We start from the raw sequence: 230,686 nt of genomic DNA, 5'->3' as shown, positions 1-230,686 counted from the left end.
GCTGCTTGCCCTTGGACCACAGGGTCTGACGGAGCTTCTTCTCCGGCAGCGGGCCGAGGTCGCGCAACAGCATCACGCCGGAGAGCGGCACCAGGGCCAGCGCACCGAACAGGGTGTTGCGGATCAGCTTGCGCCGGCCGAACGCGGACTCCTCGGCACCGGCCGCGAAGTCGGCGAGAACCTTCGCCTTGACCTCGGGCTCCGCCTCGATGGCGTGCCGGTCATCGGCGATCTCTTCGTCGGACATCAAGGTGCGCGCCCAGTGGACCGCGCCCGCGCCGATGGTGAAGAGGGCCACGCCGAGGGTCAGCCCGAGGGAGAAGTTGAGCGCGCTCACATGGCCGAACGGCCAGATGAACACGATCTTGTCCACCGGGAAGATGACGTACGAGGCGATGAAGCCGATGGTCGCCAGCATGGACAGCACGAACAGGAACGCGACCGTGCGCTCGGAGCGCTTCGCGGCCCGTTCGTCGATGTCCTGGATGCGCGGCCGGTGGGCCGGCAGCCCCGGGTCGGCGAACGGGTCGTCCGCGCCCTCTACCGCGCCGTGCGCGGCTTCCTGCTCAGCGGGCAGGTTCTCTTCTGGAATCTTCTCTTGGCTACTCATGACTTCTTGGCCTTAGCGGTGTGGGCCGCGACCCAAACGGCAACTGCGACGAGTGCGCCCAGACCGAAGATCCAGGCGAACAGACCCTCGCTGACCGGACCGAGCCCGCCCAGCTTGAGGCCACCAGGGGTCTCGGACTCGGCGCTGTTCACGGTCTTGACGTACGCGATGATGTCCCGCTTCTGCTGCTCGGGCATCGTCGAGTCGGGGAAGGACGGCATGCTCTGCGGGCCGGTCTGCATGGCCTCGTAGATGTGCTTCGGGTCCACGCCCTCAAGGCTGGGCGCGTACTTGCCCTTCGTCAGGGCACCGCCCTCGCCGGTGAAGTTGTGGCACTGCGCGCAGTTGGTACGGAACAGGTCGCCACCCTTGGCGATGTCCGCACCGTCAGGGCTGACCTGGTCCTCGGTCGGCACGATCGGGCCGGCGCCGAGCGACGCGACATAGGCCGCGAGCTGGTCGATCTCGGCCTGGCTGTAGATGACCTTCTTCTTCGGTACCTGGGCACCCGGCTGCTGGGCCGGCATACGGCCCGTGCCGACCTGGAAGTCGACGGCGGCGGAGCCCACGCCGACCAGGCTCGGCCCGTCGGACGAGCCCTGACCGCCGGCTCCGTGGCAGCTGGCGCAACCGACGGAGTACAGCTTCTTGCCCTCATCGATGGCGAGGGACTGGGCGGTGTCGTCGGCCTGCGCCTTGCTCGCGGGCGCAAACGCGGCGTACAGCCCCCCGGTAGCCGCCAGCGCGAGGAGTAGTACGACGACCGCCGCCAACGGATGGCGTCGTCGTGCGGAGAGCTTTTTCACGGATTACCCCGGTGTCAGGATCTTCTGCGTCGATGCTGGATGTGGTTCGGGTTCGAGCCCGGTTACTTGATCATGTAGATCGTGGCGAAGAGGCCGATCCACACGACATCGACGAAGTGCCAGTAATAGGACACGACGATGGCAGCGGTCGCCTGTTCATGGGTGAACCTCTTGGCCGCGTATGTCCTGCCCAGTACGAGCAGGAAGGCGATGAGACCGCCTGTCACATGCAGACCGTGGAAGCCGGTGGTCAGGTAGAACACCGAGCCGTACGGGTCGGAGGACAGCGAGAGGCCGTCCTTCTTCACCAGCTCGGTGTACTCGAAGACCTGGCCTCCGATGAAGATCGCACCCATCACGAACGTGATCACGAACCAGGCACGGAGCTTCTTCACATCGCCCCGCTCCGCGGCGAAGACGCCGAGCTGGCAGGTGAGGGAGGAGAGCACCAGGATCGTGGTGTTCGTCGCCGAGAACGGGAAGTTCAGGGCGGAAGCCATTTCCTTCCAGTGGTCGGGTCCCATCACCGATCGGAGGGTGAAGTACATCGCGAAGAGGGCCGCGAAGAACATCAGCTCGGAACTCAACCAGATGATGGTTCCGACGCTGGTGAGGTTCGGTCGATTGACCGACGGGTGCGCGTGCCCGGTTTCTACTGTCGTTGCTGTCGCCACGACCGACATTATGTCGGTCGCTTATCCCGCCCTCACTCCGGGGGGTGCCGTTCGGTGTGTCAGCAGGGTGTGTCCTGCCCGAACGGCCCATCGAATCGGTGTCATTACCGGTGCTGACAGGCTGTCGGTCGGAGTACGATCCGCGCATCGGTTCATGCCCCGAGAGCCCCGAAGACACAGATGTCACGGAGGAACAATGCAGCCGACCGCCACGGTCCTGGTCTACAGCGACGATGCCAACACCCGTGAGCAGGTGAGGTTGGCCGCCGGTCGCAGGCCTGCGGCGGACGTGCCACCGGTGGAGTTCGTGGAGTGCGCCACTCTGCCCGCCGTCCTGACCGCGCTCGACAACGGCGGCATCGACGTGTGCGTGCTGGACGGCGAGACGGCCCCGGCGGGCGGCATGGGCGTCTGCCGGCAGATCAAGGACGAGATCTTCCACTGCCCGCCGGTGCTGCTGCTGATCGGGCGTCCGCAGGACGCCTGGCTGGCCACGTGGAGCCGCGCGGACGCCGCGGTGACCCTTCCGGTCGAGCCGGTCGAGTTCGCGGACGCACTGGCCGCCCTGCTGCGCAGCAGGCTCTGCGTACAGTCCTGAGTCGTGCTGCGGCCCGGCCCGCGGTTCCACCGCGGGCCGGGCCGCAGCACGTCCCTTCGAGGGGCCACGCACTCCCTGGGCGGTCAGACCTCGGGGCGCAGGCGCGCCGCCTCCACCGTCGACCCGTCCGGGGTGGCGTTGTTCTGCAGGGCGCTGCCCTGCTGCCATTTGGCCCAGGACAGGTTCCAGTCGCCGTAGCCGTTGTCGAACGGCGTCATCGTGGCGCCCTGGCTGCCGACGACCGAGACGAGGTCGCCCTCGCGCACGGTGTTGAAGAACCACTGGGCCTGCGCGTTGCTCATGCCCGTACAGCCGTGGCTGACGTTCGCGTACCCCTGTGAACCGGTGGACCAGGGGGCGGCGTGCACGTACTCACCGCTCCAGGTGACGCGGGTCGCGTAGTAGACCATCAAGTCGTACCCGTCGCTGGAATTCTCCGAGATGCCGATGGTCTCCCCGCGCATGCGTACGGAGTACTCCTTGCTCAGCACGACCTTGACGCCGTTGCGGGTGTCGAAGCCGGGCCTTCCGGTGGTCACCGGAATGGTGTTGATCACTTGCCCGTTCCGCTTGACCGTCATGGAGTGCGCGGCGGCGTCGGTGATGGCCTCGATACGGTCGCCGGTGGTGATCTTCAAGGGCTTCGCCGGGGCTCCGTACAGCCCCTTGGTGACCCTGATGCCGGCCATGTTGCTGCTGACCTCGATCGTGGCCCGGGCCGGCCAGTACTCCTTCGGGCGGTAATGCAGGATCTTGTCGTCGACCCAGTACCAGGAGCCCGTCACGGCGGGTGTGGAACGGACCTTCAGCGCCCGCTCCACGGCGGCCCGGGAGGCCTTGTCCTTGACCGGAGCGCTGAGTTCCGCCGTAATGGGCTGTCCGACGCCGTAGGTGCCCGCGTGCGGGCCGAAGGTGACATTCAGGAGCTTCTTCGCCGGGGCCGTCTCGAAGGAGAGCGTACGACTGCCCGGAGCGCCGTCGTCGTCCTCGACACTGACCTTGACGGTGTAGCGGGTGCCGGCCGCGAGCGGGACGGTGGAGTGCCAGCGCAGCCCGTCGGCCGAGAGTTCGCCCGCGAGATGGCGCCCGGCGGTGTCCACCGCGTCCACGTCCGTGATCCGGCCGTCGTCACCGCTGGCGGTGACTTCGAGCGGCTTGTCGGGATCGGCCTTCTTGTCGCCCTCGGGGGCGTTGGAGGTGATCTCGTCCGCCGCGTCGTACGGCTGTTCGGCGAGTGGATGACCATGTGGCCCGCCACAGGCGGTCGCCCCTGCAACCAGGGTCATGACCAGCAGCGTGCAGCTCACTACGGGACGAATTCGCGGCGTGTTCATGGTCACCACGCTAAGAAGATTCATCAGTTTCAGCGCGTCGGGTGACTGCAAACGGGGGACCCTCACCTCTCACATGAGAAGTGCGGGCCCCCCGTCAGGTGGAGCGGTGTCACTGGGTGCGGTTCTCACCGCGGTAGTACTCGAAGACCCAGCCGAACAGGCCGATCATGATGACCGGGGCCGAGAAGTAGAGCAGCCACCATCCGAAGATGATCCCCATGAAGGCGAGGGCTCCGCCGATGGCCAACGAGAGCGGCTGCCAGCTGTGCGGGGAGAAGAACCCCACCTCGCCGGCCTCGTCCGCGACATCGGCTTCCTTGTTGTCCTGAGCCATGGCGTCGACCCGCTGCGCCGTGAAGGCCAGGTAGAAGCCGATCATGACGCTCAGGCCGAAGGCCAGGACGAGCGCGGTGGTACCGGCCGGCTCCTTCGACCACACGCCGTAGGTCACTGCCATGGCGAGGATGAAGACGCTCAGCCAGAGGAACATCTTGCCCTGGATCTTCACTTGCCGGCCTCCTTGCCACCTGCGAGGGCCTTGTCAGCCTCGGAGTGATGCTCCAGCTGCTCGAGCGCCGAGATCTCCGGATGGTGCAGGTCGAACGCCGGGGATTCGGAACGGATCCGCGGCAGGGTGAGGAAGTTGTGCCGCGGCGGCGGGCAGGAGGTCGCCCACTCCAGCGAACGGCCGTACCCCCACGGGTCGTCGACCTCGACCTTCTTGCCGTACTTGGCGGTCTTCCACACGTTGTAGAAGAACGGCAGCATCGACAGGCCGAGCAGGAACGAGGAGATCGTCGAGATCGTGTTCAGCGCGGTGAAGCCGTCGGCGGCGAGATAGTCCGCGTAACGACGCGGCATGCCCTCGGCACCGAGCCAGTGCTGCACCAGGAACGTGCCGTGGAAGCCCACGAACAGCGTCCAGAACGTCATCTTGCCGAGCCGCTCGTCCAGCATCTTGCCGGTGAACTTCGGCCACCAGAAGTGGAATCCGGAGAACATCGCGAAGACCACGGTGCCGAAGATGACGTAGTGGAAGTGCGCGACGACGAAGTACGAGTCCGAGACGTGGAAGTCCATCGGGGGCGAAGCCAGGATGACGCCGGTCAGACCACCGAAGGTGAAGGTGATCAGGAAGCCGACGGCCCACAGCATCGGTGTCTCGAAGGACAACGATCCCTTCCACATCGTGCCGATCCAGTTGAAGAACTTCACACCGGTCGGTACCGCGATGAGGAACGTCATGAACGAGAAGAACGGCAACAGCACACCGCCGGTGACGTACATGTGGTGCGCCCACACGGTCACGGACAGGCCCGCGATGGCGATCGTCGCGCTGATCAGGCCGATGTAGCCGAACATCGGCTTCCGGCTGAACACCGGAATCACTTCGGAAATGATTCCGAAGAATGGCAACGCGATGATGTACACCTCTGGATGGCCGAAGAACCAGAAGAGGTGTTGCCATAGCAGTGCGCCGCCGTTGGCCGCGTCGAATACATGCGCCCCGAACTTGCGGTCCGCCTCCAGCGCGAAGAGCGCGGCGGCGAGCACCGGGAAGGCCAGCAGGACCAGCACACCGGTCAGCAGGACGTTCCACACGAAGATCGGCATGCGGAACATCGTCATACCAGGTGCACGCATGCAGATGATCGTGGTGATGAAGTTGACCGAACCGAGGATCGTGCCGAAGCCGGAGAAGGCCAGACCCATGATCCACATGTCGGCGCCGACACCCGGCGAACGGACCGCGTCCGAGAGCGGGGAGTAGGCGAACCAGCCGAAGTCGGCCGCACCCTGCGGGGTGAGGAAGCCGGCCACCGCGATGATCGAGCCGAAGAGGTACAGCCAGTACGCGAACATGTTCAGCCGCGGGAACGCCACGTCGGGCGCGCCGATCTGCAGCGGCATGATCCAGTTCGCGAACCCGGCGAACAGCGGCGTCGCGAACATCAGCAGCATGATCGTGCCGTGCATCGTGAACGCTTGGTTGAACTGCTCGTTCGACATGATCTGCGTGCCGGGACGGGCCAGCTCGGCGCGCATGAAGAGCGCCAGCAGACCGCCGATGCAGAAGAACGCGAACGACGTGACCAGGTACATCGTGCCGATCGTCTTGTGGTCAGTGGTGGTCATCCACTTGACGACGACATTTCCCGGCTGCTTGCGCCGGACCGGCAGCTCGTCCTCGTACGAGTCGTCTGCTGCCGCGGCACCCTGAGATTCGTTGAGAATGCTCACAGTTTGTTCGTCTCCGCATTCCTGGCCGGGTTCGTCTGCTCGATACCGGCCGGCACGTAGCCCGTCTGGCCCTTCTTGGCCAGCTCCTTGAGGTGCGCCTGGTAGCGCTCCGGGGAGACGACCTTGACGTTGAAGAGCATCCGGGAGTGGTCGACGCCGCAGAGCTCGGCGCACTTGCCCATGAAGGTGCCCTCCTGGTTGGGAGTCACCTCGAAGGAGTTGGTGTGGCCCGGAATGACGTCCTGCTTCATGAGGAACGGCACCACCCAGAAGGAGTGGATGACGTCACGCGAAGTCAGGATGAAGCGGACCTTCTCGCCCTTCGGCAGCCACAGGGTCGGGCCCGGGTTGCCGTTCTGCGGGTTCCGGGTGCCCGGGACGCCGACGTCGTAGACGCCGTCCGCACCCGGGGGGAACTGCTTACGGAACCGGTCGGGGATGGCGTCGAGCTCCTTGGGGACCTCGTTGCCCGTGGCGGTCGAGCCGTCCACGTTCTCGATGTAGTTGAAGCCCCAGCTCCACTGGTAGCCGACCACGTTGATGGTGTGGGCGGGCTTCGCCGAGAGCGAGAGGAGCTTCGATTCATCGCGCGCGGTGAAGTAGAACAGCACCGAGACGATGATGAGAGGGACCACGGTGTACAGCGCCTCGATGGGCATGTTGTACCGGGTCTGCGGAGGAACCTCCACCTTGGTGCGGCTGCGCCGGTGGAAGATGACGCTCCACAGGATCAGGCCCCAGACCAGCACGCCCGTGGCGAGCGCTGCCGCCCACGAGCCCTGCCAGAGGGAAAGGATCCGTGGTGCCTCTTCCGTTACCGGCGTGGGCATACCAAGGCGGGGAAAGTCCTTGTATGTGCAACCGGTGGCGGTCGCCAGGATCAGGCCCGCAGTCAGCACCTGCGGCAGCTTCCGCCGCATCGGGCGCCGCGACGAGCGGTCGGAGCCGTTGGGACTCACGTAGCGCCTTCCCGAGAGTCTCGCCCGCGCGTTCGGCGCGGCCGTCTCGCTGGTCGGTCGCCGCCCTGACGCGGGCAGGGGTTTGGATGTTTATGCGGACCAAACCCTACTGGACGCTATTTGGGGTCGCGCGGGGAGGGTGCCCAACGCGCCGCCCGACTCCCCGAAGGGGTGGAATCCGGGCCTCCGGCCGCCATCTGACGGGCCCTCTCCTGGCTGCGCGACCGGCCCGTCCCGACATGGTGGCGCGCGCGGGCTAGCGTGGACATGTGCCCTACTTCGACGCCGCTTCCTCCGCCCCCCTGCACCCGGTCGCCCGGCAGGCGCTGCTTGCCGCCCTGGACGAGGGCTGGGCCGACCCTGCCCGGCTGTACCGGGAGGGGCGGCGGGCGCGACTGTTGCTGGACGCGGCCAGGGAGGCCGCCGCGGAGGCCGTGGGGTGCCGCCCCGACGAGCTCACCTTCACCTCTTCGGGGACCCGTGCGGTGCACTCCGGGATTTCCGGAGCGCTCGCCGGGCGTCGGCGTGTCGGCCGCCACCTGGTGGTCTCGGCGGTCGAGCACTCGTCGGTGCTCCATGCGGCGGCCACCCACGAGGCCCAGGGCGGGACGTTCGCCGAGGTGCCGGTGGACCGGGCGGGGGCGGTGAGTGCGGCGGTGTACGGGGAGGCCCTGCGCGAGGACACCGCACTGGCCTGCCTGCAGTCCGCCAACCACGAGGTCGGTACGGAGCAGCCGGTGGCCGAGGTCGCGGAGCTCTGCCGGGCGTCGGGCGTACCCCTGCTGGTGGACGCCGCACAGTCGCTGGGCTGGGGTCCGGTGCCGACGGGCTGGTCGCTGCTGGCGGCGAGTGCCCACAAGTGGGGCGGGCCCTCGGGGGTGGGGCTGCTCGCCGTGCGCAAGGGGGTCCGGTTCGCCACTCAAGGCCCGGCGGACGAGCGGGAGTCGGGGCGGGCCGCCGGGTTCGAGAACATCCCCGCGGTCGTGGCGGCGGCGGCGTCGCTGCGCGCGGTCCGTGCGGAGGCGGCGGCGGAGTCCGTCCGGCTGCGGGCACTGGTGGACCTGATCCGGGCGCGGGTGCCGGAGCTGGTGCCCGACGTGGAGGTGGTCGGTGATCCGGTGCGGCGGCTGCCGCATCTGGTGACCTTCTCCTGCCTCTATGTCGACGGGGAGACCCTGCTCCATGAACTGGACCGGGCGGAGTTCTCCGTGTCGTCCGGTTCGTCCTGCACCAGCAGCACGCTGACGCCGAGCCATGTGCTGCGGGCGATGGGGGTGCTGTCGGAGGGAAACGTCCGGGTGTCCCTGCCGGCCGGCACCACGACGGAGGACGTCGACCGCTTCCTCAGGGTGCTGCCGGGGGTGGTGTCGGAGGTACGGGAGAAGCTGGGCGCGCCCGTTTCGGTGGCCCCCTCCCCCGCCGCCGCCACGTCCCTGGTCGTCGACTCCCTGGGCAAGAGGTGCCCGATCCCGGTGATCGAACTCGCAAAGGTGATCGGAGAGGTACCGGTGGGCGGGACGGTGACCGTGCTCTCCGACGACGAGGCCGCGCGGCTCGACATCCCGGCGTGGTGCGTGATGCGTGAGCAGGAGTACGTGGGTGAGGAGCCGGCGGACCGCGGCTCGGCCTATGTGGTCCGCCGGCTGTCCTGACTACGCGAGGTGGGCGCGGACCTCGGCGGCGGCGTCGTGGCCGTACGCCTTGGTGAAGCGGTCCATGAAGTGGGTGCGGCGCAGGGTGTACTCCTGCGTGCCGACCGTCTCGATGACCAGTGTGGCGAGCATGCAGCCGACCTGGGCGGCCCGCTCCAGACCGACGCCCCAGGCAAGGCCGGAGAGGAATCCGGCACGGAACGCGTCGCCGACGCCGGTCGGGTCGGCCTTCGTCTCCTCCTCGGGGCAACCGACCTCGATGGTCTCCTGGCCGGCCCGCTCGATGCGGACACCGCGGGCGCCGAGCGTGGTGACGCGGTGGCCGACCTTGGCGAGGATCTCCTCGTCCGTCCAGCCGGTCTTGGACTCGATGAGCCCCTTCTCGTACTCGTTGGAGAAGAGGTAGGTGGCGCCGTCGAGGAGGATCCGGATCTCTTCGCCGTCCATCCGGGCGATCTGCTGCGAGAAGTCGGCGGCGAACGCGATGCCACGCGAGCGGCACTCCTCGGTGTGGCGGAGCATCGCCTCGGGGTCGTCGGCACCGATCGAGACGAGGTCGAGCCCGCCCACCCGGTCGGCGACGGCCTTCAGCTCGATCAGCCGGGCCTCGCTCATCGCGCCCGTGTAGAAGGAGCCGATCTGGTTGTGGTCGGCGTCCGTCGTGCAGACGAAACGGGCAGTGTGCAGGACTTCGGAGATCCGGACCGATCCGGTGTCCACACCGTGCCGGTCGAGCCAGGCGCGGTACTCGTCGAAGTCGGAGCCCGCGGCGCCGACCAGGATCGGGCCGGTGCCGAGGAGGCCCATGCCGAAGCAGATGTTGGCAGCCACACCGCCCCGGCGTACATCGAGGTTGTCGACCAGGAAGGAGAGCGAGACCGTGTGCAGCTGGTCGGCGACCAGCTGGTCGGCGAAACGGCCCGGGAAGGTCATGAGGTGATCGGTGGCGATGGAGCCGGTGACTGCGATGCGCACGGGGAGACTGCTCCTGCGGAGGTCGAGGGGAACGGGTGACTGCGCTCCCGGGACGGCGTGACAGTCCACGCTACCCGTTCGCCGCACTCGCCTTGAAGGGGGAAAAACTACCCGATAGTAGGGCTTTTATCCTGAGGCTCGCGGTGCCTACCGTGCGGACATGTCGAAGAACATCGCCCCCCGCGAGTCCGAGATCAGCCTGGCCGAGCTGCGCGGTGACTGCGCACGGATGGCTCCGCACTGGGTGGTACCCGCCACGGTCACTCCCACCCCTGTGACGCCCGCCCTCATTCACGGCGTGACCGTGCCGGCCGCGTCCGCACGGATGATCGATTCGATGGCCGTGTACGGCGACTGAGAGCGGCGGCCGCTCGCGCCGGACATTCCCCCGTATGCCCCACGGGGGAACCGAGTGCTCCTGCACTCCGTCCCACCGTTGTCCCCGACTCGCGGGACAGGCGATGACCGTACGACGGTCACGGTGACGGCAACGCAGTCGAAGGAGCGATCCGGTGAGCACCGAGCGACCCGACAACGACGTGATCCGCCCCCGGCGGCGGTACCGGCCGGCCGTCGCCTCGGTGGTGGCAGCGGTCCTGCTGGCCGGGGGCGGCGGCGCGTACTGGGCCGCCACCGCTGCGGACGACGGGGGCGGCCGGTCGGGCGGCAGTGACGACGCGGCCCCCCTGCTCGCGCTCGACGAGGCGCCGGGCGGCCCGGACAGCCCGACGGCGCCCCCCGCGGGCATCGCTGTCGGCGAGCCCGATCCGAGTGGCGGCGGTGTGGTCTACCGCGCGGCCGGCGAGTTGCCCGACGGGCCGGACACGGCCGCTGTCCACCGCGCGAAGGGCACGGTATCGGCGGCGGAGGTGGCGCGGCTGGCGAAGGCGCTGGGCGTGGCGGGTACACCGCAGGCCGAGGGCACGGCCTGGAAGGTGGGTTCCGACGGGGACGGCTCGGGTCCGCTGCTGCGGGTGAACAAGCAGGCGCCGGGCACCTGGACGTTCGCCAGGTACGGATCCGGCGGGACGGACAACTGCCAGAGCACCACGGTGTGTTCGAGCAAGGACATGGCGCCGGGCGGCACCGGGTCGCCGGTGAGCGAGAAGGCGGCCAAGGCCGCCGCGGCGCCCGTGCTGAAGGCGGTCGGTCAGGACGACGCGGCTCTCGACGCCCGCCAACTGATGGGCGCGGTACGGGTGGTGAACGCGAACCCGGTGGTCGACGGGCTGCCCACCTACGGCTGGACGACCGGGATCCAGGTGGGTCCCGACGGTGAAGTGACCGGTGGCAGCGGGCAGTTGAAGGGCCTGGAGAAGGGCACCGAGTATCCGGTGATCAGCGCGGGCGACGCGTTGAACCAGTTGAACCGGGCGGGCCGGGCGAACGCTTCGCGCAGCGGCATCGGAGGGTGCGCCACCCCCGCACCACTGGAGGACGGCACCCCGAAGTCGCCGGGGAACAGTTGCGGGACGCGGACCGGCGCGGAGCGCGGTACGACGACCGTGACGGTCGACAAGGCGGTGTTCGGCCTCGGGATGCGGTACGTGGAGGGCGAGCAGACGCTCGTACCGTCATGGCTCTTCTCGGTGCACCCGGCCGCGGGCGGAACGGGCAACACGGTCGCGCAGGTCGCGGTGGACCCGGACTCGCTGGCGAAGCCCTCGCAGACCCCGACGCCCCGGAGGACTCCGGACCCCGGCCCCGGGGACGACGCGCGGTCCCAGCGGCCGCTCATCTCGTACAGCGCCGACGGGCGGACGCTCGAGGTGACGTTCTGGGGCGGGGTGTGCAGCAAGTACGCGGCGAGCGCGACCGAGAGCGCGGACGCGGTACGGGTGACGATCACCGAGTCGAACCCCGACCCGAAGAAGGTCTGCATCATGATCGCCAAGAAGCTGACGCGAACGGTGACGCTGGACACGCCGCTGGGTGACCGGAAGGTGCTCGACACGACGGGCGGCGTGGTGCCGCGCGGCTAGACGTGGCAGTTACGGCAGAAGGCGATGGCCCCCGGAATTCCGGGGGCCATCGCCTTCTGCGGGTACCGCTGCCCGCTGTCGCCTTCGAGACTCAGCTGAAGGAGTCGCCGCAGGCGCAGGAGCCTGTGGCGTTCGGGTTGTCGATCGTGAAGCCCTGCTTCTCGATGGTGTCGACGAAGTCGATGGAAGCGCCGCCCAGGTACGGAGCGCTCATCCGGTCGGTGACGACCTTGACGCCGTCGAAGTCCTTCACGACATCGCCGTCGAGCGAACGCTCGTCGAAGAAGAGCTGGTAGCGCAGGCCCGAGCAACCGCCGGGCTGGACGGCGACGCGCAGCGCCAGGTCGTCGCGGCCTTCCTGCTCCAGCAGGCCCTTGACCTTGGCTGCGGCGGCGTCGGACAGGAGGATGCCGTCGCTCACGGTGGTGGTCTCGTCCGATACGGACATCTGCTTCTCTCCCGGGTTGTACGGACTGCTTGCCGACGTTGCAACCGTCGGGACCGCGGATTCATTCCGGGCCGAGCGCTTGCCTGTTCCTTTCATGCTCGCACACCGGTCCGGGAAGAGTCTGCGAGCGGGGCATCGCGGACCCGGGACGGGATGCGTCACATCGACGCGATCGGTGTCGTCAAAGTGACATGAAGCAGATATGATAGATAGCGTCAAATAGACGAAAAGACGTCCCGGTGCAAGCCCCGGCTCCACTGGAGCGGCCTGCCCCGCACTGACCGCAGAACAGAAAGGGTGCGTGACGTGACCACCGCCCAACCACTGGACGTCCAGCCGACGCCCCTCGCCCTGCTGCTCCTCGGCCGCGATGCCGACCCGAGGAGCGAGCGCGGCGTCGAGTGTCCTGGCGATCTGCCCTCCCCGTCCGACCCGGACCTGGTGGAGCGCGCCCGCGCGGCCAAGGAGAAGCTCGGGGACAAGGTCTTCGTCCTCGGCCACCACTACCAGCGCGACGAGGTCATCCAGTTCGCGGACGTCACCGGCGACTCGTTCAAGCTCGCCCGCGACGCGGCCGCCCGGCCCGAGGCCGAGTACATCGTCTTCTGCGGCGTGCACTTCATGGCCGAGTCCGCGGACATCCTGACCACCGACGACCAGAAGGTCGTGCTGCCGGACCTGGCCGCGGGCTGCTCGATGGCCGACATGGCCACTGCCGAGCAGGTCGCCGAGTGCTGGGACGTTCTGACCGAGGCCGGGGTCGCCGAGCAGGTCGTCCCCGTCTCCTACATGAACTCCTCCGCCGACATCAAGGCCTTCACCGGCCGGCACGGCGGCACGATCTGCACCTCGTCCAATGCGAAGCGGGCTCTGGAGTGGGCCTTCGAGCAGGGCGAGAAGGTGCTCTTCCTGCCCGACCAGCACCTGGGCCGGAACACCGCGGTCCGGGACATGGGGATGACCCTGGAGGACTGCGTCCTCTACAACCCGCACAAGCCGAACGGCGGCCTCACCGCCGATGAGCTGCGGAACGCGAAGATGATCCTGTGGCGCGGGCACTGCTCGGTACACGGGCGCTTCTCGGTGGAGTCCGTCAACGATGTGCGCGAGCGCATCCCGGGCGTCAACGTGCTGGTGCACCCCGAGTGCAAGCACGAGGTCGTGGCGGCGGCGGACTACGTCGGCTCGACGGAGTACATCATCAAGGCCCTGGAGGCGGCGCCGTCCGGCTCCAAGTGGGCGATCGGCACCGAGCTGAACCTGGTGCGGCGCCTGGCCAACCGGTTCGCGGCGGAGGACAAGGAGATCGTCTTCCTCGACAAGACGGTCTGCTTCTGCTCGACGATGAACCGGATCGATCTGCCGCACCTGGTGTGGACGCTGGAGTCGCTGGCCGAGGGCAACCTGGTCAACCGGATCGAGGTCGACCCGGAGACGGAGAAGTACGCGAAGCTGGCGCTGGAGCGGATGCTGGCGCTGCCGTAGGCGTCACGCCTGTGGGCGGGTGTTGTCCCCGCCCCTCCCTTTCCCGCCGTACCCGATGTGCCCCGGCCCCCGGCCCTCGAACGCCGGACGGGCCAGGACTGCCGGATCGGCCGGAGACACGCGGAAGGCCCCGGCACCGTTTCGACGGTGCCGGGGCCTTCCGCGTGCCCTGCGTCACGCCTTCGCGGGCTCCGGTTCCTCGGAGGTGGTCTCCTCCGGCTGGGCCGGGGCGGACAGGCCCGCCTTCTTCGCGCGCCTGATCGCCTTCTTCTTCGCGCGGCGCTCCTTGCGGAGCTCCACCATCGCGTACAGCGTCGGCACCAGAAGCAGCGTCAGCAGCGTCGACGTGACCAGACCGCCGATCACCACGACCGCGAGGGGCTGCGAGATGAAGCCGCCCTCGCCGGTGACGCCGAGCGCCATCGGGAGCAGGGCGAAGATCGTCGCGAGCGCGGTCATGAGGATCGGGCGCAGACGGTGGCGGCCGCCCTCGATGACCGCTTCGACGATGCCCATACCCTGCGACCGGTACTGGTTGATCAGGTCGATCAGCACGATCGCGTTGGTCACCACGATGCCGATCAGCATCAGCATGCCGATCATTGCCGGGACGCCCATCGGAGTGCCGGTGACGACCAGGAGGCCGATGGCGCCGGTCGCCGCGAAGGGGATGGAGACCAGCAGGATCAGCGGCTGGACGAGCGAGCGGAACGTCGCGACGAGCAGCATGAAGACGATCGCGATCGCGGCCAGCATGGCCAGACCGAGCTTCATGAAGGCGTCGTTCTGGTCCTCGGAGACACCGCCGATGGTGGCGGTGGCGCCGTCCGGCAGGTCCAGGGCGTCGATCTTCGACTGCAGCGAGGTGCTCACCGCGCCGGTGTTGTCACCGGTGGGGCGGGCCGTGATCGTGGCGGCGCGCTGGCCGTCGATCCTCGTCATCGAGACCGGGCCGGGGACCAGCTTCACCTCGGCGATCTGACCGAGCTTGACCCGGCCGAGCGAGAGGTTCTTCAGCTCGTCCATCGTGGTGGCCGGATGGGCGGACTTGATGACGACGTCGCGCTCCGTGTCGTCCATGATCGCCTTGCCGGACGGGGTGCCGCGCACCGCTCCGGCGACGGCCGCACCGAGCGTGGTCTGGTTGAAGCCGGCGGCCGCGGCCTTGTCGTTCGCCTTGACCGAGATGCGCGGGACGGACTGCGCCAGGTCGCTCTGGACGTCGGTGACGTCCTTGAGCTCGGCCACCTGCGTCCGCACCTCTTCGGAGGCCTTCTTCAGGGTGTCCGCGTCGGCGGACTTCACCACGACGCTCAGGTCCTGGCTGCCGAAGCCGTCGCCCGCGGCGATGGTGGTGTCACCGATGCCGTCGAGCTTGCCGAGGCCCTCGTCGATGCGCTTCTGGGTGGCGTCGAAGTCGGCCGAGTCCTTCAGAGTGACCTGGTACGAGGCCTGGTTGGATCCCGTACCGCCGCCGAAGGCCGCCATGAAGCCGGAGGAGCCGACGGTGACCTGGTAGTCCTTGACGCCCTTGTCGCCGTCGAGGAGCTTCTCGACCTTCTTGGCCGCCTCGTCGGCGGCCGTCAGGCTGGTGCCGGGGGCCAGCTCCTGCTTGATGGAGAGGACTTCCTGCTCGCCCTGGTCGAAGAAGTTGGTCTTCAGCAGCGGGGCCATGCCGAAGGTGCCGAAGAGCACGGCGACGGCGATCACGATGCTGGTGATACGGCGCCGGGTCGCGAAGCGCAGCACGGGGACGTACAGCCGCTGGAGCCGGCTGCGGGCCTCCTTCTCCTCTGCCTTGCGACGGGCCTCGTCCGGGTTCTCCGTGCTGCCCTTGGGAGCGCGCAGGAACCAGAACGACAGGACGGGGACCACGGTCAGCGAGACCAGCAGGGAGGCCAGCAGGGCCGCGGTGACGGTCAGGGAGAACGACCCGAACAGCTCGCCGACCATGCCGCCGACCAGACCGATCGGCAAGAAGACGGCGACCGTGGTGAGGGTCGAGGAGGTGACCGCGCCGGCCACTTCCTTCACCGCGGTGATGATCGCGGACTGACGCTCCTCGCCGTAGCCGAGGTGGCGCTTGATGTTCTCCAGGACGACGATCGAGTCGTCGACGACGCGGCCGATCGCGATGGTCAGCGCGCCGAGCGTGAGCATGTTGAGCGACAGGTCGCGGGTCCAGAGCACGATCAGGGCGAGGACCACGGAGAGCGGGATGGAGACCGCGGTGACCAGCGTCGAGCGGAGCGACGCGAGGAAGACCAGGATCACGATGACCGCGAAGAGCAGACCGAGCGCGCCCTCGGTGGTCAGACCGGAGATCGCCTTGGAGACGGCGGGGCCCTGGTCGGAGACGACGGTGAGTTCGGCGCCTGCGCCGAGGTCCTTGCGGAGGTCCGGGAGCTTGTCCTTGACCGCGTCCGAGATGGCGACGGCGCTGCCGTCCTTGTCCATCGTCGCCATCACGGCGAGGCTCGGCTTGCCGTTCGTCCGGGTGATGGAGACCGCGGTGGCCGGCTCCTGCTTCACCGTGGCGATGTCACCGACACGGACCGGCTTGCCGGGCTTGCCGGCGGCCGGGGTCTGACCGGCGACCCGCAGGTCCTCGATCTGCTTCAGCGAGGTGAAGGCTCCGCCGACCTGGACGGTGCGGCTCTTGCCCTGCTCGGAGAAGGAACCGGCCGGGACCGTGGCGCCGGCCGCCTGCAGGGCCTGGGCGAGGGAGCCGGCGTTCAGTCCGGCGGCCGCGAGCTTCTTGTCGTCGGGGGTGACGGAGACCTGGAGATCCTGGACACCGTTGACGGTGACCTGGCCGACGCCGTCGATGTCCTCCAGGGCAGGGACGACGGTGCGGTCCAGCTGGTCGGCGAGCGCCTGCTGGTCCTTGTCGGACGTGACGGCGAGGACGACGGTCGGGATGTCGTCCGTCGAACCGGCGATGACCTGCGGGTCGACATCGTCGGGCAGCTGGACGCGGGCGCGGTTGACCGCCTGCTGGATGTCGGCGACCAGCTGCTTCGTGCCCTCGTCGCCGAAGTCGAAGGACGCCATGATGACGGCGTTGCCCTCGCTGGCGGTCGAGGTGACGCCCGTGACTCCGTCGACGGACTTGATGGTGTTCTCGAGCGGTTCGACGACCTGCTTCTCGACCACATCGGGAGACGCACCCTGGTAAGGGGCGAGCACCGACACCATCGGGAGCTCGATGGTGGGCAGCAACTGCTGCTTGAGCTGCGGGATCGCGATCGCTCCGAAGACGAGCGCGACGATCGAGATCAGCCCGATCAGGGCCCTTTGCGCGAGGCTGAATCTGGACAGCCAGGACATGGGTGGGTCTCTCTTCTGTGGCTTACGCGGCAGGTGGGCGGGTGACTCGGGGACAGACCCGGCCCAGCTATACGATCGCTCATCCCCCGGGGCGAAAGCGTCGGTCCCAGGGTCGCATTCTTATGCGGCGCGTACCGCAGGTGGAGTACGCCACGGCTCCACCTGCTACTCCACCCGAGGGCGCACCAGGCCCGATTCGTAGGCAATTACCACCAATTGAGCCCGGTCGCGGGCGCCCAGTTTCGCCATCGCGCGGTTCACATGGGTCTTGACGGTGAGCGGGCTCACCACCAGGCGTTCGGCGATCTCGTCGTTGGAGAGCCCGCCCGCGACGAGGACCAGCACCTCACGTTCGCGACCGGTGAGCGCGCCGAGCCGCTCCGAGTACTCCGCGGCGCTCGGTCCCGAGCCGTCCGAACTGCCGCCCTGCGCAAGGAAGGTGGCGATCAGTCCTTTGGTCGCGGCCGGGGAGAGCAGTGCCTCGCCGCCCGCGGCGATACGGATGGCATTGAGCAGTTCAACGGGTTCCGCCCCCTTGCCGAGGAAGCCGGATGCGCCGGCCCGCAGCGACTGCACCACGTACTCGTCGACCTCGAAGGTGGTGAGCATGACGATCCGCACGCCCGCCAGCTCCGGGTCGGCGCTGATCATCCGGGTCGCGGCGAGCCCGTCCGTACCGGGCATCCGGATGTCCATCAGCACCACGTCGGCGCGCGTCGAGCGGGCCAGCGCCACGGCTTCGGCGCCGTCCGCCGCCTCGCCGACCACCTGCATGTCGGGCTCGGAGTCGACCAGCACCCGGAAAGCGCTGCGCAGCAGCGCCTGGTCGTCGGCGAGCAGGACCCTGATGGGCGGTGTCATGCGCGTTCCCCCGTCCGGCCCGCCGCGCCCGGCGACTCCGGCTCTCCCGTGCGGGCCTTGACCGGCAGGATCGCATGAACCCTGAATCCGCCGCCGTATCGGGGCCCGGCGGTGAGGGTGCCGCCGAGGGCGGTGACGCGTTCGCGCATGCCGAGCAGTCCGTGGCCGCCGCCGGCGGAGGTTCCCGTGCCTTCGGTCCGGCCGGTGCCGTTGTCGAGGACCGTCACCTCGGCCGTCTCCCCGACCCGTATGACACTCACCTCGGCCTTCGCCCCGGGGCCCGCGTGCTTCTGCACGTTGGTCAGCGCCTCCTGGATCACCCGGTACGCGGCGAGATCGACGGCTGCGGGCAGCGGGGCCAGACGGTCGGCGCACGCCACCTCGACCGGGAGTCCGGCTCGCCGGACCTTGTCCACCAGTTCGCCGAGGACGGCGAGGCCGGGGGCCGGCTCGGTCGGCGCCTCCGGGTCGCCGGACTGGCGCAGCAGCCCGACGGTGGCGCGGAGTTCGCCCAGTGCGGAGCGGCTGGCCTCCCGGACGTGGGCGAGCGCCTCCTTGGCCTGGTCGGGGCGCTTGTCCATGACGTGGGCGGCGACCCCGGCCTGCACATTGACCAGAGCGATGTGGTGGGCGACGACGTCGTGGAGATCGCGGGCGATGCGCAGCCGTTCCTCGGCGACCCGGCGGCGGGCCTCCTCCTCGCGGGTGCGCTCGGCCCGTTCGGCCCGTTCCCTGATCGCGTCGACGAACGCCCGCCGTGAGCGGACGGCGTCCCCGGCCGCACCGGCCATGCCGGTCCAGGCGAAGACCCCGAGGTTCTCCTGGCTGTACCAGGGGGAAGCCCCGAAGAGCATCGCGCACGCCGCCAGAACGCTCATGGTCAGCAGGCCGACCCGCCAGGTGGTGGGCCGGTCGGTGGCCGCGGCGACCGTGTACAGCGCGATGACCGCGCTCATCACCACCGGGGCGGGCGGGTCCACCACTACGAACTCGACGATCGTCAGCGCACCGGTGGCGGCGAGCACCGCCATGGGGTTGCGCCGCCGCAGGACGAGCACGGCAGCGCCAAGCACCATCAGGACCACGCTGGCCGGCTCGGGCGTGCGGGTGCCGAAGCTGGGCCCGTTCGGCGCGTTCGGGTCGGTGAACGACCCGACGATCATCGCGGCGAGCACGGCCACGGCAAGCGCGCCGTCGAAGGCGAGGGGATGGTCGCGCAGCCAGCGCCGCACGCGCGCGAACCCGGTTCCGAGGGTGGTCACGTCAAGCAACGGTACGGCGTGTCGCGCACGGATCCGGCCCATCCGCCTCCGGACCCGGACGCAGAACGCACCGATCCGGACGAACCGGCCCGGCAGCACGACGTACCGGTCCGAAAAGCGCTCCGCCCCGCGGCCGGCGGACCGGACACGGGGCGGAGCGCTTGCGTGCGGATGCTGGAGCGGCTGACGTCAGCCTGGGATCAGGCCGTCGTCGCTGAGCATGTCGCGTACCTCTTCGAGGGTGGCGTCGGGCGACGGCAGGATCAGTTCGGACGGCTCCAGGGAGTCGTCCGGCAAGGACGTGCCGAGCTCGCGCACCCTGGCGAGGAGCGCGTGGAGAGTGGTGCGGAAGCCTGGGCCGTCGCCGCTCTCCACCTCGGCGAGCAGTTCGTCGTCGAGCTTGTTCAGCTCGGCGAGATGACTGTCGGCCAGCGTCAGCTGGCCCTCCCCCATGATCCGAACGATCATGACGTCTGCCTCACTGCTTGTCGAACTTGTGCGGGGACTGCGACGACTGCTGCTGGGCGGCGTCCTGCGAGCCGCCCTCGATCGCCTGCTGCGGAGCGGAGCCGCCGGCCAGTTCGGCCTTCATGCGCTGCAGCTCCAGCTCCACATCCGTACCACCGGAGATCCGGTCGAGCTCGGCGGCGATGTCGTCCTTCGCCGTCCCGGTCGGGTCGTCGAGCGCACCGGAGGCGAGCAGCTCGTCGATCGCACCGGCACGCGCCTGCAGCTGCTGGGTCTTGTCCTCGGCCCGCTGGATCGCCAGGCCGACGTCGCCCATCTCCTCGGAGATCCCGGAGAACGCCTCGCCGATCCTGGTCTGCGCCTGGGCGGCCGTGTAGGTGGCCTTGATGGTCTCCTTCTTGGTGCGGAAGGCGTCGACCTTGGCCTGCAACCGCTGGGCCGCGAGAGTGAGCTTCTCCTCCTCGCCCTGCAGCGTCGAGTGCTGCGTCTCCAGGTCGGTGACCTGCTGCTGGAGGGCCGCCCGCCGCGACAGCGCCTCGCGGGCCAGGTCCTCACGACCGAGCGCGAGCGCCTTGCGGCCCTGGTCCTCCAGCTTGGACGTCTGGCCCTGCAGCTGGTTCAGCTGCAGCTCCAGGCGCTTGCGCGAGGTCGCCACATCGGCGACACCGCGGCGCACCTTCTGAAGCAGCTCCAGCTGCTTCTGGTACGAGTAATCGAGGGTCTCGCGCGGATCCTCGGCCCGGTCAAGGGCCTTGTTTGCCTTCGCGCGGAAGATCATCCCCATACGCTTCATGACACCGCTCATGGGCTTCGCGCGCCCCCTTCTGACGGACTGGGCTCCAGCACTCCAACAGAACCCACAGTACGGGCCCTGTCTCTATTACCGCACTGTTCGAGCAATGATGTGGTCCTCCCCAAGGACGACTGCTCCCGGTCACAGCTCCGGCCCAGGGAGTAGGTGGCCGTCAGGGAAACCGGCGGCAACGTCCGTTCTGCCCCTCTCAGGACACATGTGAGGACGCAGGCCGTTGCCGGATCGTTCCCGACCGGGCTGGGGTCGCCGCCGCCGACCCCGTACCCTTGGGTTTTGTGTTCCGTAGCCGTTCGAAGGAAGAGAAGGCGCCCACCTCCAAGGTGACGGCGGACCTCTCCACGCAGCCCCGCGACCCGCAGGCACCCAAGGGTCGCCCCACCCCCAAGCGCAGCGATGCCCAGTCGCAGCGCCGTCGTGCCTCCAGTGGTGCGCCGCTCGACCGCAAGGAGGCCATGAAGCGCCAGCGCGAAGCGCGCCGCGTGGACATGGCCAAGCAGCGGGAGGCGCTCGCGAGTGGCGACGAGCGCTACCTGCCGGCCCGTGACAAGGGTCCGGTGCGACGCTTCGTCCGCGACTTCGTGGACTCGCGCTTCTGCATCGCGGAGTTCTTCCTGCCGCTCGCAGTGATCATTCTGATTCTCAGCGTGATCCAGGTGCAGAACATCCAGAACATCTCGCTGCTGCTCTGGCTCGGCGTGATCGTGCTGATCGTCATCGACTCGATCGGTCTCGCGTTCCGGCTGAAGAAGCAGCTGAACGCGCGCTTCCCCGATACGCCGAAGCGCGGCGCGGTCGCCTACGGACTGATGCGTACGCTTCAGATGCGCCGGCTCCGTCTGCCGAAGCCGCAGGTCAAGCGCGGAGAGCGGCCCTGAGCACGGAGGTCTCCGGCTCAGTCGCCGGTCCATCCGTCGGCCCGCCTCGCCGCGGTACGTCCCCGTTCTCCGGGGCCTCTTCCACCTGGCTCAAAGGGCTCGGTGGGCTGCGCAACACCGTCCGCCAGGAACTGGTCGCCCGGCAGGTCGACGAGCAGATCGCCGCACGCTTCCCGGTCGGGCAGCGGCTGCGGGTCCTCGATGTGGGCATGGGACAGGGCACCCAGGCACTGCGGCTGGCGCGGGCCGGTCACACGGTGACCGGCCTGGAGTCCGAGCCGGAGATGCTGCGGGTGGCCCGTGAGGCACTCGCAGACGAGCCCGCGGGTATCCGGGAGCGGGTCCGGCTGATCGAGGGCGACGGCCTGGAGACCGGGGTACATTTCCTGCCGGGCAGCTTCGATGTGGTGCTCTGCCACGGCGTGCTGATGTACGTCCAGGAGCCGGACGCGATGCTGGCGGGCCTGGCCCGGATGCTGGCGCCCGGCGGACTGCTGTCCCTGCTCGTACGGAACGGGGACGCGCTGGCGATGCGGCCCGGCACCGCCGGGGACTGGGACGCCACGCTGACCGCGTTCGACACGGACGTGTACACCAATCGGCTGGGACTGACGGTCCGGGCCGACCGGCTGGACGACCTCACCGCCACACTCGCCGGGATCGCGGCGCCGCTGCATGCCTGGTACGGGGTGCGGATCTTCACGGACCACATGAGCAATGAGGTGGAACTGCCGGCCGCGGCGGAACTGGACCGGGTGCTGGCCGCGGAGGACCGGGCCGGGCGGACGGACCCGTACCGCAGGGTGGCGGCACTGCTCCATCTGTGCGGCGTGCGGGGCTGAGCGTCGCCCCGTAATTCCGGGCGCCCCACTCGATCGGCCGCGCGCAAAAGGCCGCCAATGGGGTTAAAAGCAATGATTCGGACATGGATGCTTCCCACTCACGTACCCGTGCCCGCCGGTTGCTGCTGCCGCTGACGGCAGGCCTCTGCGCCATCGCCCTGGTGAGCGGCTGCACCGGATCGATATCGAACGCGTCGCAGGCGGATCCCACGCCGTCGGGCGCGAAGCAGGCTTCGACGACCCCGTCCGCCGACGAGCTGCAGACCGATTTCCAGACCGTCATCAAGAACGTCCTGCCGTCGGTCGTGCAGATCGACGCCTCCAACAGTCTTGGCTCAGGCATCGTCTACGACGACAACGGCCATATCGTCACCAATGCCCACGTGGTGGGCGATGAGAAGACCTTCAAGGTCACCGTCGCCACCGGCGAGAAGGTGCTGAGCGCCTCGCTGGTCGCCGCGTATCCGGAACAGGACCTGGCCGTCATCAAGCTCGACGACGTGCCGAGCGGGCTGCAGCCGGCGGCGTTCGGTGACTCGGAGAAGGTCGAGGTCGGTCAGATCGTGCTGGCGATGGGCTCCCCGCTCGGGCTGTCCAGCAGCGTCACCCAGGGCATCGTGTCGGCGGTCGGCCGGACCGTGACCGAGAGCCGCGCGGGCGGGGGCACCGGGGCGACCATCGCGAACATGGTGCAGACCTCGGCGGCGATCAACCCGGGAAACAGCGGCGGCGCACTGGTCAATCTGGACAGTGAGGTGATCGGCATCCCGACCCTCGGAGCGGTGGACCCGGCGATGGGTGACAGCGCCGCGCCGGGCATCGGGTTCGCGATCCCCGCCTCGATGGTCAAAACGGTGGCCGACCAGATCATCAAGAACGGCAAGGTCACCGACTCGGGCCGGGCGGCACTGAACATCACCGGCCGCACGGTCGTCGACGACAACTACCAGCCGGCCGGGGTGGCGCTGGTCAGCGTCACCAAGGGTGGCGCCGCCGACAAGGCGGGGCTGCAGGTCGGCGACATCATCACGAAGATCGGCGACGTGCCGGTCACGACGATCACCTCGCTGTCGGAGGCACTGGCCGTCGACAGGCCGGGTCAGAAGGTCACGGTGACGTACATGCGCGACACCGCGCAGAGGACCGCGGACGTCACGCTGGGCGAGATCTGACCGCCTCGCAACCGCACTCGCGCATGCCCCGGGTACCGAGGAACGGCACCCGGGGCATGCCGGTGGAACGGGTCAGCCCTGGTCGGCCTGGAGACTCATGGGGCCGTAGATCTTCGTCGCGTCCTCGAACAGCGTCACCTGGTCCGCGCCGCCGTCGAGGAGTTCCTTCCAGAACTCGCCGATCCAGGACTCCGCGTCGCCCTGAGTCGTGAATTCCTCCGGCTGCAGGGCCGGCTCCGTCTCCGTACCGTCGGACTTCTCGAACCGCCACGTCCACGCCATGTCCGCCTCCTGGGTCACGTTGCTGCCCGCAGCCTAGTGGCTGGACGCGCGGGGTTGGTCGCGCAGTCGGTGCGGGGACGCGGGAGGATCAGGAGCGTGGAACTGACTCTGCTCGGCACCGGAGCCCCCGACGGGCTGCCTCGCCCCGAATGTCCGTGCGCCGCCTGCGCCACCGCCCGCGGGCCGCGGGCGCGGGCCGCGACCGCGTTGCTGGTCGACGATGCGCTGCTGCTCGATCTCACTCCGGGGGCCGTGTTCGCGGCCGCCCGTGCGGGGCATTCGCTGACCGGCGTTCGGCAGGTCCTGCTCACCCATCCGCACGACGGGCCCGCCATGGAGCTGCCCGCCGGGCTGCCCCCGGCCGCCCGGGTGCCGGACGGGCAGGAGCTGACACTGATCAGCGGGCACCGGATCCGGGCGGTGCCGATGGACGCGCCGGGGACCGGATACGAGGTGACGGCCCCGGAGGGCGAGCGGCTGCTGTACATGCCCCCGGGGGCCGCCCCCGCCGGTCTCGCCGACCGGGTGGGGCAGCCTTACGAGATGGTCGTCGGCGATGTGACCGGGCGGCCGGACGCGGTGGCCCGGCTACGCGCCGTCGAGGCGATCGGGCCGGCCACCGAGGTCATCGCCGTCCACATCGACCACGACGCACCGCCGGGCCCCGAACTGGACCGGCGTCTCGCGGCGTCCGGAGCGCGGACCGTGCCGGACGGGACGACCCTGGTGGTCGGCGACTACCGATCCGTACCGGACGTCCCGCGACGCACACTGGTGACAGGTGGTGCGCGGTCCGGGAAGTCGGTGGAGGCCGAGCGGCGTCTGGAGACGTTCCCCGAGGTGGTCTATGTGGCGACCGGCGGGGGCCGGGACGGCGACGCGGAGTGGGCTGCGCGCATCGGTCTGCACCGGGAGCGCAGGCCGGCCGCCTGGCGCACCGAGGAGACCTGTGAACTGGCGCAGCTGCTGGAGTCGGACGGGCCGCCGCTGCTGATCGACTGCCTGTCGCTGTGGCTGACGGACGCGATGGACCGGGTGGACGCCTGGTCCGACGCGGCGTGGGCGAACGGCGGCGAGAACGCGTTGCGGGAGCGGATCGCCGAACTGGTCGGTGCGGTGCGCGGGACGCGGCGTACCGTCGTCGCCGTGACCAATGAGGTCGGCTCCGGTGTGGTGCCCGCGACGGCCTCCGGGCGGCGGTTCCGGGACGAGTTGGGCCGGCTGAACGCGGCGTTCGCCGACGAGTGCGAGCACGTACTGCTGGTGGTGGCCGGGCAGGCAGTGACACTGCGCGGCTGAGCGGACGGGACGGCGGAGCGGGAAGGGAGCGGACATGGCACGTGTACGGCCGATGCTGAACGGAGTGCCGGAGACCCTGTTGTGGACGCTCTACAACCGGGCGTACGAGGCGGGGCAGCCCTATCCCGTCATCGACGATCCGATGGCGCTGCAGCTGGTGGCGGACCTCGACTACCCCTTCGAGGAGCGGTTCGGGCGGCCGAACGCATTCCACTCGCAGGCGCAGGCGCTGCGTTCGCGCTGCTTCGACCTGGCGGTGGAGGGCTATCTGCGCGCCCATCCGCAGGCCACCGTGGTCGGGCTCGGCGACGGTCTGGAGACCGGATTCTGGCGGGTCGACAACGGCCGGCTCAACTGGCTGAGCGTGGAGCTGCCCGAGGTCGCCGCGCTGCGCCGTACGCTGCTGCCCTCGTCGGACCGGTTGCGGACGCTGTCCCGTTCGGCGACCGACCTCTCCTGGCTGGACGAGATCGAGGACCCGGTCGGCCGGGGTGTGGCCGTCACGACGCAGGGGCTGCTGATGTATCTGGAACCTGCCGAGGTACGGAAGATCCTGGCGGGCTGCGCCGAACGGCTGCCGGGCGGCGTACTCGTCCTGGACTCGATGGCGCGCTGGCTGGCGCGAGGGACGGTGACCGGTACGTCGAAGGTCGGCTCCATGACCGTCCCGCCGATGCGCTGGGCCATGAACCCTCACGAGCGGAAGAAGCTGCTCAGCGCGCATCCGAACATCACCGAGGTGCACGCCCTGGGGCTGCCGCGCGGCCGGGGTGCGATGGGCGAGCTGATCCGGCTCCAGCACCTGACCCCGGGTCTGCGGACGCTGACCCCCGCGATGACGCTGCTGCGGTTCGGGGCCTGACCCACCACCCGCCGCACTGACGGGGCCTCAGAAATGTGGCAGGTACTGTTCCGCAGTGAGCCCGGCGGCGGGCTCACCGGCCCACACCACGTAACGACCCGCGAGGCAGACCCCCGTGAATCTGGACGACTTCTCCGACCTGATCGAACGCCCCGACGGCGGCGTACGGCGTGACGCCGAGGAACGCCGGGAGCGGCTGATCGTGCCCCCGGGCGCCCTCGGTCGCCTCGACGAGCTGGGCGAATGGCTCTCGGCGGCGCAGCAGGCCGTACCGGTCAAGCCGATCGAGCAACCGCGCGTGGTGCTCTTCGCCGGGGATCACGGGGTGGCCGAGCTGGGTGTCTCGGGCCGCGCGGCCGGGACCGCGCACGAGCTGGTGCGGGCCACCCTGGACGGTGCGACGCCGCTCGCCGTGCTGGCCCGCCGCTTCTCCGTACCGGTGCGGATCGTCGACGCCGGTCTGGACTGCGATCCGGAACTGCTGCCCGAGTCGGTCGTCCGTCACCGGGTGCGGCGCGGCAGCGGCCGGATCGACATCGAGGACGCGATGACGGCCGAAGAGGCCGAGCAGGCGGTACGACTCGGGATCGCGATCGCCGACGAGGAGGCCGACTCGGGCACCGATCTGGTGGTGCTCGGCGATCTGAGCGTCGGCGGCACCACTGCGGCGTCCACGTTGATCGCGGCGCTGTGCGGCACGGACGCCTCGGTGGTCACCGGGCGCGGCGGTGCGGGCATCGACGATCTCGCCTGGATGCGCAAGTGCGCGGCGATCCGGGACGCGTTGCGACGGGCCCGGCCGGTCCTCGGTGACCAGCTGGAGCTGCTGGCCACGGTCGGCGGCGCCGACCTGGCGGCGATGACCGGATTCCTGCTGCAGTGCGCCGTGCGCAGACTGCCGGTGATCCTGGACGGCGTGGTCTCCTCGGCGTGTGCGCTGGTCGCCCAGCGGGCCGCTTTCCGGGCGCCGGACTGGTGGCTGGCGGGCCAGGTGAGCGGTGAGCCGGCACAGACGAAGGCGCTGGACCGGATGGCGCTCAACCCGCTGCTCGACCAGGGCGTCGTCGTGGGCGAGGGGAGCGGAGCCGTGCTGGCGCTTCCCCTCGTGCAGGCCGCGGCCGCGCTGGCGGCGGAACTGCCGGAGCGCGCACCGTCGGACACCGGCGAGGACGTCGAGAAGGACGGCGACGAGGCCGGGACGACCGGCGCGAACGGCGACTCGGCCGACGACTGACAGACCCTGTCGAGCTGCGGCCGCCGGCCACGGACACCGGCCGCAGCGCAGCCCCTCGTGAAGCGTGATGCCCCATATGATCGCTTTTCATGGGAGAGGTCCGATTGGCCGGCGGGGGTGCCCGGCGGAGCACCGTCCGCTCACGGCGCAGCGCGGCATTCGCCATCTGGTACCTGCGCGCCGTGTCGTTCATCAATTTCCTGAGCGCTGTCTGGGTCACGCTCGGCCAGGACCTCCGCCGGCACAACACCGAGAACTACTTCACGCCCTATCTGCTCACCGCGGGCTTCTCCTCCGGGGTGGTGGCACTCTTCCTGGCGGTCACCATGCGCCGCCGCAAGCGGGCCGCGTGGATCCTCAACATGGTGCTGAGCGGTCTGCTGCTCCTGCTCTTCGCCTTTGTGATCTCGTTCCCGGAGATCCGGCAGTACCCGCAGAACTGGATCTCCCTGGCACTGACCGCGGCGTTCGTCCTGGCACTCCTCCTGGGCCGGCGCGAGTTCTACGCCAAGGGCGACAGATCCAACCCGCGGCTGGCGGCCGTCGTCGCCGTCGGCGGCCTGCTGATCACCTCGCTGATCGCGACGCTGCTCGTCACCGTCACCAACACGGCGCACGACGAGTACCGCTCGACGTTCCTCGACCGCTGGCGCTACGGCGCGCTGCGGCTGGTCTCGGTCGCCTCCGACAACTCCCGCTTCCCCGGCATCACCGTGCCCGGCTGGGTCGATGTCGTCATCAACATCCTGTCCACCCTGCTGCTGATCGCCGTCGTGTACGCGGCCTTCCGCTCCCGCCGGGCCGTCGACCCGATCACCCCGCAGGACGAGGACCGGCTCCGCGTCCTGCTGGACAGGAACGGCGACCGCGACTCGCTCGGATACTTCGCGCTGCGCCGGGAGAAGAGCGTCGTCTGGTCGCCGACCGGGAAGGCCGCCGTCGCCTACCGGGTGGTCGGCGGGGTCTCGCTCGCCTCCGGTGATCCGATCGGCGACCCGGAGGCCTGGCCCGGCGCGATCGAGCCGTGGCTCGCCGAGGCCCGCGAGCACGGCTGGATCCCCGCGGTGATGGGGGTGAGCGAGGAGGGCGGCACGGTCTACGCCCGGCACGGCCTGGACGCGCTGGAACTCGGCGACGAAGCGATCGTGGAGACGGCCGAGTTCACCCTCGAAGGGCGGGCGATGCGGACCGTCCGCCAGGCGTACAACCGGGTCAAGCGCGCCGGGTACGAGGTGACCGTCCGCCGCCACGCGGACATCCCCGACGACGAGATGGCCGAACTGCTGCGCCGCGCCGACGACTGGCGCGACGGGGAGACCGAGCGCGGCTTCTCGATGGCGCTCGGACGGCTCGGCGATCCGGCGGACGGACAGTGCGTGATGCTGGTGTGCCGGGACAGCGGTGACGCCCCGGGGCAGGGCGAGTTGCGTGCCGTACTGAGCTTCGTCCCCTGGGGTCCGAACGGTCTCTCGCTGGACCTGATGCGCCGTGACCGGAACTCCGAGAACGGCCTGATGGAGTTCATGGTCATCGAACTCCTGCAGCGTGCACCGAAGATCGGGATCACCCAGGTGTCGCTCAACTTCGCGATGTTCCGGTCCGTCTTCGAAAGGGGATCACGGCTCGGCGCCGGACCGGTGCTGAGGCTGTGGCGCTCGCTGCTCAGCTTCTTCTCACGCTGGTGGCAGATCGAGTCGCTCTACCGCGCCAACGCCAAGTACCGACCGATCTGGGAGCCGCGCTTCATGCTCTTCGAGAAGAGCTCCGACCTGCTGCGCATCGGTATCGCCGCAGCCCGCGCCGAGGGGTTTCTGGAGGCTCCCGGCCTGCCCAAGTGGATGCACCGCTCGCATCTGGGGACCCGTAGATGAGACCGGTGACCGCGCTGCGCGCGGCCGCCCGCCGCGAGTGGGGGCCGCTGGTGTCGACCGTGCGCGGCGCGCTCACCGACTCCCGGCTGCGGGCCGTGCCGATGACGCTGGGGGCGGTCTGCCTGACGGCCCTGCTCCAGGTGGTGCAGAACCAGTCCTGGGGCCGGCGGCCGGTGCACGTCCTCGGTTCGGTCCGGGCCGAGGACCCGCTGTGGATCGCCCTGCTGCGTACCCCGCTGTCGCTGTTCGTACCCGCACCGGATCTGCCGGTGTGGGGTGCGCTGGCGCAGGTCCTGGTGGTGTTCGGGATCGCCGAGATCCGTCCGGGCCGGAGGCGCACCCTGCTGATCGCGTACGTCGCGACGCTGGCCGGTACGCTGTACGCACGGGTGGGCGTCGCGGTCGGCCCCGACGGGCTGTTCGGACTGCCCGCGTCGGACGCGAAGGTCGTCGACACCGGCCCGTCGGCGGCGGTGGTCGGGATCGCGGTGTATCTGTGCCACGTCTACCGAGCCTGGTTCACCGGGGCGGTGGTGATCGCCGCGATGGTCGTCGAGGTGGCCCTCAAGAACAACCTGGCGGGCAAGGAGCATCTCGCGGCGATCGTCGCGGTGCTGATCCTGTGCGGCTTCACGGTCCGGCACGACCGGCGCCGCCATCTGCGCGCCCGCCGTGGTCAGGACTTGCGCACCGGGGCCGGGATCCGGTCGGGTGCGCCGCCGATCAGATCCTCGAATCTGCGGCGCGGGCCGACCCAGCGCCGGTCGTGGTGGTACGCCCGCAGCACCGCCCTGGAGCGGGCGCGGTGCCGGTTGCGGTAGAAGCGCTTCGCCCACTTCGACGTCGGCCTGGCCAGCCGGATCGCGCCGAAGAGAGCGACGAACGGCACCAGGGCGCCGATCACCGCCATCCGGGCCTTGCCCTTGAAGAGCGCGATCAGCACGAAACAGAAGTTCACCAACAGGGTCAGTACGATGCCGAGCCGCCCCTGCTCCTGATCGCTGGTCAGTTCGTTCACCCCGAGCGGCGAGAAGCCGCCGAGGAGGAGCAGGACGAGCGCCGCGGTGAGGACGACTACCTCCACGCTCTGCCGACCCTCCTCGGTCCAGTACACATCGTCGAGATGGAGGATCAGCGCGAACTCGTCCAGCACCAGCCCCGCACCCATCCCGAAGATCACCGCGCAGACGCCCGCCGTGACACCGTGCCGCCCGCTGGAGACCGCACCGAAGCCGCCGATCACCGTCAGCACCACACCGGGCACCACGTGATGGACGTGCAGGCCACCGGGTGTGATGTTGCGGAACGGTCCCTTCCCGGCCCTGATCAGCCGGGTGATGAGACGGGTGACGGCGAAGGTCAGCACGAAGGCGGCCAGCGCGAGGAGCAGGGGCAGCTTCCCCGGCTCGACGAAGTTCTGATCGAACCAGTGACCCATGCCACCCTCTCCCGATGATCCATTTTGTGGCGGTCTGCAGCGTTTCGGCCAATCTATCGACCCGGAGGAGCGATTAGCCTGCGCGCCGTGACCTCCCCGAACAGCCACGGCATACGTTTCGCCTTCGGCACCCTGACCGTCCTCCCCGTCCGCGTCACCCGGTGGGACCGTGAAGCGGCCCGCGCCGGGATGCTGTGCGCCCCGCTCGCCGGTCTGGTGGTGGGGCTGTCGGCGGCGGTGCCCGGTGCACTGTTGCTGCTGTTCGGCTCGGGGCCACTGCTCGCCGCGGTCGCCTCGGCCGCGGTGCCCGCGGTCCTCACGAGGGGACTGCATCTCGACGGCCTCGCGGACACGGCGGACGGGCTCGGCAGCGGCAAGCCCGCCCAGGACGCGCTGCGCATCATGAAGCAGTCCGACATTGGGCCATTCGGTGTGATCACCCTGCTGTTCGTTCTGCTGGCCCAGGTCGCCGTCCTCCACCAGCTGTACGGGCGGGGCTGGGCGTACGGCGCGATGGCGGCGGTCGTCGCCGGGGTCACCGCCCGGCTCGCGCTCACGCTGGCATCCCGTCAGGGCGTACCGCCGGCCCGACCGGATGGGCTGGGGGCGGCTGTGGCGGGCACGGTTCCGCTGCGGGCGGCGGCAGGCGCGGCCGCGGTGGTGGTGGCCGCGTGCGCGGGGGCGGGGGCGGTGTTCGGCGGGTACGCGCCGTTGCACCAGGGGCTTGCCGTGCTGGGCGGTCTGGCTCTTGCCCAGGTGTTGCTGCGGCACTGCGTACGGAGGTTCGGCGGGGTCACGGGGGATGTGTTCGGGGCGGTCGCGGAGGTGGCGGCGACGGGGGTGCTGGTGGGACTGGCGCTGGGCTGAGAGAGTGCGGGGCGGCCAGACAACCGATATGGCGTCAATTGCCGGAGGGGCTCGACGTACAGCTGCGGCGCCAGACTCCGAGGTCGTACTTCTTGCGCAGTGAGCTCAGGCGCAGCTTCTTCGACTGCGGGCAGAACCGTGCCACCGGCACCTCGTACTCCGCGTGGAACACCGCCTTGTCCGCCTCGATGAACGGTGTGAGGGCGGCACACTCGTCGTACTGCGCGCACTGCTCGTTGACCGCGAAGTCGAAGTCCGGCTCCAGCTGCGGGATCTGGTCCAAGTCGTTCTTCAGGCCGACGGCCAGTCCGTGGCGGTGGGCGATGCGGGCGACGAGCCGGTTGTAGCGCAGCTGGTCGGAGGCGGTCAGCGCGAACCCCGTCCGGTTGCGGTAGCCGTCCATGTTGTCGGGTTCCACCGCGTCGAAGCCCTTCCTCGCGCACATCTCGATCCGAGCCTCCATCAGCGGTTCCAGCACGTCCGTGCGGCGGATGTCGAGCCAGCGCTCCCCCGGCCAGCCGTTGCCCCGTCCCCGTAGCGAGGCGGGAAACCTCGCGGCGTCCGGGCGGAAGTCCTCCCAGGCACCCGTGGAGACGTAGCAGATGACCTTGCGGCCCCGGCGGTGCAGATCGGCGACCGCCGACGCGTCGCGCTCGAAGCCGTCGATGTCGTACACCGGGGCGTCCACGGTGGGATCGAGGGCGCCGGAGAGCTGCCACTGCCAGTCGGCACCGGGCCTCGGCCGCCAGCGCTCCGCGGGGGCGGATTCCGGCGTCGAGGCGCAGCCGGCCAGGACCGCCGACAGAATCAGTACGGCTGTCAGCGCCGGTCCCGGTCCCGACCTGTGTGCAGCCCGCTGGGCGCGCATCCCTCTCCCCCGTTCGCTCCGGCACTGCCAAACGACCCTACTGGCAAGGGCGTTCGCGGCTCGGGGACCCCGGCCCGGGCCGGCCGGCGCCGGGGCCGTACCGCCGGAACGGGTCGCAGACGGCCCGCCGACGTGATCCGGCAGCAAAGGCGCGCGTAGGCTCATTACCGGCACATTGCGGCGGCGTCTACGATGCGCCGGGCACGGTCGGCCCACCCCTCGACCGACAAATGAACTCAACGGAAGCGAGATTTCACCACCGTGACTGCTCTCACTCTCAGCACTGCCGGTGCGGCGACGCTGCGCGCCGACGCACTCGTCGTCGGCGTCGCCAAGGGCGCCAAGGGTCCGGTCGTCGCACCGGGCGCCGAGGCCGTGGACAAGGCGTTCGACGGAAAGCTCGCCACCGTCCTGGAAACCCTCGGCGCCTCCGGTGCCGAGGGCGAAGTCACCAAGCTCCCCGCGCCGGCCGGCCTCAAGGTCCCCGTCGTCATCGCGGTCGGGCTCGGTTCGGTCCCGGAGAAGGACGCGGCATTCGACGCGGAGGCCCTGCGGCGCGCCGCGGGCTCCGCCGCGCGTGCCCTGGTCGGTTCGAAGAAGGCCGGCTTCGCACTGCCGGTCGCATCGGTCGAGGACGCCGAGGCCGTCGCCGAGGGCGCGCTCCTCGGTGCGTACGCCTTCACCGCGTACCAGGGCGGCGAGAACAAGCTCGCCGCGAAGGACAAGAAGAACGGCAACGGCCCGAAGTCGCCGCTCGCCGAGGTCGCCCTGCTCGGCGCCAAGCCGCGCGACAAGGCCTTCAAGGCGGCCGCCGAGCGTGCCGTCGCGGTCGTCGAGGAGATCAACCGCGCCCGCGACCTGATCAACACCCCGCCGAACGACCTGTACCCCGAGTCCTTCGCCGCCGTGGCCACGGCCGCCGGCAAGGAGCACGGCATCAAGGTGCAGGTCCTCGACGAGAAGGCGCTCGTCAAGGGCGGCTTCGGTGGCCTGCTGGGCGTCGGCCAGGGCTCGACCCACGGCCCCCGCCTGGTCAAGCTCGCCTACACGCACCCGAAGGCGGAGAAGACCCTGGCCCTGGTCGGCAAGGGCATCACCTACGACTCGGGCGGCATCTCGCTGAAGCCGGCCGGTCACAACGAGACGATGAAGTGCGACATGAGCGGCGCCGCCGCCGTGTTCGCGACCGTCGTCGCGGCAGCCCGTCTGGGACTCCAGGTCAACGTCACCGGCTGGCTGGCGCTCGCCGAGAACATGCCGTCCGGCAACGCGACCCGCCCGGGTGACGTGCTGCGCATGTACAGCGGCAAGACCGTCGAGGTCCTCAACACGGACGCCGAGGGCCGGCTCGTCCTCGCCGACGCGCTGACCCGTGCCTGCGAGGAGAAGCCGGACGCGATCGTCGACGTGGCGACCCTGACCGGCGCGATGGTGCTGGCGCTGGGCCACCGCACCTTCGGCATCATGGCGAACGACGACGCCTTCCGTACCTCCATCCACGAGATCGCCGAGGAGGTCGGCGAGGCCTCCTGGCCGATGCCGCTCCCCGCCGACCTGCGCAAGGGCATGGACTCCCCGACCGCCGACATCGCCAACATGGGCGAGCGGATGGGCGGTGGCCTGGTGGCCGGCCTGTTCCTGCAGGAGTTCGTGGGCGAGGGCATCGCCTGGGCGCACCTGGACATCGCGGGCCCGGCCTTCCACGAGGGCGCGCCGTACGGTTACACGCCGAAGGGCGGCACCGGTTCCGCGGTCCGCACGCTGGTGAAGCTGGCGGAGCGCACCGCCGCCGGCGACCTCGGCTGAGGCAGCTGTGCACGTACGGCCCCGGGCATACGTCCGGGGCCGTACGTGTTCCCCCCTTGACGCCGCTGCACTGCGTCACGCGGGTTTCGCTCTCGACGAAATCCGTATGTCTCTACGCAGCGGTAACCCTCTGGAACGGACCATCAGCCGTCCCAGACCAGGGCCCCGCGTCCCGCCCACCGTCAACAAGTGCGAAGATGGGTTCTCGGCAGGACAGGGCCCCCACCACAGGGCCGAAAGACAAAAGCGGCCGAACACCAGCCGACCGGCCGGTCACACCCCAGCGACGGGGCCCGGCGTACGGCGCACATGCATGGAGGACGTGACGTGGCGAACGACGCCAGCACCGTTTTCGACCTAGTGATCCTCGGCGGTGGTAGCGGCGGTTATGCCGCGGCCCTGCGCGGAGCGCAGCTGGGCCTGGACGTCGCTCTGATCGAGAAGGGCAAGGTCGGCGGCACCTGCCTGCACAACGGCTGCATCCCCACGAAGGCGCTGCTGCACGCCGGTGAGATCGCCGACCAGGCACGCGAGGCCGGCCAGTTCGGCGTCAAGGCCACCTTCGAGGGCATCGACATCGAGGCCGTCCACAAGTACAAGGACGAGGTGATCACCGGCCTGTACAAGGGCCTGCAGGGTCTGATCGCCTCGCGCAAGGTGACGTACATCGAGGGTGAGGGACGGCTCTCCTCCCCCACCTCCGTGGACGTGGACGGCCAGCGCATCCAGGGCCGCCACGTGCTCCTGGCGACCGGCTCCGTGCCGAAGTCGCTGCCGGGCCTGGAGATCGACGGCAACCGCATCATCTCCTCGGACCACGCGCTGAAGCTGGACCGCGTCCCGCAGTCCGCGATCGTGCTGGGCGGCGGCGTCATCGGCGTCGAGTTCGCCTCGGCGTGGAAGTCCTTCGGCACCGACGTCACCATCGTCGAGGGTCTGAAGCACCTCGTCCCGGTCGAGGACGAGAACAGCTCGAAGCTTCTTGAGCGCGCTTTCCGCAAGCGCGGCATCAAGTTCAACCTCGGCACCTTCTTCCAGAAGGCCGAGTACACCGAGAACGGTGTGCGGGTCACCCTCGCCGACGGCAAGACCTTCGAGGCGGAGGTGCTGCTGGTCGCGATCGGCCGCGGTCCGGTCTCGCAGGGCCTGGGTTACGAGGAGGCCGGCATCGCGATGGACCGCGGCTACGTCCTCGTCGACGAGTACATGCAGACCAACGTCCCGACCGTCTCGGCCGTGGGCGACCTGGCCCCGACCCTCCAGCTCGCGCACGTCGGCTTCGCCGAGGGCATGCTGGTCGCGGAGCGGCTGGCCGGTCTGAAGGTCGTTCCGATCGACTACGACGGTGTCCCCCGGGTGACGTACTGCCACCCCGAGGTCGCCTCCGTGGGCATCACCGAGGCCAAGGCCAAGGAGCTCTACGGCGCGGACAAGGTCGTCGCTCTCAAGTACAACCTCGCGGGCAACGGCAAGAGCAAGATCCTGAAGACCGCGGGCGAGATCAAGCTCGTCCAGGTCAAGGACGGTGCCGTGGTCGGCGTCCACATGGTCGGTGACCGTATGGGTGAGCAGGTCGGCGAAGCCCAGCTGATCTACAACTGGGAGGCGCTGCCGGCCGAGGTCGCGCAGCTCGTCCACGCCCACCCGACGCAGAACGAGGCGCTCGGCGAGGCCCACCTGGCCCTGGCCGGCAAGCCCCTGCACTCCCACGACTGATCCGGTCAGGGCGCGACGACCGACACTTCCGCACTTCCCCGAGCTCGCGGTCCCGCTCGCGAGCCGGGGAGACCACATCCTTAGGAGCAACTGAAACCATGTCGGTTTCCGTAACCCTTCCGGCGCTCGGCGAGAGCGTCACCGAGGGCACTGTCACCCGCTGGCTGAAGGCCGAGGGCGAGCGCGTCGAGGTCGACGAGCCGCTGCTCGAGGTGTCGACCGACAAGGTCGACACCGAGATCCCGGCCCCCTCCGCCGGCATCCTCGCCTCCATCAAGGTCGCCGAGGACGAGACCGTCGAGGTCGGCGCCGAGCTGGCCATCATCGACGACGGCACGGGCGCACCCGCCGCCGCACCGGCTCCGGCCGCCGAGCCCGTGGCCGCGCCTGCCGCCGCCGCGCCGGCCCCGGTCGCCGAGGCCCCCGCCGCCCCGGCCCCCGCGGCCGCCGCACCGGCCGGTGGCGCCGCCGGTACCGACGTCACCCTTCCGGCGCTCGGCGAGAGCGTCACCGAGGGCACCGTCACCCGCTGGCTGAAGGAGGTCGGCGAGGAGGTCACGGAGGACGAGCCGCTGCTCGAGGTCTCCACGGACAAGGTCGACACCGAGATCCCCGCACCGGTCTCCGGTGTGCTGCTGGAGATCGTGGTCGCCGAGGACGAGACCGCCGAGGTCGGCGCCAAGCTCGCCGTCATCGGTGCCGCGGGCGCCGCTCCCGCAGCTGCCCCGGCCCCGGCCGCTCCGGCCCCCGTGGCCGCCCCGGCCCCGGTTGCCGCCGCCCCGGCCCCGGCTGCTCCGGCTGCCCCCGCTCCGGCTCCGGCCCCGGTGGCGCCTGCCGCCCCGGTTGCCGCTCCGGCTCCCGTGGCCGCCCCGGCTGCCCCGGTCGCCGCCCCGGCTCCGGTCACCCCGACCGCCCCGGCCGCGATCTCCGGTGACGAAGGCGCGTACGTCACGCCGCTGGTCCGCAAGCTCGCCGCCGAGAACGGTGTCGACCTCGGTGCGGTCAAGGGCACCGGTGTCGGTGGCCGTATCCGCAAGCAGGACGTCGTCGCCGCCGCGGAGGCCGCCAAGGCCGCCGCCGCTGCTCCGGCCCCCGTCGCGGCTGCCCCGGCGGCCGCGAAGGCGCCGAAGCTCGAGGTCTCCCCGCTGCGCGGTCAGACGGTCAAGATGACCCGCATGCGCAAGGTCATCGGCGACAACATGATGAAGGCGCTGCACTCGCAGGCCCAGCTGACCTCGGTCCTCGAGGTCGACATCACCAAGCTGATGAAGCTGCGCAACCAGGCGAAGGCCGCGTTCGCCGCCCGTGAGGGCGTCAAGCTGTCCCCGATGCCGTTCTTCGTGAAGGCGGCGGCCCAGGCGCTGAAGGCCCACCCGGTCGTCAACGCCCGGATCAACGAGGACGAGGGCACCATCACGTACTTCGACTCGGAGAACATCGGCATCGCCGTGGACGCCGAGAAGGGTCTGATGACCCCGGTCATCAAGGGTGCGGGCGACCTGAACATCGCCGGCATCTCGAAGAAGACCGCCGAGCTGGCCGGCAAGGCCCGCGGTGGCGGCCTGACCCCGGACGACATGTCCGGTGCCACCTTCACCATCAGCAACACCGGTTCGCGCGGTGCGCTGTTCGACACCGTCATCGTGCCGCCGAACCAGGCCGCCATCCTGGGCATCGGTGCCACGGTCCGCCGCCCGGTGGTCATCGACCACCCGGACCTCGGCGAGACGATCGCGGTGCGCGACATGACGTACCTCTCGCTCTCCTACGACCACCGTCTGGTGGACGGCGCGGACGCCGCCCGTTACCTGACCGCGGTCAAGGCGATCCTGGAGGCCGGCGAGTTCGAGGTCGAGCTCGGCCTGTAAGGCGGAGTACGGCTCGTTGTAACCAGCCTCACCAGCGGCGCCCCCGTCCGGACCACTTCCGGGCGGGGGCGCCGCCGTATTGTCTAGACACCACCGGTCGCCGCTTCGGCACCGACCGGTCGGCAGCGTCGGTTTCCCCGAAGGAGCCCCTCATGACCCCGCCCGTCGTCCACTCGCTGCGCGAACAGATCCGCGAGCACATCGTGGACGGGATCGTCAGCGGGCGCTGGAAGCCGGGCGAGCGGATCGTGGAGCGACGGATCGCCACCGAGCTGGAGGTCAGTCAGACGCCCGTGCGCGAGGCGCTGCGGGAGCTGGAGACCCTCCGGCTGATCGAGTCGGCGCCCAACAAGGGCGTACGGGTGCGAAATCTGACCGCCGCGGACCTGGAGGAGTCCTACCCGGTACGGGCCGGTCTCGAGCAGATCGCCGCGGAGCTGGCCGCTCCGACGCTCGGCGAGGACTGCTCGCGGCTGTCGCCGCACGTGGCGGCGTTGTACGAGGCCGACCGGCTGGCCGACGGCGAGGCGCAGGTACGGCACACGGTGGCGTTCCACCGGGAGATGGTGCGGGCCGCCGGCAACGCCGTGCTGCTGCACACCTGGGAGGGGCTGGGCATCGAGGTGTTCACGGCGCTCTCGATCCGCTGGCTGGGGACGGTGCAGAAGTCGTACGCGGAGGAGCACGAGGCGCTCATCGACGCGTTCCTCCGCAAGGACCCGGACATCGGTGCGCTGGCGAAGGCGCATGTCCTGGGGTGCGCGCCGCGCGCCTGAGGCCCGTGCGCAGATGGAGGCAGGGGTGCTCGACCGTGCGGTCACGCGCCCGGCTTGTTCCGATTTGGAACGTCACTCCGTGCCGCGGAACGGGGCACCGGATGCCAATTTCTTCATATCGAGAAGTTTTGCCTTTCATCCTTTGATCGATCATCGATCAGCGATTTAGAGTTCATTTCGCGGGCCCACCGGCCCCATCGCCCTGTCCTGCCAGTCAGGGCCTTTCTCCACCCCCCTCCTCTCCGGAAGGCGGCGATCATGACCGACCCCGTAGGAAAGCTTCCGAGCGAGCTCGACCAGCTCCCGGACCGTGACCCGGAGGAGACCGCCGAATGGGCGGCCTCCCTCGATGCCGTCACCAATGCCGCGGGCCCGCACCGGGCCGCGTACCTGATGCGCCGCTCGCTCCAGCACGCCGAGGGTGCCGGTCTCGCGCTGCCCAAGCTGCTGGAGACCGATTACGTCAACTCCATCCCGACCGCCGCCGAGCCCGCGTTCGACGGCGACCTGGAGATGGAATCCCGGATCACCGCCTGGAACCGCTGGAACGCGGCCGCGATGGTCACCCGTGGCGCCCGGCACGGCGTCGGCGGCCACATCGCCACCTTCGCCTCGGCGGCATGGCTGTACGAGACCGGCTTCAACCACTTCTTCCGCGGCAAGGAGGGGGACGGATCCGGCGACCAGCTCTACATCCAGGGCCACGCCTCCCCCGGCATCTACGCCCGCGCCTTCCTCGACGGCCGGCTCAGCGAGCAGCAGCTCGACAACTTCCGCCAGGAGGCGGGCGGCGACGGTCTGCCGTCCTACCCGCACCCGCGGCGGCTGCCCTGGCTGTGGGAGTTCCCCACCGTGTCGATGGGCCTCGGCCCGCTCTCGGCCATCTACCAGGCGCGCTTCAACCGCTATCTGGCCAACCGCAACATCAAGGACACGTCGAACTCGCACGTCTGGGCCTTCCTGGGCGACGGCGAGATGGACGAGCCCGAGTCGACCGCAGCCCTCGCCCTCGCGGCGCGTGAGAAGCTCGACAACCTGACGTTCGTCATCAACTGCAACCTGCAGCGTCTCGACGGCCCGGTCCGCGCCAACTTCCGGGTGGTCCAGGAGCTGGAGGGTGCGTTCCGCGGGGCCGGCTGGAATGTCATCAAGACGCTCTGGGGCAGCGCCTGGGACGAGCTGTTCCAGCTGGACACCACCGGTGCGCTGGTCCGCCGGCTGCGGCAGGTCCCGGACGCCCAGTTCCAGACGTACGCCACCCGCGACGTCGCGTACATACGTGAGCACTTCTTCGGCGCCGAGCCCGCGCTCGCCGAGCTGGCGAAGCTGCTCACCGACGCGAAGATCGCCGAGTGCTTCTACACCTCCCGCGGCGGCCACGAGGCCCGCAAGGTGTACGCGGCGTACAGGGCGGCCGTCGAGCACAAGGGCGCGCCGACCGTGATCCTCGCCCAGACGGTGAAGGGCTACACGCTCGGCAAGGGCTTCGAGTCCAAGAACGCCAACCACCAGATGAAGAAGCTGTCGATCGACGAGTTCAAGGGCATGCGCGAGCTGCTCGGACTCCCGATCCCGGACAGCGCCTTCGATGACGGTCCGGTGCCCTACGGCCACCCGGGCGCGGACTCTCCGGAGGTCCGTTACCTCCAGGAGCGCCGCGCCGCCCTCGGCGGCCCCGCCCCGGCCCGCCGGGTGCACGCGGTGGCGCTGCCGCAGCCCGAGGAGCGGGCGTTCGCCGCGCTGAAGAAGGGGTCCGGCAAGCAGGAGATGGCCACCACCATGGCCTTCGTCCGCCTGGTCAAGGACCTGATGCGGGACAAGGAGACCGGCAGGCGCTGGGTTCCGATCGTCCCCGACGAGGCCCGTACCTTCGGCATGGAGTCGCTGTTCCCGTCGGCCGGAATCTACTCGCCGCTGGGCCAGACGTACGACCCGGTCGACCGCGACCAGCTGATGTACTACAAGGAGGCCAAGGACGGCCAGATCCTCAACGAGGGGATCACCGAGGCCGGGGCCATGGCCGACTTCATCGCCGCGTCGACGTCGTACGCGACGCACGGCGAGACGATGATCCCCTTCTACATCTTCTACTCGATGTTCGGCTGGCAGCGGACCGGCGACCAGATGTGGCAGCTCGCCGACCAGCTCGGCAAGGGCTTCATCGTCGGTGCCACGGCGGGCCGCACGACACTGACCGGTGAGGGCCTGCAGCACGCGGACGGCCACTCGCACCTGATCGCGGCCACGAACCCGGCTTCGCTCAACTACGACCCGGCGTTCGCGTACGAGATCGCGGTGATCGTCAAGGACGGTCTGCGGAGGATGTACGGCCCCGAGGCCGAGAACGTCTTCTACTACCTGACGGTCTACAACGAGCCGAAACAGCAGCCCGCGATGCCGGAAGGCGTCGAGGACGGCATCGTCAAGGGTCTCTACCGCTTCAAGGAGGGCACGCCTGCCTCGGCGGAGGCGCCGCGCCTGCAGCTGCTGGCCTCCGGCACGGCGATCCACTGGGCCCTGGAGGCCCAGGATCTGCTCGCCGCGGACTGGGGTGTCACGGCCGACGTCTGGTCCGCCACGTCCTGGGGCGAGCTGCGTCGCGAGGCGCTGGAGTGCGACGAGGCGCTGCTCCGCGGTGAGCAGCGGGTGCCGTACGTGACGCAGGCCCTGTCCGGTGCGCCGGGTCCGGTCCTCGCGGTCAGCGACTGGATGCGTCAGGTCCCGGACCAGATCAGCCAGTGGGTGGAGCAGGACTGGTCCTCGCTCGGCACGGACGGCTTCGGTCTGTCCGACACCCGTGACGCGGCCCGCCGCCACTTCGGCGTCGACGCCCCGTCGATCGCGGTCGCGGCGCTGGCCCAGCTGGCGCGGCGCGGCGAGGTGCCCGCGTCGGCGGTCAAGGAGGCCCGGGAGAAGTACGGCCTGTGAGATGAGGGCGGCCGGGTACGCCCGGCCGCCGTTCCGCCCTCGACCGCCGGGCGGGCACGACTCCCGTGCCCGCCCGGCGGTCGAGGGCGTCTCTGCAGGCCTGCCCGGCGATCGAGGCAAGGCACACTGGTTCCATGCGCGCTGCCCGGCTCATCAAGATGGTGCTGCTCCTCCAGTCCCGGACCGCGATGACCGCCGCCGAGCTCGCCCGGGAGCTGGAGGTCTCCGAGCGGACCATCACCCGCGACGCCCAGGCCCTTTCCGAGGCGGGTGTCCCGGTGTACGCGGACCGGGGCCGGGCGGGCGGGTACCGGCTGGTCGGCGGGTACCGCACCCGGCTCACCGGCCTGGCCCGGAACGAGGCCGAGGCGCTCTTCCTGTCCGGCCTGCCGCTCGCGCTGCGTGAGATGGGGCTGGAGGATGCGGCGTCGGCCGCCCGGCTCAAGGTGTCCGCCGCTCTGCTGCCCTCGCTCCGGGACGCCTCGGACACCGCCGCCCAGCGGTTCCATCTGGATGCGCCCGGCTGGTATCAGGAGCCCGTCACACCCGAGCTGCTGCCTGCCGTCGCGGAGGCCGTCTGGGACGACCGGATGGTCAAGGCCCGTTACCGGCGCGGCGGGCCGGGCAGCGAGGTCGAGCGGGAGCTGGCACCGTACGGGCTCGTCCTCAAGGCCGGGGTCTGGTACGTCTGCGCGCGGGCCGGGACCGACTTCCGGGTGTACCGGATGGACCGCTTCGCGGCGGTGGCCGTGACGGACGAACGGTTCGTCCGGGACGAGGACTTCGCCCTGCCGGCGTTCTGGGACGAACGGGCCGCGCAGTTCGCCCGGTCGATCCTGCGGACCGAGGTGACGGTACGGGTGTCGGAGGCGGGCGTAGGCCGACTGCCTCATCTCGTGGACCGTTCGGCCGCCCTCGATGCGCTGGACGCGGCCGGCCCGCCCGACGTCGACGGGTGGCGTACGGTCGTCCTGCCGGTCGAGTCGCTGGATGTCGCGTACAGCCAGCTGCTCTCCCTGGGACCGGAGTTGGAGGTGCTCGAACCCGCCGCTCTGCGGACCCGGTTCGGCGCTGCCGCCGAACGGCTGAGCGATCTCTATCGCTGAAGGCTTCTTTTCGGCGTCTCCGCGTGCATCGCCTGCCGCCAAGGCCGATGCTTGTCCCGTGATGGACGAGACGGAATTCTGGGAGATCATCGACAGCACCCGCGAGGCCGCCGAGGGCGACCCCGAAGAACATGCCGACCTGCTCGTCGAACGACTCCTGCAGCTCGATCCCGAATCCGTGCTGGACTTCGCCAGGCACTTCGAGGCCCGCTTCAACCGCGCGTACCGCTGGGACGTGTGGGGCGCCGCCGCCGTGCTGCTCGGCGGCGCGAGCGACGACGCGTTCGACTTCTTCCGCTGCTGGCTGATCGGCCAGGGCCGGGAGATCTTCGAGGCGGCGGTGCACGATCCGGACAGTCTCGCCGAACTCCTCGACGACTTCGACGATGAGATCGACGGGGACGCCGAGGACCTCGGCTACGCCGCCGACGAGGCGTACGAGCAGCTCACCGGCATCGTCACACCGGATCTCGGCCTTCCGCCGCAGCCGGCCGAGCCGGAGGGCACGCCGTTCGGCTTCGAGGACGACGCGGCCCTGGCCGCGCGCTTCCCGCTGCTCTGGGAGCGGTTCGGCGCCGGCTGACCCGTCCCTCCCTACCCGCGCTGCGCGCCGTCCGGTACCGGGTCGATCGACATCCCTCAGGGGGTGAGCGAACGGCCCATCAGGACGTCGTCCACGTAACGCCCGGCCAGGAGGAACTCGCCGGGCAGCACACCCTCGACGACGAACCCTTCCGACTCGTACAGCGCACGCGCGGGCGCGTTGTGCCCGAGCACCCGCAGCGTCATCCGGCTCGCGCCGTCGCCCCGTGCCGACGCGAGCGCGGCCCGCAACAACCTCCTGGCGACACCGCGGCCGCGCGCCCAGTCGGCCACCGCCAGGCCTTGTATCTGGCGCACATGGGTGTGGCAGGCCAGCGCGGTCGGCGGAACGACCCTGATGTACCCGGCGATGCGCACCTCACCCGCCGCGTCCTCCGCCTCGGCGACGAGCAGGTGTTCGGGCCGGCTGCGGTCGCTGAAGAACGGCTCGTACGGCGGCTGCGGCCGCGACTGCACCGAGTGCAGGGTCGACCAGGTGGCCCGGTCGAGCTCCCCGAGTTCGGTGTCGTCGCCGAGATCCGCGGGGCGGACGGGGCGCGTGCGGAGTTCAGGCATGCGCGCCACTGTGCCACGGCGCGCCCGATTGCGTCATCGCATATCCGCCGGGCGCCCGGCCGCCGCCCGGACGCGCCCGGCGGCACGGGCGAGGCGCCACGTCCTCCCCTGCGGCAGGATGGATCCATGGTGAACTCCCGTATTGCTGTCACCGGATCCACCGGACTCATCGGAACGGCGCTGGTGCGCTCGTTGCGGGTCGACGGACACGACGTCGTACGCCTGGTCCGGCGCCCGGCGCGGGCCGGGGACGAGGTCGAGTGGGACCCGAAGCGGGGTTACGTCGACGGCGCGGGCCTGGTCGGCTGCGACGCCGTCGTCCATCTCGCCGGTGCCGGGGTCGGCGACCGCCGCTGGACGGAGGAGTACAAGCAGGAGATCCGGGACAGCCGGGTGCTGGGGACGGAAGCGATCGCGCAGGCGGTGGCCTCTCTCGACGTACCGCCGAAGGTCCTGCTGTCCGGGTCGGCGATCGGCTACTACGGCGACACCGGCGACCGCGCGGTGGACGAGAGCGCGCCGCCCGGCGAGGGGTTCCTGCCGTCCGTGTGCGTGGAGTGGGAGGCGGCCGCGGCCCCGGCGGAGGAGGCGGGCGTCCGGACGGTGTTCGCACGCACGGGTCTGGTCGTCGGCCGGGAAGGCGGGGCCTGGGGCCGGCTGTTCCCGTTGTTCCGGGCGGGACTCGGCGGGCGGCTCGGCAACGGGCACCAGTACTGGAGCTTCATCGCGCTGCACGACCACATCGCCGCCCTGCGGCACATCCTCGACACGCCGTCGCTGTCGGGACCGGTGAATCTGACCGGGCCGGCCCCCGTGACCAACGGTGAGGTGACGGCCGCGATGGGGCGGGTGCTGCGTCGTCCGACGCTGTTCACCGTTCCGGCGCCCGCCCTTCGGATCGCCCTGGGGGACTTCGCGGAGGATGTCCTGGGCAGTCAGCGAGTGCTGCCGAGAAGGCTGCTGGAGTCGGGATTCTCGTTCGCCTTCCCCGGCATCGACGCCTCGATCCGCGCGGCGCTGCGCTGACCACGACCGGGCGAATCACACGGATGTGCGACCCCGTGCAACGGTGCCCCGGGCCGCGCGCGACTGTGCCCGCACCGGTCCCCTCCTAGCCTCATCGCGAACTCGGGCATTCCGGGGGCCTGTTGGGGGCAAGACCCTCCCAGCAGTCGCGCCGACTCGGGGAGGGGCACGTGCTCAGCACGGCACACCACGCGGACGTCGTCATCATCGGGGCCGGGATCGCCGGCCTGTCAGCAGCCCATCAACTGACCAGCGCAGGGGTAAGCGTCAGCGTCCTGGAGGCCGGTCCACGGGCCGGCGGCCGGATGGCCACCGAGGAGGTGGACGGATTCCGGCTCGACCACCTCGGCCCGCTTCTCAGCACCTCGTATCCGGAACTGCGCACGACACCCGGCCTCGAAGGGCTCGTGCTGCGGAACTTCGCGCCGGGGGTGCTCGTCCACAGCGAGGGGCGCCAGTACCGGACCGGCGACGTGCGGCACACACGGAGCGCAAGGGGCGCACTCAAGGCGGCGCGCGCCCTGGCGAGCGCCCCCCGGCCGCCGATGGGCGGGCCGATCGACCAGGCCAGGCTCGGCGCCGCCCTGGCAAGGCTCGCCACCACCCCGGCGTCCCGCATCCTGGCCCGGCCGGAACAGACCGCGCTCGCCGCCCTGTCCAGCCGCGGCCTGCCGTCCCGTACGGTCAACGGCTTTCTGCGCCCGCTGCTCACCGCGCTGCTCAGCGACCCCGGGCTCACCACATCGAGCCGCTGCGCCGATCTCGTCCTGCGCGGCTACGCCGGCGGCCGGCTGTGCGTACCGTCCGGCGGTTCGGCCACGCTGCCCGACCTGCTGGCGGCGGCACTGCCGCCCGGCACCGTACGGACCGGTGTGCACGTCACCGCCGCCGACATCACTTCCGTCCGCACCAAGGAGCACGGCGAACTGGGCTGCCGGTCCCTGCTGTTGGCCACCGGCGCGGGCGCTGCCGCCGAGCTGCTGCCGGGTCTGCGGGTGCCGTCCTTCCACCCGGTGACGGTCCTCCACCACACGGCGCCCGCTCCCCCACCGACCGGCGCCGCGCTGCTGCTGGACGCCGACCGCTCGGGTCCGGTCGCGCACACCTGTGTGATGAGCGAGGTCGACCCGTCGCGTGCTCCGGACGGCCGGACCCTGATCACGTCGACGGTGCTCGGCACCCCGCCTCCCGATCTCGACCGCTCGGCCCGTGCCCATCTCGCCGCGCTGTACGGCACCTCCACGGACGACTGGGAGCTCCTGGCCGCCCACCACGATCCGGAGGCGGTCCCGGCGATGCCGCCCCCGCACGATCTGCGCCGCCCGGTGCGACTGCTCGCCGGGCTGTACGTGTGCGGCGACCACCGGGACACCAGTACGGTCCAGGGCGCCCTGTTCTCCGGCCGCCGCGCCGCACACGCCATCCTCGGCGATCTGGGCATCCGGTCCGGCAGCGACGTGGAGGCCGGGTTGAGCGAAGCGGCCTGAGTCCGTCCGCCCGGCTCCCGATACGCGGAAGGAGTCAGCCGAGGGCGGCGACCCGCTCGCGGTAACCGCGTACCGCCGCCGCGTCCCGGTACGGCTCGAGACGACGCTCGAACTCCCTCACGTACTCCGTCGCACGCACCGACCGCATCTCCGCCGCCTGTTGGGCCGCCTCCGCGCCGAGCAGGCACGCCTGGTCGAGCTCGCCGAGCCCGAGCCGGGCGGACGCCAGCACCACCCGGCAGAACAACCTGCTCCGGGCGTACACCGGGGCGCGCAGCTGGAGCGAGCGCTCCGCGTGCTGCGCGGCGGCCCGGTACTGCTGCAGATCACGGTGGCAGTGCCCGAACTCGTCGGCGAGCTGCGCCTCGTCGAAGCAGCGCCCCCAGTGCGGTACGTCGTCGCCGGGCCGGGCGGCCTCCAGCGCGTGTTCCGCCCGCGCCAGCGAGGCCGCACACGTCCTGGCCTCACCGAGCACCCCGTGCCCACGCGCCTCGACCGCGTGCAGCAGGGCCATGACGACCGGCGGCGCCGAGGAGCCGACGCCCTGCTGGGCCACGCGCGCCAGTTGGACGGCTTCCCTGCCGTGCCCGAGATACACCGCCTGCCGGCTCATGGTGATCAGGACATAACTTCCGTACACCCGGTCCCCCGCTGCCTGGGCGAGCCGCAGCGCCTGGACGAAATATCGCTGGGCGAGGCCGTGTGCCGCGATGTCGTACGAGGTCCAGCCCGCCAGCCGGGTCAGATCGGCGGCCGCCGAGAAGAGCCGCCGCCCGATCGCCTCCCCGTACGTCCCACGGAGCATCGGCTCCGCCTCGTGCTCCAGATAGCGGACGAGGGCCTGGCGGGCGTGGCCGCCGCCATAGGTGTGGTCGAGGGTTCGGAAGAGCTCCCCGACGGAACGCAGGGCGGCGACATCGCCGCTGCTGACCTTCTGGCCGGGGCCGCGGTCGATCTGGCGCTGCCGGGGGACGCCGGGTGTGCCCGGTGCCGGGGATGCGAGGTGCACCGGAGGCGCTGAAGACGGTGCGGGTGAGGTGGGCGGTCCGGAGGAGGGTCTGACCGGTACGGGCCCACGGGCACCGGACCTGCCGCCCGGCCCCACGGAGCCGTTCTGCCCGTTCGCTCCATGTAACCCATGCCCACCGTGCGTGCCATGGGCAGCACGGGGCCCGCCGAGCCCCGCCGCCCCGCGGGCGCCGCCGCCCACGGACGCCCCCGGGGTCCCGCGCACCCCACCGGTCCCGCCGCCGGACGCAGCGGCCTCACCGGTTCCCCGGGCCACCCACTCGTCGGCCCGTCCGATCAGCCAGTCCCGGCTGGGCACCACGAGCCCGGCCGGGGTGAAGGCGATCTTCCGCAGCTCTGCATGACTGCCCGAGTCCTTCCGCCAGAGCCCGCTGACGATGTCCACCGCCTCGCCGGGCGTGGCGGCGAACTCCAGACCGGCATAGACGGGCGCACATGCGTCGAGGCCCAGGTCCTGCGTCGAGAGCCGGCGTCCGAGCCGCCGGGTGAAGACCTCGGCGATCAGGGCAGGGGTGGTCCCGCGCGGCTGCTGGCCCCGCAGCCAGCGAGTCACGGAAGTCTTGTCGTACCGCAGATCGAGACCGTGCTCGAGGCCGAGCTGGTCCACCCGGCGGGCAAGACCTGCGTTCGAGAATCCGGCTTCTGTGATGAGCGAGGCGAGCTGGCGGTTGGGGGTGCGCTGCGGAGGTCGTTCCGACATCAGCTGTACGGTCTCCTGCCTTCGGGGCCGGGCGGGCAGCCCTTATGGAACGGCGCGAATTTAGCGGGGCCCGCGGCGGCCGAAGCCGCCTTCGCTTCACATTCATCCGATCGTGTGAGGATTGGGGGTGGCGCTGACGGGAAAGACCTGCCGGGCCGCCGCTCCCGGGGCGGTCGTACAGTGGCCCGGGGCGCGAATCACTGCATGGTGACGTGGCGCCGGAGACACCTTCCGGCTCCCCGGCACCGCAAGTAGGAAGGCATCTGTCGTGAGTGAGCTTCGGTTCGTCCGGCTGGGATTCGGCGAGTCGGCCGTCGACTACCAGGAGGCATGGCAGAAGCAGCGCGAGGTGCATGCGGCCCGGTTCGAGGACACGATTCCCGACACCTGTCTGCTGCTGGAGCACCCGCCCGTCTACACGGCCGGACGGCGTACCACGGACAGTGAGCGCCCGCTGGACGGCACTCCGGTCGTCGATGTGGACCGCGGCGGCAAGATCACCTGGCACGGCCCGGGGCAGCTCGTCGGTTATCCGATCCAGAAACTGCCGCGTCCGGTGGATGTCGTGGCGCATGTCCGCCGGCTGGAGGACGCGCTGATCCGTACGGCCGCCGAGTTCGGCCTGGAGACCTCCCGGGTCGAGGGCCGCAGTGGGGTCTGGGTGCTGGGCGACCCGGTCGAGGATCGTCCGGCGCTCGGCGGTCTGTCGCTCGACTTCGATCCGCGACTGCACGACGAGGAGTTCGACCCGCGGCTGAACGGCCCCGAGTACGCCCCGTCCAACGCCGGCCAGCGCCGCGAGGACCGCAAACTGGCGGCGATCGGCATCCGGGTCGCCAAGGGTGTGACCATGCACGGCTTTGCCCTGAACGTGAACCCGGACAACACCTGGTTCGACCGGATCGTGCCGTGCGGCATCCGCGACGCGGGCGTCACCTCGCTCGCGTACGAGCTGGGGCGCGACATCACGATCGCCGAGGTGCTCCCGGTAGCCGAGAAGCACCTGAAGGACGTCCTGGAGAATGCGGAACTGGCGCCGCGCGAGATCGACCGCGCCTCGGCCTGACCCGCGGAACCCGGCCCCTGCGGCGTCCGAGGAACGGGGCCCGAGGCCGGAGCCCCCTGCCCGACGCCCACGGACCCGGCCGCTCCGGGAATGGCCCGGCCCGCCCCCTGGTTGCCCAGGGGTGAGGGCCACACCCCGACCGTACAAATAGCGGGCGTACCCTGGTGTTCGCCGAAGAATCGAAGTCGTAGGGAGCCGGACGTGTCCGCTGTCGCACCCGACGGGCGCAAGATGTTGCGCCTGGAGGTCCGGAACAGCCAGACCCCCATCGAGCGCAAGCCCGAGTGGATCAAAACCCGGGCGAAGATGGGCCCCGAGTACAACCAGCTGCAGAAGCTCGTGAAGAGCGAGGGTCTGCACACGGTGTGCCAGGAGGCCGGCTGCCCCAACATCTTCGAGTGCTGGGAGGACCGGGAGGCCACATTCCTCATCGGTGGCGACCAGTGCACCCGCCGCTGTGACTTCTGTCAGATCGACACGGGCAAGCCTCAGGCGCTGGACCGGGACGAGCCCCGCCGCGTCGGCGAGTCGGTCGTCACGATGGACCTGAACTACGCCACCATCACCGGCGTCGCGCGCGACGACCTGGAGGACGGCGGCGCCTGGCTGTATGCGGAGACCGTGCGCCAGATCCACGCACTGACGGCGGAGCGCGAGGCCGGCGCCACCAAGGTCGAGCTGCTGATCCCCGACTTCAACGCGGAGCCCGAGCAGCTTGCCGAGGTCTTCTCCTCGCGCCCCGAGGTGCTCGCCCACAACGTCGAGACGGTGCCGCGGATCTTCAAGCGGATCCGCCCCGGTTTCCGTTACGAGCGCTCGCTCGAGGTCATCACGCGGGCCCGCGAGGCGGGGCTCGTGACCAAGTCCAACCTCATCCTCGGCATGGGCGAGACCCGCGAGGAAGTGAGTGAGGCGCTCCAGGATCTGTACGACGCCGGGTGCGAGCTCATCACGATCACGCAGTACCTGCGGCCCTCCGTGCGCCACCACCCGGTCGAGCGCTGGGTGAAGCCGCACGAGTTCGTGGAGCTCAAGGAGGAGGCGGACGAGATCGGCTACTCCGGTGTGATGTCCGGGCCGCTGGTCCGTTCCTCGTACCGCGCGGGCCGGCTTTTCCAGCAGGCGATCGAGCGCCGTGGCGCCGTTGCCCCGACGCCCGCGGCCTGACCCGGACCGTGTGAAACCGAGCACAAGAAGCTACCGAGCGGTAGTGGCTGATACGACGCGGCCCATACGCTCCCCGCAGGTCGGGGACGCGTATGGGCCGTCTCGACGTGCGCGACGCCCATATCAAGGTTTCATTGGTGTTTGACCGACAGGTCATGCGCTGGTAACACCGAGCAGTGACCCTGGATTCACGCAGCGCAGTGGCTTTCACAGCTGCCGCCGTCGCTGCTCCCCGTGTCCAGCCGCGCAATCCGCTTCCGTAACAGACTCACTTCGCGCATCCGTTCCGAGGGGACTTCCACGATGCAGGCCGTGCCGGTACGCGCAACCGCCATCCCGTCCGTCACCGACGCTCTCCGTGCCGTCGAGTCGCTGCTGCTCAGCAGCGGACAGCGGACAGCCCGGCAAAACGCCTGGACGGCGGTCCTCGAGGACCGCCGCCGGGCCAAGGACCGGGTCGAGACCGCATACGTGCTGGAGGCCGTGGCCGACCATCGCTCCTAGGCCACGTAAACTTCAATACATGGCGAGGAAGGCAAACACTGACGGCGCGGACAGCGCCGAGAACGCGGGGCGGCTCAAGCAGATCGCCCTGACCTACAAGATGACCCGGCGGACCGACTCCAAGATCGGTCTTGTCGTCGCGGGTGTGGGAATCGTCACCTTCGGTGTCCTCCTCGCCGTCGGCTTCTTGATCAACCACCCGGTCTACCTGGGCATCCTGGGCTTCGTGCTGGCTCTCCTCGCGATGGCGATCGTCTTCGGACGGCGTGCCGAGCGGGCGGCCTTCGGGCAGATGGAGGGACAGCCCGGCGCTGCGGCGGCGGTGCTGGACCGCGTGGGCCGTGGCTGGACCACGACGCCCGCGGTCGCGATGAACCGCAGCCAGGACGTCATCCACCGGGCCGTCGGCAAGGCGGGCATCGTGCTGGTCGGCGAGGGCAACCCGAACCGGGTCAAGGTGCTGCTGGCGGCCGAGAAGAAGAAGATGGCCCGCATCGTCGTGGACGTACCGGTGCACGACATCATCGTCGGCAACGGCGAGGGCCAGGTTCCGCTCAAGAAGGTCCGCACCAAGATGCTGAAGCTGCCGCGGGTCCTGACCGGCCCGCAGGTGACGGCGGCCAATGACCGGCTCCGGGCCATGGGCGACCTGATGAGCAACATGCCGCTGCCGAAGGGCCCGATGCCGAAGGGTATGCGGATGCCGCGCGGCGGCAAGATGCGCTGACGCAGTCACCGCACAGGACACGACAAGAGGGCGGGCCCCGAACCACTCCGGTTCAGGGACCCGCCCTCTTCTGCTCGGTCACATCCGCTCGGTCACATCATGTTCAGATCCGCACCTGGACGGCGCGGGCGAGCCGGTCGTGCAGACCCCGCCCGTCGCGGTCCCAGACCAGAGCCGGGACCGCCAGGCACAGCAGCACGCTCCGCACGACCACCCGCCCGAGACCGAGCCTGCCACCGCCCTCGGCGACGACCCGGATGCCCAGGATGCGCTTGCCCGGCGTACAGCCGATGGTTCCGACGGTGAGCACACTCAGTACGAGGAAGATGCCGAGCGCCCAGTTTCCGGCCGCCTGCTGGTCACCGCGAGCGAACAGCCCGTATGCGATCAGCATGCAGAGCGCCCAGTCGATGAGGAGGGCGCCGAAGCGCCGGCCGAGCGGGGCCACCGACCCCGGGCCTTCCTCGGGCAGACCGAGCCGCTTGCCCCGGTACCCGAAGTCGACGCCCATTTCCTCGGCTGCCGCGCGCGGCCCGGAGAGCCACGATCCGATTGCTTGCCTGTTGTCCACCCGACAACGGTACTGCGCCCGCCTCCGCGCCCTGCGGCCCGGGGCCCGTGGCCGCCCCTGGCGGCAGGGCGTCACCAACGCCCCGAACGGACCGCTACCGGGCCCGGGTACGACTCCGGGATGCCGCCCGCACCCGGCCCGGTTAACTTCGGCGAAACAAATGGGTCATGCTTGAGAAATCCGGTCTGCCTATGGTCGGGTCCAGCGTGTGCCACCGCACTGGCCGCACAACGAGCTACAACCCCGCCCCTCCGGGTCGGGAGTAGGAGGAGTTGGATGTTCCAGAACGCCGACGACGTGAAGAAGTACATCGCCGACGAAGACGTCAAGTTCATCGATGTCCGGTTCTGTGACCTGCCCGGTGTGATGCAGCACTTCACCATCCCGGCAGCGGCCTTCGACCCGACCGAGGAACTGGCTTTCGACGGCTCGTCGATCCGCGGCTTCCAGGCCATCCACGAGTCCGACATGGCGCTCCGCGCGGACCTGTCGACCGCCCGTGTCGACCCCTTCCGCCGCGACAAGACCGTCAACATCAACTTCTTCATCCACGACCCGATCACCGGCGAGCAGTACAGCCGTGACCCGCGCAACGTGGCCAAGAAGGCCGAGGCGTACCTCGCCTCCACCGGCATCGCGGACACCGCCTACTTCGGTCCCGAGGCGGAGTTCTACGTCTTCGACAACGTCCGCTTCCAGACGTCGGCGAACGAGAGCTTCTACCACATCGACTCCGAGGCCGGCGCCTGGAACACCGGTTCGGAAGAGAACAACCGTGGTTACAAGGTCCGCTACAAGGGCGGCTACTTCCCGACCCCGCCGGTCGACCACTTCGCCGACCTGCGCGCCGAGATCTCCCTGGAACTGGACAAGAACGGCCTCCAGGTCGAGCGCCAGCACCACGAGGTCGGCACCGCCGGCCAGGCCGAGATCAACTACAAGTTCAACACGCTGCTCGCCGCGGCCGACGACCTGATGCTCTTCAAGTACATCGTGAAGAACGTCGCCTGGCGCAACAACAAGACCGCGACCTTCATGCCGAAGCCGATCTTCGGCGACAACGGTTCCGGCATGCACGTCCACCAGTCCCTGTGGGCCGGCGGCGACCCGCTGTTCTACGACGAGCAGGGCTACGCGGGTCTCTCGGACATCGCCCGCTACTACATCGGCGGCATCCTCAAGCACGCCCCGTCGCTCCTGGCCTTCACGAACCCGACGGTGAACTCGTACCACCGCCTGGTCCCCGGCTTCGAGGCCCCGGTCAACATGGTCTACTCGCAGCGCAACCGCTCGGCCGCGATGCGTATCCCGATCACGGGCTCGAACCCGAAGGCCAAGCGTGTCGAGTTCCGCGCCCCGGACCCGTCGTCCAACCCGTACCTGGCCTTCTCGGCGCTGCTGATGGCCGGCCTCGACGGCGTGAAGAACAAGATCGAGCCGGCCGAGCCGATCGACAAGGACCTCTACGAGCTGGCTCCCGAGGAGCACGCGAACGTCCAGCAGGTCCCGACCTCGCTCCCGGCCGTCCTGGACGCGCTCGAGGCGGACCACGAGTACCTGCTCGCCGGCGGTGTCTTCACGTCCGACCTGATCGAGACGTGGATCGACTACAAGCGGACGCACGAGATCGCCCCGATCCAGCTGCGCCCGCACCCGCACGAGTTCGAGCTGTACTTCGACATCTAAGGGCACCACAGGTCGGAGCGGGGCTCCGCTCGCCTGCACAGTCTCCGGGCCGTCGGCCGTGTTCTTCCACCATCGGAAGACGCGGCCGACGGCTTTTCCTTTGCACGCCGCCCGGGCGACGGTGCGTGAGCCCGCCAAGTTGCCTGTGTCGCAGCTCGATGGTTGTGTCTTTGTGTGGACACACGACATCGCGACATGCGCAGCCGTCACCCCGCGCCTCGTGATTGATCCTGCTCGCGCAGCGAACCGTCTGCGACAAGGTGAGATCGATCATTCGGAGGTGCCCATGCCCGACATCGTCTCTGCCCCACCGTGAAACCAGGTCCGCGCTCCCGGCGGACGTCGACCACACCATGACCGCCGCGCCGTCCGGGCCGACCGCATGCCGGACCGTCCTGATCCACGGCGCCGCGGGCGGAGTTCACGCCGATCACGGTGCAGTTCGCGCACCGGGTGGGAGGCCGAGTGATCGACACCGGCCGGACCGCCGACAGACACGTGGCGCTCGGTCGCGGCGTGGATGACTTACTGGCCCTGCAGGCCAATCAGCTGGAAGAGACCAGCGAGTTCGACGCGTTCGGCGGCCAGGCCCTCGACCGCTCCGCCGCCTGGTGCGTGCCGGTGGCACGCTCTTCGCGTCCGCCACGCCGCCCACGGTCCAACCCGGGACGGGCGAGCTGTCCTGTTCGTCGTCGCACCCGATCGCGCCCGGCTCGTGACCACGCCACGCGGCTCCGGGGCGGACGGCTCGAGCCGATCGTCTGCGGCCGTGCGGCCGCTCGCCGAAGTGCCCACCGCACTCCCCCGATCGCCGCACCCCGGGCAGGACGAACATCCGGATCACCGAAGACTGAATGGGAGAGCAACCATGACCAAAATACGGCTTTCCTGCGCCTTTCTGGCTGCCGGCATGGTGGCCACGGCCGTCGCGTGCGCCCCCGTGGCAGAGCGCTCCACCGGTGTGGTGCCGGCTGCTGCCGTGACTTCTGAGGCACCGGAAGAAACGCTGGCGCCTCTGTTCGAACAGGCGCTCCCGAACATCGAGGGCAAGACGTTCACCTCGGCGATAGTGGACTTCCCGCCCGCTTCGCGCGCGGCTCCTCATCGGCACGGCGAGGCTTTCGTCTACGCCTACGTGCTCGAAGGGACCATGCGCAGCCAGCTCGCCGGCGAGCCGGTGCGTACCTACCACCAAGGCGAGAACTGGGTCGAGGAGCCGGGTGCTCACCACGTGCTCACGGAGAACACCAGCAAGACGAAACCGGCGAAGCTTCTGGTCATCTTCATCACCAACACGGGAGATGAACTCAAGGTCCCTGATCCGCGAGGGTAGGGAACCGGTTGCACAGCGGTTGCCCTGATCTCTCCCGCTGCCCCCGCCCCGATGCGCCGACCACCTCGAGCTCTCCTACGCACGGGCCCATCGGTGGGCCGGTCCGAGGGCGGTCCCGTCAGTGCTCCGACCGGATCGGTCCGCCGGGTGCGGGTTCCTCCTTTTCGGAGGCAGCTGCGACATGGCGACGGCGCAGGTCGGCAGCGGTGAGGTGGGGTTTGTGCAGCCCTTCGCCGTAGAGCCGTGATCGGCAGTGCGTCGAAGGTCTGCACGGGGCCGGAACTCGATCGTGCCGTCGTCCGCGCGAGGCCCGCCATGCGAGGGTTCCTCCAATGATGCCGCTCGGAATCACGTCACGACGACTCTGACGGGCGGAAAAACCGACCGGGTCGACTTAACCTCGGGCGCCCAAGACCGCCCGCTGTGGCAAGAGACGCCCGATCAGCGGAAACGAGCGCATCATCACGGCCCGAGCCCCTGCCGGAGCAGTGGGGCTCGCGCACATCCACGACACCATAATCGAACACGCGTCCAATGTCTCGCCTGATCCCTTCGCCTCCCTCCCCTGCGGACCGGCACGCCATGTGGGTGGAGCGCATCGACGAGACGATCGCCGCGGTCGAGCAGCGGGAGAAGGACCGGCAACCGGGCGAGGGGCGCGGCCGACCACCCCGGCCCGGATCGTTGAGCTCAGCATCGGGGTCGGTGCCCGTCCTGTCGAGGTTCACGTCGGTGGGTGCTACGCCGCGAGGAAGTGCCACCGCGACATCACCCGCGAGCAGGCCCTCGCCGCCCTCGTCGCCTTTGAGCGCCGCCGGGCCGGTCCCCTGGCTCGATCTCACAACTTGACCTCACAGAGAGCAGCGAGGGCCGCTGCCCCATACCTCGGGGCAGCGGCCCTCGCCATGCTGCCGTTGAGAACCGGCTGATCGGGGGCGTGTGACGCGTAACCCGCGTGTACCGCGGGTTACGCGCCCCCAGGCGGCATGGCGTCCGCCAGACAACCAGGCCAGGTGACCTATAGCAGACCACCGCCCTGCTGCTGTTGCTGCTGCTGCTGGCCACCCTGGCCACCCTGCTGCTGTTGCTGCTGTTGCTGCTGCTGCTGCTGCTGCTGCTGCTGCTGTTGCTGCTGCTGTTGCTGCTGCTGCTGCTGTTGTTGCTGCTGCTGTTGCTGCTGCTGCTGTTGCTGCTGCTGCTGGCCACCCTGGCCACCCTGCTGCTGCTGCTGTTGCTGCTGTTGCTGCTGTTGCTGTTGCTGTTGCTGTTGCTGCTGCTGCTGCTGTTGCTGCTGCTGCTGCTGCTGCTGCTGCTGCTGCTGTTGCTGCTGTTGCTGCTGTTGCTGCTGTTGCTGCTGCTGCTGCTGCTGCTGCTGCTGTTGCTGTTGCTGCTGTTGCTGCTGCTGCTGTTGCTGTTGCTGTTGCTGCCGGCCGCCCTGCTGCTGTTGCTGCTGTTGCTGCTGCCGGCCGCCCTGTCGGCCGCCCTGCTGTTGCTGCTGCTGCTGTTGTCGGCCGCCACGGCCGCCCTGCTGTTGCTGTTGCTGCTGACCCGGGAAGCAGGGTTGGCTAAAGGCCGCGGGCGTTGTCTTCGCGGGGGTCGATGCCGATGCCGCCACAGCTGCTGGGGGCGAGGCGCCTATCGTTTCCCCGGCGAAACTCGCTGGGAACGCCAGAGAGGCGATGAGCACTGGGGGAACGAGGTACCGCTTGTTACGCATGATTTTCTCCCTTCGACCACCGGAGCGAAGACAGGCGCTCGTTCACGAACGGTGATCTTCTCAGCACCACGTGACGGTCGAACGCCGCTTCCAGCAGCAGGATCACACGCGGCACAACACGCATCAAGAAACCGACTATCCTAGGAGTGGAGGTCTCCGGTAATAGCCATCCGCAATAGTCGGCAGCAGAGGCGACGGCGGATTAATTACGACCAACAGCGAGCGGAGATCGTGGACTTCTTCACGGAAGAGATCGGTCTTCCACCACATGCATCGCAGCGGGCCGACGACCTGTGGCGGACATCAGCATCTGCTGGCACACCCGCCTTGAACAGGCCTGGAACATCCTGGTATTTCAGCCATGTACTGATCTCGCCGACCGCAGCCCTTCCGGCATATGCTGTAGCTCTTCTTCGTCAGGCATATGCGAACAGATTCAGAAAAGTTCCGCACGGCCGCCGAATTGTAAATCCACAAACCGTCGTTCACCACTCCGGCGCGGGTCCACTCCCTTTGCACTTGAGTACCGTCGGGCAGGCTTCCTGGCTTGATCTCACAAACGGCAACGAGGGCCGCTACCCCACACCATCGGGGCATCAGCCCTTGGCTGCACGGACACAGAAGCTCACAATTCAGATGCCCTGCTGCCGCAGGGAACCGGCTGAACATCGCTACGCTGCGCGAAACCCGCAAGTTGCGCGCCCCTCTGGCTGCATGGCGTACCCCGGACAGCCCGGCCAGACAGCTGCGGCAGCACGTTCATCGTCAACCGCAACGACTTCGCCGCTGCGACGGCGACTGCCCAGGCCTACATGAGCACTCGGCTGCCTCGGATGAGGTACCGCCTGCCACGCATGGCTTTCTCCCTTCGACCACCGGACCGAAAGACAGCCGCTCGTTCACGAACGGCGACCCCTCTCAGCGCCCGTCAGGGCCGAACGCCGCTCCCAGCAGGAGCTTCACACTCGGCAGAGCGCGCATCAAGAAACCGACTATCCTAGGAGTAGAGGTCTCAGGTAATAACCATCCGCAACAGTCGCTCAGCAGAGGGAACAACGGATGAATTACGACCAACGGCGAGCGGAGCTCGCAGACTTCCTCAAAACACGACGGCTGGCCCTTCAGCCAGAAGAGGTCGGCCTTCCCACGCGAACATCACGGCGCACCCCGGGCCTGCGACGGGAAGACGTCGCCGACTTGGCGGGTATCAGCGCCTGCTGGTACTCCCAACTTGAACAAGCTCGGAACATCCGGGTATCCGACCACGTGCTCAATTCGCTGGCCGAAGCCCTTCGCCTCAGCGCCGAAGAGCGCGACTACCTCCTGGCCTTGGCGCACGAGGATGCTCGTTCCAGCGCGAACATTCCCGCGGACGGCGTACCTCCGGCCCTCCAGCGCATCCTGGACAGCCAGCATCCACATCCGGCGTTCGCTCTAGGTCCCCGTTTCAACATTCTCGCCTGGAACCAAGCCAGAACAGACGTCTACGGCGATCTGGCCAAAATCCCTCCTGCGCACCGCCACATGCTGTGGCTCTTCTTCGGCGGTCATATGCGCGAGATGATTCAGAACTGGGAGCCGAGCGCCCGATCCGTGCTGGCCGAGTTCCGCGCGGCCACCGGACTGTACGTCCACGAACCGTGGTTCACCACTCTGGTCCGCGAACTGGGCCAGAGCAGCACGGAATTCCGCAGATGGTGGCGGCAGCACGAGATCGAAAAACACCACGTCACCACTCGGGAAGTGAAGCATCCCTTCGTCGGCCGCATGGTGCTGGAGGAGAGCGTGCTCGTTGTCGACGACCGCTCAGGTCGGCGGATCATTCTCGAGATCCCGCAACCCGGCACCGGCACGGAGAAGAAGCTGACGGCACTTTCCTGGAAGTCCCAAGAAGTGCAAGATCCGTCGTGGCACGTGCTTCGAAGTCCGGATTCAGAGGAACAATGGAGCAACCACTTCTGAACGTGACAGCTCCTGATGACCGAACAGCGCAGGGGTGAGGCCGTCCACGGCTCGACCGGTGTCGCAGCACCACACCCACGTCGGCCTTGACGTCACCCGACAGCTTGCGGCTTCTGCGGGCCGTGGCGTCCTGGGAGGACTTCGACCCGACGTCGTCGATCGTCCCCACAATCGATACCTGCAAGTCACGTTCGCGTCCCTGCAGTTGACCAGCGGGGCCTGAGGGCGAAGGGGCGCCCTCGTACTGGGCGTATTCCGGCGTTCCGAGGACACAACGGGTGCCGTAGCTGTCGTCCCGCGCCCGCCGGTAGGGGCTGTCCCGCAATCCCTGGTGGAGCGTCGGAGCCCACGGATATCGGCGACGCGGCGACGGACGCGGCCTTCGGACGCCGTGCTGGAGACGCTGCCGCCGTCGTCCGAACAGGCGGCGGTCTCGATATCGCGGCCGCCGCCGGCAGTGCGACCTATGGACCTTGCACACCAGGGACCTTCCGCGGCCCTCCCCTGCCCTATCAGCAGCCGCATGCCCTCCACTGTCAGCTCGCCGATCGGCTTACGTCGAAGCGCGTGCGGGGTCGCAACAAGGCGAGTCGCGTCGCCCGACGGGGCCGGCCAACGTTCGTCCTTCAGCTCCTCAAGGGAGTGGTGACGGTTCAGGGGTCGAGTCACCGAGGGGATCGTCCCATGCCGGATCTCCAACGCGATCCGGGCCGAATGTGTGCGTACACGCCTGTGCCCCCGGGTCTCCGAGGGCACAGGCTTCGCGTACTCCCCGATCACGCGCGGCGGACGGGTTCGGTCTGTTCTTGGGCCATCAGTGGTGCGGGCACCAGGGCTCGCGTCCACTGCACTGCGCGCGCCGCACGGTCGCTCAGCCAGCGCAGAACAGCCGTCGGGAGGAAGAGTGAATCCGCCGCGATCATCGCCATCGTGAAGAAAGGAAGACCGAGCAGAATCCCGATGCCCGCGTGCATGGACATCATGATCGCGACCATCACGGTCCTCACACGGCTGTTGAAAAGCGTGAAAGGGAAGGCGACTTCGACGATCACCGTGCCGTAGCTCAGTATCAGGATGAGCAGGCTGCTACTCGCGACGGCGTGGGACAGAGCGGGCCACGGGGTGACGTTGCCGAGGTGCAACGCGTAGTAGATCGCCGTGCCGTCCTGCCAAAGGGAGCCCTGGATCTTGTACCACCCGGAGCTCGAGTAGATCAGGCAGACCTGGACCGCGATCACGAGCATCGCACCCGCGTGCACCACGTTGCCCACCATCGCCATCACGGTGCGGGGCTCCCCGGGTGCGTAGTTCCGCACCAACCACCAGGCCATCTGGGCCAAGAGGAAGCCCCAGAGCAGCAACGCCCAGCCAATGCTCAGCTTGCCCAGCCCGGTGACCACAGTGAGCACGGCGGCGAAGCAGGCCCACATTGCGATCCCGGCCACATCCCGACCGCCGTCCTGGTCGCCGTCGCGGCTGTCCGCAGCGCGCCGCGCGTCCAACGACCAGACTTGTCCGCAGCGCGTGAACACCATGTAGATCGCCATGATGTGGATGACGTTGTCGCCGCCGTTCCCCACAAAGGGGTTGCGGTTCTGGAGCGCCAGCACACCGATCATGAACAGCAGCGAGGCGGTACGGGTCCGCCAGCCGAGGAGCAGCATCACCGACGCAGCCATCGCCGCCATGTAGACGATCTCGAACCACAGCCGACCGTCATGCCACAGGAGTATGGTGAAGGCGTGGTTCGTGGCATTCCATTCACGGGCCATGGCCCAACTCCAAGGGCTGTCCGCCCCGTAGAGCTGATTTCGGTGCACCCACTCGCGCAACAGCAAGGCGAGCCAGGTCAGCGAGAAGCCGATCCGGATGACGGCCGACTGGTACGGCGCGACGGCACCGCTGGTGATGCGCCTGAAGCCCCGCTCGACAGCGGCGCCGATACGGTCGCGCAGCCGGGCGCGAGGGGGCGGTGCGGATTCGCGGCCGGGCGTGGCCGGAGAGTATGCGGTCACTTGAAGTCCTCCGCCTTGACGGTCCACCACGGCTCCACCAAATAACCGGTCGTGGTGTCGACGTACTGGTTGCTCCACGAAGGCGCCGCGATCGGCGTACTGGCCGAACGCAGCTGGACGTTTTGTACGGTGCCGCCGTCGAAGTGCGGTCCAAAACGCTGGGCGGCGATGCGCACCAGATATTCCTGCATCATGGTTCCGAACAGGCCGACCGGGCGGCCCTTGTCATCGAGCGTGGAGACGTAATTGGCCCAGGCGCCGCGGAGTTGGTTCTGGTGCGCTTGGCTCGGTAGAGGATTGTGCACGATCCACGCCTCGTCCATCGCGGTCAAGTCCATCCAGCCAGTGGTTTTGAGGGCCCCGTCGGGCATCAGGACCTTCACTCGCGCCTGCACATGCGTATTCGCCGACGTCGGGTTGGGGGCGAAGAGCTTCCAGTCCTGTGCGAACTCCGGGTAGATGTAGCTGTTCAGGCCCGCGGCATGTTTCTGGGAGACGGTGTTCAAGGGGGCGATATTGAGGAAGAGCATCACCGAGTGCACGACAGCCGCGACCGCGACGCCCACCACCGAAAGCACGATGATGATCACCGACACCGGTTTGAGGGCGGCCAGCCCTCCCAGTCTGCCGCCCTGGGCCGTCGGCGCCCCGGCCCCCTCGCCTCCCGGACCTTGTCCGTCCGCCGCGGGGTCCGGCAGTTCCTCGCCCGACTCCCTGACATCAGGCGGCTGCATGGCAGTCCCAGTCCGGAACCAGATTCGGGTAGGTGGCTGCACCGCCGGCACGGTTCTGCACCGCCTGTGCGGACGCGCCGCTGGATCGGGCGCTTGTGATGCCGTAGCTGCCTACCGTCGAGCAAGTGTCTGTCGTGACACCGATGCTCTGCCATATCTGCTTCTTCATGATCAGCCTCGCGAGAATTTGGGTGATCTTGATTTGGAAGTCGTGCACGATTTCACGGCCATCAACCCCGAGGACCGGTGATGTGAAGCTTGCATCTGAGCGCACTGACGCGCTGCCACTGTGCGACGCGGCGACGTACCGGTACCGCTGGGCGTTACTTCTTCCCGTGGTCGATAAACAAGGCTTGCTTGTCCGGGTAACTCGAAGAACAAGGGGAAGAATGGCCGGTCTTATGCATGGGCAAAACCGTCGACTCATACCGGGTGGAACTGCCTGCAGCAACTATTCGTTCAATCAGTGACCAGCCGGGCCGTGAGCGCGAGCCGGGGCCGGATCTGTCCCTTCGGTGAGAGCCGCTCTTTTCCTCGGCAGCCGGTCCAGATACGAATGTACTGCGTTTCCGGTGATGTTCAACTTGGCGGCCACCTCTCGTCCGTGGCGCCACCGGCGGGGATCGTCAGGATCTGATCCGTCTCTCGAGGCCGGCAATGCGGGGAGATCGCAAGGGTGGCCCGCGGCCATTGAGGTGGGTGAGAAGTAGATTCACCCGGACGCTACAGCAGGGATGACCGCAGGTAACTCTGCTCCGATAAATTTTTCGCCGCAGGTAACCACCGACATCAATGCACAGGACTGCGTCTGATTATATTTCGGAGCCCGACCCGACAAAACGATGGCCGGATGCCTGAGGGCTATGGATAACACTTCCGGACATTGCCCTGATTCATTACGCAGCGGGCGACCGGCTCGGGAGAGGAGACGCTGCTCAGAATTTCTCACTGCCCCCAAGAGGTGAGACGCCACGCCACTGCATCGGTCAGTGCGTGACGGTGACGGTGGCCTCGACGACCTCGTCCGGGTTCGAGTTGCAGGCGAGGTAGATGGTTTCCGTGGTTCCGCGCTCGGCATTCTCGATGGTGGCTGTGCCGACGAGCGTCCCGTCGGCGCCGGCCTTGAGCTCCGTGATGCCGATGGGAGATCTCGCCGTGGTCCCGCCCCCGACGAGCGAGCCCTCTGCAAGCCCGCCCTCCCCGGGATTCTCACAGTTGCGCAAGGCCAGATGCACGGTTTGGCCGGGCTGTACGGTGTTCGGGCTGACGGTGGCGACGGGGTCGGCGCCGGCGGTGGCCATCGCAGCGGGGGCCGCCGACGCCAGCACAACGGCCCCTGCGACGGCGGGCATTCCGATGAGGCGCATGGCTGCCTCCCGCGGGCCGGCCTGCCGGGTGTGTCCCGAACGGATGACCGCACCACGTTCCTTCCGATCGTAGGAACGCATGGCGTGCGCCGCGATGCCCGCTAGCCCGAACAGGTGAATGCCGAGTCGGCTGCGCCTCTGCGGGTGGCGGCCCCCACCCTGCGTGCACATGCCGGTCCGGCTCCGCCCCCGGACGCGATCGGGGACCGGCCTGGTTGGCGTGCGGAGCGAAATCATAAGGTCGGGGCATGGTCGAAAAGCGGACTCGGGACGCAGCACGAGGGCCGGGGCGCCCCCGGGAGGAGCGGGTCACCCGCGCGGTGCTCGACGCGGTGCTCGCGCTGGTCGCGGAGCAGGGGATGAACGCGCTCACGATGGACGCCGTGGCCGTGCGGGCCGAGGTGAGCAAGCCGGCCATCTACCGGCGCTGGCCCACCAAACAGGACCTGATCATCGCGGCTGCCGAGTCGCGCGTCGGCCCCCTGTCCATTCCGGATCTGGGGGACTTCCGTGCCGAGCTGCGCGCTGTGCTCACCGCTCGTGTCGAGGTGTACCGGACGCCCGGGATGGACCGTCTGATCGTGGGCGTCTTCGGCGCTGCGGCCGACGCGGGAACCGGACGCAGCGCGTACCAGGCGTACATCAACCGGGTGATGGGTGAGACCGGGCGCATCCTGGAGCGCGGCATCGTGCGCGGGGACGTGCGGCCGGACACCGACGTCCGGGCCGCCGCCACCATGGTGGCGGCGCCGTTGGTGTTCCGCCTGGTGGCGGAGCAGGAGCTGCCGGACAGCCACCTGGTGGACTCGGTGGTCGAGCTCGTCGGCCGCGCCGTGGGAGTGCGGCACTGACCGTGAGCCGGATCTCTCCGCGGTCATGAAATCGGTGGACGAAGACCCTTGCCATGGCATGCCTGGATATCGATACTCCCGGTATCGAATTAATCCTCACCGTGGAGGAAGTACCCATGGCTGCAGTCGTCGCCACCCCCGAGCCCACCCTCGACAAGCCCCTGATGCACTACGGGCGCCGCGTTCTGGACCGCACCGCTCCGGGCAGCGCCGAGACGGAGTACCGGATACTGGGCATCTCCCCGCTCACCCCCCACATCGGTGCCGAGGTCAGCGGTGTCGACCTCTCGCAGCCGATCGGTGACGACCTCGCCGAGGAGCTGCGGCAGGCGCTGCTGGAGTGGAAGGTGATCTTCTTCCGTGACCAGCACCGCTTCGCTTCCGAGCACCACGTCGCGCTCGCAGCGGTGTGGGGCGGGCCAGAGGTGAACCCCTTCTTCCCCAAGGGCGACACCGCTGGCGTCTCCCGTCTGGCCAAGGACGCCATGACCGTCGGCAGCGAGAACATCTGGCACAGCGACCACTCCTTCATGGCCGCGCCCGCCCTGGGTTCGGTGCTGCGCGCCGTCGAGGTGCCGTCGGCCGGCGGCGACACGATGTGGGCGGACATGGCGGTCGCCTACGACAACCTCTCCGAGTCGATGAAGGCCCGGATCGACGGACTCATGGCGGTACACGACTGGGTGCCCAGCTGGGGTGCGCTGATGACCGAGGAACAGGTCGCCCGGTTCCGCAAGACCCTGCCGCCGGTGGAGCACCCGGTGGTCGTCCGCCACCCGCAGTCCGGACGCAAGGTGCTCTACGTCAACGAGCCCTTCACCACGCGGATCGTCGGCCTGTCCGACGCCGAGAGCCGCGAGTTGCTCGACGAACTCGTCCTGCAGGCCCGTATCCCCGAGTTCCAGGTGCGTTTCCACTGGCAGCCCGACTCCGTCGCGATCTGGGACAACATCGCGGTCCAGCACTACGCGATCAACGACTACTACCCGCAGCGGCGTGTCATGGAGCGGATCGCGATCGCGGGAGTCCCGCTCTCCTGAGGCCGCTGCGCCGCGGCCCGTGCGCGGGCCGGCGCACGGGCCGCGGCGCAGCCCCGCCTCCTCGCCTGCCCACCCCCTCGTCAGCGCCACATTTTCCGGAGGACCCCGTGACCGCCGCCGACACCGCACCCAGACAGACCGAGTCCCCGACGGGCCGCAGCTCCGGAGCCCGCGGCTGGATCGTCACCGGCCTGCTCGTGGTCTTCATGATGGTCAACTTCGCGGACAAGTCCGTGTTCGGCCTCGCGGCCGATGAGATCCGTGCGGACATGGGCCTGTCCGCCACCGAGTTCGGGCTCGCCAACAGCGCCTTCTTCCTGCTGTTCTCGGTGGCCGCCGGCGTGGTGGGGCTGCTCGCCGACCGGGTGCAGCCCAAGTGGCTGCTCCTGGCCATGGCCCTCCTCTGGTCGGTCGCACAGACACCGGCGGCCTTGGGAGGCGGCCTGGCCGTACTGATCGGCTCACGGATCCTGCTGGGCGCGGCGGAAGGTCCCGCCTTCCCCGTCGCCCAGCAGGCCGCGCTGTCGTGGTTCCCCAACCACCGGCGCAACCTCCCCGGGGCGCTGGTCACTTTCGGCGTCACCCTCGGCGTGATCACCGCCGCCCCCGGCCTGACCTGGGTCATCCACCACCACGGCTGGCGCGCCGCCCTCTGGGTGGTCGCGGCCGCCGGTGCGCTGTGGGCCCTGCTGTGGGCCGTGTTCGGCGCCGACGGGACGTACCGGACCGACACCGCGGAGGCACTGTCCTCCGAGCCTGCGGTGAGGCCCACCTACCGCCGCATCCTCGGCACCCGCACCTGGATCGGCACCACCGCCGCCTACTTCACCAGTTACTGGGCCGTGGCGCTGATGCTCGTATGGTTGCCCTCCTACCTGCGCAACGGCCTCGGCCACTCCTCCGACGCCGCCGGCAGACTCATCGTCCTCCCCTGGGTGGTCGGCGCCCTCGCGCTGCTCGGTCAGGCGGCGCTCACCGGGTGGCTCATGCGCCGCGGAGTCAGCAGCCGCTGGGCGCGCGGCCGGGTCGGCGGCAGCCTGCTGCTGCTCGGCGCGGTCGCCTGTCTGGCCGTACCCCTCGCGGACGGTGCGGCGGCGAAGACCGCGCTGCTGGCCGTGGGCTTCGGTATGGGCGGATCCTTCGCCACCGTCGCGATCACCACCGTCGCCGAACTGGCCCCGCCCGCCCGGCGCGGCGGCGCCCTCGGCACGATGAACGCCACCGTGACCACCGCGGGCCTCATCGCCCCCGCCGTCGTCGGATCGCTGGTCGACAGCCACGGCACGGCGGGATACCAGACCGCCGTCGTGCTCTCGGGCGGCCTGCTGCTGCTGGGCGCCCTCGCCGCCTTCACCCTGATCGACCCGGCGCGCGACGCTCCGCGACCGAGCGCCTGACACACCGGCCCCCGCCGTCGTCCACCCACCCACTGTCCCCCTGGAGCGAACCCGTGCCCTCCACCGCTGTCGACACCGAACTGCTGGACCAGGCCCTCGCCGAGCTGCGCGAAGGCGCCGCGTCGTGGACCACCACCCCGATCGCCGAACGGATCGCGCTGCTGGAGCGGTTGATGCCGCGGATCGTCGACAGCGCCGAGGACATGGCCGCCGCCGGCGCCCGCGCCAAGGGATACGGCCCCGACTCCCCCTGGGCGGCCGAGGACTGGATCGGCGCCCCGTGGGCACTCGCCCAGAACGTCAGTGCCTGCCTGCATGTGCTGCGCCGGATCGCGGGCGGCAAGGATCCGGTCGAGGCCGGGGCGGTGCACGTGCGCGACGGCCGCACCCGGGTCGACGTCTTCCCCGCCACCGGCTGGGACACCCTGCTGCTCAACGGGTTCACCGCCCAGGTGTGGATGCGCGCCGGCATCACCGCACAGCAGGTACGGGACCGGGCCGCCGGTGAGTACCGCGGCCGTCCCGGGCGCCCGGCCGTCGCTCTGGTCCTGGGTGCGGGCAATGTCGCGGCCATCACCGCGCTCGACATCCTCCACAAGCTCTACGCCGAGGGCCAGGTCGTCATCGCGAAGATGAACCCGGTCAACGCCTATCTCCGCCCGCACTTCGAGCACGTCTTCGCCGAGTTCGTCGAGCGCGGCTGGGTTCACTTCATCGACGGCGGTGCGGCCGAGGGCGGCTACCTCTCCGCACATGACGGCGTCGACACCATCCACGTCACCGGCAGCGACCGCACCCACGACGCCATCGTGTGGGGCACCGACGAGCAGGCGGACGAGCGCCGTCACGACGACAAGCCGCTGATCGGCAAGCCGTTCACCAGCGAGCTCGGCGGGGTCAGCCCCTGCATCGTGACCCCCGGCCCCTGGAGCGCGGCGGACTTCCGCTTCCAGGCCGAGCACATCGTCACCAGCAAGATGAACAACTCCGGCCACAACTGCATCGCCAGTCAGATCCTCGTCCTGCCTCGGGAGTGGGACGGCACCGAGCGGCTGCTGGCGGAGATCCGGCGGGTGCTGCGCGCACTACCGCCGCGCACCGACTACTACCCCGGCGCCGCCCAGCGCCTCGGCGCCGTGCTCGAGGCCCACCCGCAGGCCGAGTCCCACGGCGACGGAGACTGCCGCATCCTGGTCCCCGACATCACCGACCACGACGACATGCTGATCACCGGCGAGGTCTTCGGCAGCGCCCTCGGCGTCGCGCGGCTCCCGGGCGCCACTCCGACCGAATTCCTGCGCCACGCGGTCGACTTCGCCAACGACACGCTCCCCGGAACCCTCGGCGCGACCCTCATCGTCCACCCCGGAACCGAGAAGACCCACCGCACCGCAGTGGAGACGGCCGTCGCCGAACTGCGCTACGGAACCCTCGGTGTCAACTGCTGGTCCGCGATCGGGTTCCTGCTCGGCTACACCCCCTGGGGCGCCTACCCCGGCCACACCCGGCAGGACATCGGCAGCGGCATCGGCTTCGTCCACAACGCCTTCATGCTCGAGGACATCGAGAAGACCGTGCTGCGTGCGCCCTTCGCCCCCGCTCCGCGCGGCCTGTTCACCGGCTCCCCGTCGCTGTCCCCGCGCCCGCCGTACTTCGTCACCAACCGCACGTCGCGTACGACCATCGAACGCGTCACCCGCTTCACCGCCGCGCCCGGCATCGCCAAACTGCCGGCCATCTTCGCCTCCGCGCTGCGGGGCTGACGACCCCGCATTCCGTATTCCGTACTCGAGCCGGACACGGCCCGGCACTTCGCCGTGCCACTGGGCGCCACCGCCTTCGGCGGGCGGCCGGGTCGTCCACGGCACCAGAAACGAAAGGCACCAGGTGAATCTCGCCGATCTCCTCAGTCGCAGCGCCGCAGCACACGGTCCCCGGACCGCCGTCGAACTCGGTGACCGGTCGCTGACCTATACCGAACTCGACACCCTCGCCGGCCGTGTGGCGGCGCTGCTCACCGCACGCGGTGTCATCCCGGGCGACCGGGTCGCCCTGATGGTGCCCAACCTGCTCGAGTTCCCGGCCCTCTACTACGGCATGCTGCGCGCCGGCGCCGTCGTCGTTCCGATGAACCCGCTCCTCAAGGCACGCGAGATCGCCCACTACCTGCGCGACTCGGGTGCGGTACTGCTGTTCGCACACGAGTCGTCCACCGCCGAAGTGACCGTGGGTGCGGAGGGCACCGCAACCGAGGTGGTCCCGGTCGGGCCGGGCTCGCTCGCCGACCTGCTCGCCACCCACCCGGAACCGGTCGCCGGAGCGCTCGGCGGCGGCCACGACACCGCGGTCATCCTCTACACCTCCGGGACCACGGGAGTCCCCAAGGGGGCCGAGCTCACCCATGCCGGCCTCACGCGCAACGCCGACATCACCGCACGGTCGCTGATCCGGCTCGGCCCCGATGACACCGTGCTGGGCTGTCTGCCGCTCTTCCACGCCTTCGGCCAGACCTGCGCCATGAATACGGCGGTCGGCGTCGGCGCCCGGCTGACGCTGCTGCCCCGCTTCGACCCGGTCCTGGCGCTGCAGACCGTCCAGCAGCGGCAGGTGACGGTCTTCGAGGGCGTGCCCACCATGTACGCGGCCATGCTCGCCGTACACACACAGCAGCCCGGCGCCCACGACACCACCACCCTGCGGGTGGCCGTGTCCGGCGGCGCCTCGCTGCCGGTCGAGGTCCTGCACGGCTTCGAGAGCGCCTTCGGCTGTCCCGTCCAGGAGGGCTTCGGCATGTCCGAGACCTCCCCGGTCGCCTCCTTCAACCACCCGGACCGCCCCCGCAAGCCCGGCTCCGTCGGCACCCCGATCGAGGGTGTCGAGATGTGCCTGCTCGACGAGCGGGACGGCGTCGGCGAACTGTGCGTACGCGGTCACAACATCATGAAGGGCTACTGGGGCCGCCCCGAGGCCACCGCCGAGACCGTCCAGGACGGCTGGCTGCGCACCGGCGACCTCGCACGCGTCGACGAGGACGGCTTCTACTACATCGTCGACCGCAAGAAGGACCTGATCATCCGCGGCGGTTACAACGTCTACCCCCGCGAGATCGAGGAAGTCCTCTACGAACACCCCGCAGTCGCCGAGGCGGCGGTGATCGGCGTCCTCCACCCCACCCTCGGCGAGGAGGTCGCCGCCGCCGTGGCCCTGCTCCCAGGCGCGGCGACCACCCCCGACGAGCTGCGGGAGTTCGTGCGGGCGCGGGTCGCCCCCTACAAGTACCCCCGCGAGGTCTGGCTGCTCGAAGCGCTCCCCAAGGGCGCCACCGGCAAGATTCTCAAGCGCGAGATCGCGACTCCGGGCTCCTGAAATCCCGTCCCTCACTCGCTCGCGTCGGCCCGCTGTCACAGCGGGCCGACGTGCTGCCCGTACGGAGGCACCTTGCTGGGAATGCTCGGAATTCCACCGGAGCAGGAACAGTGACCCCCGGTCCGTGGCAGTCGCGGCTGCCATGGCGAGGTGGGACGAACAACGGGAGCGGCGGCACTCAGGTGCTGCCGCTCCCGCCGTCGTCAGTGGCGCAGGGCCCTGCCCACCTCGGCGGTGACGTCGCCGGCGAGGGTGCGGTTGCTGCGGGCCGTGGCGTCCTTGGGGGTGCCCGGCCGTACGTCGTCGACCGTTACCACGGTGGAGTCCAGCAGATTGCCGCCGGGGTCGCGGAAGTTGATCTGGACGATGTACGACTTGGCCGAGTCGGTGCTGTTCGTCACGGTGATCTTCGTACTGGCGCGGCCACCCTGCTCGGTCACCGCACCCGCCTTGACGTCCTTGCCCGCGTTCACGCCGTTCTTGAAGTTCTGGAGTTTCTCCTGCGCGGCAGCCGATGCCGAGGCCGCCACGTCGCCCCCTCTGGATGCGGCGGACGCCACCGCGGACGCGGCCTTGGACACCGTGCCGGCCGGGCTGCCGCCGTCGTCCGTGCAGGCGGCGGCAGCCGATGCCACGACCGCTGTCAGCAGCACTACCCACGCGCCTCGTACGGATCGCCTTGTCATCGCGCCTCCCAGCACTCACGGCTCCGTCCCAGTCAAGGCGGAGACGGGGCTGCCCGCATGCCGCGTACGTCGATCGGGTGATGGCAGGGGCCTGCGGGTCCGCGCACGGTGGCGATGGCTGCGCCGGCGTCGCGGGGGACGTGCCTGTGCCCCTGGGCGAGCTTCTTGAGGTCCAGGGGCACAGGTTTCGGGTCCGCCGGCTGTGGCCGTCAGCGCCCGTAGCGGATCAGGGCGCGGACCATGCGGCAGGTCGTGTCGGACGGCGGATGGATGCCGATGCGCTCGGCAGTCGTGCGTATCTTGTCGTTGTCTGCGCTCGACGGGTAGTAGACGCCCGTGTCGAGCAGGGCGATCGCCAGGCGCATGGCCTTCAGGCGGCGGTTGTGCGAGATGTACCACTCGCGGGGCCGGCCCGCGGGGAGCGGCTTCTTCTGCAGGGGCTTGTGGAGCGGCTTGGTCGTGACTGCGGCAACGGCCATGGGCAACCTCCTGGCACGGTCGTGAAACCCTCACGAACTACCTCCATTTTACGGCCCACCACTGACAATCACCCCTGGCCAGAGGGGCTTTGGCGACCTCCCTCCCGTATCGTGGGCCCCATGGAGATCTGGATCAATCCCGCGTGTTCCAAATGCCGCAGCGCGGTGCAGTTGCTCGATGCGGAGGGAGCCGAGTACACCGTCCGCCGCTATCTGGAGGACGTGCCGTCGCCGGACGAGATCCGGGCCGTGCTCGATCGGCTCGGGCTGGAGCCGTGGGACATCACGAGGACGCAGGAAGCCGACGCGAAGGAGCTCGGGCTCAAGGAGTGGCCGCGCGAGGCCGGTTCGCGGGAGAGGTGGATCACGGCGCTCGCCGAGCATCCGAAGCTGATCCAGCGGCCGATCATCACCGCGGAGGACGGAACGGCTGTGGTGGCACGCACGGAGGAAGCCGTACGGGATGCCTTGGGGCGTTGATCCGGGCGGTGCCGCCGGAGCCGCTCAGCACCCGGCCGACAGGAACTCCTCGATCCTGCGGTTGAGTTCGTCGGCGTCCGGGGCGTGCAGCGGCAGGGTGTGGTGCGTGGCACCGGGAATGGTCGCCGTCCGCGCGTGCGGAAGCAGCCGGGCCGCGGCGGCGGCGACCGTTGCGCTGTTGTGCGCCCGGCTGTTCTCGGCCAGCAGGATCAGGGTCGGTACGTTCAGGGCGGCCAGCAGCTCGGGGGCGGGGCGGGGGCCGGTGACCGGCCGGGCGGACGGGAAGGCGGCAGCCGTGTCGCGCAGGTGCAGCCAGACCGGGTCGAGCGGCGCGTCGGAGGTCTCCCAGTTCAAGAAGGTGCGGGTGCGCCGCGCGTTGGGGCGGAGCAGCATCGGTAGCGCGTGCAGCAGATAGCCGGGGCGGTATCCGGCGAAGCACCCGGTCGGGTCCACAAGGATCAGCTCGCTGACACGGTCGGGTGCGTGCAGGGCGTGGTGGAGCGCGATCCACGCTCCGTAGGAATGGCCGCAGAGTGCCGGCGATGCGATGTTCAGACCGTCCAGCACCGCGTCCAGCCAGGCCGTCAGATCCGGCACCGTCCGGATCGGACGCTCCCCCACCACGCTGCGGCCCGGATCGCCCATGAGGTCGACTGCGTGGACACGGTGACTGCGGCCCAGGTGGGCGGCCTGGGCGTACCAGACGGTGGAGGTGGAGCCGCCGCCGGCCAGCAGTATCAGGGGCGGGGCGTCCTCCGGGCCGTAACTGTTGACATGGGTGGTGCCGTACGGGGTGAGGGCCTCGGAGTGGGTCGTTCCAGCGGGCCACTTGACCGCCAGGACCTCGTCGTACGCAGCGAGGAACGACTCGGTGGCTGCCACCGCGGACGATCCGGATGACGTAGGCGTCATGGGGTGCCTCCCAGATGGGTACCCTTGGATATTATCTCGCTCAGCGAGATAATAGGGGCAGGAGAACCGATGAGCGAGCAGAGTCCCGAGATGGAGATCGTCCATCTGCTGCGCAAGGTGACTGTCGAATTCGGGCTGCGGCAGGCCGAGTTCGCTAGCCGCCACGGCATGCACCCCACCGACGTACGCGCCCTGATCTGCCTGCTCGACGCCGAACGGGCGGGCGCGGACGCGACCGCCGGATGGCTCGGTACGCAGCTCGGGCTCAACTCCGCGGGCACCACCGCCGTCATCGACCGACTGGAACGGCTCGGTCACCTCACCCGCACCCGCGACCCGCGTGACCGGCGGCGGGTGCTGATGACGGTGGCCCCGCCGGCGGTCGAGCTGGGCCGGTCCTTCTTCGGTCCGCTGATCGACGACACGGTCGCGGTACTGCGCGACTTCGACGAGAGCGAGACGGCCGCCGTGCGGCGCTTCCTGTCCGCCGCGCACCGGGCGGTCACCGCCATTTCCTGACCGGCAGGGCGGCGACGGATGGGTGCGTCCGCACGACGGATGAAACGAACGCTCCTGTTACTCGTACGTAGGGACACACGCACCACATCCGGCCCGAGCGCATCAGGTGTTCCGGCCGGGGACAGGAGCCCTACGTGTCACGCAAGAAGACCCTCAGCCGCAAGAAGAAGCTCGCCCTGCTGGTCGGGGCCGCCGCACTCGCCGGCGGGACAGCTGCCGTGCTGGCGGGAACCAGCCAGGCCGCGCCGTCGCCACCGGCCGACCGGGCCTCGTCGGTCGTCTGCACCGGACTCGCCACGGCGCTCGGTAACAACGAGCAGTTCATCGCCGGTCAGCGGGCCGATCCGGATGCCCAGTCGGCCGCGCGGATCGCCAACCGGGAAGCCGTGATCGCGGAGATCCGGCGCCAACAGGCCGCCTCGGGATGCGGTGGGGAGGTATCGGCGGCCGTGGATCCCGCCACGTCCGCGGCCGCTTCCGCGCCGGCCTCCGCATCCGCGCCCCCGCCAGGGACCGCGGCCCCGGAACCGCCCGGCGGAGGGGGGCAGACCACCGGTGAGGTCGTCTGTGCCGGATCCACCGTGACACTGTCCGGCGAGGGAGGAGCCCCCGCCGCGTCCAGCAATCAGTTCCCGGTCGGCACCCGGCTCAAGGTGACCAATCTCGACAACGACAAGTCCACCACGGTGCAGGTCACTTCACCCTCCGGAAGCTGCGCCCTGCTGAACGACGCCGCGTTCGAGCAGGTGCGCGAACCGGGCAAGTTCCTGATCCGTCGCGCCCGCATCGAGCGCGTGGGTTGACGAGCCCGGGCCGGGCGGTGCCGTGCGGTACGAGACACGGCAACGCCCGGCACCCTTCGGGGTTCAGGGGCGCACGGCGGCCTCCGCCTGGGCCAGCAGCTCGGTCAGCCGCAGGCCGAACCGCGCGTCGCAGGGGTGCGGCACCCCGGTACGCACCGCTTCGAGCAGCGCATCCACCGCCGCGCGGAACGAACCGACCGCTTCACCCCCGCCAGGGAGCGTGGCGATCCCCGATTCGCCCCTGAACTCGACCTCCGTACCCGCCGCTCCCAGGGGTGCGTCGAGCGCGAGCGTCACCGTGCTGGACGCACCGGACGCGTGGCGGAGGATCAGATGGGTGGCGTCGGCGGGGCCGCGGGCGGCGGTCAGTTCCGTCACATCGCCGAGCACCGGGAGCAGCACCGACAGCGCATGCGGGCCGACGTCCCACAGGCCGCCCTTCTCGCGACGCCACGGCGAGTTCGCGAACTCGCTCTCCGCCCCGGGGGCGTACAGCGCGCCGATCCACTGGGCGCGGGCGGTGAACCAGCCGCCCCGGGCGGCCTGCTCGGCGATCCATGTCGCGGTCGGCTCGGCAAAGCGCATCGTGCAGAAGACGACGGACGCGACCCGCGCCCGGTCGGCCGCCTCGGCGACCTCGCGGGCAGCGGCCACCGTCGTCGCGACCGGCTTGTCCATCAGCAGGTGGCATCCGGCGGCCGCGGCACGGGCGGCGAGCGGGGCCTGAACGTCCGGCGGCAGGGCGAAGGCGACGGCATCGCTCGCGGCGAAGAGTTCGTCGACGCCCGCGTCATCGGTGTACGCCTTGGTGCCGTGGACGGCGGCGAGGGCGTTCGCCGCCTCGGGCCGGCGGCCCCACACACCGCTGAGTACGACTCCGGGGTGGGCGGCGAGGGCGGGGGCCTGGGTCATCCGGGCCCAGGGGCCCGTACCGAGAAGGCCGATACGCAGGGGAGCTGCGGGTGGTGTCGTCATGGGGCCAGTCTGCCCGGTCCGCATATCGGGTGGCGGCGTACGAGGGTCCGCGGAGGGGACCCCGCCCTGCACGGCGCCCGGATCCTGGATGTCGCGGACCTGACGGCCGGTCGTCGCCCCGGACGGCTGGGGCGGCGCGCTCCCGGGCCCGCAGGAACAGTGTTGCGGATGTGCGCGGACGAGGATCGGTCCTGACCGGCACCGGCGATACTGCGCCGAACCCCGTATACGAAGAGGGTGGTTTCGAGGTGGCGGCCCATGCCATAACGCAGGAAACCTCGGTAACACGGGGTTCACATCCGGGCAACGGACGGGAAATCGCGTCTTGCGAAGCTGCGCTGTAGAGACCGGACCGCAGACCGCAGCATCGCAGCACCCGCAAAGGATGGCTTCCGTGACGTTCAAGGCTGAGTACATCTGGATCGATGGCACCGAGCCGACCGCCAAGCTTCGTTCGAAGACGAAGATCATGGCCGGGGATGCCTCCCAGGGCGTCGCGGAGCTGCCCATCTGGGGCTTCGACGGATCCAGCACCAACCAGGCCGAGGGTCACGCCTCCGACCGCGTACTGAAGCCGGTCTTCTCCTGTCCGGACCCGATCCGCGGCGGCAACGACGTGCTCGTGCTGTGCGAGGTCTTCAACATCGACATGACGCCGCACGAGTCCAACACGCGTGCCGCCCTGCGGCCGGTCGCCGAGCAGTTCGCCGGCCAGGAGCCGATCTTCGGCATCGAGCAGGAGTACACCTTCTTCGACGGCCACCGGCCGCTCGGCTTCCCCGTGGGCGGCTTCCCGGCCGCGCAGGGCGGCTACTACTGCGGTGTCGGCGCCGATGAGATCTTCGGCCGCGAGATCGTCGAGAAGCACCTCGAGAACTGCCTCGCGGCAGGTCTGGGCATCTCCGGCATCAACGCCGAGGTCATGCCTGGCCAGTGGGAGTTCCAGGTGGGCCCGCTCTCCCCGCTGGAGGTCTCCGACCAGCTGTGGGTCGCCCGCTGGCTGCTCTACCGCACCGCCGAGGACTTCAACGTCTCCGCGACCCTGGACCCGAAGCCGGTCAAGGGCGACTGGAACGGCGCGGGCGCGCACACCAACTTCTCGACCAAGGCGATGCGCGAGGGTTACGACGCCATCATCACCGCGTGCGAGTCGCTGGGTGAGGGTTCGAAGCCCATGGACCACGTCAAGAACTACGGCGCCGGCATCGACGACCGTCTGACCGGTCTGCACGAGACCGCCCCGTGGAACGAGTACAGCTACGGCGTCTCCAACCGCGGCGCCTCGGTCCGTATCCCGTGGCAGGTCGAGCAGGACCGGAAGGGTTACATCGAGGACCGTCGCCCGAACGCCAACGTCGACCCGTACGTCGTCACGCGGCTGATCGTCGACACCTGCTGCACGGCGCTGGAGAAGGCCGACCAGGTCTGATCCACATCTGATCCGTACGAAGGGGCATCCGCCGGAAACGGTGGATGCCCCTTCGGCGTACCCGGCCCCCACCGGGAACATCTCATCCGCTGCCAAGGCGGTCGAGGCAGCACGAGGGGGCGGCCCACGAGGTGAGCCGCGAGGTGAGGAACGCAAGGCAAAGGGTCCGTATCGACGGGTGAGAGAGACCTGCAGCGGCGCCGCCTTGTCTGGTCTAATAGGGGCATGGCCAGCTTCCAGCACACCGCGCCGGGTCGCAGCGACCTCGAGCCGTTCTGGCCTTCTCGTCAGCATCACGACTTCGACCGGGTGTGTTGTCGCGCGTGGAACGCGCAGGCCCTCTAAAGCCGCTCACCCCGGTCTTCGGTCCGCGCGCACGACGCAAGTCCGTCCCTCGACGACTCCTTCGCGCGAAAGAGCTGACCCTCATGGCGAACACTCGCACCTTCTCCGCCGCCACCGCTGTCACCACAGCCCCGTCGGCGACCGCTGCGGCCCCACCCTCCGCCCGCTCCGTCTCCCCGAACCGCCACCGACTGCGCGCCGTCGACCCCGACGAGATCGTCCAGCCGGCCGATGTGGCCGACTTCCTCCCGCCGGGCGCCACCTGGCTGCCCGCGCCCCAGCACACCCTTCCGGCGCTGCCGGGCCAACCGCCGATGATCGGCTACCTGGTGCTCGTGCCCGCCGATCAGCAGCCCGCCGCCGCGGCGGCCGCCGCCCGGCGGATCGTGCCGCGGCCGGTGGAGACCCCGGCCTCGGCCGGTCCGGTGCTCATCGACACGGTGCGGCGCACCGCGATGGTGGACGAGAACACGCTCGACCTCACGTTCCTCGAGTTCGAGCTGCTCGCCCACCTTGTGGCGCACCCGCACCGGGTGCACACCCGCGACCAGTTGGTGACGACCGTCTGGGGCTACGGGCATGTGGGCGACGGGCGCACCGTCGACGTCCACATCGCCCGGCTGCGCCGAAAGCTGGGCGCCGAGCACCGCCGGTCGATCCAGACGGTGCGCCGCGTCGGTTACAAGTACGCCCCCTGACGGGGCCGCACGAGACAAGCCCTGGCCGACCGGTCGTACCCGGTGGGCCAGGGCCTCTTCGTACGGGCGTCAGCCGTGGAGCCCCGGTCCGGACGGAACCGGCTCGGCCACCGCTCCCGCCGCCTCCGCCTCGCCGTGTTCCGGACTCGGCAGCCTGGAAAGGCCGCGCGGAGTCCGCCAGTTCCGCTCACCGAGCAGCGCCATGACGGACGGCAACAGGACCATCCGTACGATCGTGGCGTCCAGCAGCACCGCGACGGCGAGGCCGACGCCCATCTGCTGCATGTCCTGCATGGACAGCGTCCCGAAGACCGCGAACACCGCCACCATGATCACGGCCGCGCCGGTCACGGCGCCCGCCGTCCGCCGGATGCCCGTGTCGATGGCCGCCCGGGTGTCCAGACCGCTCTGCCGGGCCTCGCGGATCCGGGAGACCACGAACACGTGGTAGTCCATCGAGAGGCCGAAGAGCACCACCAGGACGAACAGCGGCATCCATGCCTCGATCGCTCCGACCCCCTCCGAGCCGATCAGCGAAGCGCCCCAGCCGTGCTGGAAGACGGCGACCATCACTCCGTACGCTGCGCCCACGGACAGCAGGTTGAGGAAGATTGACGTCACCGCGATGACGTACGAGCGGAAGCAGAACAGCATCAGCAGGAAGGTCACCGCCGTGATGAACGCGAAGACGGGGACGATGCCGCGCTTCAGCTGATCGTTGAAGTCGACGGACCCGGCCAGCTCCCCGGTGACGTACGCCTGCGCACCCGTCCCGTCGAAGGCGGCGGGCACCCTCTTGTCGCGCAGCTCGGCCAGGTCGGACCTGCCGTCCGGCAGCGGCACCTCGATCTCCGCGACGTTCTGCGCCCGGTGCACGGTCACCTTGTCGGGGCCGAACTCGGCCAGCGCCTTGCGCAGTTCGGGCGAGTCGATGTCGTCCGCCTCGATCACGAGGAGGGCGGGGGCGGGGCCGCCCGGGAACGACTCCTCGATGTTCCGGTACGCCACGGAGAGCTCCGAGTCCGAACCGAACTGCTTCTCCAGGCCGAGCGACTCGGTCTTCATGCCGAGGGCGGGCGCGGCCAGGGCCAGCAGGACGACGACCGCGGAGACGGCGAAGACCTTGGGCCGGGCCAGGACAGGACCGAGGATCGTGCCTGCGAAGGAGCCGCCGGCCCGCGCGCCCCGCCGGGAGCGCCGGTTCAGCAGCGGCACCCGCCCCGCGTCGATCCGGTCCCCGAGCCAGGACAGCAGCGCGGGAAGCACGGTCACCGAGCCGAGCACGGCGATGAGGACGACGGTGATCGTGGCCAGCGCGAATCCCTTGAACAGCATCAGTCCGGACAGGAACATGCCGGCCATCGCGACCGTGACGGTGAGCCCGGAGACCAGCACGGCCCGGCCGCTGGTCGCCGCCGCGATCCGCAGCGCCGTTTCGGCGTCGCGCCCCGCGGCCCGCTCGTCGCGCTCGCGCCGCAGGTAGAAGAGGCAGTAGTCGACGCCGACGGCGAAGCCCATCAGGAACATCACGGAGTACGTGGTCTGGAAGAGATGCAGTTGGTGGCTGGCCAGCGACAGCAGACCGAAGGCGGCCATGCAGGCGGTGAGTGCGAGCCCGACCGGCAGCAGGGCCGCGACCACGGCGCCGAAGGCGACCAGCAGGATGCCCAGGGCCAGGGGTACGGCGGTGAACTCGGCCTTCTTGAAGTCCTCGGAGAGCAGGTCGCCGAGCCACTTCCCGGCACTGGCCTCGCCGAACTGATGGATCGTGACGTCCGGCCGTTTCTCCCGGACCCCGGACACGGCGTCGAGCACCGGCTGCACCCGGTCCGCGGAAGTCGCCGCGTCTCGCTTCATGTCAAAGGTGATCAGGGCGTCCTTGCCGTCCTTGGACGGGATGGGCGCCGCGAGGTTCCGGACCTCGCCGGTCCGCTGCACGGCGGCGGAGACCTCACGGGCCGCGTCCCGCCACTCGCCCGCCTTCGCCGCGGACACCATGACCAGCTCACCCGCGGGATGGGCGAGGCCGGCGTCGTCGAGGATCTGCTCGGCCCGCGCCGAGTCGCCCGTGGCGTTCTCGGCGTCCGTCATCTCGACCATGCCGGATGCCCCGCCGATGCCCGTGGCGAGCACGACGAAGAGCAGCCAGCCGAGGATGGCCGTCCTGCGATGGTGTGCGCTCCACACGCCGATGCGTGCCGCGAGATTGCGCCTCATGGCGTTTCGCCCCCAGAAGTTGACGTCGAATGACTCGCTCATGAACCTAGGAACGGGGCGCCTGCCGCCCCAGCCGCCGGAACCCCCTCCCCCGGAGGCGTAGGGCGAGGGCTCGACGGTGGTGCTGGGTACACCCCTCCCGGGTGGCGAAACGGCTGACGTCACGCCTGACCGCCGGGTGAGACTGTCCTCGGACCGCGGCCTGTCACGAGGGGCCCGGCAAGGGGAGAGGGACCATCATGAACGCGATGCAGAGCCGGATACGGTCCGCGCTGCTGGCCGCCGGGCGCGGGATCGTACTGTCGATCGCCGGCCTCGCCGGATCGATCACCCTGTTCGTCCTGGCGGTGCTCTCGATCGCCTTCATTCCGCTGGGCCTGGGCCTGTTCACCACCCCACAGGTGCTGGACGCGGTCCGCAGGCACGCCAACCAGCGCCGGCTGCTGGCGGCGACCTGGTCGGACGTCCGCATCCCGGTCCCCTACCGTCCCTTCCCGAAGGACCTGCGTGGCGGGTTCACGGGGCAGGTGGAGCGGACGACGCTGATGCTGAAGGATCCGGCGACCTGGCGGGACATCCAGTGGCTGCTGGTCGACATGACGGCCGGCTACTTCGTGTCGGTCCTCGCCTCGGCGCTGCTGCTCTATCCGGTGGAGGGGTTCGTCCTGGCGGCGGGCCTGTGGCGGGTCTTCACGGACGACCGGTACTGGTACGCGTTCGTGCCGGTCGACAGCCAGGCGACGGCGCTGGCCGCCGCGGCGCTCGGTGTGGTGTTCTTCCTGACGGGTCTGAAGGTCAGCAATCCGCTGTTGCGGCTGCACTTCGTGATCGCGCGCTCGCTGCTGGCGCCCACCCATGAACAGGAGCTGGCCCGGCGGATCGACCGGCTCACCGAGACCCGGCACGAGGCCGTGGACACCGCCGCGTCCGAACTGCGCCGTATCGAGCGCGATCTGCACGACGGCGCGCAGGCCCGGCTGGTCGCCATGGGCATGAATCTGGGCACGATCGAGGCGCTGATCGAGAAGGACCCGGCGCAGGCCAAGAGGCTTCTCGCGACGGCCCGCGAGTCCTCGGCGGAAGCCCTCACCGAGCTGCGCGACCTCGTGCGGGGGATCCACCCGCCGGTCCTGGCCGAACGCGGACTCGGGGACGCCGTCAAGGCGTTGGCACTGCGGCTGCCCATCGCGGCCGAGGTCGACGTGGAGCTGGCCGGTCGCGCCGAGGCACCGGTCGAGTCGGCCGCGTACTTCGCGGTCAGCGAGACCCTGACGAACGCCGCCAAGCACTCGGGGGCGGACCGTCTCTGGGTGGACATCCACCACGCCGACTCGATGCTGCGGATCTCCGTCACGGACAACGGGAAGGGCGGCGCGACGATCGGACCGGGCTCGGGACTGAGCGGTATCGAACGCCGACTCGGTACATTCGACGGCATCATGGCCGTCAGCAGCCCCGCGGGCGGTCCCACCATGGTGACCATGGAGATCCCTTGCGAGTTGTCCTAGCCGAAGATCTCTTTCTGCTGCGCGACGGTCTGGTGCGGATGCTGCAGGCGTACGACTTCGAGATCGCGGCCGCCGTCGAGACCGGGCCCGAACTGACCAGGGCACTGGCCGAGTTGGAGCCGGACGTCGCCGTCGTCGACGTCCGGCTCCCGCCGTCCCACACGGACGAGGGCCTGCAGTGCGCACTGGCGGCCCGAAAGGCCCGGCCGGGGCTGCCGGTGCTCGTACTCTCCCAGCATGTGGAGCAGTTGTACGCTCGCGAGCTGCTGGCGGACGGCAACGGGGCCATCGGATACCTGCTCAAGGACCGGGTCTTCGACGCCGACCAGTTCATCGACGCGGTACGCAGGGTCGCGGCCGGCGGCACGGCGATGGACCCGCAGGTGATCTCGCAGCTTCTGTCGCGACGGGCGCAGGACAAGCCGATGGGCGGGCTGACACCGCGCGAGCTGGAGGTCATGGAGCTGATGGCTCAGGGCCGTTCGAACGTGGCGATCGCCTCGAAGATGGTGATCACGGAGCGGGCGGTGGCCAAGCACACCTCGAATATCTTCGGGAAGCTCGGCCTGCCGCCGTCCGACGACGACAACCGCCGCGTTCTTGCGGTGCTGGCCTATCTCGACCGGGGGTGACCCCCTGCCCCCGGCCGGCGGCTCATCCGGTCGAACTCAGGTGCAGCGTGGTCGCCCCGAGGTGAGGTGTGGCCCGGGACTCCAGGACCTTGACCCGTACCGCTGTCGCGGTGACGGGCGAGGCGAGCGGCAGGATGCGCCGGTTACCGATCGTGGTGCCCTCGGCGATCCGCTGCCAGCTGCCGTCGATCCTGGCCTCCACGGCGAACTTCTCGACCCGCTGTCCGTGCCGGATGTCCTCGCGGACGGCGACCCGGTCGAAGGTGTACGTACGACCCTTCGTACGCCGCACATCGGTGCCGTAGGTGCTGCGTACCGCCTTGCCGAAGGCCGTCAGCGACGCGACGTCCGCGTCGGCGATCCGGCCGTCCTGGCCGGGCGGCACGTTGAGCAGCAGTGAGGCGTTCCGGCCGACGCTCTTCTCGTACAGGTTCATCAGCTGTGCGGAAGTCTTGGGCTGCTGGTCCGGGTGGTAGAACCAGCCGGGCCGGATGGAGACGTCCGCCTCGGCCGGGTACCACTGCAGGTACTTGGTCGTCGGGTCGAGCAGCCTGGCGCGCGAGCCGATGTCGGCGTCGGTCGAGTCGTTGGGCAGACTGCCGAGTCCGGTCCACGGGTCGGTGGCGTGCGGGGTGACGCTCCACTCGGTCTCACGGGCGGTGCCGCCCTCGTTGCCGACCCAGCGCACGCCCTGTGGGCCCTGGAAGACGACGGTGTTCGGCGACAGCGCCTTGACCATGTCGAACCACTGCTTGACGTTGTACTTCTGGGTGATGCCGGAGCCGGACCAGGGGTTGGCGCCGTCCAGCCAGAGCTCCTCGATCGGCCCGTACTGGGTGAAGATCTCGTAGAGCTGGTTGAGGTAGTACGCGTCGTAGTCGTCGGCCATCACCGTGAAGGTGGGGAGCTTGTGACGCTTGACCGCGGCGGCGCGGTCGTCGCCGGGCACGAGGGTGGGGATGGTGCGCTCGGTGACGGCACTGCCGTTGCCGAACCTGCCCTCGCCCGCGGGCGCCCGGTCGCCGTCCTCCAGCGCCATCTGTTCGGGCAGGCTCAGCGACTTGCCCTCCGCCTGCTTCTTGCGGATCGACTCGACCCACTGGGCATGCCAGGCGTGCGGGAGTTCGGCACCGTCGGAGGGCGAGAGATAGAGGCCGACCTTCAGGCCCGCCTTACGGGCGGCCTTCACGTAGGCGCCGACGACATCGGGGCTGCCGGGGCTGAGTTCGACGGAGTGGTCGGTGTAGCGGGACGGGTACAGGACGAACCCGTCGTGGTGCTTGGCGGTGAGCATGACCTGCTCTGCACCGGCCGCCTTGTAGGCACGCATCCACTGGTCGGCGTCGATGCTCTTCGGGGCGAAGAGCTTCTCGTCCTCGGTACCCGATCCCCATTCGCGGCCCGTGAAGGTGTTCATGCCGAAGTGGGTGAAGGCCGTGACTTCCCGCTGTTGCCAGGCGAGTTGGCCGGGGGTCGGGACGATGTTCGCGGCCTTCTCGATGATCCGCTCGGGGCTGTCGCAGGACTCGACGGCCATCTGCGAAGCGGGCTTCACAGGTGCGGCGCACGGGGTGCCCGGCGGTGCGGCGGGTGCGGCTTGCTGGGCGGTGGCCTGCACGGGAACGAGCGCCGCCGCGGCAGCCAGTGCGAACGCACTGAGCACACGAGTGCGTCGTGCCATGGTTCCCTCTCATTCTCGACCTCATTGGTCGGATCTATTGGGTGTCGACCTGCGCATGCTGTCGCACAATGAGGCCCACGGGAAGGGTGCCTACGAAATACGTCCCATCTATTGCGAGGGTCACTCGGAGGGCACCTCAGCCGTTGAGCCACACCGCAGCGCCGAGCCGGAACCCGTCGGCGGGCGCCGTCGCGCGCAGATCCGACTCCAGCGCCCGCAGCGGCTCGCCCCCGAGCACCCGGCCCGGTCGGCGCGCAGCCGGTCGGACCTCGGCGTCGACACCGGCCCGCACCGGCATCGGCATCGCATCGCACCGGCATTGGCATCGCATCGCATCGCACCGCATTGGCATCGCATCGCATCGCATCGCATCGCATCGCATCGGCACGATGTCGAGACCGGCCGACCCGATGGTCGATGCATCGATAGCCGCACAGTTCGCCGAGTTCGCTCCCGCCCCCATGTGACCCGTTTTGAGAATGGAGATTTCTACGAACTTCCCCTTTCGCTGAACGCCCCCCGAACCACACCCGTATGGAACGTCACGCTTCTCCCTCGAAGCATGAGGAGTTCCATGGGACGCACATCACGCAAACGTTCGACGCTGGCCAACCGGGCGATTGTCGCCTCGGCCGCATTGATTCTGGGCGGAGGTGGCTTGATCGCTGTCAATGTCTACGCTTCGGCGGGAGAAGGCGCGTCCGGCTCACCACCCGACCGCACGTGGAATATGGGCACCCAGATGTCCACCATCGACTGCCCCGACGTGGGCAACGAACTTCCCGATGTGCCCGCCGAGGCGCGCTGGGAGGTCGACCGCGAACTGGCCGCGATGGATACCCAGATCACCGATGCCTACCAGCAATTCGCAGATCGGAAGGACGAGATCTCCCGTGATCCCAACCTTGCCGAGAATGCCGTACTCGGTCCGCTGAAGGCCAAGCGGACGGCGAGTATCGACCGTATCGCCACCGCCGTCGAGCGCAACGCGGACCGCCCGCAAGGACTGGACGGGCTGGCTCCGTGCAGTCTGCGCGCCGACGACAACAACCAGGGCGGCGGTGGCTACGGATCCGGCGACAGCCAGGGTCAGGACGCCGGCCAGGGCGATGATCAAGGTGCCGACCAGGGCCAGGGCGGCGATCAGGGTGCCGATCAGGGCCAAGGCGGCGATCAGGGTGCCGACCAGGGCCAGGGGCAGGACGGCGGCCAGGACGGCGACGACGGTCAGGGGCAGCAGGGCAACGGCCCCGAGGCCTCCGACTTCGTCGACATCCAGTCCGTGCAGCCGAATGTCGACAGACCACGCCAACGCCGCGGCGCCTCGCGCGGTACGTTCACCACCGACTGCGGGCGTAACGAGAACGGCAAATTCAACCCGGACAATGTCATCGTCGCACCCGGCGTGAGCAACGGCGCTCACCATATGCACGATTACGTCGGTAATCAGGCCAATGACGCCTTCGCCAGTGATGACGATCTGGCCAATGGCGATACCAGTTGCCGGAACCAGGGGGACAGGTCCACGTACTACTGGCCTGTCCTGCGTCTGCAGAACGGCACGGCGGAGAACGACGCGGACGCGGACGGCGGTGGCAAGGACCAGAACGTCGGAGAGATCCAGACTCCGTCCCAGGTCACGCTGAAATTCGTCGGCAATCCCACCGGGAAGGTCAGGGCGATGCCGCGCTTCCTGCGGATCATCACCGGAGACGCCAAGGCATTCACCAACGGCGACGCCAACGCCAATGCCTCATGGAGCTGCACCGGATTCGAGAACCGGCAGCTCAAGGACAAATACCCGATCTGCCCGGACGGCAGCCAGGTGGTCCGCTCGTTCGCATTCCAGAGCTGTTGGGACGGACAGAACACCGACTCCGCCAATCACCGCACCCATGTCGCCTTCGCCCAGGACAACGGGCGGTGCCCGAACGGCTTCAGAGCCATTCCGCAGCTGGTCCAGCGCATCGTGTACGACGTGCCGCCGGGCCCCGGCTTCGCCGTCGACTCCTTCCCGGAGCAACTGCACAAGCCCGTCACCGATCACGGTGACTTCATCAACGTCTTCGACGACAAGCTGATGAAGAAGGTGGTGAGCTGCATCAACGGCGGGCGCAAGTGCCGCTGATTCCCCCCTCAGCAGCACCCCACCCCTCCTACCTGCGCGGTCAGCTCCCGTGGTGACCGGAGTGCCCTGCCTCGCTCCCCCCACTGCCACTACTCCCCGAGTGGTGCGGCGAGGCGGTCTCCACCGTCCCCCCGAGCCGGCCGCGCAGCGCTGCGACCACGTTCGGCTCGCCGACGGCTACCCACTTCCGGCCGACGAGGTACGAACCTCCGTAGTCGTTGGCCTCGTTGATCCACTCGCGCTGCCCGCGGTCGGAGGCGAAGGTGGCCAGCACATAACGTCCTTCGTCCGTCGTGCAGTTGGCCTGGCGCAGTTCCTGCGCGTCGGTCTGGATGTTCGGCTTGCAGTGCGCCTTCGTGGCCAGCTGCTCCAGGCTGCCGGTCGCGGTCGGCGGGACGTCCGGCTCGGCGTCGCCGCCCCCGCCGGCTGAACAGGCCGTGAGAAGGGCCAGGCCCGCGAGGGCGGCCGCGGCTGCCCGGATCCCGAGCCTGCCGGCCCCGAACCGACCGGCCTTGAACCCACCGGCCTTGAACCCACCGGTCCCGGAACCACGTCCTCGTCGCATCTCCCACTGCGTCACCATCCAGCCATCGTGCCCCTTCGTTCCCATCGGCGCCGCCGAACGGCCGGATCGGGCAGCGCGGACCGTACGCCGGAGTGACCATCGCACGATTCGCTCGTTCTGCTGAACGTGCGCCCACTGCCAGAAGTACCTTCCGCCGCTGCCCCGGTGGATGGTGAGCAGGTCGATGTGGAGCAGGCCGAAGCAGCGCTCGTCGAGCACTATCCGCGGCTGGTCCGGCTCGGCTATCTCGTACTGCCGCCCTCCCTCGGCCGCAACCGCCGCGTGCTGACCGCCCACTCCCTGGCCCAGCGGTCCCTGCCGCCGGGACGCCGGACGACACTCGCCGCCGGGGACGGCGTCCCGCTCCCCCGCCGGCCCGTCAGTGCGACCGGGGCCGAGCCGGGCTACGCGCTCGTCCGGCAACGGGTGCTGCGTACCGCACTGCAGGCGGGCCTTCCACTGCGCCGGTCGGCGTGGCCGCGACGGGCCCAACTGCCGCCGCTCCTCCCGCTGGTCTGGGGCCTGCGGCTGTTCCCGCACTCCGGCGGCGCGGACGAACTCGCCCTGGACCAGGCACTGTCGGCGCTGTCCGGACCTGCGCGCGCGGCACACGTCCTGCGCGGCCTGGAGGGTCTCGCGGACGGCGAGGTACGGCGGGTGCTCGCCGCCGCCGGTGTGGCGGACCCGCATGCGGCGCTGATGGAGGCCGACGCGGTGGCGGCGCCGTACGCGCTTTTGGCCTCCACGGAGTTCGACCCCTGTTCCCTTCAGGCCCGCCCGCCGGATCTGCTCCGTCGCCGCCGGCACGCGAAGGCTGCGCTGGCGGCGGTCGCCGCACTGTTGGTGTGCGGGGCACTGCTGGGTCTGCCCGGCAACGGCTGGGGCCGGGACCTGACGTCCGCGCCTCTGTACGCCCGCAACCCGGCGGCCGAACAGGCCTTGGAACCAACGGCGTTACGGCGTGTGGCCCCGGCTTACTGGAAGCGCTCGCCCCGTACCGACTTCACCGCCTGGCCGACCCGCGGGGACCGCACCGACGACGCCCGGCTGCTGCGGCGGGCACTCGCGGTCTGGGCGCGCCCCGGCGCATCGGTGCGGTCGTCGACGACGCCGGGGACGCCGGTCGGACCGCCGATGGGCTCCCCACAGCTGCTCTACGCGGGAGAGGTGGGGACGGCCTCGGTCGTGCTGTTCTACGACGGGCTGCGCATCGTGCGGTACGCGGAGGCCCGCAACGCCGATCCGGCTCGGGGCGCGGCGCTCGACTTCGCGCGGGTCGACGGCGCGGACGCGACCTCCGCCGACGCCCTGATCGTGAGCCGTGGGCGTCGCACGGTCCGCTATCTGACGGCGCCCTGGGTACGCGGGGTGTCCGTACGGAATCTGCTCGCCCCCGCCAGGGCCGCACGGTTGCTGCACCGCAACCGCAACGGCGTCACCGATGCCCTGCCGAGCCCGGCAACCGCCGCGCGCTGCCGATCCTGGCCCGCCGTCGAGATGAGAGCCGGTACGTCGACCCGGCTGCTCACGGATCTCGGCGAACTCGCCCCGGCCCGGCTGACCTCGGGGTCGCCGTCGGCGCCGCACGACGTGTCCGGGCGGGCCGATCGGGAGAGCTGGGCACGAACCGCATGTCTGCTGACGGCGGTCCGGTCGCGCGGCGTGCGGTCGGTGAACTCCTGGCCGTACGCCCGGCAGTGGCTGCCCGAGGGCAACGGCTACGCGCAGTGGTTGTGCACCCGGGCGGAGACCTGGCGGGGCCCGGGGAGCAGGGTTCTCGCCCAGTTCCAGGCCCCGTCCGCGCCGCCCGCCACAGGCGGTGTGGTGTCGCCGGGAGCCGTCGCGGCGCGCGCCGAGGATTCACCGGCCTGCGGGGTCCGGGATCCGCGGGTGCTGGCGGGTGTGCTGTGGAAGTCGCGTGGCGGCCGCTGGTACGTACTGGCGGCGGGCAGCCAGGAATTCGCGTCGCTGTCGACGTCCGGCGGGGTCGGGGGCCGGGCGCAGGGGCATCTGCTCGCGGTACCGGCACAGGCGGGCGACCGGGCGCAGCTGAGCGGGCTGCTGGCGGACGGGAGGCGGGTGGGCGCCCTGCGCTGACCATGCCGCCGCGCCCTTCCGTGCTGCACGTCGTGATCCTCTGCTCGGCCGAATGGCCCGCGGCGGTGGGCCATTCGGCGTGCCCGCGGAGCGGGACGCGCAGTCGCCGCCGGACGGGCGCGCCCCTGATGCCGCGGTGAGAAACAGCAGGTGGGGCCGGGTGCCGAAGAGCGGGTGGCGACGGACACGGGAGGGGACGGGGGAAGCGGACGGAGGTCCACGGATTGCCTACAGGGCTCGGTTCCACGATCGGCGGCATTGCAGCAGATCGGGTGTCTTGGAGCGCGTGGCGCGGTCGTCAACGGCCGTCGGCGGGCGACGGTTGCGAGGTCAAATCCGAGCAGGCGCTTCGCCGCCTGCTGCGACAGGAGATATCCATGCATGTTCCACGCTTCGCTGCCGCCGTCTGTGTGGCCGCCGTCGTCGTGCTGGGCGGTGCCGGCGCAGCTCAGGCCGCCGCGCCCAGCACTGCCGGCGTCGCCCACTCCGTGCAGGTCAAGGACGGTCGGCACGGGGACGGCGACCGTCGGGACGACGGACGCTGGGGCAACGACCGCCGCGACCACGGACGCTGGGGCCACCACCGCAACCACGGACGCTGGGGCCACGACCACCGCAACCACGGACGCTGGGGCCACAACCGCCACGACCGCGGGTACTGGGGCCACAACCTGTTCCGCTCCCGCTGATCCGATCCGAACCGCAGTTTGAACTGGGCCCGTGGCGCCCTCCACCGAGGAGGGCCGCCACGGGCCCGACGCGTTCGCGCGGGCCCGCACCGCACCACCGACCGGGCACGGTCCGGGGCGAACTACCGGCGGTCGCCGCGACAAGGCGATGGGCGGCACCCCCTTGTCGCCCACCGATCGGTGAGGGCAGGAATTCGCTGCACGCCTCTGTTCCACCCGCGTACCCGTCAGTACATTGACAACATGTCTAACACGCAGCCAGCGGCGGTCGCGTCGGAGCGAACCGAGCTGAAGGCCCGCAAGGTCTCGTTCGCCTGGGAGAGGACTCCCCTCCACTGGGTGCCGGGCGACCCCTTCAGCACGCACACGATGAATGTGCTCCATCTGCTGCTCCCGGCCGGGGAGCGCTGGTTCATCCATGTGTACCGACAGGTGCTTCCGTACATCCAGGACGAGCAGCTGCGACGCGACGTGATCGGGTTCATCGGCCAGGAGGCCGTGCACTCCCAGGCCCACGACGACGTGCTCCCCCACCTCAAGAAGCTGGGGCTCGACCCGACCCCGTACACCGCACAGGTCGACTGGTTCTTCGAGAAGCTGCTCGGCGACCGGACGCTCCCACCGGGGCGCGCCCGCAGGTGGTGGCTGATGGAGCGGGTGGCGATCATCGCGGCGATCGAGCACTACACGGCGTTTCTCGGCGACTGGATCCTGAACTCCGAGGCCCTGGACCGCGAGGGGGCCGACCCCACCATGCTGGACCTGCTGCGCTGGCACGGCGCGGAGGAGGTCGAACACCGCTCGGTGGCCTTCGAGGTCTTCATGCATGTCGACGGCGGCTACCGGCGCCGGGTGCGCACCTGGGGACTGGCCTTCTCCGCCCTGGTCTTCCTCTGGCAGCGCGGTGTCCGCTTCTTCATGGAGAACGACCCCAGCCTGCTGGACGGCAAGGCGTCGTTCAAGGCGTTCTACGACAGCGGCAAGCGCGGCACCCTGCCCTCCACGCCCGCCCTGCTGCGCTCCATCCCGCGCTATCTGAGCCACTCCTACCACCCCTCCCAGGAGGGCAGTACGGCGCAGGCCCTCGACTATCTCGCCCACTCGCCCGCGGCTCTGGCCGCCGAGGCCCGTATGACGGGAACCCACTGACCCATGGCCCTGCCCCGCCTGCGCACCGTCCTCCTCGTGACCGGCGCCGCGCTGCTCGCCAAGCGCGCCCTGCACCGCCGCATCGAGAAGTCCCCGCTGTGGCCGCTGCCGGCCCTGGAGGAACCGGTCTCGGGACACTCCGGCCGCCGCTCCACCACCACCCGCCGCCTGCTGATCACCGAGCGGACCACGCCCGCCGACGGCGTGGTCCAACTCCGCCTGGAGGGCCCGGACCTCCCCGCCTGGCAGCCCGGCGTCCACCTGGACCTGGTCCTCCCCTCGGGCCTGGTGCGTCAGTACTCGCTCTGTGGCGACCCGGCCGCGCCTGACACGTACACGGTCGCGACCCGCCTGGTCGAGGACGGCCGCGGCGGTTCGCGCGAAGTCCACGCCCAGCTGCACGAGGGCGTGGAGATCGAGATCCGCGGCCCCCGCAACCGCTTCCCGCTCGTCACCGGAGCCCCCGCGTACGTCTTCGTCGCGGGCGGCATCGGCATCACCCCGATCCTCCCGATGCTGCGGGCGGTTGCCGCCTCCGGTGCCGACTGGCGGTTGCTGTACGGAGGCCGTACACGCGCCTCGATGCCGTTCCTGGACGAGATCGAGAAGCTCGGCGCGGAAGGCAACCGCATCACGGTCGTACCGGAGGACGAATCCGGCCACCCGGACGCGGCGGCAGCCCTCACGGATCTGGCGCCCGGCACGACGGTCTACTGCTGCGGCCCGGAACCTCTGACGGAAGCGGTCACGGCCGCGCTTCCGGCGGACTGCGCCCTGCACCTGGAACGCTTCACGGCGGCTGCCACGTCACCGGCCGGCTCCGGTGCCTTCGAGGTGGAACTGCGCCGCACCGGCCGTACGGTCCGGGTCGCGGCCGGGCAGTCGGTCCTGGCCGCGGTCCGGGAAGAACTCCCGTATGTCTCGTACTCCTGCGAACAGGGCTTCTGCGGAACGTGCCAACAGCGCGTACTGGAGGGCGAGATAGACCACCGCGACGAACTCCTGACGGACACGGAACGCGACGACTCGATGCTGATCTGCGTGTCGCGGTGCCGGGGGGAACGCCTGGTGCTGGATCTGTAGGCAGGTATGGGCGCGGGCCGCCCGGACACCACCGAACCCACTTCTCGGCCCGGTCGGTACGCTGGTGGCATGACGACCGGGGTGCGGCGCAGGATGGGCGTCGATGAGCGCAGACAGCAGCTGATCGGTGTCGCGCTGGAGTTGTTCAGCCACCGTGCCCCCGACGAGGTGTCCATCGATGAGATCGCTGCGGCCGCCGGGATCTCCCGGCCGCTCGTCTACCACTACTTCCCGGGGAAGCAGAGCCTGTACGAGGCGGCGCTGCGGCGGGCGGCCGATGAGTTGGCGGTGCGGTTCCTCGAACCGCACGAAGGGCCCCTGGGGGCACGGCTGTTGCGGGTCATGGGGCGGTTCTTCGATTTCGTGGACGAGCACGGGCCCGGGTTCTCCGCGCTGATGCGGGGCGGGCCCGCGGTCGGGTCGTCGACGGCGAACGCGATGATCGACGGGGTGCGGCAGGCGGCGTACGAGCAGATACTCGCCCACCTGGGGGTGGAGCAGCCCTCGGCGCGGCTGGAGTTGGTCGTGCGGTCGTGGGTGTCGCTCGCCGAGTCGACGGCGTTGATCTGGCTGGACGGGCGGCGGATTCCCCGCGCGGAGCTGGAGATGCAGCTGGTGCACGACTTCGCGGCGCTGGCCGCGGTGAGTGCGGCCTACGACACGGAGATGGCGGGAATCGTGCTACGGGTCCTCGCTGAGGAGCCGGTCGACGGGCCCTTCGGAGATCTGCTGACGCGGCTCTCCGCCTTGTCGCCCGCCGTGCCGGCTGTGCCCTCGCAGCGGTTGTCCTGACGACCGTACGGGTCAGCGCTTGCGGTAGGACGGGTCCAGGTCGCGGGTCTCGGCCGAGGCGTGCACCGTGAGGCCGTCGGTGAGCTTGATGTGTGCGGTCAGCAGCTCCAGTACGGACTCGGTGAGCTGTGCCTTGATCTCGTCGGAGCGGCCGGGCAGCAGGCCGATCGAGATGTGCAGGATCGCGTCGCCGGTGACGGCGTCGGCCACGACGGACTCGTCGACGCGGCGGAAGCGGGTCTTGCAGGCGGCGATCTTCGTGGTGACCGTCTCGGCCACCAACGGGTGGAGGGCTTGTGCGAAGCCGCGGCGGTCGAAGGCGTCGTCGAGTTCGGCGGAGTAGTCGACGGTGATCTGCGGCATCTGAGGCTCCGGGGTGCGGTGAGGACCGTTGTCGGATCTCACCTTTACGGTGATCGACGTGACCGCACAAGGGCATTCACCGCTCACCCGGCAGGGATGCGAGGAGTCCCTCACCGGGTACGCCGGGGTGCGGGTGCTCGGCAAACGCGCCTGGTCGTTCCGGTGGGACCGACCGACATGACCCGGGGCCGTGCGGGCCCGGCGGGTCAGGGGCGGACAGGTCACGGCCCACGGTGAGGCGCGTCGCGGGGCGTCGAAGGTTCCTCACCGAGCTCGGCGAGCCACATCCGGCCGTACTCACGGATCGTGTCGAGCATCCGGTGCCGCCCGCCGTCCCGTTTGACGACGGACTTGGCGACCAGTCCTCTCAGCGCGGTGACCACACCGTCCTCGGTGAGCGGACCTTCGGCGCAGACCTCACGTGCGGCCGCTTCGTCGAAGTCGCCGCGCAGGACGGTCAGCCGGGCCCAGAGCAGCCGTTCCAGCGGGGTGCAGAGTTCGTGACTCCAGCCGATCGTGGTGCGCAGGGTGCGGTGGCGCGGCGGCCACAGCGAGGCGTCGGTGAGTACGTCGAAGCGGGAGCCGATCCGTGCGGCGACCTGCTCGACGGTGTGCCGGCCGATGCCTCCGGCGGCCAGTTCGATGGCGAGCGGAATGCCTTCGAGGCGGCGGCAGATCTCGGCGGCGGCCTCGGCCTCCCCCGGTGCGTCGAAGGTGACGTCGGGGTCCGCGGCCCGGGCCCGGTCCTGGAACAGGGTGAGTGCGTCGGCCACCCCTTCGACCGGCAGCGGTGCCACCTCGATGAGCCGCTCGCCCTTGATGTCGAGGGGCTGTCTGCTGGTGGCGAGCACGGTGAGACCGGGCGACGTGGTGAGGATCTCGCCGAGCAGGTGGCTGCACGAGGGGCGCAGATGTTCGCAGGAGTCGAGGACGAGCAACAGCTGTTTGTCCGTGAGCCATTCGCACAGGGCGTCGATGGGCGTGCGCAGGGTGTGGGCGGCGAGCCCGACGGCGTCGGACACGGTGGCGACGAGCGGCCCGTCGCCCTGGAGCGGGGAGAGATCCGCCCACCGGACCCCGTCGCGATGCGCGGGTGCGGCCTGCCGGGCGGCGCGGACCGCGAGTCTGGTCTTACCGACGCCACCGGCGCCGACGAGTGTGGTCAGCCGGCAGGCACCGAGCGTGTCTTCGAGCCGGGCGAGTTCCGCCGCGCGTCCGACGAAGCTCGTCGTCTCCTCGGGAATGTTTCCCACCATGGTCACCGTCACTGTCACTGTCCGGCACGCGGCACGATCGAAACCTGCTCCGCCGGTGGAGTGCCGGGGCGCCCTGCTCCTTCTGCCCGGACGGCCGGGGCGGGCTGAACCGGCCCGCCGGCCCGTACGGCGCGGGTGCACACCCATCGCCTGTGCGTACGGGACAGCGGGCCGTGACCGGTCCATGTGGTGGGAGGGGCGCGCCCGGGAGTGTGGGATGTGGCTCACTCCCCGGCGGCTGGCCTCAACGTAGTCCGGTCCAGGTCACCTCAGGGAGAACACGGCCACCGTGCGTCCCGGGACGGTGAAGCTTCCCGAACTCCTCTCGTACGAGGCCTTCTTGACAGTAGAATCCGCCCCCGCGGCCTGGACGGGGTGCAGGGCGTAGTCCTTCCCGGCCAGGTCCGCGATCTGCTGGTGCTCGGTGCCGGGGGTCGCGTTGAGGACGATCACCAGGTCTCCGAGCCGCATCGTGATCACACCGGGCGTCTCGTCCTTCCCGGAGAGCGGGAACGACAGGGCGGACTGCACCTGCTCCGTGGTGGAGAGGTCGAACTCCTTCTCCGTCGTGCGGATGGTGAGCAGGTCCTGGTACGCGGCGGAGGCGCCGTTGATCTGCGCGCAGCCGGGGCTGAGCGCGGCGGCGGTCAGCAACGGCTTGGCATAGGACCACTTGGACTCGTTGTCGGCTGCCGGGGGAAGTCCGCGGCCGAAGCCGTTGCCGTCACGGCAGTCCCAGTGCAGTGCGTTGAACCAGTCGCCGCTGTCGTACGAGTTGCGGTCCAGGGACTTGGAGCGCAGCAGGTCCGAGCCTGCCTGGGAGAGCGACGGGCCCTGCGAGAGAGCGGCGGTCGCCATCGCCAGGACCTGCATCCTGGCCCGGTCGGCGGCCGAGGTGCCCACCGGCAGCTTGAACGCGAGCGCGTCGTACAGCGACTCGTTGTCGTGGGCGTCGGCGTAGGAGAGGGCGTCGCCGGGGACCGCTGCGTACCCGGCGGGGGCCCCGTTGTAGTCGACACCCGAGCCCTTGACGGCTCGGCCCGAGGAGTCGGTGAAGGTGTAGTCGGCGAGGTTGCCGGTCAGGCCGACCTTGATCAGGTCCTGGTAGTGGAGCAACCGGGCCTTCTGTTCGGCGCGGGTGCCGTTGGCGGTCGAGGTGTTGGGGTCGGTGTAGAGGCCGCTGGCGAAGCCCTGGACGCCGGGGTCCTCATCGAACGGGCCGCCGCCGCGGACGGCGTCGCGGGCCCGGTCGGAGAAGGTGGCGACGCCGGTGCCGGCCATGTTCTTCTGGGTGGCCTGGACGAAACGGGCGTCGTCGGCGATCTCACCGAAGTTCCAGCCCTCCCCGTACAGGATGATCTTCTTCCCGTCGACGCCGTCCTTGGCGACGGTCAGCGCGTCGAGAGCCTTGCGGACGGCGAGGATGTTCGCCTTCGGGTGGTGGCCCATCAGGTCGAAGCGGAAGCCGTCGACCTTGTACTCCTTGGCCCAGGTGACGATCGAGTCCACGACGAGCTTGCCCATCATGGTGTTCTCGGGCGCGGTGTTGGCGCAGCAGGTGGAGGTGGCGACGGTGCCGTCGTCCAGGAGCCGCTGGTAGTACCCGGGCACGATCCGGTCGAGGACGGACTTGTCGTCCTGGCCGGAGGCGACGGTGTGGTTGTAGACGACGTCCATGACGGTCCGCAGTCCGGCGCCGTTCAGCCCCTGCACCATCTGCCGGAACTCGACGGTACGCCGGGTGCCGTTGGGGTCGGAGGCGTACGAGCCCTCGGGAACCGTGTAGTGCAGCGGGTCGTAGCCCCAGTTGAACCCGTCGTTCGCGGCGGCCTTCGCCACGCACGCCTGCTGCTCCTCGGAGTCGGCGGCGTACACGGACAGGTCGCAGGCCGGCTTCTGCTGGGCCGACTTCTTCTCGGGGATGGTGCCGATGTCGAAGGCGGGCAGCAGATGGACGTAGCTCGTGCCGGAGTCGGCGAGCTCCTTGAGGTGCTTCATCCCGTCCGAGCGGGTGTCGGTGAAGGCGAGGTACTCGCCCGGGTGCTCGGACGTGGGGTCCGCGATCGAGAAGTCGCGGATCTGCAGCTCCTGGATCTGGGCGTCCCGCAGCGGCACGGCGGCGGGCTTCTTCAGTCCGGTCCAGCCCTTCGGGGCGAGTGCCGGGGCGTCGAGGTCGACGACGAGGCTGCGGGCGGAGTCCGTGGTCAGGGCGGTGGAGTACGGGTCGGTGACCTTGTTGGTGACGATCTTCTGGACGGTGGGCGCCCACACCTTCACCACATAGCGGTACGGCTTGCCGGTCCACTGCGCGGTACCGGTGACGGACCAGACGCCGGTGCGGTCGTCGCGCCGCATCGCGATGTTCTTCCCGTCGAGTTCCAGGGCGACGGTCTGCGCGGTGGGAGCCCAGACGGAGAGGGTGGGACGGCCGTGGGCGAAGACCGGACCGAGCGCCGCGGTGCTCGCGCTCTTCCCGTACAGGTCGTCGAGCACACCCGCGCTCTGTACGCCGGTCGCGGCGAGCAGAGCGCCGTTGGCGGCGCGCTGGGTGGCGATCAGCTGGCCGCGCAGCGCCTCGCGGACCCTGTCCCGGTCACGCGGGTCGACCGTGAACGCCGGGTAGTCCTTGAGGTGCGGGTACTTCGCCTTCTGGGCGTCGGTGAGCGTGGACGGGGTGAGCCGCAGCCACCGGCCCTCGTCCGAGAGCGCCCCGTCGACGACGGAGATCCCGCCGTCCTTCGCGTAGACGAGCTGCTGGCTGGTGGCGTCGCCGGCCTTCACCTTCCACACGACGGTGTCGGAGTCGATCCACTGTGCCTCGGCCTTCGTGAGGTCGGGGGTGGGCGCACCGCCGGTCTGCGGCAGCAGGTAGCCGGGCTGTCCGGCGACCATCCATACCTCGTGGTCGTACGTGGCGATGTCGAGCGACTGGTCGCTGGGGAGGTCCTTCTCGTCGCCCTTGTGAAGGATGTAGCTGAGCGAGGTGGCGCCGTCGGTGAGCGGCACCTCGAAGGTGACGCCGTAGGCGTCCTTCTTCACCGGCTGGAGCGGCTTGGACCAGTCCGTGGGTTCCTTGGCGCCGGTCCAGGTGTGCAGTCCCCAGCCGTCGTAGTCGCCGTCGGCCCGGTGGTAGTGCAGGACGGCCTTCGTCGTGTCCTGGGCCGGATAGGCGCCCTCGGGGGCCTCGTCGGCCTGGCCGTCCTTGCCCTGCTCGATCCAGACCTGCCCGGTCCTCGCCAGGTCGACGGTGCGCTGCGGCCCGTCGGCGGTGCCGTCCTTCTCGACGGTGTACGGGACGGAGGACACGCCCTCGTCGAGCTTGATCCAGGCGAACGCACCGTAGGCGTCGCGTCCGGTGAACTCGGCGGACGTCTCGCCCGACTCGATGTGCCAGCCGTCGTAGTCGCCGTCCGCGCGCTTGTAGTGGACGACGGCGTAGTCGCGCTCGACGGCGACGGGCTTACCTTCCGCCGGGGCCTGTCCCGCAGTCGTCGAGGCGAGGGTGCTCGCGGTCCGTCCGGTGCGGTCGACGACAACGGCCTTGTAGCGAAGCGGCGTTCCCGCCGCCACCTTGTCGTCCACGTGCTGGGTGACCTTGTACGGGGCGTGGTCGGCGGAACCGAGGGTGACCCATGCTCCGTTGCCGGTCTGGGCAGCGAAGACGACCCGGTTGAGCGACCCTCCGTCGACGTCCGCGGAGATCTCCACCGTGCCGGTGGCTCCGGCGGCGGGTGCAGTCAGCGCGATCGAGGGCTTGGCGGCGGGGGCGCCCAGCGGATTCTCGGCGCGCAGCACGATGCTGGCCAGGGCGGGCACGGTGACGGTGATCTTCTTGTCCGAACCGCTGCGGACCGTACCGGAACCACCGTACAACGTACGGAAGTTCATGGCTGCCGACGCGGTGGGAAGCTCGACGGTCTTCGCAGCGGTGCCGTTGTTGGTGGCGACGACGTACTCGTTCGACCGCTCGGGATCCGTACGGGAGAAGGCGTAGACGGACCCTTCCGCGTACCGCTCGGTCTGGACGCCGTCGCGCAAGGCCGGGTTCTTCCTGGTCAGTTCGGAGAGCGCGGCGATGTTCCGGTACAGCGGGTGGCCGGTGTCGTACGCGTCGGAGGCGTGCGTACGGTCGGTGCCCAGCTGGTCGTCGTCGAGGTAGTCGGCGGTCTTCGAGGCGAACATGGTCTGGCGGGCGTCCTTGTCGCCACCCGCGCCGGTGAAGCCCTGCTCGTCGCCGTAGTAGACGACGGGGTTGCCGCGGCTGAGGAACATCACCTCGTTGGCGAGGCGGGCCCGGTCCACCAGCTCGGCGTCGTCGGCCTTCGGGTTGTCCTGCTTCAGGAACGCGCCGATGCGGCCCATGTCGTGGTTGCCGAGGAAGGTCACCTGCTCATAGGCGTTGGCCTTGTCGGTGGTGTACCGGTAGTCGTCGCCGAAGACGGCGGCGAGCTTCGTGGCGGGGGCTCCCTGCGAGGCGTACTGCCGGGCCGCCTCCTGGAACGGGAAGTCGAGCGTCGCGTCGAGCCGGCCCCGGGTGACGTACGGAGAGGTGAGTGCGGTGTCGGCGGAGTAGACCTCGCCGAACATGAAGAAGTCGTCGCGGCCGTGGCGGGCGGCGTAGGTGTCGAGGGCGGTCGCCCACTGGGTCCAGAAGTCCAGGTCGACGTGTTTGACCGTGTCGATCCGGAACCCGTCGATGTCGAAGTCGCGGACCCACTTCTCGTAGATCTTCTCCATGCCGGAGACGACCTCGGGACGCTCGGTCCACAGGTCGTCGAGGCCGGAGAAGTCGCCGTACGTGGTGGACTCGCCGGCATAGGTCGAGTCACCGCGGTTGTGGTACATCGTCGGGTCGTTGAGCCAGGCCGGGACCTTCTCCCCGGTGTTCTCAGGGGTGTACGGGAAGGACTCCGTGTCGACCTTCGCCAGGCCCTTGGTGTCGTCGAACGGGCGGCCGTCCCGGTCGAGATACGGGTAGGCACCCTTCGGCCTGTACCCGTACTTCTTCTCGGCGTAGTCGACGGTGTCCGCAGTGTGGTTCGTGATGACGTCGAAGAAGACCTTCATGCCCTTGCTGTGGGCCTTGTCGATCAGTTTCGACAGGTCGGCGTTGGTGCCGAAGTGCGGGTCGACCTGGGTGAAGTCGGTGATCCAGTAACCGTGGTAACCGGCCGACGCGTCCTTGCCGGTGCCCTGCACGGGGCGGTTCTTGAAGATCGGGGCGAGCCAGATGGCGGTGGTGCCGAGGCCCTTGATGTAGTCGAGCCTGTCCGTCAGGCCCTTGAGATCTCCGCCCTGGTAGAACCCCTTGTCCGTGGGGTCGTAGCCGGTCTCCAGCCGCGAACCGGTCAGCCCGCCGCGGTCGTTGGAGGAGTCGCCGTCGGCGAACCGGTCGGGCATGACGAAGTAGAACTGCTCGCGGGTCAGATCGTGCCGTGCGGGTTCGGCGGCGAGCCGCGCGTCCGACGGCGGGCCCGGGGGCCGCGGCGCGGCGGTGGTGGCTGCCGCCGGGACGACGGGTATGAGCGCCGCGCACAGAGCGGCGACGGCTCCCCGTCTGAGGGTGGTACGGGACACGGGTTCGGTCTCCTTGATCGGTCTTGCAGGGGTTCTCGGACTGGACGGACAAGTCGGGTGGGCCGGGGGCGGGGGTCCACCAGGGCGTCTCCTCGGACGCCGCAGACTCCCCCACACCGCAGGGAAGCCGTGCCCTTACTGCGTCGTCCTGCGGGGATCGCCCTGGCACACCCCCGCCCCGGGGCGCCCGGGGGCCCCGGTGCTGGACGCCCACCGATCGGCGGCGGCGCGTCGGGAGGGGACGTATCGGGGCGATCCCCGCAGAGTGACGCAGTAAGTGGTCGGTCCGCGCACGGTGTCGGGGAGTCTGCGGCACTCGAGGAGACGCCCCGATGCGGCACCGGCCCCCGGTTCAGCCCCCGGACCGGGACAACGTGGTCCGCCGCCCCGGTCCGGAGGACCTCAGCTTCGCCAGACGTCGCTCGTCAGCGACACCTTGCCCGACGACGGCACCGCCGCCGTGCGGTTGGCTCCGCTCTCCCAGGTGACGGCGCCGCTCGCGTCCTTGCGGATGTACTTGTACTCGAACGACGTCCCGGCGGGCATGCTCACGTCCAGCTTCCAGACCGGGTACGTGGCCGGGTCGAGCTTGAGCGCGCTGTCCGTGTTCCAGTTGCCGAGCGCGGACTGGTTGCCGACGACGTAGATGTTCTGGCCGAGCTGTGTGGTGGCGTTGACGCCGAAGGAGGCGCCGGAGGCCCCCGCACCGGGGTCCGTGGTGCCGCCGCCCGAGCAGGTACGGGCACCCACCTGCAGCGCGACGGCCGTGTTCGCGCCGAGCGTCGCGGTGAACTGTCCGGAGCCGTTGACGCTCACCCCGTTGCCGGACTGGATGTCGCAGTAGTCACCGGCGGGCAGCGACGTCTGGAACGTACGGGTGAGCGACGAGCCCTCGTGGTTGATGGCGACGTACGCCTTCGAGCCGCGGCCGAACGCGATCTGGTCGCCGCCGTTGTCCCACCAGTCGGTGACGGCCTCACCGCGCGCGGTGTTGCGGAAGCCGACCATGGAGGAGATCTGCGGCCAGGCGTGCTGGCACTTCCAGCCGTCGCTGTAACAGGCGTTCACCGTGCCGCCGTTGGGCGGTCCCGCGTCCTTGTCGGACCACTCGTAGCCGGAGTGGACGTCGGGCGAGCCGTACGGCCAGGCCAGCATGAAGACGTTGGCGAGGGTGTAGTTGGCGCCGTCCTTGTAGTTCAGGGTGTCGCCGCCGCGCTCGGTGTCGTGGTTGTCGACGAAGACCCCGGCCTTCGAGGACGACATGAAGCCCCAGCCCTCTCCGAAGTTCTTCAGTTCGGCGAGGTTCTCGTTGTTGAAGACCTGCTTGAGGCTGCGGGCGTACCGGAACTCCTGGACGTCCCCGGTGCCCGTGTACTCGTCGGGCGAGACGGCTTCGCCGGCCCCGTAGATCGCCTCCTGCTTCCAGTAGACGCCGGGGTCGGTCAGCCGTGACTTGATGTTGGCGAGGTCGCTCGCCGGCATGTGCTTGGCGGCGTCGATGCGGAAGCCGTCGACGCCGAGCGAGCGCAGGTCGTTGAGGTATCCGGCGATCTTGCCGCGGACGTAGTCCTCACCGGTGTCGAGGTCGGCGAGCCCGACGAGTTCGCAGTTCTGGACGTTGGCCCGGTCCTGGTAGTTGCTGATCTGTGCGGTGCAGTCGTCCATGTCGGACGAGGAGTACAGACCCGGGTAGTTGTACTTCGTGTACGAGGAGCCGCCGGTGCCGGTGCCCGAGCCGGCCGCCATGTGGTTGATGACGGAGTCGGCGACGACCTTCACGCCCGCGCTGTGGCAGGTGCTGACCATGGCGGCGAACGCGGCTCGGTCGCCCAGCCGTCCAGCGATCTTGTAGCTGACCGGCTGGTACGAGGTCCACCACTGGCTCCCCTGAATGTGTTCCTGGGGCGGTGAGACCTGGACGTAGCCGTAGCCTGCCGGGCCGAGGGTGTCCGTGCAGGCCTTGGCGACGGAGTCGAATTTCCACTCGAACATCACGGCGGTGACGTCCTTGGTGCCCGGTGCGGACGCCTGGGCGGGGGCGGCGGTGGGGACGAGGGCGGCGGCGCCGGCTATCAGGGCGAGCGCTGCAGACAGTGGTCTGCGTGCCATGTCTTTCCTCCTGCGGTGGGGGAAATGCGGGGATGACGGTGCAGCCTCACGTGGCAACGCGTCCTGCCCTCAAGGCTCCTGAAGGTTCTTGCTGCAAGAATGCAAAGCTTGCCGCGGAGCTGACCGTACGAGCCCACCCCATCCCGGTCAACCCCCTGGACATGACCCGCTCACATCCACGAAATCTTGCATTTTTCTTCCTGCAAGGACTTACGCAAGATATTGCGACACTGTTAAGTTCATCCCGACTCCGGCCCGGCCGGCCGGGGGCCCCGGCACCTCAGGGGCCCCACGCGCCCGGCCGGCCGGGCCGGTCACGGCAAGAGAGGCACCCGGAGTCGTTCACTCCCCGCCGGCCCTGTCCAGGGCCGACTCCTGGTGCCTCTCCTGTGCGTGCCGCCGTCTGCTCCGTCGGGCCCTCAGGCGGGACGGACCGCGGCGGTGGACCCCCGCACCACCAGCTCCGGCTGGAACACGTACTCCGTGCGCTGCACGGGGCTGCCACCGATCTCCTCCAGCAGCGCGCCGACCGCGGCCGCCGCCATCGCCTGTACGGGCTGCCGCACCGTCGTCAGCGGCGGATCGGTGAACGCGATGAGCTGCGAGTCGTCGAAGCCGACCACCGACACGTCGCGCGGCACGTCGAGCCCGCGGTCCCGGGCGGCACGCACCACGCCCAGGGCCATCAGGTCGCTGCCGCACACGATCCCCGTGCACCCCTGGTCGAGCAGCGCCCCGGCCGCCACCTGACCGCCCTCGACGCTGAACAACGTGGAGCAGACGAGGAGTTCCGCCTCGGATCGGGGCAGGCCCAGCAGCTTGACGGCTGCGTCGACGAAGCCGTCGCGTTTGCGCCGGGACGGCACATAGCGCTGCGGCCCGATGGCCAGGCCGACCTTGCGGTGGCCGAGTTCGGCGAGATGTCCGACGGCCATCCGCACGGCGGCGGAGTCGTCGGGCGAGACGAAGGGCGCGCTGATCCGCTCGTTGTAGCCGTTGATCAGGACGAACGGTACGCCGCGGTCGGTGAGCGCGGCGTACCGGGAAGGGTCGGCCGACAGATCGGCGTGCAGCCCGGAGAGGAAGACGATGCCGCCGACGCCGCGTTCGACGAGCTGCTCGACGAGCTCGTCCTCGGTGGCGCCGCCGGGCAGTTGGGTGCAGAGCACCGGGGTGTAGCCGTGCCCGGCCAGGACCTGCTCGACGGACTGCGCGAACGCCGGGAAGATCGGGTTGGTGAGCTCGGGGGTCACCAGTCCGATCAGCCCGGCGCTGCGCTGCCGCAGCCGTACAGGACGTTCGTAGCCCAGGATGTCGAGCGCCGCGAGCACCCGCTGACGCGTGGTGTCGGCGACGCCCGGCTTGCCGTTGAGGACCCGGCTGACGGTCGCCTCGCTGACCGAGGCCTGACCGGCGATGTCCGAGAGCCTCAGCGCACCGCCGGTCCTGGGCAGGGGGACGGTCACACCGTCCACCACACCGTGGTGTCCGCGGGCAGCTCGATCTCGGCGCCGTCGGTGACGACGGGGCTGCTGGACAGCAGCACCTGGCCGCGGACCGGGATGCGAACCGGCCGACCGGTCGTGTTGACGGTGCAGACGAAGCCGGGGCGGGCGAAGGCCAGCAGCCCTTCGGGGGCGTCCAGCCATTCCACGGCGGTCCCGGCGCCGAGCCCCGGGTGCACCCGGCGGGTGGCGAGCGCGGCCCGGTACAGCTCCAGTGTCGAGCCCGCCCTGCCGGTCTGGGCCTCGATGCTCAGCTCACCCCAGCTGTCGGGCTGGGGCAGCCAGCTGCCGCCGTCGCCGAAGCCGTAGGAGCTGCCGTCGCGGGTCCACGGGATCGGTACCCGGCAGCCGTCGCGGAAGCCGTCCTGCCCGTCGGCGCGGAAGAACGACGGGTCCTGGCGGGCCTCGTCGGGCAGGTCGGTGACGTCGGGCAGGCCGAGTTCCTCGCCCTGGTAGACGTACGCGGAGCCGGGCAGCGCCAGCATCAGCAGGCTGGCGGCGCGGGCCCGGCGCAGGCCCATCTCGCGGTCGCCCGCGGTGCGGATCTGGGTGCCGAGGCCGGGCGCGTTGGCGAACCGGGTGGCGTGCCGGGTGACGTCGTGGTTGGAGAGCACCCAGGTGGTGGGGGCGCCGACCGGGCGCATCGCGTCGAGCGAGACGTCGATGACCTTGCGCAGCTCGGCCGCGTCCCAGTCGGTGGACAGGTACTGGAAGTTGAACGCCTGGTGCATCTCGTCGTGGCGCACGTAGTTGGCGGTGCGCTCGACGGTCGGGGTCCAGGCCTCGGCGACGGCGATGCGGTCGCCGGGGTACTCGTCGAGGATGGTGCGCCAGGAGCGGTAGATCTCGTGCACCCCGTCCTGATCGAAGAACGGCATGACATCGTTTCCGAGCAGCTTGAGCTGGTCGTGGGCGCCGAGGTCGGGCAGGCCCTCGGCCTTGACCAGGCCGTGGGCGACATCGACGCGGAAGCCGTCGACGCCCATGTCGAGCCAGAACCGCAGGATCGAGCGGAACTCGTCGGCGACGGCCGGGTGTTCCCAGTTGAAGTCCGGCTGCTCGGGCGCGAACAGGTGGAGGTACCAGTCGCCGGGGGTGCCGTCCGGGTCGGTGGTCCGGGTCCAGGCGGGTCCGCCGAAGATGGACTCCCAGTCGTTGGGGGGCAGTTCGCCGTCCGTGCCCTTGCCCGGGCGGAAGTGGTAGCGCTCGCGCAGTGCGGAGCCGGGGCCCTCGGCGAGGGCACGCTTGAACCACTCGTGCTGGTCGGAGGAGTGGTTGGGCACCAGGTCGACAATGATCCGCAGGCCGAGGTCGTGGGCGTCCCGGATCAGTGCGTCGGCGTCCAGCAGCGTGCCGAACATCGGGTCGATGGCGCGGTAGTCGGAGACGTCGTAGCCCGCGTCGGCCTGCGGCGAGGCGTAGAACGGGCTGAGCCAGACCGCGTCGACGCCGAGGTTCTTGAGGTACGGAAGTCTGTCCCGTACGCCTGCGAGATCGCCCATGCCGTCGCCGTTGCCGTCGGCGAAGCTCCGCGGATAGACCTGGTAGATCACCGCGTCCTGCCACCAGCCGGTGCGGTGGCCCGGAGCAGCGTCGGACGTGCCGGTGGAGGGGGCAGCGAGGTGCTGGGTCATGTCGTCCCTGAGGTGTCTGGGTGGGGAGCGGCGCCGGGACCGGGTCGGGGATCCGGCGCCGCCGTTCCTTGGTGCGTGCGGGTCGTGCTGCTGGGTGCGTCAGCCCTTGACGGCCCCGGCGGACATGCCGGTCACCAGGTGGCGCTGGGCGAAGAGGAAGACCAGGGCCGCGGGTATCGCGATGAGCACCGACGCGGCGGTCATCGGCCCCCACTGGGCTCCGTACTGGTTGACGAACTTCTGCAGCCCGCCCGCGAGCGTGAGGTTCTCGTCGCCGACCATGAAGGCGGAGGCGTACGCGACCTCGCCCCAGGCGGTGATGAAGGAGTAGAACGCGGTGACGGCGAGGCCGGGCTTGGCGAGCGGCAGGATCAGCCGCCAGAACGTGCCGAACGGGGTGAGGCCGTCGACCTGCCCCGACTCGTCGATCTCGCGCGGGATGGTGTCGAAGAAGCCCTTCATCATCCAGGCGCAGAACGGCACCGCGATGGTGAGGTACGTGATGACGAGGCCGGCGGGCTGGTTGAGCAGGCCCAGGCTCGACATGATGTTGTAGATCGGCACGATGAGGACGGCGACCGGGAACATCTGGGTGATCAGCAGCGTCCACATCAGCCCGCGCTTGCCGGGGAACCGGAAGCGGCTGACGGCGTAGCCGGTGGTGGCGGAGACGAAGACGCCGAGGACGGTGGTGAGCCCGGCGATGACCAGCGAGTTGCCGAACCAGGTCAGGAACTCGGTGTCCTTGATCAGGTCCGTGTAGTTCTCGAAGGTCGTGTCCTTGAAGAAGTCCGTCGTCGTCGCGTAGGCGGCGGGCTTCAGCGAGGTCAGCAGGACCCACAGCACGGGGAACACGGCGATCACGGACGCCACGATCAGCGTGAGGTGCAGTCCGACGGAGGCCAGCGGCGAACGCTCGCCGCGCAGCCGGACCTTGCGGGCCGAGTGGCGCGCGGTGGGGGCGGCGCGCCGTGCGGTGGGTGCGGGGGCGGTGGTCACCAGTTATCTCCCTGCGTGCGGAGGACTCGCCGGTAGACCGCGGCGAAGAGCATCAGGAGGACGAGGATCAGCACGCCCCAGGTGGAGGACTGCGCGAAGTCGCGCGGGCTGATCTCGAAGGAGAACTTGTACGCCTGGGTGACCAGGATCTGGGTGGCCTCGCCCGGTCCGCCGCGGGTCAGCAGGAAGATCACCGGGAACATGTTGAACGTCCAGATGGTCGACAGCAGGATCACGGTGGTGGAGACCGGCCGGAGCCCCGGCAGCGTGATGTGGCGGAAGCGCTGCCAGGCGGTGGCACCGTCCATCTCGGCGGCCTCGTACTGCTCGCTGGGGATGGACTGCAGACCGCCGAGCAGGGCGACCATCATGAACGGCACGCCGAGCCACACATTGACGGCGATGACGGAGAGCTTCGCCCAGGTGGGGTCGTTGAGCCACGGAATGCCGTCGATGCCGGCACCGGAGAGGATCTTGTTCAGCAGCCCGCGGTCCTCGTTGTAGAGGAAGCGCCAGGCGAAGACGGAGACGAAGCCGGGGATGGCCCAGGGCAGGATCAGCGCCATCCGGTAGGCGGAGCGGCCGGCGATCCGGCGGTTGAGGATGTTCGCCAGGGCCATGCCGAGGACGAACGTGACGCTCACGCAGGAGACCGTCCACACCAGGGTCCACCCGAGCGTGCCGAGGAACTGGTTGCCCGTGAGCGCGTCGGCGTAGTTGTCCAGGCCGACGAACTTGTACGTCGCGGGCATGTGGTTGACGCCGATGGACCGTTCGACGTTGCGCTCATTGGCGTCGGTCAGCGACAGGTAGATGCCGCGGACCAGCGGGTAGCCGATGATCACGCCGATCACGACGACCACCGGGGCGACCATCGTCCAGGCGTACCAGTGGGTCGACAGAGTCCGCCGGAACCTGCTCGGGGGTGGGGTACCAGTACCGCGGCTCCGGCCGCGGGCGACGTCGTCGCCCGCGGCCGTTGCCACCGACTGGCTGGTGTGGACAGCCATCAGTCGGCCTGCCTTTCTCTGGCTACTTCCAGCCCTTGAGGAGCTTGCGGTAGGAGTCGCCGGTGGCCTTGGCGGCCTTCTCCGGCGTGGTCTGGCCGGTCAGGACCTTGGTGTACTCGGTGACGAGCGGGGCGAAGAGGCTGCCGGTCTCCGGGATCCAGGGACGCTCGACGGCGGTCTCGACGACCGGCTTGAAGAAGCCCACGATCTCGTTGTCGACGACGGCTTCCTCCGAGTAGGCGGAGGTACGGGTCGGCAGGAGGTTCAGCTCCTTGGTGACCTGGGCCTGGGTCTTCGTGGACGTCATGTAGTCGACGAAGGCGTAGGAGGCGTCGAGGTTCTTGGAGCCCGCGTAGACGGCCAGGTTGTGACCGCCCTGCGGGGCGCCCTGCGCGGCGGAGCCGGCCGGGACCGGGGCGACGCCCAGGTTGGCCTTGTCCTTGAACTCCTTGCCGGCGTAGGTGTCGGCGACGGCCCACGGGCCGTTGATGATCATGGCGACCTTGCCGTCCTTGAAGGACGACTGCATGTTCTCCCAGCCGTCCGTCGCGTCGGTCTTGGCCGCACCGGAGTCGACGAGGTCCTTGACGACCTTCATCGCCTTGACACCCTCGGGGTTGTCGACGGTGACGGACTTGGAGGACGCGTCGACGAGGTCGCCGCCCTCGCCGTACAGGAAGGAGAGGAACCAGTACGCGTCGTCGCCGCGCAGGTACAGGCCGGTCTTGCCGGTCTTTTCCTTGATCTTCTTGGAGACGGTCTTCAGCTGGTCGACGGTGGTGGGAACCTCGACGCCGGCCTCCTTGAAGATCTTCTTGTTGTAGAAGATGCCCATGGAGTCGATGACCTGCGGCACCGCGTACGTCTTGCCGTTGTACTTGGTGGAGGCGGCGGCCTGCTTGAGGAAGTCGTCCGCCTTCTGCAGGGCGGGGGTGCCGTCCAGCGGGGCGAGGTAGCCGAGGTCCGCGAACTCGGGGGTCCAGGCGACCTCGGAGCGGATCACGTCGGGAGCGCCCGAGCCGGACTGGGCAGCGTTCTTGAACTTGTTCTGCGCCTCACCGAAGGGCACGTTGACGTACTTGACGTCGACCTTCGGGTGCTGCTTCTCGAAGTCTTCGGCAATCTTCTTGAAGACCTTGTCCTCGCTGCCCACGGTGGAGGTGTCCCACCAGGTAACGGTCCCGGAGAGCTCGCCGGAGCTCTTGCTCGAGCCGTCGGACTTGTCATCGCTGCCGCAGGCGGTCGCCGCAAGCGCCAGGGCCGCGACCAGGGCGGTGGCCGTTATGCCACGTCGCATCTGAACTCCTTCAACTGCCGTACCGCTCCATCGCGGCGCCGGGTCGACGAGGAACGTAACAAGGATGAAAGATGGCCGAAAGAGTTTGCGGAAGATTTCTGCAAGCTTCGACGATCGTTACATTCGCGTGTCCTCACGGTTGCCGTCAAGCCCCTTGACGGGAGTGCCTCATCCCTGGCAGGAGAGGGGGCCGGTCGTGATTTCACAGTGCGACAATCCGACTGCAGCCCGCAGCCCGGCTTCGCAAGACCTTGCAAGACGTTGCGGCGGCACTGCAGATCGACCCGCGGCGGTGCGTACCGCTGCGACCACCGTCGGTCACCACCGCCCTCCGGACAGCACCGCAGTCGCCCGATTCCCGCGCATGGTGGGCAATCCGGGACGCGCCCGGTACAGTCCACTCCCATGACCGCACGGCTTGCCGATATCGCAACTCAGGCGGGGGTCAGCGAGGCTACGGTCAGCCGTGTACTGAACGGCAAGCCAGGTGTTGCTGCAGCCACCCGCGAATCAGTCCTCGCCGCGCTCGACGTCCTCGGCTACGAACGGCCGGTACGGCTGCGCAGGCGCAGCGCGGGACTGGTCGGGCTGATCACGCCCGAGCTGGAGAACCCCATCTTCCCGGCGCTCGCCCAGGTCATCGGTCAGGCGCTGACGCGGCAGGGCTACACGCCGGTGCTGGCGACGCAGACCCCCGGCGGTTCCACCGAGGACGAACTCACCGAGATGCTGGTCGACCGTGGCGTCTCCGGCATCATCTTCGTCTCCGGGCTGCATGCCGACACCTCGGCCGATATGCAGCGGTATGAGCAACTGCGCGCCCAGGGTGTGCCCTTCGTACTGGTCAACGGCTTCTCGCCGAAGGTGCAGGCGCCGTTCATCTCGCCCGACGACCGGGCGGCGATGCGGCTCGCGGTGACGCATCTGGTCTCGCTCGGCCATCAGCGCATCGGCCTTGCGGTCGGCCCCAAGCGTTTCGTTCCGGTGCTCCGCAAGATCGAGGGGTTCCGCTCCACCGTGCAGGAGCAGTTGAACCTCACCTCGGACGAGGTGGAGTCGCTGATCCAGCACTCGCTGTTCACGCTGGAGGGCGGCCAGGCGGCCGCCTCGGCGCTGATAGAGCGCGGGTGCACGGCGGTGGTGTGCGCGAGCGACATGATGGCGCTGGGCGCGATCCGGGCCGCGCGCCGGCTGTCGATGGAGGTGCCGCGCGACCTGTCGGTCGTCGGCTACGACGATTCGCCCCTCATAGCGTTCACCGATCCGCCGCTGACCACGATCCGTCAGCCGGTGACCGCGATGGGCCAGGCCGCCGTGCGCACCCTGCTCGAGGAGATCGGCGGCACACCGGCCCCGCACAGCGAGTTCGTCTTCATGCCGGAGTTGGTCGTCCGCGGTTCGACGGCCGCGGGGCCCGGCCCCGATCCGGCCGCTGCTTCCGGGGCGGAATCAGGGTCGCACGCCCGCCTGTAGGGGCATGATGTGCAACCGGAACCCGACCGGAGGATGATCGGGAAGAGGGACGCAACTGAAAGAATCGACGCCTATGGGTGAAGTGAGCGTGCAGTCACAGGACGGCCGACCGGCGGCCACCCCGTCACCCATCGCGGACGACGCGGCTCCCGAGACGCAGCGGGACGACAGGCCGGCACGGCTGCGTTCGCTGCGATCCCCCCGCCGGCCGCGCATCTATTTCGAGGTCCTGCTGATCGCGGTCAGTTACTGGGTCTACTCGCTGGTGCGCAACGCCGTCCCCGAGCAGAAGGCCGCGGCGCTCAGCAACGCCGACTGGCTCTGGTCGCTGGAGAACTACCTGGGCATCGCCGTCGAGCAGTCGGTCAACCATGCGGTGAACTCCGTGACATGGCTGATCGTCTCGATGAACTACTACTACGCGACACTGCACTTCGTGGTCACCATCGGTGTGCTGATGTGGCTGTTCCGTCGCCATCCCGGACGGTACGCGGCAGCGCGCCTGGTGCTGTTCGCGACCACGGGCGTGGCGCTGCTCGGGTACTACCTGTATCCGCTGGCGCCACCGCGTCTGATGAACGGCGGCCACTTCATCGACACCGTGCTGGTACACCACACCTGGGGTTCGATGGCCTCGGGCAACTTCAAGAACATGTCGAACCAGTACGCGGCGATGCCGTCGATGCATATCGGCTGGTCGCTGTGGTGCGGCCTGACCATCTACGCGCTGGCGTCGGCGCCCTGGGCACGCATCGCGGGCCTGCTGTACCCGGCGACCACACTGATCGTGATCGTGTCGACCGCCAACCACTTCTGGCTCGACGCGGTGGGCGGCATGACCTGCCTGGCGTTCGGCTACGCGGTGTCGTTCGCCTGGTACGGGTCGCTGCCGCACCACCTTCAGAAACGGGTCACGCGCCCGGCGGGGGCCAGACTTTCGGCGCTCGGCCCGGGCGCGCCGATCAGGGTCGGGCGGCCGGCCGCGGAGGCACCGGTGCGCCGGTAGCCGGCTGCTTCCTGGACCGCCGGGCCGGCCGACGTGGCCGGCCGGCCCTCGGATCGCCGCCTGCTGCGGTTCGTGGACGCCCTCACGCCCCGTAGAACCGCTCCTCCACCACCGCCCGCGCGCGCCGGGTGATCCGCCGGTAGTCGTCGAGCATGTCGCCGACATGACCCGGTTCGTATCCGAGATAGCGCCCCACGGCCGTCAGCTCGCGCGGGCCGGACGGGAAGGTGTCCCCGGGCCGGCCGCGTACCAGCATCACCGCGTTGCGGACCCGGGTCGCCAGCACCCAGGCCTCGTCCAGGGTCTGCGCGTCCTCAGCCGGGATCAGCCCGGCCGCACACGCGGCTGCCAGCGCCTCGCGGGTGCGGGTCGTGCGCAGCCCCGGTTCCGCCCAGCCGTGCTGCATCTGCATCAGCTGGACCGTCCACTCGACGTCGCTCAGCCCGCCGCGCCCCAGTTTGGTGTGGAGCGTCGGATCGGCGCCGCGCGGCATCCGTTCGGACTCCATCCTGGCCTTGAGACGGCGGATCTCGCGGACCGCGTCCTCCCCCAGCCCCTCCATCGGGTAGCGCAGCGGGGCGATCAGCTCGATGAATTCGCAGCCGAGATCCGCGTCGCCAGCCATCGGTTCGGCCCGCAGCAGCGCCTGGCTCTCCCAGACCAGCGACCACCGCCGGTAGTACGCCTCGTACGACTTCAGCGTCCGCACCAGCGGGCCGCTCTTGCCCTCCGGACGCAGATCCGCGTCGATCATCAGCGGCGGATCGGCGGTGGGCAGCTGCAGCAGCCTGCGCATCTCGCCGACGACGGTGTTGGCGGCCCGGGCGGCCTCGTGTTCGTCGACGCCCTCACGCGGCGCGTGCACGAACAGGACGTCGGCGTCGGAGCCGTAACCGAGCTCGTGGCCGCCGAACCGGCCCATGCCGATGACCGCGAACCGCGTCGGGAGGGTGTCGCCCCACCGTTCGCGCACGGCGGCCCGCAGCGCGCCCGCGATCGTGACGGCGTTCAGATCGGTGACCGCGTTGCCGACCCGGTCGACGAGTGCGCCGGGGTCGGGTTCGGCGGGGTTCTCCTCCGTGCCGTACGAGCCGATGAGATCCGCGGCCGTCGTACGGAACAGTTCGCGTCGCCGCACCCCGCGGACCACCGCGACCGCGGACTCGGCGCCGTCCGCCCGCCCCACCGCGGCGAGCACCTCCTGCTCCAGATGGGCGCGGCTGCGCGGTGTCAGCCCCTGCGGGTCGCCGAGGATCGCGACCGCCTCGGGGGCCCGCAGCAGCAGGTCGGGGGCGAGCCGGCCGGCCGACAGGACGCGGGCGAGATTCTCCGCGGCCGCACCCTCGTCGCGCAGCAGCCGCAGGTACCAGGGGGTCTTGCCGAGCGCGTCGGACACCTTGCGGAAGCCGAGGAGTCCGGCGTCCGGGTCGGCGGAGTCCGCGAACCAGCCGAGCAGCACCGGCAGCAGGGTGCGCTGGATGGCGGCCTTGCGGGAAACCCCGGACGACAGCGCCTCCAGGTGCCGGAGCGCGGCGGCCGGATCGGCGTACCCGAGCGCTTCGAGCCGGTGCCCGGCAGCCTTCGCGCTGAGCCGGGTCTCGCCGGGCGCGAGCTGGGCGACGGCGTCCAGCAGCGGCCGGTAGAACAGCTTCTCGTGCAGCCGTCGCACCACGGACGCGTGCCGCTTCCACTCCTGGTTGAGCTCGGTGAGCGGGTCCGTACGCATCCCGAGGGAACGCCCGAGCCTGCGCAGGTCCGCCTCGTCTTCGGGGACGAGGTGGGTGCGGCGCAGCCGGTACAGCTGGATGCGGTGCTCCATGGCCCGCAGGAAGCGGTACGCGTCGTCGAGCTGCGCGGCGTCCACCCGCCCGACGTAGCCGCCCTCGGCGAGCGCCCGCAGGGCCTCCAGGGTCGAGCCGCTGTGCAGGGAGGCGTCGCTGCGGCCGTGCACGAGCTGGAGCAGCTGTACGGCGAACTCGACGTCCCGCAGTCCACCGGGTCCCAGCTTGATCTCCCGGTCGACACGGTCGGCGGGGATGTTGTCGACGACGCGGCGGCGCATCTTCTGTACGTCACCGACGAAGTTCTCCCGGTCCGCGGCCTGCCACACCAACGGCGAGACGGCGTCGACGTACTCCGCGCCCAGCTCGGGGTCGCCGGCCACCGGCCGGGCCTTGAGCAGCGCCTGGAACTCCCACGTCTTGGCCCAGCGCTGGTAGTACGCGAGATGCGAGGACAGTGTCCGTACGAGCGGCCCGTTGCGCCCCTCCGGGCGCAGGTTGGCGTCGACCGGCCAGATGGTGCCCTCGACGGTCGTGTCCGAACAGATCCGCATCATGTGCGCCGCCAGTCGGGTGGCACCCTGCACGGCCTTGCTCTCCTCGGCGCCGTCGAACGGTTCCGCCACGAAGATGACGTCGACGTCGGAGACGTAGTTCAGTTCGTGACCGCCGCACTTCCCCATCGCGATGACGGCGAGGCGGCACACGGCGGCGTCCTCGGGGGCGGCCGTGCGGGCGATGGCGAGCGCCGCGCGCAGCGTCGCCGTCGCCAGGTCGGCGAGTTCGGCGGCGGTCTCGGCGACATCCGTCGTACCGCACACATCGCGGGCCGCTATGGCCAGCAGGCACCGGCGGTAGGCGACGCGCAGCGAGTCCGGATCGCCGGCCTGGGCGAGCTCGTGCTCGAACTCGGCCACCCCCGGGTGCAGATCGGTGGCCTCGTACGTGACGAGCGCGTGCCAGTCCCCGGGGTGACGCGCCAGATGGTCGCCGAGCGCCTCGGACGCCCCGAGCACCCCGAGCAACCGGTCCCGCAGCGGCTTGGCGGTGATGAGGGTGTCCAGCAGGACCTGCCGTTCGTCGGCGTCCACGGCCTCCACCAGCCGGACGAGCCCCTTCAGCGCCAGATCCGGGTCGGCGGTCGCCCCGAGCGCGTCCAGCAGGACCGAGTCGGTACGCACGGTCGAAAGAGCCGGCAGGTCCAGCAGCCGCTCGGCGGCGGACGGGTCGGTGAAACCGTGCCGCAGCAGTCTGGTGAACGTACTGCTTCTGCGCCCCGGCACCGTCGTCATTCCGTGCTCTCCTGCTCGCCGCCCGATCACTTTCCAGCTTTCCGAGCCTAGCCCCGCACCGATGAATTCGGAGCGGGTGCGCGGTCCACACTTCGCAGGCACGATCCCTTTCAGGACCCGCTCAGGAGGAGGTCACCGTGTCCGGACACCGGCCCATCGCCGAGCTGCACCCCGGCTACAGCGACAAGGACGCGACCGCCCGTCCGTGGTCGGAGGCGGTGGCCGTGCTGACGCGGGCGGAGGTGTTCTGGCTGTCCACGGTCCGGCCGGACGGCCGCCCGCATGTCACGCCGCTGATCGCACTCTGGTCGGACGACGCCCTGCACTTCTGCACGGGCCCGGCCGAGCGCAAGGCACAGAACCTGACGACGAACCCGGAGGTCGTGGTCACGACCGGCACCAACATGCTGCACCAGGGCTTCGACGTGGTGGTCGAGGGCCGGGCGGACCGGGTGACGGACGAGGCGCGGCTGACCCGGCTGGCCGAGCTCTGGGAGGCGAAGTACGGGGCGGACTGGCACTTCGAGGTCCGTGCGAGCGCGTTCGCCAACGCCGCGGGGGGCCGCGCGGAGGTGTTCGCGGTGGTCCCGCGCACGGTCTTCGGCTTCGGCAAGGGCGAACCGTACAGCCAGACGCGCTGGCGCTTCGGCTGAACGGTGACCGGCGCGGTGTGCCGGCCGGTACCACCGCCGTCCCCCACGCGAAGCCTGACGACGCGGCTGCGCACTGCGGCTGAGCGGGGCCGCTCAGCCCGTCCCGGGGCGGGCTAGCTTCCGTGTCCGGTACCGGGTCTGGTGCCGATGACGACGGTGGCGTACAGCTCGTCGGAGGTGACCACCCGCGCCGTCAGTCCGCTCCGGGCGACGGTCTCCTCGGCCCGCGCCGCCTGCCGTTCGCTCGTCTCGACCAGCAGATGTCCGCCCGGCGCCAGCCACTGAGGCGCCTCGGCGGTCACTCTGCGCAGCACATCCAGCCCGTCGTCCCCGCCGTCGAGCGCCACCCTCGGTTCATGGACCCGGGCCTCCGCGGGCAGGAGTTCGACGTCCTCGCTGGGGACGTACGGCACATTGGCGAGCAGAATCCCGACACGGCCGCGCAGCGACGCGGGCAGCGGTTCGAAAAGGTCGCCCTCGTACACCTCTCCCGCACCGGCGACATTGCGTCGCGCGCACCGCACCGCGGCGGGTTCGACATCGCTGGAGTGCAACTCGACCCGGTCCAGGGCCGCGGCGAGCGCGGCACCCAGCGCACCCGAACCGCAGCACAGATCGACGACGACGGCGGGCCCGTCCGCCGGACGGCTGAGGTCGACGGCCTGGTCTACGAGGAATTCGGTACGGCGCCGGGGGACGAAGACTCCGGGATCCACCGCGATCCGCAGACCGCGGAACTCGGCCCAGCCGAGGACGTGTTCGAGAGGCAGACCGGCTGTCCGCCGGTCCACCATGGCGGCGAGTTCGGCCGGGTCCGCGGCCGTGGAGAGGATCAACTCCGCCTCGTCCTCGGCGAATACACAGCCGGCGGCGCGAAGTCTGGTGACGATGACGGAGTAAGGGAGCGGTGTGGAGGAAAGCGACATGGAGCGGAGCCTTTCGGGAAGCCGATGGGTGCTCCGCGGTCCGCCTATACCGGTCCGACCACGCAATCGCGAGAGGTGAGCACCCAGCCTGATACAGCGGTAATGGGTCTCACCTCCTCGGTATGTCCCCGTGCTGGGGTCGGCAACACTACCGGAATCGAGTCCCGGCTCCCGCCACGGGCCGTACGCGTGGACGGCCGGTCAAGGGCGGCGGCCGCTACCGCCGTCGAGGAACCGGTTGTGGACCGCGGCCGAGCTGTTGTCCGCGCGAGTCTGCCGGATCGCATCGCGGGCCTGCCGCTCGATCTCCTGCCCGTCGAAGTTCTCGGTCCTGCGCCGCGCCTTCAGCTGCAGCTTGACGACGAGCGCGACGATCAACGCCAACAGCCCACCGAGCAGCACCAACACGCTTGCCATGAAACCCCCCGTGTCCGGGCCCACACCCTGCCCTGGCCGCATTGTCGCCCGCAGGACACACCTCGTCCAGAGCCCCGGGCCCATGGACGTCCGGGGCCGGCGGGACGGCTTCGGGCCGACGGTGGGAAGACCGTCGGCCCGAAGCCACATACGTTGTGGAGCCGATGCCGACCCGGTCCTTCGTCGGGGCCGGGGGCTACTCGTCCACGTGAGAAGTTCGCTGCTTCATCCACGTCGGCGCTCGGCGCGGGAGCGCCGCGTGCAGCGGGCAGAACAGGAACCAGGGATTACGGGACAGCCCCCTCTCAGACCGCGGACCTCTTGTTGTGATCGCTCGGGCACTTCACGTTGACCGTCTGGGTCTGGGTCTGTGTCTGGGTCTGCGTCTGGGACTGGGAGATGGTGTCCTTGACGGCGATGGAGCCCTCGTCCTGGAAGGTGGTAGGGCCACCCCGGGCGACGCGGAAGCTACTGGTAACGGTCTTCCCCGCCAAGGAGGGCGAGACACCCACGGTCAGGGTGATAGGCATGTATGCCTGCCGAGGTCCCAGGACATCGGAGCGGGTGCAAGTCAGGCTGGGTGACGTCTTGCAGCTCCAGCCGCTTCCGCCGACGGCGAGTGCGGTCACGCCCGTGGGCAGGGTACCGGTGACCTTGGTCGCGGTCCCGTCGGTCGCGCCGGGCCCGGCGTTGCCGACGGTGATGGTGTAGGTCCCCGTCCCGCCCGCGACGAACGCTTGCTGGTGGGACTCGGCGAGGGTCAGCGAGGACCCGGTGTCGGCGTGGGCAGGCGCAGCGAGCGCGGTCGACAACCCGGCAGCCATCACAACCGGAAGCGAAGCGACCAGCAGCCGTCGTCGGGATTTTTGCATCACATTGTCTCCTTGAGGAGCTGTCGGCCATCCCCTGACACTGCGTTCCCGGCGGTTCGGACACGGGATACGAGCCGCAGCAGCAGAGATGGCAAGGTGCGGGAACCGCAGGCCGGAATCCGGCAACCTGGGGCGCAAGTACATATACCTATAAGCGACAACGGGCACTGTCCGGATTGGCCGTACACGCTTCCCGAGCACCCGACCAGCCCATCTCGTTACGGCAACCAGGGCACTGGCGCATGGGCCCGCACAGCCGAGACAGCCTTGGTCCAGCAGCTTCGGGCGGGACCACTTCTGCCGGGCGGCGAGGGCCGTAGCCGGCAGCCCGTGGACAGCGTGTACGAAGTCGCCGGTCCAGCACCGGACGGCCCATGGGCGGCCGAGGGCGAACGAGACGGCTTCGGGCCGACGGTACGAAGACCGTCGGCCCGAAGCCACATACGTTTTCGAACCAGTGCCGACCTGGTCCTACAGCACCGGCAGCAGCGCCTTCAGCTCGAAGGCGGTGACCTCGCTGCGGTACTCCTCCCACTCCTGCTTCTTGTTGCGCAGGAAGAAGTCGAAGACGTGCTCACCGAGCGTCTCGGCGACCAGTTCGCTCTTCTCCATCAACGAGATCGCCTCGCCCAGGTTCTGCGGCAGCGGCTCGATACCCATCGCGCGGCGCTCGGCGTCGGACAGCGCCCAGACGTCGTCGTCGGCGCCGGCCGGGAGTTCGTACCCTTCCTCGATGCCCTTGAGACCCGCGGCGAGCAACACCGCGTAGGTCAGGTAGGGGTTGGCGCCGGAGTCGATGGAACGGACCTCGACGCGGGCCGAACCGGTCTTGCCGGGCTTGTACATCGGGACGCGGATCAACGCGGAGCGGTTGTTGTGGCCCCAGCAGATGTACGAGGGGGCCTCGCCGCCGGCGCCGGCGGCGCGGGCCGAGCCGCCCCAGATGCGCTTGTACGAGTTGACCCACTGGTTCGTCACGGCGGAGATCTCCGCGGCGTGCTTGAGCAGGCCCGCGATGAAGGAGCGGCCGACCTTCGACAGCTGGTACTCGGCGCCCGACTCGTAGAACGCGTTGCGGTCGCCCTCGAAGAGGGAGAGGTGGGTGTGCATACCGGAGCCGGGGAACTCGGAGAACGGCTTCGGCATGAAGGTCGCCTGCACGCCCTGTTCCAGCGCGACCTGCTTCATCACCAGACGGAACGTCATGATGTTGTCGGCCGTGGAGAGCGCGTCCGCGTACCGCAGGTCGATCTCCTGCTGGCCGGGAGCACCCTCGTGGTGGCTGAACTCGACCGAGATGCCCATGGATTCGAGCATGGTGATCGCCTGGCGGCGGAAGTCCATGCCGACGTTCTGCGGGGTGTGGTCGAAGTAGCCGGAGCTGTCGGCGGGGGTGGGCCGGCTACCGTCGACCGGCTTGTTCTTGAGCAGGAAGAACTCGATCTCCGGGTGGGTGTAGAAGGTGAAGCCCAGGTCGGAGGTCTTGGCGAGGATGCGCTTGAGGACGTAGCGCGGGTCGGCGAAGGACGGCGAGCCGTCGGGCATCAGGATGTCGCAGAACATCCGCGCGGTGCCGGGGGCCTCCGCACGCCAGGGCAGGATCTGGAAGGTACCGGGATCCGGCTTGGCGATCATGTCGGACTCGTAGACCCGGGCAAAGCCCTCGATGGCCGATCCGTCGAAGCCGATGCCCTCGTCGAACGCCTGCTCCAGCTCGGCGGGCGCCACGGCGACGGACTTGAGGTAGCCGAGCACATCGGTGAACCACAGGCGCACGAAGCGGATGTCGCGCTCCTCGAGTGTCCTGAGGACGAATTCCTGCTGCTTGTCCATAGCCACATCCTTGCAGTTCAGACGGTCTGTGCACCACCGCCCGGGGTAGGGGACAGACTCCAGTATCACGACCCGGGATTTCACCCAGATTACGCACTCGACGTGACATGGAGCACTCGGCCACCCACTACGATCTGCGCCCATGGAGCCCCAGGGGCGGAGCGGCTTCGCAACTGCCCCGTGTGTACCGGTTTCCTGACCTGTTCCTGCCCCCTCCCCTTCGCAGAAGGACCTGACGACATGAGCTTCGACCGCAGGACCCGCATAGAGCAGATGCGCAACGCCGACCGGGCGCGCGACCGCCGCAACCGTGTCCTGGTCATAGGGCTGAGCGTCGTCGTCGTCGCAGGTCTGGTCGGCGTCGGTACGTCCGTGCTGCTGGACAAGTCGGAGGCCGCGGACAAGGAGCAGGCGGCCGCGGCGCAGGACGCGAAGGCGGCCGCGACGGACAAGGAGAAGCTGGCCTCCGAGCCGATCAAGGGACTGAAGACGTGGGACGCGAAGAAGCTGACCCGTAACCACGTCACCGCGACGGTGACGTACCCGATGAAGCCTCCGGTCGGGGGTGACCACAGCCCCGTCTGGATGAATTGCGACGGCGAGGTGTACAAGAAGGCGATCCCCGACATGAGCGCCGTGCACTCGCTGGAGCACGGTTCGGTGTGGGTGACGTACACGGACAAGGCGTCGGCCGCCGATGTCGCCGCGCTCGCGAAGCGGGTCGGGAAGACGCCGTACTCGCTGATGAGTCCGTATCAGGACCAGGCCGGCACGATCACACTGAGCGCCTGGGGCAACCAGGTCACCGTGGACAGTGCCACGGACCGGCGGGTGGACCAGTTCTTCGCCAAGTTCGTGCAGGGGGCACAGACGCCTGAGCCGGGTGCGGCGTGCACGGGCGGGCTGGGGGCCCAGTGACCGCTGGGCAGGGTACCCGCCGCACCCAGTGGGCGGCGGGCTCCGCGGTCGCGCTCGCGCTGCTCTTCGCGGGCGTGGCGACGGTCGCCACGGCACGGGGCGACACGACGGACGGGAAGCAGCCGCGAGCCGCCTCGACGGCGGTCCGGGCGCCCGCCACCGATTCGGCCGACGCCGGGTTCGCGCGCGACATGGCGGTCCACCATCAGCAGGCCGTGGAGATGTCCTTCATCGTCCGTGACCGTACGCAGGACGAGGAGGTACGCCGCTTCGCGTACGACATCGCCAACACGCAGGCCAACCAGCGGGGCATGCTGCTCGGCTGGCTGGATCTGTGGGAGCTGCCGAAGGTGGCGGCCGCCGGGCAGGAGCCCATGGCATGGATGGCGGCCCACGGTGGGCGCGGAGGCGACGGCCACGACATGGCAGGAATGGACGGCATGGACGGCATGACGGCCGGGTCGGGCAGTGGGTTCACGGCGCACGACGGGGCTCTGATGCCCGGCATGGCCACCCGGACCGAGCTCGACCGGCTGAGGAAGGCCGACGGCAAGCAGGCCGAGATCCTCTACCTCCAGCTGATGACCGACCACCACAAGGGCGGCGTCGCCATGGCGCGCGGCTGCGCCGGGCTCTGCACGGTGAAAGCGGAGAGGCGGCTCGCCAAGGGCATGGTCGAGGCCCAGCGGTCCGAGCTGGACGCGATGGCGCAGATGCTGGCGGCGCGCGGGGCCGAGCCCAGGTAGTCATGGGTGCATCCGGTGCATCCCCCGGCGCCGTGCCACCGGGGGATGCACCCAAATGGGTGACAGCGGTCGCGTAACCCGAACGGCCGCATGACGATGGATTTCTCGGGGTCGCAACGGCATGCCCACCGGCACCAGGAGGAATCCTCATGACCACCGCCAAGGACATCATGCACACCGGGGCCCAGTGGATCCCGGCGCACGAAACGCTCGACCGGGCCGCCCAGCTGATGCGCGAGCACCACGTCGGTGCCCTGCCCATCTCGGCCAGCGGCGAGCAGGACCGGATGATCGGCATACTCACGGACCGTGACATCGTGCTCGACTGCGTGGCAGTGGGCCACGACCCGTCCAAGGTGACGGCCGGCGATCTCGCTCAGGGCACGCCGCGATGGATCGACGCCGACGCGGGCGTGGACCAGGTCCTGGAGGAAATGCAGAGCAATCGAATCCGCCGGCTTCCGGTGGTCGAGAACAAGAAGCTGATCGGCATGATCAGCGAGGCGGATCTGGCGCAGCACCTCTCCGAGGACCAGATCGCGCTCTGGGTCGAGAAGGTCTACGCCCCCAGCTGACCGACCGGCGGCCCGGCGTCCGGGACGACGGGAGGTGTCGGGCCGCCGCCGTGCGGGCTATACCCGGCGGGGGTAGTGTGCTGGACATGGGCCCGAAGTGGAGTGCGACGTACGGACAGTTGTTGCTGTTCGCTGCGCTCCTGTTCGGGATTTTCGTCATGCATACCGTCGGCCATCCGACGGAACACCACGGCCCGAACGCCGTGGTGACGATGGGCAGCGGGCCTCAAGGGGCTCACGAGGGGCACGGGGCGGGCTCTGCCGGGCACGCCTCCGGCCTTCCTGTCACGACGGGCGAGGGCATGCCCCCCATAGGGGTCTGTCTCGCGGTGCTGGGCACCTGGGGTGTCACCCTGCTGACCGTCTGGCTGATGGCGCTGCGGCCCGCGGATCATCTCCTCCGGGCCGCCGCGGCGCCGCTGTTGCGCTTCCTGCGGTCCTCTTCCCCACCAGCAATGACTGCGCACGGCAGGTCGTCGGTGCTGCGGATATAAGGAGCGGCGCGCTCCGCATCCCTCCCCCAGCACCCCGACGACCCCATGAGGTGTAGCCAGTCATGCGTACTCAGCACACTCGACGCGCCGTGCTCGGCGCCGGAATCGCCCTGGCCGGAACGGGAGTCCTGGCCGCCTGCTCCGGTGGCAAGGACGTGGACAAGCCCGTCGCGAACCCCGGCGCCATGAACCACGACGGCATGACCCGGAAGCCGTCGTCCCCGGTGAGGAGCCACGGTGAGTACGTTTCGCCCGACGGCGAGGAGGTCGCAGCCGTCGAGGCCAAGCGGGGCTCCGGTCCTGTGCGGAAGCTCCACCTCACCGCCACCCCTGCCCGTCTGGATCTGGGCGGCGGTCTCACCGTCCCTTCCTGGGCGTACGGGGACCGGCTGCCCGGCAAGGAGATCCGGATCACCGCGGGCGACACCCTGGCAGTCACTCTCGCCAACCACCTGCCGACACCTACCACCCTGCACTGGCACGGACTCCATGTGCGCAACGACATGGACGGCGTACCCGGCCTGACACAGCCGGGGGTCAAGGCGGGCGCGGAGTTCGCATACCGCTTCGCGGTGCGACAGACGGGGACGTACTGGTTCCATCCGCACGTCGGCGTGCAGCAGGACCGCGGCCTGTACGCCCCGCTGATCGTCGAGGACCCGAAGGAACCCCTGTCGTACGACAAGGAGTGGGTCGTCATGCTCGACGACTGGGTCGACGGGGTGGCGGGTTCCACGCCGGACGCGGTGCTCAGCGAGCTCTCCCACGGCATGGCCGGCATGGAGGGGATGGATCACGGGTCCTCCATGTCCGATGACAAGCCCGGTTCCGGGTCCGGTCCCTCGCGGGTGCTGATGGGCGCCAGGAGCGAACTGCTCCGCGGTCCGGCCAGCGATGTCGCATACCCGCACTACCTGATCAACGGCCGCATCCCGAAGGACCCGACCACGTTCACCGCGAAGCCCGGCGACCGGATCCGGATGCGCATCATCAACGCGGGTGGCGACACCCCCTTCCGCGTCGCGCTCGGCGGCCACCGGATGACCATCACGCACGCGGACGGCTTCCCGGTCCGGCACACCACGACCGACGCACTGCTGCTGGGCATGGGCGAGCGGTACGACGTGCTGGTCACCGCCGGGGACGGGGTGTTCCCGCTGACGGCGGTCGCCGAGGGGAGGAACATGTCGGCGCTGGCCCTGCTCCGTACCGGCGGTGGCGCGGCGCCGAAGGCCTCCGTATGGCCGAAGGAGCTGAACGGGCAGCTGGTGTCGGCCCCCGAGCTGAAGGCCGATGCGTCCGTGGCACTGGCCACCCGGGCGCCCGACCGGACGATCCGGATCAAGCTGACCGGCAACATGAGGTCGTTCGACTGGGGCTTCGACCACAGGAAGTACGACCCCGCCTGGCGTCATCCGGTCAAGGCCGGCGAGCGGGTCCGGCTGGAGTTCTACAACATCACGGAGATGTGGCATCCGATCCACCTGCACGGGCATACGTTCGCGCTCGCGGGGTCCGCGGGACCGCGTTCGGTGCTCGACAGGGCTCCCGGGGCACGCAAGGACACGGCGGTCGTCCTGCCCAACAGTTCGGTGGCCGTGGAGTTCGACGCGGACAACCCGGGGCTGTGGATGCTCCACTGCCACAACGTCTACCACTCGAACGCGAACATGATGACGGTCCTCGGCTACCGCCGCTGACCGGACCTGGCGGGCCGCGGCTGCGGTGGAGCGGTCCGCCAGGACATCGCGTCAGGAAGACGATTAGACTGAGCCGCGTGCCTCAACTACGCCTCGCACTCAACCAGATCGACTCGACCGTCGGTGACCTCGCCGGCAACGCCGAGGCGATCGTCCACTGGACCCGGCACTCCGCCGAACAGGGCGCCCACCTGGTGGCATTCCCCGAGATGGTGCTGACCGGTTACCCCGTCGAGGACCTGGCCCTGCGGTCGTCCTTCGTCGAGGCGTCGCGGGACGCGCTGCGTGCGCTCGCCGCCCGTCTCGACGCGGAGGGCTTCGGGGAGCTGCCGGTCGTGGTCGGATATCTCGACCGTTCCGAGAAGGCCCAGCCGCGCTACGGCCAGCCCGCCGGGGCGCCGCAGAACGCCGCCGCGGTGCTGCACCGCGGCCGGGTCGCCCTGAGCTTCGCCAAGCACCACCTGCCCAACTACGGCGTCTTCGACGAGTTCCGGTACTTCGTGCCGGGCGACTCGATGCCCGTCGTGCGGGTCCACGGTGTCGATGTGGCACTCGCGATCTGCGAGGACCTCTGGCAGGACGGCGGCCGCGTGCCGGCCGCCCGGGCCGCCGGGGCCGGGCTGCTGCTGTCGATCAATGCCTCGCCGTACGAGCGGGACAAGGACGACACCCGGCTGGCCCTGGTCCGCAAGCGGGCCCAGGAGGCCGGCTGCACCACCGCCTACCTGGCGATGATCGGCGGCCAGGACGAGCTGGTCTTCGACGGCGACTCGATCGTCGTCGACAAGGACGGCGAGGTGATCGCCCGGGCCCCGCAGTTCGCCGAGGGCAGCGTCGTCCTCGACCTGGACCTGCCGGCCGCCGCGCCCGAGGCTCCGTCCGGGGTGGTCAACGACGGTCTGCGGATCGACCATGCGGTCCTCTCCGACAAGCCCGTCCCGGCGTACGAGGCGGAGCTGACCGGCGGCTACGCGGAGCGGCTCGACGACGACGAGGAGCTGTACTCGGCACTCGTCGTGGGGTTGCGCGCCTACGCCGCGAAGAACGGTTTCAGCAGTGTGCTGATCGGGCTCTCCGGCGGGATCGACTCGGCGCTCGTCGCCGCCATCGCATGCGATGCGCTGGGGGCGCAGAACGTGTACGGGATCTCGATGCCGTCGAAGTACTCATCGGACCACTCCAAGGGCGACGCGGCGGAACTGGCGCGGCGCACCGGGCTCAACTTCCGCACCGTACCGATCGAGCCGATGTTCGACGCGTACATGGAGTCGCTGGGGCTCACCGGTCTGGCCGAGGAGAACCTGCAGTCTCGGCTGCGTGGCACGATGCTGATGGCCGTCTCCAACCAGGAGGGCCAGATCGTCCTGGCGCCGGGCAACAAGTCGGAGCTGGCGGTCGGCTACTCGACGCTGTACGGGGACTCCGTCGGCGCCTACGGGCCGATCAAGGACGTCTACAAGACGTCGATCTTCCGGCTGGCGAAGTGGCGCAACCGGGCCGCGGAGGAACGCGGCCGGACGCCGCCGATCCCGGAGGCCTCCATCACCAAGCCGCCCAGCGCCGAGCTGCGGCCGGACCAGGTCGACACGGACTCGCTGCCCGACTACGACGTACTGGACCGGATCCTGGAGATGTACGTCGACCGGGACCTGGGGCTGGACACGATCGTGGCAGCCGGGTTCGACGAGGCGCTGGTCACGAAGACGCTGCGGCTGGTGGACACGGCGGAGTACAAGCGGCGCCAGTACCCGCCGGGTACGAAGATCTCGCCCAAGGGGTTCGGCAAGGACCGGCGGCTGCCGATCACGAACCGGTGGCGCGAGTCGGCGTGAACGGGGCGGGGCGGACCGGTTTCGACGAGAGCCGGGCCGCCCCGGCAGCCGCTTCGTCCTCGAGCCCCATGGCCCGAAGACATGGGGCTGCCGCCGCTCGGCCGGCCCGATCCGGGCCGAACGCCGCCCTCAGGCCACGTCCGCGTGGCTCTCTTCCCGCGCACCCCGCGCACCCACGCCTGCCAGCACCCGGGACTCGCCCCGCCCGCCGCGGTCCAGCACGCCCGCCGTGACCGCCACCGCCAGGCCCCCCACCGTCAGGACCGCGCCCACCAGAGCCGGGGACGTCCAGCCCCAGCCCGCCGCGATCGCCACGCCGCCCAGCCAGGCGCCGCCCGCGTTGGCGAGGTTGAACGCCGAGTGGTTGGAGGCGGAGGCCAGCGTCGGGGCGTCCTTCGCCTTCTTCATGACGAGCATCTGCAGCGGCGTCGTGGTCATGAACCCGACCCCGCCGAGCAGGACGACCATCACCAGCGCCGCCCACTTCACCTGCACGGCGAACGGGAAGACCACCAGGACCACCGCAAGTGCGGCCAGGGAGCCGTACAGCGTGGGCCGCAGCGCGCGGTCCGTCAGGGGTCCGGCGGCGAGTGCGCCGAGTGTCATGCCGATACCGAACAGCGCGAGCACCAGCGTCACCGAGGACTCGCCGAAGCCCATCGCCTCGGTCGTCATGGCCGACAGGTACGAGTAGACGGCGAAGACCCCGGCGAAACCGAGGACGGCGGTGAGCAGGCCGAGCAGCACCTGCCGGTCGCCGAGGGCGCGCAGTTCGCGGCCGAGGCCCTGCTGCGCGTCGACCGGAATGTGCGGAACGAGCCGGGCGAGCGCGGCCAACGAGCAGAGCCCGATCACCCCGACGACCAGGAAGGTCGCGCGCCAGCCGAGGTGCTGGCCGAGCAGTGTGGCCGCCGGTACGCCGACGATGTTGGCGACGGTGAGGCCGAGGAACATCGTCGCGACGGCCCTCGCCTGCCGCCCCTCGCCGACCAGCCGCGCGGCGACGACCGCGCCGACCCCGAAGAACGCGCCGTGCGGCAGTCCGGCGAGGAACCGGCCGGCGACCAGCCAGCCGAAGCCGGGGGCGAACGCGGAGGCGAGGTTGCCGAGGGTGAACAGCGCCATCAGCAGCAGGAGCATCCGTTTGCGCGGGACCCGGGAACCGACGGCGGTGAGCAGCGGGGCGCCGAGAACGACGCCGAGCGCGTACGCCGATACGAGATAGCCCGCGGTGGGCACGGATGTGCCCAGGTCGTCCGCGACATCGGGCAGCAGGCCCATCATCACGAATTCCGTGGTTCCGATGCCAAAGGCGCTTATGGCCAGCGCTAGAAGAGCCAGTGGCATGAGGGGAGACCTTTCCGCAGGGGATCCCGGCCCACCGGCTCTCTCGCCGGCAGGTCCTTGTTCCCGATTGGAACAAATACTCTCAGACGGTTTGTGCCACGAGGTGAACGGGCCGTTTCGTCAGAGTGCGACGCGGGCGGCGATCGGCAGGTGGTCACTGCCCGTCGCCGGAAGCGTCCATGACGACATCGGCTCGACGCCCTTGACCATGATCTGGTCGATCCGGGCCATCGGGAACGACGCCGGCCAGCTGAAGCCGAAGCCGTCGCCCGCCGCGCCCTGGGTGGACCGCATCTGGGAGGTGACCGCGTTCAGCGAGCGGTCGTTCATCGTGCCGTTGAGGTCGCCGAGCAGGATCACCCTGTCGAGCTGTTCGTCGGCGATGGCCTCACCGAGCGCATCCGCGCTCTCGTCCCGCTGGCTGGCGGTGAATCCGGCGTTCAGCTTGACCCGTACGGACGGCATGTGGGCCACATAGACCGCGACCTCGCCCTCGGGTGTCCTCACCGTGGAACGCATCGCCCGGGTCCAGCCCATCCTGATGTCGACGGGCCTGGTGCCGCTCATCGGGTACTTGCTCCACAGGCCGACCGTCCCCTCGACCGAGTGGTACGGATAGCGGGCGGCGAGCGCCGACTCGTACGCCGGAACCTCGCCGGGCGGCAGCTCCTGCAGGGCGATGACGTCCGCGCCGGAGCCCGCGACCTGCCGGGCGGTGCCTGCCGGGTCGGGGTTGTCCGCGTTGACGTTGTGGGTGGCGACGGTGAGGTCGCCACCGCTGCCCGACTTGTCGGTGAGCAGCCCGCCGAAGATGTTGAGCCAGACCACGACCGGCAGCAGCAGGGCGATCAGCGCGGTCGCCGAGCGGCGCGCCAGGCCCAGGACCAGGAGCAGGGGAATGAACAGGCCGAACCACGGCAGGAAAGTCTCGGAGAGGCTGCCCAGGTTGCCGATGGTGTTGGGGATCTCCGCGTGGAAGATCATCACGAAGGTCAGCAGGACCGCGCAGACGGCGAGGACGATGCCGCGCCGCCACATGCCCCTGCCGTCGGTCCATCTGTCGCGCAGGCCCTGGAACCGGGATCCGGTGCGCTGCGGTTCCGCGCTGCCGTTCTCGGTGTCCGCCCTGTACGCCTGCACCATCGCGCTGTCCTCACTGCCTTGCCGTGCACATCGCCGCGCCCCTGACCCTAGGGGATGAGCGATGTCTTTCCTGCCGTCGACGACGGTTGTACTGCCACGAGGACGAAGGACGTGGACCGGCGGGTTCCGGCCGGAAGGGCTCCGCGGGGCCTTGTGACAGAACGCGCACACTCGGGCGGATCCGGGCGAGTCAGCCGTGGCCTGCGCTTTTGCCGGATGTGGCGGGGGTCCGTGCGGGCTCGGGGACAGCGGCGGGCCGTGGCGCCAGGCCCTCCACCAAGGCCCCGATGATGCGGTCGGCGAGATCCTCCGGCAGTGGCGCATCGAGCCGGTGAATGGTCCGCACCAGCATGGGGCCGACGAACAGGTCGTCCATCAGCTCCACATCCAGGTCCGCCCGGAGCTCCCCCGCGTCGACCGCCCGCTGCACGGCGGCCCGCATAGCGGCGCGGCGGGGTTCGATCACCGTGGAGTGGTACTCGGTCCACAGCTTGGGGTGGCTCTTCATCTGCGCGAAGACGTTGTGGAGGAAGACCGAGGAGCGCTGGGCGAGTCCGCGCCTGCGCAGCGACTCCAGCATCAGCCGCAGATCGGTGAGCCCGGCGGTGCCTGAGACGGTCGGTTCCGGGGGCTCGATGTCGCGCAGTACGTCGACGAAGAGCTCTTCCTTGCCGCTCCAGCGTCGGTAGATGGTGGCCTTGCCGACCTTCGCGGTCCGGGCGATGCGTTCGATGGACAGCCCGGCCAGTGGTTCACCGGCCTCCAGCAGTTCGACGACGGCGTCCAGGATGGCCCGTTCGGCAGCCACGCTGCGCGGTCGGCCGCGCCGCGGCTCCAGCTCCTCGTCCTGCATCTGCACGTGGTTCCACCTCTCGCCGCACCCGTCCGCCTCCCCCACCTCGATTCTCGCCGACGTGGGCGGTGTCCCGCTCGACGCCCCGGGCGCCCGGGAGTGTCCTGGGCGTCCGGGGCGGCCGTTCTCAGCTGTCGGCGGCCGTGGTCGTCATCGGCCCGCCCGCGGGCACAGTGCGCTCTCCCTCGGCCTCGCCCTCCCCCTCGCCGGCCGGCTGCTCGGCGGGCGGCCTGCCCGGCAGGAACAGGCCGACCACCAGCGCACCGATCAGGGCGACGGAGGCCGAGCCGACGGCGGTGACGTGCATGGCGCCGAGGAAGGCGTCGTTCGCCGCGGCGACCAGCGGGCGGCCCGCCGGGCCGAGCTTTTCCGCGATACCGAGCGTCGCCTCGATCGACTCGCCCGCCGCGTCCCTGGCCGGGGCCGGCAGCGCGCCGAGGTGGCCCTCGATGTCACCGCGGTAGACGGTGGACAGCACCGAGCCGAGGACGGCGATCCCGAGCGCCCCGCCGACCTGCCGGAAGGTGTTGTTGATGGCCGAGCCGGAGCCGGCCTTCTCGCGCGGCAGCGCCTGCATCACGGCGACGGTGACGGGCGGCATGACGTGCGCCATGCCGGTGCCCTGGACGAAGAAGACCACGCACAGCACCCAGACGGGCGTATCGGCGTCGAACAGCGTGAAGGCCAGCAGCCCGGCGGACACCAGCAGCATCCCGACCGCACACACCGCACGGGCGCCGAACCGCTGGACGACCAGCCGGGCGCGCGGCGCGAAGATCATCTGTGCGGCGGCCAGTGGCACGATCAGCAGCCCGGACTGCAGGGCGCTGTAGCCGCGCACGCTCTGCAGGTAGAAGGCGGAGAAGAAGGTCACGCCCATCAGCGCGAAGAAGACCAACGCCACGGCGGCTACAGCGGCGGAGAACGCACCGTTCCTGAAGTACGAGACATCGATGGCCGGGTGACTGCTGCGCTTCTCGTGCCAGACGAAGCCGGCCAGGACGACCAGGCCGCCGATGATCGACAGAAGCACGAGGGGATCGGCGAAGTCGGCGAGTTCGCCGCCGCGGATGATGCCGAAGACCAGCAGGACCAGGCCGACGATGGAGAGTACGACGCCGAGCGGGTCGATCCGGCCCGGCTTCGGGTCCCTGGAGTCCGGCACCAGTACCACCATCGCGATCAGCGCGACGATCACCACGGGCACGTTGACCAGGAAGATCGAGCCCCACCAGAAGTGTTCGAGCAGCAGTCCGCCGGTGATCGGGCCGATGGCGATGGCCAGGCCGACGCTGCCCGCCCAGATACCGATGGCCTTGGGCTGCTCGTCGCGCTCGAAGACGTTCATCAGGATGGCGAGGGTGGCGGGCATCACGAACGCGGCGCCGAAGCCCATCACGGCACGCCAGGTGATGAGTTCGCCGGGCGAGCCGGACATCGCGGCGAGGGCCGAGCCGATACCGAACAGCAGGATGCCGAAGAGCAGGACCTTCTTGCGTCCGATGCGGTCACCGAGCAGACCGGCGGTGAAGAGCAGTCCGGCGAAGACGAGCGTGTAGGAGTTGATCGCCCACTCCAGCTCGCTCTGGGTGGCTCCGAGCCCGGTGGGCGCCGGGGATGCGATGGTCTTGACCGCGACGTTCAGGATCGAGTTGTCCAGCACCACGATGAGCAGGCTGAACATCAGAACGACGAGGATCGCCCAGCGACGACGGTGGATCGCCTCGGGAACTTGGGACGCGGCCGCGGGAGGGCCGGACGGTATCGACATGACAGGGAGCCTAACCCCCTTTCGATACGAGACCGTCTCGTATTGGAAAGTCTTTGCCGAGAGGGCCCACTTCCCGAGGACGGCCCGGGATGCCACCATGGAACCGGTCCGGGGACGCCGTCAGGGCGCCTCGAGATGACGAAGGAGCCGTTGGCAATGACGCTTCAGGCTGCGCAGAACCAGCCCGCAACCCCCGCGGGGGCCCCCACCGACAGCAGCAAGGCGCTGTACGGAGGCAAGAGCACCCGCCGCATCACCGTCCATGACATCGCCGCCGCCACCGAGCGCGGCGAGAAGTGGCCCATGCTGACCGCCTACGACGCGATGACGGCGTCCGTCTTCGACGAGGCCGGCATCCCGGTCATGCTCGTCGGCGACTCCATGGGCAACTGCCATCTCGGCTACGAGACCACCGTGCCCGTCACGATGGACGAGGTCGCCATCCTCTCCGCCGCTGTCGTACGGGGCACCAAGCGCGCCCTCATCGTCGGCGACCTGCCCTTCGGGGCCTACCAGGAAGGGCCCGTCCAGGCCCTGCGCAACGCCACCCGGCTGGTCAAGGAGGCCGGCGTGGGTGCGGTGAAGCTGGAGGGCGGCGAGCGTTCGCTCGCGCAGACCGAGCTGCTGGTGTCGGCCGGCATCCCGGTCATGTCGCACCTCGGGCTGACCCCGCAGTCCGTGAACACCATGGGCTACCGGGTGCAGGGCCGCAGCGACGAGGCCGCGCACCGGCTGATCCGGGACGCCAAGGCGGCACAGGACGCGGGGGCGTTCGCCGTCGTCCTGGAGCTCGTACCGGCCGAGGTGGCCGCCGAGATCACCCGCAGTCTGCAGATCCCGACCGTCGGCATCGGCGCCGGTCCGGACACCGACGCCCAGGTGCTGGTCTACACCGACATGGTCGGGCTCACCGGCGGCAAGGTGCCGCGCTTCACCAAGCAGTACGCGAACATGCGCAAGGTGCTCGGCGACGCGGCCAAGGAGTTCGCCGACGAGGTCGTCGGCGGCAGCTTCCCGGCCCCGGAGCACACCTTCCACTAGCGCGTGTCCCCGCCGGGGGATCACTGACCACTGCCCGCACCACGACAGCCCGCCGACTTCCCCCATCGGCGGGCTGTCGGCGCGTATCGGTGGCCTGCAGGCGCGGCCACGGGCGCCCTGTCGGCAGAATGTCGGTGGACTGTCGGTGGCGGATGTTCCCATGGTGGGCATGACGCGAATCGACAAGAACCCCAGGACCGGCGGCAACGCCGTCGAGGTGCGGGGGCTGGTCAAGCACTACGGCGAGACCAAGGCACTGGACGGCGTGGACCTCGACGTACGCGAGGGCACCGTCCTCGGTGTGCTCGGCCCCAACGGCGCCGGCAAGACCACCCTCGTGCGCTGCCTCTCCACCCTCATCATGCCGGACGCCGGACACGCCACCGTCGCGGGCTACGACGTGGTGAAGCAGCCCCGGCAGCTGCGCCGGGTCATCGGCCTGACCGGCCAGTACGCCTCGGTCGACGAGAAGCTCTCCGGCTGGGAGAACCTCTACATGATCGGGCGCCTCCTCGACCTGCCCCGCAAGACCGCGCGGACCCGCGCCGACGAGCTGCTGGAGCGGTTCTCGCTCACCGACGCGGCCAAGAAGGCCGCGATGAACTACTCCGGCGGTATGCGGCGCCGTCTCGACCTGGCCGCCTCGATGATCGGCAGCCCGGCCGTGCTCTACCTCGACGAGCCGACGACGGGGCTCGACCCCCGGACCCGTAACGAGGTCTGGGACGAGGTGCAGCGGATGGTCGCGGAGGGGGCGACCGTGCTGCTCACCACGCAGTACATGGAAGAGGCCGAGCAGCTCGCCGACGAGCTCACCGTCATCGACAAGGGCAAGATCATCGCCAACGGCGGGGTCGACGAGCTCAAGGCGAAGGTCGGCGGCCGCACCCTGCAGATCCGGCCCACGGATCCGGCGCAGCTGCCCGCCATGGTGCAGGCGCTCGCGGAGGCCGGTCTCGACGGGGTCGCCGGTTCGCAGGCCGTCCCGGACGAGGGAATGCTGTACGTCCCGATCCTCAGCGACGACCAACTGACCGCCGTCATCGGCCTGTTCGCCGGCCGGGGGCTGTCCATCGCGCACATCGCCACCGCGCTGCCCAGCCTGGACGAGGTCTTCCTGGCCATCACCGGCGAGAAGACGACCACGTCCGTGACCGACACGATCCCCGAGGAGGTCGCGGCATGAGCACGGCGACTCTGACGCCCGACGCCCCGACCGGCACCGCACCGGCGAAGGCGCTCCACGACGAGGGCCGGATCGGCCTGCGCGGCAATCTGCGGCACATCGGCGCGCTGGTGCGGCGCAACCTGCTCCAGATCAAGCAGGACCCGGAGTCGATGTTCGACGCGCTCCTGATGCCGGTCATCTTCACGCTGCTGTTCGTGTACGTCTTCGGCGGCTCCGTCGGCGGAAGCCTGGGCGGCGGTCGGCAGGAGTACATCAACTATCTGATCCCCGGCCTGATGGCGATGATGGGCATGAACATCGCCTCAGCGGTCGGCACCGGTGTCAACGACGACTTCCGCAAGGGCGTCATGGACCGGTTCCGGACGATGCCGATCGCCCGTTCCTCGGTCCTGATCGCGAAGATCGTGGTCGAGCTCGGCCGGATGATGGTCGCCACGGTGATCCTGCTGGCCATGGGCTTCGCCCTCGGCCTGGAGATCAAGACCTCGGTGCTCGGCCTGCTGGAGGCGGTCGCGCTGTCGGCGGTGTTCGGCGCCGCCATCATGTGGATCTTCATCCTGCTCGGGCTGTCCCTCAAGACGTCCCAGTCGGTTCAGGCGATGGGATTCCTCGTGCTGATGCCCCTGCAGTTCGGTTCGTCGATCTTCGCCCCGCCGGCCACGATGCCGGGCTGGCTCCAGGCCTTCACCGACTACAACCCGCTGTCCAATCTCGCGGACGCGGCACGTGGGCTGATGCTCGGCGGTCCGGTGGCGCACTCGGTGTGGCTGACGCTCGGCTGGGCCGCGGTCATCACCGCGGTGACGGCGCCCCTCGCGGTCGCCAAGTTCCGCAAGAAGACCTGACGCGCCCCCTCCGGTTCACTCCCGGTACGCGTCGAACAGGGCGATGGCCTCCTCCAGTGCGAGGCCATCGCCTTCGGCGTACGCGGCCTCGTAGCCGGCCTCGCCGAGAGCGGCGCGGGCCGCCGCCTCCGCCTCGGCGTAGTTCTTCCGCTCTATCGTCGTCCACACATGGCCGTTCGGCAGCAGACCCCTGCCCGCGCCCAGCAGCCGGGCGGCGAGGGCCGCCCTGCCCTCACCGCCGAGTCCGGCCAGGGCCCGCGCGAGGGTGACGAGGTTGATGACGGACATCTGGGGCGCCACCATCTGCGCCAGCGGGTCCCCGGACCGCTTCAGCGCCTGCCGGCTCCGGGCCACGGCCTCGGCGTACAGCCCCTCCTGGTTGTCCAGCCAGGCCTGCCCGCCCAGCACGAACCCTTCGAAGATCGCCAGGGTCTCGGATCTGAACGCGTCGCCCAGCTCGGCGTACTGTTCACGGGCCTCGGCGGTGCGGCCGGTGCTGCCCAGCAGCATGGCGAGGAAGAGACGCGCGAACGGCATCGCCTCGTGTCCCGCCGCCCGCCCCTCGGCGAGCACCTCGCGCAGGATCGCCTCGCCCTCGGCGCTGCGGCCCAGTTCGGCGAGCACGGAGGCGTACCGGGTACGGAGCACCGCCGCCTGGGACTGGGCACCGAGCCGCTCGGCGTAGCCGATGGCGGCCTGGTAGTCGTCGGCCGCACGGGTGTAATCGCCCCGTCGCTCGTTGGCCTCCCCGCGGGAGGAGAGCGACTCGGCGGCGCCCCAGTCGTCACCGAGCCGGCTGAAGATCTCCAGGCTCTCGTCGGCGTCCACGCGGGCCTCACCCGACCAGTCAGGGCGGTTGGCAAGCACATTGGCGCGCATCTGGAGCGCTGCTGCCAGCTCCCACTCGTAGCCGAACTCGCGGGCGGCACGGACCGTTTCGTCCACCAGTTCGCGCAGGTCCGCGACGCCCCCGGTGAGCATGACCGCGAAGAACCAGAGCGACGCGGGGGTACGGCAGGTCTGCGGCTGGCCCACCCGGTAGGTGGCGGCGATGACGCGCAGCCGCTCCATGCTCTTCTCGTTGGTCCACTCGTCCAACGCGTGGTCCATGCTGACCAGTTGGATCAGCGCGACGCCGCGCCTCGCCTCCTGGAGCAGCTCCGGACCCATCGGCGGCGGCGCGTCGGTGCAGCGTTCCCGGATCGACGGGGCGGGCCGGGCCGGCGGGGCGAAGGGATCCGGGCCCAGCGCGGCGGCCGCATCGGCCCAGTGCAGGGCGTCGGCGCGCAGATCGCGCATCTGCCAGTACCAGGAGAGCGAGAGCACCAGGCAGACCGCCTCCTGCTCGTCACCGGCGGCGACGGCGTGGCGCAGGGCGGTGCGCAGATTCTCGTACTCCCGCTGGAGGAGGCCGATGGCCGCCCGCTGCCCGGCGCCGCGCAGCAGGGGGTCGGTGGTACGGGCCAGCTCCCGGAAGTGCACCAGGTGGCGCCGCTCGACGGTGGCCCGCTCCCCGGCCTCGTCGAGCCGCTCGGCGGCGTACTCGCCGACGGTCTCCAGCAGCCGGTAGCGCATTTCCCCGTCGTCGGCGGGTGCGGCGACGACGAGGGACTTGTCGACGAGCGAACCGAGCACCCCGGCCACCTCGCGCGCGTCCTGCGGCCGGTCCGCGCAGACCGCTTCGGCCGCGGTCAGTGTGCAGCCGCCGGCGAAGACGGACAGCCTGCGCAGTACGGCGCGTTCGGATGCGTCGAGGAGGTCCCAGGACCAGTCGACGACCGCGCGCAGTGTCTGCTGGCGCGGCAGCACGGTACGGGCTCCGCTGGTCAGCAGGCGGAACCGGTCGTCGAGCCGGTCGGCGATCTGGCGTGGGCTGAGCATCCGCAGCCGGGCGGCGGCGAGTTCGATGGCGAGCGGCAGTCCGTCGAGCCGGCGGCAGATCTCGGCGGCGGCCGCCGCGGTCTCCTCGTCCGCGTCGATCCGGAAGCCCGGCTTCGCGGCGGCGCCCCGGTCGGCGAGCAGGCGCAGCGCCATCGGGTCGGGCAGCGGGTCGACGGGGCGGACGAACTCACCCGGTACACCGAGGGGTTCACGGCTGGTGGCCAGGACCGTGAGGTCCGGGCAGTGGACGAGCAGATGGTCGGCGAGCGCGGCTGCGGCCTCGATGACGTGCTCGCAGTTGTCGAGGAGCAGCAGCATGCGGCGCCGGGAGCAGTGCTCGGTCAGCCGGACGAGCGGGTCACCCGCGCTGCGCTCGGCGGCCCGGAGTTCCTCGGCGCCTGCGCCGCGCAGCACGGTCTCGCGGGCGCCGAGCGCGGTCAGTACCGCTTCGGGCACGGTCTGCGGGTCGTCGACGGGGGCGAGCTCGGCCAGCCAGACGCCGTCCGGCCAGGCGAGCCCGGCGGACTCGGCGGCCTCCTGAGAGAGCCGGGTCTTGCCCGCTCCCCCGGGCCCGAGAAGGGTGACGAGCCGGGCCTGCCCGAGGTCGTCCCGAAGCGCCTCGATATCGGCCTCGCGCCCGACAAAGCTGGTGAGCCTGGCGCGCAGGTTGCCGTGGGGTGCGGCGGGCGCGTACGGGGCCGGGGGGCCGTCGTGGGCGAGGGCAGGAACGGGGGTGCGGGCCGGCCGGGACGCCCGGTTCGGCACGGCGGTCGGGTCCGCCAGCGGCGGCCGGTTCGGCGCAGGCGCGTGGTGCGGCGCGGCGGCCGGCCCCTGCCCGGGCGTCCGACCGAGCCCGGGCGTGCGACCCGGCGCGGGCGCCCGACCATGTCCGACCCCGTGGTTCGACGCCGCCCGCGCCGGTTCCTGGCGCAGCAACTCCGCGTGCAGAGACCGCAGTTCCGGGCCGGGGTCGGTGCCGAGGCGGTCGGCGAGCACGGTGCGCACCTCCTCGTACGCCGCCAAGGCCTGCGCCGTACGTCCGGCGTCCCGCAGTGCCCGCAGGCGCAGCGCCTGGAGCGGTTCGTCTATCGGGTGGTCGGCGCAGAGCGCGACCAGTTCCGGCAGGACCTCGTCGGCGCGGCCCAGCGCCAGCGCCGCGGCGAGCCGGGTGCGCCGGGCGTCGAGTCGGCGGGCCGTCCAGCGGGTGGCGACGGCGCCGCGGTCGGGCAGATCGGCGAGGACCGGGCCCCGCCACAGGGCGAGCGCATCGTCGAGGACGGTGACGGCCGTGGCCGGATCGCCCGCGTCCAGGGCCCGCACCCCCTCCCCCGTGAGCCGGTCGAAGCGGTGCAGGTCGACCGCGTCTGGATCGGCGGCAAGCCGGTAGCCGCTCTCGGCGGAGGTGATGGCCTCATGGCCGAGAACCCGCCGGAGCCGGCCGACGAGCGCCTGCAGGGCACCCACCGCGTCGGCGGGCGGCTCGCCGTCCCACACCTCGTCTACGAGCACCGCGGCCGGCACCGCACGGCCGGGGCTCAGCGCGAGAACGGTCAGCAGGGCGCGCAGCCGCGCCCCACCGATGGCGACGGCCGTGCCGTCGTCGTGGAGTGCCTGCGTGGTGCCGAGGATGCTGTAGCGCACGCCCCTATTCTCCGTGACCGGAATCGGGAATCGGACAGACGCCCGGCAGCGGCGATCCGTTCCGGCCCTCGGCGTCGCCCAGCGGTTCCGCGGTATCGCTCGTCATGTGTCCACCCTGTCCGGAACCACCACCCGGATGCGAGTCGTTTCCGTCGTGTCGCCTGTACGGTCGGGACTCGTCCGGCACGTGACGCGCTCCCTCTTCTGCCGCCCAGCCACTTGGAGTCCGCTGATGACCACCGCAGTTGCCCGCAGCGACCGGCGGATCAGTCCCATCTTCCTCGGGATCGCCGCCGTCATGGCGGTCTCCGGCTGGGCGGTGTGGACGGACTTCGCCGAGTTGCCGGGGCTTGCGATCTTCCTCTTCGTCACGGCGGCCTGGGTCGTCTCGCTCTGTCTGCACGAGTACGCGCACGCGCGCACCGCACTGCACAGCGGGGACATCTCGATCGGGGCGAAGGGCTATCTGACGCTGAATCCCCTCAAGTACACCCATGCGCTGCTGAGCATCGTGCTGCCGGTGCTGTTCGTGATCCTGGGCGGGATCGGGCTGCCCGGTGGCGCGGTCTTCATCGAGCGGGGCCGGATCAGCGGCCGCTGGAAGCACAGTCTGATCTCGGCGGCGGGCCCCCTGACGAACGTACTGTTCGCGGTCGTCTGCACGGCGCCGTTCTGGCTGCACGCGCTGGACGGTGTCCCGTTGGGGTTCCGGTACGCGCTGGCGTTCCTGGCGCTGCTCCAGGTCACCGCGTCGATCCTGAACCTTCTGCCGGTCCCGGGGCTGGACGGGTACGGGGTGATCGAGCCGTGGCTGTCGTACAGGATCCGCCGCCAGGTGGAGCCGTTCGCGGTGTTCGGCCTGTTCGCGGTGTTCGGGCTGCTGTGGATCCCCGAGGTGAACACCGTCTTCTTCGATGCGATCCACGGCCTGTTGCAGTCGCTGGGCGTCAGCGAGTCCGACACGTACTGCGGCTTCGACGCCTACCAGTTCTGGCAGCAGTCGAATCCGTCCTGCGGCGTCGGTTAGGGGTGTCCGGCCGCGGTCATCCGGCGGCGGCCTCTGCGCGGTGCTTGCGCAGGTAGTACCACGCCATGTTGGAGGAGAGTCCGGCCAGCAGCACCCAGATGATCCCGAGCCAGGTGCCCTGGACGAAGGAGATCACGGCCGCACCGACGGCCAGGACGCAGACGGCGAGGGCGTAGAGAGCGAGGCGGGGCATGGGGGGCAGCTCCTGTCCGGGACGGCGCATGGTCCCGTCCAGTGTCCCTCATGCCCCGTTCCGCTCTCCGCAGGGTGCGGCCGTGGGCACCCTCCGGGCTCAGACGTCCGTGGCCCGCAGCCCGGCGTGCGCCTTGTAGCGGCGGTTGACCGAGATCAGGTTGGCCACCAGCGACTCGACCTGGTGGGCGTTGCGCAGCCGGCCCGCGAAGATTCCGCGCATGCCGGGGATCCGGCCGGCGAGCGCCTGCACGAGATCGGTGTCGGCACGGGCCTCGCCCAGCACCAGCACATCGGTGTCGATCTCCTCGATCGCCTCGTCCTGGAGCAGCACCGCCGAGAGGTGGTGGAAGGCAGCGGTGACCCGGGAACCGGGCAGCAGGGCGGCGGCCTGCTCGGCGGCGCTGCCCTCCTCGGGCTTCAGGGCGTACGCGCCCTGCTTGTCGAAGCCGAGCGGGTTGACGCAGTCGATGACGAGCTTCCCGGCGAGCTCGTCGCGCAGCGACTCCAGGGTTTTGGCGTGGCCGTCCCACGGCACGGCGACGATCACCACGTCGCTGCGGCGGGCGCACTCGGCGTTGTCGGCGCCCTCGACGCCGAGTCCCAGCTCGCCGGCGGCGGTCCGGGCGCGGTCGGCTGCACGGGAGCCGATGATGACCTTCTGCCCGGCGCGCGCGAGCCGGTAGGCGAGACCGCGGCCCTGCGGGCCGGTGCCGCCGAGCACGCCGACGGTCAGCGCCGACACGTCGGGGAGGTCCCAGGGGTCCTTGGCGGGGGGCTTGGGCGCGCTGCCGTTGTCATTCGTAGTCATGGCCCGACACTACTGCGCGCCATGGAGGGGAACGCAGCGTGTCACGCCAGCGACATCCGTCACTGCGCCTGCCCCCGTTCGAATGGTTCGGTGCCGTTCGCCGGTGCGGGTGGCGGGTCCTGCGGCATGATGCCGGGCCATGGATGCCGTACGCGTCGCCCTGCTCCGTGAAGTGCTCGCCGGGACCGAGTGGCCCGCCGCGGCCCGCCGGTTCGCGGGGGCCCTCCGGTCGTCCGTGGTTCCGCACGGCGGCGGGCTGCTTCTGGTGGGCACAGCGGCGTACGAGCCGTGGCACCTGGCCGCCCATCTGGTCGACGAGTCCACCTGGTCCGGGCTGCCGGAGCTGACGCCCACGCTCGTACGGCACCGGGTGGAGCCGGGGGATCCGGCGCATCTGGCCGTCGGTCTGGGCCGGATCGAGGCCGCCGGGCGGGGCGAGACGCTGTTCCTGGTGGCTCCGGAGCGGCCCGGGGACGAGCTGCTGGAACGGGTGCACGACGCGCGCCGGGCGGGAGCGACGGTGCTGTCGCTGGACGACGGCGATCCGGAGGTACGGGGGCTCGCCCATGAGACCCTCGCGGTGACCTGCCGCGACGATGTGGACCTGGACACCGTGCAGCATCTGGTGAGCGCGGCGGCCGGGGAGAACAGCGTCCCCGCACCGCGCGGCCGCCATCGCTTCCGGGACCGGCTGTCCCGGCTCGCCGACCAGCTGACCGCGCCGCCGCCCGCGCGCTGGTGACGAGGACGAGGCCGCCGTAAAACCGGTTGCAGAGGGCACGTACGACGCCGGACCATGACCCCTCGTGACCTCTGCCACCACCCTGCCCGCCAGGCTCTCCGCGCTCCTGCCCGATCTCTCGCCCTGGCGTTCCTCGGCCGATTTCCGGCTGCTGTGGGTCCAGGGCCTGGTCACCTACTTCGGCAGCTTCATGGCACTGATCGCGCTGCCGCTCCAGATCAAGGAGCTCACCGGTTCGCCGCTCGCCGTCGGCGCCATGGGCGCGGTGGAGCTGGTGCCGCTGGTCGTCTTCGGTCTGTACGGCGGGGCGCTCGCCGACTCCGCGGACCGCCGCAAGGTGATCCTGGGCACCGAGGCGGGGCTGGGGCTGCTCGCGCTCGTCCTCCTGGTGAATGCCGCGATGCCCGACCCGATGCTCTGGCCTCTCTATCTCGTCGCGGGCGGCGTGTCCGCGCTCGCCGGACTCCAGCGGCCCGCGCTGGACTCCCTGATCGCCCGGATCGTGCCCCACGACCAGCTCACCGCGGCCGCCGCGCTGAACTCGCTGCGCTGGCAGTTCGGCGCGATCACCGGCCCGGCGGTGGCGGGTCTGGTGGTGGCCTATGCGGGGCACGCCACGGCGTACACGGTCACCGTGGTCACGTTCACCGTCTCCGTGCTCCTCTGTCTGCGGCTGGCGCCCGCACCGCCCGCCGAACACGCACGGAAGCCGTCGCTGCGCGGCATCGCCGAGGGGGCGAGATACGCCTGGAGCCGGCCGGTGCTGCTGGGGACGTACGCGATCGACCTGGCGGCGATGTTCTTCGCCTTCCCGAACACGATCTTCCCGTTCCTGGCGGACGAGCTGGACGCCGAGTGGTCACTGGGGTTGATGTACGCGGCGGGGTCGGTCGGATCGCTGGTGCTGGGCCTGACCAGCGGCTGGACGTCACGGGTGCGGCGGCACGGGCTGTTCGTGGTGTTCGGGGCGGCGGCCTGGGGGCTGGCGATCGCGGCGGCCGGGTGGTTCAGCAATGTGTGGCTGGTGCTGGTCTGCCTGGCGGTGGCGGGCGCGGGCGACATGCTCAGCGGTCTGGGCCGCTCCACGATCTGGAACCAGACCATCCCGGAGGAGCTGCGCGGCCGGCTGGCGGGCATCGAGGTGCTCTCGTACAGCGTGGGGCCGCAGCTGGGCCAGGTGCGGGCGGGCGCCATGGCGGGCTGGACGGGCACCCGGTCCGCGATCTGGACGGGCGGGGTGGCGTGCGTGGCCTCGGTCGCGCTGCTGGCTGCGGCGCTGCCGAAGCTCCTCACGTACGACTCCGAGACGGACGCGGACGCGGTGCGGCGCCGGCAGTCCAGCCCCTCCGGCGTGTGAGGAGCAGGGTCCGGGGCCGGAGCCCCGGGGCAGCTGCCGGACGGGCCGGAACCCTACGCGTCGGTCTCCGGAGGCGTGGCGTTGTCGTGCCACTTGGGATCGGTCTCCCACTCCAGATTCCGCTCCTTCGCCGTGTCCATGGCGTGCTGCGCCTCCTCACGGGAGGTGTAGGGGCCGAACCGGTCCTTCGCGGGGCACTCGGGGCCTTCCTCGACCTTCTGGTGCACCAGGCAGTAGTACCACTCGCCCGGCTTGCCGACCGTGCGCTTCTTGAACAGGGCCATCATCGGCTCCTTTCCTCGGAGCCATGCTGCCCCAAGCTCGCTGGTTAGACTCGCTGACATGTCTGGCCAGTCGCTGCTCGTACCAGGGGAGATCACTCCCATCCGTTCCGTACCGGGAAATATCCGGCGCCCCGAGTACGTGGGCAAGCCGGCTCCTGCGCCGTACACCGGCCCGGAAATCCAGGACGCCGACACCGTCGAGCGCATGCGCATCGCCGGCCGGATCGCCGCACAGGCGATGGCCGAGGCCGCGAAGCACATCGCTCCGGGCGTGACGACGGACGAACTCGACCGCGTCGCCCACGAGTTCATGTGTGATCACGGCGCCTATCCGTCGACACTCGGCTACCGCGGCTTCCCCAAGTCGCTCTGCTCGTCGCTCAACGAGGTCATCTGCCACGGCATCCCGGACTCCACGGTGCTGCGCGACGGCGACATCGTGAACCTCGACGTCACCGCGTACATCAACGGTGTGCACGGCGACAACAACGCCACCTATCTCTGCGGCGATGTGGACGAGGAGTCCCGGCTGCTCGTGGAGCGCACCGAGGAGTCGCTGAGCCGTGCCGTCAAGGCGGTCCGCCCCGGGCGCCAGATCAATGTGATCGGGCGGGTCATCGAGTCGTACGCCAAGCGCTTCGGGTACGGCGTGGTCCGGGACTTCACCGGGCACGGGATCAATTCGTCGTTCCACTCCGGCCTGATCATTCCGCACTACGACAGCCCGCACGCGACCACCGTGATGCAGCCCGGCATGACGTTCACCATCGAGCCGATGCTGACGCTCGGGACACACCAGTACGACATGTGGGACGACGGCTGGACCGTGGTGACGAAGGACCGCAAGCGCACCGCCCAGTTCGAGCACACGCTGGTGGTGACGGAGACGGGCGCCGAGATCCTGACCCTTCCCTGACCCTTCGTACGCGATCCGCAACCCCGGCGAACGGGCGGAACCGGGCGTATCGTTTTACCGACGGACCGTCGGGAAGCTGTTGACTTAGGTAAGCCTAAGTAAGAGGATCGGAGATGTCGACAGCGGCTGCCGAGCGCAGTTGCTGTCGGCTTTTCCGTCTTCTTCCGGACTTCCCTCCCTCCTCGGTCCCCGGAGGCCCGCCTTGGACGCAACAGCCGCCACCACGCCCTTCTCGACACTGATCCGCACGGCGTCGCACGAGCAGCACACCGAGGCGGAGACCTCGACCTTCATGAGCGACCTGCTGGGCGGGCGGCTCGGAGTGGTTGCGTACACGCGCTACACCGAGCAGCTGTGGTTCGTCTACCGGGCGCTGGAGGAAGGCGCGGAGGCTCTGCGCACCGACCCGGTCGCCGGTCCGTTCATACAGCCGGAGCTGATGCGCACCGCGGAGCTGGAACGCGACCTGGCGCATCTTCGCGGTGCGGACTGGCGCAGGGGCCTGGAGCCACTGCCCGCGACGGCCGCGTACGCCGATCGGGTCACCGAGTGCGCGCGCCGCTGGTCGGCCGGGTACGTCGCGCACCACTACACCCGTTATCTCGGGGATCTCTCCGGCGGCCAGATCATCCGCGACAGGGCGGAGAAGACCTGGGGCTTCGCACGCAAGGGCGACGGCGTCCGGTTCTACGTCTTCGAGGGGATAGCCAACCCCGCCTCGTTCAAACGGGGTTACCGCGAGCTGCTGGACGCGGTGGACGCGGACGAGCTGGAGAAGAAGCGGATCGTCGACGAGTGCAGGAACGCGTTCGCGCTGAACACGGCGGTGTTCCGGGAGCTGGGCGAGGCGTTCCCCCGCAGCGCGTAGGCCCCACGGGGTGCGGAGGGCGGGACGACCGGGTTCCGGCGGTGGACCCGGTCACCCGTGCGCTCCGCCCTCGATCACCGGACGGGCCTCGATTCACCCGTCCGACGTCACGACACCGACGACACGCTTGCCCGTGCCAGCAGGACGCGGCCCCCGATCTCCACCGCGCCGTCCGGCGCGGGTGCGGTGAGGATCTGGGAGCCACGCCCTTGTGTGATGTTGAGGGCGCGGCCCAGTTGCGCGCTCAGCAGCAGCGCCGCCGCACCCGTCGCCTCGTCCTCGACGATCCCGTCGATGCGCCGCGGGAAGGCCCTCGCCCTCACCCGTCCCGCCGCCTCGTCCTCCCATGCCCATACGTACAACCAGCCCTCCCCCGGAGGAGGTCCGGTCAGCGCCTCGACCTCGGCCACGGATGCGTACTGCTCCAGCGTGCGCGCCGGAACCCACTCGGGGCGGGCCGCGATCCAGGTGAACTCGCCGTCCTGGCGGGCGTAGACGTCGCCGACCGGCAGCTCCAGGATCTCCAGGTCGAGCAGCCAGGCGGCGCCCACGAGCGGATGCCCGGCGAAGGGCAGCCGGAGTCCCGGCGTGTAGATGTCGACGTGCCCGCGCTCGGGATCGTCGACGAACACGGTCTCGCTGAAACCGAGCTGCCCGGCGAGCGCCTGCCGGGACGCCTCGTCGGGGTACGTACGCCCGTCGCGTACGACCCCGAGAGCGTTGCCGTGCTGTCCGTCCGGGCCGCAGAACACGTGCAGTACGTCAATTCCCGCGGGTACGCCGTAGTCACTCACGTGCGCATTCAAGCATCGTGCGGCCCGGTGGTGCCGCAGGGGCGGATCGGACGGTACGGCGACGGGGCCGCGGCGGCGGCCACCGGCACCGAGGCGCCCCGAGTTCGCACCGCCGAGAGTCGGTTGGCGATCTCTTGACCGTTCCTTGGGGATCCCATGGGCCGTCTGTGATCGCCCCGTTCTCCGGCACCCCAGGTGAGAGCTGAATCACTGCACCGGTGGGTACCGGTGAGGTAAGCCTCGGTTAAGTTAGGTCCGCCTCACCCGCCCTTTGCGGCCCTGTTCATCCTCTTCAGCCTTCGTGGAGCCCGTATGCGAGCCGTTCGATTCTCCGTCGTCACCGCTGTCGCCACCGCGGCGGCTCTGACCGCCGTCACGGGCTGCGCCGAGAAGAGCGACGGCAAGGGTGACGGCGCGGTGAAGGTCACCGCGAAGGACGACTCCTGCGCGGTGTCGAAGAAGAAGCTCCCTGCCGGTCACATCGCGCTCGCCGTGGAGAACAAGGGATCCAAGGTCACCGAGGTCTACGTCCTCTTCCCGGACGACCGGATCGTCGCCGAGCGCGAGAACATCGGCCCCGGCACCAAGGGCACCATCACCGCCGAGGTCAAGGCCGGTTCGTACGACGTCGTCTGCAAGCCCGGCATGAAGGGTGCCGGCTTCCGGCAGAAGATCGAGGTCACCGGCGGCACCGCGGTCAAGCGCAGCCCCGAGATGGACAAGGCCGTCGCCGGCTACCGCACCTATGTGCAGGCGCAGGCCGACGAGACGCTGCCGAAGGTCAAGGTCTTCACGGACGCCGTCGCCGCGGGCGACATCGAGGCCGCGAAGAAGGCGTACGCCGACTCCCGCATCGGCTGGGAGCGCACCGAGCCGGTCGCCGAGTCGTTCGGTGACATCGACCCGAAGGTCGACGTCCGCGCGGACGGCCTGGAGGACGGCCAGAAGTGGACCGGCTGGCACCGCCTGGAGAAGGCGCTGTGGCAGGACAAGAAGCTCGGCGCCGAGGAGAAGGCCCTCGCCCCGGTCCTCTACAAGGACCTGGTCGACTGGCAGAAGCGGGTCGGCAAGGCGGAGATCACCCCGACCTCGATGGCCAACGGCGCCAAGGAGCTCCTCGACGAGGTCGCCACCGGCAAGGTGACCGGTGAGGAGGAGCGCTACAGCCACACCGACCTGATCGACTTCAAGGCCAACGTCGAGGGCGCGCAGAAGTCGTACGACCTCCTGAAGCCGATCGCCTCGAAGAACGACGCGGCACTGACCGCCACCCTGGACAAGCAGTTCGCGGCGCTGAACACGCTGCTGGACAAGTACCGCGAGGACAAGAGCTCCTACGAGTTCACCTCCTACGACAAGGTCGGCAAGGCGGACCGCAAGGAGCTGTCGGACGCCGTCAACGCGCTGGCCGAGCCGCTGTCGCAGCTCGCCGCCGCAGTGACGAAGTAACGGACGGGGAGGCACCGGTCATGTCCGAGGAGAGCCAGAACACCGCCGGGACGGACGTCGCCGACGCGGGCGCCGCCGAGCCGGACACCACCGGGGGCCGCGCCCCGTCGCGCCGTGCACTGCTCGGCTGGGGCGGTGCCGGGCTGGCACTCGGCGCGGTCGCGGCCGGTGGCGCGGTCGCCGCGGTGCGTACGGAGAACGACGCCGTGCCGGCCGCGGACAGCGGTGCCGCGGTGCCGTTCCACGGTGTGCACCAGGCCGGTATCGCCACCGCCGTCCAGGACAGGCTGCACTTCGCCGCGTTCGACGTGACGACGAAGGACCGGGCCGAGCTGATCGCGCTGCTCAAGGAGTGGACGCGGGCGGCCGAGCGCATGACGGACGGTCACGCGGTCGGCGACGGGGCGTACGGCGGTCTCGCCGAAGCACCACCGGACGACACCGGCGAGGCGCTGGGGCTCAAGCCGTCCCGGCTCACCCTGACCATCGGCTTCGGTCCCTCCCTGTTCGCCAAGGGGAGGTTCGGCCTCGAGGACCGGCGCCCGGAGGCGCTCGTCGATCTGCCGAAGTTCCCCGGCGACAATCTCGACGCGGCCCGCAGCGGCGGCGACCTGTGCGTCCAGGCGTGCGCGGACGACCCGCAGGTCGCGGTGCACGCCATCCGCAACCTCGCCAGGATCGGCATGGGCCGCACCGCGATCCGCTGGTCCCAACTGGGCTTCGGCAAGACGTCGTCGACGACGCCCGACGCCCAGACTCCACGCAACATGATGGGCTTCAAGGACGGCACCCGGAACATCTCCGGCACCGACACCGCGGCCCTCGACAAGCACGTGTGGGTCGGCGAGAAGGACGACGCCGGCTGGATGACCGGCGGTTCGTACCTGGTGGCCCGGCGCATCCGTATGCACATCGAGACCTGGGACCGGACCGGACTCCAGGAGCAGGAGGACGTCTTCGGCCGGGACAAGGGCGAGGGTGCCCCGGTCGGCAAGGCGAAGGAGCGCGACGAGCCGTTCCTGAAGGCGATGCTGCCGACCGCCCATGTGCGGCTCGCCCACCCGGACAGCAACGACGGTGCGAAGATCCTGCGCCGCGGCTACTCCTTCACGGACGGCACGGACGGCCTGGGCCGGCTCGACGCCGGGCTGTTCTTCCTGGCCTACCAGCGCGATGTCCGCAAGGCGTTCATTCCGCTGCAGCGCCGCCTCGCGGCACACGACGCACTCAACGAGTACATCCAGCACGTGGGTTCGGCGCACTTCGCCGTCCCGCCGGGCGTCCGCTCCAAGGACGACTGGTGGGGCCGGGCGCTGTTCTCGTAACGGGACTCGAAGCGAAAAAGGAGAACCGAAACGTGTTCAGCAACTTCCTGATCGGCCTGCGCGAAGGCCTTGAGGCCAGCCTGGTCGTCTGCATCCTCGTCGCCTATCTGGTGAAGACCGGCAACCGGAGCAAGCTGCTGCCGATCTGGCTCGGGGTCTCCATCGCGGTCGTCGTCAGCCTGGCGTTCGGCGCGGGTCTCGAATTCGGCTCGCAGGAGATGACGTTCAAGGCACAGGAGGCGCTGGGCGGTTCGCTGTCGATCGTCTCGGTCGGCCTGGTCACCTGGATGGTGTTCTGGATGCGGCGCACCGCGCGGCATCTGAAGGCGGAGCTGCACGGCAAGCTCGACGCGGCGCTCGCGATGGGCACCGGCGCGCTGGTCGCCACGGCACTGCTCGCCGTCGGCCGGGAGGGGCTCGAGACCTCGCTGTTCGTCTGGCGTGCGGTGCATGCCGCGGACGACGGCTGGCACCCGATGATCGGTGCGCTGCTCGGGATCGCCACGGCCGTGGTGCTGGGCTGGCTGTTCTACCGCGGTGCGCTGAGGATCAACCTGGCGAAGTTCTTCACCTGGACCGGCGGCATGCTGGTGGTCGTCGCGGCGGGCGTGCTCGCGTACGGCGTCCACGACCTGCAGGAGGCCGAGTTCCTCGGCGGTCTGCAGAACCGGGCGTTCGACATCAGCGCCACGATCCCGCCGGACAGCTGGTACGGCACGCTCCTGAAGGGCACCTTCAACTTCCAGCCCGATCCGACCGTTCTTCAGGTCACGGTGTGGGCGCTGTATCTGATCCCCACTCTCGCGCTGTTCCTCGCCCCGGTAGGGTTCGGACGGTCAGTGGGGGCGACGGATCAGAAGGCGCAGAAAGCAACGGATGAGAAGTCTGAGGCCGATTCGGCTGGCGACGGGGCTCGCGACAGCGATGGTGCTGAGCATGACGGCGAGCGGGTGCGTGACGGTGCACGGCGAGCTGGAGATCGTGCCGGCGGCGACGAAGTCTGAGGCCGCGAAGGCCCTTTCGGACTTCACCACCGCGTACAACGCGGCGGACAAGGCCTACGACCCCGCGCTGGACGCGGACCGGGTCACCGGTGCGCTCGGAGCGATCAACCAGGCCGGTCTGCGGGCGCGGCAGAAGAACAACCCCGACGGCAACGCGAACCACCGGCCGCTGGAGCTGACCGACGCCACGTATCTCATCCCGAAGAAGGCCGGCTGGCCGCGCTGGTTCCTCGCGATCACCGACTCCAACCGCGACCAGGACAGCGGGAAGCAGGACACCAGCTGGCTGATCGTCTTCGTCCGGACCGGTCCCGACGCCGTCTGGAAGGCGTCGTATCTCGCGGTCGTGACGCCGTCCGAGCTGCCCGCGTTCGCGAAGGACGGCGACGGGCGGGCCCGGCCGGTCACCGCGGACAGTGCGGAACTGGCCGTGGCGCCGGAGGACTTGAGCACGTCGTACACGCAGTACCTGCAGAAGGGCACGCCGGACGTGTTCGCCCCCGGGGTCGCCACCTCGGCCTGGCGGGTCGAGCGCAGGAACAGCCGACGGGCGGGCTTCTCCTTCCAGTTCATCGACCAGCCGCTGGACGGCGGTACGTTCGGTCCGCTCGGCCTGGAGACGGAGGACGGCGGGGCGCTGGTCTTCTTCAGCAGCAAGCACTTCGAGCAGCAGACCGCCGCCAAGGGACTGCGACCGCCGGTCAACGCGGATGTACAGGCGCTGCTGACCGGCGAGGTGAAGACCACCCTCACCAAGGAGCGGGTCTCCAGCCAGCTGGTGTACGTCCCGAAGAAGGGCGCCGGGAACCGCGCCAAGGTGATCGTGCTGAACCGGCTGCCGGGGCTCACGGCGGCGAAGGGCTCGTAGGCGCGATTGCGCCGCCTGGCGGCGTCCCCTGCCGCCAGGGGCCGTCCTCCGCTGCTCGCGGCGCAGGGTTCCCGATGTGCCGCGGCGCAGGGTTCGCGAGACGCCGCGTCGCTCGCCCGTTCTTCCGCCGCGGGGGATCTCAGCGGCTGAGCGGCCAGGCCACCGAGTCGTGGTCGAGATCACTCTGGTCCGCCGTGTCGGCGTACTGCGCGCAGGCGTCGGTGAGCGTCTCCAGCAGCGTCAGCGGGTCCGGCAGCGGGTTCTCCGGGCCGCGGACCCAGTGCACGTCCAGTTCACCGGGGAGCATGGCGGGCGGCAGGAGTACGTAGCTTCCGCGGCAGTGCCAGCGCATCCCCGGATGCTCGTCCATGGTCTCGGGATGGCAGTCCAGCTCGCAGGGCCACCACTCGTCCTCGTCCTCGGGGGTGCCGCGGGTGGCGGTGAAGAAGAGCATCCGGTCGTCGCCGGATACGGCCACCGGGCCGACGTCGATGTCCGCGGCGAGGAGCCGCTCCAGAGCCTGCTTGCCCGCGGTCAACGGCACGTCGAGAACGTCATGGATCATGCCGGTCGCGGTGATGAAGTTGGCCTGCGGCTGACTGCGGGCCCAGCGCTCGATCTGGGCACGGTCGGTGGTGGACTGCGTCTGCCAGGCGAACGAGATGGGGTGCCGGGCGGGGGTGGGACAGCCGATGCGTTCGCACGAACATCGGTAGCCGACCGGGTGGGCGGCCGGCGAGATGGGCATTCCGGCTTCGGCGACAGCCAGGAGCAGCGCCTCCCGGGCGGTGTCGTCGACCTCGCTGTGCTGCGATTTGGGTCGTCGGCGAAGCCATTGGGAAAACTTGCTCTCCGTGCCGCGAGAACGGCCGAAATCGGCGCCCATCAATCCCCTTACCTCAGCGTTGCCCCTGCCTATGGTCCCACCATCCTGCGCCTCGGGTGGCCAGAGTTCTCAAGCGGGGTACGCGGACCGGCGCACCGAGCTGGGCACTATGCCAGTAATTCGACTGAAATGGCAGGTGTGGCTGAGCAGTGTCCGTCGGCGGAGCGGGACGGGTCGTAGCACCTCGACGCCTCTCCGTAGTCGTTACCGAGCCGCCTGTACAACCACCCGATCGGTTCACTGCGCGGTCGCCCCGGACGGCGCACCATGGGCTCACGCACGGACCCGTGCGAGCCCCGACTGTCCGCAGGCCACCCCTGCTGTCCGTGAGGAGCCCCCATTGCCTCGTGAAGCCACACCCTCATCGCTTCGTGAAGCGACTCCGCGCCGCTATCTGATGTGCGCCCCGACCCATTTCGAGGTCACGTACTCCATCAACCCGTGGATGGACCCGAGCAAGCCGGTCGATCTGCAGCTGGCCCAGGCGCAGTGGGAGGACCTGCGCGACCGCTACCGGGCGCTCGGCCACACCGTCGAGCTGCTCACCCCGCGTCCCGACCTGCCCGACATGGTCTTCGCCGCCAACGGAGCCACCGTCGTGGACGGCCGGGTGCTGGGCGCCCGGTTCGCGTACCAGGAGCGGTACCCCGAGGCCGAGGCGCACCGGGACTGGTTCCGGGGCCACGGCTTCACCGAGATCCACGAGCCGGCCCACGTCAACGAGGGCGAGGGCGATTTCGCGGTCACCTCGTCGTACCTGCTGGCCGGGCGCGGCTTCCGGTCCAGTCCGCTCTCGCACGGCGAGGCGCAGGAGTTCTTCGGACGGCCGGTGATCGGGCTCGATCTGGTGGACCCGCGCTACTACCACCTGGACACGGCACTGTGTGTACTCGACGAGGCGGGCGACGAGATCATGTACTACCCGGGCGCCTTCTCGCCGGGCAGCCGCTCCGTGCTGAGGCGACTCTTCCCCGACGCGTTGACAGCCGAGGAGGCCGACGCCGCCGCGCTCGGGCTGAACGCGGTCAGCGACGGCCTCCACGTGCTGGTGCCCCAGGGTGCCGCGGGCCTCTTCGACCCGCTGCGGGCACGCGGTTTCGAACCGGTCCCGATGGACCTGAGCGAGCTGCTCAAGGGCGGCGGCAGCGTGAAGTGCTGCACCCAGGAGCTGCGCGGTCAGGTCCCTCCTCCGGCCTGATCCGGGAAGGAGACCCTCAGGCGTCGTCACCGGGGGGCGGCCAGGCGTCGCCCCACGCGGTGTCCCGGGCGGCCCGGTACAGCTCGCCGTGCCGCTTGGTGACCGTGGAGCGCTTGAGTGCCTCGTCGCGGGTGCAGAGGTCCAGCAACACCTGCCCCTTGCGGATCTGCGGCTTACGGGTGACCCGGGCGGCTACGGGCTCGGCGGCGAAGCGGGTCGCCACGACATAGCTGAACTTCTCGTCCTCGTACGGCAGCGATCCGCCCTTCACCTGACGGTGCAGCGAGGAGCGGCTGACCCGGGCGGAGAAGTGGCACCAGTCGGTGCCCGGCTCGATGGGGCACGCCTCGCTGTGCGGGCACGGCGCGGCGACCGTCAGCCCGGCGGCGATCAGCCGGTCGCGGGCCTCGATGATGCGGGCGTATCCGTCGGGGGTACCGGGTTCGACGATCACGACGGCCTGTGCGGCGGCCGCGGCCGTGTCGACGAGGGCGGTGCGGGCGGCCGCCGTCAGCTCCCCCAGTACGTAGCTGACGGTCACCAGGTCCGTGGGGTCGAGCTCCAGGCCCGCACCGATCCGGGCCCGCCGCCAGTCGGCGGCGCGCAGGGCCTCGACACCGGAGGCCCCGGCCAGTTCCCGGCCGAGGACGAGGGCGGGCTCGGCCCAGTCGAGGACGGTCGTCCGGTGCCCCTCCCAGGCCCCGGCGACGGCCCAGCTCGCCGCGCCGGTGCCGCCGCCGATGTCGGTGTGGGTGGCGGGTACCCACTCCGGAGCGGCCTCGCGCAGGGCGGCGAGGGCGGACCGTACCGCTTCGAAGGTCGCGGGCATCCGGTACGCGGCGTACGCGGCGACGTCCGAGCGGTCGCGGAGCACCGGGGCATCGGTCGGGGTGGTCCCCCGGTAATTGGCGATAAGCCGGTCGACGGCCTGGGCGGCCTGCTTGGGCGGCAGTCCGTCGAGTAGTCCGGCCAGCGCCGTGCGCAGGCCTGCCGCGGTGGAGAGGGTGACGTTCACCGAAAAAATTGTAGGCGGACACGACCGGCCGTTCTCCGGCCGGTGCACGTCCCGTCCGGCACACCGTCGCCCGCATTCGGTCCCCGCACCACCGCCGCCGAGCTGAACTGCCGCGGCGCCTGGGCCAGTTGCTACGCTGATCGGCGCGAGGTCAGGAATGCTCACGTGAGGTCGGGAATGCTCATCAAGGGGACCATGCGACAGAAGATCGTGCGCCTGACTCTGGTCGCCGGGGTGCTGGTGCTTGCCCTGCTGCTTCTGCTGGCCACCTGCGGTGCCGGGGGGAACGGGAAGAAGGGTGAGGGGGGCAAGGGCGACAACGGGCCGAAGAAGCCGGTTCAGACGGGTACGGGCCCGGCGACACAGCTCACCGTTCCTCCCGCGTACACGACCCGACGCGGCTGGGAGCTCATCAACACCTCCCCCGACTACGCGATCTCCCGGACGACGGGACGCCTCGCCTATCTGCTGCGGGTCTCCGACAACCAGTACCGGCTGGAGACCATCGACTCGGAGACCGGGAAGGCCGGCTGGAAGGGCGAGAACTGGCGGCCGCCGGCCTCGAAGCACTTCCCGAAGCTGCTCCTGGTCACCAAGGACGACGTGGAGTACTTCGTCACGTGGGCGTACGGGAAGGTCGGTGTGAACGCGCTGACCCCGGCCGACACGATCGTCTCCCTCGACGTGTACAACGCGACGGACGGCTCCCGGCAGCGCATAGAGGTGCCGTGGAACTCCGCACCGACCGTCGACACCAGCGGACCCGGCATCCTGATCAGCGACGGCCGCACGAACAGCGTGCTGGTCGACCCGGCGAGCGGCCGGATCACGAAGATCGCCCCCACGGCGCTGAAGTACCCGAAGGACTGCCGCTCCTGCAGGCAGCTCACCGAGGTGTTCGGACTGACCACGAAGGGGCTGCTGGTCAGCGGGGCACGGGAGTTCTGGGTGCAGGGCGGCTGGTTCAGCCGGAACGTCGCCCCGAAGGGCACCGACCGTTCCAGCGGGATCCCGACCTCGGTGGCCCCCGGGTGGGTGCTGGCGAAGTGGCAGCTCGCGAAGGGCCAGAAGCGGGCGACGACCCATGACCTGTGGGCGGTGCACGACGCGGAGACGGGAAAGCCGGTGGCGACGGTGGAGTGCCACAAGGTGGCGATCAAGCCGGGCCAGTATCCGCAGGCCGTCATGTCGCCCTCGCGGACGTACCTGGTGGCCGGGAACCTCGCCTTCGACCTGGAGACGAAGAAGGGTTTCTGTCTCGAGGCGACGGACGGCTCGAAGCCGCTGACCCTGGTCTCCGTGACGGACGAGGGCATCGCGTACGGCGCGACGCCCGGACGCAACGCGGCGGACGTGCTGGCCGGCCGCGGCCGTCCGGCACAGGTCGAGGTCACCAGCGGGGTGCCGGAGGCACTGCCCGCGAATGTGCGGCTGCCGGCCACGGAGGCCGCGGCGGGGGTCGGCGTGTTCCGGTGGACGGACGAGCTGGACCGGCTGCATCTGCTCGGCTACCCGCGCGCCGACCGCTGAGCGCTGTCCCGTAATGCCTGGTGGATCGGCGCGCGGCGTCAGATGCGGTGCGCCGCAAGACGGAGAGGCGCCATCGTACTGGTCGTATTCGGGCGTTCCGACAACGCGGGGCGAGGTGCCGGAGTTGTCGTCGTGCGCCCGCCAGGGATTACGGGACAGCCCTCAGGAGGTGCCGGACGGATCCTGGCCGGACATCCCCTGGGCGCGAGTGGCCCGAGGGGGCCCTTGCTCAAGCCCTTGCGCCACCGCGCTGCCAGGGGCGGCACAGACCCAGGAAGCACGCCATGGCGCCGACCGCGCACACCAGCTGGACGACCGCCATGGGTACGGCCGTCGCGTCTCCCGCGATCCCGACGAGCGGTGAGGCGATCGCCCCGATCAGGAACGATGACGTACCGAGCAGCGCCGAGGCGGAACCCGCGGCGTGCTTGGTACGCATCAGGGCCAGGGCGTTGGTGTTCGGCATCGCCAGCCCCATCGCCGACATCAGCACGAAGAGCCCGGTGGCGACCGGCACGAGACCGACGTCGCCGAAGGCCCCGGACGTCATCAGCAGCAACGCGGTCGCGGCCAGCACGATGACCCCGAGCCCGAAGCCGAGCGCCTTGTCCAGGCTGATCCGGCCCACCAGTATCTTGCCGTTGATCTGGCCGACGGTGATCAGACCGATCGAGTTGATGCCGAAGAGCAGGCTGAAGGTCTGCGGCGAGGCACCGTAGATCTCCTGCACGACGAACGGCGAGGCGCTCACGTACGCGAAGAGGGCCGCGAAGGCCAGGCTGCCCGCGACCATGTAGCCGGTGAACGTACGGTCGCCGAGGAGTCCGCGCATGGTGCGCAACGCGTCACCGACGCCGCCGGTGTGCCGCTCCTCGGGCGGCAGCGTCTCGTGCAGCCACTTCCAGACGACCAGGGTGAGCAGCACGCCGACGACCGTGAGGACGGCGAAGATGCCCCGCCAGTCGGTGAACCGCAGCACCTGTCCGCCGATCAGTGGCGCGATGACCGGTGCGACGCCGGAGATCAGCATCAGGGTGGAGAAGAACCGGGCCATCTCCACGCCGTCGTACATGTCACGGACCACGGCCCGGGCGATGACGATGCCGGCCGCACCGGCCAGTCCCTGCAGGAGGCGGAAGCCGATGAGGAGTTCCGTGGTGGGCGCGAAGACGCAGAGCGCGGTGGCGAGTACATAGACGACCATGCCGAGCAGGAGCGGCCGGCGCCGGCCCCACCGGTCGCTCATCGGTCCGACGACGACCTGGCCGAGCGCCATGCCGCCGAGGCAGGCGGTGAGGGTGAGCTGGACGGTGGCGGCGGGGGCGTGCAGGGCGTCGGTGACCGCGGGGAGCGCCGGGAGATACATGTCCATGGAGAGCGGCGGAAGTGCGGTGAGACCGCCGAGGACGAGAGTGACGAGAAGCCCGGTGCGCCGGGCCGCGGCTGTTGCGGTCGGACCGGTCGCGGCAGTGATGCCCGTCCGGTCGGTCGGTATGTGGGTGTGCTGGGCTCGGCTCACGCCGCTCTCCGGCATTCTCATCTCCAAATAGTTGAATCCGCCCTCTATGCTCTCAGCTCAGCCGGAGTGGTCGAGACCTTTTTGGGAGCAGGCATGAGCAGGACCGTGCGTTGGGGTGTGCTGGCTACGGGTGGCATCGCCGCGACCTTCACCGCTGACCTTCAGGCGGTGCCCGGCACGGAGGTGGTAGCTGTGGCCTCGCGCACCGATACGTCGGCCAAGGCGTTCGCCGAGCGGTTCGGGATACCCAGGGCGTACGGCAGCTGGGCCGAGCTTGCCGCGGACGACGAGGTCGACGTGGTGTACGTGGCCACCCCGCACTCCGCGCACCGGGAAGCCACCGCGCTCTGCCTGAAGGCCGGGAAGCACGTGCTGTGCGAGAAGGCGTTCACGCTCAATTCCCGGGAGGCGGAGGAGCTCGTGGCGCTCGCCCGGGACCGTGGCCTCTTCCTGATGGAGGCGATGTGGACGTACTGCAACCCGGTCATCAGGCGGCTGACCGCGCTGATCGCCGACGGTGCCATCGGCGACATCCGCACCGTACAGGCCGACTTCGGGCTCGCAGGCTCGTTCGGCCCCGACCACCGGCTGCGGGACCCGGCGCTGGGCGGGGGTGCGCTGCTGGACCTGGGGGTGTATCCGGTGTCCTTCGCACAGCTGCTGCTGGGTGAGCCCGACCGGATCCAGGCCGATGCGCTGCTCTCTCCGGAGGGCGTCGACCTGAACACCGGCATGCTGCTGGGCTGGGAGTCGGGCGCCACGGCGCTGCTCAGCTGCTCGGTGGTCGCGGACACCCCGCAGACCGCCTCGATCGCGGGCACCCGTGGCCGGATCGAGTTCCCGCGCGGCTTCTTCTACCCGGAGCGGTTCGTGCTGCACCGGCCGGGACACGACCCGCAGGAGTTCACCGCGGGGTCGTCGGCCGAGGGGCTCAGCGGGATGCAGTTCGAGCAGGCCGAGGTGGTACGGGCGCTGCTGGCGGGCGAGACGGAGTCACCGCTGGTGCCGCTGGACGGTTCGCTGGCGGTGATGCGGACGCTCGATGCGGTACGGGACCGCATCGGCGTCCGCTACCCGGCGGACGGCATCGGCTGACCGGGACGGAGGCAGGGCCTCACGCAGGCGTGAGGCCCTGGTTACCCACCTCCGTGACGAACGATCCGGCCGTCGCCACGGGCGCACCCGGCGTGGTGACGGCCGACACCGTGCGGAAGTCGGCGCGTGCCTGGTCCTGGCCCAGCGTGACGACCGCGTACCCGCGCCGTCCGTTGAAGAACTTCATGTGCGGGTTGGCCTGCATCTGGTTGTTCCAGCTGGCCGGCTTGTCGGAGCCGTCCTTGCCGCTGGTGATGGACGTGGCGACGATCTCCGTACCGAGCGTGCGGGACGACGGGTCGTCGAAGTCCTTCTTCAGGTCGAAGCCGTAGCCGACGTGCACATCGCCGGTCAGCACCATCAGGTTGTCGATCCCGGCGGCCTCCGCGCCCTTCAGGATCCGGTCCCGGGAGGCCGGGTAGCCGTCCCACGCGTCCATGGACAGCTTGAAGGCGTCGGTCGGCACGTCGCGCCGCTGGGCGAAGGTGACCTGCTGCGGTACGACGTTCCAGGTGGCCCGCGAGGCGTGCCAGCCGTCGAGCAGCCAGCGCTCCTGGGTGGCGCCGGTCAAGGTGCGCGACGGGTCCTCGGACTCCGGCCCCGGCTTCTGCCAGCCGTCCCCGTACGCCTGGTCGCTGCGGTACTGACGGGTGTCGAGGATGTCGAACTGGGCGAGCCGGCCGAACTGCAGGCGCCGGTAGAGCTTCATGTCGGGGCCGGTCGGCCGCTGCGGGGTGCGCAGTGGCTGGTTCTCCCAGTACGCGCGGTACGCGGCGGCGCGGCGCAGCAGGAACTCCTCCGGCGGGACGTCGTTCTCCGGGGTACCGCCCGCGTAGTTGTTCTCGGTCTCGTGGTCGTCCCAGGTGACGACGAAGGGGTGCGCGGCGTGCGCGGCGCGCAGATCCGGGTCGGACTTGTAGAGGGCGTACCGCAGGCGGTAGTCCTCCAGGGTGACCGTCTCCCGGTTGAAGTGGGCGGGGAGTGTGCGGTCCGTGTAGTTGCGGGCGCCGCCGGTCGCGGTCACGGCGTACTCGTAGAGGTAGTCGCCGAGGTGGAAGACGACGTCGACGTCCTCCTGCGCGAGGTGGCTGTACGCGGTGAAGTAGCCGTCGTGGTACGCCTGGCAGGAGACGGCGGCGAGGGACAGCGCGCTGTTGCGGGCGTGCCGGGCGGGGGCGGTGCGGGTCCGGCCGACCTGGCTGACCCACTTCCCGGCGCGGAAGCGGTAGTAGAGGACGCGGTCGGCGTCGAGGCCCTTGATCTCGACGTGGACGCTGTGGTCGAACTCCGGGTGGGCGGTGGCGGTGCCGCGCCGGACGATCCGGGTGAAGTTCTCGTCGCGGGCGAGCTCCCAGCGCACCTGGACACGGGCGTTCGGCAGTCCGCTGTCCGGCTCGTACGGGCGAGGTGCGAGTCTCGTCCACAGCAGGACCGAGTCGGGCAGCGGGTCACCGGAGGCGACGCCGAGGGTGAACGGGTCCTCGCTGATCCTCCGGGCGTCCATTTCGGCGGCGCTCGCGGCGCCCGCGGCCGGCAGGTTGACCGAGAAAGCGAGCGCGGCGGCGGCACCGGTAACGGTGAGGAAACGGCGGCGGCCGACGTGGCGTGCGGCGTCGCGCATCTCCTGCTGGTGCGATGAGTACGTCATCTGTCCCTCCCCTGACTGGCGGTGTACGCGTGGAAGTCCACCGGTCCCGCACATCGAGTGGCTGTCGTGGTGGCGTCGCACAGGCGTCGCGCTGATGAGGAGTCGAGCGGGATCGCCCCTCGGGGGACGAATTGCGCCGGGGTACCGCGGACACGGAGGTACGCAGACGGAACACAGACGGAGAGGTGCGCGGTCGCAGGAACATGATCATCGTCGGACGGCTGCACCGGCGGCGCTGGAATCGCCGAAGAATGATCAAGAAATCATTCCGTCGAACCTGAACCGACCGCCCACCGAGGGCCTTTGACCCGGGAGGCGTACGCTGCGGCGTCATGAGCAACAAACTGTTGAACTCCGATGCGAAGACGGCCGTCGTCACGGGCGCGGGCTCCGGGATCGGCCGTGCGGTGGCTCTTGCCCTGACCGGCGCCGGCTGGTCGGTGGCGCTCGCCGGCCGCCGCCCCGAACCCCTCGCCGAGACCGCGGAACTGGCCGGGGAGAAGGCCGGGGTGATCACCGTCCCCGCCGACGTCTCCCGCCCCGACGACGTGACCGCGCTGTTCTCCTCCGTACGGGAGTGGGCCGGTCGGGTCGACCTGCTGTTCAACAACGCGGGGACGTTCGGCCCTCGCTCCGTCCCGGTGGAGGACCTGTCCTACGACGACTGGCGCACCGTGGTCGACGTGAACCTGACGGGGGCGTTCCTGTGCGCGCAGGCGGCGTACCGGCAGATGAAGGAGCAGGACCCGCAGGGCGGCCGGATCATCAACAACGGATCGATCTCCGCCCATGCACCGCGCCCTCACTCGGTGGCGTACACGGCGACCAAGCACGCCATGACGGGGCTGACGAAGTCGCTGTCCCTGGACGGGCGCCCGTACCGGATCGCCTGCGGCCAGATCGACATCGGCAACGCCGCGACCGAGATGACCGAGCGGATGCAGAGGGGCACCCTTCAGGCGCATGGCGAACTGGCTGTGGAGCCGGTGATGGCGGCGGACGACGTGGCCCGGACGGTATTGCACATGGCGGAGCTGCCGCTGGAGGCGAATGTGCAGTTCGCGACGGTCCTGGCGACGACGATGCCGTACGTGGGCCGCGGCTGACAGCCGGCGCGTGTCGGCCCCTGGGCGGCATCCGACCGCTTTCGGCGCCGCCGGGCGGGTGCGCGTCGTCCCGACTCCTGTTCGACCGAAGACGGGCAACGGCATCGCGAACCGCCACCCGGCCGGCGCCGCGGCCGCGGTTCGCGGTGCCGGCCGTCCCGGCCGGGAATGCCTTGAGCCGCGGTGCGGTTGACGTGCGTCATGACTCAGATTTCCGGCACCGAGGTCCTTCGCTACACCGCGTTCTCCGCCGACCCGGAGGGAGGCAACCCGGCGGGGGTCGTCCTCGACGCGTCCGGTCTCGACGACGCGGCGATGCTCGCCGTCGCGGCCGAGCTCGGCTACAGCGAGTCGGCGTTCCTGACCGGGCCGGGCGAGTCGGGCGGATCGACCGGTCGTGGTTACACGATCCGCTACTTCAGCCCGAAGGCGGAGGTTCCGTTCTGCGGCCACGCCACGGTGGCGACGGCCATCGCCCTCGCCGAGCGCAACGGCCCCGGCGATCTGGTCTTCACCACGCAGGCGGGCACGGTCCCGGTCACCGTCGCCCAGGAGGGCGCCGAGCTCCGGGCCACCCTCACGAGCGTGGAACCCCACGTGACGGATGCCGCTCGGGACGACCTGACCGAGGCGCTGGCCGCCCTGGGCTGGCCGGCCGCCGACCTGGACCCGGCTCTGCCGCCCCGTATCGCCTATGCGGGCGCCCGCCACCTGGTGCTTGCCGCAGCGAGCCGCGAGCGGCTCGCCGACCTCGACTACGACTTCGCGCGCCTCGAAGCGCTCATGCACCGACTCGATCTGACGACGGTTCAGCTGGTCTGGCGTGAGTCGCCGACCGTCTTCCACGTCCGCGACCCGTTCCCGGTCGGCGGTGTGGTCGAGGACCCGGCGACGGGAGCGGCGGCGGCCGCCTTCGGGGCCTACCTGCGCGAACAGGCCCTCGTCCCGGACGCCGCGGTCCTCACTCTCCACCAGGGCGAGGACATGGGCCGTCCCGGCACGCTCACCGTCGAACTGCGTGCGGGCGACGCACGGGTGCGGGTGAGCGGGACGGGGACGCGGATACCGGCCGCGGAGTGACGCGGGGGCCTACCGCCCCAGGAACTGCCGGTACCAAGGGGCGTGCCGGGCGAAGGTGACGGCGAAGCCCGCGCCCGGCTCGCAGCCCATGTCCTGCCAGACCCGCTCGTCGGCGAACCAGTGGTCCACCGCGAGCATGTCGAGATGGTGCAGTGCGTACGGGACCTGGGCCAGCCGGGCACGGGCGGCGTCGACACCGACGCCCGCACCTGCCCAGGGCAGCCCGAGTTGGTCGATGACCGTCGCCATCAGCTCCGAACAGGCCACCGGCTCGGGGTGGTTGACGTGGTGGACGCCCGTCGGCTCCTTCGGCGAGAGGGCGGCGGCGAGCAGCGCCCTGCCCAGCGTCTCGACGTCGATGAGCGAGTGCCGCGCCTCGCACCCGGTCAGTCCCGCCCTCAACTGCCCGAGCAGGGCTACGAGTCCAGGCACCGCCCAGCGGTCCCCGGCGCCGTGCACGATGTGCGGACGCAATACGGCGCCGCCCGCCGCGAGGACGTGCCGCTCGGCGGCGGCGCGGGTCAGGCTGGTGGCCGAGGCGGGGGCCGGCGCCACCCGGCCCGGCATCAACTCCGTGAACGGACCACGCCCGTAGACGGATGCCGTGCTCAAGTGGACGATCCGGGTGACGCCGCTGCGTGCGGCCTCATCGACCAGGGCGCGGGTGCCGTGGTCGTTGACGGTCGTGGCCGTCCCCGCGTCGCCGCCGATCTGCGAGGCGCAGTGGATCAAGGCGTCGATCCCGTCGCAACTGCCGTGCAGAGAGGCGGGATCGGCGAGATCCCCGTACACGGTCTCGACGCGGGTCCCGATGCCGGTCGCGGGGTCGGGACCGCTGTCGAGCGCGGTGCGGTGCGTCATCAGTCGCAGGCGGGCCCCGGGGATCCGGCGCGCGGCGGCCACGACATGGCTGCCGATGAATCCGGTCGCTCCGGTGATGAGGATGCGCGGCGCCGTCACGAGCGTATGCCCTGTGCCTCTTCGGTGCGGTCCGGCGAGTCGAGCGTGCTGGTGAAGACCGGTTCACCGTCCTGGGTGGCCCGGACGTGCACCCTGGTCGTCGACCGGGTGTCCGCCGGGACGATCCAGGCCTCGATCCAGCAGGGGCGGTCGAGCTCGACGTAGCGGAGGAAGGCGGCCTCCAGCGACACCGGCAGGAAGGTGCGCCCGGGGCGGACGGCATTGGCGGCCTGACGGGCCGCCTCCAGCAGCAGGACTCCCGGCACATGGTCGTTGGGCCGGCCGAAGAGGGTCGGATGTCCGGTGTCGAGCCGCAGCCGCCAAAGGCCCTGACGCGGAGTCGGCGCCAGCACGACGTCACGCTCCGAGTCCCGGCCGGCCTCACGCGGTGCGACGGACGGAAGCAGGGGGACGGGGACGTCCGTCCCGGCCCGGCGGTTCCCCCGCAGCCGCTCGTACGCCTTGGCCGACGTGCAGCTGATCCGGCCGCCGCCGGTCGCGATCCGGGTGCCGCTGCGATGCAGGAGCAGTTCCAGGCTCATGGCGCCGAGGCCCCGGCCCCGCCGCTTGATCCGGGAGCACGCGACGTCCACGGTGATGTCCCAGGATCCGTCGGGGTGGTCAAGGTGCTCGGGGTGCGCGTCCAGGGCGAGGCGTTCGGGCGAGGAGATGTATCCCAGCTCCCACATCACGAACTGGTCCCCGACCGGAACGCCGAATTCCGCGTGCGCGAGGAGCATCGTCGTCTGCCGCATGGTCTCCGCGATCAGCAGTGGGTCCTGGTAGCTGCCCGCCACGGGGGCGAAGAAGCGGTGCGCACGCGGCCAGCGGGCCGACACCGAGAACTGGGTGTCGGTCTGTCTGGTCCAGCCGGTGGGGAAGACGTCCTCGGGATCGGACCGGTGGACCAACTGCCGTGGAAATTCGGCCTGTCTGCCTTTGGGTGGCACCGAAGCGGTGCGTGAGACGAGCTGAACCATGAAGTTCCCCCCCAGAGGATCCATGCAGGAGGCCGATCACCCCCGCAGTAAGATACTGACAGCCCGGTTTTCCTTTCCAGCCAGAACCCTGTGGCGCTGACCACGCCACGACTAGAGAGACACGTAGCTGATGGCACAGCAGGCGCGCGCGATCCAGACTCGACGGTCGATCCTGGTGGCGGCCGCCGCCGTTTTCGACGAACGCGGCTACAGCAGCGCCACCATCAGCGAGATCCTCGCCCGGGCGGGGGTGACCAAGGGCGCGCTGTACTTCCACTTCAACTCGAAGGAGGAGCTGGCGCTCGGTGTGATGGACCTCCAGCTGGACAGCGTTCCGCTGCCGCCCCAGCTGACGAAACTCCAGGAACTGGTCGACCAGGGCATGTTGCTCGCCCACCGGCTACGGAATGAACCGCTGGTGCGGGCCAGTGTCGGACTGGCGATGGACCAGGCGGTCGAGGGCCTCGACCGGGGCACGCCGTTCCGGGCCTGGATAGATCGGCTCGAACATCTGCTGAGCGCGGCGAAGAACCAGGGCGAGCTCCTGCCGCACGTCCAGCCGGGCGAGACCGCGGAGCTGCTGGCGGGCGCCTTCTCCGGCGTGCAGGTGATGTCCCAGGTCCTGTGCAACCGCGAGGACCTGGGGCGCCGGATCTCCGTACTGCTGCACTACATCCTGCCGAGCATCTCGACGCCCGCCGTGCTGGCCACCCTCGACATGGCCGAGGACCGCGGCGAACGGCTGTACGCCTCTCTCGAGTCCGTACCGGGCCAGGCCGCCGCCACCGGCTGACCATCCGGAACCGGCCCGCCCGGCCCGGGACCGTACCGGACGGTCTGCAATGACGGCCGGCAGCGGAGACCGGTGGAACGACCCCCGGAACCGGCCGCGACAGAGCCGATCGGGCGTAATCGATGTGAACGGTCCGATGATTCGGGGCGGCGGCGGAAGTCTTGGTTCCGACCGCACGAATCGAGAAGGTGGACCGATGACGACCGACCTGCACGAGATCCTGGATGCGCACGTCAGTAAAGGACCGGTGCCGGGCGCGGTGGGCCTGGTGGCCAAGGGCGACCGGACCGAGGTGCGGGCGGCCGGTTCGGCCGACATCGAGGGCACGGCCCCGATGGCCCGGGACTCGATCTTCCGCATCGCCTCGATGACCAAGCCGATCGTCGCCGCCGCGGTCATGATGCTGGTCGAGGAGGGCCGGATCGCGCTGGACGAACCGGTCGGTCGATGGCTGCCGGAACTGGCTTCGCCGAAGGTGCTCCGCACCCCGTCCGGTCCGCTCGACGACGTGGTCCCGGCGACCCGGCCCATCACCGTGTCCGACCTGCTCACCTTCCGTGCCGGGTACGGCTTCCCGTCCGACTTCGCGCTGCCGGGAGTCGCCCCGCTGTTCAGCGAGTTGAAGCAGGGACCGGAACCGGCGGACGTCCCGGCGCCGGACGACTGGATGGCGAAGCTGTCCCGTATCCCACTGCTGAACCAGCCGGGCGAAGCCTGGCTGTACAACACCTGCTCGGACATCCAGGGTGTGCTGATCGCCCGGGTCTCGGGCCGTTCGCTGCCGGAATTCCTGGACGAGCGGCTGTTCCGGCCGCTGGGCATGGTGGACACCGGTTTCGCGGTACCGGCCGCGAAGCTCGACCGCTTCACCAGCCTCTACCGCATCGGTCCGAACGGCGATCCGCAGCTGGTGGACACCCCGGGCGGGCAGTGGAGCAGCGTGCCCGCCTTCCCTTCCGGCGCGGGTGGGCTGGTCTCGACCCTCGACGACTGGCTGGCCTTCGCCCGCATGATGCTCGCCGACGGGACGTTCGACGGGCGCCGGCTGCTGTCACCCGGATCGGTGCGCCGGATGACCACCGACCATCTGACCCGGGCCCAGCGCGAGGCCAGTGGGCTGTTCATCGAGGGTCAGGGGTGGGGCTTCGGCGGCTCGGTCGACGTCGGGACGACCAAGCCGTGGAACGTACCGGGCCGCTACGGCTGGGTCGGCGGCACCGGCACGACGGGGCACTTCGTCCCGTCCACCGGAACGGTCACGATCATGCTCAGCCAGCTGGAGATGACCGGGCCCACGCCGCCCGCGCTGATGCGGGACTTCTGGCAGTACGCGGCGAACGCCTGAGGCCGCTGGTCGCGTGCGTCGCCCGGACGGACCGGGCCCGGCGGTGCGCGACGACGCATGCCCGGCGCCACGCCCGGCTCCCGACGGGACCGATGTCACCTACCGGGCACCGGTCAACCCGCCATGACAGGGCGGCATCCGGAACCTGAACAGCAAGCGACTACGATCACGGGCACCGCAGCGAGCCCAGGAGTGCTGACCTTGTCCGAACCGCGCATCGGCGTATCCATCGTGACCATGGGCGACCGCCCGCAGCAGGTCGAAGCCCTGTTGGCCTCGATCGCCATACAGGACGTCCTGCCGGCCCGTCTCGTCATCGTGGGCAACGGCACCTCGCTGCCGGACTTCACCGCCGTCCCCGGCCTGTCCGACCTGGCCGGCGGTGTGACCACGATCGAGCTCGACGAGAACCTCGGCTGCCCCGGCGGCCGTAACGTCGCCATCCGCCGACTCGCGGAACTCGGTGACGTGGACGTCGTCGTCGAGCTGGACGACGACGGACTCCTCGTCGACAGCGGTGTGCTGCGCAAGGTCCAGGAGATGTACGCCGCCGACCCGAAGCTCGGCATCGTCGGCTTCCGCATCGCCGACGAGCACGGCGAGACGCAGCGCCGCCATGTCCCCCGGCTGCGCGCCACCGACCCGATGCGCCGCGGTCCGGTCACGGCGTTCCTCGGCGGCGGCCACGCACTCTCCATGAAGATGCTCGCCGAAACCGGCCCGTGGCCCGCGGAGTTCTTCTTCACGCACGAGGAGACGGACCTGTCCTGGCGGGCGCTCGATGCGGGCTGGAAGATCCTGTACGAACCCGACCTGCTGCTCCAGCACCCCAAGACGTCCCCGGCCAGGCACTCGGTCTACTACCGGATGACGGCCCGCAACCGGGTCTGGCTGGCCCGCCGTAACCTGCCTCTCCCCCTGGTCCCGGCCTACCTGTGCACCTGGACCCTCCTCACCGTGGCCCGCACCCACTCGGCCGCGGGTCTGCGGGCCTGGGCCGGCGGCTTCGCCGAGGGGGTCCGTACACCGTGCGGCCGACGGCAGCCGATGCGGTGGCGCACGGTGTGGCGCATGACGATGCTGGGGCGGCCGCCGGTCATCTGAAGGGCGCCGCAGGCTCCGCCCCCACCCCGTGGGGCGGAGCCTGCCGGCACGGGCCGGCGCGTGCGCCGGCCGACCAGGAGTTGCTCGACGCAATCCCCGCGCCGGTGGCGGACCCGCGGCCGCCGCGCTCTTATGCGAATCCCTGCCAGGAGGCCGTGGGGGCGGTCGAAACCTGCCACTGGTCGAGGATGCCGTCCCAGTCGTGCATCGGTGCGGAGCCGAACGTGGAGGACGAGGACTGCTGGTCCCATACCGCCTCCTGGTGCGGCGGGCGAGGCTGGCTGGGGTAGTACCACTGCCGGGGCTGGGGCATCGCGGGCGCCTCCGTGCCGTCGACACGGCGATGCCTGCCGGAACGGTCGAGCGACGGCGAGGCGTGTGTGAGGCGGCCCTGCGCCTCCAGGTACCGGGTGCGTGCGACGAGGCGGGGGAGATCGAGACCGAGCTCGCTCGCCAGCACCGCGAGATCGGTCCCGGTGCTCCACGCTCCGACCAGGACCGCGTCCACGGCTGTCGACGACGCCGTCACGTGGACCGGTTCGTCGGTGACCGGAGCATGAGGGGGAACCGGAGGTGCGGCCGGAGGCTCGTGGGACACATGCCTTTCCTCCGGTTCCGGGTACGACGGGCATCCGTCCACGTCTTCGACAGGGGGCTTGTGCGCATCGGCGGCGTGATGGTCCAGGAGCGCCTTGGCGATGGCCCGGGCGTCGTCCTTGCCCACGGTGCGACGGGCCAGGCGCACTTCGCGTTCATGGAGCCCGAGGAGTTCCGCGACGGTTCCGTCGCTGCCCAGCGTCACCGCGAATGCGGCCAGCGTCCGCATGCGGTCCGCATTTCGTTCGTCAAGGTCCCCCTGCGCACGGCGTACATCCTCGTCATTCCCGAAATAGGCCCGCGCCAGTACGGCATGGCGCTCCCACATCTCCCTCGGTTCCATGCCTGGAGCAACGTCTCTGTTACGGATTTGAAGCGATATTCGATCTAAAGGCATCAAGAAAGGTGAAACGCCATCTAATCATTCTGTGTCGCAACCTAGTTACCCATATGGGTGCTGATCGTTACCACCGTCATGAACGCACCCACATCCGCCACCGCTACCGCTACCGGCAGGGGCACCGCGACATCCGTTCCGCACCCCTCGCAGGCCCCCCGCGCATCTCATGCCCGGCCGCGTCCGCGGCCTCAGCTGGATGCGCCGCACGGAGCACGCACATCACGGGGGCAGCTTGCCGGCGCGTTCGTGCCAGGTCAGTCGTACACCGAGGCGGCGAGCGAGACACCGCTGTACGCCGAACTGGTCGCAAGCTGGACTGCAAGCGCCGCCACGGTGCCCGGCATCCCCGACTCCGAATGGCAACGCCTGACTTCTTACCAGTCTTTTCTCCGTGAGGTCGAGTCGGTCCTCAGGGATCTTCGCCCCCACCGCGCCCCCGACATGCTGCGTGGATGAAGGGTGATGCGGTGGGACGCCCGTCGCTCCCGCCGCCGCGACACTGAAGCGGCAACGGGAGCGACGGAACCGGTGGGGCAAGGGGTGACGGGCAGGATCAGGGGGCGGTGCCCCAGGTGAGGGTGGAACCCACGTAGACGCCGATCTTCGACGCGTCGGCGTAGGCCGTGTCGGCGGTGCGGCTGTAGTCGTCGGTCTCGTCGAAGTTCGACCAGTCGCTCTTGTTCAGGCGCAGCTGGATCTCCCCGGTGGAGGCCCCTGCCGCCAGGCTGCCGCTGCCGAAGCCGACCTCCAGGTAGTGGCTGGCCCCGGCAGTCGAACTGCCGGAGGCCGTCACGCCGGTGGTCACACTGCCGCAGCCCAGCACCGCGTAGTCGCATGCGGTGCCGAAGGTGCTCGCGCCGGCCTCGGGGGTGAACCAGTACCGCACCTTCACCGTGGACAGGTTGACTGCGGTGCTCCCGGTGTTGACCAGTTGCAGGCCCATCCGGATCTGGTTGTCGGTGGCCGAGGAGTCGTTGTTCTTGTACTGGACCTTGAGAGTGCCGGTGCCGGTTCCGCCGCCCGCGGACGTGGTCGCCGAGACGGCGGCGGAGGCAGCCGAGACGTTCCCGGCCGCGTCCCGGGCCTTGACCGTGTAGCTGTACGCCGTCGAGGCGGTGAGCCCCGAGTCGGTGAACGAGGTCGTGGCCGAGGAGCCCACCTGCACCCCCGCGCGGTACACGTCGTAGGCGGTCACACCGGTGTTGTCGGTCGAGGCCGTCCAGGACAGCGAGACGCTGCCGCTCGTCTTCCCCGTCACCGTCAGGCCGGTCGGGGCGGAAGGCGCCTGGGTGTCGTCGTCACCGCCGCCGTCGAGGGGCGGGTACGCGTTGCGCACCAACTCCTGGAACTGGGCGGAGAACCAGTGGCCCGCCAGCGGCGAGTCGGACAGCGCGCCGGTCAGGTTGTTGCCGTTGCGCCCGTTGCCCGTGTACGTCGGGTCGCACATCCGGTCGAAGCCCTTGCCCTCGTCGTTCTCGATGGGCTGGCTGTTGCCGTCCGACTCCCCCGGGGGCTTGGCCCAGACGTAGGCGTCGATGCCGGCCGCGGGGGCCGACTTCGGCCGCTCGCCGATGCCCGCACCCTTCTGGTTGCACCAGTTCCCCGCGTGGATGCGCCGGTCGATGCGGCCACCGTTGACGTAGTCGTCCACATTGGTCGTCGGTCCCGCGCCGGAGGGCCGGGCGCTGCCGCCCCAGCCGTTGCGGGCGGTGTCGATGAGCATGCCGATGCCGGAGTCGAAGCCGCCGCGGCTGACCAGGAGCGAGCGCAGTCCCTGGGCGAAGGTCAGTTCGTCCACGTACTGATTCCAGTCGACCCACTTCGACTGACGCACGGTCGTACCGTTCACCGAGTCGGTGACCTTGAGGTACGGCTCCTGGAGAGCGGAGTAGTTGGCCGTGTTCACGATGAAACCGTGGACATCGCCGACGGTCGCGCCCTCGCTGGTGGCGGCCTTCTTGAACTCGTCGACCGCCGGGGCGAGGTTGGTGTCCCAGCCGAGCCACCCGTGGTGCGCCGCGTCGATGTAGTTGTAGACGTTGGGAATGGCCGCCAGGGTGTGCAGGGCGTAGCCGACACCCTTCTCGTAGTTGCCGTTCGCCTTCATCACCGCGCACGCCTCGGTGGCACCGGCCTCGCCGCCGGCGTTGGTCACGATGTTGGGCAGCGAGTCCGGTTCGATGACGGCGACGATCCGCAGGCTCGCATAGGCGGGGTCGTCGAGGACGTCGGCGATGGGGTTGATGTACTCGCTCTTGTACCGGTCGAGTTCGGTGGGACCGAGCTCGCCGTTCGAGGCCAGCGCGGCGCAGTCACGCCCAGGAAGGTCGTAGATGACGACCTGGAAGAGGTTCGCGCCCTGGTCGAGCGCCTCGTCGAGGTGCTCGCGCAGGCTCATCGCGTCGCCCGCACCCTCGATGGCCGCGATGCGGTCCATCCAGACGAACGAGGGCTCGTCGGCGATGACGCTGCCGCCCGGCTCCGCGGCGGCCTTGGCGGACCACTGCGGGTTCACATACGCCTTGGCGCCGACGTACGGGTTGTCGACGCGGGCCGCTGCGGAGGCCGGGGTGGGGACGGCCACGGCCAGGGCCGCTCCGATCGCCAGCGCGGAGAGCGCGGCGAACTTCCGGCGTATCCCGTGCAGCGTGGAACTTCGTGATCTCATTGCGGCTCCGTATTCCTTTCGTACGTACGCCTCCGGGCACTCCCCGAGGGCGGGTTCAGGGGTTGTTCTGCGGGCTCCGCGGTGCTTGCGGCTCGGTGCCCCTTTCTCGTCGGGGGGCTCGGGAGGACGGTCCTGGGCGGGTGCGTGGTCGGGGCGGTGCCCCGATGGCGGGAGGAGCGGGGTGGGCATCCCGCCATCGGGAGTGCGCAGTTGTGCTGTGCGTGACCGGCGGGGTCTCAGGGGGCGGTGCCCCAGCCGAGCGTCCCGTCCACGTACACGGCCACCTTCGAGGCGTCGGCATAGGCTGTGTCGGTCGACCTGCTGTAGTCGTCGGCCTCGTCGAAGTTCGACCAGTCGGTCTTGTTGAGCCGCAGCTGGATCTCACCGGTCGAGGCGCCCGCGGCCAGGCTGCCGCTGCCGAAGCCGACCTCCAGGTAGTGGTCGGCGCCCTGTCCGGCGCCGGCGGAGGGCACCACGCGATGCGTCACACCACCGCAACCGATCGCGGCCCAGTCACAGTTGGTGCTGTACGTGGTGGCGCCGGACTCGCCGCTGAACCAGTAGCGGACGGTGACATCCGCCAGATCCACGGGTTGCGTGCCGGTGTTCACCAACTGCAGGCCCGGTCTGATCTGGTTGTCCCCTGGGGACGAGTCGTTGTTCTTGTACTGCGCCTTCAGCGTGCCGCTCCCGGTGCCGCCGCCCGCCCCGGTCGTCGCCGTGACCCCGGCCGAGGCTGCCGAGGTGTTCCCGGCGGCGTCCCGGGCCCTGACCGCGTAGCTGTACGCCGTCGAGGCGGTGAGTCCGGTGTCGGTGAATGACGTGGTGGCCGTGGTTCCGGCCTTCACACCGTCCCGGTAGACGTCGTACGCCGTGACGCCGGTGTCATCCGTCGACGGTGTCCAGGACAGGGCGGCCGTGGTGCCGGTCGTCCCGGTGACCCGGAGGTTCGCGGGCGCCGACGGTGCGGCGGTGTCGCCCCCGCCACCGCTGTCCGCACTCGCCGTGAAGGAGAAGCTCTTGGTGCCGAGGCCCTGGCCGCCCTGCCAGATCTCGAACCCGGCCTCGGCGTCGATCAGATAGTGCGTGGGATCGATCCGGCCGCGGCTGACGGCGTCGTCGATCAGGCTCTTCACATCGAGATCGGCGAACTCGGTGGCGCCCTGCTGCAGTACGTACGAGATGACCTTCCAGCCGGAGGCACCGGGCCCTGTCCAGACGTCCCACGCCTTGCCGTCGAGCTGCACCGTGCCGGTGCGGGATCCGATCGGCTGGACTCCGCCGCGGTGGTTCATCCAGATCATCACCTCGGTCCCGTCCGGCTGGTCGTCGGTGACAGGAGTCGAGTTGAACCAGAGGTCCATCGAGACGTTGTACGCACCCGAGTCGACCTGGGTCGTGGACCAGGAGGTGCGGGTGCCGGCGAGTTCGTCGACGCGCAGCGGCAGTCCGCTGTCGGTCGTGCACACGCCCCAGTGACAGCCCTTGTAGCTGGACGGGTACGTGGCCGGGGCGCCGTTGGTCGGGAGGGCGAACGGCGACTCCGTGACGCTCCAGGCCCCCGTCTCCGGATCGACGCTCACACACTGCCGGGCCGTGGAGTTCCACTCGTTCTGCTGGTAGACGTACTCGCCGCCCTGGAGCTCGGTCGTCCCCCAGGCGGTGCAGTCGGTCACCGGCGCGGCCGCGGCCGGAGCGGCGCCGGTGAGCATGGATGCGGCGGCGAGCAGCAGCGCCGCGGCGGTGGCGGCGAGGGGCGGGAACCAGCGGCCGCGGTGGCGGGCCGCCGTGTTCGTGATGAGCCCGCTCACGGTTCCACACCCCAGGCGAGAGCCGAGCCCACATAGGCGGCGACGCGGGGTGCGTCGGCGTAGCCGGTGTTGGTGGCGCGGCTGTAGTCGTCGGCCTCGCTGAAGTTCGACCAGTCGGACTTGTTCAGTCGCAGCTGGACCTCGCCGGTCGAGGCGCCCGCGGCCACGCTGCCCGCTCCGCCGGTGAAGCCGACCTCCAGGTAGTGGTCGGCCCCGGTCTTCGGGCTGCTGACCGTGACCACCGTGTGGTTGATGTTCGACGATCCGAGCGCGGCGTAGTCGCAGTACGTGGAGAAGGTGCTCGCACCGGCCTCGGAGCTGAACCAGTACCGGACCTTGACCGTGGACAGATCGATCGGCGCACTGCCCGTGTTGACGATCTGCAGTCCGAGCCGGATCTGGTTGTCGGTGGCCGACGAGTCGGTGTTCTTGTACTGGACCTTCACCGAGCCTGTTCCGCCGCCGCCCGATTTCGTGGTGGCGGACACGGTCGTGGAGAGCGCCGAGGTGTTGCCGCCCGCATCCCGCGCCGCGACCGCGTAGCCGTACGCGGTCGCGGCGGCGAGGCCCTGGTCCGTGAACGTCCGCGTCGTCGTACTGCCCGCGAGTACGCCGTTGCGGTACACGTCGTAACCGGTGACGGCGACATTGTCGGTCGAGGCGGACCACGACAACGACACGCTGTTGTTCGTCGTCGCGGTGACCGTCAGCCCGGCCGGCGCCGTCGGTGGTTCGGTGTCACCTCCGCCGTCCCCCTCCACCAGCAGTTCGGCGTAGATCGAGAAGGCGAGCGCGAGCGCCGCCTGGGCCCAGAACCGGTGGTACGTGAAGGTGGGGGCCGGTCCGCCGTCCAGGTAGGCCTGGACCTTGGGCCAGTCCGGGTCGTCCCGGTACCAGGACCGCATGCCGATGAAGGTGACGCCCGGCTCGACCGTGTCGCCACCCGGCATCTCGCCCGACCAGCCGTCGGGTACGAACACCTCGTCGTCGAACCGGTTGTAGTCGGCCCTGGTCTCCGGTACGGCGATGCCCTTGTCGTCGGCGTTCAGTGCCATCGCGTCGAGCAGGGCCTTGGCCAGGGCCCCGGCGTCCGCGTCGCCCGATCTGGCGGCGTAGTAGGTCAGCGTCTTGACGTAGGCGGCGCCCACCCCGACGTCGTTGGAGTAGTCCACGACCGAGACGTGCAGTGCCGCGTTGTTCCCGGGGGACGTGGGGTTCCAGGTGTCCGGCTCGCCCGTCCAGTTGAGCGTGGAGGGGAAGCGGTAACTGCCGTCGGCGCCGACGGTGGTCTTCCCGGAGGCCCAGGCGACCCATTTGGACAGCACGGCCTTGGCGGTCGCGTTGCCGGTGACGTAGTAGTACGCGGCGACGCGCTCCATGCCCCAAACCTGGAAGCCGAACCAGTTGTTGCTCGGCGGATCGTGGTAGACCGGCTGCCAGTCGTACGCCATGCCGTAGAACGTCGGCGTGCCGGCCGGCGGGGTTCCGTACTTCCCGTCCCAGCTGTTGGTGCAGCCCCCGGCGAACGCGCCTTCCGCGGACTGCAGCCACTGCAGGAACTCCAGCTGCCTGGTCAGACTCTTCGCCCAGTCGGTGCGCGCCGTAGCCGACTTGGGCGTCAGCGCCGGGACGTTGGACAGGGCCCATGCGGCGAGCGGGTTCTGGTAGCCCTGGTGGGAGGCGCCGTCGCCGATGCGCCAGGCCCACCCGCCGCCGTTCCCCGCGGCCGCGCCGCCCCAGGCGTAGTACCACGACAGCAGGTAGTGCTGGGCGTCACGGCCGGACGCGGCCGGGCAGGAGTTGGGATCCGTACAACTGCCGATCCGCTTGAAGTACTTGTCGAACATGGCATAGCGGAGGTAGTCACCCATCTTGGCGGCCTTGGCCACCGACGCCACGATCTCTCCTTCCTTGCCCTGGGCGGAGGCCCACCGGTAAGCCCAGTAGGCGGCCTGCACCGCGCGGGCGTCGGCGTCCGGGGCGTTGGTGTACTTCCACTGCTTGGCATAGCTCGCGTCGTCGACGAACAGGTCGAGATAGCCGTTCGGGCCGCCGTAGTTGAAGAGATCGGTGGTCGGCTGCGGGATGGTCTCCCACACCGACTCCTGTGCACCGCGCTGGTAGGTGTTGATGAACGACGGTCCGGCTCCCGGACCCGACTCGCCACCGGTGCCGGGCTTGTTGCCGTAGCCGTAGGTGTTGTCCAGGTCCATCAGCCAGTGCATGCCGTAGACGTCCATCGTGCCGTAGGACGAGGCGAGTTCCGTGGCGATGGGGTCCGAGCCGACCGGGACCGAACTGTCCAGGGCTGACGGGTAGTTGTCGGGAAGCGGCCATTCGGGCGCGTAGGTCGCCGGGGAGCTCGGGTTGTACGCGTCGGCGGTGGACTGATCGGCGTGCTGCGGGATGATCGTGCGCTCCGCGATCGCCCACGCTTCGTTGAAGGGGTCCCAGTCCCCCGTCACCCGGCCGTACGCGGCCTCCAGCCACATCCAGAAACTGACGGCCTCGGAGGTCGTCTCGTGACCGTGGTCCGGAGCCTCGACCATCAGTGTCTCGGCCGAGTGGTACGGAAGGCCGTCCGGGCTGAAGTAGCCGTTGCCCGCCGCCTTGATCTTGCCGTACTGGGTGAGGAACGCCTGGGTGTAAGGGTCGTCGGCCGCCGCGGCACGGGAGCCCTCGCCCGTCGCGGTGGTGGGCTTGGCCACGGCGGTGCCCTGGGTCAGGCCCATCGCGATCAGGCTGCCGCTCAAGGCAGTACTGAATGTTCTACGTGATATCGACACAAATCCTCCGTTGGTGGGTGTCGTAGGGGGAGGGAGGGCTGTGCAGGTGGTGCGGAGCGTCAGGGCTCGATGCCCCAGGCGAGTTCGCCGCCGATGTAGACCGCGACCTTCGGGGCGTCCGCGTAGGAGGTCCCGGTGGTGCGGCTGTAGTCGTCGGTCTCGTCGAAGTTCGACCAGTCGGTCTTGCTCAGCCGCAGCTGGATCTCACCGGTGGAGGACCCCGGCGCCAGGCTGCCGCTGCCGAAGCCGACCTCCAGGTAGTGGTCGGCGCCGGCCTTCGGTGAACTCATGGCGGCCACCCGGTGGGTGATGGTGGAGCAGCCGAGCGGGGACCAGTCGCACCACGTGCCGTACGAGGACGCTCCGTTGTCACCGGTGAACCAGTAGCGCACCTTCACCGTGGACAGATCGACGGCGGCGGCGCCGGTGTTCACCAGTTGGAGAGCGGGCTTGATCTGGTTGTCCGCGGGGGCCGGGTCGCTGTTGCGGTACCGGGCCTTGAGCGCACCCGGCTCACCGCCGCCACCGCCTTCGTCGTCGCCGCCCAGCGCGGTGCGCACGGCGTCGTACGAGGCCTTCGGCCGGAGGTTCTCGTCGTAGAGGTTGGCCGCACCCTGTCCGGGGAACGCGTCGGGGACCCAGGAGTACTTGTCCGTGTAGTCCCAGACCGTGATGCCGACGCACCGCGCCACCGCGAGGCAGGCCTCGACGACGTTCCGGTAGTAGGTGGCCTGCGTGGCCAGCTTGGCCGCGTCGGCGGGCAGTTGCATGCGTACGTCGAGTTCGGTGACGGCGACGTCGAGCCCGAGGTCGGCGAATCGCTTCAGGTTCTGCTGCATGCCGCCGGGGAATCCGTACTGGACCGCCAGATGCCCCTGGAACCCGACTCCGTCGATCGGCACACCTTCGGCGACCAGTTCGCTGACCAGGTCGTACATGGCGTCGCTCTTCGCGCCCAGGCCCTCGGTGTTGTAGTCGTTGATGTAGAGCTTGGCGTCCGGGTCCGCGGCGTGGGCGGCGCGCAGGGCGGTGGCGATGTAATCACTGCCCATGGCGTTGTAGAAGGGGCTCGCGCGGAAGGTCCCGTCGTCGTTGAACGGCTCGTTCACGACGTCCCAGGCGGTGACCTCACCCCGGTAGTGGCCTGCGACTTCGGTGATGTGGTTCGTCATCGCCGCTTCCACCTGCGACGCCGGCAGCGCGGCGACCCAGCCGGGCAGCTGGCTGTGCCAGACGAGTGTGTGACCGCGTACGGTCTGACCGTGATCCCGCGCGAAGTCGCTGATCACATCGCCTTTGGTGAAGCTGAACTGCCCCTGCTGCGGCTCGGTGGTGTCCCACTTCATGGAGTTGCCCGGAGTGATCTGACCGAATTCGGAACCCAGGGTGGCGGCGTAGGCGGTGTCGGGCAGTTCGGGATTGTCGGTGGCGGAGCCGAAGTATTTCCCGTGGGCGGCGGCCAGGTCGTGCAGGGTGCTCGGCTCGGCCGCCGCGGCCGGCACTCCCGCCAGAGATGCGGCGACTGCACAAGCGGTGAGCAACAGGACCGGCAGCCCACCGGGGCAGCCGTGAGTGGAGCGCTTTACCAGACTCATGACATTCGCTTTCCTCGGCCGAGAACAGCCGGGGGACATGGGGGCGCGACAGCGACCATGCCTCCGGTTCACGTCTCGAAGGTGTGGGGAGCGGAGGGTAAGGAAGCGTGCAAGTCTTGATGGTGGGAGCGCTCCCAAAGTGGCGTGGTGATGGGCACCTGTCAAGTGTTGAATCACAACTGCCTTACGTATCTGTTAACTTGGAGGCACACCGCCAGGCCTTTCGCGGCACACAACAGCAGGTCCGGGGTGGGTCGGCGATCCGGAATCACCGGCGCCCCCACCGCGCGACCGACGACTGCCGCCCGCACCGCATTCCGACCGGGCAATTCCTCTCTCCGGTGACCATCCACCCGGACCCCTGTGCCCCGCCCCGGAACGTCACTGCCGGAACAGCTCCTTCCGGAGGTCGGCGGGCGGCCCGGACCGCGACAACCCGTTGGCCGAAAATCGCCCACCGAGGACCACCGCGCACGCCATCCGCACACCGACCGGAACGCGCCACCGGTCGCCGGCCGCGGGCGAGCCCGATCGAGACCGGACTGCTGCGGGCGGTTCCGAACCGGCCTCCGAAGCTGCGGAGTTCACGTGGGAGAATCCCGATGCTGTCAGCTCGCGGTCAGGCGCCGGCGTACTGGTCAGGGTGCGCGACCGGGCACTGCGCGGGCACCCTCGGCGCCGGGTCCACGACATGGGGAATGAGACGGTCACGGCATGGGAATCACGGCGCGAGAGCTCAACCGCTCCACGCTCGCCCGGCAGCTGCTGTTGCAGCGGGAGACGCTCGGCGTCGCGGATGCGGTACGGCGCGTCGTCGCACTGCAGGCGCAGCAGGCGGCATCGCCCTACCTCGCGCTGTGGAACCGGCTCACCGGCTTCGACGCGGCCGACCTCGATGCCGCCTTCGCCGGCCATGATGTCGTCAAGTCGACTCTCATGCGGATCACGTTGCACGCCGTCCACATCGACGACTTCCGGGCCTTTCACGAGGCCGTGCAGCCGTCGCTGCGTGCCGCCAGGCTGGGTGACCGCTTCACGGTGTCCGGGCTGACCGCCGAGGACGCCGACGCACTGGTTCCGGAGCTGCTTGCGTTCGCCGACCGGCCGCGCACGGCTGCGGAGTTCGCGGCTTGGCTCACGCAGCGGCTGGGCTCGCCTCCGAAGCCCGGCGCGTGGTGGGGGCTGCGGCAGTACACGCCGCTGCTGCACGCACCCACCACGCCACCGTGGTCGTTCGGCACCCGTCCGTCGTACGTCGCTCCCCCGATCCGGCCCGCGCGAGCGGACCAGGAGGTGTCCGCCGCGTCCCTGCGGACGCTCGTCCTGCGCTATCTCGAGGGGTTCGGGCCGGCATCGGTGGCGGACGTGGCACAGTTCGCGCTGGTCCAGCGGGCCAGAGCCAGGACGGCCTTGCAGGCTCTCGCCGGTGACGGTGGCGTCGAGCGGCTGGCCGGGCCGAACGGTGAGGAGCTGTTCGACACCCCGGGCGCATCGCGTCCGGACGAGGACACGCCTGCACCGCCCCGGCTGATGGCCATGTGGGACAGCGTCCTGCTGGCCTACTCCGACCGCAGCCGCGTCATCCCCCCGGACTACCGCACGCTCGTCATCCGCAGGAACGGCGACGTGCTGCCGACCCTGCTGGTCGACGGGTACGTCGCCGGCATCTGGCGTCCGGCCGTGGGAGGCGTCGAGGTGACCGCGTTCCACCACCTGCCGGATGACGTCTGGGAGCAACTGGCCGCCGAGGCAAGGTCACTGACGTCCTTCCTCGCCGACCGCGAACCGGAGGTCTATCGCCGTTACGACCACTGGTGGAGCAAGCTGCCGAGCGCCGAGGCTCGACTGCTCCCGGGGGAATGAGCCGGCGCCCCGGGCATCCGCCGGGCCCACTCGCCGCGGGACCATCGCTCCGCCGGTCCCGCACGGTCCGCGGCTGACACCGACGGACCGGAGAAGGTGGCCGGCGGCCGATGGGGGATGCGGTGGCGTGCTGTGGACGGCCGCGATCCGTCCCGCCGGACGGTGGACCGGTACTCCCCCGGTGCGGCCGTCAGACGCCCGCCGCTCGGGCCGCCTGATACACCTCGGCCGCCACGTCGACGAGTTCGGCGGCGTCACGCGTCGCCGCCTGGAAGTCCAGCAGGATCTCGGGTACGCCCGTCGCGGCGTGCGCCACCAGGTCCTCGACGATCTGGGCCACGCTGCCCCGGAAGGGCTGCCGGTCCGCGCCCTCGAACGGCTTGGCGCTGTACCTCGCGTTGGCGCGGACGCACACGCCGATCGGCCGGTCCCTGCCGCGCTCGGCAGCCATGTCCTGCACCTTCCGCCACTGTTCGGCCAGTGTCGTGGCACCCATGGCGACGGGCATCCAGCCGTCCGCCCGGTCCACCAGGCGGCGGGTGGAGCGCGGGCTGTTGGCCGGCAGATAGACCGGGACAGGGCGAACGGGCTTGGGGCCGACCTCGGCCGGTGCGATGGTGGTCAGCTCGCCCCGGTACGAGACCGGGTCCGGGCCCCAGACGGCCGCACAGACGTCCAGCAGTTCGTCCAGGACCGCGCCGCGCTTCTCGAAGGGGGCGACCGAGGCGGCCGCGTACTCGTCGAGTGACCAGCCGGTTCCGAGGCCCGCGACCACCCGGCCACCGCTCGCGACGTCGAGCGAGGCGAGCGAACGGGCCAGCTGGAACGGTACGTGGAGCGGGGCGATCAGGACGCTGGTGCCGAGCCTGGCCCGGCCGGTGGCCGCGGCGGCCAAGGTGAGGGTGACCAGCGGATCGGCGACGCTGCGGTACTCATCGGGCCATGGCAGCCCCGGTACGCCGTACAGCCCCTGGGTGGCCGGCTCGGGAAAGAGCACGCGCTCGAAGACCCACAGACTCTCGTACCCGGTGTCCTCCGCCGCGCGCGCCACCGTGGCCACGTCGCGGCCGATGTCGTACTGCTTCATCTGCGGAAGACCGAGACCCAGCGAGACCGGCATGCGTGCGCTCCTTCACGAGGACGGCGGGACAACTACCGTATGTCACATTTTGATTGCCTGTGGTCAACGAAGCGGGTATCGACGGGTGAAGGCGTGCGAGGCCGGCGCGTGGTCGGTGGCGGTGGCCACGAGGCTTTGACGGCCGGAACCCGGACACCGTCGCCGATGGCCCCGCGCCCGGTGACAGCGTGCGCCGCCTCGGGCAGGTTGCCCGGGGCGGTGTGCGGGACGACTCTGGAGGAGGCATCGCCTGCGGCTCGGGAGAACCGGCATCAGGCTGTGCGTCCGGAGACGACGGAGAGGCGCCGACCGTGGACGGTCGGGAACCCGTGCGGAAGCAGTCCGGCGCGAGTGGACACGGGGCCGTGCCCCACACCGCGGACATGCGGGTGGAGGCGTGGTCACCGACGGCCGAGGGGTGCATCGCCGAGGCAGTGCGCGCCGTGGTGGAGGGCTTCGCCGACACGACCGGGGCCACGGTTGTCGGTGAACGCGCATACGTGGTCACGGCGGAGTCCGACGTGGATCTGCTGGTGTCCGTCCTGGAGGAGGTCGTCTACCGGATGGATGCCGACGGCGAGATCCCGCTCGATGTGGAGGTCGGGGCCATCGGGTCGGCGGGGGCCGGCCGGGGCCTGTCGGTCCGCTTCCGGATGGCCGACACCGGCACCGCCGTGCCCGTCGGCGCGGTGCCGAAGGCCGTTTCGCTGCACGACCTGCACCTGCGCGGCGGCCCCGGCGGCTGGACCTGCCGGGTGACCCTCGACGTCTGAGTGCAGGACGGGGAAGGGACGGGATCATGGCGCTCACGGTGGCACTGGCCGGCGACACCATGCTCGGGCGCGGCGTCGCCGAGGAACTGCGCCGCTCGCCGACGCCGGGGACGCTGGTCTCCGCGGGGGTCAGGGAGGCGATCGGGGAGGCGGACCTGTTCGTGCTCAACCTGGAGTGCTGCGTCTCCGACCGAGGGCACCGCTGGCCCGACCCGCAGAAGGCCTTCTTCTTCCGCGCCCCCTCCGCCGCCGCGAAGGTGCTGGCCGAGCTGGGCGTGAACTGTGTGACGCTTGCCAACAACCATGCTCTGGACTACGGGTTCGACGCGATGGCCGACACCCGCACCCTGCTGGCCGGGGCGGGCGTGCACGCCGTCGGCGCCGGGGCGGACGCACACGCGGCCCGGGAGTTCGCGGTGCTGGAGGCGGGCGGTGTGCGGCTTGCGGTGGTGGGCGTCACGGACCACCCGCAGGAGTACGCGGCCGGGGCGGACGGTCCCGGTGCGGCCTGGGCCGATCTCCACGCGCGGGTGCCCGACTGGCTGACGGAGTCGGTGGGCCGGGCCGCCGCGGCCGCGGATGTCGTGCTGGTCACTCCGCACTGGGGGCCCAACATGACCTCGCGGCCGCCGCGTCACGTCTCGGCCGCCGCCCCGGAGCTGCTGGCGGCGGGAGCGACGCTGGTCGCCGGGCACTCCGCCCATGTGTTCCACGGGATCGCCGACCGGATCCTGTACGACATGGGCGACTTCGTCGACGACTACGCCGTGGACCCGGTCCTCCGCAACGACCTGGGGCTCCTCTTCCTGGTGACCCTGGACGGCCCGGATCCCGCGCACCTGGTTCCCGCCCGGGTGGAGGCGGTGCCGCTGACCCTGGACTACTGCCACACCCGTCTGGCGCGCGGCGAGGACCGGGAGTGGGTCCGCGAGCGGCTCACCACCGCCTGCGCCGAGTTCGGCACCGCCGTCGTCGATCGGACCGGTCGGCTGACGGTCGACTGGAGGTGAGGGACGTGGACATCGCACTGGTGGAGAAGGGTCCGTACCGCTTCCGTATCGAGCAGCGGGAACCGATGCGGGTACCCGGGCTGGTGTTCGCCTCGCGGGCGCTGCTGCCACAGGCGGCCGGGGACAAGGCGCTGGAGCAGGTGGCGAACGTGGCGACGCTGCCCGGCATCGTCCGCGCCTCCTTCGCCATGCCCGACGTCCACTGGGGCTACGGCTTCCCGATCGGCGGGGTGGCCGCCACCGACATCTCCCACGGCGGGGTGATCTCGCCCGGCGGCGTCGGGTTCGACATCTCCTGCGGCGTGCGACTGCTGGCCGCCGACATCGACCATGAGGCGCTCGGCCACGACCGGCTGCTGCGGCTGATGGACATCCTCGACGGCACCATCCCGCGCGGCATGGGGCGCGGCGGCCTGTGGAAGCTCTCGGGCGCCGGGGAGATCGACGAGCTGCTGGTCGGCGGTGCCCGGTACGCGGTCGAGCACGGGCACGGTGTGCCGCGCGACCTCGCGCGCTGCGAGGACTACGGCGTCCTGGACGGCGCGGCCCCGGGGCAGGTGAGCAGGCGCGCCGTCGAACGCGGCCTCCACCAGGTGGGAAGCCTCGGATCGGGCAACCATTTCCTGGAGGTCCAGGCCGTCGACCAGATCTTCGACTCGGCGGCATCGGCGGCCTTCGGGCTGCGGGTGGGCCAGGTGTGCGTCATGATCCACTGCGGCTCGCGCGGACTGGGGCACCAGGTGTGCACCGACCACGTCCGCTTGATGGACCAGGAACTGCACCGGCACCACATCCAGGTTCCGGACCGGCAGCTGGCCTGCACACCGGTCGAGTCGCCGCGGGGCCACGCCTACCTGGGGGCGATGGCGGCAGCAGCCAACTACGGCCGGGCCAACCGCCAGCTGCTGTCCGAAGCCGCCCGCCACGCCTTCGCGACGGCTGCGGGAGTCGGTCTGGAGCTGGTCTACGACATCTCGCACAACACGGCCAAACTCGAGACCCACGAAGTGGACGGTGTGGCACGTCCACTGTGCGTCCACCGCAAAGGCGCGACGCGGGCGCTGCCGCCCGGCGACCCGAGCCTGCCCGATGACCTCGTCGGGGCGGGTCAGCCGGTACTGGTCCCCGGGACGATGGGCACCGCCTCGTACGTGATGGTCGGCCTGCCCGGCAACGAGGCCTTCCACTCCGCCTGCCACGGTGCCGGCCGGGTCTGGAGCCGCCATCACGCGCTGCGCATGGTCCGCGGGGAGCAGCTTCGCGGCGAGCTGGAGGCCCGGGGCATCGCTGTACGCCCCTCCTCGTGGCGTGGTCTCGCCGAGGAGGCGCCGGAAGCCTACAAGGACGTCGACGCGGTCACGGCGGTCACCGAGGGCGCCGGACTCGCCCGGCTGGTCGCGCGCCTGGTGCCGCTGGGTGTCGTCAAGGGGTGAGCCGGTGCGGGGCGGGAGAGAGAGGGGGCGCACTTCTCCGGAGGCGGGGACACCGGTCATGGTGGGCTCCGGCGGTGAAGTCGTCCGGCGCTCGCACCTCGGCGGATCGCGAGTAGCGTGGAATGTAGGCGCAATGCCGCCAGGAGGTCCGGTCGTGAGCCGCGAGAAGTGACGACGGACGGACGTCCTGTCCTGCGGACAACGCCGGGCGGAGAAGCTCGCCTTGTCGAGGGAATCGAGCAGCGGCACGAAAACGCAGCAACCGTGCTGCGGGAGGAGCGGGGATGTCGGCCGCGGATGTCGTCGTGCATGCCGGACCGGTCCGGCTCGGCGGTGAGCTGACGGTCCCCGAGGGGGCCACGGGCATCGTGGTGTTCGCCCACGGCAGCGGAAGCAGCCGGCACAGCCCGCGCAACCGCGCCGTCTCGAGCGCACTGAACACGGTCGGGCTGGCCACCCTGCTGTTCGACCTCCTCACGGCGGAGGAGGATCTGGACCGGGCCAACACCTTCGACACCGTCCTGCTGGCCGGCCGCCTGGCCGACGCCACCCGCTGGCTGCGCGACCGGCCCGGGACCGAGGGCCTCGCGGTCGGCTACTTCGGTGCCAGCACCGGTGCGGCAGCCGCACTGTGGGCGGCGGCGGAGCCGGACTCCACGGCCGTGGCGGTCGTCTCGCGCGGCGGCAGGCCCGATCTGGCCGGGCCCCGGCTGCCGGCGGTGACCGCGCCCACGCTGCTGATCGTCGGAGGCGATGACGAGGTGGTGCTGGACCTCAACCGCCGGGCCCAGGCGCTGCTGCGCTGCGAGAACCGGCTCGCCGTGGTCCCCGGAGCCACTCATCTGTTCGAGGAGCCCGGCACTCTCGGGAAGGTGGCGGAGCTGGCCGGAGAGTGGTTCGCCGGACACCTGGGTCGTCGAGCAGGACCGGAAAGCTGATCACCGGCTCGCCGCCCGGCCGACGACACCCTCGACGATGCGGAACGAGGCCATCTATGCAACCCGCTTGTCTACGCGCATCATTGGGTTGCTTCGCTCGCACAACCATCCCCGGCCGCAACACGGGCATCCCCGCTTCACATGTGCGCGTCGACGGCCGGTCCAGTGTTTGTCATGTACTTGTCACTTCCTAGGAGGGGCAACACGATGGCTTGCGGATCAACCAGCCTGTGGGCCGGTGAAACCAGCTGGTTCTGCTGCGGCAACGCCTGGGGGCCATGCTCCAGTGCCGGCGGCGGCGCCTGCGGCAACTGTCAGTCCAGCGCACACCACGGCGCGTGGCCCAACGCCTCACAGGCGTGCTGGAACATCACCCGGCCCGACCTCTGCGGCGAGAACATCCCCAGACGCGGCTGCGGCGCGGTGATGAACGTCAAACACCAGTGCTCGGGCGCGACGGTGTGCATCACGATCACCGACTGCGGCCCGCGCACCAAGGACTGGTGCGGCGAGGCGACTTGCTGCAACGGCACCTGTCGCACCAACCGCGTCCTCGACCTGACGCCGGCCGCCTTCTCGGCGATCGGCAACCTGAGCTCGGGCAAGCTGCCGGTCTACATCTACGAGTGAGGAGGACCGACATGACCGTACGACACGACCGGGCCGACGGGATGCGCCGCCGGCGCTTCCTCACCAATGCCGCCCTCGGCGGCGCGACCATCATCGGCGCGACCGCGCTCGGCGGCCTCGACGCCGAGGCCGCCTTCGCCGCGGAACCCTCGCTCGACCCCGCGATAGCCAAGTCCACCTTCGTGGAAGGCCGCATCACGGGCATCACCGGCAGCATCCTGGAGGTGGCCGGATCCGACGGCGGCCACTCCCGGGTGCAGATGACCAACGTCACCAGCGTGTGGAAGGTGCGCGCCACCACAGCCGAAGTGATCGAGGTCGGCGACGGGCTCTACGCACGCGGCGTCAAGATGCCGGACGGCACCGTGGCCGCCGACGCGGTGTGGGTGAACATCGTGAATCTGGACACGCAGATCCGCGGCATCGCGAAGAACCGGCTGCACCTGGCCCACGGGCAGCACGAACTGGTCGGCCACGTCGCCCCGGACGCCAGCGCCTCGTACGCGGGCCGCGCACTGACGTCCGACCTGTCCCGGCTGCGCATCGGGCAGAGCGCCCAGGTGCTCGGTGCCTGGCGGCCGTCCGACAACTCCGTGGACGTCGTCCGTATCTCCGTCGGGCACTGACGCAGGCCCAGGGACACAGAGAGAGGTAGAGATGCTGTCACTGACAACGGGCCTCGCCCCGCTGGTCCTCGCGGGCCTGCTCGGGTGGACCGGAGCGGTCAAGCTGTTCAGCCGCGGGACCGCACAGCAGGCGCCGAGGACGGCGCTGGCCCGCATGCTGCGCAGCAGTGAGCGGGCCACGACGGTGCTGCGTGCGACCGGCGCGGGTGAACTCCTGATCGCCGCAGGTCTGCTGGTCGTTCCGGCGAACCCGGTGCCGGGGGCCGCCGCCGCGGTCCTCGGGGCGGGGTTCCTCGGCTACCTCGGCTACGGCCGGGCCGTGGCACCGGAGTCCTCCTGCGGCTGCTCGGCAAGTGAGGACACCCCCATCACCTGGCGGGCGTTCGCGCGGGCGGCGGTCGTGCTCATCGGCGGGGCCACGGTGGCGGTGGCACAGGGCACCTGGTGGCCGGTGGTCTCCGAGCGGGCTGCCGGTGCCCTGGTGTTCCTGGCCGGGGCTGCGGCCGTTCTGGTCGTCCTCTCGGCCGACCTCGACCGGTGGTGGCTGCTGCCACTGCGCCGGACGAGGCTGCGTGTCTTCGGGCACCCCCTCCTCGGCACCGCGACCGACCAGGTGCCGGTCGCGGCGAGCGTCGAACTCCTGGAGAACTCCCTCGCCTGGCAGGCCGCCGCACCGGTGGTCCGGTCCGCCTTGCTGGACCACTGGGAGGACGACGGCTGGCGCATTCTCCAGTACTCGGGTGTGTACGGGGACCGGGAGAACGCGCGCCCGGTCGCGGTGGTGTTCGCGCTCGACGCGACGGCGGGCCGCGACACGGGTGACGCCCCGATCGTCCGTGTCAGTTATGTCGACGCGGACAGCGGGGAGGCGGTGGCCGTGGACGAACTGCGCGCGGCGCCGTCGCGGAGGATCCTGCCGATGGCGGGCTGACGCCTCGGCCGGTTCGCCGGCCCGCGCAGACCTCCGGAACACGGCGCAGCGGGCAGCGCCGGACCGAAAGCCGGGTCCGGCGCTGCCCGCTCCGGGCTGAACCCGGTTGCTGTTGTCGAGAGGCCGGTCCCTCACCAGCCTCCGGAGCTGATCTCGACGCGGGCGTTGAGGCCGCCGTTGCCGGTGCCCTTGTAGAAGTAGAGCTTTCCGGTGGCACCCGGTTCGGACTTGACGGCCATCAGGTCACCCGTACCGTCACCGGTGAAGTCGGCGCCGGCGTAGTCCGAGATGCCGTTCCAGCCACGGGAGCCGATCTCGGTGCGGGAGGGACCGGAGTCGATGGTGCCGTTGCCGTGGCCCTTGTAGAGGTAGAGCTTCCCGGTGGACTTCTCCGTGGCGACGATGTCGTCCCTGCCGTCCCTGTTCATGTCACCGGGACTGACGATCTTGTCCATGCCGTTCCAGCCGTAGGAGCCGATCTCCGTCCGGGAGGAGCCGCCGTCGATGGTGCCGTTACCGCGACCCCGGTAGAGGTAGAGCTTCCCGGTCGACTTCTCGACACCGCCGAGGTCATCCCTGCCGTCACCCGTGAAGTCACCGACGAAGATGTTGCTCATCCCGTTCCAGCCGCCGGAACCGATCTCCGTCCGGGAGGGACCGGAGTCGATGGTGCCGTTGCCGTGGCCCTTGTAGAGGTAGAGCTTCCCGGTCGACTTCTCCGTGGCGACGATGTCGTCCCTGCCGTCCGAGTTGAAGTCACCGACGGCCAGATTCGCCATGCCGTTCCAGCCGCCCCTGCCGATCAGCAGCGGAGGCGACGACAGGTTTCCCGTGCCCGTACCGGGGTAGAGCCACAAATTGCCCGTCGCCACCTGAACGGCCACCAGGTCCTTCTTGCCGTCCCCGCTGAAGTCACCGGCCGTCAGGTTCGTCATACCCGGGTCGCCCGTGGTCGCAGCGGCACCGACGTCGACGTAGTTCCGGTCGATGTTGATCGTCGTCCCGCTGTACGACTCGGTGACATTGCCCGAGTACTGGTGAACACGCTGATGGTTGGCCCAGTACCCGGCCGGGATGTTCACATCGGCGGTGTTGGCCACACCGTTCCAGTTGCCGACCCAGACCACGTCCGGACGTACCAGCGTCGTGGACGAGTAGACGGAGGCGAGGTCCTTGATGCCACTGGCGGACGAGCTGTACACGCCCGACCGGTAGTGCAGTTCGTGCATCCGCGCGGACCAGCCGGAGAGGTAGTTGAGGACGTTGGTGCGGTACCCCGAGGAGTACGCCTCCATGTCGATGTAGAGCACCGTTCCCGGGACGAATCCGAGCGCCTGTGCCAGATCGACAGCCGCGTCGGCGGCCGCCCGGCCCTGGCTGGTGGCGCTCGATGAGGAGATGCTCCCCGCTTGGAGGCCCGCGTAGATGGGGAGCAGATGCCAGCCACGGCCGCTCTGCTCGGCCACCCATGAAGCGGTGAGGTTCGGCTGGGAGCAGGCCCGGCTCGGTCCGCCGATGTAGATACCCACGCCTCTGTAGGGCGAGGAAGCCCAGTCCGCCATGGCACCCGAGGAGGGTGCCGTGCAGGCATCGAAGGCTTTGCCGATGTAGCCGGTGCTCGGGGTCGCGGAAGGGGCGGCCGAGAACGTCGGCGCCCGGGGCGTCGGAACCGTCTGCGGCTCGGCCGTGCTGCCGGTGATGGCGGAGCCCAGGATCTCCGCGATCGCTGCCGTCGACGAGCCGTAACTGACGGTTGCGTAGACGCCTGCGCCTTCGAAGGCCAGCCGTACTTCGCGGGAGTCCCCGGCCGGGAGGGCCCTGGGAGCGGAGGAGCCCGCCGGGACGTTCACGGTGGGCACATCCTCTCGGGGTGCAGCTCCGGTGAACGGCTCCAGCACAATCGCTTCGGTCTTCGCCGCGATCAGGTGGGTGGGGCAGGACTGGCGGGCTCCCGGATGCCCCAGGTACACGGTGTGCTGATCGAGTCGTACGCAGGCGTTCGGTTCCTTCTCCAGGTCCACCAGCCTCCACCCGGCCGGTACGTCGATGGAGAGTCCGCCGTACTCGACATGGTTGCGCGACTCCGCCGCCGAAGCGGCGGAGGGCTGGAACATGGCGGTCAGTCCGATGGCGGCGATGAAGGCAGAAGCTGAACGGCGCAGATGTCGGATCTTCATTCTCTCTTCCCGGAGTTGGGCCGATGGGGCACGGCCGGTGCGGTCGGGGCGCGGGAGCACACAGAGGCGGGGCAGCGCCGCGGTGAACTCGGACCCGCCTGGTGGGGCGCCACCAGCCGCCGGTGCCGATTTCGATGCGGGCGTCGAAGCCGCTGTGCCGTCGGCCTTGTAGAGGTAGAGGTTTTCCGGCGGCGCCCGGCCGGCACTCGATCGGCTGTCAGGTCACCCGTTCCGTCACCGGCGAAGTCACCGCCGACGCAGGCCGGGATCCCGTTCCAGCCACCGGAACCGATCCCCCACGGGGGAACCGCCATCGATGGCGCCGCCGCCATGACCCTTGTACAGGTAAAGCGCCCCTATCGACGTCCCGACACCGCCGAGGTGATCCCCACCGTCACCCGTGAAGTCGACGACGAAGGTGCGACGAAGCCTGTCGAGGTGATGATGCGCGGACAGGGAAGAGGACCTAATCCGCCGTCAGCAGGACCTGGCAGCACCGAATCCGGCCGCCACCGAAGCGATCACCACGCGGGGGGAACGGCGCCCCGCACCAGGGGCACGACAACGACGCGGCAGTTGCCCGGGCTCGAGGCCGGTCATCCCCTCGAGATCCTCACCAGGGACTGGTCGCACGGGCTCGGCGAAGAAGCGATGAGCCGCACCGTGACCTTCCTGACCATCTGTCAGGACTGGGTCGGTCAGAGGCTTGAGCGGCAGACGAGTCGGCCTGTACGCCGGGTTCTGTCACCCGGTCGCCTCGCGGCGGCCGGGGAGACGGCCATCCATCTAGGACCGGCATTGCTGCCGGTCTCGTGCGGTCTACCCGCGAACTCGGGCGGGCAGCCCTCGAGCGTTCGCGCAGGACCGTCTTGCGGCGGCCCCTCTTGACCTTGCTCCGGGTGGGGTTTACCTAGCCGCCTGAGTCACCTCAGGCGCTGGTGGTCTCTTACACCACCGTTTCACCCTTACCGAGGACCGGAGTCCCCGGCGGTCTGTTTTCTGTGGCACTGTCCCGCGGGTCACCCCGGGTGGCCGTTAGCCACCACCCTGCCCTGTGGAGCCCGGACGTTCCTCGGGAGGATCCGAAGATCCCCACGCGGCCGTCCGGCCGGCTCGTCTGCCGTGCCGACCATGCTACCCGGCGGGGCGGGGCCGGTCGGACAAGGGCCGACCGGTGAGCGGCCCGCTCAGACGAACGCCGCGGTCTCCAGGTCGAAGGCGAAGGGCGCGGGGAGACCGAGCGGCTTGCGATCGTGGCACAGGACCGTACGAACTCGTCAGAGGCGGACTGTGCCGAAGGCGGCGATGCCGGCCGACCAGGCTGCCGACAGGTCGGCTCCCGGAGGGAACCGGCCGTTGAGTTCCAGGACCACCATCCCGTGCGCAAAGGCCCAGGCGGCGCGGGCCCGCTCCTGGTCCCCGTCGACGACCCGGAAGAGCGGGGCCGCGGCGCGTTGCTCCAGGCCCGGCGGGAGAGATGCCCGGTCCACGAGATGCTCGGTGGTGAGGCGGTACAGATGGGGATGGGCCATGGCGTAGGCGCGGTACGCGTTGGCGAGGGCCGGGAACGACCCCGGGGCCGCGGACTCCGCGGCTTCCAGCGTCTCGGCCGTCTCCCGCAGCACCTCGCCGGCCAGGGCCGTCAGCACTGAGGACTTGTCCGGAAAGTGCTTGTAGAGGGACGGCGCCGTGATCCCGATGCTGTCGGCGAGCCGACGCATGGTGAGGGCTTCCGGGCCTTCCGTCTCCAGGAGGGTGCGGGCGGCGGCGATGATCTGCCGGGCCCGGTCCGTCACATGGCCCGTGGCACGGTCCTTCGTAGGGGCGGTGACACGCTCAGTCACGCGGGAGAGCCTTCCTTCGTACGGAATTCCGCCGGTCCCCCGGAGTCGCCTGAGGTCCGCGGGGCCCCTCGGAGCCCGTATCCGAAGGCGTGATCCTACGAGACGGGGAGGTCCGGCGCGGCAACCGGTCCGGGCGAGTTCGCCTTGCGGCCGCGTCAGGGTTTCCACACTGTCCGAGTGCGGTCCCGGGGAGCGCCGAGACCCCTGTTCCGGCCGTACCGGCACTGAACGCCGTCGTCGCGCTCACGCGGGGGCGAACAGCACCTTCGCCGCACCCGGGTCCGCCTGGGTGAGGCGGACCCGGAGCCGTTCGCCCAGTGGGAGCTTCGTCGTACCGCCGTCGATGCGGGCGACGACGGCCGGGTGTTCGATGTGGACCGTGCCGATGGTGGGTTCCTGGTCCTGCACGTCGACTACGTACGCGTCGAACACCTCGCCCACCTGGTCGCTGAGGAGTGCCGCCTCGACCAGATCGACGCACTCGCGTTCCACCGTGTTGGCGCGTCGGGTTCCCTCGGCCATTTCCTTCGGGAGGCCGGGGAGCGCGGCCATCACCCACTCGGGCGGTTCCCGGTCCGCAACCGCCGCCAGGCACAGTTCGGCCGCGTACCGGTCGACGAGGCGGCGCAGCGGCGCGGTGCAGTGCGTGTAGAGGTCGGCGACGGCGGCATGGACGGCGGGGGTGGGAAGTTCGCCGTGGCCGAAGACCGTGTAGCCGGCGCCGCGCAGCAGGGTGGTGCACTCCTGGAGGAACGCGGCGTCGCTCGTCCTCTTCGGGTCGAGAGACCTGACCACCTGGGCGTACGGGACGTGGTGCGGCCAGTCGATGTGCAGGGCCTCCGCCGAGCGGCGCAGACGGGCGACGGCGCCGTCCGGGGCGACCGGGAGCGTACGCAGGATGCCGGTGCCCGTCTCGGCCATCAGATGGGCCGCCGCCGTACCGGTGAGGAGCGAGATCTGGGCGTTCCAGCCGTCGGCGGGCAGCGGGGCGCGGTACTCCAGGCCGTATGCGCCGCCACGCTGGACGATCTCCTGCTCGGGCACGTCGAGCGAGATCCCGCCGCGGGCGACTTCCTGCTCCTCGCGGAGCCGGCCGATGTCCCTCAGCAGGGCGAGGGGTTCCTCGGCGGTGCCCGCGTCGATCTGCCGCTGGACGTGCGCGTAGTCCAGCTTGGCCCGGCTGCGGACCAGGGCCCGGCGTACGTCGGTGGCGACCGCGCGGCCTTCCGTGTCGAGGTCGATCCGCCAGAGCAGGGCGGGACGGCTCTGGCCGGGAAGCAGACTGGCTGCGCCCTCGGAGAGCACGGTGGGGTGCAGCGGCACCTTGCCGTCGGGGAAGTAGAGGGTCGTCACCCGGCGGTGGGCCTCGGCGTCGAGTGCGCCACCGGGGCGGACGAAGGCGGCGACGTCGGCGATGGCGTAGTGCACGCGGAAGCCGTGCGGGCGGCGCTCGAGGTGCATCGCCTGGTCGAGGTCGGTGGACGTGGGCGGATCGATGGTGAAGAAGGGCAGATCGGTCGCATCCTCGTGCCCGGTCAGGACGAGGGACTTCGCCACCTGTGCCGCCTCGGCGAGGACCTCGGGCGGGAAGTCCGCCGGCAGTGCGAGCGAGGTGCGCAGATTGCGCAGGGCCGCCCGCAGCGGGGTGTCGGCTGCGCCGGTCATGTGGAGATGGCGGCGGGGCATGGACCGAGCGTATGGCGGGGCGGGGCGACCGGCATCCCGGGTGCGGGCGGCTCTGCGGACCGGGGGCGGGGTGGTCCTGAGGACCGGGGCGGGTGATCCTGCGCACCGGGGCGGCGGGGACCTCAGGACCCGGGACGGGTGGTCCTGCGGACCGGGGCGGCGGGGACCTGACCTGAGGACCTGGGGCGGGTGATCCTGCGGATCCGGTGGCGGGTGACCCTGCGGACGGGGGCGGAGTGGTCCTGCGAACCCGGGCGGGGTAGTCCCTTCGGACCCGGGGCGGGGGTCCTGCGGACCGGGTGGCGGGACCGGGTGCCGGGACCGGGCGGTCCGGGCGTCCCCGTACGCTGGCAGGCGGGGCCTTGGGCAGTTGTGGGGGCCGCTTCCCTGTTCGTACGAAGGAGAACCGCCTTGCTCGTGCTGTTGCCGCCCTCCGAAGGAAAGGCCGCCTCGGGGCGCGGAGCACCCCTGAAGCCGGAGTCGCTGTCGCTGCCGGGGCTGGCCGACGCCCGCGCCGCGGTCCTCGACGAGCTGGTCGAGCTGTGCGTGGCGGACGAGGAGAAGGCCCGCGAGACGCTCGGGCTGAGCGAGGGGCTGCGCGGCGAGATCGCGAAGAACGTCGAGCTTCGGACGGCGGGAACGCGGCCCGCCGGGGAGATCTACACCGGGGTGCTGTACGACGCGCTGGACCTGGCCTCCCTGGACACCGCGGCCCGGCGACGGGCCGGAAAGTCCCTGCTGGTCTTCTCCGGGTTGTGGGGCGCGGTGCGGGTGGGCGACCGGATTCCGTCGTACCGCTGCTCGATGGGGGTGAAGCTGCCGGGTCTCGGTGCGCTGGGCGCGTACTGGCGTGCACCGATGGCCGAGGTCATGCCCGAGGTGGCCGGGGACGGGCTGGTACTGGATCTGCGGTCGTCCGCGTACGCGGCGGCATGGAAGCCGAAGGGCGCGGTGGCGGAGCGCACGGCGAGTGTGCGGGTGCTCCACTCCCAGACGGTGAACGGGGTGGAGAAGCGGTCGGTGGTCAGCCACTTCAACAAGGCGACGAAGGGGCGGATGGTCCGCGACCTGCTGCAGTCGGGGGCCCGGCCGAGCGGGCCCGCGGAGCTGGTCGACGCGTTGCGGGGGCTGGGATATGTGGTGGAGGCGGAGGCTCCTGGGCGGCCCGGACGGCCGTGGGCGCTCGATGTGGTCGTGACGGAGATCCACTGACCCAAGGCGATTGCAACATGTGCAACGTGCGTTGCGTAAGGCGCAGTAGGCGCGGCAAGATGAGGCCATGACCTCCCCCTCCGTGCTGGACCTTGCCCCCGTCGTCCCCGTTGTCGTCCTGGAGGACGCCGCTGACGCGGTACCGCTCGCCCGGGCCCTCGTCGCGGGCGGGCTCCCTGCCATCGAGGTGACGCTGCGGACGGCTGCGGCGCTGGATGCGATCGAGGCGATCGCGGCGGAGGTGCCGGACGCGGTGGTGGGGGCGGGCACGGTGATCTCCGCGCGGAACGTCTCCGACACGGTGGCGGCCGGAGCGCGGTTCCTGGTCAGCCCGGGCTGGACGGATCCGCTGCTGGACGCGATGAAGGCGTCGGAGGTGCCGTTTCTGCCCGGGGTCTCGACGACGTCCGAGGTCGTGGCGCTGCTGGAGCGCGGGGTCAGCGAGATGAAGTTCTTCCCGGCGGAGGCGGCGGGCGGTACGGCGTACCTCAAGGCGCTGTCCGCACCACTCCCCCAGGCCCGGTTCTGCCCGACGGGCGGCATCTCGCTCGCGTCGGCGCCGACATACCTGGCGCTGCCGAACGTCGGCTGTGTGGGCGGCAGTTGGATGGTGCCGGGGGATGCCGTGGCGGCGAAGGACTGGGCACGGGTGGAACGGTTGGCGGCCGAGGCTGCGGCGCTGCGCGGCTGATTCCCCCGGCCGCTTCTTCCCGGAACCGATGCCCCGCCCCGGACCCACCGGGTGTCGACGGGGGTACGGGGCACCCCCGTCGCCCGGGGAAGCGGAGTCTCGCGCCGCCGAGGAGTCGCTCTGCCGCCCCGCCGCCCCGGAACGCCTCGCTCCGCCGCGGGACCTTCCGCTCCCTACCGCAGGTGCGACGTGTCGTTCAGCAGTCTCAGTGACGCGTTGCCGTCCGCGTAGTACGCCACCGCCGACAGCGACGCCGCCGAGAGTTCCATGCGGAACAGGGACTCCGGTGGGGCACCCAGGGCCAGCCGGGCCAGGGTTTTGATCGGGGTCACGTGGGTGACCAGAAGCACCGTGCGGCCCGCATGACGGGTGGTCAGGCGGTCCCGGGCGGCCGAGACCCGGCGGGCCACCTCGGCGAAACTCTCTCCGCCGCCGGTGGGGGGCGTTCGGGTGGAGGCGAGCCAGGCGTCCAGGTCGGAGCCGTACCGTTCACGGACCTCGGCGAACGTCAGACCCTCCCAGGCCCCGAAGTCCGTCTCGCGCAGGCCGTCCTCGATCTGCACGGGCAGGCCCAGGCGGGCGCCCACCGTCGCCGCTGTCTCGCGGCAGCGGCGCAGCGGGGAGCTGATGATCTCCTGGATCGTGCCCCGGGCGGCGAGGGACTCCGCCACCCGTTCGGCCTGGTGGCGGCCGGCCGCCGAGAGTTCGGGGTCGCTGCCGCCGCTGCCCGAGAACCGCTTCTCGGGCGTGAGGGCCGTCTCACCGTGCCGGAGCAGGACGAAGGTGGCCGGCGCCCCGAGATCGGCGGCGCCCCAGCCGACCTGCGGCGTGGCCGCGGTTTCCCGGCGGGTGGACATCGCGGCCCGTGCCTTCGCGGCGCCCGCCGCCGCGTCCCCGGGCGGGCCGGAGACCGGGGGCAGGTCGAGGGCGGCCGTCGATGCCGACGGCTCCCACTGCTTGCCCCTCTTGCCCGCGTCCATCGCCTCGTTGGCGAGCCGGTCCGCGTGCTTGTTCTTCTCGCGCGGGATCCACTCGTACGTGACCGCGGACGCCGGCAGGATCCGCGCCGCCTCCGCCGCGAGCGGCTTCATGTCGGGGTGCTTGATCTTCCAGCGGCCCGACATCTGTTCCACGACCAGCTTGGAGTCCATCCGGACGCGCACCTGCAGCGCGCCCTCCGCCGACGCGTCCGGCACGAGTGCCTTCGCCGCCTTCAGACCCGCGATGAGGCCCTTGTACTCGGCCACGTTGTTCGTCGCGACACCGATGTACTCGGCGGCTTCGGCGAGCGTCTCCCCCGTCACCGGGTCGATCACGACCGCGCCGTAACCGGCGGGCCCGGGGTTGCCCCGGGACCCGCCGTCGGCCTCGATGACGAACTGGCGGGGCTGCGTCATTACAGGCCCGACTCCGCCGTACGGACCAGGATGCGGTGACAGTTCTCGCAGCGCAGCACCGTGTCCGGGGACGCCGCCTTCACATCGTTGACCTCGGTGATGTTCAGTTCCAGCCGGCAGCCCTCGCAGCGGCGCTGGTAGAGGCGCGCGGCACCGACCCCGCCCGACTGGGCGCGGAGCCGGTCGTACAGCTTGAGCAGGTCCGCCGGTACGGAACCGGCGACGAGCTCGCGCTCCTTCGTGACGGTCGCGGCCTCGTCGTCGAGAGCCTGCGTCTCGGCGTCCCGGCGGGCCGTCGCGTCGTCGACCTTGGCCTGGACGGCCGAGACCCGTGCGGTGAACTCGGTGACGCGCTCCTGCGCGGACTCGCGGCGCTCCATGACTTCGAGGACGACGTCCTCGAGGTCGCCCTGGCGCTTGGCCAGCGAGGCGATCTCGCGCTGGAGGCTCTCCAGGTCCTTCGGCGAGGTGACCGCGCCGGAGTCCAGCCGCTGCTGGTCGCGGACGGCGCGCTGGCGCACCAGGTCCACGTCCTGCTCCGCCTTGGTCTGCTCGCGGGCGGTGTCGCTCTCCTCGGTCTGCGACGCGACCAGCAGGTCACGCAGTTGTGCGAGGTCGGCCGTGAGCGACTCGATCTCGGCGTGCTCGGGGAGCGACTTGCGCTTGTGCGCAAGCTGCGACAGCCGTACGTCGAGGGCCTGGACGTCGAGAAGTCGGATCTGGTCGGCGGGCGCGGCGTTCAGTTGGGGGCTCCAGAAGAGTGGTGGGTGGTCCAGGGGTCGGTGACCTGCTTCGAGACATGGACCCGCAGGCCCCATCCGTGGCGGTCGGAAATCGCGTCGAGCTGCGCGGCGGCCTGCTCGCACCAGGGCCACTCGGTGGCCCAGTGCGCGGCGTCGATCAGGCCGATCGCGGACTGCTGAACGGCCTCGGAGGCCGGGTGGTGGCGCAGATCAGCGGTGAGGAAGGCGTCGACGCCCGCGGCGCGCACCGCGTCGAAGAGGCCGTCGCCGGAGCCGCCGCTGACCGCGACGGTACGGACGACGGCGTCCGGGTCACCGGCCATGCGGATGCCCTGCGCGGTGGCGGGCAGCCGGGCGGCGGCGCGGGCGGCGAGGTCGCGGAGGGTCTCGGGGTGGTCCAGCTCGCAGATCCTGCCGAGGCCGCGACGGCCCTTGGGGTCGGTCGGGTCCGGCACGAGTGGCCCGGTGACGCGCAGGTCCAGGGCGCCGGCGAGGGCGTCGGAGACGCCGGGGTCGGCGGTGTCTGCGTTGGTGTGCGCGACGTGCAGGGCGATGTCGTGCTTGATGAGGGTGTGCACGACCCGGCCCTTGAAGGTGGTGGCGGCGACCGTCGTCGTGCCCCGCAGGTAGAGCGGGTGATGGGTGACGATCAGCTGTGCGCCGAGCTTGATCGCCTCGTCGGCGACCTCCTGGACGGGGTCGACGGCGAAGAGCACACGGTCGACCTCGGCGGCCGGGTCGTCGACGTCTCCGCAGACCGTGCCGACCGCGTCCCAACCTTCGGCCCGCTCGGCAGGCCAGAGGGCGTCGAGCGCGGCGAGGACTTCAGACAGACGGGGCACGGAGGAAAGGCTACCTTCCGTCCGTGCCCCGCCGCCCATGACTGCGGTGACCTGTGAGGACTCCCTGGACAACCGGCGACAGCCGGTCACGGATCCTTACACGCAGTTCGGCCCGGGCCGTAGTCCGGCCCGGGCCCCTGCCGATCGGGTCCGCTACTTGACGAGGTCCGCGCGCAGGTCGTCGAGGACCAGGTTCGCCGCCGTGACACCGAGGCCGAGGTACCAGGTCTCGTCCGGGACGTCCTTCGCCCGGCCCTCCTTGACCGCCTTGAGGTTCTTCCACAGCGGGTTGGACCGGGCGGTGTCGCGCTTGGTCGCCTTCGGGTCGCCGTAGACGCCGGTGAAGATCCAGTCGGCGTCCGCCTCGTCGATCTTCTCCGGGCTGATCTCGGCGGCGAGGTCGTTGATCTGCTGGTTCTTGGGCCGCGGCAGGCCCGCGTCCTCCAGGATCGTGCCGATGAACGACGCCTTCGCGTAGAGGCGGATGCGGTCCGGCAGGTAGCGGACCATCGAGATGGTCGGCTTGTCGGGGCCGATGTCCTCGCCGAGCTTCGTGACCTTCTTCTCGTACGCGTCGAGCTCGCTCTTCGCCTTGGCGGTCCTGTCCAGCGCCGCGGCGTTGAGGAGGTAGTTCTCCTTCCAGGTGAAGCCCGGACGGATGGAGAACACGGTCGGCGCGATCTTGGAGAGCTGGTCGTACTTGTCGGCGGCGCGCAGCTGGCTGCCGAGGATCAGGTCCGGCTTCAGGCCCGCGATCGCCTCGAGGTTGAGGTTGTTGATCGTGCCGACGTTCTTCGGGTTGCCCGCGTCCTTCTTCAGGTACGAGGGGATGGCCGCGTCACCTTCGGAGGGGGCGTAGCCGACCGGCTTGACACCCAGCGAGACGACGTTGTCGAACTCGCCGACGTCCAGCACGACGACGCGCTTCGGCGCGGACTTGAGCTCGGTCGTGCCCATGGCGTGCGTGAGGGTCCGGGGGAACTGGCCCGCCTTGGCGTCCGTCCCGTACGCGGCCGTCTTCTTGGCCGCGTCGGCGAAGTCCTTGCCGCCGGTCGCGACGGCTGCCTTCTTGTCGCTGCCGGCCCCGGACTTGGACGAGTCGTCCGATGCCCCGCCACCGCAGGCGGAGAGGGAGAGGGCGGCGGCCACTGCCAGGCCGACGGCGGCGGTGCTGCGGCGTCGTATGGACATCAGGTACTCACTTGCTCCAGTTGAGGAAATAGGGCCCCACAGGAAACGCTTAGGGATGCCTAACCTTAGCCACGGGCTTTACGAGGAGCACAACCGCCCCCTCCCCTTCAGGTGAATCCGGGCATCACCACCCTTATGTGTGAAGTGACGGGTCTCGTGTTGTTCGGCAGGAAGTGCGAAAACTAGCTTCGGTAGCCGGAGGTGACGAGTCCATGACTGCCTGTGCCATCGAAGGTGAGACCGCCGGGGCCGCCGCGACGGTGAGCCCCGTGTCGGGAGAAGCGGCAAAAGCGGGCGAAGCGGAGGGATCTGGGGGCCGGGAGGAGCCGGAGGAACCCGAGAGGCCGGAGGCAGCCCGGGGGCCGGAAGGCGCCTGGGGACCGTACGAACCGGCGAAGTCCCACGGGGTCGTCGATCCGCTCGTGCCCGATGAGTCGGGTGAGCCGGGTGGTGGCGTCGGGGCCGCCGCAGGTGCGGCCGCGTTCACCATTACCGCCGACGGTTCGTACGCCGCACGTCTCACGCTCTCCGCAGCGGCGGACTCCGCTGCCTGGTTCCCCGAGCGCTGGACGCTCGACGGGCATGAGCCGTACGCCGTGCCGCTTCCGCTCGACCAGCCGGAGGAGCCCGACTCCGATGTGCTGCCGCTCGCCGACGGCCGCGTACTGATCCGGCGCCAGGTGGCGGACCGTCACACCTTCTCGTTGCTCTATCCGACCGGACCCGGCACCGGCGAACTGCCGCTCGGCGCCCTCGCGTGCCCGGACGGCGCACGCCTGACGCTGCTGCCGCCCTCGCCGGACGGCGCGAGCGCGTACGCCCTTTCGGTCGGGGAACATTCGACCGCCGTCTGGCTGGTGGCGGGCGGGGCGTTCGGGCCGGTTCATGTCGCGGACGTGCCGGGGCGGTGCTCCGGCGGGGTCTGGCTGGACCGGGCGGGGCGGCTGCTGGCTCTGGACCGGCAGCCCGTGGGCGGCGGTCCGGTGAAGGCGGTCGCCGTGGACCTGGGACGCGGCGGCGAGGTGACGCCGCTGCTGCAGATCGCACCGGACAGCAACGACCGGCTGCTGCTCGCCGATGCGGACAGCGGGCTGTTGCTGATCCGCTCCGACGCGCCGGGCCACGACCGGCTCGGGTGGGGGGTGCTCGGCAGCTGTCTGCCGGTGCGCTTCCCCGAGTGCCTGCGTCCGGCGGATGTGGCGGTGACGCCGTTCGCCGTGCAGCCGGGGCAGATGCTGATGCCGGAGAGCTGCGCGGTGGCGCTGCGGATCGACGGTGCGGCCGGCAGCTGGGTCGGGGTGTGGCGGCCGACGGGACGCCGGCTGCATCAACTCGCCGCCCCCGAAGGGTGGCTGGCCGGGTCCGGACTGTGGACCAGGGACGGTGTGCTCAAACTTCCGTACGCGAACGGGGACGTGCCGTGCGGGGTGGCCCTGGTGGAGGCGCCGACGGACGAGGAACGCGGCGTCGGCCCGGCATGGGCGACGGCCGCGGAAAGCGGTATGCAACCGTCCGCGGCTGACGCGCCTCCTGCAGTGTGCAAGCCGGTTCCACTGGGGCAGGCGCCTCTCGTGGGGCGTACTGCCCCTGGTTAAGATTCCGGGCCTGGGGGCTGCACAGCCAATCGGCGCGGTTGCCGACGGTGACCGCTTCGGGTGGTGGTGGCGCGATGGTCCCGGTGACACACAAGTAAGCGATCACAACGGGGTGACTTCCCACATGTCTGAAGCCCGAACCGACACGACCCAGACGCGCCCGCCGGGGGCGGACGCCGAACGGGCCGAAGCCGGCGGCTCCGGAAAGCACCGAGGGGGTGTGTCGATGGACAGCACGGACGCGCAGCCGCACGGTCGCCACCGGCGCCCCTCCGAGGGGAGCCGCAGGGCGGCCTGACCGCATCGAGACCGACGAGGGAAGGAAGGGCCTCCGCAGCACCCTCATGTGCTGCGGAGGCCCTTCCTCGTGTACTGCCCCGGAGGCGTCAGTCCCGCTTGAGTCCCAGCACCTCCGCCGCCGCGAACGTCTCGTTCACCGGGCGGTCCTCGTAGTACGGGGAGATCAGCTCGTCCAGCTCGTCGAACGAGAAGGCCTCCTTGGACGAGTCGAACTTCGCCGCCACCCTGGGGCGTTCCACGATCGCGACCATCCCGCCGTGGACCACGAGCAGCTGTCCGTTGACCTTGGCGGCCGCCGGCGAGGCCAGATAGCCGACCAGGGGGGAGACATGCTCGGGGGCCAGAGCGTCGAGCCGGCCGTCCGTCGGTTCCTCGAAGCCCGCGAAGACGTCCTCCGTCATACGGGTGCGGGCCCGTGGGCAGATCGCGTTGGCCGTGACGCCGTATTTGGCGAGAGCCAGGGCGGTGGAGGTGGTGAGGCCGACGATGCCGCCCTTGGCCGCCGCGTAGTTCGGCTGCCCCGCCGAGCCCGCGAGGAACGCCTCGGACGAGGTGTTGACGATCCGGCCGTAGACCGGGGAGCCGGACTCCTTGGATCGGGAGCGCCAGTGGGACGCGGCGAAGTGGGTGGTGTTGAAGTGGCCCTTGAGGTGGACCCGGATGACGGAGTCCCACTCGTCCTCGGTCATCGAGAAGACCATCCGGTCGCGCAGGATCCCCGCGTTGTTGACGAGGACGTCGAGCTTTCCGTACGCGCTGACGGCCAGTTCGACCAGGGCGCGGGCCTGGTCGTGGTCGGAGACGTCGCCGAGGTGGGCGACCGCGCGGCCGCCGGCCGCGCGGATCTCCTCGGCGACCTCCTCGGCCGGTGCCGCGGAGGCCTCGCCGGAGCCGTCGCGGCCCGGCTGCCCGTAGTCGTTGACGACGACGGACGCGCCGAGCCGGGCCAGTTCCAGCGCCTCGGCGCGCCCGAGACCGCGGCCCGCGCCGGTGACGACCGCGGACAGCCCGTCCAGGGGAAGGGGTTGTGACATCGGAACCTCGGAGTCCTCTCGGGTCTGTGCGGCTGACGGCCGGTCAGAGTTCGATGCAGGTACGGAGCGCCTCGCCGGTCCTCATCTGGTCGATGGCGTCATTGATCTCGGCGAGCTGCACCCGGTGGGTGATCATCGATTCGAGGTCGATCCGGCCCGCCCGCCAGAGCCCGATGGCCCGTTCGTACGACCGGAGCACGTCCCCTCCGCCGTACATGGAGGGCAGGATCCGCTTCTCGTCGAAGAACAGCTCGAACATGTTGACCTGGAAGTTGTCGTCCATCGCACCCGCGCCGACGACGCAGAGCGTGCCGCCGCGCCGGGTGCTCTCGTACGCCGTGCGGGCCGTGACCGACTTGCCGACCACCTCGAAGACGTAGTCGAAGCCCTCACCGGCGGTGATCCGCTGCTTGGCGTCGGCGAGCCCGTCCGGTGCGACCGCCTCCGTCGCACCGAACCGCAGAGCCGCCTCGCGGCGGGACTCGACCGGGTCGACGGCGACGATCTGGGCGGCGCCCTGCACCCTGGCGCCCTGGATGGCGGAGATGCCGACGCCCCCGCAGCCGATCACGGCCACCGACGAACCGGCCTCCACCTGCGCGGTGTTGATCGCGGCGCCCAGTCCGGTGGTGACGCCGCAGCCGATCAGCGCGGCGATCTCGAAGGGCACGTCGTCGGGGATCGGCACCGCGCAGCCCGCGTCGACGACGACCTCCTCGGTGAAGGTGCCGGTCCCGGCGAAGCCGAACACATCGCCGCCGGGGCGCTTGAAGTTGGGCGTACCCGCGTTCATGAAGCCGGCCAGACAGAGCTGCGTCTGGCCGCGCCTGCAGGCGGGACACGTCCCGCAGGCGGGCAGCCAGCAGACCAGGACCCGGTCCCCCGCGCTCAGCCCGGTCACACCGTCGCCGATGTCGATGACCTCGCCGGCACCTTCGTGGCCGGGGATGAACGGGGCGGGCTGCGGCAGCACGCCGCTCATCGCCGAGACGTCGGAGTGGCACAGTCCGGTGGCCCGGACGCGGAGCTTGACCTTGCCGGGGCCGAAGCCCACCGCCTCGACGTCGTCGAGGACTTCCAGTTTGTCCTGACCTATCTCGTGCAGTACGGCTGCGCGCATGGTGCGGCTCCCCTCACGTCGTGGCGTGTGTCGGTCCTCGGGTGGTTCAGGAGTGTTCGACGAGCGTGTCGGCCAGGACCGGTGCCTCGTCCCGCTCGACGGCGGTCACGGCGACCCGGACATGGCCGTCCCCGGTCCACATCCGGATGCGGAGGGTCTCGCCGGGGAAGACCACCCCGGCGAATCGGGTGCGGTACGAGCGGATACGGGCCACTTCACCGCCGAGCAACGTGTCGGCCACGGCCTTGAGCGTCATGCCGTAGGTGCACAGCCCGTGCAGGATGGGCCGGTCGAAGCCGGCCTTCCGGGCGAACTCGGGGTCGGCGTGCAGTGGGTTCCGGTCCCCCGAGAGCCGGTACAGCAGCGCCTGGTTCTCGCGCACCGGCCGTTCGACCGTGTGGTTCGGGACGGCGGCCAGGTCGGCGTGGAGCCCGGACGGCCCGCGCTCGCCACCGAATCCTCCCTCGCCGCGGACGAAGATCTCGGCGTCGTTGGTCCACAGAGGGCCCTCGTCGTCGGCGGCCTCGGTGCGCAGGACCAGGACGGCCGCCTTGCCCTTGTCGTACACCGCCGCGACCTTCGAGGTCTGGACGGCCCTGCCCTCGGCCGGGATCGGCCGGTGCACCCTCACGGTCTGGCCGCCGTGGAGCACGGCGGCCAGGTCGACGTCGATCCCCGGCGAGGTCAGCCCGCCGACGACGCCCGCGCCCGCACCCGCGACGGTGGCGAAGCTGGGCAGGACATGGAGCCGGGATTCGAGGGTGTAGCGCAGTTCGGCGGGGTCGGTGGCGGGGGCGCCCGCGCCGAGTCCCAGATGGTAGAGCTGGACGTCCTTGTGGCCCCAGGAGATCTCGGCGGTCCGGGGTTCGGCGGCGACCGCCTTTGCGGCATCAATGGGCATGGGAGAGCTGCTCCTTGATGGTGGGAAGACCTCGGCACGGCCGTCCGCACCGTCGGCCGCACCGAGGTCGTGCGAGGCCGGCCACGGCGCCCCTTCTAGAACGCGTTCTAGCCGGTTGGCCCTATGTATAACGCAGCTCCCAGTAGTTGTGAAGACTGCTGACATGTCGTCAGAAGCCTTGTGGGGCACCGCGTGACGTCGCGCTGGCAATGACATTTGTCATCCCGGAGTCCGTACATGCGCCTCTGCCGGGACAGCCACCCGACTCCGTAGCGTCTGGGGCATGGAAAAGACAACGGGGAGCGGGCCCGCGGTGATCTTCACCGGGGCAGTCAAGACCTTCGGCCGGACCGAGCAGACCGTACGCGCCGTCGACGGGATCGACCTGACCGTCGAACGCGGCGAGACCGTCGCCCTGCTCGGCCGCAACGGTGCGGGCAAGTCCACCACCATCAGCCTCATGCTCGGACTCGACGAACCGGACTCCGGCGGTGTGCGGCTGCTCGGCCGGACCCCCGAGCAGGCAGTACGGGCCGGCCGGGTCGGCGCCATGCTCCAGGACGGCCGGCCCATCCCCCGGGTGACGGTCCGCGAGCTGATCACCTTCGTCGCCTCCACGTATCCGAGCCCGATGCCGGTTCCCGAGTCGCTGGCCCTGGCGGGTGTCACCGCGTACGCGGACCGGCGCGTCGACAAGCTCTCCGGCGGGCAGGTCCAGCGCGTCCGGTTCGCCGTCGCGCTGGCCGGCAATCCGGAGCTGATCGTCCTGGACGAGCCGACCGCCGCGCTGGACGTCGAGGCCCGGCGCGCGTTCTGGGACTCCATGCGGGCCTACGCCCGGCGCGGCAACACGGTGCTCTTCTCCACGCACTATCTCGAGGAGGCCGACGAGAACGCCGACCGGATCGTCGTCATCGACCGCGGCCGGATCGTCGCCGACGGCAGCGGGGACGGGATCAAGGAGTCGGTCGGCAGCAGCCACGTCTCCTTCGACCTGGCGGGTGGACCGACCGAGGGCCTGGAACTGCTGCCCGGCGTCAACGCCGTCGAGGTCCGCGGGGACCGTGCCCTGCTGCGTACGGACGACTCGGACGCCACGGTGATCGAGCTGGCCCGCCTCGGCCGGATCCGCGACCTCCAGGTCACCCGGCCCACGCTCGAGGACGCGTTCCTCTCGCTGACCACCCCCGCCCCCCTCTCGGAGAAGGAGACAGTCTGATGTTTCCCTACATCGTGCTCGAGATCCGCCGCACCCTGCGCGACGGATTCTTCGTGATCTTCGGGATCGGGATGCCGGTGCTGATGTATCTGCTCTTCACCAACCTCGGCGGGGGCGGCGACGACGCGGCCGAGTGGAAAGTCATGTCCATGGTCGGCATGGCGGCGTACGGGGCACTGGGCGCCGCCATGTCCATCGGTACGGGCGTCGCGTCCGACAAGTCCCTCGGCTGGCTCCAGCAACTGCGGATCACCCCGCTCGACCCGTCCCGGGTGGTCGCGGGCCGCGCGATCAGCGGTTCGGTGACCGTGCTGCCGACCGTCCTGGCGGTGCTGCTCGCCGGGGCACTGGTCAACGGCGTACGGCTGGAAGCCGGACAGTGGGTCGCCCTGACGCTGCTGTTGTGGATCGGCGCCCTGCCGTTCACCCTGCTCGGCATCGGCAACGGCTACCGGCTCACCCCTCAGGCGACCGGAGTGGTCAACATGGCCGCCCTGATGGGCTTCGCGATCGTCGGCGGGCTGTGGTTCCCGCTCTCCGAGTTCCCCTCGTGGGTGCGCAGCATCGGCTCGTACACCCCCGCCCACCGGTTCGCCGACCTGGGCTGGGCGGCCACCGGCGGCCACGCACCGTCCGCCGGGACGATCGCCGTGCTCGCCGGGTGGCTCCTGCTGTTCGGTGTGTACGCCGTCGTCTCGTACCGTCGGTCCGCGAGGACGGCGTGACAGGAGCGAGCATGTCCCGGAACGGATCAGGATCGTGGCGGGAACGCCGCCGGCGGCGTCGCGAGGAGGGACGGCCGGGGCCGCCCGGCCCGTACGCCCTGCTGCCCTGGCTGCTGATGGGCCTCGGCGCCTTCTCCAACCTCTTCCAGGGGGAGACTCCGAACCCATGGATCGGTGGTCTCGGTCTGCTCACTTTCAACTCCCTCTACATCTCTGTGGTGTTCCGGGCGTTCGTCAAGGAGAGGCGCGAGAGCCCGGCGTCGTACTGGCTGCTCGCCGTGCTGGCCGTGGTCACGTTCGGCCTGGCGATCGGCTACGGCGGCAGCTGGCTGCTGTTCTTCCCGCTGCTCTCGCTGGCCTGCGGCACCGTGCTGCGTCAGCGGCAGCTGTTGCTCGGCCTGCTGTGTCTGGCGGCCGCGGCCAGTGTCGTCGCCGTCTGGCGCGGGGACAACGCCTCGACACCGTGGGCCATCGGATACGGCACCTTCATCTCCGGCGCGGTGACCGCCGCGATCCTCACCCTGTCGGAGACCGTGATGGAGCTCCGGGCCACCCGGCAGGAACTGGCCCGGACCGCCGTGGAGAAGGAGCGGCTCCGGTTCTCCCGGGATCTGCACGACCTGCTGGGGCACACGCTCTCCGTGATCGTCGTCAAGTCGGAGGCCGCGCGCCGGCTGGCCCCGCGCGACATCGACGCGGCGCTGCTCCAGGTCGCCGACATCGAGTCCGTCGGCCGCCAGGCCCTCACCGAGATCCGGGAGGCCGTCACCGGCTACCGCGAGGGCAGTCTGGCCACCGAACTCGACCGGGCGAGGTCCGCGCTGACCGCCGCCGGGATCGATCCGGTGGTACGCCGGTCGGGACCTCCGCTCGCCCCGCAGGCGGAGGCACTGCTGGGCTGGGTGGTACGGGAGGCGGTGACCAACGTCGTACGCCACAGCGATGCGACCACCTGCTCGTTCATGGTCGACGGCACGCCCGAGCGGGTCCGGCTCACCGTCACCGACGACGGCCGTGGGCAGACCGCAGAGCCGCCTGCTCCGGGCATCGGCGGCACCGGTCTGAAGGGCCTCACCGAACGCCTGGCGGCCGCCGGCGGCTCGCTCACGGCGGGCCCCGGTCCGGAGGGCGGCTTCGTCGTCACGGCGGAACTTCCGGTGGACGCGACCGACGCCGCGGACGGAGTGGACACCGCCGACTGCGCGGTCCCACCCCATACGCTGGGCCGGTGAACGAGATGCCCCCGAATCACCGACCGACCAAGGCCGTACGCGTGCTGCTCGCCGAGGACCAGGGCATGATGCGCGGCGCGCTGGCCCTGCTGCTGGGTCTGGAACCGGACATCGAGGTGGTGGCGCAGGTGGCCGCCGGGGACAAGATCGTGGACGCCGCGCTGATGTCCCGTCCCGATGTGGCTCTCCTCGACATCGAACTCCCGGGCCGCAGCGGACTGGACGCCGCCGCCGATCTGCGCGAGGAGGTGCCGGACTGCCGGGTGCTGATCCTCACCACCTTCGGCCGGCCCGGCTATCTGCGCCGCGCGATGGAGGCCGGGGCAGCGGGTTTTCTGGTCAAGGACGGCCCGGTCGAGGAACTCGCGGAGGCGATCCGCCGGGTGCTGACCGGCGAGACCGTCGTCGACCCCGCCCTCGCCGCCGCGGCCCTGAGCGCGGGGCCCAGCCCGCTCACCGCGCGGGAACGGGACGCGCTGAACGCCTCGGTGGACGGGGCGACGGTCGCAGACATCGCGGCCAAGCTGCATCTGTCGGAGTCGACGGTGCGCAACTATCTGTCGTCCGCGATCGGGAAGACGGGGACCCGTAATCGCATGGAGGCGGTGCGGGCGGCACGGCAGCAGGGGTGGCTGTAGGTGGCCGGCCGCCACGGTGTCCTCAGTCGCCGGACGTCCTCGACATGTCCGACGCGCTCGAGGTGCCGGTCGGGCTCGCCGTCCGGGACGGGCTCGAAGTACCCGACACGCTCGGGGTACCGGAGCGCGGCGAGCGGTGACGCGGCAGCCACAGCGTCATCAGCAGCAGCCCGCCGAGCAGCACCGAGCCCGCCGTGCGGAACGCCAGGGCGAACCCGGCGGTGAGATCCTCCGCCCCGGTTCCGCCCCCGGTGCGCGCCGCCGCGACGGTCGAGAGCACGGCCAGACCCAGCGCACCCCCCATCGTGCGCGAGGTGTTGACCAGCCCGGAGACCAGCCCGGCGTCCCCGGGCGCCGCGCCCGAGGTGGCGAGGGAGGCGAGCGGGGTGGACGCGAATCCCGCACCGGCCATCATCAGGATGCCGGGCCCGCAGATCGACGTGAGGTACGAGCCTTCGGCACCCATCGTGGACTGCCACCCGAAGCCCGCGGCGGTGACCGCCAGGCCGATCAGGACAAGGTTCTTCGCACCGACCCGTGCCATCATCCGCGGCGCGAACGTCGAGCCGAGAACGACCGCCAACGAGGTGGGCAGCAGGGCGAATCCGGCCTGCATCGGCGTGTAGCCCAGCACCGACTGTGCGTACACGGTCATGAAGTACCACATCGAGAAGGTCGCGGACCCCATCACGATCATCGCCACGTTCGCCGCCGCCACCGCGCGCGTGCCCAGCACCCGCAGCGGCATCAGCGGCGCCGCCGTCCGGGCCTCCACCAGGACGAAGAGCGCGATCAGCGCGAGTCCGCCGAGCAGCGGCACCAGGGTGGCCGGTGCGGCCCAGCCCTCCTGCTCGGTCTGCACGATGCCGTAGGCGACGGCGGCCAGGCCCGCCGTGACGAGCACCGCGCCCAGCAGGTCGATACGGTGCCGCTCGGGCGCCCGGCTCTCGGCGAGCCAGACGGCGCCGCCGACCAGGACGAGCACACCGAACGGCACGTTGATCAGCAGGACCCAGCGCCAGTCGAGGACGTCGGTGAGCACCCCGCCGACCATCCCGCCGGCCGCGCCGCCGCCCGCGCCGACGGCCATCCAGGTCCCGATCGCCCTGGTCCTGGCGTGGCCTTCGGGGACGGCGGCGGTGAGAATGGTGAGGGTCGCGGGGGACAGCACCGCGGCGCCGAGCCCCTGCGCCGCGCGGGCGGCCAGCAGCTGCCAGCCCTCCTGCGCGAATCCACCGGCCAGCGAGGCCACGGTGAACAGGCCGAGTCCGACCAGGAACATCCGCTTGCGGCCGTACAGGTCGGCGGCCCGACCGCCGAGCAGCATGAAGCCCGCGAACGCGATCGCGTAGGCGTTGAGCACCCACTGCAGCTGGGCGGCGCTCAGCCCCAGGTCGGACCGCATGGACGGCAGCGCCACATTGACGACCGACACATCGAGGACGACGAGGAACTGGCCGACGCAGGCGGCGAGCACCACCGCCCAGGTGCGGGGTGTACGCCGGTTCTGCACATGCGCGGGTGTCGTGACGTCTGCCATGGGCGTCATACTCGCAGGCACCCTGCGCCCCGTACATCGGTATATGGTCGGGCCTCGGCTCCGACTAGCGACGGAGGAGCGTGACCACCGCCGCGCCACCGAGCCCGATGTTGTGAGCGAGCCCGACCCGGGCATCGGGCACCTGCCGGGGGCCCGCCTCACCGCGCAGCTGCCAGATGAGTTCGGCGGCCTGGGCGATGCCGGTGGCGCCGAGCGGGTGCCCCTTGGAGATCAGCCCGCCGGACGGGTTGACGACCCAGCGGCCGCCGTAGGTGGTGGCCCCGGACTCGACGAGTTTGCCGGACTCACCCTCGCCGCACAGGCCGAGCGCCTCATAGGTCAGGAGTTCGTTGATGGAGAAGCAGTCGTGCAGCTCGATGACGTCGAGGTCCGCGGCCGAGAGCCCCGAGGCGTCGTACACCTGCTGGGCGGCGGCCCGGGACATGGGCCGGCCGACGGCGTCGATGCAGGTGCCGGAGGCGAACGACTCACCGGTGTCGGTCGTCATGGCCTGGGCGACGATCTCGACGGCCCGGTCGCCCAGCCCGTGGCTCTCGACGAACCGTTCCGACACGACGACGACGGCGGCCGCCCCGTCGGAGGTGGGCGAGCACTGGAGCTTGGTCAGCGGACGGTGGACGGTCCGGGCGGCGAGGATCTCGTCGACCGTGTACACGTCCTGGAACTGGGCGTACGGATTGTTCACCGAGTGCCGGTGGTTCTTGGCGCCGACCGCCGCGAGCTGCGCCTCGGTCGTCCCGTACCGGTCCATGTGTTCGCGGGCCGCGTCGCCGAAGATCTGGGCGGTGGGCGGGGACATCTCGAAGCCGTGGGCGGCGGCCATGATCCCGTAGTGCCGGGCGACGGGCGACGTCCGGAAGTCGGCGGCGCCGCCGTCGGATCCGCCGCCGCCCAGCGCCCCGCGCGCCATCTTCTCGAATCCGAGCGCGAGCACGCAGTCGCTGATGCCGCCCTCGACGAACTGACGGGCCATCATCAGCGCTGTGGAGCCGGTCGCACAGTTGTTGTTGACGTTGTAGACGGGTACGCCGGTCAGTCCGAGTTCGTACGCGGCGCGCTGGCCGGCCGTGGAGGCCTGGAAGCAGTAGCCGACGGGGACCTGCTGCACCTGCTCGTAACGGACCCCGGCGTCGGCCAGCGCCGCGCTCCCGGCCTCCTTCACCATGTCCCAGTACTGCCAGTCGCGCGTCTCGGGCTTCTCGAACTTCGTCATCCCGACACCGACGATGTAGGCCTTCATGGCATTCCTCCCGGGCCGCTGCCACACTCCGACCAATCTGACGATGCATCAGATAATGGCAACGGGGACCGGTCAGCGGAAGGCTGCGTGACCGGTGAGCGCCTGACCGAGAGCGAGAGTGTGCATCTCCGTGGTGCCCTCGTAGCTGAGGACGGACTCCAGGTTGTTCATGTGCCGGATCACCGGGTACCGGTCGAAGACCTTCACGCCCAGGTCCCGTTCGAGCAGGCGGATCTGCCGGCTCAGCGGCGACCGGGCGATGTGCACACATCGGCGGCGCGGCGGAAGTGCAGTTCCTCGGCGACGGCGACGCATCCGGAGAGATGACGTAGCTCCACCACCCGGACGATGCCGGCCCGGCCCCCGGGGGGCCTGACCGGGCCGGGTGTCACGGGTCCCGGGGCAGGCCGAGGATGCGCTCGGCGACGACGTTGAGCTGGACCTGGGTGGTGCCGCCCGCGATGGTCAGACAGCGGGACATCAGAAAGTCGTGCAGGGCCCGCGCCCCGGCGCCCTCGTCGGTCGCACCGGCCGGCCCCAGAAGCTCCAGGGCGAGTTCGGCGACCTTCTGCTGGTGGGTGGTCTGGACGATTTTGCGTACGGCTGCCCCGGCGCCCGGTTCCAGGCCGGAGACCTGTTGCATGGTGGTCCGCAGCCCGATGCAGGCGAGCGCGTGCGCCTCGGCGGCCAGCGCGCCGATCCGCGCCCGGTACGTGCCGTCGAGTTCGCCGGAGCGGGCGATCAGCGCTTCCAGGCCGGTGTCGAAGGTCATCTGGTCGGCCATGTGGACGCGTTCGTTGCCGAGGGTGTTGCGGGCGACCCGCCAGCCGTCGCCGACATCGCCGACGACGGCGTCCGCGGGCAGCAGGACGTCGTCGAAGTACACCTCGTTGAAGAGGGATTCGCCGGTGATCTCCTTCAGCGGGCGGATGTGGATGCCTGCGGTGTTCTTCATGTCGACGAGGAAGTAGCCGATCCCCTGGTGCTTGGGGGCGTCCGGGTCGGTCCTGGCGAGCAGGATGCCGTGGTCGGCCCATTGGGCGGCGCTCGTCCACACCTTCTGGCCGTTGATCCGCCAGCCGTCGGCGGTCCGCTCGGCCCTCGTCCGGAGCGAGGCGAGGTCGGAGCCGGCGCCGGGTTCGGAGAACAGCTGGCACCACAGGAGTTCGCCCCGCAGGGTGGGCAGGAGATAGCGGTCCTGCTGCTCCGGTGTCCCGTACGCGAGGAGCGACGGCACCACCCAGGTGGCGATTCCCAGGCCGCTGACCTTCACGCCCTGTTCCGCCAGCTCCTGTTGCACGGCCAGCTGTTGCACCGGTCCGGCGTCCAGTCCGTAGGGGGCGGGCAGGTGCGGGGCGGCGTAGCCGGTCGGGGCGAGGGCACGGCGGGCCGCCTCCGGGTCGAGGCCCCGGGCGGCGGCGACGGTTTCGCGCGCCTCGGCGCGGTGGCGGGCGGCCTCGGCGGGGAGCTCCAGGGAGAGCTCGCGGCGAGCCCCGCCTTCGGCCAGCCGGGCGGCCCGCAGCCGATGGACGTCCCCGGCCCCGAGCAGCTGACGCGCCACCACGGCCCGGCGCAGGTGGAGGTGGGCGTCGTGCTCCCAGGTGAAGCCGATACCGCCGAGGATCTGGATGCAGTCCTTGGCGCAGCTGTGGGCGGCGTCCAGAGCCGTGCCCGCCGCGAGGGCGGCGACCAGTGCGCGTGTCTCCGGGGCCCGGTCCGCCGCGCGGGCGGCGTCCCACACCAGCGCGCGGGACTGCTCGACGCGTACGAGCATGTCGGCGCAGAGGTGTTTGATGCCCTGGAACTGTCCGATGGGGCGGCCGAACTGTTCACGGACCTGGGCGTACGCGACGGCGGTGTCCAGCGCCCAGGCGGCGGTGCCGCATGCCTCGGCGGCGAACAGGACGGCGGCGAGATCGCGGACGGTCCCGGAGTCGATGCGTACGGCACGGGCGGCGGGGACGAGTACGCCGTCGGCGCGGACCTCGGCGGTGGGCCGGGTCGGGTCGGCGCCGCGGTGCGGGCGTACGGTCAGCCCTTCGGCAGCGGAGTCGACGGCGAACCAGCGGGTGCCGCCGGCCGATGCGGCGGGAAGCAGGAGCAGGTCGGCATCGGCGCCGGAGAGCACGGGCGGGGCGACGCCGTCGAGGAGATGGCCGCCCTCGCTCTCCACAGCGGTGAGGGTGCCGGGGCCGAGGGCGACGGCGCCGATGCGGGTGCCGTCCGCGAGGGCGCGTGCAAGCTCACTCGCCTCTGCCCCGCCGAGCAGCGCCGAGGCGAGTGCGGTCGCCAGGTAGGGGCCGGGGAGCGCGGCCCGCCCCGTCTCCTCCAGGACCGCGGCGAGGTCGAGGAGTGCGCCGCCCCCTCCCCCGTACCCCTCGGGCAGGTGGAGGGCGAGCAGACCCTGTTCCGCCAGCCCGTCCCAGTAGCCGGGGCGCACGCCGGGCGCATAAGGGGCGCTCGCGTCGAGGAGTTTGCGGATCTCCGCCGGCGGCACGGCACGCGCCAGCCACCCTCGTACGGACTGCGCCAGCTCCTGCTGTTCTTGGCTGATTGCGATACCCATATGCGGATCCTCGCCGGTCGCGGCCACTGGAACGGCGCAAGAGTAGAACACGTTCCAATCCGATGGAAGGTCGGACGACCGTGCGCTTCCCGCCGAGGAACGCGTCGTGCCCCATTCGCCCTGCGTTCACAGGAATACGGCGGACGTCCGGAAGTGTTCAACCTGCACCCACTTGGCGGTCACCGCTGCCCGCCGCCGGACCGCACTCCACCTCCACCCCCTTCTTCCGCTGCCCGGAGGCCGCACGCATGCCACAAGCGACGCACGATCAGCACGCCGGGGAGCAGCCGCTCCCCGATCCGCGGACCCCCCGTGCGGGTGGCGGTGTGGTCCCCGTTCTCGCCTTCGCGGGTATCACCGTCGCGGTCATGCAGACCCTGCTCGTCCCCGTCATCAAGGACCTGCCGGCCCTTCTCCACACCGATCCGTCCAACGCCACCTGGGTACTGACCGCGACCCTGCTCGCGGGTGCCGTCGCCACACCGATCATGGGCCGGCTCGGCGATCTCTTCGGCAAGCGGAAGATGCTGCTCACCAGCCTCGCCGTCATGGTGTTCGGCTCGCTGATCTGCGCCTTCACCGATCAACTCGTGGTCATGATCGCGGGGCGGGCGCTCCAGGGCTTCGCGATGGGTGCCATCCCGCTGGGCATCGGCATCATGCGCGACGAGCTGCCGCGCGAGAAGCTCGGCTCGGCGATGGCGCTGATGAGCTCCTCGATCGGGGTGGGCGGCGGGCTCGCGCTGCCCGCCGCCGCGCTGGTCGCCCAGCACGCCGACTGGCACACGCTGTTCTTCGGCGCGGCCGGCCTCGGGGTGCTGTCGATGGTGCTGACCGTCCTCGCCGTACCGGAGACCTCGCTGCGGGCGCCCGGCCGGTTCGATCTGCCCGGTGCGCTCGGGCTCTCGCTCGGCCTGGTCTGCCTGCTGCTGCCGATCACCAAGGGCAGCGACTGGGGCTGGACCTCGGCCACCACGCTCGGACTGATCGCCGCGTCCCTGCTGATCCTGGTGCTGTGGGGGCTCTTCGAGCTGCGCAGCCCCGCACCGCTGGTCGATCTGCGGACCTCGGCCCGGCGCGAGGTACTGCTCACCAACCTCACCTCGGTGATGGTCGGCGTCGCGTTCTACGCCGTCTCGCTCGTCCTGCCGCAGCTGCTCCAGCTGCCGGTGTCGACCGGGTACGGCCTCGGGCAGTCGATGGTCGTGGCGGGCCTGTGCGTGGCGCCGCTGGGTCTGACCATGATGTTCGTCGCCCCGCTGTACGCGCGGCTGTCGGCCCGCCGCGGCCCCAAGGTGTCGCTGATGCTCGGCATGCTGATCATCGCGATCGGTTACGGGGCAGGGCTCGGTCTGATGAGTGCCGCCTGGCAGACCGTGGTGATCGCGGTGGTGCTCGGGGCCGGTATCGGGCTCGCGTACTCCTCGCTGCCCGCGCTGATCATCGGGGCCGTCGATCCGTCGGAGACCGGCGCGGCCAACGGTCTGAACACTCTGATGCGGTCGATCGGTACGTCCGTGTCGAGCGCCGTGATCGGCATGGTGCTGGCCAACACCTCGGTGCGCATGGGTCCGGGGCAGGCGCCTTCGATGGAGGGGTTCCGGACCTCGTTCATGATCGCTACGGGTGCGGTGCTGATCGGTCTGGTACTGGCCGCGTTCCTGCCGTCGCAGCGCAACGCGCTGCGGCCGGTGCTGCTGGCCAGCAGCACCGACGGGGCGGCGCCCGCCCAGGAGGCCTCGCGTCCCGTCGCCGGACCGGACGGCTTCCGGGGCAGGGTGCTCGATGCGGACGGCTCGCCGGTGGCTCGCGCCAACGTCACGCTGATCGACCGGATGGGGCGGCAGGCGGGGCTCACCGTGACGGACGAAGCCGGCCGGTACTCCCTGGCCGCCCCGTCCAGCGGCACCTTCGTCCTGGCCGCTTCCGCCTCCGGGTACGCGCCGCGCGCCTGCCCGGCGACGTACCCGGCGAACGGCCTGCCGGCCGAGGCCGACCTCGTACTGACGGTCAGCGCACCGGAGCGTCGAACCGCGGTGCCGTCGTGAGCGGATGAGGGACGTCCGGCCCCACCGGGAGCTCCCTCGGCTCGGCGCCGCGGGTGAACAGCCGGGCGGGGCGGGCGCCCCGCACCCGGGTCTGCCGGCCGTCGACCCTCAGCCATGACCCCTCTCGCAGACCGAGCACCGGCACGTCGTTCTCCTCCAGGAACTCGGTGAGCCGCTGCTCGCGGGGCTCGTCCTTGTGGGTGCTGTCCGGGTCCGGGTCCGGGTCCGGGTCCAGACAGTGCGGGTTGATCCGGAACGGGACGAGGCCGAGCGTCTCGAACGACGGCGGCTGCACGACGGACATGTCGTCGGTGGCCCGGAGGGTGGGGCCGCCCTGTTCGTAGCCGCACCGGCTCCCATGTACGGCAGCCCGTCACGCGCGGCCCCGATGACGGCGTCGCGCGGACCGGTGCGGTCGGAAATCATGCGGCGACACCCCGCCGACACCGCCGACCAGGCCGTACGGCACCATGGGGCGCCGTTCGATCCCCGCACCGCCAGGAGGAACCCCGTGGCCGCCGAGCCCAAGCCCGAGATTCTCGCCGCCTTTCAGGCCGCCAAGGGGTTCATGCCGGTGGGCGAGGGGCTCGCCCTCTACACGGCCGCCACCGACGCCGCCGCGCTCGGTCTGCCGCTGCTGGAGGTCGGGACGTACTGCGGGCGGTCCACGATCCTGCTCGCCGACGCCGCCCGGGCGGCCGGTGTGACGGCGCTCACGGTCGACCATCACCGTGGCAGCGAGGAGCAGCAGCCCGGCTGGGAGTACCACGACCCGACCGTCGTCGACCCGGAGGTCGGCCGGATGGACACACTGCCGACGTTCCGCCGCACCCTGCACGCGGCCGGGCTGGAAGACCATGTGGTGGCGCTCGTCGGCCGGTCCCCGCAGGTCGCGGCTGTCTGGGGCGGGCAGGTCGGCTTCGTCTTCATCGACGGCGGGCACACCGACGAGCACGCGAACGGCGACTACGAGGGCTGGGCGCCGCATCTCGCCGAGGGCGGGCTGCTCGTGATCCACGACGTGTTCCCCGATCCCGCGCACGGCGGCCAGGCCCCGTACCGGGTGTATCTGCGGGCGCTGGCGTCCGGGGCGTTCACCGAGGTGTCGGTCACGGACTCGCTGCGCGTCCTGCGCCGTACGGGAACGGGCATCTGAGCCGCCCCGATAGCATCGCGGCGTGCCGTACGACGACAGCGTCTCCCCCACCCCGCACCGCCGGCCCCTGTTCGTCGCCGTCGCGCTCGCAGCCGTGTGCCTGAGTGCCGCGGGCTGCGGCGCGGGCGGTGACAGCGGCGGGGCGCAGGCCCGGCCCCGGCAGGGCAGCAGCGCCACCTCCGCCGCGCCGCCGTCGGTCTCGCCGTCGAAGAGCGCTCCGGCACCGGAGAAGACGTCCGCATCGCCGCCGTCCGCGTCACCCTCGAAGACCACGGGCGGCCGGGTGTCAGGGCCGTTGTCCGGGAAGACCGTCGTCATCGATCCCGGGCACAACCCGGACAACCATCTGCACACCCGCGAGATCAGCCGCCAGGTGGACATCGGCACCACGCACAAGGAGTGCGACACCACCGGTACGTCCACCGACTCCGGTTACCCGGAGGCCCGGTTCACACTGGACGTGTCGCACCGGCTTCGCGCGCTGCTCCAGGCGCAGGGCGCGAAGGTGATCCTGACGTACGACGACGACCGCCCGTACGGCCCGTGCGTCGACGAGCGGGCCCGGATCGGCAACGACGCCGAGGCCGATGCGGTCGTCTCGGTGCACGCGGACGGTTCGGCGGTCGGCAACCGGGGGTTCCATGTGATCCTTCCCGCGCTCGTGCACGGCGGGGCCGCCGACACCTCGAAGATCGTGGATCCGTCGCGCGATCTCGGCACCCGGATCGCGGGGCTCTTCGTCCGCGCCACCGGAAGTGCGCCTTCCAATTACATCGGCGGCAATACGGGGTTGGACACCCGCAGTGATCTGGGCGGGCTGAATTTGTCGACCGTGCCCAAAGTGTTCATCGAGTGCGGCAATATGCGTGATCCGAAGGACGCCGCTCTGCTCACCAGCGCGGGTTGGCGCCAGAAGGCCGCACAAGGCATTGCCGATGGCATCACTTCCTACTTCAACGGGTAAAGCAGGGGAGTTGTGCGGTAGTTGTGCGGGGGTATCACGGGGGATGGCCGCACAACGTCCGGGCCCGGACACAACCCGTCCGGGCAGACGATAGATTCATCCGTACGGTGGGGAGCCGCCTCCGAGCTTCGCGCCGTGCCCGCCGTACCGGCGGCAGCGACGACCGCCCCGACGAGACGACCGACTAAGGACCTTCACGTGAATATCCGCTCCCTCACTCGAGGCGATGGCGTGGTGATCGGCGCAGCGGTGGTGCTGTTCATCGCCTCTTTCCTCGACCTCGCCGGCATCGACTGCCCTGCGGGCCTCAACTGCTCCAGCTTCGACGCCCCGAATGCCTGGGACGCGCTCGGGGTCCTGATGAGCGTCTTCCTGGCCGGAATCATCGGTGCGGTGCTGGTGATCGTGGGCCGCGCCATGCCGAGCCGCAAGGTCGTCGGCCTCGACCTCGGTCAATTCGGAGCCGCCTTCTGTGTCTTCGCGCTGTGGACGGCCTTCTGGACGATCATCGACGCCAGCGACGCGGGTACCGGCCTGATCCTCGGCCTGCTCGCGACCATCGTGCTCGCCGGCGGCGCGGTCGCGACGCCGCTCGTCCCGGCGCTCAAGGCTCCCCTGATGGGCGCCCCGCGTCCGCAGGCCGTGCAGTCGCCGTACGGTGGCCAGCCGCAGCCGGGCCAGGGTTACGGCTACCCCGGCGCCCAGCAGCAGCCGTACGGTGCCCAGCCGGGCCAGCCGTACGGTGCGCAGCCGCAGCCCGGTCAGCCCGATCCCGCCATGGCGCACGCGCCGCAGGCGCAGCAGCAGGCCCCGCAGGGCGGCTCGGCGCCGGCCGGTGACTTCACGCCGTTCTGGTTCGCGGTGCCGGTGGCCCGTCCGCTGTACGGCGAGGACGGTTCGCCCGGCCCGATCGCCGAACTGGCGCCGGGCACCTGGTACCTCGCGGTGGAGCAGCGCGGTCCGGGTCTCATCGCCCAGACCCAGGACGGCCGTCGCGGTGTGCTTCAGGACACCACGGGCATCCAGCGCGGCTGACCACAGCCCCTTCCTGTCGGCCCCTCGCCCCTTCCGGGCGGGGGGCCGCTGTCGTACCCTCCGTCCGTGCGGATCGAACTGACGCATCGTCATACATGGTCGGAGGGACCGTCATGCGGCTCGGACTCGCTCTCGGCTACTGGGGCCGCGGCCCGGATCCCGCCCATCTGGAGCTCGCCCGCGAGGCGGAGCGGCTGGGCTACGACTCGGTGTGGACGGCGGAGGCCTGGGGCTCCGACGCCTTCACCCCGCTGACCTGGATCGCGGCCCACACCTCCCGTATCCGGCTCGGCACCGGCATCGCGCAGATGGCGGCGCGCACCCCGACCGCGACCGCCATGCACGCGCTGACCCTCGACCATCTCTCCGGCGGCCGGATGATGCTGGGGCTCGGGCTCTCCGGGCCGCAGGTGGTGGAGGGCTGGTACGGGCGCCCGTTCCCGAGGAGTCCACTGACCGCCACCCGCGAGTACGTCGAGATCATCCGTCAAGTGCTCAGGCGTGAGGCCCCTGTCGAGCTGGCCGGACGCTTCCACTCGCATCCGTACACCGGTCCGGACGCGACCGGTCTCGGCAAGCCGCTGAAGCCGATCACCCATCCGCTGCGAGCCGGGCTGCCCGTGCTGCTGGGCGCGGAGGGGCCGAAGAACATCGCGCAGACGACGCGGATCGCGGACGGCTGGCTGCCGCTGTACTGGTCGCCGCTGCGCACCGACGTGTACGTGGCTTCGCTGGCCGGCCTCCCCGACGGCTTCATGATCGCGCCGATGGCCCGCGCGCACGTCTGTGACGATGTCGCGGAGGGGCTGCTGCCGGTGAAGGCGATGCTCGGTTTCTACATCGGGGGGATGGGGCATGCCGCCCGCAACTTCCATGCCGACCTGATGGCCCGGATGGGCTTCGAGGAGGAGGCGCGACGGATCCAGCGGCTGTTCCTGGAGGGCCGAAAGGAGGAGGCGGTGCTGGCCGTTCCGGACGCGTTCGCCGACGAGATCTCGCTCGTCGGACCGCGTGAACGAATCGCGGAGCGACTGGAGTTGTGGCGCAAGGGCCCGGTGACCGACCTGCTGATCACGGCACCGGATCCCCACACGCTGCGCGTACTGGCAGATCTCAACAACGCCTGAGCGCACGTCTCATGAGAACGTCGCCCGCTCGAGCCAGAAGTCCAGCAGCTCCCGCTCCCCCAACACCTCGACGCGCCCGCTGTCCACGCCCTGCCGCCGGTTGAACACCAGCATCAGATCGGTGAGCGGCCCGCGCACCGCGACCGTCGCCTTCTCGTGCGCCCGCCGCCAGGTGAACCCGTCGTCGCCGAACTCGATCAGCCACTCCGCCCCGGGCGTGTCCGTGGCATGCAGATGAAGGGACCTTCCGGCGCCCCGGAGCTCCGCGGCCTCCCTGTCCCCCTCGGACTGCGCGAAGGCGACGATCTCCAGCCATTCGTCGATCGTGTCCGCCGCCAGCTCGGGCGCCACCTCGTAGTCGGCGTTCACCGTGACGGCAGCATCCGCGCGGTGGACGACCGTCTCGTGGGCCATGCGCCGCGCCCAGAATCCGGCGCTCCGGTCCCATGCCCAGGCCCAGACCGGCTGACCGGCACCGGCCTCACGCAGGGAGGCGACGGTCTTCGCGGCCCCGTCGGTCAGCCACGCGTCGAGTACAGCGGGGTCGTCACCGTCCGGCGTGAACTGCGGAACCCGCTCGTCCGGGACCTCCTCGGTCGCCCGGGTCCGGACGATCTCGTTGACCCAGCGGTGGGCGCCGCCGACGTGGACCGCGAGGTCGCGCAGCGTCCACTCGGGGCAGGTCGGCACCTTCGCGCCGAGGTCCGCGCCGCTGATCACGGCTCTCAGCCCGTCGGTCTGACGGAGGATCTCTTCACAGTAGTGGTCGTGTGCCAGAAGCGTCATGACGGCACCCTATTGCTCGTGCGACACCTCCCCCGCGCGGTCATCCGCCGAGCTGGGAGGCGGACGGCACCTGGTCCTTCACCTCGGCGCCCGCACTCTTGCCGGCGTCCTTGATGTTGGTGATGACGTCCTCGAACGCGCCGACGTCCCCCGCGCCCGCCTGGCCGTTGCGGAGCTTGGTGCCCATCCCCTTGAGCGACTCGATGCCCGCCGTCAGCGGTGCGACCGCCTTCGACAGCAGCGGGTCGCCCTTGGCGTTCTCCGCTGCCGCCTTGAGCCGGTTGTAGGCGAAGCCGCCCGCGAGCCCGGCCTTGACCAGCGCGAAGGTCCGTCCGTCCGCGCCCTTCTTGAACTTGCCCGCACGGTACGGCTTGATGATCCACTGGTACGTCGCGCCCGCAGCGAGCCCGGCGTTGGCGACGAACCGCGTCTTGGCGAGCTTCTGCTTCTGCGCCGACGCCGTACCGCTCGGTGAGGCGGAGGCCCCGGCGCTCGTGCCGGAGTCGTTGCCGCACGCCGTGGTGCTCACCAGGACGGTGCAGGACAGCAGCAGCGCCACGAACAGACGGCGGAGCGGTACGGAACTGGGCACAGCGGGCCTCCCTGACGGGGCACATCGACGGTGAGTTCGACGGTTGGTGCCGCAGTGCGGCACGCCCTGCCAGGCTCACCCGGGTCCGCGTACCACGCCACTCAAGGGGTGCCGACCGGGTTTCAGGCCTCGGAAAACGGCAAACCGATACCCATGTCTCCTGGAACAGGCACGAGAAGCAGCACCGCCGCACGTGTCATAGCCGTGGTGGCCGACCTCATGGCCTTCATCATCGGCTTGTGGATCCTGATGTACCTGCTGGACGCGAACCGGGGCAACGACCTCGTGGCCTTCGTCAAGGACGCCGCCCGCTGGCTGGCCGGCTGGTCGTACGACCTCTTCACGTTCGACGAGGCCTGGGCGCGGGTCGTCTCCGGATACGGCCTCGCAGCCGTCGTCTATCTCTTCATCGGACACGCGGTGGCGGGCCGGATCCGCCGTCCGTGACACCCCGGCCCGGCCGTCGGGCCCACCCCTAGGGGGCGCAGCAGTCCGGCTCCAGGCCCGTCGGCAGCCGTTCGCCGCCGAAGACCGCGACGGTCGCCTCGTCGCCCCCCAGGGCGGCCACGGCGAGCAGCAGCGATCCGGCGGTCCAGGTGGTGAGTTCCTCCGGCCAGAACGCCCGGTTGCCCTCGAAGACGTACCCCGTCCAGTACAAGCCGCCGTCGGCGCGCAGATGCTGGATGGACTGGAGGATCTCCAGGGCCCGGTCGGACTCCCCCATCACCCAGAGAGCCAGGGCGAGTTCGCAGCTCTCGCCGCCCGTCACCCAAGGGTTGGGCAGCACGCAGCGCACCCCGAGTCCGGGGACGACGAAGCTGTCCCAGGCCTCCTCCATCCGTTCCTTGGCGGCCGCTCCGGTGAGCGCGCCGCCGAGGACCGGGTAGTACCAGTCCATCGAGTAGCGGCTCTTGTCGAGGAAGCGTTCGGGATGACTGCGGATCGCGTGCGCGAGCGCGCCGGTCGCCAGCTCCCAGTCCGGCTGCGGCTCCTCGCGCTGCTCGGCGATGGCGAGTGCGCAGCGCAGTGCCTGGTGGATGGAGGAGCTGCCGGTCAGCAGGGCGTCGTCGACGGGGGTGCCGTCGGGTTCGCGCTTCCAGCCGATCTGGCCGCCGGGCTGCTGGAGCCGCAGGACGAATTCGACGGCCGCGTACACGGTCGGCCACATCCGGTCGATGAACCCGTCGTCGCCGGTGGCGAGGTAGTGGTGCCAGACGCCGACGGCCACGTACGCGCAGAAGTTGGACTCCAGGCCCCGGTCGGTCGGCCGGTCCGGGTCGCCGTCATGGTAGGCGGCGTACCAGGAGCCGTCCTTGTTCTGGTGCCGGGCGAGCCAGTCGTACGCGCGTTCCGCGGCGGCGTGCTCGCCGGCCGCGTCGAGGGCCATGGCGGCCTCGGTGTGGTCCCACGGGTCGAGGTGGTGGCCTCGGAACCAGGGCAGCGCGCCGTCCTCGCGCTGCACGGCGAGCAGCGCGGCGACGGTCTCCGTCGCCTGCTCCGCGGTGAGCACTCCGGGCAGCACGAGGTGTTCGGTCTGCTCGGGAGTGGTCACGCCTCGGCCTTCGAAAGGTCGTCCGCGGCAGCGGCAGCGGCCTTGGGCAGGTGCGGCTTGGTGGCGTACGCGACGAAACTCTTGCCGACGACCGGGTTGAGCAGTTGCTCGGCGACCCGGGTGACGGCCGGCTTCTTCATGATGTCCCAGACCAGCAGCTTGTGGTACGCACGGACCGGCAACGCCTTGTCGTTGTCGACGCCGAACGCGCACTTGAGCCACCAGTACGGGGAGTGCAGCGCGTGCGCGTGGTGGGTGCCGTACGGCTTGAGGCCGGCGCCGCGGATCTTGCCGAGGAGCTCGTCGGCCCTGTAGATGCGGATGTGGCCGCCCTCGACCTCGTGGTACGCGTCGGAGAGCGTCCAGCAGACCTTCTCGGGGCCGTACCGCGGCACGGTGATCGCGATCCGGCCGCCCGGCTTGAGGACCCGGACCATCTCGGCGAGCACGCCCTTGTCGTCGGGGATGTGCTCCATCACCTCGGAGATGATGACGACGTCGAAGGACTCGTCGGGGAACGGCAGGTTGAGCGCGTCACCCTCCATCGCGGTGGCGGTGGCACCGGCGGGGGCCTCGCCGGCCTCCTTCATCGCCGCGAACCACTTCGCGACCTCGCGGATCTCCTCGCCGTTCCGGTCGAGTGCCACGACCTGGGCGCCGCGCCGGTAGCACTCGAAGGCGTGGCGTCCGGCGCCGCAGCCCAGGTCGAGCACTCGGTCGCCTGCGGCGAGCGGGAAGCGGGTGAAGTCCACGGTCAGCACAAGTGCCTGCTTTCGCGGTCGAGGGGTTCAGGGGGCGGGGACAGCGGGGGCGGGCCGCGGGGTCACCGTCGGCCGCCGGGTTGCGTGGTGGCGGCGCGGGCGGCGATCGCCTGCCGGTAGAGCTCCGCGGTGCCGATGGCCGCCTGCTTCCAGGTGAACCGGGCCAGCACCCGGGCGCGGCCCGCGGCGCCGAGCCGGGCCCGCAGCTCCGGGTCGCCGAGCAGCCGGGCGAGCGCGGCGGCCAGGGCCCCGGCGTCGGCGGGCTGCACGGCCAGACAGGTCTCGCCGTCCGGACCCGCGACCTCGGGGATCGCACCGCCGGTGGTCGCGACGAGCGGGGTGCCGGTGGCCATGGCCTCGGCGGCGGGCAGCGAGAACCCTTCGTACAGCGAGGGGACGCAGGCGACCTCGGCGCTGCGCACCAGGTCGACGAGTTCGGCGTCGCTGATGCCCTTGACGAACCGGACGGCGTCCTGGAGTCCGTACCGCTCGATGGCCTGCGCGACGGGTCCGTCCTCGGCCCTCTTGCCGACGACCACGAGGTGCGCCTGCGGGTTCTCGGTACGGAGTTCGGCGAGCGCCTCGACGAGGTGGACGAGGCCCTTCAGCGGGACGTCGGCGCTGGAGGTGGTGACGATCCGGCCGGGCACCTCGGCGACCGACGGGTCGGGCGACCACAGGTCGGTGTCCGCGCCGATGTGCACGACATGGATCCGGTCCTGCCGCACCCCGAGATGGTCGACGATCTCCTGCTTGGAGGAGCCGGAGACGGTGAGCACCGACGGCAGCCTGCGCGCCACTCGCTTCTGCATGCGGGTGAAGGCGTACCAGCGGCGCACGGAGGCGCGGCGGCGCCGGCTGTCGGCGGCGTCCAGATCCAGCTGCCGGTCGACGGTGATGGGGTGGTGGATGGTGGTGACGAGCGGGGCGCCGAGGTCCGCCAACAACCCGTACCCGAGGGTCTGGTTGTCGTGGATGACGTCGAACTGGCCGCGACGGGCGGCGAGATGGCGGCGGGCACGCAGGCTGAAGGTGAGCGGTTCCGGGAAGCCGCCGGTCCACATGGTGGCGACCTCGGTGGCGTCGATCCAGTCCCGGTACTCGCCGCGCTTCGGGGTGCGGAACGGGTCGGGCTGGCGGTAGAGGTCCAGGCTCGGCAGCTCGGTGAGCGGGACACCCTCGTCGAGCACGGGATAGGGCTGGGCGCCGATCACTTCGACGCTGTGGCCCAGGCGGGCGAGCTCGCGGCCGAGGTGGCGTACGTACACGCCCTGGCCGCCGCAGAAGGGGTTGCCCTTGTAGGTGAGGAGTGCGATGCGCAACGGTCGCCCGTCGGCGGTGGCGGCCGACGTGTCACTGCCCGTGCGGGGGCCCGTCTCTATGGCCTCAGCGGTCACACTCGGCCCCCTTCTCACTGCGTGTTCGCCGGAGCGTAACCGCTCGCGCTAATCTAGAACAAGTTTCAGACTGGAACGTTCAATGAGCTACGAATCTACCGGCAGGTAGCGTCGGCGCAACGGCCGGATCAGGTGATTCGCGCCACGACCGGCACCCTGGCATGCTGTGCGCCGCCGGGAGCCCACGCGCCTCCTCCGGTTGCGGACAGAAGCCATGGATGGGGACACATGACAGCGGAAGCCAAGCAGGCATCGCCGCCCCTGACGGAACGGCAGGAGGCCCGCCGCCGCCGCATCCTGCACGCCAGCGCCCAGCTCGCCAGCAGGGGCGGGTTCGAGGCGGTGCAGATGCGCGAGGTGGCGGAGGCCGCCGGGGTCGCCCTGGGCACGCTGTACCGGTACTTCCCGTCCAAGATCCATCTGCTGGTCGCCACCATGCAGGACCAGCTGCAGCACATGCATGGGACGCTGCGCAAACGACCTCCGGCCGGGGACGACGCGGCGCAGCGGGTCGCCGACACACTGATGCGGGCGTTCCGCGCGCTGCAGCGGGAACCGCATCTGGCGGACGCGATGGTGCGGGCGCTGACCTTCGCGGACCGCAGCGTGAGCCCCGAGGTGGACACCGTCTCGCGGCTCACGACGGCGATCATCCTGGACTCGATGGGGCTGGAGCACCCGACGCCCGAGCAGCTGTCCGCGGTCCGGGTCATCGAGCACACCTGGCACTCGGCGCTGATCACCTGGCTGTCGGGACGGGCGTCGATCGCCCAGGTGAAGATAGACATCGAGACGGTGTGCCGGCTGATCGACGTGACGACACCTCCGGAAGCGTCCTAGCGCTTCGCTCGGCGGACGCCGGGCACACGACGGGACCCGGGCCGGTCCGGGCGGTCCGTACCGACGGGCCACGGCGCGGGGTCATGGCCCCGCAGACGAAGGGGCGTTGACGAGGGCCTGCCCGCGGGCCGCGCTCCTTCACCCGCGACCTCGGGCCATGTGCGGCCCGCACATGCGCACCGCCTCAGGTGGGGCGTCCTGCACCATGTCGACGGCGCCACGGTGTTCATACGGTTCGGCGACATCACAGGAATCCCGCCGAGGAGCCGGTCACCATGCGTCGCAGAGCCACAGACACCGTCCACCACCGCAGATCCCTCTCCGCCGTCGTCACCCTGGCCGCCGCAGGGCTCCTGCTGGTCGGCTGCACCGCCGCCGGGAAGGCGGGTGAGGCGGACTCCGCGTCGGGCAAGGGCACGAAGGGCCAGACCGTCAAGGTGGGGCTGGTCTACTCCCGGACCGGGCTGCTCGCGGACTACGGGAAGCAGTACCGCGACGGGTTCATGGCAGGCCTGGACTACGCGACGAACGGCACCGGCAAGGTCGCCGGGCACCGCATCGAGGTCACCGAGCAGGACGACGCGGGCGACCCGGGCAAGGCGGTCTCCGCCGCGAAGAACCTCATCGGCAAGGGCTACAAGGTGCTCGCCGGGACCACGGACTCCGGGGTCGCGCTGCAGATGGCGCCGCTCGCCGCGCAGAACAAGGTCCTGTACGTCAGCGGGCCCGCCGCGACCGACGCCGTGACCGGGATCAACGACTACACGTTCCGCTCCGGCCGGCAGTCCTACCAGGACATCCTCACCGCCGGGACGATGCTCGGCGAGGCCAAGGGCAAGAAGGTCACCGTGCTGGCCCAGGACTCCACCTTCGGCCAGGCCAACGTCGCCGCGGTCAAGGCCGTCCTCGGCGGCAAGGGCGCGAAGGTGGGCTCCGTGCTGGCCCCGCCGAGCGCCACGGACCTGACCCCGTTCGCCCGGCAGGTGAAGGCCGCCGGTCCGGATCTGGTCTTCGTGGCCTGGGCGGGTTCCACCGCCCCCGCGCTGTGGACCGCGCTGGACCAGCAGGGCGTGCTGGGCGCGTCCAAGGTCGTCACCGGGCTGGCCGGCACGGCCTCGTACCCGATCTTCGGCGCCGCCGGTTCCAAGGTCTCGTTCCTGGCGCACTACTTCCCCGGTGCGGGCGGCGGCAACGCCGTGGAGAAGTCGATGCTGGACTCGGTGACCGAGGCGGGCGGCACCCCTGACCTGTTCACCCCCGACGGCTTCACCGCCGCACAGATGATCGTGCACGCGGTCGAGAAGGGCAGCGCCACCGATCCCGCCGCCATGGCGAAGGCGCTGGAGGGCTGGACCTTCGACGGGGTGAAGGGCAAGGAGCAGGTGCGGGCCGAGGATCACGCCCTGATCCAGCCGATGTTCGTGGCCAAGCTGACCGGGAAGGGCGCCACCGCCGAGCCGAAGCTGGTGACCACGGAGCCGATGGACAAGGTGGCGCCGCCCGCGAAGCCCTCGGCGGGCTGACCGATGGCCGCACCGGGCATCACCACGGAACACGGGAGCGGGGCGCGGAGCACCGCCCCCGTGCTCCGGCTGACCGGCCTCGGCTGGGGCGTCGGCGGGGCGACCATCGTCGAGGACATCACGCTGGACGTCCGCGAGGGCGAGTTCCTCGCCTTCATCGGCCCCAACGGGGCGGGCAAGACCTCACTGTTCAACCTGATCAGCGGGTTGACCACGGCCACGTCGGGCACCATCGCGCTGGACGGCACGGACATGACCGGCCGGCCCGCGCACGCCCGGGCCCGGCGCGGGATCGGCCGGACGTTCCAGACGTCCAGTCTCTGGCCGGGCATGAGCGTGGCCGACCACGTCCGGCTGGCCGCGCAGGCCGCCCGAGGCGGTTCGTACCGCCTGTGGCGGCGCGCTTCCCCGTACACCGACGACGTACACGGCGTACTGGAGCGCACCGGGCTCGGCCACCGCGCCGGAGCCCTGGCGTCCGAGCTGTCGCACGGCGAGAAGCGGAAGCTGGAGCTGGCGGTGCTGCTGGTGGGAGAGCCCCGGCTGATGCTGCTCGACGAGCCGATGGCAGGGGTGAGCGCGGAGGAGGTCCCCGCGCTCACCGAACTGATCCGCACCCTGCACCGGGACGAGGGCCGCACCGTCCTCATGGTCGAGCACCACATGGACGTCCTGCTGGGGCTGGCCGACCGGCTCGCCGTGATGCACCACGGCAGGCTGCTGGCGCTGGACACGCCCGAGGCCGTGACCGCCGACCCGACCGTGCAGCAGGCGTACCTCGGGGAGGGGCTGTGACGACCGGAACGCTTCTCGCCGTACGGGACCTGCGGGTCCTCATCGGCGGCCGGCACATCCTGCACGGGGTGGACCTGGACGTCGCCCGGCACGGGGTGACCGCGCTCCTCGGCCGGAACGGCGCCGGGAAGACCACGACCGTCCGCGGCGTCCTCGGCCTCGTCCCGCGCACCGGCAGCGTCCGGCTCGACGGCGAGGAGACCGTGGCGCTGCCCACCCACACACTGGTCCGGCGGGGCATCGGTTACGCCCCCGAGGACCGCGGCGTCTTCGCCGGGCTGACCGTGGCGGAGAACCTGCGGCTGGCCGAGCGGCGCGGGGCGGGCGAGCCGGCGTATCCGCTCGTCCATGAACTCTTCCCCGAACTGAAGCTCCGGGAGCGGCAGTTGGCCGGAACGCTGTCCGGCGGTCAGCAGCAGATGGTGGCCATCGGCCGCACCCTGCTCAACGGCAACCGGCTGATCATCGCCGACGAGCCCACCAAGGGACTGGCGCCCAAGGTGGTCACCGAGGTCGCCGAGGTGCTCGAGCGGGCCGCCGAGGCGGTTCCGGTGCTGCTCGTGGAACAGAACCTCGCCGTCGTACGGCGCCTGGCCGCCCACTGCACCGTGCTCGCCGACGGCCGAACCGCCCACCAGGGCCCGGCCGGTGAGCTGCTGGGCGACGCGGAAGCGGCACGCCGGCTGCTGGGCGTGGGGCGCGGCCCGGGCACCGAAGCACCTTCCGTGGAGGCGGATTCCTGATGTCCACCGTCGTTCTGCTCGCCATGACCGGACTCGGTCTGGGAGCGCTCTACTTCCTGATCGCCTCCGGGCTCTCGCTGATCTTCGGCCTGATGGACGTGCTCAACTTCGCGCACGGCGCGCTGCTCTCCGTCGGCGCGTACGGCACCTGGTGGGCGGCGTCCGGGAACCTGCCGGGTGCGGGCCCCGGCGGCGTGGGCTTCGTCCTCGCGGTCCTCTTCGGCACGGCGGTGGGCACCGTCGCCGCCGTGGTGCTGGAACTCGCCGTCGTCCGCCCGCTGTACACCCGGCCGCGCGAGCAGGTGCTCGCCACGGTCGGGGTGGGGCTCGCCGTCCCGGCGCTGCTGTCGGGCATCTGGGGCTCGGACGCCCTGCGCTTCCCCGGGCCCGAGGCGCTGTCCGGCACGTTCTCCCTGCTGGGCGCGGAGGTTCCGGTCAACCGTCTGGTGCTGATCGCGGCCGCGGTCGTCGTGCTGGTCGCGCTGCGTCTCTTCCTCGGACGGACCCGGCACGGACTGGTCGTACGGGCAGGGGTCGAGGACCGGGCGATGGTGACCGCGCTCGGTATCGACGTACGGAAGGCGTTCACCCTCGTCTTCGCGATCGGCGGCTCGGCCGCCGCGCTCGGCGGGGCGCTCGGCGGGCTGTACTTCGGCTCGGTCGACCCCCGGCAGGGCACCTCGCTGCTGATCTTCGCGTTCGTCGTGGTGGTCACCGGCGGCATGGGGTCGGTGACCGGCGCCGCCGCGGCGTCCGTCGTGATCGGCCTGGTCCAGCAGTTCGCCAACTACTACACCGCAGCGGGCCTCGGCGACCTGGCCGTCGTCGTCCTGCTCGCCGCGCTGCTGCTCGTACGGCCGCGCGGACTGACGGGGAGGCTCGCGTGAGCACCGTGACCGGGACACCCGACCGCACGAGCGGAACGCCGGCGGCGCCGCCCGACGCACCGGCCGGTGCCGACACGGCCCGGCTGCTGCGCTGGTGGCCGGCCGCCGTGCTGGTCGTGCTGATCGTCGCGCCGTACAGCGCACTGCCGCTGCCGGGCCTGCTCGACGGCCCCGTCGGAAGTGCGGGAAGCCTGCAACTCCTCGCCACCTGCCTGTTGTTCGGCGCCCTGGCCACCGGCTACGACCTGCTGCTCGGCCGTACCGGGCTGCTCTCCTTCGGTCATGCGCTGTACTTCGCCGCGGGCAGCTACGCCACCAACACGATCATGCTGGAGGCCGGTCTGCCGTTCGCCGTCTCGGCCCTGGTCGGCGTCTGCTTCGGGGTCGCGCTCGCTCTGGTACTGGGGTCGGTGAGCCTGCGGGTCACCGGTATCGGCTTCTCCATGGTGACGCTGGCCTTCGCCCAGGCGGGCTCGATCCTGGTCTCCCGCAACCCCGGGGGCTTCACCGGCGGTGAGGAGGGCCGGGCCGCGCCCGCCGAGCTGCTGCCGTCCGGGCTCGTGGGCATCGAGCACACGGCCAACCTGTACTGGGTCGCGCTCGGCTACCTGGTGCTCACCCTGGCCGTCGTCCACTGGGCGGTCCGCTCGCCGACCGGGCGGGTCTGGGAGGGCATCAAGGAGAACGAGCGCCGGGTGGAGGTGCTGGGGCTGCGGCCGTACGGGTTCAAGCTGACGGCCTTCGTCCTGGCCGGTGCGCTGGCAGCGCTCGGCGGACTCGTGCATCTGCTGCTCACCGGCGGCTCCACACCCCAGACGACGACCTCGGACTTCACACTGTCGCTGCTGGTGATGGTGGTGCTGGGCGGTTCGGGTACCCGCTGGGGGCCTATGGTCGGCGGCATCCTGTACACATGGGCCGATCACCGGCTCGGCGACCTCGCCGGCTCGGGTGCGGTCGCCGACCTGCCCGCGGTGCTGCGGGTACCGCTCTCCCAGCCGCTGTTCCTGCTCGGTGTGCTGTTCGTGGCCGTGGTACATCTGCTGCCGGGCGGGCTGGCACGACTGCCGTCCCGGCTGGGCTCCGCACTCCGTGCACCCCGAGGCACAACCAGAGCGGGCGCAGCCGCCCGGAAGGAGAACCGCCACTCATGACCCCGTACGAAGAGATACGTGTCCCGGTCGCCGGGGGCGAGCTGGCGGCGCTGCGCTGGCCGGCCGGGGAGCCCGGTGCGCCGGTGGTCGTGGCCCTGCACGGCATCACGGCCAACGCGCTCTCCTGGGGCACGGTGGCCGGGATGCTGGCCGGACGGGTCACGCTGATCGCCCCTGATCTGCGCGGCCGGGGGGCGAGCGCCGGGCTCCCCGGCCCGTACGGGATCGCGGCACACGCCGATGACGTCGCCGCGCTGACCGAGGCGCTCGGCCTGGACCGGGTGGTGCTGGCCGGTCACTCGATGGGCGCGTTCGTGGCGGCCCTGGCCGCCGTACGGCATCCGGACCGCTTCGGTCCGCTGCTGCTCGTCGACGGCGGGGTCGGTTTCCCGGCCCCCACCCATCTGTCACCGGACGAACTCATGACGGCGGTGATCGGCCCGGCCATGGACCGGCTGTCGATGACGTTCGCCGACCGCGCCGCCTACCGGGCGTTCTGGCAGGCGCATCCCGCGTTCGCCGGGGACGCCTGGTCACCTGAGGTCGATGCGTACATCCAGCGCGATCTGACGGGCGAGGAGCCGGCGATGCACTCCAGCTGCCGGATCGAGGCGGTACGCACCGACGGGGTCGGCCTCTTCGACGACGAAGTGCTCTCGGCCGTACGGAAGTTGCCGGTGCCGGCGACGCTGCTGTGGGCGGCGCGTGGCCTGATGGACGAGGAGCAGGGGCTGTACGACGAGAAGCGACTGGCGGTGGCGCGCCTCGGGGACACGCGGGTGGAACCGGTGGCGGTGCCCGACGTCAACCACTACACGGTGCTCACGGGTGGCGCGGGCGCGCAGGAGATCGCCACACGCCTGGTGGCGGTGGCGAACACACCCGTTCCGGGAAACGCCTGAGACCACCCTCATGCCCGCCGGGGCACGACCCGGCCCGTCGGGACACGACCCGCCCCGCCCGGCATGACCCGTCCCTCGGGCGCCGGAGGCCGGAGCGGCGACAACCGGCCACCCGGTTCACGCCCGCTCCTGGCCCCCCGCCAACAGGTTGAGCCGCAGCGCCAGCTGAAGCTCCAGCGCCCGGTCCGGTTCGTTCCAGTCCCGTCCCAGCAGCACCTGGATCCGCTCCAGCCGCTGCACCACCGTGTTGACGTGGACGTGAAGCTCGTCCTTGGCGCGAATGAGGCTGCCACCGGCACCGAAGTACGCGCTCAGCGTGCGCACGAGATGGGTGCCACGCTGGGCGTCGTACCGCAGCAGCGGCCCCAGCGTCGCGTCGACGAAACCGTCGACGTCCTGCGCGTTGCCCAGCACCACGCCGAGGAAGCCGAGTTCGTCGACGCAGGCACCCTCACCCGTCCGCCCCAGCACCCGCATCGCGCGCAGGCAGCGGGCGGCCTCCCGGTGGGCGGCGGCCAGCTCGCGCGGGCCGCGGGCCGGCCCGGTGGCGGCGACGGTGACGGGGGCCTGGACGAGCTGGCCGAGCTGGGCCGCCGCCACTCTCGCCGCGTCACCTGCACCCGCGTCCTCGTCGTCGCATGCGACCAACAGCACCACCGTGCCCGCGTGTTCGGCGCTCACCCCGTGGATGTCCCCGCCGAACAGGTAGCGCAGAGCTGCGGCACACAGCTTCTCCCGGGCACCCGCCTCGGCCACCAGCAGCAGATGCGGGCGGTCCAGGTCGATGCCGAGGCGACGGCCGCGTTCGGCGAGACCGGCCGGGTCGCGTTCCGCGTCGGTCAGCAGGTCGGTGATCAGCTCGCCGCGTATCCGGTTCTCGGTCTCGGCGACCGTGCGCCGCAGCAGGAGCAGGAGGCCGGTGACCACGGCAGCGCGTTCGAAGAGCCGCCGGTCGGAGTCGTCGAGCCGTCGGCGCTGGTGCAGGACCAGTTGGGCCAGGAGTTCCTGTCCGGCGAGTACGGCGCAGATCCACCGGCCGTCGCGGTGCACGGCGCGCGCTCCGGTGCGGGACTCCTCGGCGGTCTCGGCCAGCCATCCGGGGTCCATGCTGTCGGCCGCGAGTCCCGTACCGTCGGGCCGGACGGCCGCCAGTGGACGCCCGCCCGGATCGTGAATGGTGAGCGGGGAGTCGAGCAGCCCCGCGACGGCCGTGGCGACGTCCTTGACGTCACCGCCGCGCAGCACCAGGTCGGTCAGCCGGTCGTGCGCCTCCTCGGCCCGCTGCATGGCGGCCGAGTGCTCCCGTACCGCAGCGTTCGCCTCGGCCAGCTCGGCGTTGGCGCCGGCGAGCTCGTCGAGGGCCGAGCGGGTGTCGGCGAGGGCGCGGGCGGTGTCGATGGCGATTGCGGCGTGTGCGGCGAGCGAGCAGAGCAGGGCGACCTCGTCCGGGCTGAAGACGCGCGGCGCGCGATCGGCGGCGAAGAGGACTCCGATGACCTTCCCCGTACCGCCGCGGCTGGAGCCGAGGAGCAGGGGCACGCCCAGAATGGCGACGAGCCCCTCGTCCAGGACCCCGGCGTTGATGTTGCGGGTGTGGCGGAAGCGATTGTCGGTGCGGTAGTCGGGCGTCGCGTACGGGCTCGCGGTCTGCGCGACCAGACCGCCGAGCCCTTCGCCGAGTTCCAGCCGCAGCCGCTGGAAGAGAACCGACACCGAACCGTCGGTGACCCGCATGTACGTGTCCCCCGCCTCCTCGTCGGGGAGGGTGAGATACGCCGTGTCCGTGCCGAGCAGCATCCTGGCCCGCCGGACGATCGCCTTCAGTACGTCGTCCAGATCGCGGGAGGCCGCCAGATCACCCGCGGTGTCGAAGAGCGCGGTGAGCTGGAGCTCGCGGCGCCGGTGCTGGCGCAAGGCGCCCCTGATCCGCAGTGCGGTGGCGGTGGCCCGCTCCACCTCGGCGAGGTCGCCCGCGGGCACACCGGCGGCCCGCGCCTCGGAGGAGACGGCGCCCAGTGCCTCGGCGGGGGCGTCCTCGGTCAGCAGGTCGAGGAGGCGACGCAGGTGGGGCGCGGCGGAGGGGGGCGGTGCAGACATGGGCGGCCATCGTTCGTCGGGGATTCGATGTGTACTGGAGAGTGTCAGTGAGCGGTCCAGCCGCCGTCCATCGCGAGCGAGGTACCGGTGATGTGCCCGGTGTGCGGTCCGCACAGCCACAGCACCGCCTCGGCGACCTCCCGGGGTTCGATGAGGCGTTTGATGGCGCTGCGTTCCAGCATCACCTTGCCCACCACTTCCTCCTCCGAGATGCCGTGCGTACGGGCCTGGTCGGCGATCTGGTTCTCGACGAGCGGGGTGCGCACATAGCCGGGATTGACGCAGTTGCTGGTCACCCCGTGCGGTGCTGCTTCGAGAGCGACCACCTTGCTGAGACCTTCCAGTGCGTGCTTCGCCGATACGTACGCCGATTTGTAGGGGCTGGCGCGCAGCCCGTGGACGGACGAGATGTTGACGACGCGCCCCCAGCCGCGTTCGTACATGCCGGGCAGGGTGCGGCGCAAGATGCGGAACGGTGCTTCCACCATGACCCGGTGGATCAGCGCGAACCGGTCCGGCGGGAACTCGTGCACGGGAGCGACGTGCTGCAGCCCCGCGTTGTTGACCACCAGGTCCGCGTCGTCCGGCAGCGTGTCGACCGCCTCGGGTACGGACAGGTCGACCACCCAGGCCGTTCCGCCGATCCGCTCCGCCAGGCTCTTGGCCGCGTCGGCGGCCTTGTCCACCACGTACACGTGGGCCCCCGCGGCGGCGAGGGCCTCGGCGCAGGCCTGCCCGATGCCGCTCGCCGCTCCGGTCACCAGGGCGGTGCGCCCGGCCAGGAACGGATCTGCGGGCGACGGCGACGGAGCGGCGGCGCGGGGCGGGGGAACGGTGAGCGGCGCGGGCCCGTGGACCGGGCTCTGGGGAGTCTCCATGGTCGTCACCGTAAGGAGGTCGAAGCCCACGTCACACGGGGTCGGTGCACACACCGTCGTACGCCGCCATGGTGGCGGCGTACATGGTGCGGGTGGTCAGCGGGCGGCGTCCAGCATCGCCCGCTGCTCCGCCGTCAGCTCCAGGTCCACCGCCGCGAGGCTCTCGTCCAGCTGCGCCACCGAGGAGGCGCCGACCAGCGGGACGACCGGGACCTCGCCGCCGATGAGCCAGGCCAGGACCACCTGATTGACGGTCGCCCCGGTCTCCTCGGCCACCGTCCGCAGTGCCGCCTGCCGCGCCCGGGTGCCCGGGTGGTCGAACTCCGGGCCGAGCGGCTTGTCCGCCCGGACGTAGGCCCCGGCCAGCAGTGGCGAGTAGGCGACCGGCACGAGGGCGGGTTCGGCCCGCAGGTAGCTGAGGAGGTCCCCGGCGGCCACGCCCTCCTGGCCGTCCGGTGAGCGCAGGCTCGGCAGGTCCGTGCGCTGCCGCAGATAGCTGTGGTGGTACTGGAGGACCTCGTACCCCGGCAGTCCGGCGGCCGCGGCAAGGGCCCGGGCCCGCTCCACCTGCCACGCCCAGTGGTTGCTCACGCCCAGCAGTCCGACGGTTCCTTCGGTCACCAGCTCTCCGAACGCCTCGACGGTGTCGCGCATCGGCACGCCGTGGTCCTGGACGTGCGCGTACAGCAGGTCCAGCCGCTCGACGCCGAGGTGCTCCCGGCTCCGCTCCGCGGACTCCCGGATCACCTTCGGCGAGAGTCCCTCGATGTCGCGGGTGAAGCCGGTGGCGGGGCTGTTCGGCCGGGCACCGAGTTTGGTGGCGATGACGATCTCGTCGCCGACGCCACGGCTCCGGCGCCAGCGGCCGAGCAGTCGCTCGCTCTCCCCTCCCTGACTGCCCTCGACCCAGAACGCGTAGTTGTTGGACGAGTCGATGAAGGTGCCGCCGGCCTCGGCGTACCGGTCGAGGACGGCGAACGAGGTCGCTTCGTCGGTGAGCGTGCCCATCAGCATGGCGCCGAGGCTGATCACGCTCACCTCGCGGCGGGTCTTCGGGTCCGTGCCCATCATGCGGTAGCGCATTCCTGTCTCCCTCCCAACAGCCCCTGGCCGATAAGGGCGTTGCTGACCGGGAGTCTGCATCTTCGAGCGCACTCGATGTCAACGTCCGCTTCTCGCTGGGCGCTCGCGGCGCAAGGGCGGCGCCGCACACAGCGGAGCCCGAGGGATGTCAGCCCGCCCCATGGGCGGGGACGGCCCGGACTCATAGGTTCCGGCAACAGTCCGCACGCCCGCACGTTCCGAACAGGGAGGCCCCCGTGCGCCCATCGATCCTGCGACGCCTGCTACGGCGCGTCGCGTCCACGGCCGTCCTCGGCGTCGTCGCGGCGACGCTGAGC

The 230,686-nt window shown here is 70.4% G+C and carries 194 protein-coding genes, 1 other RNA gene and 6 pseudogenes (2 of these 201 only partly in view); 109 read left to right on the top strand and 92 right to left on the bottom strand.

The window, feature by feature from the left end; genetic code table 11:
* The 3 genes from OG963_RS31850 to OG963_RS31840 form a co-directional block, all read right to left on the bottom strand.
* On the bottom strand, positions 1 to 610 hold the 5' portion of the coding sequence (locus tag OG963_RS31850) for a ubiquinol-cytochrome c reductase iron-sulfur subunit (RefSeq protein WP_030933578.1). 446 nt of this gene lie to the left of the window's left edge; only the first 610 of its 1,056 coding nucleotides appear in the window; its start codon is at positions 608 to 610; its stop codon lies beyond the left edge, outside the window.
* Positions 607 to 1,416, bottom strand: a complete 810-nt coding sequence (locus OG963_RS31845) for a c-type cytochrome (RefSeq protein WP_030933581.1) — start codon at positions 1,414 to 1,416, stop codon at positions 607 to 609. Before OG963_RS31845 ends, OG963_RS31850 begins: the two co-directional genes overlap by 4 nt.
* A gap of 62 nt (positions 1,417 to 1,478) precedes the next feature.
* A complete protein-coding gene (locus tag OG963_RS31840; RefSeq protein WP_030933584.1) occupies positions 1,479 to 2,099 on the bottom strand; it encodes a heme-copper oxidase subunit III in 621 nt (206 codons plus the stop codon).
* A 187-nt stretch (positions 2,100 to 2,286) separates the two neighbouring features.
* Between OG963_RS31840 and OG963_RS31835 the strand changes: the two genes are divergently transcribed.
* Positions 2,287 to 2,688 (top strand): response regulator transcription factor, encoded by a 402-nt coding sequence (locus OG963_RS31835; RefSeq protein ID WP_030933587.1) that lies wholly within the window; start codon positions 2,287 to 2,289, stop codon positions 2,686 to 2,688.
* 83 nt (positions 2,689 to 2,771) lie between these two features.
* Here OG963_RS31835 and OG963_RS31830 read toward each other — a convergent pair whose 3' ends face one another.
* The 4 genes from OG963_RS31830 to coxB all read right to left on the bottom strand — a co-directional run bounded on the left by OG963_RS31830 (position 2,772) and on the right by coxB (position 7,222).
* On the bottom strand, positions 2,772 to 4,022 hold the full coding sequence (locus OG963_RS31830; protein ID WP_093772245.1) for an Ig-like domain-containing protein: 1,251 nt from the start codon (positions 4,020 to 4,022) through the stop codon (positions 2,772 to 2,774).
* Between the two features lie 109 nt (positions 4,023 to 4,131).
* Positions 4,132 to 4,530, bottom strand: a complete 399-nt coding sequence (locus OG963_RS31825) for a cytochrome c oxidase subunit 4 (RefSeq protein WP_030933592.1) — start codon at positions 4,528 to 4,530, stop codon at positions 4,132 to 4,134.
* Positions 4,527 to 6,263 carry a cytochrome c oxidase subunit I gene (gene ctaD, locus OG963_RS31820; protein ID WP_327124539.1) on the bottom strand — a complete coding sequence of 579 codons (1,737 nt, stop codon included), beginning with the start codon at positions 6,261 to 6,263 and terminating at the stop codon, positions 4,527 to 4,529. The genes OG963_RS31825 and ctaD overlap by 4 nt, the downstream gene beginning before the upstream one ends.
* Positions 6,260 to 7,222, bottom strand: coding sequence for a cytochrome c oxidase subunit II (gene coxB / locus OG963_RS31815; protein ID WP_093771519.1), 963 nt, complete (start codon positions 7,220 to 7,222; stop codon positions 6,260 to 6,262). Before coxB ends, ctaD begins: the two co-directional genes overlap by 4 nt.
* A gap of 269 nt (positions 7,223 to 7,491) precedes the next feature.
* On the opposite strand from coxB, the gene OG963_RS31810 reads away from it, so the two are divergent.
* The gene (locus OG963_RS31810; protein ID WP_093771517.1) at positions 7,492 to 8,874 is read left to right on the top strand and encodes a cysteine desulfurase/sulfurtransferase TusA family protein; all 1,383 of its coding nucleotides are present in this window, start codon (positions 7,492 to 7,494) and stop codon (positions 8,872 to 8,874) included.
* Here OG963_RS31810 and OG963_RS31805 read toward each other — a convergent pair whose 3' ends face one another.
* Entirely contained in the window at positions 8,875 to 9,849 is a 975-nt protein-coding gene (locus OG963_RS31805; RefSeq protein WP_030933597.1) for a carbohydrate kinase family protein, read from the bottom strand.
* A gap of 160 nt (positions 9,850 to 10,009) precedes the next feature.
* On the opposite strand from OG963_RS31805, the gene OG963_RS31800 reads away from it, so the two are divergent.
* Positions 10,010 to 10,207 (top strand): hypothetical protein, encoded by a 198-nt coding sequence (locus OG963_RS31800; protein WP_030933600.1) that lies wholly within the window; start codon positions 10,010 to 10,012, stop codon positions 10,205 to 10,207.
* 154 nt (positions 10,208 to 10,361) lie between these two features.
* Entirely contained in the window at positions 10,362 to 11,831 is a 1,470-nt protein-coding gene (locus tag OG963_RS31795; protein WP_093771515.1) for a hypothetical protein, read from the top strand.
* A gap of 91 nt (positions 11,832 to 11,922) precedes the next feature.
* On the opposite strand, the gene OG963_RS31790 is transcribed toward OG963_RS31795, so the two are convergent.
* Complete coding sequence (locus OG963_RS31790) at positions 11,923 to 12,279, bottom strand: iron-sulfur cluster assembly accessory protein (RefSeq protein ID WP_030933606.1); 357 nt, start codon at positions 12,277 to 12,279, stop codon at positions 11,923 to 11,925.
* A 297-nt stretch (positions 12,280 to 12,576) separates the two neighbouring features.
* Between OG963_RS31790 and nadA the strand changes: the two genes are divergently transcribed.
* Entirely contained in the window at positions 12,577 to 13,764 is a 1,188-nt protein-coding gene (gene nadA, locus OG963_RS31785) for a quinolinate synthase NadA (RefSeq protein WP_093771513.1), read from the top strand.
* A gap of 174 nt (positions 13,765 to 13,938) precedes the next feature.
* Here nadA and OG963_RS31780 read toward each other — a convergent pair whose 3' ends face one another.
* The 5 genes from OG963_RS31780 to OG963_RS31760 form a co-directional block, all read right to left on the bottom strand.
* Complete coding sequence (locus OG963_RS31780; RefSeq protein WP_093771511.1) at positions 13,939 to 17,094, bottom strand: efflux RND transporter permease subunit; 3,156 nt, start codon at positions 17,092 to 17,094, stop codon at positions 13,939 to 13,941.
* Positions 17,095 to 17,259: 165 nt separating this feature from the next.
* The gene (locus tag OG963_RS31775; RefSeq protein ID WP_093771509.1) at positions 17,260 to 17,955 is read right to left on the bottom strand and encodes a response regulator transcription factor; all 696 of its coding nucleotides are present in this window, start codon (positions 17,953 to 17,955) and stop codon (positions 17,260 to 17,262) included.
* On the bottom strand, positions 17,952 to 19,217 hold the full coding sequence (locus OG963_RS31770; protein WP_093772243.1) for a sensor histidine kinase: 1,266 nt from the start codon (positions 19,215 to 19,217) through the stop codon (positions 17,952 to 17,954). Before OG963_RS31770 ends, OG963_RS31775 begins: the two co-directional genes overlap by 4 nt.
* Before the next feature lie 189 nt (positions 19,218 to 19,406).
* Positions 19,407 to 19,685, bottom strand: coding sequence for a hypothetical protein (locus OG963_RS31765; protein WP_030933621.1), 279 nt, complete (start codon positions 19,683 to 19,685; stop codon positions 19,407 to 19,409).
* A gap of 10 nt (positions 19,686 to 19,695) precedes the next feature.
* A complete protein-coding gene (locus tag OG963_RS31760) occupies positions 19,696 to 20,478 on the bottom strand; it encodes a PspA/IM30 family protein (protein WP_030933623.1) in 783 nt (260 codons plus the stop codon).
* Between the two features lie 296 nt (positions 20,479 to 20,774).
* Between OG963_RS31760 and OG963_RS31755 the strand changes: the two genes are divergently transcribed.
* From OG963_RS31755 to OG963_RS31745, 3 genes are all read left to right on the top strand, one after another.
* Positions 20,775 to 21,374 (top strand): DUF3043 domain-containing protein, encoded by a 600-nt coding sequence (locus OG963_RS31755; protein WP_030933626.1) that lies wholly within the window; start codon positions 20,775 to 20,777, stop codon positions 21,372 to 21,374.
* Between the two features lie 107 nt (positions 21,375 to 21,481).
* Positions 21,482 to 22,216, top strand: coding sequence for a bifunctional 2-polyprenyl-6-hydroxyphenol methylase/3-demethylubiquinol 3-O-methyltransferase UbiG (locus tag OG963_RS31750; protein WP_093771506.1), 735 nt, complete (start codon positions 21,482 to 21,484; stop codon positions 22,214 to 22,216).
* A gap of 83 nt (positions 22,217 to 22,299) precedes the next feature.
* On the top strand, positions 22,300 to 23,388 hold the full coding sequence (locus OG963_RS31745) for a S1C family serine protease (protein WP_093771504.1): 1,089 nt from the start codon (positions 22,300 to 22,302) through the stop codon (positions 23,386 to 23,388).
* A 72-nt stretch (positions 23,389 to 23,460) separates the two neighbouring features.
* Here OG963_RS31745 and OG963_RS31740 read toward each other — a convergent pair whose 3' ends face one another.
* On the bottom strand, positions 23,461 to 23,670 hold the full coding sequence (locus tag OG963_RS31740) for a hypothetical protein (RefSeq protein ID WP_030933634.1): 210 nt from the start codon (positions 23,668 to 23,670) through the stop codon (positions 23,461 to 23,463).
* Positions 23,671 to 23,766: 96 nt separating this feature from the next.
* On the opposite strand from OG963_RS31740, the gene OG963_RS31735 reads away from it, so the two are divergent.
* The 5 genes and pseudogenes from OG963_RS31735 to OG963_RS31715 all read left to right on the top strand — a co-directional run.
* Positions 23,767 to 24,969: a bifunctional adenosylcobinamide kinase/adenosylcobinamide-phosphate guanylyltransferase gene (locus OG963_RS31735; RefSeq protein ID WP_093929614.1), complete on the top strand. Its 1,203-nt coding sequence runs from the start codon at positions 23,767 to 23,769 to the stop codon at positions 24,967 to 24,969.
* Between the two features lie 34 nt (positions 24,970 to 25,003).
* Positions 25,004 to 25,831, top strand: coding sequence for a class I SAM-dependent methyltransferase (locus OG963_RS31730; protein ID WP_030933639.1), 828 nt, complete (start codon positions 25,004 to 25,006; stop codon positions 25,829 to 25,831).
* A 115-nt stretch (positions 25,832 to 25,946) separates the two neighbouring features.
* A complete protein-coding gene (gene cobT / locus OG963_RS31725) occupies positions 25,947 to 27,065 on the top strand; it encodes a nicotinate-nucleotide--dimethylbenzimidazole phosphoribosyltransferase (protein WP_093771498.1) in 1,119 nt (372 codons plus the stop codon).
* Positions 27,066 to 27,154: 89 nt separating this feature from the next.
* Positions 27,155 to 28,936: a phosphatidylglycerol lysyltransferase domain-containing protein gene (locus OG963_RS31720; protein WP_093929613.1), complete on the top strand. Its 1,782-nt coding sequence runs from the start codon at positions 27,155 to 27,157 to the stop codon at positions 28,934 to 28,936.
* Positions 28,933 to 29,667 (top strand): annotated as a pseudogene (locus OG963_RS31715) (hypothetical protein); the annotation flags it as partial. The gene OG963_RS31720 and the pseudogene OG963_RS31715, both read left to right, overlap by 4 nt.
* On the opposite strand, the gene OG963_RS31710 reads toward OG963_RS31715, so the two are convergent.
* Positions 29,613 to 30,374 (bottom strand): hypothetical protein, encoded by a 762-nt coding sequence (locus OG963_RS31710; RefSeq protein WP_371799721.1) that lies wholly within the window; start codon positions 30,372 to 30,374, stop codon positions 29,613 to 29,615. The pseudogene OG963_RS31715 and the gene OG963_RS31710 sit on opposite strands and share 55 nt — an antisense overlap.
* 87 nt (positions 30,375 to 30,461) lie before the next feature.
* Here OG963_RS31710 and OG963_RS31705 point away from each other — a divergent pair, with 87 nt between their 5' ends.
* Positions 30,462 to 31,241, top strand: coding sequence for an adenosylcobinamide-GDP ribazoletransferase (locus tag OG963_RS31705; RefSeq protein ID WP_371799720.1), 780 nt, complete (start codon positions 30,462 to 30,464; stop codon positions 31,239 to 31,241).
* Positions 31,242 to 31,275: 34 nt separating this feature from the next.
* Here the strand turns inward: OG963_RS31705 and OG963_RS31700 are convergent, their stop codons facing one another.
* A complete protein-coding gene (locus tag OG963_RS31700; protein WP_093771490.1) occupies positions 31,276 to 32,109 on the bottom strand; it encodes an endo alpha-1,4 polygalactosaminidase in 834 nt (277 codons plus the stop codon).
* Between the two features lie 261 nt (positions 32,110 to 32,370).
* Between OG963_RS31700 and OG963_RS31695 the strand changes: the two genes are divergently transcribed.
* The 7 genes from OG963_RS31695 to OG963_RS31665 all read left to right on the top strand — a co-directional run bounded on the left by OG963_RS31695 (position 32,371) and on the right by OG963_RS31665 (position 42,892).
* Entirely contained in the window at positions 32,371 to 33,915 is a 1,545-nt protein-coding gene (locus tag OG963_RS31695) for a leucyl aminopeptidase (RefSeq protein ID WP_093771488.1), read from the top strand.
* Positions 33,916 to 34,242: 327 nt separating this feature from the next.
* Positions 34,243 to 35,631: a dihydrolipoyl dehydrogenase gene (gene lpdA, locus OG963_RS31690; RefSeq protein ID WP_371799719.1), complete on the top strand. Its 1,389-nt coding sequence runs from the start codon at positions 34,243 to 34,245 to the stop codon at positions 35,629 to 35,631.
* A 98-nt stretch (positions 35,632 to 35,729) separates the two neighbouring features.
* Positions 35,730 to 37,499 (top strand): 2-oxoglutarate dehydrogenase, E2 component, dihydrolipoamide succinyltransferase, encoded by a 1,770-nt coding sequence (gene sucB, locus OG963_RS31685; RefSeq protein WP_371799718.1) that lies wholly within the window; start codon positions 35,730 to 35,732, stop codon positions 37,497 to 37,499.
* A gap of 152 nt (positions 37,500 to 37,651) precedes the next feature.
* Positions 37,652 to 38,275, top strand: coding sequence for a GntR family transcriptional regulator (locus OG963_RS31680; RefSeq protein ID WP_030933660.1), 624 nt, complete (start codon positions 37,652 to 37,654; stop codon positions 38,273 to 38,275).
* A 258-nt stretch (positions 38,276 to 38,533) separates the two neighbouring features.
* The gene (gene aceE / locus OG963_RS31675; protein ID WP_371799717.1) at positions 38,534 to 41,203 is read left to right on the top strand and encodes a pyruvate dehydrogenase (acetyl-transferring), homodimeric type; all 2,670 of its coding nucleotides are present in this window, start codon (positions 38,534 to 38,536) and stop codon (positions 41,201 to 41,203) included.
* A 134-nt stretch (positions 41,204 to 41,337) separates the two neighbouring features.
* A complete protein-coding gene (locus OG963_RS31670) occupies positions 41,338 to 42,309 on the top strand; it encodes a YafY family protein (protein ID WP_030933666.1) in 972 nt (323 codons plus the stop codon).
* Positions 42,310 to 42,370: 61 nt separating this feature from the next.
* Entirely contained in the window at positions 42,371 to 42,892 is a 522-nt protein-coding gene (locus OG963_RS31665) for a DUF4240 domain-containing protein (protein WP_030933667.1), read from the top strand.
* Between the two features lie 56 nt (positions 42,893 to 42,948).
* Here the strand turns inward: OG963_RS31665 and OG963_RS31660 are convergent, their stop codons facing one another.
* Complete coding sequence (locus tag OG963_RS31660) at positions 42,949 to 43,467, bottom strand: GNAT family N-acetyltransferase (RefSeq protein ID WP_093771482.1); 519 nt, start codon at positions 43,465 to 43,467, stop codon at positions 42,949 to 42,951.
* Positions 43,468 to 43,593: 126 nt separating this feature from the next.
* Between OG963_RS31660 and OG963_RS31655 the strand changes: the two genes are divergently transcribed.
* Together OG963_RS31655 and OG963_RS31650 are read left to right on the top strand one after the other, a co-directional pair.
* A complete protein-coding gene (locus OG963_RS31655; protein WP_319324752.1) occupies positions 43,594 to 44,493 on the top strand; it encodes a TIGR01777 family oxidoreductase in 900 nt (299 codons plus the stop codon).
* Positions 44,494 to 44,663: 170 nt separating this feature from the next.
* Positions 44,664 to 45,980 (top strand): NAD(P)/FAD-dependent oxidoreductase, encoded by a 1,317-nt coding sequence (locus OG963_RS31650; protein ID WP_030933674.1) that lies wholly within the window; start codon positions 44,664 to 44,666, stop codon positions 45,978 to 45,980.
* Between the two features lie 34 nt (positions 45,981 to 46,014).
* Here the strand turns inward: OG963_RS31650 and OG963_RS31645 are convergent, their stop codons facing one another.
* A complete protein-coding gene (locus OG963_RS31645; RefSeq protein ID WP_371799716.1) occupies positions 46,015 to 47,709 on the bottom strand; it encodes a regulator in 1,695 nt (564 codons plus the stop codon).
* A 268-nt stretch (positions 47,710 to 47,977) separates the two neighbouring features.
* Between OG963_RS31645 and lipB the strand changes: the two genes are divergently transcribed.
* The 4 genes from lipB to OG963_RS31625 all read left to right on the top strand — a co-directional run bounded on the left by lipB (position 47,978) and on the right by OG963_RS31625 (position 51,173).
* The gene (gene lipB / locus OG963_RS31640) at positions 47,978 to 48,775 is read left to right on the top strand and encodes a lipoyl(octanoyl) transferase LipB (RefSeq protein ID WP_030933677.1); all 798 of its coding nucleotides are present in this window, start codon (positions 47,978 to 47,980) and stop codon (positions 48,773 to 48,775) included.
* 201 nt (positions 48,776 to 48,976) lie between these two features.
* A complete protein-coding gene (lipA, locus tag OG963_RS31635) occupies positions 48,977 to 49,942 on the top strand; it encodes a lipoyl synthase (protein WP_030970724.1) in 966 nt (321 codons plus the stop codon).
* A 303-nt stretch (positions 49,943 to 50,245) separates the two neighbouring features.
* On the top strand, positions 50,246 to 50,446 hold the full coding sequence (locus tag OG963_RS31630) for a hypothetical protein (RefSeq protein WP_030933681.1): 201 nt from the start codon (positions 50,246 to 50,248) through the stop codon (positions 50,444 to 50,446).
* Between the two features lie 19 nt (positions 50,447 to 50,465).
* The gene (locus OG963_RS31625; protein ID WP_030933683.1) at positions 50,466 to 51,173 is read left to right on the top strand and encodes a DUF4191 domain-containing protein; all 708 of its coding nucleotides are present in this window, start codon (positions 50,466 to 50,468) and stop codon (positions 51,171 to 51,173) included.
* Positions 51,174 to 51,276: 103 nt separating this feature from the next.
* Here the strand turns inward: OG963_RS31625 and OG963_RS31620 are convergent, their stop codons facing one another.
* Positions 51,277 to 51,744: an RDD family protein gene (locus OG963_RS31620; protein WP_078879252.1), complete on the bottom strand. Its 468-nt coding sequence runs from the start codon at positions 51,742 to 51,744 to the stop codon at positions 51,277 to 51,279.
* A gap of 276 nt (positions 51,745 to 52,020) precedes the next feature.
* Here OG963_RS31620 and glnA (OG963_RS31615) point away from each other — a divergent pair, with 276 nt between their 5' ends.
* From glnA (OG963_RS31615) to OG963_RS31595, 5 genes are all read left to right on the top strand, one after another.
* A complete protein-coding gene (gene glnA / locus OG963_RS31615; RefSeq protein WP_030933685.1) occupies positions 52,021 to 53,430 on the top strand; it encodes a type I glutamate--ammonia ligase in 1,410 nt (469 codons plus the stop codon).
* 868 nt (positions 53,431 to 54,298) lie between these two features.
* Positions 54,299 to 54,763: a cupin domain-containing protein gene (locus tag OG963_RS31610; RefSeq protein WP_093771474.1), complete on the top strand. Its 465-nt coding sequence runs from the start codon at positions 54,299 to 54,301 to the stop codon at positions 54,761 to 54,763.
* Between the two features lie 488 nt (positions 54,764 to 55,251).
* A complete protein-coding gene (locus OG963_RS31605) occupies positions 55,252 to 55,692 on the top strand; it encodes a DUF6233 domain-containing protein (RefSeq protein WP_371126263.1) in 441 nt (146 codons plus the stop codon).
* Between the two features lie 116 nt (positions 55,693 to 55,808).
* Positions 55,809 to 56,624, top strand: coding sequence for a hypothetical protein (locus OG963_RS31600; protein ID WP_371799715.1), 816 nt, complete (start codon positions 55,809 to 55,811; stop codon positions 56,622 to 56,624).
* Between the two features lie 915 nt (positions 56,625 to 57,539).
* Entirely contained in the window at positions 57,540 to 58,442 is a 903-nt protein-coding gene (locus OG963_RS31595; protein ID WP_093774825.1) for a helix-turn-helix transcriptional regulator, read from the top strand.
* Here OG963_RS31595 and OG963_RS31590 read toward each other — a convergent pair.
* From OG963_RS31590 to OG963_RS31570, 5 genes are all read right to left on the bottom strand, one after another.
* Positions 58,413 to 59,111: a contact-dependent growth inhibition system immunity protein gene (locus OG963_RS31590; RefSeq protein WP_371799714.1), complete on the bottom strand. Its 699-nt coding sequence runs from the start codon at positions 59,109 to 59,111 to the stop codon at positions 58,413 to 58,415. The two genes, OG963_RS31595 and OG963_RS31590, sit on opposite strands and share 30 nt — an antisense overlap.
* A 107-nt stretch (positions 59,112 to 59,218) precedes the next feature.
* Positions 59,219 to 60,457, bottom strand: coding sequence for an HTTM domain-containing protein (locus OG963_RS31585; protein WP_093774823.1), 1,239 nt, complete (start codon positions 60,455 to 60,457; stop codon positions 59,219 to 59,221).
* Entirely contained in the window at positions 60,454 to 61,191 is a 738-nt protein-coding gene (locus tag OG963_RS31580) for a DUF5819 family protein (RefSeq protein ID WP_256223486.1), read from the bottom strand. Before OG963_RS31580 ends, OG963_RS31585 begins: the two co-directional genes overlap by 4 nt.
* On the bottom strand, positions 61,178 to 61,465 hold the full coding sequence (locus tag OG963_RS31575; RefSeq protein WP_371799713.1) for a hypothetical protein: 288 nt from the start codon (positions 61,463 to 61,465) through the stop codon (positions 61,178 to 61,180). The genes OG963_RS31580 and OG963_RS31575 overlap by 14 nt, the downstream gene beginning before the upstream one ends.
* Before the next feature lie 712 nt (positions 61,466 to 62,177).
* Positions 62,178 to 62,558, bottom strand: coding sequence for a hypothetical protein (locus OG963_RS31570; protein WP_371799712.1), 381 nt, complete (start codon positions 62,556 to 62,558; stop codon positions 62,178 to 62,180).
* Positions 62,559 to 62,806: 248 nt separating this feature from the next.
* Here OG963_RS31570 and OG963_RS31565 point away from each other — a divergent pair, with 248 nt between their 5' ends.
* From OG963_RS31565 to OG963_RS31545, 5 genes are all read left to right on the top strand, one after another.
* A complete protein-coding gene (locus tag OG963_RS31565; protein ID WP_371799711.1) occupies positions 62,807 to 63,409 on the top strand; it encodes a TetR/AcrR family transcriptional regulator in 603 nt (200 codons plus the stop codon).
* Positions 63,410 to 63,525: 116 nt separating this feature from the next.
* Positions 63,526 to 64,449: a TauD/TfdA dioxygenase family protein gene (locus OG963_RS31560; protein ID WP_371799710.1), complete on the top strand. Its 924-nt coding sequence runs from the start codon at positions 63,526 to 63,528 to the stop codon at positions 64,447 to 64,449.
* 107 nt (positions 64,450 to 64,556) lie between these two features.
* On the top strand, positions 64,557 to 65,846 hold the full coding sequence (locus tag OG963_RS31555; protein ID WP_371799709.1) for an MFS transporter: 1,290 nt from the start codon (positions 64,557 to 64,559) through the stop codon (positions 65,844 to 65,846).
* A 53-nt stretch (positions 65,847 to 65,899) separates the two neighbouring features.
* On the top strand, positions 65,900 to 67,609 hold the full coding sequence (locus OG963_RS31550; protein WP_319324805.1) for an aldehyde dehydrogenase family protein: 1,710 nt from the start codon (positions 65,900 to 65,902) through the stop codon (positions 67,607 to 67,609).
* Between the two features lie 124 nt (positions 67,610 to 67,733).
* A complete protein-coding gene (locus OG963_RS31545) occupies positions 67,734 to 69,212 on the top strand; it encodes a long-chain fatty acid--CoA ligase (protein WP_371799708.1) in 1,479 nt (492 codons plus the stop codon).
* A gap of 203 nt (positions 69,213 to 69,415) precedes the next feature.
* Here the strand turns inward: OG963_RS31545 and OG963_RS31540 are convergent, their stop codons facing one another.
* Together OG963_RS31540 and OG963_RS31535 are read right to left on the bottom strand one after the other, a co-directional pair.
* A complete protein-coding gene (locus OG963_RS31540; protein WP_030933711.1) occupies positions 69,416 to 69,898 on the bottom strand; it encodes a hypothetical protein in 483 nt (160 codons plus the stop codon).
* Positions 69,899 to 70,107: 209 nt separating this feature from the next.
* Entirely contained in the window at positions 70,108 to 70,377 is a 270-nt protein-coding gene (locus tag OG963_RS31535; protein WP_030926244.1) for a hypothetical protein, read from the bottom strand.
* A 120-nt stretch (positions 70,378 to 70,497) separates the two neighbouring features.
* Here OG963_RS31535 and OG963_RS31530 point away from each other — a divergent pair, with 120 nt between their 5' ends.
* A complete protein-coding gene (locus OG963_RS31530) occupies positions 70,498 to 70,857 on the top strand; it encodes an arsenate reductase family protein (RefSeq protein WP_030926242.1) in 360 nt (119 codons plus the stop codon).
* Between the two features lie 24 nt (positions 70,858 to 70,881).
* Here the strand turns inward: OG963_RS31530 and OG963_RS31525 are convergent, their stop codons facing one another.
* Positions 70,882 to 71,769 (bottom strand): alpha/beta fold hydrolase, encoded by an 888-nt coding sequence (locus OG963_RS31525; protein ID WP_093774809.1) that lies wholly within the window; start codon positions 71,767 to 71,769, stop codon positions 70,882 to 70,884.
* Between the two features lie 69 nt (positions 71,770 to 71,838).
* On the opposite strand from OG963_RS31525, the gene OG963_RS31520 reads away from it, so the two are divergent.
* Positions 71,839 to 72,288: a MarR family transcriptional regulator gene (locus OG963_RS31520; protein WP_093774807.1), complete on the top strand. Its 450-nt coding sequence runs from the start codon at positions 71,839 to 71,841 to the stop codon at positions 72,286 to 72,288.
* Between the two features lie 134 nt (positions 72,289 to 72,422).
* Positions 72,423 to 73,091 (top strand): hypothetical protein, encoded by a 669-nt coding sequence (locus OG963_RS31515; RefSeq protein WP_371799707.1) that lies wholly within the window; start codon positions 72,423 to 72,425, stop codon positions 73,089 to 73,091.
* 63 nt (positions 73,092 to 73,154) lie between these two features.
* Here the strand turns inward: OG963_RS31515 and OG963_RS31510 are convergent, their stop codons facing one another.
* Positions 73,155 to 74,066 (bottom strand): Gfo/Idh/MocA family protein, encoded by a 912-nt coding sequence (locus OG963_RS31510; protein WP_093774803.1) that lies wholly within the window; start codon positions 74,064 to 74,066, stop codon positions 73,155 to 73,157.
* 394 nt (positions 74,067 to 74,460) lie between these two features.
* Here OG963_RS31510 and glnII point away from each other — a divergent pair, with 394 nt between their 5' ends.
* Entirely contained in the window at positions 74,461 to 75,495 is a 1,035-nt protein-coding gene (gene glnII / locus OG963_RS31505; RefSeq protein ID WP_093774801.1) for a glutamine synthetase, read from the top strand.
* Positions 75,496 to 75,923: 428 nt separating this feature from the next.
* Positions 75,924 to 76,538 (top strand): winged helix-turn-helix domain-containing protein, encoded by a 615-nt coding sequence (locus OG963_RS31500; RefSeq protein WP_093774799.1) that lies wholly within the window; start codon positions 75,924 to 75,926, stop codon positions 76,536 to 76,538.
* A 69-nt stretch (positions 76,539 to 76,607) separates the two neighbouring features.
* Here the strand turns inward: OG963_RS31500 and OG963_RS31495 are convergent, their stop codons facing one another.
* On the bottom strand, positions 76,608 to 78,755 hold the full coding sequence (locus OG963_RS31495; RefSeq protein WP_371800333.1) for an MMPL family transporter: 2,148 nt from the start codon (positions 78,753 to 78,755) through the stop codon (positions 76,608 to 76,610).
* A 239-nt stretch (positions 78,756 to 78,994) separates the two neighbouring features.
* On the opposite strand from OG963_RS31495, the gene OG963_RS31490 reads away from it, so the two are divergent.
* The gene (locus OG963_RS31490) at positions 78,995 to 80,263 is read left to right on the top strand and encodes a sensor histidine kinase (RefSeq protein WP_093774797.1); all 1,269 of its coding nucleotides are present in this window, start codon (positions 78,995 to 78,997) and stop codon (positions 80,261 to 80,263) included.
* Entirely contained in the window at positions 80,248 to 80,895 is a 648-nt protein-coding gene (locus OG963_RS31485; RefSeq protein ID WP_030926226.1) for a response regulator transcription factor, read from the top strand. Before OG963_RS31490 ends, OG963_RS31485 begins: the two co-directional genes overlap by 16 nt.
* A 22-nt stretch (positions 80,896 to 80,917) precedes the next feature.
* Here OG963_RS31485 and OG963_RS31480 read toward each other — a convergent pair whose 3' ends face one another.
* Positions 80,918 to 82,576 carry an alpha-L-fucosidase gene (locus OG963_RS31480; RefSeq protein WP_176902224.1) on the bottom strand — a complete coding sequence of 553 codons (1,659 nt, stop codon included), beginning with the start codon at positions 82,574 to 82,576 and terminating at the stop codon, positions 80,918 to 80,920.
* Between the two features lie 574 nt (positions 82,577 to 83,150).
* Between OG963_RS31480 and OG963_RS31475 the strand changes: the two genes are divergently transcribed.
* Complete coding sequence (locus OG963_RS31475) at positions 83,151 to 84,704, top strand: DUF1996 domain-containing protein (protein WP_371800332.1); 1,554 nt, start codon at positions 83,151 to 83,153, stop codon at positions 84,702 to 84,704.
* 40 nt (positions 84,705 to 84,744) lie between these two features.
* Here OG963_RS31475 and OG963_RS31470 read toward each other — a convergent pair whose 3' ends face one another.
* Positions 84,745 to 85,185 carry a hypothetical protein gene (locus OG963_RS31470; RefSeq protein ID WP_371800331.1) on the bottom strand — a complete coding sequence of 147 codons (441 nt, stop codon included), beginning with the start codon at positions 85,183 to 85,185 and terminating at the stop codon, positions 84,745 to 84,747.
* Positions 85,186 to 85,395: 210 nt separating this feature from the next.
* On the opposite strand from OG963_RS31470, the gene OG963_RS31465 reads away from it, so the two are divergent.
* The 5 genes from OG963_RS31465 to OG963_RS31445 all read left to right on the top strand — a co-directional run bounded on the left by OG963_RS31465 (position 85,396) and on the right by OG963_RS31445 (position 91,079).
* The gene (locus tag OG963_RS31465; RefSeq protein WP_371126410.1) at positions 85,396 to 87,366 is read left to right on the top strand and encodes a hypothetical protein; all 1,971 of its coding nucleotides are present in this window, start codon (positions 85,396 to 85,398) and stop codon (positions 87,364 to 87,366) included.
* Between the two features lie 377 nt (positions 87,367 to 87,743).
* Complete coding sequence (locus tag OG963_RS31460) at positions 87,744 to 88,055, top strand: hypothetical protein (protein WP_093774789.1); 312 nt, start codon at positions 87,744 to 87,746, stop codon at positions 88,053 to 88,055.
* 243 nt (positions 88,056 to 88,298) lie between these two features.
* A complete protein-coding gene (locus OG963_RS31455) occupies positions 88,299 to 89,204 on the top strand; it encodes a metal-dependent hydrolase (RefSeq protein WP_093774787.1) in 906 nt (301 codons plus the stop codon).
* 3 nt (positions 89,205 to 89,207) lie between these two features.
* Positions 89,208 to 90,287, top strand: a complete 1,080-nt coding sequence (locus OG963_RS31450) for a 2Fe-2S iron-sulfur cluster-binding protein (protein WP_371799706.1) — start codon at positions 89,208 to 89,210, stop codon at positions 90,285 to 90,287.
* Between the two features lie 69 nt (positions 90,288 to 90,356).
* Positions 90,357 to 91,079, top strand: a complete 723-nt coding sequence (locus tag OG963_RS31445; RefSeq protein WP_030926216.1) for a TetR/AcrR family transcriptional regulator — start codon at positions 90,357 to 90,359, stop codon at positions 91,077 to 91,079.
* Positions 91,080 to 91,091: 12 nt separating this feature from the next.
* On the opposite strand, the gene OG963_RS31440 is transcribed toward OG963_RS31445, so the two are convergent.
* Positions 91,092 to 91,442, bottom strand: coding sequence for a 5-carboxymethyl-2-hydroxymuconate Delta-isomerase (locus OG963_RS31440; protein ID WP_093774781.1), 351 nt, complete (start codon positions 91,440 to 91,442; stop codon positions 91,092 to 91,094).
* Between the two features lie 58 nt (positions 91,443 to 91,500).
* Between OG963_RS31440 and OG963_RS31435 the strand changes: the two genes are divergently transcribed.
* On the top strand, positions 91,501 to 91,623 hold the full coding sequence (locus tag OG963_RS31435) for a hypothetical protein (RefSeq protein ID WP_256328139.1): 123 nt from the start codon (positions 91,501 to 91,503) through the stop codon (positions 91,621 to 91,623).
* A 79-nt stretch (positions 91,624 to 91,702) separates the two neighbouring features.
* On the opposite strand, the pseudogene OG963_RS31430 reads toward OG963_RS31435, so the two are convergent.
* The 8 genes and pseudogenes from OG963_RS31430 to OG963_RS31395 all read right to left on the bottom strand — a co-directional run.
* A pseudogene (locus tag OG963_RS31430) lies at positions 91,703 to 92,698 on the bottom strand (NB-ARC domain-containing protein); the annotation flags it as partial.
* Positions 92,699 to 92,962: 264 nt separating this feature from the next.
* Positions 92,963 to 98,275: a pullulanase-type alpha-1,6-glucosidase gene (pulA, locus tag OG963_RS31425; protein WP_371799705.1), complete on the bottom strand. Its 5,313-nt coding sequence runs from the start codon at positions 98,273 to 98,275 to the stop codon at positions 92,963 to 92,965.
* 402 nt (positions 98,276 to 98,677) lie between these two features.
* Complete coding sequence (locus tag OG963_RS31420; RefSeq protein WP_319324826.1) at positions 98,678 to 100,384, bottom strand: carbohydrate-binding module family 20 domain-containing protein; 1,707 nt, start codon at positions 100,382 to 100,384, stop codon at positions 98,678 to 98,680.
* A gap of 419 nt (positions 100,385 to 100,803) precedes the next feature.
* Complete coding sequence (locus OG963_RS31415; RefSeq protein ID WP_030926209.1) at positions 100,804 to 101,862, bottom strand: LacI family DNA-binding transcriptional regulator; 1,059 nt, start codon at positions 101,860 to 101,862, stop codon at positions 100,804 to 100,806.
* Positions 101,847 to 103,523 (bottom strand): glycoside hydrolase family 13 protein, encoded by a 1,677-nt coding sequence (locus tag OG963_RS31410; RefSeq protein WP_093774775.1) that lies wholly within the window; start codon positions 103,521 to 103,523, stop codon positions 101,847 to 101,849. Before OG963_RS31410 ends, OG963_RS31415 begins: the two co-directional genes overlap by 16 nt.
* A 99-nt stretch (positions 103,524 to 103,622) precedes the next feature.
* Positions 103,623 to 104,522 (bottom strand): sugar ABC transporter permease, encoded by a 900-nt coding sequence (locus OG963_RS31405; protein ID WP_030926205.1) that lies wholly within the window; start codon positions 104,520 to 104,522, stop codon positions 103,623 to 103,625.
* Entirely contained in the window at positions 104,519 to 105,532 is a 1,014-nt protein-coding gene (locus OG963_RS31400) for a carbohydrate ABC transporter permease (protein ID WP_093774773.1), read from the bottom strand. Before OG963_RS31400 ends, OG963_RS31405 begins: the two co-directional genes overlap by 4 nt.
* Positions 105,533 to 105,554: 22 nt before the next feature.
* A complete protein-coding gene (locus tag OG963_RS31395) occupies positions 105,555 to 106,829 on the bottom strand; it encodes an extracellular solute-binding protein (RefSeq protein WP_030926201.1) in 1,275 nt (424 codons plus the stop codon).
* A gap of 405 nt (positions 106,830 to 107,234) precedes the next feature.
* On the opposite strand from OG963_RS31395, the gene OG963_RS31390 reads away from it, so the two are divergent.
* Together OG963_RS31390 and OG963_RS31385 are read left to right on the top strand one after the other, a co-directional pair.
* On the top strand, positions 107,235 to 108,302 hold the full coding sequence (locus tag OG963_RS31390) for a LacI family DNA-binding transcriptional regulator (protein WP_093774771.1): 1,068 nt from the start codon (positions 107,235 to 107,237) through the stop codon (positions 108,300 to 108,302).
* A gap of 73 nt (positions 108,303 to 108,375) precedes the next feature.
* On the top strand, positions 108,376 to 109,308 hold the full coding sequence (locus OG963_RS31385) for a phosphatase PAP2 family protein (RefSeq protein ID WP_093774769.1): 933 nt from the start codon (positions 108,376 to 108,378) through the stop codon (positions 109,306 to 109,308).
* An 82-nt stretch (positions 109,309 to 109,390) separates the two neighbouring features.
* Here OG963_RS31385 and OG963_RS31380 read toward each other — a convergent pair whose 3' ends face one another.
* Positions 109,391 to 112,381, bottom strand: a complete 2,991-nt coding sequence (locus tag OG963_RS31380; protein WP_093774767.1) for a bifunctional [glutamine synthetase] adenylyltransferase/[glutamine synthetase]-adenylyl-L-tyrosine phosphorylase — start codon at positions 112,379 to 112,381, stop codon at positions 109,391 to 109,393.
* A gap of 137 nt (positions 112,382 to 112,518) precedes the next feature.
* On the opposite strand from OG963_RS31380, the gene OG963_RS31375 reads away from it, so the two are divergent.
* The gene (locus OG963_RS31375) at positions 112,519 to 113,034 is read left to right on the top strand and encodes a pyridoxamine 5'-phosphate oxidase family protein (RefSeq protein ID WP_093774765.1); all 516 of its coding nucleotides are present in this window, start codon (positions 112,519 to 112,521) and stop codon (positions 113,032 to 113,034) included.
* A 113-nt stretch (positions 113,035 to 113,147) separates the two neighbouring features.
* Here the strand turns inward: OG963_RS31375 and OG963_RS31370 are convergent, their stop codons facing one another.
* From OG963_RS31370 to glnA (OG963_RS31355), 4 genes are all read right to left on the bottom strand, one after another.
* Positions 113,148 to 113,960, bottom strand: a complete 813-nt coding sequence (locus tag OG963_RS31370) for a putative protein N(5)-glutamine methyltransferase (RefSeq protein ID WP_093929574.1) — start codon at positions 113,958 to 113,960, stop codon at positions 113,148 to 113,150.
* 201 nt (positions 113,961 to 114,161) lie between these two features.
* Positions 114,162 to 114,377, bottom strand: a complete 216-nt coding sequence (locus tag OG963_RS31365) for a hypothetical protein (RefSeq protein ID WP_030926191.1) — start codon at positions 114,375 to 114,377, stop codon at positions 114,162 to 114,164.
* A gap of 305 nt (positions 114,378 to 114,682) precedes the next feature.
* Positions 114,683 to 115,249 (bottom strand): hypothetical protein, encoded by a 567-nt coding sequence (locus tag OG963_RS31360; protein ID WP_030926189.1) that lies wholly within the window; start codon positions 115,247 to 115,249, stop codon positions 114,683 to 114,685.
* 471 nt (positions 115,250 to 115,720) lie between these two features.
* Positions 115,721 to 117,082: a type I glutamate--ammonia ligase gene (gene glnA, locus OG963_RS31355; RefSeq protein WP_030926187.1), complete on the bottom strand. Its 1,362-nt coding sequence runs from the start codon at positions 117,080 to 117,082 to the stop codon at positions 115,721 to 115,723.
* A 240-nt stretch (positions 117,083 to 117,322) separates the two neighbouring features.
* On the opposite strand from glnA (OG963_RS31355), the gene OG963_RS31350 reads away from it, so the two are divergent.
* From OG963_RS31350 to OG963_RS31325, 6 genes are all read left to right on the top strand, one after another.
* A complete protein-coding gene (locus OG963_RS31350) occupies positions 117,323 to 118,000 on the top strand; it encodes a DUF3105 domain-containing protein (RefSeq protein WP_093774759.1) in 678 nt (225 codons plus the stop codon).
* Positions 117,997 to 118,746: a DUF305 domain-containing protein gene (locus tag OG963_RS31345; protein ID WP_093774757.1), complete on the top strand. Its 750-nt coding sequence runs from the start codon at positions 117,997 to 117,999 to the stop codon at positions 118,744 to 118,746. Before OG963_RS31350 ends, OG963_RS31345 begins: the two co-directional genes overlap by 4 nt.
* A 149-nt stretch (positions 118,747 to 118,895) precedes the next feature.
* Positions 118,896 to 119,321: a CBS domain-containing protein gene (locus OG963_RS31340; protein ID WP_030926181.1), complete on the top strand. Its 426-nt coding sequence runs from the start codon at positions 118,896 to 118,898 to the stop codon at positions 119,319 to 119,321.
* A gap of 86 nt (positions 119,322 to 119,407) precedes the next feature.
* On the top strand, positions 119,408 to 119,815 hold the full coding sequence (locus tag OG963_RS31335) for a hypothetical protein (protein WP_319736409.1): 408 nt from the start codon (positions 119,408 to 119,410) through the stop codon (positions 119,813 to 119,815).
* 62 nt (positions 119,816 to 119,877) lie between these two features.
* Positions 119,878 to 121,515: a multicopper oxidase family protein gene (locus tag OG963_RS31330; protein ID WP_093929572.1), complete on the top strand. Its 1,638-nt coding sequence runs from the start codon at positions 119,878 to 119,880 to the stop codon at positions 121,513 to 121,515.
* A 77-nt stretch (positions 121,516 to 121,592) separates the two neighbouring features.
* Positions 121,593 to 123,347, top strand: coding sequence for an NAD+ synthase (locus OG963_RS31325; RefSeq protein ID WP_093774753.1), 1,755 nt, complete (start codon positions 121,593 to 121,595; stop codon positions 123,345 to 123,347).
* Positions 123,348 to 123,476: 129 nt separating this feature from the next.
* Here OG963_RS31325 and OG963_RS31320 read toward each other — a convergent pair whose 3' ends face one another.
* The 4 genes from OG963_RS31320 to OG963_RS31305 form a co-directional block, all read right to left on the bottom strand.
* On the bottom strand, positions 123,477 to 124,694 hold the full coding sequence (locus OG963_RS31320) for an MFS transporter (protein ID WP_371799704.1): 1,218 nt from the start codon (positions 124,692 to 124,694) through the stop codon (positions 123,477 to 123,479).
* 120 nt (positions 124,695 to 124,814) lie between these two features.
* Complete coding sequence (locus OG963_RS31315) at positions 124,815 to 125,732, bottom strand: endonuclease/exonuclease/phosphatase family protein (protein WP_371126414.1); 918 nt, start codon at positions 125,730 to 125,732, stop codon at positions 124,815 to 124,817.
* A gap of 295 nt (positions 125,733 to 126,027) precedes the next feature.
* Positions 126,028 to 126,690, bottom strand: a complete 663-nt coding sequence (locus OG963_RS31310) for a TetR/AcrR family transcriptional regulator (protein ID WP_051878682.1) — start codon at positions 126,688 to 126,690, stop codon at positions 126,028 to 126,030.
* Between the two features lie 127 nt (positions 126,691 to 126,817).
* Positions 126,818 to 128,461, bottom strand: coding sequence for an MFS transporter (locus tag OG963_RS31305; protein ID WP_093774749.1), 1,644 nt, complete (start codon positions 128,459 to 128,461; stop codon positions 126,818 to 126,820).
* A gap of 156 nt (positions 128,462 to 128,617) precedes the next feature.
* Here OG963_RS31305 and panB point away from each other — a divergent pair, with 156 nt between their 5' ends.
* From panB to OG963_RS31290, 3 genes are all read left to right on the top strand, one after another.
* Positions 128,618 to 129,502 (top strand): 3-methyl-2-oxobutanoate hydroxymethyltransferase, encoded by an 885-nt coding sequence (gene panB / locus OG963_RS31300; RefSeq protein ID WP_093774747.1) that lies wholly within the window; start codon positions 128,618 to 128,620, stop codon positions 129,500 to 129,502.
* A gap of 160 nt (positions 129,503 to 129,662) precedes the next feature.
* Entirely contained in the window at positions 129,663 to 130,688 is a 1,026-nt protein-coding gene (locus tag OG963_RS31295; RefSeq protein WP_093774745.1) for an ATP-binding cassette domain-containing protein, read from the top strand.
* Positions 130,685 to 131,536 carry an ABC transporter permease gene (locus tag OG963_RS31290; protein ID WP_093774743.1) on the top strand — a complete coding sequence of 284 codons (852 nt, stop codon included), beginning with the start codon at positions 130,685 to 130,687 and terminating at the stop codon, positions 131,534 to 131,536. The genes OG963_RS31295 and OG963_RS31290 overlap by 4 nt, the downstream gene beginning before the upstream one ends.
* A gap of 15 nt (positions 131,537 to 131,551) precedes the next feature.
* On the opposite strand, the gene OG963_RS31285 is transcribed toward OG963_RS31290, so the two are convergent.
* Positions 131,552 to 135,058, bottom strand: coding sequence for a BTAD domain-containing putative transcriptional regulator (locus OG963_RS31285; RefSeq protein ID WP_093774741.1), 3,507 nt, complete (start codon positions 135,056 to 135,058; stop codon positions 131,552 to 131,554).
* Between the two features lie 232 nt (positions 135,059 to 135,290).
* Between OG963_RS31285 and OG963_RS31280 the strand changes: the two genes are divergently transcribed.
* On the top strand, positions 135,291 to 136,085 hold the full coding sequence (locus tag OG963_RS31280; RefSeq protein ID WP_030926161.1) for a site-2 protease family protein: 795 nt from the start codon (positions 135,291 to 135,293) through the stop codon (positions 136,083 to 136,085).
* A gap of 16 nt (positions 136,086 to 136,101) precedes the next feature.
* Here OG963_RS31280 and OG963_RS31275 read toward each other — a convergent pair whose 3' ends face one another.
* Together OG963_RS31275 and npdG are read right to left on the bottom strand one after the other, a co-directional pair.
* Entirely contained in the window at positions 136,102 to 136,278 is a 177-nt protein-coding gene (locus tag OG963_RS31275; protein WP_176902223.1) for a hypothetical protein, read from the bottom strand.
* A gap of 99 nt (positions 136,279 to 136,377) precedes the next feature.
* Positions 136,378 to 137,088 (bottom strand): NADPH-dependent F420 reductase, encoded by a 711-nt coding sequence (gene npdG / locus OG963_RS31270; RefSeq protein ID WP_093774739.1) that lies wholly within the window; start codon positions 137,086 to 137,088, stop codon positions 136,378 to 136,380.
* A 139-nt stretch (positions 137,089 to 137,227) separates the two neighbouring features.
* Here npdG and OG963_RS31265 point away from each other — a divergent pair, with 139 nt between their 5' ends.
* Together OG963_RS31265 and OG963_RS31260 are read left to right on the top strand one after the other, a co-directional pair.
* Positions 137,228 to 137,830 (top strand): hypothetical protein, encoded by a 603-nt coding sequence (locus OG963_RS31265; RefSeq protein WP_030926157.1) that lies wholly within the window; start codon positions 137,228 to 137,230, stop codon positions 137,828 to 137,830.
* A 64-nt stretch (positions 137,831 to 137,894) separates the two neighbouring features.
* On the top strand, positions 137,895 to 139,187 hold the full coding sequence (locus OG963_RS31260; protein ID WP_030926155.1) for an MFS transporter: 1,293 nt from the start codon (positions 137,895 to 137,897) through the stop codon (positions 139,185 to 139,187).
* Positions 139,188 to 139,240: 53 nt separating this feature from the next.
* On the opposite strand, the gene OG963_RS31255 is transcribed toward OG963_RS31260, so the two are convergent.
* Complete coding sequence (locus OG963_RS31255) at positions 139,241 to 139,471, bottom strand: hypothetical protein (RefSeq protein ID WP_176902222.1); 231 nt, start codon at positions 139,469 to 139,471, stop codon at positions 139,241 to 139,243.
* A 58-nt stretch (positions 139,472 to 139,529) separates the two neighbouring features.
* Here OG963_RS31255 and map point away from each other — a divergent pair, with 58 nt between their 5' ends.
* A complete protein-coding gene (map, locus tag OG963_RS31250) occupies positions 139,530 to 140,387 on the top strand; it encodes a type I methionyl aminopeptidase (RefSeq protein WP_093774735.1) in 858 nt (285 codons plus the stop codon).
* A gap of 202 nt (positions 140,388 to 140,589) precedes the next feature.
* Positions 140,590 to 141,255, top strand: coding sequence for a heme oxygenase (biliverdin-producing) (locus OG963_RS31245; protein WP_093774733.1), 666 nt, complete (start codon positions 140,590 to 140,592; stop codon positions 141,253 to 141,255).
* Between the two features lie 107 nt (positions 141,256 to 141,362).
* On the opposite strand, the gene OG963_RS31240 is transcribed toward OG963_RS31245, so the two are convergent.
* A complete protein-coding gene (locus OG963_RS31240) occupies positions 141,363 to 142,049 on the bottom strand; it encodes a PhzF family phenazine biosynthesis protein (RefSeq protein WP_093774731.1) in 687 nt (228 codons plus the stop codon).
* A 312-nt stretch (positions 142,050 to 142,361) separates the two neighbouring features.
* On the opposite strand from OG963_RS31240, the gene efeO reads away from it, so the two are divergent.
* The 4 genes from efeO to OG963_RS31220 are packed head-to-tail and all read left to right on the top strand — an operon-like array spanning position 142,362 to position 146,695.
* Positions 142,362 to 143,498 (top strand): iron uptake system protein EfeO, encoded by a 1,137-nt coding sequence (gene efeO / locus OG963_RS31235; RefSeq protein WP_030926146.1) that lies wholly within the window; start codon positions 142,362 to 142,364, stop codon positions 143,496 to 143,498.
* 20 nt (positions 143,499 to 143,518) lie between these two features.
* Positions 143,519 to 144,823, top strand: coding sequence for an iron uptake transporter deferrochelatase/peroxidase subunit (gene efeB / locus OG963_RS31230; RefSeq protein WP_319324856.1), 1,305 nt, complete (start codon positions 143,519 to 143,521; stop codon positions 144,821 to 144,823).
* A 32-nt stretch (positions 144,824 to 144,855) separates the two neighbouring features.
* Positions 144,856 to 145,827 carry an iron uptake transporter permease EfeU gene (efeU, locus tag OG963_RS31225; RefSeq protein ID WP_030926142.1) on the top strand — a complete coding sequence of 324 codons (972 nt, stop codon included), beginning with the start codon at positions 144,856 to 144,858 and terminating at the stop codon, positions 145,825 to 145,827.
* A complete protein-coding gene (locus tag OG963_RS31220; protein ID WP_256223473.1) occupies positions 145,760 to 146,695 on the top strand; it encodes a hypothetical protein in 936 nt (311 codons plus the stop codon). Before efeU ends, OG963_RS31220 begins: the two co-directional genes overlap by 68 nt.
* Positions 146,696 to 146,834: 139 nt before the next feature.
* On the opposite strand, the gene OG963_RS31215 is transcribed toward OG963_RS31220, so the two are convergent.
* Positions 146,835 to 147,581, bottom strand: coding sequence for a bifunctional DNA primase/polymerase (locus OG963_RS31215; protein ID WP_093774725.1), 747 nt, complete (start codon positions 147,579 to 147,581; stop codon positions 146,835 to 146,837).
* Between the two features lie 340 nt (positions 147,582 to 147,921).
* On the opposite strand from OG963_RS31215, the gene ddaH reads away from it, so the two are divergent.
* Entirely contained in the window at positions 147,922 to 148,779 is an 858-nt protein-coding gene (gene ddaH, locus OG963_RS31210; RefSeq protein WP_371126408.1) for a dimethylargininase, read from the top strand.
* 16 nt (positions 148,780 to 148,795) lie between these two features.
* Here the strand turns inward: ddaH and OG963_RS31205 are convergent, their stop codons facing one another.
* On the bottom strand, positions 148,796 to 149,794 hold the full coding sequence (locus OG963_RS31205) for a small ribosomal subunit Rsm22 family protein (RefSeq protein ID WP_093929569.1): 999 nt from the start codon (positions 149,792 to 149,794) through the stop codon (positions 148,796 to 148,798).
* 195 nt (positions 149,795 to 149,989) lie between these two features.
* Between OG963_RS31205 and OG963_RS31200 the strand changes: the two genes are divergently transcribed.
* On the top strand, positions 149,990 to 151,324 hold the full coding sequence (locus OG963_RS31200) for a hypothetical protein (RefSeq protein ID WP_093929710.1): 1,335 nt from the start codon (positions 149,990 to 149,992) through the stop codon (positions 151,322 to 151,324).
* Positions 151,325 to 151,553: 229 nt separating this feature from the next.
* On the opposite strand, the gene OG963_RS31195 is transcribed toward OG963_RS31200, so the two are convergent.
* Positions 151,554 to 152,858, bottom strand: a complete 1,305-nt coding sequence (locus OG963_RS31195; protein WP_093774719.1) for a multidrug effflux MFS transporter — start codon at positions 152,856 to 152,858, stop codon at positions 151,554 to 151,556.
* Between the two features lie 78 nt (positions 152,859 to 152,936).
* Between OG963_RS31195 and OG963_RS31190 the strand changes: the two genes are divergently transcribed.
* On the top strand, positions 152,937 to 153,938 hold the full coding sequence (locus tag OG963_RS31190) for a Gfo/Idh/MocA family protein (protein WP_176902220.1): 1,002 nt from the start codon (positions 152,937 to 152,939) through the stop codon (positions 153,936 to 153,938).
* A gap of 19 nt (positions 153,939 to 153,957) precedes the next feature.
* Here the strand turns inward: OG963_RS31190 and OG963_RS31185 are convergent, their stop codons facing one another.
* A complete protein-coding gene (locus OG963_RS31185; protein WP_093774715.1) occupies positions 153,958 to 155,586 on the bottom strand; it encodes an alkaline phosphatase in 1,629 nt (542 codons plus the stop codon).
* A 332-nt stretch (positions 155,587 to 155,918) separates the two neighbouring features.
* Between OG963_RS31185 and OG963_RS31180 the strand changes: the two genes are divergently transcribed.
* Together OG963_RS31180 and OG963_RS31175 are read left to right on the top strand one after the other, a co-directional pair.
* Positions 155,919 to 156,692 carry an SDR family oxidoreductase gene (locus tag OG963_RS31180; RefSeq protein ID WP_093774713.1) on the top strand — a complete coding sequence of 258 codons (774 nt, stop codon included), beginning with the start codon at positions 155,919 to 155,921 and terminating at the stop codon, positions 156,690 to 156,692.
* A 201-nt stretch (positions 156,693 to 156,893) separates the two neighbouring features.
* Positions 156,894 to 157,772 carry a PhzF family phenazine biosynthesis protein gene (locus OG963_RS31175; RefSeq protein WP_093774711.1) on the top strand — a complete coding sequence of 293 codons (879 nt, stop codon included), beginning with the start codon at positions 156,894 to 156,896 and terminating at the stop codon, positions 157,770 to 157,772.
* Positions 157,773 to 157,781: 9 nt separating this feature from the next.
* Here OG963_RS31175 and OG963_RS31170 read toward each other — a convergent pair whose 3' ends face one another.
* Both OG963_RS31170 and OG963_RS31165 read right to left on the bottom strand, forming a co-directional pair.
* Positions 157,782 to 158,732 carry an NAD-dependent epimerase/dehydratase family protein gene (locus OG963_RS31170; RefSeq protein ID WP_371799703.1) on the bottom strand — a complete coding sequence of 317 codons (951 nt, stop codon included), beginning with the start codon at positions 158,730 to 158,732 and terminating at the stop codon, positions 157,782 to 157,784.
* Entirely contained in the window at positions 158,729 to 159,712 is a 984-nt protein-coding gene (locus OG963_RS31165) for a ScbA/BarX family gamma-butyrolactone biosynthesis protein (protein ID WP_371799702.1), read from the bottom strand. The genes OG963_RS31170 and OG963_RS31165 overlap by 4 nt, the downstream gene beginning before the upstream one ends.
* 130 nt (positions 159,713 to 159,842) lie before the next feature.
* Here OG963_RS31165 and OG963_RS31160 point away from each other — a divergent pair, with 130 nt between their 5' ends.
* The 3 genes from OG963_RS31160 to OG963_RS31150 all read left to right on the top strand — a co-directional run bounded on the left by OG963_RS31160 (position 159,843) and on the right by OG963_RS31150 (position 162,954).
* Positions 159,843 to 160,505 carry a ScbR family autoregulator-binding transcription factor gene (locus tag OG963_RS31160; RefSeq protein ID WP_371799701.1) on the top strand — a complete coding sequence of 221 codons (663 nt, stop codon included), beginning with the start codon at positions 159,843 to 159,845 and terminating at the stop codon, positions 160,503 to 160,505.
* 196 nt (positions 160,506 to 160,701) lie between these two features.
* Positions 160,702 to 161,850, top strand: a complete 1,149-nt coding sequence (locus OG963_RS31155) for a serine hydrolase (protein ID WP_093774708.1) — start codon at positions 160,702 to 160,704, stop codon at positions 161,848 to 161,850.
* A 201-nt stretch (positions 161,851 to 162,051) separates the two neighbouring features.
* Positions 162,052 to 162,954: a glycosyltransferase family 2 protein gene (locus tag OG963_RS31150; protein ID WP_371799700.1), complete on the top strand. Its 903-nt coding sequence runs from the start codon at positions 162,052 to 162,054 to the stop codon at positions 162,952 to 162,954.
* Positions 162,955 to 163,084: 130 nt separating this feature from the next.
* On the opposite strand, the gene OG963_RS31145 is transcribed toward OG963_RS31150, so the two are convergent.
* From OG963_RS31145 to OG963_RS31120, 6 genes and pseudogenes are all read right to left on the bottom strand, one after another.
* On the bottom strand, positions 163,085 to 163,894 hold the full coding sequence (locus OG963_RS31145) for a hypothetical protein (RefSeq protein ID WP_143019997.1): 810 nt from the start codon (positions 163,892 to 163,894) through the stop codon (positions 163,085 to 163,087).
* 610 nt (positions 163,895 to 164,504) lie between these two features.
* On the bottom strand, positions 164,505 to 166,619 hold the full coding sequence (locus tag OG963_RS31140) for a glycoside hydrolase family 6 protein (protein WP_371799699.1): 2,115 nt from the start codon (positions 166,617 to 166,619) through the stop codon (positions 164,505 to 164,507).
* A gap of 236 nt (positions 166,620 to 166,855) precedes the next feature.
* A pseudogene (locus OG963_RS31135) lies at positions 166,856 to 167,611 on the bottom strand (cellulose binding domain-containing protein); the annotation flags it as partial.
* A gap of 27 nt (positions 167,612 to 167,638) precedes the next feature.
* A pseudogene (locus OG963_RS31130) lies at positions 167,639 to 168,331 on the bottom strand (hypothetical protein); the annotation flags it as partial.
* Between the two features lie 95 nt (positions 168,332 to 168,426).
* Entirely contained in the window at positions 168,427 to 171,171 is a 2,745-nt protein-coding gene (locus OG963_RS31125; RefSeq protein ID WP_371800330.1) for a glycoside hydrolase family 48 protein, read from the bottom strand.
* 104 nt (positions 171,172 to 171,275) lie between these two features.
* Positions 171,276 to 172,811 carry an endo-1,4-beta-xylanase gene (locus OG963_RS31120; RefSeq protein ID WP_371799698.1) on the bottom strand — a complete coding sequence of 512 codons (1,536 nt, stop codon included), beginning with the start codon at positions 172,809 to 172,811 and terminating at the stop codon, positions 171,276 to 171,278.
* A gap of 714 nt (positions 172,812 to 173,525) precedes the next feature.
* On the opposite strand from OG963_RS31120, the gene OG963_RS31115 reads away from it, so the two are divergent.
* Positions 173,526 to 174,674 (top strand): winged helix DNA-binding domain-containing protein, encoded by a 1,149-nt coding sequence (locus OG963_RS31115; RefSeq protein ID WP_093929564.1) that lies wholly within the window; start codon positions 173,526 to 173,528, stop codon positions 174,672 to 174,674.
* Between the two features lie 190 nt (positions 174,675 to 174,864).
* On the opposite strand, the gene OG963_RS31110 is transcribed toward OG963_RS31115, so the two are convergent.
* The gene (locus OG963_RS31110) at positions 174,865 to 175,794 is read right to left on the bottom strand and encodes an LLM class F420-dependent oxidoreductase (RefSeq protein ID WP_093774698.1); all 930 of its coding nucleotides are present in this window, start codon (positions 175,792 to 175,794) and stop codon (positions 174,865 to 174,867) included.
* Positions 175,795 to 176,159: 365 nt separating this feature from the next.
* On the opposite strand from OG963_RS31110, the gene OG963_RS31105 reads away from it, so the two are divergent.
* From OG963_RS31105 to OG963_RS31075, 7 genes and pseudogenes are all read left to right on the top strand, one after another.
* Positions 176,160 to 176,567 (top strand): archease, encoded by a 408-nt coding sequence (locus OG963_RS31105; protein ID WP_256223468.1) that lies wholly within the window; start codon positions 176,160 to 176,162, stop codon positions 176,565 to 176,567.
* A gap of 26 nt (positions 176,568 to 176,593) precedes the next feature.
* Complete coding sequence (locus OG963_RS31100) at positions 176,594 to 177,577, top strand: CapA family protein (protein WP_093774696.1); 984 nt, start codon at positions 176,594 to 176,596, stop codon at positions 177,575 to 177,577.
* A 5-nt stretch (positions 177,578 to 177,582) separates the two neighbouring features.
* Positions 177,583 to 179,010: an RtcB family protein gene (locus OG963_RS31095; protein WP_319324877.1), complete on the top strand. Its 1,428-nt coding sequence runs from the start codon at positions 177,583 to 177,585 to the stop codon at positions 179,008 to 179,010.
* A 269-nt stretch (positions 179,011 to 179,279) separates the two neighbouring features.
* Positions 179,280 to 179,948: pseudogene (locus OG963_RS31090) on the top strand (dienelactone hydrolase family protein); the annotation flags it as partial.
* Between the two features lie 174 nt (positions 179,949 to 180,122).
* Positions 180,123 to 180,578 carry a septal ring lytic transglycosylase RlpA family protein gene (locus OG963_RS31085; RefSeq protein ID WP_234322162.1) on the top strand — a complete coding sequence of 152 codons (456 nt, stop codon included), beginning with the start codon at positions 180,123 to 180,125 and terminating at the stop codon, positions 180,576 to 180,578.
* An 11-nt stretch (positions 180,579 to 180,589) separates the two neighbouring features.
* Positions 180,590 to 181,204, top strand: a complete 615-nt coding sequence (locus OG963_RS31080) for a cell wall protein (RefSeq protein ID WP_078879005.1) — start codon at positions 180,590 to 180,592, stop codon at positions 181,202 to 181,204.
* A gap of 31 nt (positions 181,205 to 181,235) precedes the next feature.
* Positions 181,236 to 182,135, top strand: a complete 900-nt coding sequence (locus tag OG963_RS31075; protein ID WP_093774694.1) for a MauE/DoxX family redox-associated membrane protein — start codon at positions 181,236 to 181,238, stop codon at positions 182,133 to 182,135.
* A 131-nt stretch (positions 182,136 to 182,266) separates the two neighbouring features.
* On the opposite strand, the gene OG963_RS31070 is transcribed toward OG963_RS31075, so the two are convergent.
* The 4 genes from OG963_RS31070 to OG963_RS31055 form a co-directional block, all read right to left on the bottom strand.
* Positions 182,267 to 184,312 carry a glycoside hydrolase domain-containing protein gene (locus OG963_RS31070; RefSeq protein WP_093774692.1) on the bottom strand — a complete coding sequence of 682 codons (2,046 nt, stop codon included), beginning with the start codon at positions 184,310 to 184,312 and terminating at the stop codon, positions 182,267 to 182,269.
* Positions 184,313 to 185,026: 714 nt separating this feature from the next.
* An RNA gene (gene rnpB, locus OG963_RS31065) (RNase P RNA component class A) lies at positions 185,027 to 185,428 on the bottom strand.
* Positions 185,429 to 185,589: 161 nt separating this feature from the next.
* On the bottom strand, positions 185,590 to 186,108 hold the full coding sequence (locus OG963_RS31060; protein ID WP_093929706.1) for a TetR/AcrR family transcriptional regulator: 519 nt from the start codon (positions 186,106 to 186,108) through the stop codon (positions 185,590 to 185,592).
* 291 nt (positions 186,109 to 186,399) lie between these two features.
* Positions 186,400 to 187,842 carry an RNB domain-containing ribonuclease gene (locus tag OG963_RS31055; protein ID WP_256223467.1) on the bottom strand — a complete coding sequence of 481 codons (1,443 nt, stop codon included), beginning with the start codon at positions 187,840 to 187,842 and terminating at the stop codon, positions 186,400 to 186,402.
* 411 nt (positions 187,843 to 188,253) lie between these two features.
* Here OG963_RS31055 and yaaA point away from each other — a divergent pair, with 411 nt between their 5' ends.
* Both yaaA and eda read left to right on the top strand, forming a co-directional pair.
* Positions 188,254 to 189,054: a peroxide stress protein YaaA gene (gene yaaA / locus OG963_RS31050; RefSeq protein ID WP_362272001.1), complete on the top strand. Its 801-nt coding sequence runs from the start codon at positions 188,254 to 188,256 to the stop codon at positions 189,052 to 189,054.
* 67 nt (positions 189,055 to 189,121) lie between these two features.
* On the top strand, positions 189,122 to 189,745 hold the full coding sequence (eda, locus tag OG963_RS31045; protein WP_093774688.1) for a bifunctional 4-hydroxy-2-oxoglutarate aldolase/2-dehydro-3-deoxy-phosphogluconate aldolase: 624 nt from the start codon (positions 189,122 to 189,124) through the stop codon (positions 189,743 to 189,745).
* A 173-nt stretch (positions 189,746 to 189,918) separates the two neighbouring features.
* On the opposite strand, the gene OG963_RS31040 is transcribed toward eda, so the two are convergent.
* The 4 genes from OG963_RS31040 to OG963_RS31025 form a co-directional block, all read right to left on the bottom strand.
* Positions 189,919 to 191,142, bottom strand: coding sequence for a bifunctional RNase H/acid phosphatase (locus tag OG963_RS31040; RefSeq protein WP_093774686.1), 1,224 nt, complete (start codon positions 191,140 to 191,142; stop codon positions 189,919 to 189,921).
* Positions 191,142 to 191,885 carry a zinc ribbon domain-containing protein gene (locus OG963_RS31035; RefSeq protein ID WP_199822923.1) on the bottom strand — a complete coding sequence of 248 codons (744 nt, stop codon included), beginning with the start codon at positions 191,883 to 191,885 and terminating at the stop codon, positions 191,142 to 191,144. The genes OG963_RS31040 and OG963_RS31035 overlap by 1 nt, the downstream gene beginning before the upstream one ends.
* The gene (locus OG963_RS31030) at positions 191,882 to 192,727 is read right to left on the bottom strand and encodes a Nif3-like dinuclear metal center hexameric protein (RefSeq protein ID WP_093774682.1); all 846 of its coding nucleotides are present in this window, start codon (positions 192,725 to 192,727) and stop codon (positions 191,882 to 191,884) included. Before OG963_RS31030 ends, OG963_RS31035 begins: the two co-directional genes overlap by 4 nt.
* 153 nt (positions 192,728 to 192,880) lie before the next feature.
* Positions 192,881 to 193,918 (bottom strand): ABC transporter substrate-binding protein, encoded by a 1,038-nt coding sequence (locus tag OG963_RS31025; protein ID WP_030926080.1) that lies wholly within the window; start codon positions 193,916 to 193,918, stop codon positions 192,881 to 192,883.
* A 212-nt stretch (positions 193,919 to 194,130) separates the two neighbouring features.
* Here OG963_RS31025 and OG963_RS31020 point away from each other — a divergent pair, with 212 nt between their 5' ends.
* Positions 194,131 to 195,513: a hypothetical protein gene (locus tag OG963_RS31020; protein WP_093774680.1), complete on the top strand. Its 1,383-nt coding sequence runs from the start codon at positions 194,131 to 194,133 to the stop codon at positions 195,511 to 195,513.
* 386 nt (positions 195,514 to 195,899) lie between these two features.
* Here the strand turns inward: OG963_RS31020 and OG963_RS31015 are convergent, their stop codons facing one another.
* The 3 genes from OG963_RS31015 to OG963_RS31005 are packed head-to-tail and all read right to left on the bottom strand — an operon-like array spanning position 195,900 to position 198,868.
* Positions 195,900 to 196,847 carry a 3-oxoacyl-ACP reductase gene (locus OG963_RS31015; protein WP_371799697.1) on the bottom strand — a complete coding sequence of 316 codons (948 nt, stop codon included), beginning with the start codon at positions 196,845 to 196,847 and terminating at the stop codon, positions 195,900 to 195,902.
* A gap of 43 nt (positions 196,848 to 196,890) precedes the next feature.
* A complete protein-coding gene (locus OG963_RS31010; protein WP_093774676.1) occupies positions 196,891 to 197,967 on the bottom strand; it encodes a Zn-dependent alcohol dehydrogenase in 1,077 nt (358 codons plus the stop codon).
* 46 nt (positions 197,968 to 198,013) lie between these two features.
* Positions 198,014 to 198,868, bottom strand: a complete 855-nt coding sequence (locus OG963_RS31005) for a MaoC/PaaZ C-terminal domain-containing protein (protein ID WP_319736370.1) — start codon at positions 198,866 to 198,868, stop codon at positions 198,014 to 198,016.
* Positions 198,869 to 199,151: 283 nt separating this feature from the next.
* On the opposite strand from OG963_RS31005, the gene OG963_RS31000 reads away from it, so the two are divergent.
* The 4 genes from OG963_RS31000 to OG963_RS30985 are packed head-to-tail and all read left to right on the top strand — an operon-like array spanning position 199,152 to position 202,682.
* Complete coding sequence (locus tag OG963_RS31000) at positions 199,152 to 200,087, top strand: ABC transporter ATP-binding protein (RefSeq protein ID WP_176902218.1); 936 nt, start codon at positions 199,152 to 199,154, stop codon at positions 200,085 to 200,087.
* Positions 200,087 to 200,812, top strand: coding sequence for an ABC transporter permease (locus OG963_RS30995; RefSeq protein WP_030926069.1), 726 nt, complete (start codon positions 200,087 to 200,089; stop codon positions 200,810 to 200,812). The genes OG963_RS31000 and OG963_RS30995 overlap by 1 nt, the downstream gene beginning before the upstream one ends.
* Positions 200,813 to 200,823: 11 nt before the next feature.
* On the top strand, positions 200,824 to 202,044 hold the full coding sequence (locus OG963_RS30990) for a sensor histidine kinase (RefSeq protein WP_371799696.1): 1,221 nt from the start codon (positions 200,824 to 200,826) through the stop codon (positions 202,042 to 202,044).
* A gap of 5 nt (positions 202,045 to 202,049) precedes the next feature.
* Complete coding sequence (locus OG963_RS30985) at positions 202,050 to 202,682, top strand: response regulator transcription factor (RefSeq protein WP_093774668.1); 633 nt, start codon at positions 202,050 to 202,052, stop codon at positions 202,680 to 202,682.
* Positions 202,683 to 202,704: 22 nt separating this feature from the next.
* On the opposite strand, the gene OG963_RS30980 is transcribed toward OG963_RS30985, so the two are convergent.
* From OG963_RS30980 to OG963_RS30965, 4 genes are all read right to left on the bottom strand, one after another.
* A complete protein-coding gene (locus OG963_RS30980) occupies positions 202,705 to 204,231 on the bottom strand; it encodes an MFS transporter (protein ID WP_093774666.1) in 1,527 nt (508 codons plus the stop codon).
* Positions 204,232 to 204,286: 55 nt separating this feature from the next.
* Positions 204,287 to 205,483, bottom strand: a complete 1,197-nt coding sequence (locus tag OG963_RS30975; RefSeq protein WP_093774664.1) for a lipid-transfer protein — start codon at positions 205,481 to 205,483, stop codon at positions 204,287 to 204,289.
* A gap of 72 nt (positions 205,484 to 205,555) precedes the next feature.
* Positions 205,556 to 205,750, bottom strand: a complete 195-nt coding sequence (locus OG963_RS30970; RefSeq protein ID WP_093929556.1) for a hypothetical protein — start codon at positions 205,748 to 205,750, stop codon at positions 205,556 to 205,558.
* 121 nt (positions 205,751 to 205,871) lie between these two features.
* Positions 205,872 to 208,049 carry an acyl-CoA dehydrogenase family protein gene (locus OG963_RS30965; protein WP_319324899.1) on the bottom strand — a complete coding sequence of 726 codons (2,178 nt, stop codon included), beginning with the start codon at positions 208,047 to 208,049 and terminating at the stop codon, positions 205,872 to 205,874.
* A 248-nt stretch (positions 208,050 to 208,297) separates the two neighbouring features.
* On the opposite strand from OG963_RS30965, the gene OG963_RS30960 reads away from it, so the two are divergent.
* Complete coding sequence (locus tag OG963_RS30960) at positions 208,298 to 210,097, top strand: MFS transporter (protein ID WP_093929555.1); 1,800 nt, start codon at positions 208,298 to 208,300, stop codon at positions 210,095 to 210,097.
* On the opposite strand, the pseudogene OG963_RS30955 reads toward OG963_RS30960, so the two are convergent.
* Positions 210,060 to 210,511: pseudogene (locus OG963_RS30955) on the bottom strand (Type 1 glutamine amidotransferase-like domain-containing protein); the annotation flags it as partial. The gene OG963_RS30960 and the pseudogene OG963_RS30955 overlap by 38 nt on opposite strands.
* A 97-nt stretch (positions 210,512 to 210,608) precedes the next feature.
* Between OG963_RS30955 and OG963_RS30950 the strand changes: the two are divergent.
* The 4 genes from OG963_RS30950 to OG963_RS30935 all read left to right on the top strand — a co-directional run bounded on the left by OG963_RS30950 (position 210,609) and on the right by OG963_RS30935 (position 214,379).
* A complete protein-coding gene (locus OG963_RS30950) occupies positions 210,609 to 211,253 on the top strand; it encodes a class I SAM-dependent methyltransferase (protein WP_093774656.1) in 645 nt (214 codons plus the stop codon).
* Positions 211,254 to 211,275: 22 nt separating this feature from the next.
* Positions 211,276 to 212,217, top strand: coding sequence for an N-acetylmuramoyl-L-alanine amidase (locus OG963_RS30945; RefSeq protein ID WP_093929553.1), 942 nt, complete (start codon positions 211,276 to 211,278; stop codon positions 212,215 to 212,217).
* A gap of 198 nt (positions 212,218 to 212,415) precedes the next feature.
* Positions 212,416 to 213,252: a DUF5336 domain-containing protein gene (locus tag OG963_RS30940; protein WP_030926057.1), complete on the top strand. Its 837-nt coding sequence runs from the start codon at positions 212,416 to 212,418 to the stop codon at positions 213,250 to 213,252.
* 113 nt (positions 213,253 to 213,365) lie between these two features.
* A complete protein-coding gene (locus tag OG963_RS30935; RefSeq protein WP_093929704.1) occupies positions 213,366 to 214,379 on the top strand; it encodes an LLM class F420-dependent oxidoreductase in 1,014 nt (337 codons plus the stop codon).
* Positions 214,380 to 214,388: 9 nt separating this feature from the next.
* On the opposite strand, the gene OG963_RS30930 is transcribed toward OG963_RS30935, so the two are convergent.
* Complete coding sequence (locus tag OG963_RS30930; protein ID WP_093774652.1) at positions 214,389 to 215,165, bottom strand: maleylpyruvate isomerase family mycothiol-dependent enzyme; 777 nt, start codon at positions 215,163 to 215,165, stop codon at positions 214,389 to 214,391.
* A 40-nt stretch (positions 215,166 to 215,205) separates the two neighbouring features.
* Positions 215,206 to 215,757 carry a hypothetical protein gene (locus tag OG963_RS30925; protein WP_093774650.1) on the bottom strand — a complete coding sequence of 184 codons (552 nt, stop codon included), beginning with the start codon at positions 215,755 to 215,757 and terminating at the stop codon, positions 215,206 to 215,208.
* A 153-nt stretch (positions 215,758 to 215,910) separates the two neighbouring features.
* On the opposite strand from OG963_RS30925, the gene OG963_RS30920 reads away from it, so the two are divergent.
* The gene (locus OG963_RS30920) at positions 215,911 to 216,204 is read left to right on the top strand and encodes a hypothetical protein (RefSeq protein WP_093774648.1); all 294 of its coding nucleotides are present in this window, start codon (positions 215,911 to 215,913) and stop codon (positions 216,202 to 216,204) included.
* Between the two features lie 28 nt (positions 216,205 to 216,232).
* Here OG963_RS30920 and OG963_RS30915 read toward each other — a convergent pair whose 3' ends face one another.
* The 3 genes from OG963_RS30915 to OG963_RS30905 all read right to left on the bottom strand — a co-directional run bounded on the left by OG963_RS30915 (position 216,233) and on the right by OG963_RS30905 (position 219,467).
* Positions 216,233 to 217,309, bottom strand: coding sequence for a prenyltransferase/squalene oxidase repeat-containing protein (locus tag OG963_RS30915; protein ID WP_030926052.1), 1,077 nt, complete (start codon positions 217,307 to 217,309; stop codon positions 216,233 to 216,235).
* Positions 217,306 to 218,070, bottom strand: coding sequence for a class I SAM-dependent methyltransferase (locus OG963_RS30910; protein WP_030926051.1), 765 nt, complete (start codon positions 218,068 to 218,070; stop codon positions 217,306 to 217,308). The genes OG963_RS30915 and OG963_RS30910 overlap by 4 nt, the downstream gene beginning before the upstream one ends.
* Before the next feature lie 62 nt (positions 218,071 to 218,132).
* Positions 218,133 to 219,467 (bottom strand): glycosyltransferase family 4 protein, encoded by a 1,335-nt coding sequence (locus tag OG963_RS30905; protein WP_093774646.1) that lies wholly within the window; start codon positions 219,465 to 219,467, stop codon positions 218,133 to 218,135.
* A 228-nt stretch (positions 219,468 to 219,695) separates the two neighbouring features.
* On the opposite strand from OG963_RS30905, the gene OG963_RS30900 reads away from it, so the two are divergent.
* From OG963_RS30900 to OG963_RS30870, 7 genes are all read left to right on the top strand, one after another.
* Positions 219,696 to 220,307: a TetR family transcriptional regulator gene (locus OG963_RS30900; protein ID WP_030926047.1), complete on the top strand. Its 612-nt coding sequence runs from the start codon at positions 219,696 to 219,698 to the stop codon at positions 220,305 to 220,307.
* A gap of 275 nt (positions 220,308 to 220,582) precedes the next feature.
* Positions 220,583 to 221,830 (top strand): substrate-binding domain-containing protein, encoded by a 1,248-nt coding sequence (locus OG963_RS30895; RefSeq protein ID WP_093774644.1) that lies wholly within the window; start codon positions 220,583 to 220,585, stop codon positions 221,828 to 221,830.
* A gap of 3 nt (positions 221,831 to 221,833) precedes the next feature.
* Positions 221,834 to 222,625 carry an ABC transporter ATP-binding protein gene (locus tag OG963_RS30890; RefSeq protein WP_051878665.1) on the top strand — a complete coding sequence of 264 codons (792 nt, stop codon included), beginning with the start codon at positions 221,834 to 221,836 and terminating at the stop codon, positions 222,623 to 222,625.
* Entirely contained in the window at positions 222,622 to 223,368 is a 747-nt protein-coding gene (locus OG963_RS30885) for an ABC transporter ATP-binding protein (protein WP_030926044.1), read from the top strand. Before OG963_RS30890 ends, OG963_RS30885 begins: the two co-directional genes overlap by 4 nt.
* Positions 223,368 to 224,255, top strand: a complete 888-nt coding sequence (locus tag OG963_RS30880; protein WP_093774642.1) for a branched-chain amino acid ABC transporter permease — start codon at positions 223,368 to 223,370, stop codon at positions 224,253 to 224,255. Before OG963_RS30885 ends, OG963_RS30880 begins: the two co-directional genes overlap by 1 nt.
* Entirely contained in the window at positions 224,252 to 225,409 is a 1,158-nt protein-coding gene (locus OG963_RS30875; RefSeq protein WP_093929549.1) for a branched-chain amino acid ABC transporter permease, read from the top strand. The genes OG963_RS30880 and OG963_RS30875 overlap by 4 nt, the downstream gene beginning before the upstream one ends.
* Complete coding sequence (locus OG963_RS30870; RefSeq protein ID WP_093774638.1) at positions 225,406 to 226,311, top strand: alpha/beta fold hydrolase; 906 nt, start codon at positions 225,406 to 225,408, stop codon at positions 226,309 to 226,311. The genes OG963_RS30875 and OG963_RS30870 overlap by 4 nt, the downstream gene beginning before the upstream one ends.
* A 117-nt stretch (positions 226,312 to 226,428) precedes the next feature.
* Here OG963_RS30870 and OG963_RS30865 read toward each other — a convergent pair whose 3' ends face one another.
* The 3 genes from OG963_RS30865 to OG963_RS30855 form a co-directional block, all read right to left on the bottom strand.
* The gene (locus tag OG963_RS30865) at positions 226,429 to 228,408 is read right to left on the bottom strand and encodes a GAF domain-containing protein (protein ID WP_030926037.1); all 1,980 of its coding nucleotides are present in this window, start codon (positions 228,406 to 228,408) and stop codon (positions 226,429 to 226,431) included.
* Positions 228,409 to 228,452: 44 nt separating this feature from the next.
* Positions 228,453 to 229,286 (bottom strand): 3-hydroxybutyrate dehydrogenase, encoded by an 834-nt coding sequence (locus tag OG963_RS30860; RefSeq protein WP_030926035.1) that lies wholly within the window; start codon positions 229,284 to 229,286, stop codon positions 228,453 to 228,455.
* A 96-nt stretch (positions 229,287 to 229,382) separates the two neighbouring features.
* Complete coding sequence (locus OG963_RS30855) at positions 229,383 to 230,369, bottom strand: aldo/keto reductase (RefSeq protein WP_093774636.1); 987 nt, start codon at positions 230,367 to 230,369, stop codon at positions 229,383 to 229,385.
* Between the two features lie 236 nt (positions 230,370 to 230,605).
* Here OG963_RS30855 and OG963_RS30850 point away from each other — a divergent pair, with 236 nt between their 5' ends.
* On the top strand, positions 230,606 to 230,686 hold the 5' end (the start) of the coding sequence (locus OG963_RS30850; RefSeq protein WP_093774634.1) for a PHB depolymerase family esterase. Its footprint extends 1,395 nt past the window's final position; only the first 81 of its 1,476 coding nucleotides appear in the window; the start codon lies at positions 230,606 to 230,608; its stop codon lies off the right edge, out of view.

This window comes from Streptomyces sp. NBC_01707 (assembly GCF_041438805.1).
In the GTDB taxonomy this organism is placed as follows: Bacteria; Actinomycetota; Actinomycetes; order Streptomycetales; family Streptomycetaceae; genus Streptomyces.
The sequence above is the reverse complement of the archived record's forward strand: the minus strand, read 5'-3'. Positions and strand labels throughout refer to the sequence as shown.

Excerpts from the sequence above, each read along its gene's own strand:
- OG963_RS31840 (WP_030933584.1), bottom strand. The coding sequence starts at position 2,099 with ATGTCGGTCGTGGCGACAGCAACGACAGTAGAAACCGGGCACGCGCAC.
- OG963_RS31835 (WP_030933587.1), top strand. The coding sequence starts at position 2,287 with ATGCAGCCGACCGCCACGGTCCTGGTCTACAGCGACGATGCCAACACC.
- OG963_RS31830 (WP_093772245.1), bottom strand. The coding sequence starts at position 4,022 with ATGAACACGCCGCGAATTCGTCCCGTAGTGAGCTGCACGCTGCTGGTC.
- OG963_RS31800 (WP_030933600.1), top strand. The coding sequence starts at position 10,010 with ATGTCGAAGAACATCGCCCCCCGCGAGTCCGAGATCAGCCTGGCCGAG.
- OG963_RS31790 (WP_030933606.1), bottom strand. The coding sequence starts at position 12,279 with ATGTCCGTATCGGACGAGACCACCACCGTGAGCGACGGCATCCTCCTG.
- OG963_RS31780 (WP_093771511.1), bottom strand. The coding sequence starts at position 17,094 with ATGTCCTGGCTGTCCAGATTCAGCCTCGCGCAAAGGGCCCTGATCGGG.
- OG963_RS31775 (WP_093771509.1), bottom strand. The coding sequence starts at position 17,955 with ATGACACCGCCCATCAGGGTCCTGCTCGCCGACGACCAGGCGCTGCTG.
- OG963_RS31765 (WP_030933621.1), bottom strand. The coding sequence starts at position 19,685 with ATGATCGTTCGGATCATGGGGGAGGGCCAGCTGACGCTGGCCGACAGT.
- OG963_RS31760 (WP_030933623.1), bottom strand. The coding sequence starts at position 20,478 with ATGAAGCGTATGGGGATGATCTTCCGCGCGAAGGCAAACAAGGCCCTT.
- OG963_RS31745 (WP_093771504.1), top strand. The coding sequence starts at position 22,300 with ATGGATGCTTCCCACTCACGTACCCGTGCCCGCCGGTTGCTGCTGCCG.
- OG963_RS31740 (WP_030933634.1), bottom strand. The coding sequence starts at position 23,670 with ATGGCGTGGACGTGGCGGTTCGAGAAGTCCGACGGTACGGAGACGGAG.
- OG963_RS31730 (WP_030933639.1), top strand. The coding sequence starts at position 25,004 with ATGGCACGTGTACGGCCGATGCTGAACGGAGTGCCGGAGACCCTGTTG.
- OG963_RS31720 (WP_093929613.1), top strand. The coding sequence starts at position 27,155 with ATGGGAGAGGTCCGATTGGCCGGCGGGGGTGCCCGGCGGAGCACCGTC.
- OG963_RS31710 (WP_371799721.1), bottom strand. The coding sequence starts at position 30,374 with ATGGGTCACTGGTTCGATCAGAACTTCGTCGAGCCGGGGAAGCTGCCC.
- OG963_RS31700 (WP_093771490.1), bottom strand. The coding sequence starts at position 32,109 with ATGCGCGCCCAGCGGGCTGCACACAGGTCGGGACCGGGACCGGCGCTG.
- sucB (WP_371799718.1), top strand. The coding sequence starts at position 35,730 with ATGTCGGTTTCCGTAACCCTTCCGGCGCTCGGCGAGAGCGTCACCGAG.
- OG963_RS31680 (WP_030933660.1), top strand. The coding sequence starts at position 37,652 with ATGACCCCGCCCGTCGTCCACTCGCTGCGCGAACAGATCCGCGAGCAC.
- aceE (WP_371799717.1), top strand. The coding sequence starts at position 38,534 with ATGACCGACCCCGTAGGAAAGCTTCCGAGCGAGCTCGACCAGCTCCCG.
- OG963_RS31670 (WP_030933666.1), top strand. The coding sequence starts at position 41,338 with ATGCGCGCTGCCCGGCTCATCAAGATGGTGCTGCTCCTCCAGTCCCGG.
- OG963_RS31665 (WP_030933667.1), top strand. The coding sequence starts at position 42,371 with ATGGACGAGACGGAATTCTGGGAGATCATCGACAGCACCCGCGAGGCC.
- OG963_RS31660 (WP_093771482.1), bottom strand. The coding sequence starts at position 43,467 with ATGCCTGAACTCCGCACGCGCCCCGTCCGCCCCGCGGATCTCGGCGAC.
- OG963_RS31655 (WP_319324752.1), top strand. The coding sequence starts at position 43,594 with ATGGTGAACTCCCGTATTGCTGTCACCGGATCCACCGGACTCATCGGA.
- OG963_RS31645 (WP_371799716.1), bottom strand. The coding sequence starts at position 47,709 with ATGTCGGAACGACCTCCGCAGCGCACCCCCAACCGCCAGCTCGCCTCG.
- OG963_RS31630 (WP_030933681.1), top strand. The coding sequence starts at position 50,246 with ATGCAGGCCGTGCCGGTACGCGCAACCGCCATCCCGTCCGTCACCGAC.
- OG963_RS31625 (WP_030933683.1), top strand. The coding sequence starts at position 50,466 with ATGGCGAGGAAGGCAAACACTGACGGCGCGGACAGCGCCGAGAACGCG.
- glnA (WP_030933685.1), top strand. The coding sequence starts at position 52,021 with ATGTTCCAGAACGCCGACGACGTGAAGAAGTACATCGCCGACGAAGAC.
- OG963_RS31610 (WP_093771474.1), top strand. The coding sequence starts at position 54,299 with ATGACCAAAATACGGCTTTCCTGCGCCTTTCTGGCTGCCGGCATGGTG.
- OG963_RS31595 (WP_093774825.1), top strand. The coding sequence starts at position 57,540 with ATGAATTACGACCAACGGCGAGCGGAGCTCGCAGACTTCCTCAAAACA.
- OG963_RS31580 (WP_256223486.1), bottom strand. The coding sequence starts at position 61,191 with ATGCAGCCGCCTGATGTCAGGGAGTCGGGCGAGGAACTGCCGGACCCC.
- OG963_RS31570 (WP_371799712.1), bottom strand. The coding sequence starts at position 62,558 with ATGCGCCTCATCGGAATGCCCGCCGTCGCAGGGGCCGTTGTGCTGGCG.
- OG963_RS31565 (WP_371799711.1), top strand. The coding sequence starts at position 62,807 with ATGGTCGAAAAGCGGACTCGGGACGCAGCACGAGGGCCGGGGCGCCCC.
- OG963_RS31560 (WP_371799710.1), top strand. The coding sequence starts at position 63,526 with ATGGCTGCAGTCGTCGCCACCCCCGAGCCCACCCTCGACAAGCCCCTG.
- OG963_RS31540 (WP_030933711.1), bottom strand. The coding sequence starts at position 69,898 with ATGACAAGGCGATCCGTACGAGGCGCGTGGGTAGTGCTGCTGACAGCG.
- OG963_RS31535 (WP_030926244.1), bottom strand. The coding sequence starts at position 70,377 with ATGGCCGTTGCCGCAGTCACGACCAAGCCGCTCCACAAGCCCCTGCAG.
- OG963_RS31530 (WP_030926242.1), top strand. The coding sequence starts at position 70,498 with ATGGAGATCTGGATCAATCCCGCGTGTTCCAAATGCCGCAGCGCGGTG.
- OG963_RS31525 (WP_093774809.1), bottom strand. The coding sequence starts at position 71,769 with ATGACGCCTACGTCATCCGGATCGTCCGCGGTGGCAGCCACCGAGTCG.
- OG963_RS31520 (WP_093774807.1), top strand. The coding sequence starts at position 71,839 with ATGAGCGAGCAGAGTCCCGAGATGGAGATCGTCCATCTGCTGCGCAAG.
- OG963_RS31510 (WP_093774803.1), bottom strand. The coding sequence starts at position 74,066 with ATGACGACACCACCCGCAGCTCCCCTGCGTATCGGCCTTCTCGGTACG.
- OG963_RS31500 (WP_093774799.1), top strand. The coding sequence starts at position 75,924 with ATGGCGAACACTCGCACCTTCTCCGCCGCCACCGCTGTCACCACAGCC.
- OG963_RS31495 (WP_371800333.1), bottom strand. The coding sequence starts at position 78,755 with ATGAGGCGCAATCTCGCGGCACGCATCGGCGTGTGGAGCGCACACCAT.
- OG963_RS31490 (WP_093774797.1), top strand. The coding sequence starts at position 78,995 with ATGAACGCGATGCAGAGCCGGATACGGTCCGCGCTGCTGGCCGCCGGG.
- OG963_RS31480 (WP_176902224.1), bottom strand. The coding sequence starts at position 82,576 with ATGGCACGACGCACTCGTGTGCTCAGTGCGTTCGCACTGGCTGCCGCG.
- OG963_RS31475 (WP_371800332.1), top strand. The coding sequence starts at position 83,151 with ATGGGACGCACATCACGCAAACGTTCGACGCTGGCCAACCGGGCGATT.
- OG963_RS31460 (WP_093774789.1), top strand. The coding sequence starts at position 87,744 with ATGCATGTTCCACGCTTCGCTGCCGCCGTCTGTGTGGCCGCCGTCGTC.
- OG963_RS31455 (WP_093774787.1), top strand. The coding sequence starts at position 88,299 with ATGTCTAACACGCAGCCAGCGGCGGTCGCGTCGGAGCGAACCGAGCTG.
- OG963_RS31450 (WP_371799706.1), top strand. The coding sequence starts at position 89,208 with ATGGCCCTGCCCCGCCTGCGCACCGTCCTCCTCGTGACCGGCGCCGCG.
- OG963_RS31445 (WP_030926216.1), top strand. The coding sequence starts at position 90,357 with ATGACGACCGGGGTGCGGCGCAGGATGGGCGTCGATGAGCGCAGACAG.
- OG963_RS31440 (WP_093774781.1), bottom strand. The coding sequence starts at position 91,442 with ATGCCGCAGATCACCGTCGACTACTCCGCCGAACTCGACGACGCCTTC.
- OG963_RS31420 (WP_319324826.1), bottom strand. The coding sequence starts at position 100,384 with ATGGCACGCAGACCACTGTCTGCAGCGCTCGCCCTGATAGCCGGCGCC.
- OG963_RS31410 (WP_093774775.1), bottom strand. The coding sequence starts at position 103,523 with ATGACCCAGCACCTCGCTGCCCCCTCCACCGGCACGTCCGACGCTGCT.
- OG963_RS31400 (WP_093774773.1), bottom strand. The coding sequence starts at position 105,532 with ATGGCTGTCCACACCAGCCAGTCGGTGGCAACGGCCGCGGGCGACGAC.
- OG963_RS31395 (WP_030926201.1), bottom strand. The coding sequence starts at position 106,829 with ATGCGACGTGGCATAACGGCCACCGCCCTGGTCGCGGCCCTGGCGCTT.
- OG963_RS31390 (WP_093774771.1), top strand. The coding sequence starts at position 107,235 with ATGACCGCACGGCTTGCCGATATCGCAACTCAGGCGGGGGTCAGCGAG.
- OG963_RS31385 (WP_093774769.1), top strand. The coding sequence starts at position 108,376 with ATGGGTGAAGTGAGCGTGCAGTCACAGGACGGCCGACCGGCGGCCACC.
- OG963_RS31380 (WP_093774767.1), bottom strand. The coding sequence starts at position 112,381 with ATGACGACGGTGCCGGGGCGCAGAAGCAGTACGTTCACCAGACTGCTG.
- OG963_RS31370 (WP_093929574.1), bottom strand. The coding sequence starts at position 113,960 with ATGTCGCTTTCCTCCACACCGCTCCCTTACTCCGTCATCGTCACCAGA.
- OG963_RS31365 (WP_030926191.1), bottom strand. The coding sequence starts at position 114,377 with ATGGCAAGCGTGTTGGTGCTGCTCGGTGGGCTGTTGGCGTTGATCGTC.
- OG963_RS31360 (WP_030926189.1), bottom strand. The coding sequence starts at position 115,249 with ATGCAAAAATCCCGACGACGGCTGCTGGTCGCTTCGCTTCCGGTTGTG.
- glnA (WP_030926187.1), bottom strand. The coding sequence starts at position 117,082 with ATGGACAAGCAGCAGGAATTCGTCCTCAGGACACTCGAGGAGCGCGAC.
- OG963_RS31350 (WP_093774759.1), top strand. The coding sequence starts at position 117,323 with ATGAGCTTCGACCGCAGGACCCGCATAGAGCAGATGCGCAACGCCGAC.
- OG963_RS31340 (WP_030926181.1), top strand. The coding sequence starts at position 118,896 with ATGACCACCGCCAAGGACATCATGCACACCGGGGCCCAGTGGATCCCG.
- OG963_RS31335 (WP_319736409.1), top strand. The coding sequence starts at position 119,408 with ATGGGCCCGAAGTGGAGTGCGACGTACGGACAGTTGTTGCTGTTCGCT.
- OG963_RS31330 (WP_093929572.1), top strand. The coding sequence starts at position 119,878 with ATGCGTACTCAGCACACTCGACGCGCCGTGCTCGGCGCCGGAATCGCC.
- OG963_RS31320 (WP_371799704.1), bottom strand. The coding sequence starts at position 124,694 with ATGCCACTGGCTCTTCTAGCGCTGGCCATAAGCGCCTTTGGCATCGGA.
- OG963_RS31315 (WP_371126414.1), bottom strand. The coding sequence starts at position 125,732 with ATGTGGCGGCGCGGCATCGTCCTCGCCGTCTGCGCGGTCCTGCTGACC.
- OG963_RS31310 (WP_051878682.1), bottom strand. The coding sequence starts at position 126,690 with ATGCAGGACGAGGAGCTGGAGCCGCGGCGCGGCCGACCGCGCAGCGTG.
- OG963_RS31305 (WP_093774749.1), bottom strand. The coding sequence starts at position 128,461 with ATGTCGATACCGTCCGGCCCTCCCGCGGCCGCGTCCCAAGTTCCCGAG.
- panB (WP_093774747.1), top strand. The coding sequence starts at position 128,618 with ATGACGCTTCAGGCTGCGCAGAACCAGCCCGCAACCCCCGCGGGGGCC.
- OG963_RS31295 (WP_093774745.1), top strand. The coding sequence starts at position 129,663 with ATGGTGGGCATGACGCGAATCGACAAGAACCCCAGGACCGGCGGCAAC.
- OG963_RS31290 (WP_093774743.1), top strand. The coding sequence starts at position 130,685 with ATGAGCACGGCGACTCTGACGCCCGACGCCCCGACCGGCACCGCACCG.
- OG963_RS31280 (WP_030926161.1), top strand. The coding sequence starts at position 135,291 with ATGACCACCGCAGTTGCCCGCAGCGACCGGCGGATCAGTCCCATCTTC.
- OG963_RS31275 (WP_176902223.1), bottom strand. The coding sequence starts at position 136,278 with ATGCCCCGCCTCGCTCTCTACGCCCTCGCCGTCTGCGTCCTGGCCGTC.
- npdG (WP_093774739.1), bottom strand. The coding sequence starts at position 137,088 with ATGACTACGAATGACAACGGCAGCGCGCCCAAGCCCCCCGCCAAGGAC.
- OG963_RS31265 (WP_030926157.1), top strand. The coding sequence starts at position 137,228 with ATGGATGCCGTACGCGTCGCCCTGCTCCGTGAAGTGCTCGCCGGGACC.
- OG963_RS31255 (WP_176902222.1), bottom strand. The coding sequence starts at position 139,471 with ATGGCCCTGTTCAAGAAGCGCACGGTCGGCAAGCCGGGCGAGTGGTAC.
- map (WP_093774735.1), top strand. The coding sequence starts at position 139,530 with ATGTCTGGCCAGTCGCTGCTCGTACCAGGGGAGATCACTCCCATCCGT.
- efeO (WP_030926146.1), top strand. The coding sequence starts at position 142,362 with ATGCGAGCCGTTCGATTCTCCGTCGTCACCGCTGTCGCCACCGCGGCG.
- efeB (WP_319324856.1), top strand. The coding sequence starts at position 143,519 with ATGTCCGAGGAGAGCCAGAACACCGCCGGGACGGACGTCGCCGACGCG.
- OG963_RS31220 (WP_256223473.1), top strand. The coding sequence starts at position 145,760 with ATGACGGCGAGCGGGTGCGTGACGGTGCACGGCGAGCTGGAGATCGTG.
- OG963_RS31215 (WP_093774725.1), bottom strand. The coding sequence starts at position 147,581 with ATGGGCGCCGATTTCGGCCGTTCTCGCGGCACGGAGAGCAAGTTTTCC.
- OG963_RS31200 (WP_093929710.1), top strand. The coding sequence starts at position 149,990 with ATGCGACAGAAGATCGTGCGCCTGACTCTGGTCGCCGGGGTGCTGGTG.
- OG963_RS31195 (WP_093774719.1), bottom strand. The coding sequence starts at position 152,858 with ATGCCGGAGAGCGGCGTGAGCCGAGCCCAGCACACCCACATACCGACC.
- OG963_RS31190 (WP_176902220.1), top strand. The coding sequence starts at position 152,937 with ATGAGCAGGACCGTGCGTTGGGGTGTGCTGGCTACGGGTGGCATCGCC.
- OG963_RS31185 (WP_093774715.1), bottom strand. The coding sequence starts at position 155,586 with ATGACGTACTCATCGCACCAGCAGGAGATGCGCGACGCCGCACGCCAC.
- OG963_RS31180 (WP_093774713.1), top strand. The coding sequence starts at position 155,919 with ATGAGCAACAAACTGTTGAACTCCGATGCGAAGACGGCCGTCGTCACG.
- OG963_RS31175 (WP_093774711.1), top strand. The coding sequence starts at position 156,894 with ATGACTCAGATTTCCGGCACCGAGGTCCTTCGCTACACCGCGTTCTCC.
- OG963_RS31165 (WP_371799702.1), bottom strand. The coding sequence starts at position 159,712 with ATGGTTCAGCTCGTCTCACGCACCGCTTCGGTGCCACCCAAAGGCAGA.
- OG963_RS31160 (WP_371799701.1), top strand. The coding sequence starts at position 159,843 with ATGGCACAGCAGGCGCGCGCGATCCAGACTCGACGGTCGATCCTGGTG.
- OG963_RS31155 (WP_093774708.1), top strand. The coding sequence starts at position 160,702 with ATGACGACCGACCTGCACGAGATCCTGGATGCGCACGTCAGTAAAGGA.
- OG963_RS31145 (WP_143019997.1), bottom strand. The coding sequence starts at position 163,894 with ATGGAACCGAGGGAGATGTGGGAGCGCCATGCCGTACTGGCGCGGGCC.
- OG963_RS31140 (WP_371799699.1), bottom strand. The coding sequence starts at position 166,619 with ATGAGATCACGAAGTTCCACGCTGCACGGGATACGCCGGAAGTTCGCC.
- OG963_RS31120 (WP_371799698.1), bottom strand. The coding sequence starts at position 172,811 with ATGAGTCTGGTAAAGCGCTCCACTCACGGCTGCCCCGGTGGGCTGCCG.
- OG963_RS31115 (WP_093929564.1), top strand. The coding sequence starts at position 173,526 with ATGGGAATCACGGCGCGAGAGCTCAACCGCTCCACGCTCGCCCGGCAG.
- OG963_RS31110 (WP_093774698.1), bottom strand. The coding sequence starts at position 175,794 with ATGCCGGTCTCGCTGGGTCTCGGTCTTCCGCAGATGAAGCAGTACGAC.
- OG963_RS31100 (WP_093774696.1), top strand. The coding sequence starts at position 176,594 with ATGGCGCTCACGGTGGCACTGGCCGGCGACACCATGCTCGGGCGCGGC.
- OG963_RS31085 (WP_234322162.1), top strand. The coding sequence starts at position 180,123 with ATGTACTTGTCACTTCCTAGGAGGGGCAACACGATGGCTTGCGGATCA.
- OG963_RS31080 (WP_078879005.1), top strand. The coding sequence starts at position 180,590 with ATGACCGTACGACACGACCGGGCCGACGGGATGCGCCGCCGGCGCTTC.
- OG963_RS31075 (WP_093774694.1), top strand. The coding sequence starts at position 181,236 with ATGCTGTCACTGACAACGGGCCTCGCCCCGCTGGTCCTCGCGGGCCTG.
- OG963_RS31070 (WP_093774692.1), bottom strand. The coding sequence starts at position 184,312 with ATGAAGATCCGACATCTGCGCCGTTCAGCTTCTGCCTTCATCGCCGCC.
- OG963_RS31055 (WP_256223467.1), bottom strand. The coding sequence starts at position 187,842 with ATGCCCCGCCGCCATCTCCACATGACCGGCGCAGCCGACACCCCGCTG.
- eda (WP_093774688.1), top strand. The coding sequence starts at position 189,122 with ATGACCTCCCCCTCCGTGCTGGACCTTGCCCCCGTCGTCCCCGTTGTC.
- OG963_RS31040 (WP_093774686.1), bottom strand. The coding sequence starts at position 191,142 with ATGACGCAGCCCCGCCAGTTCGTCATCGAGGCCGACGGCGGGTCCCGG.
- OG963_RS31025 (WP_030926080.1), bottom strand. The coding sequence starts at position 193,918 with ATGTCCATACGACGCCGCAGCACCGCCGCCGTCGGCCTGGCAGTGGCC.
- OG963_RS31020 (WP_093774680.1), top strand. The coding sequence starts at position 194,131 with ATGACTGCCTGTGCCATCGAAGGTGAGACCGCCGGGGCCGCCGCGACG.
- OG963_RS31015 (WP_371799697.1), bottom strand. The coding sequence starts at position 196,847 with ATGTCACAACCCCTTCCCCTGGACGGGCTGTCCGCGGTCGTCACCGGC.
- OG963_RS31010 (WP_093774676.1), bottom strand. The coding sequence starts at position 197,967 with ATGCGCGCAGCCGTACTGCACGAGATAGGTCAGGACAAACTGGAAGTC.
- OG963_RS31005 (WP_319736370.1), bottom strand. The coding sequence starts at position 198,868 with ATGCCCATTGATGCCGCAAAGGCGGTCGCCGCCGAACCCCGGACCGCC.
- OG963_RS31000 (WP_176902218.1), top strand. The coding sequence starts at position 199,152 with ATGGAAAAGACAACGGGGAGCGGGCCCGCGGTGATCTTCACCGGGGCA.
- OG963_RS30995 (WP_030926069.1), top strand. The coding sequence starts at position 200,087 with ATGTTTCCCTACATCGTGCTCGAGATCCGCCGCACCCTGCGCGACGGA.
- OG963_RS30990 (WP_371799696.1), top strand. The coding sequence starts at position 200,824 with ATGTCCCGGAACGGATCAGGATCGTGGCGGGAACGCCGCCGGCGGCGT.
- OG963_RS30985 (WP_093774668.1), top strand. The coding sequence starts at position 202,050 with ATGCCCCCGAATCACCGACCGACCAAGGCCGTACGCGTGCTGCTCGCC.
- OG963_RS30980 (WP_093774666.1), bottom strand. The coding sequence starts at position 204,231 with ATGACGCCCATGGCAGACGTCACGACACCCGCGCATGTGCAGAACCGG.
- OG963_RS30975 (WP_093774664.1), bottom strand. The coding sequence starts at position 205,483 with ATGAAGGCCTACATCGTCGGTGTCGGGATGACGAAGTTCGAGAAGCCC.
- OG963_RS30965 (WP_319324899.1), bottom strand. The coding sequence starts at position 208,049 with ATGGGTATCGCAATCAGCCAAGAACAGCAGGAGCTGGCGCAGTCCGTA.
- OG963_RS30960 (WP_093929555.1), top strand. The coding sequence starts at position 208,298 with ATGCCACAAGCGACGCACGATCAGCACGCCGGGGAGCAGCCGCTCCCC.
- OG963_RS30935 (WP_093929704.1), top strand. The coding sequence starts at position 213,366 with ATGCGGCTCGGACTCGCTCTCGGCTACTGGGGCCGCGGCCCGGATCCC.
- OG963_RS30930 (WP_093774652.1), bottom strand. The coding sequence starts at position 215,165 with ATGACGCTTCTGGCACACGACCACTACTGTGAAGAGATCCTCCGTCAG.
- OG963_RS30920 (WP_093774648.1), top strand. The coding sequence starts at position 215,911 with ATGTCTCCTGGAACAGGCACGAGAAGCAGCACCGCCGCACGTGTCATA.
- OG963_RS30900 (WP_030926047.1), top strand. The coding sequence starts at position 219,696 with ATGACAGCGGAAGCCAAGCAGGCATCGCCGCCCCTGACGGAACGGCAG.
- OG963_RS30895 (WP_093774644.1), top strand. The coding sequence starts at position 220,583 with ATGCGTCGCAGAGCCACAGACACCGTCCACCACCGCAGATCCCTCTCC.
- OG963_RS30890 (WP_051878665.1), top strand. The coding sequence starts at position 221,834 with ATGGCCGCACCGGGCATCACCACGGAACACGGGAGCGGGGCGCGGAGC.
- OG963_RS30880 (WP_093774642.1), top strand. The coding sequence starts at position 223,368 with ATGTCCACCGTCGTTCTGCTCGCCATGACCGGACTCGGTCTGGGAGCG.
- OG963_RS30870 (WP_093774638.1), top strand. The coding sequence starts at position 225,406 with ATGACCCCGTACGAAGAGATACGTGTCCCGGTCGCCGGGGGCGAGCTG.
- OG963_RS30865 (WP_030926037.1), bottom strand. The coding sequence starts at position 228,408 with ATGTCTGCACCGCCCCCCTCCGCCGCGCCCCACCTGCGTCGCCTCCTC.
- OG963_RS30860 (WP_030926035.1), bottom strand. The coding sequence starts at position 229,286 with ATGGAGACTCCCCAGAGCCCGGTCCACGGGCCCGCGCCGCTCACCGTT.
- OG963_RS30855 (WP_093774636.1), bottom strand. The coding sequence starts at position 230,369 with ATGCGCTACCGCATGATGGGCACGGACCCGAAGACCCGCCGCGAGGTG.